General features: G+C 35.5%; 200 protein-coding genes, 2 tRNA genes and 3 rRNA genes (2 of these 205 cut by a window edge). 110 read left to right on the forward strand and 95 right to left on the reverse strand.

Translation table 11 applies throughout. From position 1 onward, the window contains the following. The 5 genes from TYM08_RS00675 to TYM08_RS00695 all read left to right on the forward strand — a co-directional run. A protein-coding gene (locus tag TYM08_RS00675) for a hypothetical protein (RefSeq protein WP_422381048.1) crosses the window boundary here: on the forward strand, nucleotides 1–257 show its 3' portion. 130 nt of this gene lie to the left of the window's left edge; the window shows 257 of its 387 coding nt (coding positions 131–387); the start codon falls outside the window, past its left edge; its stop codon occupies nucleotides 255–257. A 12-nt stretch (nucleotides 258–269) separates the two neighbouring features. After that, nucleotides 270–1,496 carry an FG-GAP-like repeat-containing protein gene (locus TYM08_RS00680; protein WP_422381049.1) on the forward strand — a complete coding sequence of 409 codons (1,227 nt, stop codon included), beginning with the start codon at nucleotides 270–272 and terminating at the stop codon, nucleotides 1,494–1,496. Nucleotides 1,497–1,844: 348 nt separating this feature from the next. Then, on the forward strand, nucleotides 1,845–2,963 hold the full coding sequence (locus TYM08_RS00685; RefSeq protein ID WP_422381050.1) for an SPFH domain-containing protein: 1,119 nt from the start codon (nucleotides 1,845–1,847) through the stop codon (nucleotides 2,961–2,963). 97 nt (nucleotides 2,964–3,060) lie between these two features. Then, nucleotides 3,061–4,224, forward strand: coding sequence for a hypothetical protein (locus TYM08_RS00690; protein WP_422381051.1), 1,164 nt, complete (start codon nucleotides 3,061–3,063; stop codon nucleotides 4,222–4,224). A gap of 555 nt (nucleotides 4,225–4,779) precedes the next feature. Beyond that, the gene (locus TYM08_RS00695) at nucleotides 4,780–7,452 is read left to right on the forward strand and encodes a PKD domain-containing protein (protein WP_422381052.1); all 2,673 of its coding nucleotides are present in this window, start codon (nucleotides 4,780–4,782) and stop codon (nucleotides 7,450–7,452) included. A gap of 430 nt (nucleotides 7,453–7,882) precedes the next feature. Here the strand turns inward: TYM08_RS00695 and TYM08_RS00700 are convergent, their stop codons facing one another. Then, the gene (locus TYM08_RS00700; RefSeq protein WP_422381053.1) at nucleotides 7,883–9,058 is read right to left on the reverse strand and encodes an alpha/beta hydrolase family esterase; all 1,176 of its coding nucleotides are present in this window, start codon (nucleotides 9,056–9,058) and stop codon (nucleotides 7,883–7,885) included. Between the two features lie 231 nt (nucleotides 9,059–9,289). On the opposite strand from TYM08_RS00700, the gene TYM08_RS00705 reads away from it, so the two are divergent. Together TYM08_RS00705 and TYM08_RS00710 are read left to right on the forward strand one after the other, a co-directional pair. After that, nucleotides 9,290–10,096: a hypothetical protein gene (locus TYM08_RS00705; protein WP_422381054.1), complete on the forward strand. Its 807-nt coding sequence runs from the start codon at nucleotides 9,290–9,292 to the stop codon at nucleotides 10,094–10,096. 61 nt (nucleotides 10,097–10,157) lie between these two features. Then, entirely contained in the window at nucleotides 10,158–11,276 is a 1,119-nt protein-coding gene (locus tag TYM08_RS00710; RefSeq protein WP_422381055.1) for an AraC family transcriptional regulator, read from the forward strand. 142 nt (nucleotides 11,277–11,418) lie between these two features. Here TYM08_RS00710 and TYM08_RS00715 read toward each other — a convergent pair whose 3' ends face one another. Both TYM08_RS00715 and TYM08_RS00720 read right to left on the reverse strand, forming a co-directional pair. Next, on the reverse strand, nucleotides 11,419–12,339 hold the full coding sequence (locus TYM08_RS00715; RefSeq protein WP_422381056.1) for a glutaminase: 921 nt from the start codon (nucleotides 12,337–12,339) through the stop codon (nucleotides 11,419–11,421). Between the two features lie 112 nt (nucleotides 12,340–12,451). Next, a complete protein-coding gene (locus TYM08_RS00720; protein WP_422381057.1) occupies nucleotides 12,452–13,102 on the reverse strand; it encodes a class I SAM-dependent methyltransferase in 651 nt (216 codons plus the stop codon). 193 nt (nucleotides 13,103–13,295) lie between these two features. Here TYM08_RS00720 and TYM08_RS00725 point away from each other — a divergent pair, with 193 nt between their 5' ends. Then, nucleotides 13,296–13,625, forward strand: coding sequence for a 50S ribosome-binding protein YggL (locus TYM08_RS00725; RefSeq protein ID WP_422381058.1), 330 nt, complete (start codon nucleotides 13,296–13,298; stop codon nucleotides 13,623–13,625). Between the two features lie 82 nt (nucleotides 13,626–13,707). On the opposite strand, the gene rlmF is transcribed toward TYM08_RS00725, so the two are convergent. The 6 genes from rlmF to TYM08_RS00755 all read right to left on the reverse strand — a co-directional run bounded on the left by rlmF (nucleotide 13,708) and on the right by TYM08_RS00755 (nucleotide 18,690). Continuing rightward, nucleotides 13,708–14,592: a 23S rRNA (adenine(1618)-N(6))-methyltransferase RlmF gene (gene rlmF / locus TYM08_RS00730; protein ID WP_422381059.1), complete on the reverse strand. Its 885-nt coding sequence runs from the start codon at nucleotides 14,590–14,592 to the stop codon at nucleotides 13,708–13,710. Between the two features lie 108 nt (nucleotides 14,593–14,700). Beyond that, a complete protein-coding gene (locus TYM08_RS00735) occupies nucleotides 14,701–15,291 on the reverse strand; it encodes a NapC/NirT family cytochrome c (RefSeq protein WP_422381060.1) in 591 nt (196 codons plus the stop codon). Further along, a complete protein-coding gene (locus TYM08_RS00740; protein WP_422381061.1) occupies nucleotides 15,291–15,764 on the reverse strand; it encodes a nitrate reductase cytochrome c-type subunit in 474 nt (157 codons plus the stop codon). Before TYM08_RS00740 ends, TYM08_RS00735 begins: the two co-directional genes overlap by 1 nt. A 10-nt stretch (nucleotides 15,765–15,774) precedes the next feature. After that, on the reverse strand, nucleotides 15,775–18,267 hold the full coding sequence (napA, locus tag TYM08_RS00745; protein ID WP_422381062.1) for a nitrate reductase catalytic subunit NapA: 2,493 nt from the start codon (nucleotides 18,265–18,267) through the stop codon (nucleotides 15,775–15,777). After that, nucleotides 18,258–18,533 (reverse strand): chaperone NapD, encoded by a 276-nt coding sequence (locus TYM08_RS00750; protein WP_422381063.1) that lies wholly within the window; start codon nucleotides 18,531–18,533, stop codon nucleotides 18,258–18,260. The genes napA and TYM08_RS00750 overlap by 10 nt, the downstream gene beginning before the upstream one ends. A gap of 13 nt (nucleotides 18,534–18,546) precedes the next feature. Then, nucleotides 18,547–18,690, reverse strand: a complete 144-nt coding sequence (locus TYM08_RS00755) for a periplasmic nitrate reductase, NapE protein (RefSeq protein WP_422381064.1) — start codon at nucleotides 18,688–18,690, stop codon at nucleotides 18,547–18,549. Between the two features lie 277 nt (nucleotides 18,691–18,967). Between TYM08_RS00755 and TYM08_RS00760 the strand changes: the two genes are divergently transcribed. Next, nucleotides 18,968–19,513, forward strand: coding sequence for a hypothetical protein (locus TYM08_RS00760; RefSeq protein ID WP_422381065.1), 546 nt, complete (start codon nucleotides 18,968–18,970; stop codon nucleotides 19,511–19,513). A gap of 55 nt (nucleotides 19,514–19,568) precedes the next feature. On the opposite strand, the gene TYM08_RS00765 is transcribed toward TYM08_RS00760, so the two are convergent. Beyond that, nucleotides 19,569–21,182 carry a methyl-accepting chemotaxis protein gene (locus tag TYM08_RS00765; protein WP_422381066.1) on the reverse strand — a complete coding sequence of 538 codons (1,614 nt, stop codon included), beginning with the start codon at nucleotides 21,180–21,182 and terminating at the stop codon, nucleotides 19,569–19,571. Between the two features lie 380 nt (nucleotides 21,183–21,562). Here TYM08_RS00765 and TYM08_RS00770 point away from each other — a divergent pair, with 380 nt between their 5' ends. Continuing rightward, nucleotides 21,563–22,549, forward strand: coding sequence for a transposase (locus TYM08_RS00770; RefSeq protein WP_422381067.1), 987 nt, complete (start codon nucleotides 21,563–21,565; stop codon nucleotides 22,547–22,549). A gap of 729 nt (nucleotides 22,550–23,278) precedes the next feature. Here the strand turns inward: TYM08_RS00770 and recQ are convergent. Next, nucleotides 23,279–25,102 carry a DNA helicase RecQ gene (gene recQ / locus TYM08_RS00775; protein ID WP_422381068.1) on the reverse strand — a complete coding sequence of 608 codons (1,824 nt, stop codon included), beginning with the start codon at nucleotides 25,100–25,102 and terminating at the stop codon, nucleotides 23,279–23,281. A 158-nt stretch (nucleotides 25,103–25,260) separates the two neighbouring features. On the opposite strand from recQ, the gene TYM08_RS00780 reads away from it, so the two are divergent. The 6 genes from TYM08_RS00780 (at nucleotide 25,261) to TYM08_RS00805 (ending at nucleotide 29,679) form a co-directional block, all read left to right on the forward strand. Then, nucleotides 25,261–25,638, forward strand: coding sequence for a hypothetical protein (locus tag TYM08_RS00780; protein ID WP_422381069.1), 378 nt, complete (start codon nucleotides 25,261–25,263; stop codon nucleotides 25,636–25,638). Between the two features lie 31 nt (nucleotides 25,639–25,669). Continuing rightward, entirely contained in the window at nucleotides 25,670–26,158 is a 489-nt protein-coding gene (locus TYM08_RS00785) for an HD domain-containing protein (RefSeq protein WP_422381070.1), read from the forward strand. Between the two features lie 243 nt (nucleotides 26,159–26,401). Further along, on the forward strand, nucleotides 26,402–26,860 hold the full coding sequence (locus TYM08_RS00790; protein WP_422381071.1) for a globin family protein: 459 nt from the start codon (nucleotides 26,402–26,404) through the stop codon (nucleotides 26,858–26,860). A gap of 287 nt (nucleotides 26,861–27,147) precedes the next feature. Next, on the forward strand, nucleotides 27,148–27,546 hold the full coding sequence (locus tag TYM08_RS00795; protein ID WP_422381072.1) for a GntR family transcriptional regulator: 399 nt from the start codon (nucleotides 27,148–27,150) through the stop codon (nucleotides 27,544–27,546). Between the two features lie 2 nt (nucleotides 27,547–27,548). Continuing rightward, nucleotides 27,549–28,421 (forward strand): ABC transporter ATP-binding protein, encoded by an 873-nt coding sequence (locus tag TYM08_RS00800; RefSeq protein WP_422381073.1) that lies wholly within the window; start codon nucleotides 27,549–27,551, stop codon nucleotides 28,419–28,421. Continuing rightward, nucleotides 28,414–29,679 (forward strand): hypothetical protein, encoded by a 1,266-nt coding sequence (locus TYM08_RS00805; RefSeq protein ID WP_422381074.1) that lies wholly within the window; start codon nucleotides 28,414–28,416, stop codon nucleotides 29,677–29,679. Before TYM08_RS00800 ends, TYM08_RS00805 begins: the two co-directional genes overlap by 8 nt. A 104-nt stretch (nucleotides 29,680–29,783) precedes the next feature. Here TYM08_RS00805 and TYM08_RS00810 read toward each other — a convergent pair whose 3' ends face one another. Together TYM08_RS00810 and TYM08_RS00815 are read right to left on the reverse strand one after the other, a co-directional pair. Beyond that, the gene (locus TYM08_RS00810; protein WP_422381075.1) at nucleotides 29,784–31,820 is read right to left on the reverse strand and encodes a PhoX family protein; all 2,037 of its coding nucleotides are present in this window, start codon (nucleotides 31,818–31,820) and stop codon (nucleotides 29,784–29,786) included. 244 nt (nucleotides 31,821–32,064) lie between these two features. Continuing rightward, complete coding sequence (locus TYM08_RS00815) at nucleotides 32,065–33,018, reverse strand: L-lactate dehydrogenase (RefSeq protein ID WP_422381076.1); 954 nt, start codon at nucleotides 33,016–33,018, stop codon at nucleotides 32,065–32,067. A 163-nt stretch (nucleotides 33,019–33,181) separates the two neighbouring features. Here TYM08_RS00815 and TYM08_RS00820 point away from each other — a divergent pair, with 163 nt between their 5' ends. Next, on the forward strand, nucleotides 33,182–33,721 hold the full coding sequence (locus TYM08_RS00820; RefSeq protein ID WP_422381077.1) for a manganese efflux pump MntP family protein: 540 nt from the start codon (nucleotides 33,182–33,184) through the stop codon (nucleotides 33,719–33,721). 49 nt (nucleotides 33,722–33,770) lie between these two features. On the opposite strand, the gene TYM08_RS00825 is transcribed toward TYM08_RS00820, so the two are convergent. Beyond that, nucleotides 33,771–34,712, reverse strand: coding sequence for an SRPBCC family protein (locus TYM08_RS00825; protein ID WP_422381078.1), 942 nt, complete (start codon nucleotides 34,710–34,712; stop codon nucleotides 33,771–33,773). Between the two features lie 246 nt (nucleotides 34,713–34,958). Between TYM08_RS00825 and TYM08_RS00830 the strand changes: the two genes are divergently transcribed. The 3 genes from TYM08_RS00830 (at nucleotide 34,959) to TYM08_RS00840 (ending at nucleotide 37,307) form a co-directional block, all read left to right on the forward strand. After that, nucleotides 34,959–35,312: a YkgJ family cysteine cluster protein gene (locus TYM08_RS00830; RefSeq protein ID WP_422381079.1), complete on the forward strand. Its 354-nt coding sequence runs from the start codon at nucleotides 34,959–34,961 to the stop codon at nucleotides 35,310–35,312. A 192-nt stretch (nucleotides 35,313–35,504) separates the two neighbouring features. Beyond that, complete coding sequence (locus tag TYM08_RS00835) at nucleotides 35,505–36,770, forward strand: extracellular solute-binding protein (protein ID WP_422381080.1); 1,266 nt, start codon at nucleotides 35,505–35,507, stop codon at nucleotides 36,768–36,770. 213 nt (nucleotides 36,771–36,983) lie between these two features. Beyond that, complete coding sequence (locus TYM08_RS00840; protein WP_422381081.1) at nucleotides 36,984–37,307, forward strand: hypothetical protein; 324 nt, start codon at nucleotides 36,984–36,986, stop codon at nucleotides 37,305–37,307. A gap of 373 nt (nucleotides 37,308–37,680) precedes the next feature. On the opposite strand, the gene TYM08_RS00845 is transcribed toward TYM08_RS00840, so the two are convergent. After that, a complete protein-coding gene (locus TYM08_RS00845; protein WP_422381082.1) occupies nucleotides 37,681–37,878 on the reverse strand; it encodes a hypothetical protein in 198 nt (65 codons plus the stop codon). Between the two features lie 635 nt (nucleotides 37,879–38,513). On the opposite strand from TYM08_RS00845, the gene TYM08_RS00850 reads away from it, so the two are divergent. From TYM08_RS00850 to TYM08_RS00870, 5 genes are read left to right on the forward strand one after another with little or no spacing between them, the layout of a single operon-like run. Next, nucleotides 38,514–39,572: a hypothetical protein gene (locus TYM08_RS00850; protein ID WP_422381083.1), complete on the forward strand. Its 1,059-nt coding sequence runs from the start codon at nucleotides 38,514–38,516 to the stop codon at nucleotides 39,570–39,572. Beyond that, nucleotides 39,569–40,381 carry a tetratricopeptide repeat protein gene (locus tag TYM08_RS00855; protein WP_422381084.1) on the forward strand — a complete coding sequence of 271 codons (813 nt, stop codon included), beginning with the start codon at nucleotides 39,569–39,571 and terminating at the stop codon, nucleotides 40,379–40,381. Before TYM08_RS00850 ends, TYM08_RS00855 begins: the two co-directional genes overlap by 4 nt. 1 nt (nucleotide 40,382) lies before the next feature. Continuing rightward, the gene (locus TYM08_RS00860) at nucleotides 40,383–42,314 is read left to right on the forward strand and encodes a FliG C-terminal domain-containing protein (protein ID WP_422381085.1); all 1,932 of its coding nucleotides are present in this window, start codon (nucleotides 40,383–40,385) and stop codon (nucleotides 42,312–42,314) included. A gap of 14 nt (nucleotides 42,315–42,328) precedes the next feature. Beyond that, the gene (locus TYM08_RS00865) at nucleotides 42,329–43,141 is read left to right on the forward strand and encodes a motility protein A (RefSeq protein WP_422381086.1); all 813 of its coding nucleotides are present in this window, start codon (nucleotides 42,329–42,331) and stop codon (nucleotides 43,139–43,141) included. Between the two features lie 16 nt (nucleotides 43,142–43,157). Next, complete coding sequence (locus TYM08_RS00870) at nucleotides 43,158–43,805, forward strand: OmpA/MotB family protein (RefSeq protein ID WP_422381087.1); 648 nt, start codon at nucleotides 43,158–43,160, stop codon at nucleotides 43,803–43,805. 3 nt (nucleotides 43,806–43,808) lie between these two features. Here the strand turns inward: TYM08_RS00870 and TYM08_RS00875 are convergent, their stop codons facing one another. Continuing rightward, on the reverse strand, nucleotides 43,809–46,676 hold the full coding sequence (locus tag TYM08_RS00875) for a PKD domain-containing protein (RefSeq protein ID WP_422381088.1): 2,868 nt from the start codon (nucleotides 46,674–46,676) through the stop codon (nucleotides 43,809–43,811). A gap of 218 nt (nucleotides 46,677–46,894) precedes the next feature. Here TYM08_RS00875 and TYM08_RS00880 point away from each other — a divergent pair, with 218 nt between their 5' ends. Together TYM08_RS00880 and TYM08_RS00885 are read left to right on the forward strand one after the other, a co-directional pair. Next, on the forward strand, nucleotides 46,895–47,305 hold the full coding sequence (locus tag TYM08_RS00880) for a VOC family protein (protein WP_422381089.1): 411 nt from the start codon (nucleotides 46,895–46,897) through the stop codon (nucleotides 47,303–47,305). A gap of 291 nt (nucleotides 47,306–47,596) precedes the next feature. Then, the gene (locus tag TYM08_RS00885) at nucleotides 47,597–48,604 is read left to right on the forward strand and encodes a transposase (protein WP_422381090.1); all 1,008 of its coding nucleotides are present in this window, start codon (nucleotides 47,597–47,599) and stop codon (nucleotides 48,602–48,604) included. Nucleotides 48,605–49,537: 933 nt separating this feature from the next. Here the strand turns inward: TYM08_RS00885 and TYM08_RS00890 are convergent. Next, entirely contained in the window at nucleotides 49,538–49,960 is a 423-nt protein-coding gene (locus TYM08_RS00890) for a hypothetical protein (protein ID WP_422381091.1), read from the reverse strand. A gap of 86 nt (nucleotides 49,961–50,046) precedes the next feature. Further along, nucleotides 50,047–51,132 carry an HD-GYP domain-containing protein gene (locus TYM08_RS00895; RefSeq protein ID WP_422381092.1) on the reverse strand — a complete coding sequence of 362 codons (1,086 nt, stop codon included), beginning with the start codon at nucleotides 51,130–51,132 and terminating at the stop codon, nucleotides 50,047–50,049. Nucleotides 51,133–51,459: 327 nt separating this feature from the next. Between TYM08_RS00895 and TYM08_RS00900 the strand changes: the two genes are divergently transcribed. The 4 genes from TYM08_RS00900 to TYM08_RS00915 all read left to right on the forward strand — a co-directional run bounded on the left by TYM08_RS00900 (nucleotide 51,460) and on the right by TYM08_RS00915 (nucleotide 55,702). Next, nucleotides 51,460–52,719: an ABC transporter substrate-binding protein gene (locus tag TYM08_RS00900; protein WP_422381093.1), complete on the forward strand. Its 1,260-nt coding sequence runs from the start codon at nucleotides 51,460–51,462 to the stop codon at nucleotides 52,717–52,719. A gap of 89 nt (nucleotides 52,720–52,808) precedes the next feature. Beyond that, on the forward strand, nucleotides 52,809–53,732 hold the full coding sequence (locus TYM08_RS00905; RefSeq protein WP_422381094.1) for a carbohydrate ABC transporter permease: 924 nt from the start codon (nucleotides 52,809–52,811) through the stop codon (nucleotides 53,730–53,732). Next, nucleotides 53,722–54,588: a carbohydrate ABC transporter permease gene (locus TYM08_RS00910; protein WP_422381095.1), complete on the forward strand. Its 867-nt coding sequence runs from the start codon at nucleotides 53,722–53,724 to the stop codon at nucleotides 54,586–54,588. Before TYM08_RS00905 ends, TYM08_RS00910 begins: the two co-directional genes overlap by 11 nt. Before the next feature lie 4 nt (nucleotides 54,589–54,592). Then, nucleotides 54,593–55,702: an ABC transporter ATP-binding protein gene (locus tag TYM08_RS00915; protein ID WP_422381096.1), complete on the forward strand. Its 1,110-nt coding sequence runs from the start codon at nucleotides 54,593–54,595 to the stop codon at nucleotides 55,700–55,702. Between the two features lie 64 nt (nucleotides 55,703–55,766). Here TYM08_RS00915 and TYM08_RS00920 read toward each other — a convergent pair whose 3' ends face one another. The 3 genes from TYM08_RS00920 to TYM08_RS00930 are packed head-to-tail and all read right to left on the reverse strand — an operon-like array spanning nucleotide 55,767 to nucleotide 57,739. Next, nucleotides 55,767–56,240: a hypothetical protein gene (locus TYM08_RS00920; RefSeq protein WP_422381097.1), complete on the reverse strand. Its 474-nt coding sequence runs from the start codon at nucleotides 56,238–56,240 to the stop codon at nucleotides 55,767–55,769. 20 nt (nucleotides 56,241–56,260) lie between these two features. After that, nucleotides 56,261–57,076: a hypothetical protein gene (locus tag TYM08_RS00925; RefSeq protein ID WP_422381098.1), complete on the reverse strand. Its 816-nt coding sequence runs from the start codon at nucleotides 57,074–57,076 to the stop codon at nucleotides 56,261–56,263. 9 nt (nucleotides 57,077–57,085) lie between these two features. Further along, on the reverse strand, nucleotides 57,086–57,739 hold the full coding sequence (locus tag TYM08_RS00930; protein WP_422381099.1) for a hypothetical protein: 654 nt from the start codon (nucleotides 57,737–57,739) through the stop codon (nucleotides 57,086–57,088). Nucleotides 57,740–58,092: 353 nt separating this feature from the next. Between TYM08_RS00930 and arfA the strand changes: the two genes are divergently transcribed. Continuing rightward, nucleotides 58,093–58,287: an alternative ribosome rescue factor ArfA gene (arfA, locus tag TYM08_RS00935; protein WP_422381100.1), complete on the forward strand. Its 195-nt coding sequence runs from the start codon at nucleotides 58,093–58,095 to the stop codon at nucleotides 58,285–58,287. Nucleotides 58,288–58,373: 86 nt separating this feature from the next. On the opposite strand, the gene TYM08_RS00940 is transcribed toward arfA, so the two are convergent. The 3 genes from TYM08_RS00940 to TYM08_RS00950 form a co-directional block, all read right to left on the reverse strand. Then, a complete protein-coding gene (locus TYM08_RS00940) occupies nucleotides 58,374–60,320 on the reverse strand; it encodes a DUF4344 domain-containing metallopeptidase (RefSeq protein ID WP_422381101.1) in 1,947 nt (648 codons plus the stop codon). 169 nt (nucleotides 60,321–60,489) lie between these two features. Beyond that, nucleotides 60,490–61,689 (reverse strand): M56 family metallopeptidase, encoded by a 1,200-nt coding sequence (locus TYM08_RS00945; protein ID WP_422381102.1) that lies wholly within the window; start codon nucleotides 61,687–61,689, stop codon nucleotides 60,490–60,492. Nucleotides 61,690–61,694: 5 nt separating this feature from the next. Continuing rightward, a complete protein-coding gene (locus TYM08_RS00950; RefSeq protein WP_422381103.1) occupies nucleotides 61,695–62,096 on the reverse strand; it encodes a BlaI/MecI/CopY family transcriptional regulator in 402 nt (133 codons plus the stop codon). A 496-nt stretch (nucleotides 62,097–62,592) separates the two neighbouring features. Between TYM08_RS00950 and TYM08_RS00955 the strand changes: the two genes are divergently transcribed. Together TYM08_RS00955 and TYM08_RS00960 are read left to right on the forward strand one after the other, a co-directional pair. Further along, nucleotides 62,593–62,727, forward strand: a complete 135-nt coding sequence (locus tag TYM08_RS00955; protein WP_422381104.1) for a hypothetical protein — start codon at nucleotides 62,593–62,595, stop codon at nucleotides 62,725–62,727. Between the two features lie 448 nt (nucleotides 62,728–63,175). Further along, nucleotides 63,176–64,600, forward strand: a complete 1,425-nt coding sequence (locus TYM08_RS00960; RefSeq protein ID WP_422381105.1) for a GGDEF domain-containing protein — start codon at nucleotides 63,176–63,178, stop codon at nucleotides 64,598–64,600. Between the two features lie 82 nt (nucleotides 64,601–64,682). Here TYM08_RS00960 and TYM08_RS00965 read toward each other — a convergent pair whose 3' ends face one another. After that, nucleotides 64,683–66,812, reverse strand: a complete 2,130-nt coding sequence (locus TYM08_RS00965; RefSeq protein WP_422381106.1) for a hypothetical protein — start codon at nucleotides 66,810–66,812, stop codon at nucleotides 64,683–64,685. Between the two features lie 281 nt (nucleotides 66,813–67,093). Between TYM08_RS00965 and TYM08_RS00970 the strand changes: the two genes are divergently transcribed. The 5 genes from TYM08_RS00970 to TYM08_RS00990 all read left to right on the forward strand — a co-directional run bounded on the left by TYM08_RS00970 (nucleotide 67,094) and on the right by TYM08_RS00990 (nucleotide 69,746). Next, the gene (locus TYM08_RS00970; RefSeq protein WP_422381107.1) at nucleotides 67,094–67,717 is read left to right on the forward strand and encodes a peroxiredoxin; all 624 of its coding nucleotides are present in this window, start codon (nucleotides 67,094–67,096) and stop codon (nucleotides 67,715–67,717) included. 141 nt (nucleotides 67,718–67,858) lie between these two features. After that, nucleotides 67,859–68,206, forward strand: a complete 348-nt coding sequence (locus tag TYM08_RS00975) for a TIGR01244 family sulfur transferase (protein WP_422381108.1) — start codon at nucleotides 67,859–67,861, stop codon at nucleotides 68,204–68,206. A gap of 25 nt (nucleotides 68,207–68,231) precedes the next feature. Then, nucleotides 68,232–69,194 (forward strand): DUF3549 family protein, encoded by a 963-nt coding sequence (locus tag TYM08_RS00980; RefSeq protein WP_422381109.1) that lies wholly within the window; start codon nucleotides 68,232–68,234, stop codon nucleotides 69,192–69,194. Nucleotides 69,195–69,327: 133 nt separating this feature from the next. Then, the gene (locus tag TYM08_RS00985) at nucleotides 69,328–69,537 is read left to right on the forward strand and encodes a DUF4177 domain-containing protein (protein ID WP_422381110.1); all 210 of its coding nucleotides are present in this window, start codon (nucleotides 69,328–69,330) and stop codon (nucleotides 69,535–69,537) included. Beyond that, nucleotides 69,534–69,746 (forward strand): hypothetical protein, encoded by a 213-nt coding sequence (locus TYM08_RS00990; protein ID WP_422381111.1) that lies wholly within the window; start codon nucleotides 69,534–69,536, stop codon nucleotides 69,744–69,746. The genes TYM08_RS00985 and TYM08_RS00990 overlap by 4 nt, the downstream gene beginning before the upstream one ends. Nucleotides 69,747–69,792: 46 nt before the next feature. On the opposite strand, the gene TYM08_RS00995 is transcribed toward TYM08_RS00990, so the two are convergent. The 3 genes from TYM08_RS00995 to TYM08_RS01005 form a co-directional block, all read right to left on the reverse strand. After that, entirely contained in the window at nucleotides 69,793–70,455 is a 663-nt protein-coding gene (locus TYM08_RS00995; protein WP_422381112.1) for a GDSL-type esterase/lipase family protein, read from the reverse strand. Between the two features lie 11 nt (nucleotides 70,456–70,466). After that, on the reverse strand, nucleotides 70,467–70,982 hold the full coding sequence (locus tag TYM08_RS01000) for a hypothetical protein (RefSeq protein WP_422381113.1): 516 nt from the start codon (nucleotides 70,980–70,982) through the stop codon (nucleotides 70,467–70,469). A gap of 115 nt (nucleotides 70,983–71,097) precedes the next feature. Beyond that, on the reverse strand, nucleotides 71,098–72,072 hold the full coding sequence (locus TYM08_RS01005; RefSeq protein ID WP_422381114.1) for a hypothetical protein: 975 nt from the start codon (nucleotides 72,070–72,072) through the stop codon (nucleotides 71,098–71,100). A gap of 185 nt (nucleotides 72,073–72,257) precedes the next feature. On the opposite strand from TYM08_RS01005, the gene TYM08_RS01010 reads away from it, so the two are divergent. The 3 genes from TYM08_RS01010 to TYM08_RS01020 all read left to right on the forward strand — a co-directional run bounded on the left by TYM08_RS01010 (nucleotide 72,258) and on the right by TYM08_RS01020 (nucleotide 76,381). Continuing rightward, nucleotides 72,258–72,836 (forward strand): superoxide dismutase, encoded by a 579-nt coding sequence (locus TYM08_RS01010; protein WP_422381115.1) that lies wholly within the window; start codon nucleotides 72,258–72,260, stop codon nucleotides 72,834–72,836. A 292-nt stretch (nucleotides 72,837–73,128) separates the two neighbouring features. Then, nucleotides 73,129–73,653, forward strand: coding sequence for a hypothetical protein (locus TYM08_RS01015; RefSeq protein WP_422381116.1), 525 nt, complete (start codon nucleotides 73,129–73,131; stop codon nucleotides 73,651–73,653). A 79-nt stretch (nucleotides 73,654–73,732) separates the two neighbouring features. Beyond that, a complete protein-coding gene (locus TYM08_RS01020) occupies nucleotides 73,733–76,381 on the forward strand; it encodes a DUF2339 domain-containing protein (RefSeq protein ID WP_422381117.1) in 2,649 nt (882 codons plus the stop codon). A 20-nt stretch (nucleotides 76,382–76,401) separates the two neighbouring features. On the opposite strand, the gene TYM08_RS01025 is transcribed toward TYM08_RS01020, so the two are convergent. Together TYM08_RS01025 and TYM08_RS01030 are read right to left on the reverse strand one after the other, a co-directional pair. Then, complete coding sequence (locus TYM08_RS01025; protein ID WP_422382800.1) at nucleotides 76,402–76,911, reverse strand: GNAT family N-acetyltransferase; 510 nt, start codon at nucleotides 76,909–76,911, stop codon at nucleotides 76,402–76,404. A 1-nt stretch (nucleotide 76,912) separates the two neighbouring features. Continuing rightward, nucleotides 76,913–77,206 carry a hypothetical protein gene (locus tag TYM08_RS01030; RefSeq protein WP_422381118.1) on the reverse strand — a complete coding sequence of 98 codons (294 nt, stop codon included), beginning with the start codon at nucleotides 77,204–77,206 and terminating at the stop codon, nucleotides 76,913–76,915. A gap of 336 nt (nucleotides 77,207–77,542) precedes the next feature. On the opposite strand from TYM08_RS01030, the gene TYM08_RS01035 reads away from it, so the two are divergent. Beyond that, entirely contained in the window at nucleotides 77,543–78,364 is an 822-nt protein-coding gene (locus TYM08_RS01035; RefSeq protein WP_422381119.1) for a DNA/RNA non-specific endonuclease, read from the forward strand. Between the two features lie 120 nt (nucleotides 78,365–78,484). After that, nucleotides 78,485–80,053: a PKD domain-containing protein gene (locus TYM08_RS01040; RefSeq protein ID WP_422381120.1), complete on the forward strand. Its 1,569-nt coding sequence runs from the start codon at nucleotides 78,485–78,487 to the stop codon at nucleotides 80,051–80,053. 272 nt (nucleotides 80,054–80,325) lie between these two features. Here TYM08_RS01040 and TYM08_RS01045 read toward each other — a convergent pair whose 3' ends face one another. Together TYM08_RS01045 and TYM08_RS01050 are read right to left on the reverse strand one after the other, a co-directional pair. Beyond that, nucleotides 80,326–81,357, reverse strand: a complete 1,032-nt coding sequence (locus TYM08_RS01045) for a Fic family protein (RefSeq protein WP_422381121.1) — start codon at nucleotides 81,355–81,357, stop codon at nucleotides 80,326–80,328. 436 nt (nucleotides 81,358–81,793) lie between these two features. Beyond that, nucleotides 81,794–85,057 carry an FG-GAP-like repeat-containing protein gene (locus tag TYM08_RS01050; RefSeq protein WP_422381122.1) on the reverse strand — a complete coding sequence of 1,088 codons (3,264 nt, stop codon included), beginning with the start codon at nucleotides 85,055–85,057 and terminating at the stop codon, nucleotides 81,794–81,796. Between the two features lie 639 nt (nucleotides 85,058–85,696). Between TYM08_RS01050 and TYM08_RS01055 the strand changes: the two genes are divergently transcribed. Then, nucleotides 85,697–86,494 (forward strand): hypothetical protein, encoded by a 798-nt coding sequence (locus TYM08_RS01055; RefSeq protein ID WP_422381123.1) that lies wholly within the window; start codon nucleotides 85,697–85,699, stop codon nucleotides 86,492–86,494. A gap of 794 nt (nucleotides 86,495–87,288) precedes the next feature. On the opposite strand, the gene fdxA is transcribed toward TYM08_RS01055, so the two are convergent. Next, nucleotides 87,289–87,612, reverse strand: coding sequence for a ferredoxin FdxA (fdxA, locus tag TYM08_RS01060; protein ID WP_422381124.1), 324 nt, complete (start codon nucleotides 87,610–87,612; stop codon nucleotides 87,289–87,291). 130 nt (nucleotides 87,613–87,742) lie between these two features. On the opposite strand from fdxA, the gene TYM08_RS01065 reads away from it, so the two are divergent. The 6 genes from TYM08_RS01065 to TYM08_RS01090 all read left to right on the forward strand — a co-directional run bounded on the left by TYM08_RS01065 (nucleotide 87,743) and on the right by TYM08_RS01090 (nucleotide 94,130). After that, nucleotides 87,743–88,228 carry a CinA family protein gene (locus tag TYM08_RS01065; protein WP_422381125.1) on the forward strand — a complete coding sequence of 162 codons (486 nt, stop codon included), beginning with the start codon at nucleotides 87,743–87,745 and terminating at the stop codon, nucleotides 88,226–88,228. Nucleotides 88,229–88,304: 76 nt separating this feature from the next. Beyond that, nucleotides 88,305–89,417, forward strand: a complete 1,113-nt coding sequence (gene recA / locus TYM08_RS01070; RefSeq protein WP_422381126.1) for a recombinase RecA — start codon at nucleotides 88,305–88,307, stop codon at nucleotides 89,415–89,417. Between the two features lie 146 nt (nucleotides 89,418–89,563). Then, nucleotides 89,564–90,001: a regulatory protein RecX gene (locus tag TYM08_RS01075; protein WP_422381127.1), complete on the forward strand. Its 438-nt coding sequence runs from the start codon at nucleotides 89,564–89,566 to the stop codon at nucleotides 89,999–90,001. Nucleotides 90,002–90,206: 205 nt separating this feature from the next. After that, nucleotides 90,207–91,349, forward strand: a complete 1,143-nt coding sequence (locus tag TYM08_RS01080) for a hypothetical protein (RefSeq protein ID WP_422381128.1) — start codon at nucleotides 90,207–90,209, stop codon at nucleotides 91,347–91,349. Nucleotides 91,350–91,746: 397 nt separating this feature from the next. Next, nucleotides 91,747–92,484 carry a flagellin gene (locus tag TYM08_RS01085; protein WP_422381129.1) on the forward strand — a complete coding sequence of 246 codons (738 nt, stop codon included), beginning with the start codon at nucleotides 91,747–91,749 and terminating at the stop codon, nucleotides 92,482–92,484. 140 nt (nucleotides 92,485–92,624) lie between these two features. Next, nucleotides 92,625–94,130, forward strand: a complete 1,506-nt coding sequence (locus tag TYM08_RS01090; protein ID WP_422381130.1) for a YifB family Mg chelatase-like AAA ATPase — start codon at nucleotides 92,625–92,627, stop codon at nucleotides 94,128–94,130. A 17-nt stretch (nucleotides 94,131–94,147) separates the two neighbouring features. Here TYM08_RS01090 and TYM08_RS01095 read toward each other — a convergent pair whose 3' ends face one another. The 8 genes from TYM08_RS01095 to TYM08_RS01130 form a co-directional block, all read right to left on the reverse strand. After that, on the reverse strand, nucleotides 94,148–95,122 hold the full coding sequence (locus tag TYM08_RS01095; protein WP_422381131.1) for a Tll0287-like domain-containing protein: 975 nt from the start codon (nucleotides 95,120–95,122) through the stop codon (nucleotides 94,148–94,150). A 10-nt stretch (nucleotides 95,123–95,132) separates the two neighbouring features. Beyond that, nucleotides 95,133–95,381, reverse strand: a complete 249-nt coding sequence (locus TYM08_RS01100; RefSeq protein ID WP_422381132.1) for a hypothetical protein — start codon at nucleotides 95,379–95,381, stop codon at nucleotides 95,133–95,135. 100 nt (nucleotides 95,382–95,481) lie between these two features. After that, on the reverse strand, nucleotides 95,482–96,477 hold the full coding sequence (locus tag TYM08_RS01105) for a hypothetical protein (RefSeq protein ID WP_422381133.1): 996 nt from the start codon (nucleotides 96,475–96,477) through the stop codon (nucleotides 95,482–95,484). Nucleotides 96,478–96,624: 147 nt separating this feature from the next. Beyond that, nucleotides 96,625–97,479: a hypothetical protein gene (locus tag TYM08_RS01110; protein ID WP_422381134.1), complete on the reverse strand. Its 855-nt coding sequence runs from the start codon at nucleotides 97,477–97,479 to the stop codon at nucleotides 96,625–96,627. Nucleotides 97,480–97,574: 95 nt separating this feature from the next. Next, nucleotides 97,575–98,096, reverse strand: coding sequence for a PspC domain-containing protein (locus tag TYM08_RS01115; protein WP_422381135.1), 522 nt, complete (start codon nucleotides 98,094–98,096; stop codon nucleotides 97,575–97,577). Next, nucleotides 98,086–98,340, reverse strand: coding sequence for an envelope stress response membrane protein PspB (gene pspB, locus TYM08_RS01120; protein WP_422381136.1), 255 nt, complete (start codon nucleotides 98,338–98,340; stop codon nucleotides 98,086–98,088). Before pspB ends, TYM08_RS01115 begins: the two co-directional genes overlap by 11 nt. A 9-nt stretch (nucleotides 98,341–98,349) precedes the next feature. Beyond that, the gene (gene pspA, locus TYM08_RS01125) at nucleotides 98,350–99,021 is read right to left on the reverse strand and encodes a phage shock protein PspA (RefSeq protein WP_422381137.1); all 672 of its coding nucleotides are present in this window, start codon (nucleotides 99,019–99,021) and stop codon (nucleotides 98,350–98,352) included. A gap of 12 nt (nucleotides 99,022–99,033) precedes the next feature. Continuing rightward, complete coding sequence (locus TYM08_RS01130; protein ID WP_422381138.1) at nucleotides 99,034–99,204, reverse strand: hypothetical protein; 171 nt, start codon at nucleotides 99,202–99,204, stop codon at nucleotides 99,034–99,036. 229 nt (nucleotides 99,205–99,433) lie between these two features. Between TYM08_RS01130 and TYM08_RS01135 the strand changes: the two genes are divergently transcribed. Further along, nucleotides 99,434–100,438 (forward strand): sigma 54-interacting transcriptional regulator, encoded by a 1,005-nt coding sequence (locus TYM08_RS01135; RefSeq protein WP_422381139.1) that lies wholly within the window; start codon nucleotides 99,434–99,436, stop codon nucleotides 100,436–100,438. A 5-nt stretch (nucleotides 100,439–100,443) separates the two neighbouring features. Here the strand turns inward: TYM08_RS01135 and TYM08_RS01140 are convergent, their stop codons facing one another. From TYM08_RS01140 to nrdR, 8 genes are all read right to left on the reverse strand, one after another. After that, complete coding sequence (locus TYM08_RS01140) at nucleotides 100,444–101,043, reverse strand: GNAT family N-acetyltransferase (RefSeq protein WP_422381140.1); 600 nt, start codon at nucleotides 101,041–101,043, stop codon at nucleotides 100,444–100,446. 22 nt (nucleotides 101,044–101,065) lie between these two features. Further along, nucleotides 101,066–101,593 (reverse strand): phosphatidylglycerophosphatase A family protein, encoded by a 528-nt coding sequence (locus TYM08_RS01145; protein WP_422381141.1) that lies wholly within the window; start codon nucleotides 101,591–101,593, stop codon nucleotides 101,066–101,068. 92 nt (nucleotides 101,594–101,685) lie between these two features. Further along, on the reverse strand, nucleotides 101,686–102,645 hold the full coding sequence (gene thiL, locus TYM08_RS01150; protein WP_422381142.1) for a thiamine-phosphate kinase: 960 nt from the start codon (nucleotides 102,643–102,645) through the stop codon (nucleotides 101,686–101,688). A 4-nt stretch (nucleotides 102,646–102,649) separates the two neighbouring features. After that, complete coding sequence (gene nusB, locus TYM08_RS01155; protein ID WP_422381143.1) at nucleotides 102,650–103,108, reverse strand: transcription antitermination factor NusB; 459 nt, start codon at nucleotides 103,106–103,108, stop codon at nucleotides 102,650–102,652. 87 nt (nucleotides 103,109–103,195) lie between these two features. Further along, nucleotides 103,196–103,666 carry a 6,7-dimethyl-8-ribityllumazine synthase gene (gene ribH / locus TYM08_RS01160; RefSeq protein WP_422381144.1) on the reverse strand — a complete coding sequence of 157 codons (471 nt, stop codon included), beginning with the start codon at nucleotides 103,664–103,666 and terminating at the stop codon, nucleotides 103,196–103,198. 105 nt (nucleotides 103,667–103,771) lie between these two features. Further along, a complete protein-coding gene (ribBA, locus tag TYM08_RS01165; protein WP_422381145.1) occupies nucleotides 103,772–104,893 on the reverse strand; it encodes a bifunctional 3,4-dihydroxy-2-butanone-4-phosphate synthase/GTP cyclohydrolase II in 1,122 nt (373 codons plus the stop codon). A 5-nt stretch (nucleotides 104,894–104,898) separates the two neighbouring features. Beyond that, nucleotides 104,899–106,065, reverse strand: coding sequence for a bifunctional diaminohydroxyphosphoribosylaminopyrimidine deaminase/5-amino-6-(5-phosphoribosylamino)uracil reductase RibD (gene ribD / locus TYM08_RS01170; protein WP_422381146.1), 1,167 nt, complete (start codon nucleotides 106,063–106,065; stop codon nucleotides 104,899–104,901). Next, nucleotides 106,058–106,513: a transcriptional regulator NrdR gene (gene nrdR, locus TYM08_RS01175; RefSeq protein WP_422381147.1), complete on the reverse strand. Its 456-nt coding sequence runs from the start codon at nucleotides 106,511–106,513 to the stop codon at nucleotides 106,058–106,060. Before nrdR ends, ribD begins: the two co-directional genes overlap by 8 nt. A gap of 1,025 nt (nucleotides 106,514–107,538) precedes the next feature. On the opposite strand from nrdR, the gene TYM08_RS01180 reads away from it, so the two are divergent. Next, nucleotides 107,539–109,290 carry a BspA family leucine-rich repeat surface protein gene (locus TYM08_RS01180; RefSeq protein WP_422381148.1) on the forward strand — a complete coding sequence of 584 codons (1,752 nt, stop codon included), beginning with the start codon at nucleotides 107,539–107,541 and terminating at the stop codon, nucleotides 109,288–109,290. Nucleotides 109,291–109,737: 447 nt separating this feature from the next. Here the strand turns inward: TYM08_RS01180 and TYM08_RS01185 are convergent, their stop codons facing one another. Further along, nucleotides 109,738–112,428, reverse strand: a complete 2,691-nt coding sequence (locus TYM08_RS01185; protein ID WP_422381149.1) for a response regulator — start codon at nucleotides 112,426–112,428, stop codon at nucleotides 109,738–109,740. Further along, complete coding sequence (locus TYM08_RS01190) at nucleotides 112,429–113,166, reverse strand: substrate-binding periplasmic protein (protein WP_422381150.1); 738 nt, start codon at nucleotides 113,164–113,166, stop codon at nucleotides 112,429–112,431. Nucleotides 113,167–113,498: 332 nt separating this feature from the next. Between TYM08_RS01190 and TYM08_RS01195 the strand changes: the two genes are divergently transcribed. The 8 genes from TYM08_RS01195 to TYM08_RS01230 all read left to right on the forward strand — a co-directional run bounded on the left by TYM08_RS01195 (nucleotide 113,499) and on the right by TYM08_RS01230 (nucleotide 123,583). Further along, a complete protein-coding gene (locus TYM08_RS01195; RefSeq protein WP_422381151.1) occupies nucleotides 113,499–113,711 on the forward strand; it encodes a hypothetical protein in 213 nt (70 codons plus the stop codon). A gap of 39 nt (nucleotides 113,712–113,750) precedes the next feature. Continuing rightward, nucleotides 113,751–114,116 (forward strand): hypothetical protein, encoded by a 366-nt coding sequence (locus tag TYM08_RS01200; protein ID WP_422381152.1) that lies wholly within the window; start codon nucleotides 113,751–113,753, stop codon nucleotides 114,114–114,116. 57 nt (nucleotides 114,117–114,173) lie between these two features. Next, nucleotides 114,174–115,310, forward strand: a complete 1,137-nt coding sequence (locus tag TYM08_RS01205) for a methyltransferase family protein (RefSeq protein WP_422381153.1) — start codon at nucleotides 114,174–114,176, stop codon at nucleotides 115,308–115,310. 553 nt (nucleotides 115,311–115,863) lie between these two features. After that, complete coding sequence (locus tag TYM08_RS01210) at nucleotides 115,864–119,787, forward strand: molybdopterin-dependent oxidoreductase (RefSeq protein WP_422381154.1); 3,924 nt, start codon at nucleotides 115,864–115,866, stop codon at nucleotides 119,785–119,787. Nucleotides 119,788–120,067: 280 nt separating this feature from the next. Beyond that, nucleotides 120,068–120,520, forward strand: a complete 453-nt coding sequence (locus tag TYM08_RS01215; protein ID WP_422381155.1) for a rhomboid family intramembrane serine protease — start codon at nucleotides 120,068–120,070, stop codon at nucleotides 120,518–120,520. A gap of 1 nt (nucleotide 120,521) precedes the next feature. After that, complete coding sequence (locus TYM08_RS01220; protein WP_422381156.1) at nucleotides 120,522–121,331, forward strand: GNAT family N-acetyltransferase; 810 nt, start codon at nucleotides 120,522–120,524, stop codon at nucleotides 121,329–121,331. 25 nt (nucleotides 121,332–121,356) lie between these two features. Next, nucleotides 121,357–121,944 carry a hypothetical protein gene (locus tag TYM08_RS01225; RefSeq protein WP_422381157.1) on the forward strand — a complete coding sequence of 196 codons (588 nt, stop codon included), beginning with the start codon at nucleotides 121,357–121,359 and terminating at the stop codon, nucleotides 121,942–121,944. Nucleotides 121,945–122,053: 109 nt separating this feature from the next. After that, a complete protein-coding gene (locus TYM08_RS01230; RefSeq protein ID WP_422381158.1) occupies nucleotides 122,054–123,583 on the forward strand; it encodes a polyamine aminopropyltransferase in 1,530 nt (509 codons plus the stop codon). Nucleotides 123,584–123,690: 107 nt separating this feature from the next. On the opposite strand, the gene TYM08_RS01235 is transcribed toward TYM08_RS01230, so the two are convergent. After that, on the reverse strand, nucleotides 123,691–126,414 hold the full coding sequence (locus TYM08_RS01235) for a hypothetical protein (protein ID WP_422381159.1): 2,724 nt from the start codon (nucleotides 126,412–126,414) through the stop codon (nucleotides 123,691–123,693). Next, entirely contained in the window at nucleotides 126,411–128,138 is a 1,728-nt protein-coding gene (locus TYM08_RS01240; protein WP_422381160.1) for an O-antigen ligase family protein, read from the reverse strand. Before TYM08_RS01240 ends, TYM08_RS01235 begins: the two co-directional genes overlap by 4 nt. A gap of 453 nt (nucleotides 128,139–128,591) precedes the next feature. Here TYM08_RS01240 and TYM08_RS01245 point away from each other — a divergent pair, with 453 nt between their 5' ends. Further along, nucleotides 128,592–129,068, forward strand: a complete 477-nt coding sequence (locus TYM08_RS01245) for a hypothetical protein (protein WP_422381161.1) — start codon at nucleotides 128,592–128,594, stop codon at nucleotides 129,066–129,068. A gap of 81 nt (nucleotides 129,069–129,149) precedes the next feature. Beyond that, a complete protein-coding gene (locus TYM08_RS01250) occupies nucleotides 129,150–129,584 on the forward strand; it encodes a phosphate-starvation-inducible PsiE family protein (protein WP_422381162.1) in 435 nt (144 codons plus the stop codon). A 66-nt stretch (nucleotides 129,585–129,650) separates the two neighbouring features. On the opposite strand, the gene TYM08_RS01255 is transcribed toward TYM08_RS01250, so the two are convergent. Continuing rightward, nucleotides 129,651–130,331, reverse strand: a complete 681-nt coding sequence (locus tag TYM08_RS01255) for a hypothetical protein (RefSeq protein ID WP_422381163.1) — start codon at nucleotides 130,329–130,331, stop codon at nucleotides 129,651–129,653. A gap of 623 nt (nucleotides 130,332–130,954) precedes the next feature. Between TYM08_RS01255 and minC the strand changes: the two genes are divergently transcribed. The 4 genes from minC (at nucleotide 130,955) to TYM08_RS01275 (ending at nucleotide 135,608) form a co-directional block, all read left to right on the forward strand. Then, nucleotides 130,955–131,686, forward strand: coding sequence for a septum site-determining protein MinC (gene minC / locus TYM08_RS01260; RefSeq protein WP_422381164.1), 732 nt, complete (start codon nucleotides 130,955–130,957; stop codon nucleotides 131,684–131,686). A gap of 87 nt (nucleotides 131,687–131,773) precedes the next feature. After that, nucleotides 131,774–132,577 carry a septum site-determining protein MinD gene (gene minD / locus TYM08_RS01265; RefSeq protein ID WP_422381165.1) on the forward strand — a complete coding sequence of 268 codons (804 nt, stop codon included), beginning with the start codon at nucleotides 131,774–131,776 and terminating at the stop codon, nucleotides 132,575–132,577. A 14-nt stretch (nucleotides 132,578–132,591) separates the two neighbouring features. Then, nucleotides 132,592–132,840, forward strand: a complete 249-nt coding sequence (minE, locus tag TYM08_RS01270) for a cell division topological specificity factor MinE (protein WP_422381166.1) — start codon at nucleotides 132,592–132,594, stop codon at nucleotides 132,838–132,840. 479 nt (nucleotides 132,841–133,319) lie between these two features. Continuing rightward, nucleotides 133,320–135,608, forward strand: coding sequence for an integrin alpha (locus TYM08_RS01275; RefSeq protein WP_422381167.1), 2,289 nt, complete (start codon nucleotides 133,320–133,322; stop codon nucleotides 135,606–135,608). 1,018 nt (nucleotides 135,609–136,626) lie between these two features. Here TYM08_RS01275 and TYM08_RS01280 read toward each other — a convergent pair. The 4 genes from TYM08_RS01280 to prs all read right to left on the reverse strand — a co-directional run bounded on the left by TYM08_RS01280 (nucleotide 136,627) and on the right by prs (nucleotide 141,220). Next, nucleotides 136,627–136,998 carry a VOC family protein gene (locus TYM08_RS01280; RefSeq protein ID WP_422381168.1) on the reverse strand — a complete coding sequence of 124 codons (372 nt, stop codon included), beginning with the start codon at nucleotides 136,996–136,998 and terminating at the stop codon, nucleotides 136,627–136,629. A 531-nt stretch (nucleotides 136,999–137,529) separates the two neighbouring features. After that, entirely contained in the window at nucleotides 137,530–138,588 is a 1,059-nt protein-coding gene (locus TYM08_RS01285; RefSeq protein ID WP_422381169.1) for a hypothetical protein, read from the reverse strand. 183 nt (nucleotides 138,589–138,771) lie between these two features. After that, on the reverse strand, nucleotides 138,772–140,355 hold the full coding sequence (locus tag TYM08_RS01290; RefSeq protein WP_422381170.1) for a nicotinate phosphoribosyltransferase: 1,584 nt from the start codon (nucleotides 140,353–140,355) through the stop codon (nucleotides 138,772–138,774). Nucleotides 140,356–140,365: 10 nt separating this feature from the next. After that, nucleotides 140,366–141,220 carry a ribose-phosphate diphosphokinase gene (gene prs, locus TYM08_RS01295; RefSeq protein ID WP_422381171.1) on the reverse strand — a complete coding sequence of 285 codons (855 nt, stop codon included), beginning with the start codon at nucleotides 141,218–141,220 and terminating at the stop codon, nucleotides 140,366–140,368. 277 nt (nucleotides 141,221–141,497) lie between these two features. On the opposite strand from prs, the gene TYM08_RS01300 reads away from it, so the two are divergent. Genes TYM08_RS01300 through TYM08_RS01310 form a run of 3 tightly spaced genes read left to right on the forward strand, consistent with a single transcriptional unit; the run spans nucleotide 141,498 to nucleotide 143,793 of the window. Then, on the forward strand, nucleotides 141,498–142,196 hold the full coding sequence (locus TYM08_RS01300) for an NrtR DNA-binding winged helix domain-containing protein (protein ID WP_422381172.1): 699 nt from the start codon (nucleotides 141,498–141,500) through the stop codon (nucleotides 142,194–142,196). Between the two features lie 7 nt (nucleotides 142,197–142,203). After that, a complete protein-coding gene (gene pnuC / locus TYM08_RS01305) occupies nucleotides 142,204–142,800 on the forward strand; it encodes a nicotinamide riboside transporter PnuC (protein WP_422381173.1) in 597 nt (198 codons plus the stop codon). Then, entirely contained in the window at nucleotides 142,801–143,793 is a 993-nt protein-coding gene (locus TYM08_RS01310; RefSeq protein WP_422381174.1) for an AAA family ATPase, read from the forward strand. It abuts the gene before it with no gap. Nucleotides 143,794–143,817: 24 nt separating this feature from the next. Here the strand turns inward: TYM08_RS01310 and TYM08_RS01315 are convergent, their stop codons facing one another. The 5 genes from TYM08_RS01315 to cysK all read right to left on the reverse strand — a co-directional run bounded on the left by TYM08_RS01315 (nucleotide 143,818) and on the right by cysK (nucleotide 148,230). Continuing rightward, complete coding sequence (locus TYM08_RS01315) at nucleotides 143,818–144,912, reverse strand: mechanosensitive ion channel family protein (RefSeq protein ID WP_422381175.1); 1,095 nt, start codon at nucleotides 144,910–144,912, stop codon at nucleotides 143,818–143,820. 160 nt (nucleotides 144,913–145,072) lie between these two features. After that, nucleotides 145,073–145,210, reverse strand: a complete 138-nt coding sequence (locus tag TYM08_RS01320; protein ID WP_422381176.1) for a hypothetical protein — start codon at nucleotides 145,208–145,210, stop codon at nucleotides 145,073–145,075. 628 nt (nucleotides 145,211–145,838) lie between these two features. Further along, a complete protein-coding gene (locus TYM08_RS01325; RefSeq protein WP_422381177.1) occupies nucleotides 145,839–146,186 on the reverse strand; it encodes a hypothetical protein in 348 nt (115 codons plus the stop codon). Between the two features lie 210 nt (nucleotides 146,187–146,396). Continuing rightward, entirely contained in the window at nucleotides 146,397–146,984 is a 588-nt protein-coding gene (gene cobO / locus TYM08_RS01330; RefSeq protein ID WP_422381178.1) for a cob(I)yrinic acid a,c-diamide adenosyltransferase, read from the reverse strand. A 277-nt stretch (nucleotides 146,985–147,261) separates the two neighbouring features. Next, a complete protein-coding gene (cysK, locus tag TYM08_RS01335; RefSeq protein WP_422381179.1) occupies nucleotides 147,262–148,230 on the reverse strand; it encodes a cysteine synthase A in 969 nt (322 codons plus the stop codon). A gap of 190 nt (nucleotides 148,231–148,420) precedes the next feature. Between cysK and TYM08_RS01340 the strand changes: the two genes are divergently transcribed. Further along, nucleotides 148,421–149,239 carry a hypothetical protein gene (locus TYM08_RS01340; RefSeq protein ID WP_422381180.1) on the forward strand — a complete coding sequence of 273 codons (819 nt, stop codon included), beginning with the start codon at nucleotides 148,421–148,423 and terminating at the stop codon, nucleotides 149,237–149,239. A gap of 193 nt (nucleotides 149,240–149,432) precedes the next feature. Continuing rightward, a complete protein-coding gene (pfkA, locus tag TYM08_RS01345) occupies nucleotides 149,433–150,395 on the forward strand; it encodes a 6-phosphofructokinase (RefSeq protein WP_422381181.1) in 963 nt (320 codons plus the stop codon). A 193-nt stretch (nucleotides 150,396–150,588) separates the two neighbouring features. Here the strand turns inward: pfkA and TYM08_RS01350 are convergent, their stop codons facing one another. The 3 genes from TYM08_RS01350 to TYM08_RS01360 all read right to left on the reverse strand — a co-directional run bounded on the left by TYM08_RS01350 (nucleotide 150,589) and on the right by TYM08_RS01360 (nucleotide 153,713). Further along, nucleotides 150,589–151,251, reverse strand: a complete 663-nt coding sequence (locus TYM08_RS01350) for a hypothetical protein (RefSeq protein ID WP_422381182.1) — start codon at nucleotides 151,249–151,251, stop codon at nucleotides 150,589–150,591. Nucleotides 151,252–151,691: 440 nt separating this feature from the next. Continuing rightward, the gene (locus TYM08_RS01355; protein WP_422381183.1) at nucleotides 151,692–152,270 is read right to left on the reverse strand and encodes a hypothetical protein; all 579 of its coding nucleotides are present in this window, start codon (nucleotides 152,268–152,270) and stop codon (nucleotides 151,692–151,694) included. Between the two features lie 108 nt (nucleotides 152,271–152,378). After that, entirely contained in the window at nucleotides 152,379–153,713 is a 1,335-nt protein-coding gene (locus TYM08_RS01360) for a DEAD/DEAH box helicase (protein WP_422381184.1), read from the reverse strand. Between the two features lie 245 nt (nucleotides 153,714–153,958). Between TYM08_RS01360 and TYM08_RS01365 the strand changes: the two genes are divergently transcribed. Then, on the forward strand, nucleotides 153,959–154,549 hold the full coding sequence (locus TYM08_RS01365; RefSeq protein WP_422381185.1) for a hypothetical protein: 591 nt from the start codon (nucleotides 153,959–153,961) through the stop codon (nucleotides 154,547–154,549). A gap of 277 nt (nucleotides 154,550–154,826) precedes the next feature. Continuing rightward, nucleotides 154,827–155,477, forward strand: a complete 651-nt coding sequence (locus TYM08_RS01370; RefSeq protein WP_422381186.1) for a hypothetical protein — start codon at nucleotides 154,827–154,829, stop codon at nucleotides 155,475–155,477. A 103-nt stretch (nucleotides 155,478–155,580) separates the two neighbouring features. Here the strand turns inward: TYM08_RS01370 and TYM08_RS01375 are convergent, their stop codons facing one another. From TYM08_RS01375 to TYM08_RS01385, 3 genes are read right to left on the reverse strand one after another with little or no spacing between them, the layout of a single operon-like run. Beyond that, nucleotides 155,581–157,101 carry a hypothetical protein gene (locus tag TYM08_RS01375; protein WP_422381187.1) on the reverse strand — a complete coding sequence of 507 codons (1,521 nt, stop codon included), beginning with the start codon at nucleotides 157,099–157,101 and terminating at the stop codon, nucleotides 155,581–155,583. A gap of 13 nt (nucleotides 157,102–157,114) precedes the next feature. After that, nucleotides 157,115–158,842, reverse strand: a complete 1,728-nt coding sequence (locus TYM08_RS01380) for a hypothetical protein (protein ID WP_422381188.1) — start codon at nucleotides 158,840–158,842, stop codon at nucleotides 157,115–157,117. Between the two features lie 24 nt (nucleotides 158,843–158,866). Next, entirely contained in the window at nucleotides 158,867–160,612 is a 1,746-nt protein-coding gene (locus TYM08_RS01385) for a tyrosinase family protein (protein WP_422381189.1), read from the reverse strand. A 213-nt stretch (nucleotides 160,613–160,825) separates the two neighbouring features. Here TYM08_RS01385 and TYM08_RS01390 point away from each other — a divergent pair, with 213 nt between their 5' ends. From TYM08_RS01390 to TYM08_RS01410, 5 genes are all read left to right on the forward strand, one after another. Beyond that, nucleotides 160,826–162,082: a D-amino acid dehydrogenase gene (locus tag TYM08_RS01390; RefSeq protein WP_422381190.1), complete on the forward strand. Its 1,257-nt coding sequence runs from the start codon at nucleotides 160,826–160,828 to the stop codon at nucleotides 162,080–162,082. Nucleotides 162,083–162,165: 83 nt separating this feature from the next. Continuing rightward, on the forward strand, nucleotides 162,166–163,251 hold the full coding sequence (locus TYM08_RS01395; RefSeq protein ID WP_422381191.1) for a nuclease-related domain-containing protein: 1,086 nt from the start codon (nucleotides 162,166–162,168) through the stop codon (nucleotides 163,249–163,251). 223 nt (nucleotides 163,252–163,474) lie between these two features. Further along, nucleotides 163,475–164,665 carry a phosphoglycerate kinase gene (locus TYM08_RS01400; RefSeq protein ID WP_422381192.1) on the forward strand — a complete coding sequence of 397 codons (1,191 nt, stop codon included), beginning with the start codon at nucleotides 163,475–163,477 and terminating at the stop codon, nucleotides 164,663–164,665. Nucleotides 164,666–165,527: 862 nt separating this feature from the next. Continuing rightward, nucleotides 165,528–166,688 (forward strand): ABC transporter substrate-binding protein, encoded by a 1,161-nt coding sequence (locus TYM08_RS01405; RefSeq protein WP_422381193.1) that lies wholly within the window; start codon nucleotides 165,528–165,530, stop codon nucleotides 166,686–166,688. Beyond that, nucleotides 166,685–169,840, forward strand: a complete 3,156-nt coding sequence (locus TYM08_RS01410; protein WP_422381194.1) for an ATP-binding protein — start codon at nucleotides 166,685–166,687, stop codon at nucleotides 169,838–169,840. Before TYM08_RS01405 ends, TYM08_RS01410 begins: the two co-directional genes overlap by 4 nt. 49 nt (nucleotides 169,841–169,889) lie before the next feature. On the opposite strand, the gene TYM08_RS01415 is transcribed toward TYM08_RS01410, so the two are convergent. Then, nucleotides 169,890–170,165 (reverse strand): YebG family protein, encoded by a 276-nt coding sequence (locus TYM08_RS01415; protein ID WP_422381195.1) that lies wholly within the window; start codon nucleotides 170,163–170,165, stop codon nucleotides 169,890–169,892. A 226-nt stretch (nucleotides 170,166–170,391) separates the two neighbouring features. Here TYM08_RS01415 and TYM08_RS01420 point away from each other — a divergent pair, with 226 nt between their 5' ends. Beyond that, entirely contained in the window at nucleotides 170,392–171,903 is a 1,512-nt protein-coding gene (locus TYM08_RS01420) for a hypothetical protein (protein WP_422381196.1), read from the forward strand. A gap of 141 nt (nucleotides 171,904–172,044) precedes the next feature. Here the strand turns inward: TYM08_RS01420 and TYM08_RS01425 are convergent, their stop codons facing one another. From TYM08_RS01425 to TYM08_RS01470, 10 genes are all read right to left on the reverse strand, one after another. Next, nucleotides 172,045–172,518, reverse strand: a complete 474-nt coding sequence (locus TYM08_RS01425; RefSeq protein WP_422381197.1) for a hypothetical protein — start codon at nucleotides 172,516–172,518, stop codon at nucleotides 172,045–172,047. Beyond that, the gene (locus TYM08_RS01430) at nucleotides 172,496–173,800 is read right to left on the reverse strand and encodes a DUF58 domain-containing protein (RefSeq protein WP_422381198.1); all 1,305 of its coding nucleotides are present in this window, start codon (nucleotides 173,798–173,800) and stop codon (nucleotides 172,496–172,498) included. The genes TYM08_RS01425 and TYM08_RS01430 overlap by 23 nt, the downstream gene beginning before the upstream one ends. A 1-nt stretch (nucleotide 173,801) precedes the next feature. Further along, entirely contained in the window at nucleotides 173,802–174,758 is a 957-nt protein-coding gene (locus tag TYM08_RS01435) for an AAA family ATPase (RefSeq protein ID WP_422381199.1), read from the reverse strand. Next, nucleotides 174,751–175,206, reverse strand: coding sequence for a hypothetical protein (locus TYM08_RS01440; protein WP_422381200.1), 456 nt, complete (start codon nucleotides 175,204–175,206; stop codon nucleotides 174,751–174,753). The genes TYM08_RS01435 and TYM08_RS01440 overlap by 8 nt, the downstream gene beginning before the upstream one ends. Further along, nucleotides 175,199–176,071: a DUF4129 domain-containing protein gene (locus tag TYM08_RS01445; protein ID WP_422381201.1), complete on the reverse strand. Its 873-nt coding sequence runs from the start codon at nucleotides 176,069–176,071 to the stop codon at nucleotides 175,199–175,201. Before TYM08_RS01445 ends, TYM08_RS01440 begins: the two co-directional genes overlap by 8 nt. 178 nt (nucleotides 176,072–176,249) lie before the next feature. Next, entirely contained in the window at nucleotides 176,250–176,780 is a 531-nt protein-coding gene (locus tag TYM08_RS01450) for a DUF3299 domain-containing protein (protein WP_422381202.1), read from the reverse strand. Nucleotides 176,781–176,804: 24 nt separating this feature from the next. Continuing rightward, nucleotides 176,805–178,061, reverse strand: a complete 1,257-nt coding sequence (locus TYM08_RS01455) for an ABC transporter permease (RefSeq protein WP_422381203.1) — start codon at nucleotides 178,059–178,061, stop codon at nucleotides 176,805–176,807. Then, nucleotides 178,039–178,758, reverse strand: a complete 720-nt coding sequence (locus TYM08_RS01460) for an ABC transporter ATP-binding protein (RefSeq protein WP_422381204.1) — start codon at nucleotides 178,756–178,758, stop codon at nucleotides 178,039–178,041. The genes TYM08_RS01455 and TYM08_RS01460 overlap by 23 nt, the downstream gene beginning before the upstream one ends. Nucleotides 178,759–178,864: 106 nt before the next feature. Next, entirely contained in the window at nucleotides 178,865–179,461 is a 597-nt protein-coding gene (locus tag TYM08_RS01465; RefSeq protein WP_422381205.1) for a DUF2796 domain-containing protein, read from the reverse strand. Between the two features lie 108 nt (nucleotides 179,462–179,569). Then, nucleotides 179,570–179,917 carry a hypothetical protein gene (locus TYM08_RS01470; RefSeq protein ID WP_422381206.1) on the reverse strand — a complete coding sequence of 116 codons (348 nt, stop codon included), beginning with the start codon at nucleotides 179,915–179,917 and terminating at the stop codon, nucleotides 179,570–179,572. Between the two features lie 1,107 nt (nucleotides 179,918–181,024). Between TYM08_RS01470 and TYM08_RS01475 the strand changes: the two genes are divergently transcribed. From TYM08_RS01475 to TYM08_RS01510, 8 genes are all read left to right on the forward strand, one after another. Beyond that, nucleotides 181,025–182,179: a D-alanyl-D-alanine carboxypeptidase family protein gene (locus TYM08_RS01475; protein ID WP_422381207.1), complete on the forward strand. Its 1,155-nt coding sequence runs from the start codon at nucleotides 181,025–181,027 to the stop codon at nucleotides 182,177–182,179. A gap of 11 nt (nucleotides 182,180–182,190) precedes the next feature. Further along, entirely contained in the window at nucleotides 182,191–182,481 is a 291-nt protein-coding gene (locus tag TYM08_RS01480) for an HP0495 family protein (protein ID WP_422381208.1), read from the forward strand. A gap of 85 nt (nucleotides 182,482–182,566) precedes the next feature. After that, nucleotides 182,567–183,181: a lipoyl(octanoyl) transferase LipB gene (gene lipB / locus TYM08_RS01485; protein WP_422382801.1), complete on the forward strand. Its 615-nt coding sequence runs from the start codon at nucleotides 182,567–182,569 to the stop codon at nucleotides 183,179–183,181. Beyond that, nucleotides 183,178–184,206, forward strand: a complete 1,029-nt coding sequence (lipA, locus tag TYM08_RS01490; RefSeq protein ID WP_422381209.1) for a lipoyl synthase — start codon at nucleotides 183,178–183,180, stop codon at nucleotides 184,204–184,206. The genes lipB and lipA overlap by 4 nt, the downstream gene beginning before the upstream one ends. A gap of 173 nt (nucleotides 184,207–184,379) precedes the next feature. Next, nucleotides 184,380–184,601 carry a hypothetical protein gene (locus TYM08_RS01495; protein ID WP_422381210.1) on the forward strand — a complete coding sequence of 74 codons (222 nt, stop codon included), beginning with the start codon at nucleotides 184,380–184,382 and terminating at the stop codon, nucleotides 184,599–184,601. Continuing rightward, the gene (gene yaaA, locus TYM08_RS01500; protein WP_422381211.1) at nucleotides 184,601–185,383 is read left to right on the forward strand and encodes a peroxide stress protein YaaA; all 783 of its coding nucleotides are present in this window, start codon (nucleotides 184,601–184,603) and stop codon (nucleotides 185,381–185,383) included. Before TYM08_RS01495 ends, yaaA begins: the two co-directional genes overlap by 1 nt. Further along, nucleotides 185,376–186,026, forward strand: coding sequence for a pyridoxamine 5'-phosphate oxidase (gene pdxH / locus TYM08_RS01505; protein ID WP_422381212.1), 651 nt, complete (start codon nucleotides 185,376–185,378; stop codon nucleotides 186,024–186,026). Before yaaA ends, pdxH begins: the two co-directional genes overlap by 8 nt. Nucleotides 186,027–186,160: 134 nt before the next feature. Then, nucleotides 186,161–188,857, forward strand: coding sequence for a hypothetical protein (locus TYM08_RS01510; protein ID WP_422381213.1), 2,697 nt, complete (start codon nucleotides 186,161–186,163; stop codon nucleotides 188,855–188,857). A gap of 386 nt (nucleotides 188,858–189,243) precedes the next feature. Here the strand turns inward: TYM08_RS01510 and TYM08_RS01515 are convergent, their stop codons facing one another. The 3 genes from TYM08_RS01515 to TYM08_RS01525 form a co-directional block, all read right to left on the reverse strand. After that, the gene (locus tag TYM08_RS01515; protein WP_422381214.1) at nucleotides 189,244–190,230 is read right to left on the reverse strand and encodes a transposase; all 987 of its coding nucleotides are present in this window, start codon (nucleotides 190,228–190,230) and stop codon (nucleotides 189,244–189,246) included. A gap of 505 nt (nucleotides 190,231–190,735) precedes the next feature. Continuing rightward, a complete protein-coding gene (locus TYM08_RS01520) occupies nucleotides 190,736–190,918 on the reverse strand; it encodes a hypothetical protein (RefSeq protein WP_422381215.1) in 183 nt (60 codons plus the stop codon). Nucleotides 190,919–191,057: 139 nt separating this feature from the next. After that, nucleotides 191,058–191,237 carry a hypothetical protein gene (locus TYM08_RS01525; protein WP_422381216.1) on the reverse strand — a complete coding sequence of 60 codons (180 nt, stop codon included), beginning with the start codon at nucleotides 191,235–191,237 and terminating at the stop codon, nucleotides 191,058–191,060. A gap of 436 nt (nucleotides 191,238–191,673) precedes the next feature. Between TYM08_RS01525 and TYM08_RS01530 the strand changes: the two genes are divergently transcribed. From TYM08_RS01530 to TYM08_RS01540, 3 genes are read left to right on the forward strand one after another with little or no spacing between them, the layout of a single operon-like run. Beyond that, complete coding sequence (locus TYM08_RS01530; protein ID WP_422381217.1) at nucleotides 191,674–192,675, forward strand: NAD-dependent epimerase/dehydratase family protein; 1,002 nt, start codon at nucleotides 191,674–191,676, stop codon at nucleotides 192,673–192,675. After that, complete coding sequence (locus TYM08_RS01535; protein WP_422381218.1) at nucleotides 192,656–193,330, forward strand: TetR family transcriptional regulator; 675 nt, start codon at nucleotides 192,656–192,658, stop codon at nucleotides 193,328–193,330. The genes TYM08_RS01530 and TYM08_RS01535 overlap by 20 nt, the downstream gene beginning before the upstream one ends. Nucleotides 193,331–193,384: 54 nt before the next feature. Then, the gene (locus TYM08_RS01540; RefSeq protein WP_422381219.1) at nucleotides 193,385–193,819 is read left to right on the forward strand and encodes a tetratricopeptide repeat protein; all 435 of its coding nucleotides are present in this window, start codon (nucleotides 193,385–193,387) and stop codon (nucleotides 193,817–193,819) included. A gap of 49 nt (nucleotides 193,820–193,868) precedes the next feature. Here TYM08_RS01540 and TYM08_RS01545 read toward each other — a convergent pair whose 3' ends face one another. Next, nucleotides 193,869–194,444, reverse strand: coding sequence for a YoaK family protein (locus tag TYM08_RS01545; RefSeq protein WP_422381220.1), 576 nt, complete (start codon nucleotides 194,442–194,444; stop codon nucleotides 193,869–193,871). Nucleotides 194,445–194,600: 156 nt separating this feature from the next. Here TYM08_RS01545 and TYM08_RS01550 point away from each other — a divergent pair, with 156 nt between their 5' ends. From TYM08_RS01550 to TYM08_RS01585, 8 genes are all read left to right on the forward strand, one after another. Next, complete coding sequence (locus tag TYM08_RS01550; RefSeq protein ID WP_422381221.1) at nucleotides 194,601–194,954, forward strand: YciI family protein; 354 nt, start codon at nucleotides 194,601–194,603, stop codon at nucleotides 194,952–194,954. 355 nt (nucleotides 194,955–195,309) lie between these two features. Next, nucleotides 195,310–196,128, forward strand: a complete 819-nt coding sequence (locus TYM08_RS01555) for a hypothetical protein (RefSeq protein WP_422381222.1) — start codon at nucleotides 195,310–195,312, stop codon at nucleotides 196,126–196,128. 679 nt (nucleotides 196,129–196,807) lie between these two features. Continuing rightward, the gene (locus TYM08_RS01560) at nucleotides 196,808–201,583 is read left to right on the forward strand and encodes a PKD domain-containing protein (RefSeq protein WP_422381223.1); all 4,776 of its coding nucleotides are present in this window, start codon (nucleotides 196,808–196,810) and stop codon (nucleotides 201,581–201,583) included. A 24-nt stretch (nucleotides 201,584–201,607) separates the two neighbouring features. Further along, nucleotides 201,608–202,867, forward strand: a complete 1,260-nt coding sequence (locus TYM08_RS01565) for a DUF1552 domain-containing protein (protein ID WP_422381224.1) — start codon at nucleotides 201,608–201,610, stop codon at nucleotides 202,865–202,867. Nucleotides 202,868–203,808: 941 nt separating this feature from the next. Further along, nucleotides 203,809–204,837, forward strand: coding sequence for a hypothetical protein (locus TYM08_RS01570; protein ID WP_422381225.1), 1,029 nt, complete (start codon nucleotides 203,809–203,811; stop codon nucleotides 204,835–204,837). Nucleotides 204,838–204,948: 111 nt separating this feature from the next. Continuing rightward, nucleotides 204,949–205,626, forward strand: coding sequence for a hypothetical protein (locus TYM08_RS01575; protein ID WP_422381226.1), 678 nt, complete (start codon nucleotides 204,949–204,951; stop codon nucleotides 205,624–205,626). A 387-nt stretch (nucleotides 205,627–206,013) separates the two neighbouring features. Then, nucleotides 206,014–206,442 (forward strand): SRPBCC family protein, encoded by a 429-nt coding sequence (locus tag TYM08_RS01580; protein ID WP_422381227.1) that lies wholly within the window; start codon nucleotides 206,014–206,016, stop codon nucleotides 206,440–206,442. 453 nt (nucleotides 206,443–206,895) lie between these two features. Further along, nucleotides 206,896–207,429: a hypothetical protein gene (locus TYM08_RS01585; RefSeq protein ID WP_422381228.1), complete on the forward strand. Its 534-nt coding sequence runs from the start codon at nucleotides 206,896–206,898 to the stop codon at nucleotides 207,427–207,429. Between the two features lie 254 nt (nucleotides 207,430–207,683). Here the strand turns inward: TYM08_RS01585 and TYM08_RS01590 are convergent, their stop codons facing one another. Next, nucleotides 207,684–208,334 (reverse strand): DUF2306 domain-containing protein, encoded by a 651-nt coding sequence (locus tag TYM08_RS01590; RefSeq protein WP_422381229.1) that lies wholly within the window; start codon nucleotides 208,332–208,334, stop codon nucleotides 207,684–207,686. An 81-nt stretch (nucleotides 208,335–208,415) separates the two neighbouring features. Then, nucleotides 208,416–209,564, reverse strand: coding sequence for an AraC family transcriptional regulator (locus TYM08_RS01595; RefSeq protein ID WP_422381230.1), 1,149 nt, complete (start codon nucleotides 209,562–209,564; stop codon nucleotides 208,416–208,418). A 163-nt stretch (nucleotides 209,565–209,727) separates the two neighbouring features. Here TYM08_RS01595 and TYM08_RS01600 point away from each other — a divergent pair, with 163 nt between their 5' ends. Beyond that, nucleotides 209,728–209,877 carry a hypothetical protein gene (locus TYM08_RS01600; RefSeq protein WP_422381231.1) on the forward strand — a complete coding sequence of 50 codons (150 nt, stop codon included), beginning with the start codon at nucleotides 209,728–209,730 and terminating at the stop codon, nucleotides 209,875–209,877. A 3-nt stretch (nucleotides 209,878–209,880) separates the two neighbouring features. Here TYM08_RS01600 and TYM08_RS01605 read toward each other — a convergent pair whose 3' ends face one another. From TYM08_RS01605 to TYM08_RS01615, 3 genes are all read right to left on the reverse strand, one after another. Continuing rightward, on the reverse strand, nucleotides 209,881–210,072 hold the full coding sequence (locus TYM08_RS01605) for a DUF2986 domain-containing protein (protein ID WP_422381232.1): 192 nt from the start codon (nucleotides 210,070–210,072) through the stop codon (nucleotides 209,881–209,883). Nucleotides 210,073–210,074: 2 nt separating this feature from the next. Then, nucleotides 210,075–211,481 carry a sigma-54-dependent transcriptional regulator gene (locus TYM08_RS01610; protein ID WP_422381233.1) on the reverse strand — a complete coding sequence of 469 codons (1,407 nt, stop codon included), beginning with the start codon at nucleotides 211,479–211,481 and terminating at the stop codon, nucleotides 210,075–210,077. 272 nt (nucleotides 211,482–211,753) lie between these two features. After that, a complete protein-coding gene (locus tag TYM08_RS01615; protein WP_422381234.1) occupies nucleotides 211,754–213,340 on the reverse strand; it encodes a sensor histidine kinase in 1,587 nt (528 codons plus the stop codon). 77 nt (nucleotides 213,341–213,417) lie between these two features. On the opposite strand from TYM08_RS01615, the gene TYM08_RS01620 reads away from it, so the two are divergent. The 8 genes from TYM08_RS01620 to TYM08_RS01655 all read left to right on the forward strand — a co-directional run bounded on the left by TYM08_RS01620 (nucleotide 213,418) and on the right by TYM08_RS01655 (nucleotide 224,467). Continuing rightward, nucleotides 213,418–215,046, forward strand: a complete 1,629-nt coding sequence (locus TYM08_RS01620) for an NAD+ synthase (protein WP_422381235.1) — start codon at nucleotides 213,418–213,420, stop codon at nucleotides 215,044–215,046. 6 nt (nucleotides 215,047–215,052) lie between these two features. After that, nucleotides 215,053–216,873 carry an ExeM/NucH family extracellular endonuclease gene (locus TYM08_RS01625; RefSeq protein ID WP_422381236.1) on the forward strand — a complete coding sequence of 607 codons (1,821 nt, stop codon included), beginning with the start codon at nucleotides 215,053–215,055 and terminating at the stop codon, nucleotides 216,871–216,873. A gap of 443 nt (nucleotides 216,874–217,316) precedes the next feature. Beyond that, nucleotides 217,317–218,856 (forward strand): 16S ribosomal RNA (locus tag TYM08_RS01630). A 96-nt stretch (nucleotides 218,857–218,952) separates the two neighbouring features. Then, nucleotides 218,953–219,029 (forward strand) — tRNA-Ile (locus TYM08_RS01635). A gap of 129 nt (nucleotides 219,030–219,158) precedes the next feature. Next, nucleotides 219,159–219,234: transfer RNA gene (locus TYM08_RS01640), tRNA-Ala, on the forward strand. 426 nt (nucleotides 219,235–219,660) lie between these two features. Beyond that, a 23S ribosomal RNA gene (locus tag TYM08_RS01645) occupies nucleotides 219,661–222,562 on the forward strand. A 310-nt stretch (nucleotides 222,563–222,872) separates the two neighbouring features. Next, nucleotides 222,873–222,987 (forward strand): 5S ribosomal RNA (gene rrf / locus TYM08_RS01650). Together the 16S, 23S and 5S rRNA genes with 2 tRNA genes alongside form the textbook arrangement of a ribosomal RNA operon. Nucleotides 222,988–223,219: 232 nt before the next feature. Continuing rightward, a complete protein-coding gene (locus TYM08_RS01655) occupies nucleotides 223,220–224,467 on the forward strand; it encodes a 3-deoxy-D-manno-octulosonic acid transferase (RefSeq protein WP_422381237.1) in 1,248 nt (415 codons plus the stop codon). Here the strand turns inward: TYM08_RS01655 and TYM08_RS01660 are convergent. From TYM08_RS01660 to TYM08_RS01670, 3 genes are all read right to left on the reverse strand, one after another. Further along, on the reverse strand, nucleotides 224,450–225,334 hold the full coding sequence (locus TYM08_RS01660; RefSeq protein ID WP_422381238.1) for a hypothetical protein: 885 nt from the start codon (nucleotides 225,332–225,334) through the stop codon (nucleotides 224,450–224,452). The genes TYM08_RS01655 and TYM08_RS01660 overlap by 18 nt on opposite strands. Nucleotides 225,335–225,509: 175 nt before the next feature. Further along, entirely contained in the window at nucleotides 225,510–226,088 is a 579-nt protein-coding gene (locus tag TYM08_RS01665) for a class I SAM-dependent methyltransferase (protein WP_422381239.1), read from the reverse strand. A 137-nt stretch (nucleotides 226,089–226,225) separates the two neighbouring features. Beyond that, the gene (locus TYM08_RS01670; protein ID WP_422381240.1) at nucleotides 226,226–226,351 is read right to left on the reverse strand and encodes a hypothetical protein; all 126 of its coding nucleotides are present in this window, start codon (nucleotides 226,349–226,351) and stop codon (nucleotides 226,226–226,228) included. A 256-nt stretch (nucleotides 226,352–226,607) separates the two neighbouring features. Between TYM08_RS01670 and TYM08_RS01675 the strand changes: the two genes are divergently transcribed. After that, nucleotides 226,608–227,534 (forward strand): hypothetical protein, encoded by a 927-nt coding sequence (locus tag TYM08_RS01675; protein WP_422381241.1) that lies wholly within the window; start codon nucleotides 226,608–226,610, stop codon nucleotides 227,532–227,534. A 32-nt stretch (nucleotides 227,535–227,566) separates the two neighbouring features. Further along, nucleotides 227,567–228,103, forward strand: a complete 537-nt coding sequence (locus tag TYM08_RS01680; protein ID WP_422381242.1) for a DUF2058 domain-containing protein — start codon at nucleotides 227,567–227,569, stop codon at nucleotides 228,101–228,103. Between the two features lie 35 nt (nucleotides 228,104–228,138). On the opposite strand, the gene TYM08_RS01685 is transcribed toward TYM08_RS01680, so the two are convergent. The 3 genes in view from TYM08_RS01685 to traF are tightly spaced (at most 51 nt apart) and all read right to left on the reverse strand, a layout consistent with a single transcriptional unit that may run on beyond the window. Further along, the gene (locus tag TYM08_RS01685; RefSeq protein WP_422381243.1) at nucleotides 228,139–228,675 is read right to left on the reverse strand and encodes a hypothetical protein; all 537 of its coding nucleotides are present in this window, start codon (nucleotides 228,673–228,675) and stop codon (nucleotides 228,139–228,141) included. Nucleotides 228,676–228,698: 23 nt separating this feature from the next. After that, a complete protein-coding gene (locus TYM08_RS01690) occupies nucleotides 228,699–229,931 on the reverse strand; it encodes a multifunctional CCA addition/repair protein (RefSeq protein ID WP_422381244.1) in 1,233 nt (410 codons plus the stop codon). 51 nt (nucleotides 229,932–229,982) lie between these two features. Beyond that, nucleotides 229,983–230,686, reverse strand: partial view of a conjugal transfer protein TraF gene (gene traF, locus TYM08_RS01695; RefSeq protein ID WP_422381245.1) — the final stretch only. Its footprint extends 1,057 nt past the window's final position; the window shows 704 of its 1,761 coding nt (coding positions 1,058–1,761); its start codon lies beyond the right edge, outside the window; its stop codon occupies nucleotides 229,983–229,985.

Consider the following 230,686-nt stretch of genomic DNA (forward strand, 5'->3'; position numbering starts at 1 on the left):
AAAATACATCCCACTCAAGCGCACTTCAGCGTTCTTGGATTACCACGGCAATTCAAAACACGTGGGAAAAAGAATCTGATGTGAATTTTATAGGATGGGGACAGTGTAATGCGTCTTCAGATGGAATAAGAATCCAAGTAAATGATTCTGGACCTCATACTAAAGGTCTAGGTAACCAATTAGATGGAACAATTAATGGCATGGTTTTAAATTTTACTTATGCTAATTGGAGTCCGTCTTGTCAAAGTAATATTTAATATTGCTCCGAAGTGATTGCAGTTCATGAATTTGGACATGCATTGGGTTTTGCCCATGAGCAAAATAGAAATGACACACCATCATCATGTATTGAGCCTCAACAAGAGACAAACGGAGACACTTTGATAGGTAGTTGGGATTTAAAGTCTGTTATGAATTATTGTAACCCAGACTGGAATGGCGATGGAGAATTAAGTTCAACAGATATTACAATGGTTCAGCAATTTTATGGATCACCTTATTATGATGTTACTTTGGGTGTCGCAAGTTTTGGCTATAACGCAGGTGGTTGGAGAGTTGAAAATCACCCGCGTATGATGGCAGATGTAAATGGCGATGGTAAAGCGGATGTGGTTGGATTTGCCAACGCTGGTGTGTATGTGTCTTTATCAAACGGCAATGGAACATTTCAAAACCCACAATTGGGTGTCGCAAGTTTTGGCTATAACGCAGGTGGTTGGAGAACTCAGAATCACCCACGTATGATGGCTGATGTAAATGGCGATGGTAAAGCAGATGTGGTTGGATTTGCTAACGCAGGTGTGTATGTGTCTTTATCAAATGGCAATGGGACTTTTCAAAATCCACAATTGGGTGTCGCAAGTTTTGGTTATAACGCAGGTGGTTGGAGAACTCAGAATCATCCACGCATGATGGCTGATGTTAATGGCGATGGTAAAGATGATGTAGTCGGATTTGCCAACGCTGGTGTGTATGTTTCTTTATCCAACGGCAATGGAACTTTTCAACACCCACAATTGGGTGTCGCAAGTTTTGGCTATAATGCAGGTGGCTGGAGAGTTGAAAATCACCCACGCATGATGGCTGATGTAAATGGCGATGGTAAAGCGGATGTGGTTGGATTCGCGAATGCAGGTGTTAATGTGTCTCTATCCAACGGCAATGGAACTTTTCAAAATCCACAATTGGGTGTCGCAAGTTTTGGCTATAACGCAGGTGGTTGGAGAGTTGAAAATCACCCACGCATGATGGCTGATGTAAATGGCGATGGTAACTTGGATGTGGTTGGATTTGCGAATGCAGGTGTTTATGTATCTTTATCAAATGGTAATGGTACATTTGATTCGGCCAAACAAATATCAAATACATTTGGTAATACTGCAGGTGGGTGGAGTGCTCAAAAACATCCTAGGTTTATGGCAGATATCACTGGGGATGGAAAAAGCGAAATTATAGGTTTTGGTAATTCCGGAGTTCACACTGGTATAGATCAATAATAGACATTAAAAAGCACCGAGTTATCGGTGCTTTTTAAAATGGTTATAAATTTAATAATTCAAGAATCCATCATTTTAAATCGAAACAAAACGTACAATTTCTTAAATGGAATTACTTGAGAATCTATTTTTTGAAGTAAAATAAACCATCTACATTAAATATACGATTGCTATATCTACAATTAACATAATGTATTTTATTTGTGTCAAATTTTGCAAGTTAAGCAAATGCATATTGATTTCTATAATAATTCCGTTTTAATATTTACATTTTAGATAAATGGATTTTTATAGGAAATCCCCCTTTATTTATTCAATTAATATTAAATCTACAATAGGAATGAAATTATGGGATTTTTTGACAAGATACGCGGTGAACTGATTGATATTGTACAGTGGACTGATGACAGCCGCGATACAATGGTTTATCGATTTGAACGTTATGAAAACGAAATTAAAATGGGGGCTCAGTTAGTTGTTAGAGAATCTCAAGTTGCTGTTTTCATCAACCAAGGCCAACTGGCCGACGTTTTCCAACCTGGCCATTACACACTTGAAACCCAAAACATGCCAATTTTATCCACCCTAAAAGGTTGGAAGCATGGGTTCCATAGTCCGTTTAAAGCCGAAGTGTATTTCATTAACACACGCACATTTAACAACTTAAAATGGGGGACGAAAAACCCTATTACATTACGTGACCCTGAATTTGGTCCAATTCGAATTCGAGCATTTGGTAGTTATGCAATTAAGGTCACTCACGCAGAACGTTTTATTAAAGAGATTGTGGGCACCGATGGGCATTTCACAACCGATGAAATTACCGATCAATTACGTAATTTAATTATCTCTCGATTCTCAGATATTGTTGGTGAAGCAAAAATTCCAGTGCTAGACATGGCGTCTAACTACGATGAGTTTGGTGACTTTGTAAGAGGCAAGCTGTTTGAAGACTTCAAACATTATGGGATTGATATTCAAAGTATGTTGGTTGAAAACATCTCATTACCTGAAGCGGTTGAACAAGCATTAGATAAACGCACGAGTATGGGAGTGTTAGGTAATCTTAATAATTACACGCAATTTCAAACAGCAAATGCAATTGAAGCTGCGGCCAATAACCCATCAGGTATGGCTTCTGGCGGTATGGAAATGGGAATGGGCTTTGCCATGGCAAACCAAATGGGTCAATCATTAGGCCAGCAACATAACCAGCAAACTCAACAACCTGCTCGCCCACCGACACCACCACCGCTACCGACTCAAACTATGTACCATGTAGCAAGCAACGGTCAGACTTTAGGCCCAATGCCAGTATCAGACATTAAAAATATGGTTTCTCAAGGCACATTTAATCCAGACACTCTAGTTTGGTGTGAGGGTATGGCTAATTGGACTAAAGCTGGCGAAATAACTGAGATTAAATCTCTGTTTGCTGCCGTTCCACCGCCATTACCACCACAATAATTTTTTTAACCACATTAAATAGATAAAACTTAATTGCACTTTAATATCCATTATTAAAGTGTCCTTTTTTAAATGACTTATTATATGGGATGACAATATGTCTTTAGCTCCTTCATTAGAAACACAAAATCAATCTGCAACAGCCGATGATTCTCAAAACGCTCCAATAAATAGCACATTCAAATGTAAACAATGTGCAGCTTCATTATCTTACCGTGCTGGAACTGAAAGTTTGCAATGCCAATATTGCCAATTTGAAAATGCCATCCCTAAAGGCGAAGCAGATATTCAAGAATTTGATTTCCATGAGTTTTTACAAAACAACCAAGAAGAACAAATCCAAGAAGAGCGTTTGGTCATCAAGTGTGATTGTTGTGGTGCTCAATCTACTTCAGAACCTAATGTCACTTCGCAAAATTGTCCGTTTTGCGATACTGAAATTATCTCCAGTGCCAGTTCAGTTAAATTATTAAAACCAGAGTCATTACTTCCATTTAAAGTGGATAAAAATACTGCAATGGAAAATTATAAATCTTGGGTAAGCGGCCTATGGTTTGCACCAAATAAATTAAAACGATCTGCCGCTTTATCAGAAAAACTAAGTGGCATGTATTTACCTCATTGGACCTATGACTGCGACACTTTGAGCTACTTCAGTGCTGAGCGCGGGGATCATTATACTGAAACGGTTCAAAAAACACGTAAAAACGAAGAAGGCGAAACTGAAACATACAACGAAGAAGTTAAAAAAACTCGCTGGAGAACGGTGTACGGTACTAGTTTTGATGAATTTGATGATGTCATGGTTGTCGCTAGTGATTCATTACCAAAACAATACTGTGAAGAACTTGAACCATGGGATTTAGAAAATTTAGTACCTTATCAAGATGATTATTTAAGTGGATATAAAGCAGAAAGCTATAAAGTTAATTTAGAAGATGGTTTTGAACAAGCTAAAAAAATCATGGACAAAAAAATTAACGCAGCAATTAAAAAACAAGTAGGTGGAGACGAACAAAAAATTACCTCAGTTAAAACCCAACACGATAACATCAAATTCAAACATATTTTATTGCCAGTTTGGATGAGTGCTTATCGTTATCAAGATACAGTATATCGCTTTATGATTAATGCTCGAACTGGCGAAGTGCAAGGTGAGCGTCCAACCAGCTGGGTAAAAGTTGGATTTGCAATTGCAACAACTATTGCGGTAATTGCAGGGGCTGCGTTCTTATTCTTGGGTCAAAATGGTGCTGTTTAGACTTTTGGGTCTTTGTTCAAGAAATCGATTATTTTAATGTTGTTTAAATAAAAAATCGAATCGCATAATTATTTAAAAATAAATCCGATGCTCGTTATGACATCGGATTTTTTTATAAAATAATAAAAATACTATCCCCTTATTTTTATATTAAAGCTACGTAATAAATGATCATTTTGGTACTAATAATCAGTGTCGATGATCGTTAATTTAAAACGTATTTAGATATAAAAATAAAGTGTATATTTTCTCTACAACAAAATTAGAATACCTAAAAATGCCAATCTTTATTTATCCTTTTGTATTTGTTATTTTATAAAAAAATTCATGATCAGCTCTGTTTTTATAACATGCTACTTACTTTATCTGTCTTTGAATTCCCTTTGATTGATGTGTCCTTTTTGTTTTCTCAATGTAGTATTTTGTAAAAATACTCATTTTAAACAATACTGAGTTAACATTACTACATTTAAATAAAATATTCAGAATGTAAACTGTTGTTAGTGCTAATTATGCGTCGTAGACTCCGCTCACTTTTAATTTGTGGAGTTGACTATGATCCGTCCGATACTTACCAGTGGTTTGCTTTTAGGGCTAATTGCCTGTGCCGAACCTCAAGAAGTTATTAATACAGCACCTACTGCCAATCCTTATCAAACAAACAATATGGTTTTATCCTTAGCGGTTGATGCTCAAACCTCTAGTGAAAACCTGTCTTATTCCTGGGTTTTGCTTAATGACGGCACTTTATTAGGTGACTCGCAAAATTTGGATATCACATCATTTGTGGATCAGTACGAAGGCGAGCAAATTGTTTTGTTAAGCGTATCTGATGGAGTGAATGTTTATTCTCAAAACTTTACTGTGGATTTTGGAGTCACTTCTGATGTCGACAATCCGCCTACTGCAAAATTTAATAGCTCCGTTTTATCGGGGGTTGTACCGCTAAATGTTACATTTGATGCAAGTGGTTCAAGTGATGACAAGCTAATTTCAGAATATAGCTGGTCCATTAATAATGAAGACATACCAGGTAAAAAAATAGATTATCAATTTGACGTGGCTAATAATTATGTAGTCATTTTAACTGTAATGGATTCATCTGGGCAGACTCATAGCGCCGAGCAAATCATATCGGCGACCCAGGTTGGTGTCGATAATTTCCCCGTTGCGCGATACATCGTAAATAATGACAGCCCTACAATTGTAGATGGTCAACCCGTAACTGTTATATTTGATGCAAGCACGTCTTCTGATGATGGAACGATTGCAAGTTACAGTTGGCAAGTTAATAATCAAACCAGCTCTGATTCGAAACCTAGCTTTAACTTTACTGAGCCAGGCACTTTTAATGTCAGTCTAACGGTCACGGATAACATAGGCCAAACCCATAGCGTAAATGACACAATTGTAGTGGGTGAATTAACTAATGTGCCAGAATCCATAAGCATACAGGCCAGTACAACCAGCGCTATTGCGCCAGCAAGTATTACGTTTAGCACGAACGGCTCGTTAATATCTGAGCCAAATCCCGTGTATGTTTGGCGCATCAATAACAATACATTAAACGAGCAATCAAATAGTTTGACTCATGAGTTTACGCAAGCAGGTAACTTTGAGGTTATTGTCTCAACCACTAATCAAAAAAATGAAATCATTAGCAATCAAATCAGTGTGAGTATTACACCGGCCGTTGTTGTGAATATTAAACCAACGGCAGATATTGATGCCGATACCACAAGCGGTGTGGCGCCATTAGCGGTTAATTTTAATGCAAATAACGCAACCGATTCAGACGGCAGCGTTGCTGGTTACAAATGGATAGTAAACGGGGTCACTCAAGGCACCAATAACAGCTTTACCCAAATGTATAACACGCCAGGTACGTACACGGTTAGCTTGGTTGTAACGGATAATGAAGGCTTAGATTCAGATCAAGTCAGCCAAAGCATCACCGTCACGCAAGGCAATAACGCTTTGCCAATTTGCGACATGGCCGACGACACTAATCCCTATTGTAAGGCTGATTTTTCAACGGATGACAATGACGACGGTTGGGGTTGGGAAAACGAAGCGAGTTGTATTTTTGTAGACGGCCCTGCTGATCCAAACCCAGGCAGTTGTGAATTAGAAGTCATTACACCAGGCGCTGGTAACTCATCTAACAGAATCACTTATATGGGACAACCGTTGTATTTGTCTGGTTTTAACATTGCGTGGTTTGGATTTGCAGGTGACGTAGGTAACGGCGTTGACACCAACCAATTGCGCCAAGCCATTGCTGATTTAAAACAAGCAGGCGGCAATACATTACGCTGGTGGATTCATACCGACGGCTCGTTAACGCCAGCTTGGAACAACGGCTTAATATCAGGACCAGGAAATAACTTTATTACTGATATGACAACAGCTTTAGATATTGCTTTAGAAGAAGGCGTGTATATCGTGCCGTCGTTATGGTCATTTGACATGTTAAACGGTAACGCATTTAGAAATCCACCGGTTGATGACAACTACAACTTACTCACTCAAAACAACGTATTGCAATCTTATTTAGATAACGCGTTAGTACCGATGGTGACTCAGTTAAATGATCATCCGGCATTAGTGGCATGGGAGTTATTTAACGAGCCAGAAAACATGACAGAAAGCTGGTTTGCCGATCGAGACACCGTAAATACAAACCAAGCCAATGCGTTAACGCTTGAGCATATTCAAGTTGCCACGGCAAAAATGGCAGCCACCATTCATCAAACTGCAATCGATAACGGCCAAGTTGCCCTTGTGACCACGGGTTCAAAATCCATGGGTAAATACAACTCAGACGTAGCAGGGGGCACAAACCTATATAGCGACGCGGCATTAATGGCGTTAAACAACAACGACCCATTATCGGTGCTTGATTTTTATCAGCCGCATTATTACAACAACGAAGGTAAACAAGGAGACTGGTCGCCGTTTCATCATGACGCGTCTTACTGGAATGTAGATAAACCCATTGTGGTCGGTGAGTTTTATGTGAATGACGGGCTAAAAAATAACAACAGTCAGCCACTAAAAGCACAATACGAAGATTTAAACACTGAAGATATGTGTCTTAAATTAGTAGAAGGCGGATACGCAGGTGGCTGGGCGTGGCAGTGGAATGAATACGCAGCAGAAATTAAATCCTGTTTAAATCCTATTAATATCGATTTAGGGCCTGGCAGTGATGAAATTATGCAATAATTTGGCGCATTCTGATCTGGATAATCTGCCAGCATTCATAATGTTAACCACTTTATAGATTTCTGTTTTGTCCAGTTAATGAATTAAGGTCAGTACTTTGGTGCTGACCTTTTTTTTGACTTTAAATATTTTATCCAATACTCAGATTTGTTTGATAGTAAGACTAAGTGAACTTGACTTTTTATTGCTGTCCTTTTATTACTTCCTTTTTACTACCGTCTACTTATTGTTACCAATGAGAGTAAAGATAGTCAGTTTTAATCCACTTTCTTCAATGTTAAAAATTTAAATTGGTTAGTTGGGCAGTTGGTTAATTAGATAGTTGGTTGGTTCTGTATAAAGTATTTCTAAACTAGGCATTTTTAAAAAAGGCCAGCACCTAAGTGTTGGCCTTACAAGAATCAATATCGATTCTAGTTTTACATGATCGTCATTTTATTTTTCGCTTACTTTTTAAAAATTCCCAAATCACTTCTTCTGCTACGAAATCTTGATTATGAAAACCAAACTGTCCTGAACTTTCAGCCGCTTCAAACGTTGCTCCTTTTATTTCAGGCCAGCCATGTCCTGCACCTATTAATTGAATCTCAGCAAAATCCGCTCCGTTATTTGCCGCCTCATAATCTGTACGAATTGCGTAACTGTTCATGGTATTAAGCGCCCAAGGAATGCTGCCTGTGTATCCATCACCCTCTGAAACTGAATTTTCTAAATAGGTAACATTGGCTGTTGTTGGATTTAAACCCAAAGCATGCACCCATGCTGCTGAAGTTTGTTGTATTAATTCTTTATAATTTAAACCAATGGAATTAAAAATGGGCGCAAGCACAGGGTCTTGAGGTGAATAAATTCTAATCAATGACGTCGCAGCTTGTTCACTTGCTGCACAAGGACCCGATGGAATATTTTTTGGCGCACCATATACCGGTACAACCGATCCCGCTCCTGCAATTAAATCACCACTTTGACTGGCAATATGCTCGGCTAATTCACCACCATTTGATAAACCGATAATATAAATTCGATCCATATCAATTGGTAATGCTTCGCTTTGCATTTGAGAAATAACACGTTTGATGTAATCCACATCATCCACGTTATAAAAATCAGGTCCTGCTCCAGGGTCGCCCACACAACTACGCCAATATCCACCATTTGCCCAATAAGGCGCGTCGCTTTCTAATGGAGCCGGATCATTATTAATGTTGTAAGCATTGCCATAAGCGAGCATAAATTGTTCTTTATCAGCTAAGCGTTCCCAGCGATCTTGCATGCTGAACTCTTTAACTAATTCAGGTGAACTGTTTCCACCATGTAATACAATAACTAACGGGTATTGCGATTGGCGCTCATAAATTTTTTGAGGAATGTATTGTAAAAAGCGACGTAAAATTACTTCGCTTGGATTGTTGACTAAAGGTTGTGCAAAAGTACGTACTTGAACATTTTGTTCATATAATCCGTCCCAAGTCGCATAGGGGGAGCCTTGATAATTACCTACCATTTCAGGACTAGAGAATGCTTGTAAAGCACTTAGGCTTAATCCAATGAAAAGCGAGCTACCTATTACGGTTTTAGATAACCTTTGTTTTATTTGAAATGTCATATTAATACCTTTTTGTAATGAACGCCAAATTGCGTGTTTACAAGGTAATCAATTAAAAAAGTGGATTGTGTATCTCGATTGAAAAAGACATTTTAAATTATTCAATTATTTATATTTTTCAAAAATATGCCTTTAAATCTGTCATTTTCGTTAGAAATAAACAGATTACATACGTTTTACTATAAAATTTATCAATAAATAGTATGTATTCAAATAAAAAGGTATTTAGAAATGAGAGTAACCCACTCAATTAAAAGTGTAATTTTCTTAGTTTTTCTATGTGTGTCACTTAATAATCAAGCTGTGCAAAATAGTTATGCTAGCGAAGTATTGGGCAAAACATTGATTTTTCAAATTGAATCCGTAAAAGGTGCAAACAAAAAAAAGCTTCCATCTAAGGGGGTATATATACAAACCTATGACTCTAATGTTACTTATCAGTTTAAAACCCTTGGTGCAAATATAAATGAATCAGGCATTAATCAATATAAATATGAGATACAAAGCCCAATCATTGCTATTGAAACAACCTTTGATCAAGATTCAAAAGCATTATTTAAAACCAGTTTAAAATTTGATTCAGCAACCAGTGGTAAGTGGGAGCGTGTATATGGCGATTATCAAACAATTATTAGAGGACACTTTGTTGTTGAATCTAAAAACATACTGGCACCAAAATCACAAATTAATCGAACCAATGCATTAACTATTTTAAAGACATTCAGTAATACTTTGCCTCGATCTAATTATCCAGATAAAGGCTCTATTTTTTTACAGATGTACCAGTCAGATGGCACATTTAATGGTACTGCGTTTGGGCCAAGAGCTTTTCAACCAGAGGGAAGTTACTCTGCCACACGCGTTTCAAACAATACTGTCATAGAGCATGCGGTATCGAATATTAAAGAAATTAATTATTCAGCACCCTACACGATGGTTTATTTCTATGACACTGACTATTCCGGAACATGGTATCAAAACTTCAATAATGGACTTATCACATTGTCTGGCACCTTTACTACTTTTGAAAGTAAGTAAGCACTAATTAATTGTGTGGCTAGCTGTTGAATTACGGGATTAATTGAAAGGTAATATTTACATGTCAGAAACAATGAGTGAAATTTTTAAAGCGTGTTTTATTTTTAGTTTTAGTATTGGGTTGTGGACATGTATTAATATTGTTCTACACGCTAAACCCTTAAATGCCATCCATAAAATACTGTTAGTGTATTTGGGAATTTTATTATTCCCACCTTTAAATGCATATGCACAAATACTTAATAAAGAACCCATCGGTTGGCTTACAGCTATTGCATATAATTTAACCTGGTTTTATGGCCCTATTTTATACCTATTGATTTTGTCGGTTTTATTAAAACCTATTCATTATAAAATAGTGATATTTAATTTCTTGCTGCCTTTACTTGTGGTAATAGACAGACAAACAGGCTGGCACATTACAAGTAACTTAGCATTTTTTGTCTACTTACTGATTACACAAACCGCTTTATATTGTGCCTATTGTTTATATTTATTAGTGACAAATAAAAAGTATATTTTTTCAATTATTCAAGGCCACAAAAATTCAACGTATTATTGGTTAATATACCTGTGCTTTGGTTTACTTACTTTAGATATTCTTGATTTTGCAATCATTCATTTATTTTTTAGTGGTCATGTACCTAATATGATCGTTATGGCGGTGTTGGCTAGTTTTATTTCTGTGTATGTGAGTGCAGTTTCATTGCTGTCTTTTTATCAACCGTCTTTTTTACAAAAAAATGAGCTGGAAATAAATAACCAAGATCAGGCTAAAACTGAATTAGATATGTCAGAGCAGGTCACTTTAAGAAATATAGAGCTGTCTTGTGAGGCTGTAACTGAAATTAAACATAAATTAGATAATTTAATAACAGAGCATCAGCCGCATTTAGATCAAGATATCTCGCTTGAAAAACTTGCTGCGTTATTAGGTATAAGCCGCACTCAGATGTCAGAATATTTTAACGTACATCAAGAAACGACATTTTATCAATTTTTAAATGAACTTCGATTTCAAGAATCTTTAAAATTATTAACAAAAGATTTTAAAGCAAACAGCATAGCTGATATTGCGTATCAAGCTGGATTTAATAACAGAAATACGTTTTATAAAGTGTTCAAAACCAACTTAGGAATGACACCAAGTGAATATCGTAAACGGAAATTTAATAAGTAACTTAATCATAATTTTGGGCTGATCCTGAGTAAAACAGTGACTCAGCCGAATGCTGATATACTTATCTCGCTTGGAGTAACTGTTTAAAATCCTATTTAGACAATGCGTTAGTGAACACTTTGATTAGAAAAATTTCAAAGTGTTAATGTCCAAAAATACTCCAGCCTGTTTGCTGCACTAACTTTTCTAAAGCTTGAGTGCCCAGTTTGCTATTTCCAACTTCGTCTAATCCTGGGGACCAAACTGCTATGGATGCTTTGCCTGGAGCTATGGCTAAAATGCCTCCACCGACACCACTTTTTCCTGGGAGGCCCACACGAAATGCAAACTCACCCGAACCGTCATAATGACCGCACATTAACATTAATGAATTGATTCGTCGTGCTCGTTGAGAAGAAACGACACGTTTTTTACTCACTGGATCCATGCCGTCGGCTACTAAAAATAAACCCGCTTTGGCTAGTTGCTGGCAATTCATCGCAATTGAACAATGGTGGAAATAAGTGCCTAATACATGATCAACAGGGTGATTAATATGACCAAATGAAGCCATAAAGTGAGCAAGCGATGCGTTACGATCGCCAGTTTTTAATTCTGACTGCGCGACGGTTTCATCGATACTAATGCTGTCATCTTCGGCCAAAAAACGCACAAAGTTTAAAATTTCAGCAAGGGTTTCTTTTGGTTGATGCCCCATCATTATTGCATCAGCTATGGCAATGGCGCCTGCATTAATAAATGGGTTTCTTGGTTTTCCATTTTCATGCTCAAGCTGAACAATGGAATTAAATGGATCGCCAGAAGGCTCGCGCCCGACTTTATTCCAAACCGCATCGCCTAATTTTCCAAGGGCAATGGTTAAGGTAAACATTTTTGAAATACTTTGAATGGAAAATAACGTGTCACTTAAACCTGCATGAAACACTCGCCCATCAGCCATAGCGACACTAATAGCAAATTGATTAGGATCAATACATGCTAATTGGGGAATATAATTTGCTACTTGTCCACGATCGTCACTTTGGCCAATTGTGGCTACAATTTCATCTAAAATTTCTTGCATATACATTCAAATTTATAAAGTAAAAATAAATAAAGTTAACAGTATGCTTATGGGATGTCACTGAAAAGTAATATTAATTTTATTTTAATTAGTCGGTCTAAGAAAAAATAAATTATCGTTTGAACGTAAGTATATGTCCTTTGAATTTATCTTTTAAATAATCTGTATGTTCAGGCTTTGCATGATTTGAGCTAAATCCAAATTTTATCATTTGTGTGCTGAGTTTACTTTTTCGTCCACGACCAGGATCAACGATGATTACTTCGCAAGTAGGCATTGCGTGTCTTACAATAAATTCAGATAACAAGTTAATGTGTTCGTCTTCATACAACAAATCGCTGCCTATAATTAAATCAAACTTACCCAATGTATCTGTTTGATTTATCCAATCAGTTCGCTCAAAGCAGATGTCATTATCTTCATTTAATGTCGTATTTCTTTGTAAAAATTTCTGAACTTCTGGATGGTAGTCGGTTGCCGTGATGTCTGCGTGTTGATTGTTTAATAGTAAACTAGATAGTGCCATTCCACAGCCCACTTCTAAGATGCGTTTGGAGTTTGTATCATAATCACAAATATAATGGGCAAGTACTAGGCTTGATGGCCATACCACTCCAAACAACGGCCAGGTTGCTGATGAAATACCTAATCGCTGTGCAATGCCTGTGGGGTCTTGAAATTCTTGTTTGTCTCGTAACGTGCAAATATGGATGTCTGTTTTACCAAATTCGATAGTTTGGTAACTGAGTCTTAAATCTGTCATATAGCTGCCTTAAAATGAGGCGCTCGGTCACGTAGGTGCGAAAATGACAAAACGAAGAATTGATAGAGTACAGAACTTCAATATGAAAGCAATGATTTTAATTTATCAATCAATTCTTGGAGTTCTAAAATTATAAATACATTCCATATTACTTTAACGTATAATGAATTTTTAAACGAAGTAGGGTCTAATTATGTCAATTAGAAGTAGAAGATTAAGAAAAAAATTATTTTTAGATGAGTTTGCAGTATTTGGATTTGAATTCTCTTGTGCGCTTTCGTTAGAGGATGAAAATATATTTGACGCAACCATCGATGAATTTTTAGATTTTTTAGATGACAGCGATTTAGAAATGGGTGGCAGTGCAAACCAGGAATCATTTGACGGATTTGTATTTGCTAAAGGTCGTTATGTATCGGTAACCGATAAAGACCTTCAGGCTGTTAAATCGTGGTTTAATTCTCGTAAAATTTTTACAAAGATTGAAATTAGTGAGTTGGTTGATGCTCATGAAGTGTTATAGTTTTTTATAAAAGATAAACCTTAAGATCCCACTCTTGAGGTTTTACTGTGATGAACAGTTACAATAAAATCAATATTTAAATCTAAACAAAAGTCCAAGCCAATATCCTGGTTTTTTTATTTCCCTGAATCATTTCAATTTCTTTCACTTGTTTAGCCCCTAGTTTATTAATCAATTTTATTGTTGGTTTTAGGTTTTCCTTTTTGGATACTAAACTTGTAAACCATTTTATTTGTGTTGAAAACTCTGCGCTTTCTTTAATCATTTTTTTAAGAAATAATTTCTCGCCACCGTTACACCATAATTCGTTTGCTTGACCACCAAAGTTTAATGACTCAATTTCTATATTTAGATTTTTATTCTTTTGTGTACTGGATTTAATTGCGTCTTGTTCTGATTCATGAAAAGGCGGGTTGCAGACACTCACATCAAACTTCTCATCTTGTTTTATGATACCTGCAAAAATTTTGTGTTTATCTGATTGAATACGACATTCAACTTTATTTTTCAAATTTGGATTGTGCCCAATGATGCGTTCAACATTATCTATTGATGGTTGACTGATGTCTGAACCTGTGCACCGCCAATTGTATATTTGGCTGGCAAGTAATGGATAAATGCCATTTGCTCCTGTGCCAATATCTAATAATTTAATATTATCGTTGGGTTGTTTTTCGTTTAATAAGTCAGCGACATAATGAATGTAATCGGCTCTGCCAGGAATAGGCGGGCATAAAGCGCCTTGAGGAATGTCCCAGTTTTTAATTTGATAATAATGATTTAATAGTGCTGCGTTTAATACTTTAACGGCATTAGAATCTGCAAAGTTTATGGACTCATTTTGATATTGGTTGATACTTATAAATTTTGATAAGTCAGGATATGTTGAAATCAAACGTTTAAAATCGTATGGGTCATTATGCAAATTACGAGGGTGAAATTGTTTTGTGGATTTTGACTGACTCATAATAAGCAATTTAATTAATGTGATTGCTCATTATACTTTTAATTTACGTCTATGTATAAAAAAGGGCCGATCTCTTTCGAGTCGACCCTTATTAAGTGTGAATACTTTCTAGTGAAAGCCTTCTACACCTGACATATCAGGTAGTTGATGAGCAATACCTTTATGACAGTCAATGCATGTTTTTTCGCCAGAGGCCAAAGTCGTGCTGTGTTGTTTAGCAGCACGCGCGCTTTGTCTGGTGAAATCCATGGACTCAAATTGATGACAATTACGACATTCTAGAGAGTCATTTTCTTTAAAACGTTTCCATTCATGCTCGGCTAACTCTAGGCGTTTTGCTTCGAATTTTTCACGAGTGTTGATGGTGCCAAACAACTTACCCCAAACTTCTTTAGATGCTTGCATTTTACGCGCAATCTTTTTAGTCCAGTTATGAGGTACGTGACAGTCACTACAAATCGCTCTAACACCTGAGCGATTGTTGTAGTGAATCGTTGTTTGTAATTCGGCATATACGTTGTTGCGCATTTCGTGACACCCAGTACAAAACTCTTCGGTATTGGTTAATTCCATTGCAGTGTTAAAGCCACCCCAAAAAATAATACCTGCAAGAAACCCACCTAATAAAATGCCGCCAAACGATAAATGCACAGGTGGCTTTTTAAAAATGTTCCAGTAACGAATTAAAAAATTCTTCATTAATGGCCACCTTTACTGTCTTTATGTTTATACAAAAGTTGATCCATTGGAATGAAATTACTTTCAACAATTACGTCTGCATCGGTTTGTGGTACATGGCATTGTGTACAAAAATAACGAGCAGGTGAAATATCTGCTAGATATTCGCCATCACGATTTTGATAATGAGACACGCCAGGCATTGGCGCACCCGTTTCACTTGTACGTTGGCGTGCATGACAGCTTAAACATTTGTTTGCACGTAAATCGATTTGGTAGTTTTCGATTTTATGAGCAACTAATGGTGGTAATTGTGGATAAGCGCGAGTTTGACGCTCGTCATCATTTACCGTATTTGCTAATCTTGGCGGCTCGCCATTTTCAGCTAATGGTGTGTCTCCACGTAAACTTGCGATTTCAATGTCTGATGCAATCAACCAGCTTGAAAACAAAAAAACGGCCGATAGCAATATTGCCTTTTTTATATTAATCATTTTTTATTCCTCAAACTTTTACAATTTTAATTGCACACTTTTTATAATCAGTCTGCTTCGACAAAGGGTCGGTTGCATCTAATGTGCATTTGTTAATCAATTGCGATGCATCAAACCAAGGTACAAACACTAAACCTACTGGTGGTTTATTACGGCCACGAGTTTCAACGCGTGTTTTGATTTTACCACGACGACTGATCACTTCGATTTCATCACCACGACGTAAACCACGGCTTTGCGCATCTTGTGGATGCATGAAACAGACTGCGTTTGGAACGGCTTTATGTAACTCAGGTACTCTGCGTGTCATTGAACCTGAATGCCAATGCTCTAGTACTCGACCAGTTGATAACCATAAGTCGAACTCTTCATCTGGTGATTCAGCTGGCGGCTCGTACGGCAATGCAAAAATAACCGCTTTGTTATCTGGCTTACCATAGAACTGGAAGTCTGCGCCTTTTTTAACATAAGGATCGCTTCCTTCTTTGAATCTCCAACGTGTCTCTTTACCATCAACAACAGGCCATCTTAAACCGCGCTCTAAATGGTATTGTTCAAAGAATGCTAAATCGTGACCGTGTCCACGGCCAAATTCTGCGTACTCTTCAAATAACCCTTTTTGAATGTAGTTACCAAATGCTTTTGCTTCAAAGTTTTCGTATTTAGGATTGATTTGCTCTAATGGATATTTATCTACTTTGCCGTTTGCGTACAAAATATCGTAAACGGTTTTGTCTTTTAGCTCTGGGTTAGCGGCTAAGAACTCACTGTCCCAAACATCTTTTAATGCAAGGCGTTTAGAGAATTCAACAATTTGCCATAAATCACTTTTTGCATTGCCCGGCGCATTCACTAACTGATACCAAAATTGTGTGCGACGTTCTGCGTTACCAAATGCGCCTTCTTTTTCTACCCACATCGCTGCTGGTAAAACCAAATCTGCCGCTTCACAAGTAACCGTTGGGTAAGCATCACTTACTACAATAAAATTATCAGGATTACGGTAACCCGGTAAACCTTCTTCCATTAAGTTAGGCGCTGCTTGTAAGTTGTTGTTGACCATTGACCAATAGAAATTGATGTCGCCATCTTTTAACATACGGTTATGCTGAACAGCATGTGCGCCATTTTTTGCAGGAATAGTGCCTTCTGGAAGCTTCCAGATTTTTTCTGCAATTTTACGATGCTCAGGATTTGCCACGACTAAATCAGCAGGTAAGCGATGTGAGAATGTGCCTACTTCACGAGCCGTACCACATGCTGATGGCTGTCCAGTTAATGAGAATGGGCTGTTGCCAGGCTCAGAAATTTTACCCGTCAATAAATGTAAGTTATAAAGTAAGTTGTTCATCCACACACCACGAGTATGTTGGTTGACACCCATTGTCCATAACGACATGACTTTTATTTTTGGATCCGCGTAGATTTTAGCTAATGATAATAAACGAGATTCACTTACACCGGATTCTTTAGCTGCATATTCTAAGTTGTAAGGTTTTACGAATTCTTTGAAGCGTTCAAATTCGATTGCAAAACTTTTACCCGAGTTAGGGTTTTTGGCTGCTTTTTGTAATGGGTGCGTGTCACGTAACCCATACCCAATATCGGTTTCGCCTTCACGGAAGTTGACGTGTTTGTTAACAAAATCCCAGTTGATTGCGTCGTTTTCGATGATGTAGTTAGCAATGTAGTTAGCAATAATTAAATCGGTTTGCGGTTTAAATATTAATGTACTGTCTGCTAAATCTGTTGAGCGATGCTCGTAGGTTGATAACACAGACACGTTAACATGTGGGTGGCTTAAACGTCTGTCAGTTATGCGTGTCCATAAAATAGGGTGCATTTCTGCCATGTTTGAGCCCCATAATACAAACGCATCGGCCGCTTCAAAATCATCATAACAACCCATAGGCTCATCAATACCAAACGTACGCATAAAACCACCAACAGCAGATGCCATGCAGTGTCTTGCATTTGGATCGATGTTGTTTGTACGAAGACCGGCTTTCATAAATTTACTGGCCGCGTAACCTTCCCACACTGTCCACTGACCTGAACCAAACATACCAACGGCCTCAGGGCCTTTTTCTTTGATTGTTTTTTTCAGTTTTGACGCCATAGTGTCAAACGCTTCGTCCCACGATACTTCTGTGAACTCGCCGTTTTTATCGTAAACGCCATTTGTTTTTCTTAACAATGGTTGTGTTAGACGATCTTTTCCGTACATGATTTTTGCAAGGTAGTAACCTTTAATACAGCTTAATCCACGGTTTACTTCACCTTTAGGATCACCATGAGTCGCAACTACCTGTCCATCTTTTGTAGCCACTTGGATCGCACAACCCGTACCACAAAAACGACAAGGTGCTTTAGACCAAGTTAATTTATTGTCACTGCTGGTTGCAATGATGTTAGACGCTTGAACAGGAACCGCTAAACCTGCGGCAACTGTTGTAGTGGCAGCAGCTTGTGCCTTAATAAAATCTCGACGAGTTAATGACATGGAGTATTCTCTAATGGTGAGTTTAATTCAGATTCTTCTTCAAAATGGTGATAGATCGGAGTGCAATCTAATACTTCGCTTTTTTGCTGGATGCTCTCTAGGGTGTTCACGATATCGTTTGCGTGTGAGCCTTCTAAGATAACAATTAATTGATAGTCATCTTCTTGTACGATCTCGGTATTGTCGTGTGCATTTACTGCTATTTTTACTTCGTTTAATTTCGAAGGGTGCGCTTTTAAAATCACACCGGATATATGATGAATCATATTGCGTCCCTTATTATTGCGACAACCAAACGATGAAACCGTAGCTTGCAATAAAACCAACAGATGCAGCTGGTAAAACTACGAACGAAATTAATGCAAATAATCCCAATTCTTGTCTTAATGTTTGTGTGTTCTGTTGATCTGAATCGTCTTTCATTTACCTGCCTTTTAATTTGTATTTGATTTAAAAATTTGAAAAGAATAAGGTGAGTTTTTTCTCAAAATTATGATGTAATCCTAGTTTATAAACACAAGTGATGTATTGCTAAAAGGGGTTACTTATTGATATATAAGAGGTAGTAAAAAGGCGGGTTTGTTTATTCATAAAGTATTAAGTTATGGCAATATTTAATATCTCTTAATGAGTAGATATGTAATTAAAAAAATTAACCCTATGGTATGATTCAAAAATATTTATTTACGAGATGATCAAAATGAAATTAATTAATAAAAATGTAGCATTGCTTAGCTTAGGTTTGATGTGTTTTTCAGCTCAAGCGGTTGAAATTAACTTTAACCCGTTAAGTATTTTAAGTGGCGCAACGACAGTTGATGCGTTATTTGAAGTGGACGATAAAATTAAAATAGGCCCGACAGCAGGATTGATGAATTTAAATATCAATACCGTTAATGTGTCGGCTTTTGATTTGGGTGTCCGAGGGGAGTATGCATTTAATGGGTTTAAAACTCAGGGTGTATATATCGCTACTAAATTATTTTATTCAAATGTGAATGTGTCTGTCCAAGATGAGATTCTTGTGTGTCAATCAAATAGTTCGACAGGCACATTATTAGGTGGACACGTTTGGCGTTGGTCAAATGGTTTTAGTGCAAAAATGGCTGGCGGTTTTAAGCAGACATTGATTTTAGGTGATGGCGTCTCCTGTGAGACTAATGGAACCATTGTCACTACGGATTCAGAGCAAAAAACAAGTGAATTTAAATTAGCTTATGAGGCTGGCATTAGTTGGAGTTTTTAGTTTTTCAGTCACTCGATGAAAAGCCCCTCGATGAACGTCGAGGGTTTTACTAAATTTAAAAAACTTTAAGTTTCACTGCAATAGAACTGAAGTCACGTGCGTTAATTGTTAGCTGTTCGCTAAAGCGCTGAAATTGCTTCGAACTTTCTGAGTATTGATCTGTTATGGATTTGGATCGTATGACATTTTCACTGACTTCGTCGGCTTTTATTTTTTGCGAGATAGCAGCGTCACTAATATTTGCATTTAATTCATTAAGATTATCAATCGCATCAAATATTTTGGATAACGTTTTAATAACTTGTTCGTTAGATTGAGCATTTTGCATCGCTTGTTCTTGGTTGGCAGTAATTAACGCCACCGTTTCTTCCGCTCTTGATTGTAATTTTATAACCATTTCATTAATTTGTTGTGCAGATTCTTTCGTGCGTGATGCAAGGTTTCTTACTTCATCGGCCACAACAGCAAAACCACGACCTTGTTCCCCAGCTCGAGCCGCTTCAATGGCTGCATTTAATGCTAATAAATTAGTTTGTTCCGCAACCCCTTGAATTACAGACATGACTTCGGTGATGTCATTACTGCTTTGGGCTAAGTCATTCACTGTGTCTTTAGCTTTTTTCATGCGCTGTGCAAGCTCAGTGGTTGAGCTTGCTGAGTTTTCTATTAACTCTCGGCTATTTTGAGTCTGCATTTTGACATTTTCTGAAACTTGGGAAGCTTCCATTGATTTATTTTCAACGGTGTTACCAAGTAACGCAAGTTGATCAATAGAAGTAATGACGTTTTGCGTTTCGACTGATTGGTTTTTTAAATGCTCTTGGGAGTCTATGATGGCATAAGTTAATGCGTGCGCGTACGCACTGACTTGCATACCAGATGCTGTGATTGTGCGTAAATTATCACCCAAATGGTCGACTATTCTATTGGTTGCTTTGGCTATATCACCAAATTCATTATTTTTATTGAAATCAATTTTGACTGAAAAATCGCCATCTGCAATTTTATTCAACTGAGTGCTTATAAAACTTGCGGGGTTCACAATTAAATATTTAGCTCCAATTATAAAAAGCATTAACGTAATTGCAATGATGCTAGCAAAAACATAAATAAGAATTTGCGTGCGTGCATTAATATCTTTTTGAACTAATATTTTTTGATCAACCGAGGAGGATATAAAAGTAATGGCATTATCAACCACTTGGGTCAATTCTTCAGCGGTTAAATCGAATTTCCCCATTATTTTATTTCCAGAATTTGGACCATCGTCAATGTATGCCTGAGCCATTTGTTTACCGCTGTTATAATAAGGTGTAAATAAATTTGATATTTTTTGATATTGCACTGTGTTATCAGGATCTAATTTTATAATGGATTTAATATGGGCATAAAATGATTGAGCGGCCACTTCAGCTTCAATGAACCCATCATCTAATCCGTCTTGCGCTCTTGTGGCACTGATATCAGTAAGCCATTGCTGAACTTGAATAATTGAAATTTGAATATTTTTTAAGGTTAAAAGTATTGGAATCTGAACTTGTTGCGTATCCACTAAATTCTTTTCGCTACTTATAGACTGACGTTCAAGAATGAGGGTTTGTAATCCAATAATGACAGCTAACAGCAATGATGCTGTCATAATGATATGTGTTAAACGTAAAGATTTCATTGAACGACCAATTAAGTACATGCTTTTTAAGGTTAGTCCAATAGAGTAAAGTTACCAATTAATAATTGATTAAGTGAATTATGAAAGAAGCCGATGTTCATGAGTATTTAATGAATCAAAAAGCAGTGTAATTATGCTTTTCCTTTTATAGAGCGGGCATTTGTATTTAAAGTGATGAACAAGATGTTTGTGCAGTGAATCACGCACCTACAGATTGAACTAAGAACTAAAAAGCGAACTAAAAAGCGAACTAAAAAGGACAGGCTAATCAAAATAATTTGACAACCCTCACAATCGACCTATCATTTTATAAATATAAAGACAACATAATTCAAATGGATTGAATTTGTTGTCATTTGATTAATCAATTAGGAATCAACATGACAAAAGCGAGAAAACGCCTAGTAAATTATACTGCTACTACAAAATACTTAATTACCTGCCGTTGCGTGCGTCGCGCATTTCTGTGCGGTAAAGATGAGTATACCAACCAATATTTTGAGCATCGCCGTGCATGGGTTGAAGATATTTTATTAAAACTGCCCAGCATATTTGCAATTGATATCGCCTCATATGCAATCATGAATAACCATTATCATTTGGTGATTAGCGTGAACGTTAAACAGGCTGAGTCTTGGTCTGCTGCCGAGGTAATCAAGCGCTGGCATCAATTGTATACGGGTACGATGATCTCTAGAGCGTTTTTAGATGGCTCTAAACTCAACCCACAAGAACGTATTTTGCTAGCCGAAACCGTTGAAATTTGGCGTAATCGATTGATTAATATTGGTTGGTTTATGAAAAATATTAATGAGCCGATTTCTAGACTCTCAAATATTGAAGATAACTGCACAGGCAAATTTTGGGAGGGTCGATATAAATCAAAAGCGATTTTAGACGATGAAGGATTATTAGCCGCCATGGTTTATGTAGATTTAAACCCTGTGCGCGCTCAAATGACTAAAACACCTGAAGAATCTGAATATACATCAATCAAAAAAAGAAGTGAGTGCTTTAAAAAATCAAACCATTCTAATCTAGTAAAAGATCAACCGAATGATTTATTACCTCTTTCAAAACACTGTAAAACCCACATTCAAATTTCAACTAAGGCGTATTTAGAATTAGTAGACTGGACAGGAAAACAATGTGCAGAAAGTAAAAAAGGAAAAATCGATAGTGAATTACCCGACATATTAACTCGACTCGATTTGTCCGAAACGTTGTTTTTAAATGCGTCACTGAATATCAACAATAGCTTTGCTAACTTAATTGGCAAAGCATCCAGTATCGATCAGCATTTTTCTAAATTTGGACTCAAGCGAGCTTGTGGCTGGGTGAAATCATTAAGTGTTCTTGGGCTTTAGCTTCCTTTTTTATTATTCATACATATTTTATTAGCTTTTATTCGAATCAATAAACTTTGATTGAATTCCCTGCGCCTTCGATTTGAGCAATGCTCGATAATTGTAGCAATTCCCTCTGTGTGATCTCTTTTTTAACAAATTAATTTGTTAAGGCATCATATTTTCTAAATTAAGTGCCTTATTTATTTTTAGATGTCATTGGTTTTTATTTAGTTGCCTGTCCTTGTTGTTCTTGTTGTTCGTTTAGTTGCCTGTCCATGTTGTTCCTTCCTTATTTATTTTTAGATGTCATTGATTTTTATTTAGTTGCCTGTCCTTGTTGTTCCTTGTTGTTCCTTGTTGCTCCTTGTTGTTCCACTTGTTGTTCCTAAAAAAAGGTGTGAAAGAAAAGAACCTACCACGATGGTTCACAATAAAATTATGCCAAGATGTTTGTGGTTTGACCCTTAATGAATTGGCTGGCATTTTTAATGTTAATAGTTATTCAACAATATCTAAAACCGTGAGTCGTTTAAATAAGTTAATGCAAGAAAATAAAGAAATACAAACGAAATATATAAAATTATTAGAAAAGGTGAAGGATGAAGTCAAGATTTGACCTCAAGTCTTTCCAAGTCTGTTTTGACCCCAAGTCTTTTTTCGATTATTTGTTCCAGACATAACTCTATCACCTAAGTCTATTTAGGTGCACACAATTCTAATTAGTCTTTTTCAAAATGAATCCCGGGCCTACAATTCCCCGTCTAAATCTTGTTTAAACACATTTATAAATGCATCTCCAAAACGCTCTAATTTGTTTTGCCCTACACCAGAGACTGTTAACATTTCAGCTCTTGTTGTCGGGTACACATCCAACATGTTTTGCAAACTCGCATCGGAAAATACAACAAACGCAGGTACATCGAATTCGTCGGCCAAATCTTTGCGTGTCTTCTTTAATCTTGCCCATAATTTTAAATCAGCAGGGTCAATATTTTTTGTTTGCGCTGCGCGTTTTGCGCTAACGGATTTTTTAATTTTTTCGATGCTGTCTTGGCGAAGCATAATGGTTTGCTCACCTTTTAAAATCGGGCGACAACTTTCGCTTAATTTTAAAGCACCATATTGTTCGTAATCGACACTTAAAAATCCTTTAATCACTAATTGTCTAAACACACTCTTCCATGCATTATTATCTAGGTCGGCACCAATGCCGTATGTGGACAATTGATCGTGATTAAATTGTTTAACTTTTTGATTGTTAGAACCCATCAATACATCAATTAAATGACTCGCACCAAAACGTTGTTCGGTTCGATACACAGTGGATAACGCTTTTTGTGCCGCAATGCTGGCATCCCATGTTTTAACAGGCGTGATGCAGTTGTCGCAATTTTTACAATTGGTCTCAAGGCGCGCTTCATTAAAATAATTTAATAAATTAATGCGTCGGCAATCCACCGATTCACATAACGCTAACATCGCGTTTAATTTATTTTGCTCTGCGCGTTTAAAATTTTCTTGGCCTTGAGATTGTGCCAACATCTGTTGTAAAAATACAACGTCTTGCAACCCATAAATTAACCAAGCCTCTGAGGGTAATCCGTCACGTCCTGCGCGTCCTGTTTCTTGATAATACGATTCAATGGATTTGGGTAAATCAATATGTGCCACAAAACGCACATCAGGTTTGTCAATGCCCATACCAAACGCAATGGTTGCTACCATAATAATCCCTTCTTCTCGCAAAAATCTTGCTTGATGGGTTTGGCGTAATGGTGCAGGTAAACCTGCGTGATAAGGCAACGCATTTAAGCCTTGCTGATTTAAATATTCCGCAAAGTCTTCAACGCGTTTGCGCGACAAACAATACACAATGCCACTGTTATTTAAATGCTTGCTTTGAATAAAATTTAATAATTGTTTTTTAGCATTGGTTTTTTGGGTGATCGTATATTTAATATTCGGTCGATCAAAACTCGACACAAACTGCTGTGCATCATGTAACTGCAAGCGATCAATAATTTCTTGTTTGGTGCGCGCATCCGCCGTTGCCGTTAATGCAATGCGTGGTACGTTGGGAAAGTTTTCATGTAATAACGTGACACTTAAATAGTCTTTACGAAAGTCATGACCCCATTGCGACACACAATGCGCTTCATCAATGGCAAAAATAGAAATTTGCACCTGTTGTAATAAATCAAACGTACGTTGCTGCGTTAAACGCTCTGGTGCAATATACAAAAAATCCACAATACCTTGGCGGAGCTCTTGTTCAATTTCATAAACTTGTTGTGCACTTAATGTTGAGTTTAAAAAACGAGCGTTTAAACCCAACTGCGCCAACGCATCGACCTGATCTTGCATCAGTGCAATCAAAGGCGAAATCACCACACCCACACCAGGCCTTGCTAACGCAGGAATCTGATAACACAACGACTTGCCGCCGCCAGTAGGCATTAAGACCAATACATCTTCACCTGCAATGGCGTGTTCAATAATGGCTTTTTGCTGATTACGAAATTCAGGATAACCGAAAGTGTTGTTGAGAATGTCTAGGGCTGTTTGATTCATTGTGTTTAAAAAATATTCAATAGCAAAATAGATAGGTAGTTTAAACCAAAATGGATTGGTTCGCTTTGATTGTTTTATGGGTAGGGGGCATTATGGATAGATAGACCTATTTGGAATTGGAATGTATAGTTGTTGCTTTAATTTATAAAATACTAGATATGAAAATTAAATGTTGTGGAAAAATACTAATTCCTAAAATAAACATTAAGGCAAGTGTGCTGGATTTTATAGGGCTTAGTTTCTTTCTTTCATTCTTTTTGTCGATACTGTGGTTTGTATTGTATCTAGCTACCTTATCTTTTCTCGAAGAATTATCTAACGGTACTTTATTTGAGCCAATAGAAGCATTTGGTTTTGAGCTTAGAAATACTCCATTTATATTTTTTGCTTTATTCGTTACTTATAAGTTATTGCCAAAATTTTTACATGCTTGTAGTTTTTTTATTAATTACCGAATTAAGATTTTTAACAAATGTCGAGTGTGCCAAGTTAAGAGCATCATACTTGATCTACCAACCGATAAAGAACCATTTTAGTTAATTTTTTATTAAAAAAGGTGAAGTAAAAATGGGAAATAAAGCTAGAGAATTTGCATTAAAGGCCCATGGAGATCAAAAATATGGAACGTTTCCCTATTCAGTACATTTAGACGAAGTTGCCAGTATTGCAAAATCCTATGGTAAAACCGCTGAGGCCGTCGCTTTTTTACATGATGTCATTGAAGATACTGATATTACTGCTAAAGAAATTGAACAGGAATTTGGTTGTTTTATTTCTAGGTGCGTTCAAATATTAAGTGATGAGCCCGGCGATACACGAACAATAAGAAAAGCCGCTACTTATAAAAAGATGGGAAATGTTAAAGGCGATGAGTCACTGGCATTACTGGTTAAAGCGGCAGATCGGTTAGCTAATATGAGAGCTTGTATTAGAGAGGGTAATGAAAAATATCTCACTATTTATAAATCGGAATATGATGTATTTAGAAAGTCTGCATATCGCTTCGATCTTTGTGAAGAAATATGGGCTGAGTTAGAATCAATTCAACATGCTTAATTACTGATAGATAATTAGTTTAAACGTAGGTATGCCTTTGCTTACAGGGATGTAGGTATGTCGAATTTGACCGGATCAAAATTCGTAAGGCTGTCAGTCTAACTTATGTCGATAGTCTGGCTGATTTTTATTCATTAAAAATTGGATTTTATGTTTCTGACTAATATTTTATTCAATATATAAAACACAAGCTAAACTGAATCATGATGTGTAAAAAAACTATTTTTGATGAGGGAATGATAGATGAGATTATCCGAACGCCAAGTCGGTATGATTCAAGACAGTTTTAAAAAAGTATTGCCAATTTCTGATGCGGCGGCTCAAATATTTTACGATAAGTTGTTTGAGTATGATGCTGATTTACAAAGACTGTTTAAGCAAAATATGGGAGACCAGGGTAAGAAGTTGATGCAAACACTGGCCGTGGCAATTGGTGCATTAAAGGATTTAGACAAGCTTGTACCCGTATTACAAAATCTTGCTGTAAAGCATTTGGATTATGGTGTGAAAGTGGAAGATTATACACCTGTGGGAAATGCTTTACTTTTCACTTTAGAAAAAGGTCTTGGAAATAGTTTTACTCAAGAGTTGAAACAGGCTTGGATTGTTTTGCTAAAAGTGGTGTTTAATGTCATGCGGCAGGCTGCTTATCCCGATTTTGATCCAATCACTTATAAAAATATAAAGCGTTATAATATTTAATATCACTGATCGTTAACCATCTTGGATTAAAAATATCCACTAGAAAATAAGAATATTTGTAGGAAAGAAATTAATCCCGATGACATCAGTGTTAGAAAGAATGTTAGAAACAGTTAGTTTTATTTAGGCCAAAGAAGCGAAAAACCAACCGTTAGCTGTTTTTGGGCTTTGTATTTTAAATCGAAATGTTAATAAAAATTATCCCACTTACCAAAAGAATCAATTAAAAACTTGCGCATTCACTTTTGGTGTATCATTATATTAATACACCAATATAGCTGATGCTTATGACCCAACGAAATTTTATCCACTTGCTTTGTATTAACACAAGTACTGGCATACCTATTTATCGTCAATTAATCGATCAAATAAAACAAGCCATTGCCATGCAGTTAATTGCTGAAGGGCAAACGTTACCTTCAGTTAGAAATATTGCAACAAGTTTACAAATTAATCCTATGACAATTTCTAAAGCATACAGTCAGCTTGAATTGGAAGGCATACTTATTCGTAAGCCAGGCATTGGGATGATTATCGCTAAACCTCAAGCAACCACGGCTATTCCAGTTGATATTAAAAAGTGTATTACTAAATTAGTAAAGCTATGTGATACGCACAGGCTCGATCCTGAAGTAGTACAAAGTTTAATTCAGCAGTCATTTTCAATTTACAATAAGGAAAAATAAATATGACATCTATTGTTGAAATTCATAATTTAAGCAAAACCTATGATGGCAATTTAATATTAGATAATTTAAATCTCACAATCGAACAAGGGCAAATAATTGGTTTACTTGGTCGTAATGGCGCTGGTAAAACCACGTTAATAGAATCAATCATGGGGTTAAAGGATTTAAAAAAAAATTGCATTCATATATGGCAGCAACCCATAAACGAGTTAAAAAAATCCCAGCTTCAATCCATTGCATTTGTTCCGCAAAATCAAGAATTATTTGAATGGATGAAAGTAAACGAATATTTTGATTATTTTTCAGTATTTTTTGAAAAGTGGGACAACCTTTATGCGCAGCAATTATTAAATCGTTGGAATCTCAATTCTACGAAAAAAATATCAGAATTGTCTGGTGGGCAAAAACAAATACTTCAAATTGTTCAAGCATTATCGGTTAAACCTAAGCTTTTAATATTGGATGAGCCTGTCGTAAATTTAGACCCCAATATGCGACGAGAATTTCTTAAGGAAATTGTTGATTTGTCCTGTGAGAGCAACATTACAGTATTATTTTCAACTCATATTATTTCGGATGTTGAACGCATTGCAAGCCATATTGCTTTATTAAATAATGGTAAAATAGAAATATTTGACGCAGTAGAAACTATTCAAACTCATGCCGCTTCAGTGGTTATACAAGGTACAATCACCAATAAAGAACAATATAACCATCTCACGCAGTGGGAGGATTTTGACCAAGGCCATAAAGCCGTAATGACCCAAAAAGGCAATCATTCAATCAGTCAAATTGAATGTGAAAATAATGTCACGATTCAATCTATACCTATGTCATTAGAAGATTGGTATTTGGAGGTTACACGTGCATAAATTTTTAAATATATTAATAGCGAATATAAAGCTTTCAAAAAATTTATTAATTATTTGGATTTTAAGCATCGTTATTATCAACGGATTGTTGTTTGTTATTAATGCGTTTGTGTCATCTGATTTAGATTTAAATGTATACGCTATATATTTTGTAACCACTATTGTCATTGCTGTCGGATTTTTTTTGAATTTTTCTATTTTGAAAAATAATCATTTTTATTCTGTTTTTTTTGAATATCGTTTATATCTGATATTAACTAGTCTTGCGATATTAACTTTTATTAGTTTTGTATCGGTAATAGGTATGGCGTTACTTGGTTATAGGGTTTGGTTGCATTTTCTCACACTTTTTATCGTTCTTAATAGCTTGATGCTATATTGTGCTATATTAAAAAAATTCACTATTGTGAGTAGTTTGGTAGCACTTTTTCCGGTGCTTGTTTTTTTTGATGATGTGTTTGATTTAAATAAAATTATTTTATTAACTTTTCTTGGGTTATTTCAAATAATATTTGCATTTTTGTTAAACTATATCGAATCTAAGTATTCATTGAATGTATTTAAAGTCATTACCACATACATAAAATTAAATGTTGAATCCTTAATGTTTTTAATTGGAAGAAATATTAGATTGACCACATTTTTTAATAAATTAGATTTATATTTACATGTGTTTGTTTATTTGTTTTTTCTATTATTTTTGTTTCTAATATTTTCTAAAAGTGAAAATGATATCACTTACGAATTAATTGTATTGAGTTTTTTTGTCTTATTCATTCTAAGCTTAATTTCAATTCATCAAAAAACACTTATGTTTATTAAATATTTAAAACCTGTGTACCACCTTTATCCTAATAGTAGCTTAAGTCATTCTATTATTAAGTATTTAAAAGTTAATATTATGGTGAACATTCTAATTATTATTACTTTAGTGATGATTTTTGTCATTAGTTTTGATTTAGTTATCGATTATGAATTTTATTTTTCTGTGATGATTTTTAATCTAACCTTCTTCGTTGGGCTGCTTCCTCTTTTGTTATTTCATAATCACACTAATAGCAGTATCTTATCATTTATATTTGTTATGTTTATTTTTTCGCTGATAGTTTCCATTAATGTTGGGTTTTATTATTTTGAATTTTCTGCTGTTTTGTATCTATTGCTAATTGCTTGTATCGTATCTTTTTTTGTGACTTACAATGTTGGGCTGAAATGGTATTTATCTGTTAGCAAAGAAAGGATGTTAAAAAATTCATAATAAATGGAAAACTAAATGGATTTAAAAACTTATTGTCAATAATAATGGTTGTATAAAAATAAAAAACGCGCAATTAAGCGCGTTTTAATTATAAGAATAAAACCTTATTCTCCAATTTTTCCGCCATCATCTTTACGGATCACAACGGTGGATGATCTTGCCAAAACAGTATTTCCAGGCGCACTTGTGGCATCTGTATTTTCTGGATTTGGCCAGTTACCTGGGTGCTGAATATTCACAAACATCGTTGTGTTATCTGGTGACATTGCAATACCTGTTACCTCACAACCATTAGGCCCTACAAAAAAACGTTTTAAATTTGTTTGATTGTCAGCATTTATGTTTTGCATTTTTCCATCTTCATCTACTAAGGCAGATGGAATGACTGCTAACATTTGGTCATTGGTATAACTGGTTACTTCGCCTGCACTGTTATCGGTTTGCACCCATAAAATTCCACGAGCATCAAATGCCAAACCATCTGGGCTTGCAAATTGATTCAGTGCTGACAAATCAGAAATATTGTAATCACTTGTTTCAGGGCTGCCGAATACAAAAATATCCCATGAAAAATCAACTTGGTTTTCACTTTCGTCCCAACGAATAATATGGCCAAATTTATTATCTAAACGCGGGTTTGCGTAGTTAGTTCCAACATCTAATGTGCGTCTTGTGTTATTTGTCATTGTCATATAAACAGTACCTGTTACTGGATCAACTGCGCCCCACTCTGGACGATCCATTGGAGTAGCACCTAATAAATCTGCTGCGCCTGCTGTGTTTAAAATGATTTTTGCCAAACTTGCAAATGAATCTGATAATAGATTGCCGTTTTTATCGATGCTGGCTAATTCAAGTGCCAGCCATTTTGCATGTCCATTAATATTAAATTGAGCAACATACAGCGTCCCTTCGTCCATATATGATGCACCAGTAGCTAAACGGTCTGTTGGGTCGGCATCTGCGGCACTCCAGTTTTTTGCTGAAACAAATTTATAGACATATTCAAAACGAGAGTCGTGTCCAGAATAAAATACAACCGGTTTGCCTTCTGTTAATTTTCCAAAGGTGCAACCTTCATGTCTAAAACGACCAAGGGCGGTTCTTTTTTGTCCACGAGAATTTGGATTATACGGATCAATTTCTACAATATATCCGTGTCCATTTACTTCATTACGGTAGTCATCATTTGCAGTTGCGCCAATTGTTGATCCATCAAAACGGGTGAATTCATCTTGTAATTCACCTGCTAACCCTGCTGCAAATTCCCAGCCGTAACGTGTTTCATCATTAGCTATTCCTATACGATCATCTGCTGTATTTCGGCCGCTTGTTTTAACAAAATAACCGGGCCAGTTTTCTTCACAAGTTAAATACGTGCCCCAAGGTGTCGTGCCGTTACCGCAGTTATTAAATGTGCCGCGAGCAATAGCTTGCCCTTGTGAAAATTTTGTTCTTAATAATTCTGCAGTAACAGGACCCGTTACATCAAATTCAGTTAAACCTGTAAAGCGACGATTGTGCTCATCATTTTTTACAACATTCCATTTTCCGTCCATTAACTTCACACGAACAACCGATACGCCATGCGCGTTTATTTCTAAGCGAGTTGCATCAACATACTCTGCAATTTCTGTTACTAATGGTTTTTCGCCAGTGGTTTGGTTTGCATATAATGCGTCGACATTTAAATATTCATGATTGATGCATAAAATGCCATCGGTTGATGAATCATTTAAAGGAAAAAAATGCATGCCGTCGTGGTTTTGACCCATTGCATTTTCTTGATCAAGTGCGCTCATTTGATTGTTAGCATCAAACACTGAAGCATTATCATTTAATGCTTCTCCCCAAGGGGCTAATACTTGCGCGCTGTATCCTTGTGGAACCACAACGGCATCTGTTTTTGAGCCAGCAATGGATTCAAATCCTAATTTTAATGATGCGTTTTCTTCTGGTGTTTGTTCGTCATCGTCTTTACTTGCGCAAGAAGCCAGTCCTAATCCTAGTGCTGACATGCCACCCATAGCGGCGCCACCTTTTAAAACTTTACGGCGATTCACATGGGTTTCTAAAACTTTTGCAAATTCTGTATTACCGCTTTTATTATAAATTGTAGGGTCAAATGTTTCTTTACTCATGTTGTCACTCCGAATTTTGATTAAGATATTGGGCGAATAATTATCGTGGGACAAACTAAATTTTTAGTATGACAAACATGTGACACTAATATGTGATTTATATGAATATTTGTATTCAGAATTATTAGACATTAAATATAAAATGAAGGTATCCATTTTTAGTGCTACAAAATTTTATCACACTGTGTTTTACATCCATAAAAAAAGGGAGCAATGCTCCCTAAAGATAGTTCTAAGTTTTATATCATTCAACTTGTAAAGTGGCGTATTGCTCTTTTAAAATATTTGCACTTTCCACAAGTTGTTGTTGTTCTTCAGTTGACAAATGAATATTAGGCATCAACTGCGCACCATCTTTTGACACTATACAGGGTAATGAAATACACACATCGTCTATTCCATGTTGTCCTGTAATTAATCGCGAAACAGTAAGTAGTGATTTTTTGTCTTTGATTATAGCGCTCACAATTTTTACTAGGGCCATACCAATTGCAAAATAGGTAGAGCCTTTAGCTTCGATAATTTTATAAGCAGAGCGTTGTACGTTTTCGGTGATGCTTGCTTTTTCGGCTTGTGTTAAAGGCTCGGTTAATGAATATTGATCAATATCAATACAGCCAATACTTGCAATGGACCAGGCTGTAAATTCTGAATCACCGTGCTCACCAAGTACATAAGCATGAACGTTATGAATGTCTACTTTCATGCGATCTGCTAAGTAATAACGTAATCGTGCTGAGTCTAAAACAGTACCTGACCCAAATACTCGGTTAGCAGGTAGGCCGGTTCGCTCTAATACCACTTTGGTTAAAATATCCACAGGATTTGAGACAACCAAAATAACGCCTTTTGGATCTTGGCTTTTTATGTCATCTGCAATGCTGCACATAATTTTTTGATTACGTTTTAATAAGTTTAAACGGCTTTCGTCTGGGCGTTGTTTTGAGCCTGCGGTAATGACAATGACATCGGCATCGGCATAATCCTCAATGCCACCTGCACGCATTTTTGTGGTTGGCATAAAACAAAAGCCTTGAGCTAAATCTAATACCTGTCCTTCACTTAATGCTTGATTGCTGTCGACGATTACAATTTCTTCAAAATCGCCAGTTTGAGCTAATGCAAAAGCGAAGGTTGCGCCAACACTGCCTGCGCCGACGATGACGATTTTACGTTGTTGCCATGGATTGTGTGGCATGGTTTTGTCCTCATAAATTAGTAATGTTGATTATTTTAGGCTTGTATTTTGGTTTGCACTATACCAACAAGTGATAGGTTTTCATTGATTAATGTAGAGGTAATCAATGTAGGTTGTTGGTATGATTTACGCGCAAAATTTAGTGATAATTAAGGTAGACAAAATGTTTGAGATTTTAATATTGGCATTAGCGTTAAGCATGGATGCGTTTGCAGTTTCCATTGGATTAGGCTCTAAGCAGCATAAACCTCTAAAGGTTATGGCATTAATGGCCGCCACGTATTTTGGTATATTTCAAGGTGTTATGCCATTACTTGGTTATTTAGGTGGTCGTGGTGTGTTTGGTTGGATCGAATCTTTTGCACCTTGGGTGGCTTGGTTTTTATTGATGTTAATTGGCGCAAAAATGATTTATGAATCGTTTGCAGAAGGCATTGAAGAAGATTTATCTAATATTACCCACAAAGTGATGCTCACTTTAGCCATAGCAACAAGCATCGATGCCATGGCCGCTGGGTTCTCGCTGACATTAATGGCCATCAATCCGTTTTTGGCTTGTTTGATTATAGGTGTCATTACTTTTTTATTTAGTGCGCTAGGTGTGATTGTGGGTAAGGTAAGTGGTACTTGGCTTGAAAGTAAAGCGGAATTATTAGGTGGCGTGGTATTGATTTTAATTGGGTTTAAAATTTTATTATTTTAGCTGTTTAGATTATTCAATTTTAAGAATAACCTAAACAGTCTGAAGTAATTTATTTGATAGGGAAACAAATATTAGTCATTAAATCTTTCGCTTCGGTATCTTTTGGGCTATTAACATAAACTTCATAAGGGTGTATTTTTTTAAATTGTTTAATTTTTTTATAGCGTAACATTCCCATTGCTGTGGCCCATGCATTACCAACAAATTTGTAATCCCCAGTGTGTTTAATAGCAAATGCTTGATGAGTAGCAATGGTGCCTTGCGTAAATTTTGGGTCACTAAATGCTATATATTCGTCAAAAGCTAAAGCACTTATAAAATGACAACGCCCTTTGGCTAAGTCGAATTTTTTATAAATAGCAATGACTTTGGAAGGCTGGGGAATGGATTTAGACTCGATCATTCCGTGCAATGTATCAAAATCTTCTGACATCACTTGGCCGATATCTTTCACATCACATTGTTTTTCAATACCAATATAATACATAGCGGGTACTTTGATATTTTCTTGTATCTCAATAGATGAATGCACTGTTTTGTTTTCAGCTAATTCTTTAAGCATAGTCAACCCACGAATATAATCGTTGCCGATCAGTGCGATCATCATGTTTTTCATCCAAAACATAAAAAATGGTAATGAGCTGTCCATTGCCCAAGTAATATGACACTGACCTTCTATTTGTTTGAAATCAAAGCTTGTTTTACTGCTGCTTTTCCAGGGTTTTAAGAATTCCAAATCATAATCTATGCGTTTATTTTCAACAATATTGGTGATGTGCATATTGCCAGATCCTATATGTGTGCCGGTCCAATGTTGAGCGTGCCCTACTTCATACGGAGGCAATTGCACAACAACAGGACAGGTAGGTTCTTGGCACAACCAAGGAGACCAAGTGCGCCAAGTATTAAAGTCGGACACAATTTTAAACACTTCGCTTACGGGTGCATCAATGACCATGGTGCGTTCTAGGGTTAACTTTACGTCAAACATATTGGTTCCTGTCGTTTAATTATTGATCAAATTGAACTTGATTGTAGGAGAGTTCACCTAAAAATCCAATGGTTATTTTAAAAAAATAATCATAGAAAATAATAAAAATAAACCCAGTAAATCCTTATAAATTGACATTAACAAAACATCAATATTTTTAAGAGTTAAAATTAAGGTAAAATACTTGTCGATAAATCAAAATTATTCTTCCAAGGCTAAACCCAAGGCTAAACCCAAGGCTAAACAATGAGAGACAATTCACAAATTATTGCACGATTACGAGAACGCATCCCTAAATTTGAATGCGTTAAAGGGTGTCATGATTGTTGTGGTCCTGTTACTACGTCCTCTGAAGAAATGGCACGTTTGCCAGTAAAAACTGAGGCAGAGCACACAGCCGCTCTTAATGAATATAACTGCGTACATCTTGGGCCAAATGGCTGCACAGTTTATGGTGAGCGTCCTTTAATTTGTCGATTGTTTGGAACCACAGAAAAAATGCCCTGCCCAAATGATCGTCGCCCAGAGGAAATGATTGATGAACAAACCGAAAAACAAATTCATCATTATATTGCAACTACACGACAGGTATTGGTTTGAGGTATTGGTTTGAGGTCTTGGTTTTAGATTTTGGTTTGAAATCAATTTAACACCCAATTAAGCATACAAATAATTACTTAATGTTTTATGATGATTCGCGATAACATACTAACTGTTTCTGATACTAATTGTTTCTGATAATAATTGTTCAGGAAATAATTGTTCAACCTACTTTAATTATTAAGGAATTGCATGAAATCAATGTACTTTACTTTATTTACTATTATTAACCTGTTTGCATCAAGCTGTTCTGATGATGCTAAGCATTCTCCCCCTGCAACCCCCACTACTACGTTAAGTGTCGGGGGGTTCAATAACGCTCCAAATTATATAATGGACAACCAAGCGCGTATTGAAAATAGGCTCAACCTCAAACTAAATATTACTGATAATAATTGGAGTGTTCATCACACTGCGTTAAGTGCTAATTTATACGAGTCGCCTCAATTTCTGAATGACATTGAATTTATAGACGCAGGCATGCTGGCAGGCTATTTACATAATGAAAACTTAATGGATTTAACCGATAAATTTGAGCCAATAAAAAATAACTTCCCGGATTTTTCTGTCGCTCATGGAATAAATGATGAATCAAAACAAATCGCTGTTCCATTTGAATTAGGCCCTGGTGTTGCAATATATCGAAGAGCGTATATGGAAGACATCAATCAAAATTTAGCCGATGTCATGGCCACTTGGGAAAGTTGGTTAGAATACGGAAGAATGTTAAAACAAGATCATAATGTCTATTTAATTGCAAATTCTGCTGGAGTTGCTCGTGCAATTATTTATTCAGATATCAAAGAAAATACAGGTGTATATTTTGGTGAGAATAATGAAATTTTAGTTGAAACCGATCGATTTAAAACGGCATTTCAAATTGCCAAAATCTTAACTGAAGAAGAGCTAGCAGAAAATTTAGGTATGTGGAATTCAAATTGGTATGAAGGGTTTAATAATGCAAGCTTCGCAATGGAGTTTCAAGGAGCATGGTTGTTGCAAAGCTTGGCAGATTGGATTGCCGAAGACACTGCTGGACAATGGGGTGTGAGTCATTTACCCAATGGAATTCATATGGCATGGGGCGGTACCTATTTAGCAATTTCAAATAACAGTAAAGAAAAAGACGCCGCATGGGAATTAGTGAACTACTTAATTGAATCTCAAAATCAACTGGATATTTATCAACAAATATTTACTTTTCCAGCAAACTTGCTTACTTATAGTGATGCGTATTTTGATCAAAGCAATCCATTTTTAAATCATCAAAAAGACAGAAAAATTTATGCTGAAGTAGCATTGAATATTAAACCTGCAAAATATCATAGATTAAATAATGTAGCCGAGACACAGGTAATGAATTATGCGCTCACTTCAGTATTAAATGGTAGCGCGACCATTGATGAAGCACTTGCTACTGCTGCAAAAAATATTCAACTGAGACTTGATGAAAAGTAAAAAAAGATTGAGATGCTAATTTACTTAGCATCTCAATCTTTTCTATATTCTAAATCTATTTAGTCAATATCATATCAAATCCTCTCAAATTGTAATCAAAAGCGATAAGCAACAACTTTTATTATTTCTAATCTGAGTTTAATTCAATGAATCACTTCGCCTAATTCAGCAAATCGGTTAAAATCTTAAAATTATTCAATAGAGAAGTAGATTATGGGTTTTATTAAATTTTTCATCATTCTGTTATTTATCGCATTTGGGATTGGCGTACTGTCTAAACCTGATGAGCAATCTTTAAAAGATATGTATTATCAGAAAATCTTAAATGACGTGCAGCAAATTAACGAAGACGATAACCTGTTAAGTGGCGCATTAAAAGTTGCTTGTATTTTAACCAAAGATGATTGTGCACAAAGTATTGTGGATAATTTAAACATTCAAAGTACCGATTATTTCGCAATGAAACTTGCTAAAGTTCAGATTCAAAGTAATGAAAATATTTGTTTAGGTGTGTTTAATACTTGGAAATGTTTTTAAGTAATTAATATCATTGAGGCAGGCTCAATTTATAAAAATCTAAAATGTATATTTTAAAATCAGATTGAAAATTGTATGCTAAGTTTTTAGAATGCTTAGGGTTTTGACTTTGATACTTAATTTTTTATTTGCTTTATTTAAAATATTATATCTGTAACTGTAAAAAATCCTCGATTTTGGTCGAGGACTTTTTTAGTTTTTTGAATTGGGTTGGTTTAAATTGTTGACAGCCATAAATAATATAGGCTTTACCTGCTTAAAATTTATCATTAGTGTCATGTTTGTAAGTATCGGTTATAAAGTCAGGAATCCCATCATCTTTGATGCCATTCAAGCCAGAAATACTTTTCGAGAATTGGTCATTTTTTAATTTTCAATTAATGATAACGTTTTGCTCTGCAGTCATATCAAATATATCTAACGAGCTATACCAACCGCTGGCTGAGCCAAAAGTAAAAAATACACGGCAAGCATTCTCAACTTTATCTATTTCAGATTCAGTTAAATCATCAATGCCATCCTCGTTAAACTCTTTAATTGCACTTAACTCAAAAACAGTGACATCTAACATTGTTTCACCGTTTAATATAAGTCCATTACTGCCTTCTAATAATTCGACATCAATTTTTTCTAAATCTTCTAGTCCAAATACAATATAAGCAGTACATGAGGTTAAATGACTTTCATTACCAAAACTGCATCATCTATTTCATTTACCCAGCCAGTATTCTTCCCATAAAAAATATCATTTAAAGAGCTACTTCGAAATGCAAAACCCTCATTTTCATCATGATGTCTTAACCTCTGCAAAGTAAGCAATTAATAAACCCATTAATGTGCTAACCAGCGACTTTTCAATCAAAGGTGGGAAGTTTTGACTTAAATGTTACGCCAGTAGGCGAAAACACATAAGGTGCCATTTAAGAATTAAATTCCGAATTTTTACCAAATGGTTGGTTTGTTACTAGGGCATTTGAACGTTGTATAACCTTAAAATCAGAAGGGTTTGAAGGCATTGGAATGCCGAGGGATATTTATAGTGAAAATTTTAGCAAAGAGCAATCTTTTGAAATATTACCCAACGCAATGAATTTCGCAATTGAAAACATCAATAAAAAATAGTTTATGGTTGAAATTTCATGCAATTTTACTTCTTTGTTCTATTCTGTAATTAACTGAAATTTTTATTAGTACTTTGGAAAAACTATGTTGCAAGTTGTAAAGCAATTATCAAATTGGATTGGCGTAGCGCTTATAATGAGTGTTTGCTTACAAATTCATGCTCAAACGCCACCTGCGCCAGTGAACATGGTGATCCATTCAGGTTTTGTGAATCTGATGAGTGATCCAAAAGCGCTTGTATTTACTGATCTATATGAGGTGCCACCTAGTATCAAGCGTGTGGCTTTATATAACAGCAACGATAAACTATCTAAGGAGATCAGTAAGCAGACTCGAACCATGATCGAAGGACAAATTTTATCAGAATTGTTAAATACAAAACGATTTGAAATTACAGCCTGTGTTGAATGCGATCAAATTAATGTCATATTAAATGAAGAGCAAGTCAAAATTGAAAAAGCCATTGAGAGCAATCAACAATTAAGGAAACTTGCAAAAATCATTGCCGTAGATGCATTTTTTGTATGGAGTGCTCAAGTGGTAAACCAGCAATATCGAATCGATATGCGGTTGATTCGCGCCACAGACAATCAAGTATTATGGACGCACCAGTATGCAAAAAAAACCACAGAAGAAGACGTGATAAAAGATTTTAAATCCACTCAATGGGAAATGTATTTAAGTAGCATTGGTTTTAAAATGGAACGCACCTCCAGTACATTAAGTACTTTAAAATCTGGGCAGATTTCTGTGTTTGGGTTGCGTCGTCGTGAAGCGTCTACTTTTTATCCACATTTAAATTATGGGTTAGGTATTGAGGTGTTTGGCAACATTACCAAGCGCGAATCCATGCCATTTTTTGGTGGGTCCATTAATGGCCGACTTAGTTTAGATTTTCCCGCATTACAAAAGTATATTCCTACCAGTACTTATATTGAAGTAGGGCAGAGTATATACAATCAAAGCCAAGCTTTAATTTTTAAATACGGACTTGAATTTCCGTTTGCTAAAAATGGAATCATTAATTTAGGTGTCTTATATTCTCCTGAAAATACAATCATTTGGGATGCGTTTGAAGACTATTCAACTGAAACCGTATTTGGTGGAGCAACTTATGAAATTATGCTGGGGTATCGACTTTGAATATTCAATATAAAATTTTATCGTGCATTATTTTTCTATTATTTTCATTAACCGGCTGTACATCGATTAAGCAAAAAAAAGACATGAATGCACAATTAAATGATTTGCCGCAAAGCAGCGCATTACCTGCATTTGATATGCCTGCACCAGTTAAAAAAACAAAAGATGATTTTGGTGTGCTGGCCATTAAACAAGATGGTCCAGGTTATGAAATTAATTTAGCTCTAGATACAGGTGATGAAAATGTTAGTTTTCAAATGGATTTACCGGAGCAATCCTCTGCAAGCAAAAAACTTGCGCAACAGGATAATTCACAGTTACCTAAAACCGCAATAACAAAAATAAAAAATGACGAACTTGATGGTTTTATCGATCCGATGACTTCAACTGATTCTGTTGAAAAAACAAAAGTGATGCCTAACAATATTACCTCAACACAGCAAGCAAAAATAGACAGTGCTTTTACTGGAAACACACCTGAAAACAATGTCAGTAATCCAAACAACAGTAACCTAAACAACAGTAGCCAAAACAATAGTAACCCAAAAAACAATGGGCCAAGTGCCAATGATTATTTAGTGTCTGCACAAACGCAATTTTATGAAGACAATTATATGGGCGCGTTAACGGATATTGAACAGGCTATTTTACAAGACGATACTCAAGCATTGTCCTATGCAATTAAGGGTTCTATTTTATACAAGCTTGGCAACAAAAACGCAGCAAAAATCGCATGGCAAAAAGCGTTAAAGTTGAATCCAAAATTATCATCAGTTGAATTAAGTCTGCAATATTTAGTAGGGCAATAAGATGAAACGGATACCGTTATTAGTAATTGGCGCACTGGGTTTATTTTGTGTAAACCTCAAAGCAAATGAAATACAGCAATTAGATATTGTTGATCAACTTGAGCACCGTGTTGCAAGAGATGTGGCTGCCTATTTAGGGCACAATCGTTTTATCGTAAATATTGATGTCGCATTGTCAGCGATTACCTTGCAAAACAATCAAGTAAATTCTTCTCAAAATAATCAAGCAGAAATGGATGCCTATGAAAACTTCAGTGAAACCATTTCATCACTTGAAGAAGTTATTCGTGTTTTGGAAAGTCAACAGCCTAAAATCAGTGAAATATCATTACCGGGATTACCCTTTGCTGCCCCAGAAAAAATTGACATTCCGGAATCGGAAGCACTGACCCTTTTAAATAAAACTATAACGGATTATCAAAACAAAAAACCCATAGCAACCTCAACACCCAATAATGTTGCACCCACACTTACAGTATCAGAACAAACAAAAATTGATAATATTTTAGTAACCCTAGTAATTGATGAAACCATCGATGCAGAGCAATTAAATTTTGTTAAATTTTTGATTGAAGACAAGTTAAATATCAATCCATTTCGTGGTGATAAAATCAGTGTCTTTCCAACTAAATTTAATTTAGAAACTTTTGAGCCAACGTTAAATTTAGATGAGCCCCTTGATTTAGACTCACCGATTAATTCTCAATTGAACGAAGATAAAAATACAGCAATGGAGCAGCCAGCATTATTTGCATGGAATCAACCATTAACTTGGATATTGCTTGTACTTGTGGTTATGTTTTTAATGATGTTACTACTTTTAATTAGACGCAACCAAGGTGCTACTAATTTGCAGTCAAATGCTCAGGCAGACACTGGATCAGTGACAGCATATAGCGACACCCATAAAAAACCTGACAATGTTTATGCTTATTCAGAAAAAATTAAAAACCTGAAGCAAGATATTATTAGCTCGGGATTGAGTCATCCTGAGCGTACAAGTTTAAGAGTGGATGAATTATTGTTTGAGCCTAATAATCAAGCCATGCTTGCCTGTGCGTATTTTGTGTTAGGTGGATCATTATTCAGAGGGTTATTTCCAAGCGTATCTCAAGCACAGCTTGTGACAATTTCACAATATCTAGACGAACAACAATTAGAGGATGAATCCATCGTACAAGAATTAAGTGCGCTGCATTTAATTTTATCTAAGCACAATGACACTAAAAGCACGACTACCACATTAGCGCCATTTCAATTTTTAAAACGCCTAAATAACAATCAAATTATTTATTTATTGCAAGAAGAAGAGCCAAGAATTAAAGCATTAGTACTTAGTCAGTTACCCGCGAATCGCGCCGCTGACATCATTCATAAACTCACCCCAGACCAGCAGGGGCAAGTTGCCTTTGAAATAGGTCAGTTTAGTGAATTTCCTATTTCTACCTTTAAAGATATTGCCCAACGTTTAGCCAAAAAATCATTAAATGTCCCAAGTTTTGAAAATCTCAATACCGATGGAACAAGTTTGATGATTGATTTATTAGACAACATGAAAAATGAAAATGAACATCAATTTTTACAACAACTTAAAAATCAATCGCCTGAAATGTATTATCGTATTCGACAAATTTATTTTACTTTTGAAGACATTAAACGCACGCCTACTACTACATTAAAAGATGCTTTTGTAGATTTAGATCGCAAACAATTAGCGTTTGCATTAATGGGTGTGGATGAAACGTTACTGCAACATTGTTTAGATTCCATGCCAAACAAATTAAAACAAGCCGTTAAAGATGAAATTGAATTCAGTGATGTAAAACCAAGTACCGATATGATTGAATCTGCTCGCAAACATATTGTTAAACATATTCGTGCATTAATTGAACTTGGTAAAATCAATATGCAAGACTTAGCCACGCTAGAATAATAAAGAGAAAAAACATGCCTTTTATAAGTACAGTTATTGGATTTGTTGGTGCTTCGTTATTATTTATATTTGCTATTACATCAAGTACCGATTCCTACTCAATGTTCTTAAGTCCATCCAGTTTTTTATTAGTACTTGGGGGGACATTGGCAGCAAGTATTATTTCATTTAATTTATTTGATGTATTAAAAGCATTAGGGGCAATATTTAAAACACTTTCAAATGACAAGGACACCAATCAAGTATTAAATAAAGATGTTAAAAAAATAATTGATTGGAGCAAAGTGTATCGAAAAAAAGGGTTGGGTAGTTGGATTGACTCATTATCAAGCAAAGATCAAAAAGATAAATTTTTAAATTATTGTTTTGAAATGGTGCAAACTGGATATGAGCAAGAGGAATTACGTTATTTAATTTCAGCAAGAATAGAGGCTGATTTTACGCGCAAAGCCCAGCCTGCAAAAATATTACAAACCATGGCAAGTTACGCTCCAGGCTTTGGTATGGTTGGCACTATTATCGGCTTAATTATTATGCTTGATACGATGGGTGGCGATATTTCTGCATTAGGTAAAGGCTTGGCCTTAGCGTTAATTACCACGCTATATGGTGTACTTTTAGGACAGCTAGTATTTAAACCCTGTGCTACCCATTTATTTAATAAAGTAGAAGGAGAATATTTTAGGCATCAAATTATTTTGGAAGGTATTATTTGTATTTTACAAAAACGCGATTCTATTGCGATTCAAGATCATATTAACGCTCTGTTGCGCCCTAAAGCCTATTATCAATTAAGCAATGAAAAAGAAGGAAAGTCCGATAAATAAATCAAAACCAACAGCAATGCGCAGACGACCTCGCGCAGCAGACAATGGCGATGATTGGTTATTAACTTATGCCGATGTGATTACACTGCTGCTTGCTTTTTTTGTAATGTTGTTAACCATCACCGATGTAAACGAAGGAAAAATGGAAGCGTTAAAAGAAGCGCTCTCTGAAAATATTACCAAGGGAGAAGTCAATACACCGTTAAAAGATATTGAAACCATGGTAGAAAATGCATTTGCTCTTAAAGGTGCGTCTGAATTTACAGAAGTAGAAATCAATCAGGATGGAATCAGCATAGAGTTAAATAATGTTTTAATGTATCCATCTGGTCAAGCGACTTTATCGGGTAATGCTTTAGATATTATTGAATCTTTAGGTCGTTCAATACAGCCTTATATAAAAGATCATTATGAAATTTGGATTGAAGGACACACAGATGATATCCCTATTCATACTGAAAAGTTTGATTCAAACTGGGAATTAAGCTCAATAAGAGCGATTAATATTGTGCAAGCATTATTAGCCCAAGGTATTGATGCGAATCAATTAGTTGCGGTAGGGTTTGCAGATTCGCGACCTAAGAAAACGGACTTGGTTTTAACGCAGCAGGAACAACGTAATATGAATCGCCGAGTGGTGATTCATATTAAGCGGGTTTATTAATATTTATTGAGTGATTTTATTTAATTCAATGACACCTGCATTAAGTTTTAATTGATATTGCACTGAAATATTATTTTCATCACTTGAAACGCTTACAGTATATTCACCATCTTGTTTGAACTGATGCATCATAGTTAAAGTTGCGTCTGTATGATATCCATCACCAAAATCCCAATGTAAGGTTTTCACTTGCGAACTTGTGCACTGCTGATTTGAAATAATGTTTGCCATTGCTGAAAACTGAATTGTATTTGGATTTAATTCATCGTAAGAACTTTGTAATGAAATCGAATTAAATTGTGCATTGCAATTTTGGGTTAGTTGTTCGTCAGAAATGACTATGCTGGTTAAATTTTCCCAATCACCATACTGAGAATAAGTAATGTTATACGTACCCGGTTGGCTGTAGATATGTGTAAGTGAGCCAGTATTATAATATTGGTCAATACTTTCATCACCAAATGAAATCGTCAAATTGTCCGTTTGACTTGAGCATATTGATTCTCTTACAAATACATTTAAATTCACTTGATTATTAATTTGTGAAATGAATTCTGCTTCAACTGGATTTATTGCCTGGCAATTAGAGACTGTAAATAATTCAGGCAATATCGAAACAACAAATTCATCATTTAATTTGATGTCATAGTATTTTGAAGCATTGGCAAATTGATGAGTTAAATAATCTGTATTAAATTCGAATGCAGCACTGCCATTATCTAAATCCAAAATTGGTCGAGTGCTGTATGCATAATTACAAATTTCAGAATTTTTAGCAGTTAAATCAAAAATAAATGTGTTATATGTATTTGTATCCACCCTATAATTTAATTCCCAGTCACATTGTACAAAATCATCTGATAATGGTTCATTTAATTCAAAATTAGTTTGTCTAATTAATTCTAATGTAGATTCATTATCACTAATGATAATTTTATATTTTGATTCTAAATCCCCTGTTGCTGTATTTGCAGTAACAATATAATTGCCATTACGCAAATAGGTATGTGAAATACTTCCACCAGTTTTTGCTAGATATCCATCACCCATGTCCCAATATACTGTGTTTAGCGAACTCAAGGTGCAGCCATCTTCATTTAACTTCATTATTTCAGCATTTAAATTAACGCTGTTGTTACCTTTTATAGATTGCATTAATGTGACGTTAATGAATTCAGAAAAATCCGCACATGAAAATTCAAGATCACTTTGATCAATCGTCACGGTATAAATATCATCTGAATTACTGTTATCGCCAGTTGAATTGTAATTATTTAATGACTGTCCATCAAATTTAATTTGATAAACGCCAGCTTCTGAAAATACATGTTCGATTAATCCTTGTGAATAATAAGAAGGTGCACCATCTCCAAAATCTATTTCAACTAGACTACCATTATTGCTTTTACAGCCAATGTAGATGTCATCGTTATAATTTAGTGTTAATTTATTTTTATTTAATGAAATCACTTCAATTAAACTAGAAGTATATAGGCATCCAGTATCTGTCGATATGGATGTATTTCCTAGAGTTGTATACACAATTTCATTATTCAATTTTATGTCGTAATTTAAATCTGGATTTTCATAGATATATTTGACGTAATCCGTTTCTACAGAAAAAGGTTCACTTGAATCACCCATGTCAATGATAGGGCGAATAATATTTTGCATATCACAAGTGTCTGGATTTGTAACATCAACTGCTAAAATCATAATATTATAGGAGTCATTTGCTAAAGAAACATCAAAATGACATGCATCAAAATTACCTGAATCAATTTGATGTTGCCCAATTAGTTTTGATTTAAATTCATCCTGTTCAAAAGTAATTTCATATATTTTCTCGATATTATTTTCGGGGGTTCTAAGCGTAACAATATACGTTTTATTTTGTTTAAATTCATGAATGATCGAACCATCAAAATTTGAATCTACATATGTTTTAGTGTTTCTTCCATCTCCAAAATTCCATTCAAAATATTTTACATCTGATTGTGTGCATTTGTCTGCTGAAAGCATTGTTCCTTTTGGAATAAAATTAATTTGTTTATTATTATTTTCATCAACTACAAATGTCAATTGAGTAATTGGTATTTCCCCATCACACTGATTAATTAAATCGTCTGCAGAAATATTAACTAACAACTCTTCATTATCTTGATATTGCTCGTATCCAGGTGGAACGAAATTATTAAAATTAGCCAACGATAAGCTATTAAATGTAATGTCGTTATATTCGCCGATATCGGAAAAAATATGTTTTATTTTTCCTTGGTTGTAAACTTCGGGCTGGCTACCATCATTAAAATCGATTAAGACTTGGGCTGAATTATGCTCGCAACTATAATATCCTTCATAGCCATAATTTAAAATTAATACATTATCTATAATAGACTCAATGCTGATTTTCTCTGGAGAACTAATTGAGCAAGAAGTAATTGAACCTGCATCTCCATATATAGTCAGCGCTAATTCGTTATTTAATTTAATGTCGTATTCCATAAAGGATTTTTCATATTCATAAGTAACATAATCGCCTTCCACAACAAATGGGGCGCTTCCATCGCCCATGTCTATAGTTGGTTTTTGCAGATTAGTTTGATCGCATGTAGCTTCATTTAATAATGACACTGACAAAATAACAGAATTGTAATCGTAAATTTTCTTTACGGTCCAAATGCACTGATCTGGATCTATCACGACTAATTCAGTTTCGATGGAATCACTTGATTCAGTTTCTGTATTTGTTTCAATACCAGATTCCGTATTAGTATCCAATTCTGAGTCGGTGGAATTATTCGCTTCAACCAAGTTATCTAAACAAGACGAAAGTAATAGCGTAACAAAAAATAGGTTTAAAGTTTTCATGTATCCCTCTTAAATAATTTTATATCACCCTATAATACTCTATTTTGGATTTCATCCTAAAGCATTGTTTTAATTTTGTAGATGCATTGTTCACAAAATATTGATTATTATCCTCAATAGCCGCGATTCTAAGAAATTTACCTATTTTTAAATCTAAGTTATAGTGTTGCTAACTTATTAATCAATCAACCAATTTAATTGTTAAAAGGTAATCACTTATGCCAAAAATGATATTTATAAATTTACCAGTCGTTAATTTAGAGGTCTCAATTGCGTTTTATGAATCCATTGGGTTTACAAATAATAAAAATTTCACCGATGACACCGCAGCATGTATGGTTTGGAGTGAATCCATAAATGTAATGTTATTAACCCATGAAAAATGGAAGACATTTACAGCGCGTCCAATCCCCCCAACGACCTCAAGCGAAGTACTACTTGCATTGTCGTTTGAGAGTCGTGACGACGTTGATCGTATTAATGAAATTGCAGCACAAAATGGAGGTGTTGCGGATATTAATCCTGTTCAGGATTTGGGATTTATGTATAACCGAAATATTACAGATTTAGACGGGCATGTTTGGGAAATCATGTGGATGGATCCTGCTGCTTTTCCTGCAGAAAGTTAATGCTACCTCTTTGTTATGAAGATTATTGAAAATCCAAAAGTATTGTCAAGACACACTGATTAGCTAATCCCAAAAGAAGTATTGTCAAGACACACTGATTAGCTAATCCCAAAAAGTATTGTCAAGAAGTATTGTCAAGACACACTGATTAGCTAATCCCAAAAAGTACTAGCAAGACACACTAAATAAGCAACAAAACGACACAAAACAAAAAAAGCAATTCAATCATCTTAATCTATTCTTTAAATATGATTAAAGAAATCGATAAATGAATCTTTAAGAGGATGAATAATGCCAATAGCCAGAAGTAAACTCGTATCTGTAGAGGCGACGCCATTTTACCATTTGATAAGCCGTTGCTGTAGGCAGTGCTACATTTTGGGTAAGGATGCAGTGACTAAAAAGGATTATTCACACAGACAAGAATGGATTGAAAATCGATTAGAAGAATTGCCCTCGATATTTAATATAAAAGTAGCATCCTATGCGATCATGTCAAATCATTTTCACCTAGTGGTGTTTGTAGATAAAGACGAGTCGAGTAAATTATCGGATTTACAAGTCATTGAGCGCTGGCATAAAATTTATAATGGCACAGTATTAACTCAAAAATATGCCAAAGGTGAGCTTTTATCAGAAATTGAGATGGATTTGGTAAAAGAGCGAGCGGATGAGTTTCGCAGTCGACTAATGGACTTAGGTTGGTTCATGAAATGCATTAATGAGCCATTAGCACGAAGCGCCAATCGAGAAGATAATTGCACAGGAAAATTCTGGGAAGGTCGTTTCAAGTCTCAAGCATTGCTTGATGAAAAAGCATTATTAGCCTGTATGGCATATGTGGATCTCAATCCAGTGCGCGCAAAAATGGCAAAAACACCAGAAAAATCAGCACATACCAGCATCAAAAAACGCATCGAACAATCATTAAAAACAAATAAGCCAAATAATCAAACAGAGCAAGTCAAAGGTCTTTTAAACTTTGTAAGTCAATCAAGGCAAGATATGCCTAAAGGGATTCCATGCAAACTGACAAGCTATATTGAATTAGTAGAATGGACAGGAAGGCAGTCCAGAAAAGGAAAAGCAGGTAAAATTGATTCAGATATACCAGAACTTATGCAGCGACTCAATATAGATCCAGTTAAGTGGGCACATATTACCTCAAATTTCGAATCAAGTTTTAAAGGCATTGTGGGTGAATCGTTATCCATAATAGAAACAGTCAAAAACTTTGGGCGAGAGCGTGCATTAAACGTATCAAACTGCTTGTATTATTTTGGAAAACAAAAAAAATAGAAAAAACATATCGAGCTTCAATCACAAATACTAGTTTTTCGGAATTAGAAAATCCATATGTCTGAGAATTGACAAATCTGAATGTATTTTAAAATTTCATGTTCGTTATTGGTAAAAATTTAGAATGTATAAATAATGCTAGAATTGTAGGGATATAGTGATTTATTAATTGCTTTGATTCTTAAGTCAGTATGTCTTTGCAAGTTCTCTTTGATTCTTAATTCAGTCTGTCTTAGCAAGTTCTTATAATAGAAACAGTCAAAAACTTTGGGCGAGAGCGTGCATTAAACGTATCAAACTGCTTGTATTATTTTGGAAAACAAAAAAATTAGAAAAAACATATCGAGCTTCAATCACAAATACTAGTTTTTCGGAATTAGAAAATCCGTATGTCTGAAAATTGACAAATCTGAATGTATTTTAAAATTTCATGTTCGTTATTGGTAAAAATTTAGAATTTATAAATAATGCTAGAATTGTAGGGATATAGTGTTTATTAATTGTTTTGATTCTTAATTCAGTCTGTCTTTGCAAGTTCTCTAGAATTGTAGGGATATAGTGTTTATTAATTGTTTTGATTCTTAATTCAGTCTGTCTTTGCAAGTTCTTTTTAAAATTTCATGTCCGTTATTGGTAAAAATTTAGAATTTATAAATAATGCTAGAATTGTAGGGATATAGTGATTTATTAATTGCTTTGATTCTTAATTCAGTCTGTCTTTGCAAGTTCTTGTTAATTCAGTATGTCTTAGCAAGTTCTTAGTGATTTATTAATTGCTTTGATTCTTAATTCAGTCTGTCTTTGCAAGTTCTTGTTAATTCAGTATGTCTTAGCAAGTTCCTTAGCAAGTTCTTTAGCAAGTTCTTGTCTTTTTATAACGATAACAGGTAAAAAATATTTATTGATATCTACATTTTATTGTTTGTCAGTTAATTAAACGGATATCAGTTTTTGAGATTTATGATTGTGTTTAACATTTGTGTGTCTAATAAATGTATTTGCATTAAAGCCTGTATCACTGGTGAATTCAAAATCACCATTTATATTAAATTCAATATTAAAAAATAAAATCTGGCTAAATGCCGTGCAACGTAACGTGAAATTGATGTAGTCATCACCAAATGAATTGACTTTGTGTAGTCGTAAAGGCAACGCGAGATTAAATTTCACTTTTAACCAGTTAATCAGTTTAAAGGTAGCTCGATTGATTAGGCTTTGTTGAGCTTCGCAATACAGTGCTATCATTGATTGGTGAGGCAAAGCCAATTCAATTGAATTCAATATATTTAAAGTATCAAGTTCTTCGGAAATATTTATGAGTGGGCTGTTATTATTTGAATAAATGATGATATTCACTATGCATTGAAAGTAAATGTATCTCTATTGTAATAAAATGCGCATAGTATGTAAATATTTTATATTTTTTATATGGGTGTCGTAAATTAATGTATGTATAACGATGTGATCAAGCGTTCAACCCAAAATGCACTAAATTGCTGATTTGATAGTTTACTGAGTTCAACCAATGCACGTTTTACAGGTCTCTGATAATCGGACTTATAATAATGTCCATGTGTAATCGCTTCATAAGCATGAATAATAGACAGACACATAGCGCCAGGGTGAATATCGTTTTCAGTCAGACCTTTAGGGTAACCTAGACCGTTGACCCATTCGTGATGCTCATGCAAAATTCTTGAGGCTTGCTGCCAATGCTCGCTTTGGGATAATAAAAAACTACAGGCATAAACATGTGCTTTGATTTGTTTTTTTTCATTTTGGGTCATGGGCTGTTCGCGAGATAGCAATTTGATAGGCAAAAACGACATCGCAATATCATGTGTATAAATAGCCGCTGCTATTTGTTCAAAATCAAAATCGTATTGGCTGCCGTCTAGCATTCTATGCGCAAGATTGAGTAATCGATTGGTTCGTCCTTTCCATTGAGGCATTCTATTTTCGACGCTAGGAATTAAATTGGCAAAATAAGTTAAATCAGGATATTGCTCAGGAAACTGATTGTGAAGCATCGATTCTTCTATTTCTATTAATGAAGGTTGGTTGTGATTCAACAGAGCAAGGGCTTTGAGAATTTGTAACTCAGGGTCGCTATGGGTTGATATTTTATTGATTTGTATTCCAACATCTTCATAAAGTTTTGCGTCATAAAACACAGTCTCCGACTCAAGTGAGTCATTTAAAAATGTTTTAACATGATCAAGTAATAATAACGAAAGATCGCCAATTTTAGGATTAAATTCAAGCTCACCTTGTCGAACCAAACTTAAAACGTCTTCTAATTCTTGTAATACAGGAATTAACGGCGGTAATTGTGCAATACTTAAATTGCCTTTAACTGTGTGGATATTTCTAAATAGTGCGCTGAGCTTTTCAGTCTCTTTAGGTTGATGCTCCAATTCAATAATTAAATTTTCAGCATCTGCTAAATTTTCATGAAATTCTTCATGCAGGTTTTGCAGTAACTCTTGATTTAACTGTTCAGTTCTAAATTCTAACATTGTATGCATTCCACCACCGAGTCAACTTTAGTGTAGTTGTAACCCATTGCTTGGTCGTAAATTTTTGTAAAATATCAAGTTGTTAAAAAGTTATGTTTTCATGCCATGAATTGAGAAATTCGATTTGGCCTTAGATGAATTTTAAATAATTTGAACTTAGTATGATTTTTGACATATTTATATATATTTTACGTTTATTTTTTGACGAAATTCATTTAGTTGTCTACTTTTTATTATGATTAAACATCACTTATTTTCAAAAATAGGATCAGCGCATCCATCACTCTGTGGCATTTAAATCATTGTATTTACGCAAATTTTTTTATAGGGATCAAAATGAATTTTAAAAACACACTCTTAAGTATTTCCGTTTTAGCCGCCTCGACAATGAGTGCAAATATAGCCAATGCAGCCGAAGTTGAAGTATTGCATTGGTGGACATCAGGTGGGGAGGCTAAGTCTATCTCGGTATTAAAAGATATGGTGCAGGTCGAAGGCCATGTTTGGAAAGATTTTGCAGTAGCAGGGGGCGGGGGAGAAAATGCAAAAACTGTTTTACGCTCACGTGTGGTGTCTGGTAATCCACCTACGTCTGCGCAAATAAAAGGTCTAGAAATTCAAGAGTGGGGCGAGCTTGGATTTTTAGCGGATTTATCTTCTGTTGCTAAAGCAAATAAATGGGATGCAATTTTACCGTCTGTGGTATCAGATGTTATGAAGTACGAGGGTAAGTACGTTGCAGCCCCCGTTAATGTGCATCGTGTCAATTGGATGTGGGCAAATCCTGAAGTCTTTAAAAAAGCAGGCGTAGAAATTCCAACCACTCTACCAGAGCTATGGATGGCCGCTGATAAGATTAAAGCAGCAGGGTTTACCGCCATTGCGCATGGTGGCCAACCATGGCAAGACTTAACCACATTTGAGTCAATTGTATTGGCAGTTGGCGGCGCTGAATTTTTTGATCAAGCATTTGTTAAACATGATCCAAAAGCATTATCTAGTGCAACTATGGTCAAAGCGTTTGATGAGTTTAGAAAGGTGAATCAATATTTGGATAATGGGTTTTCAGGTCGTGATTGGAACGTTGCAACGTCGATGGTCATTAAAGGTGAAGCAGCCATGCAATTTATGGGTGACTGGGCAAAAGGGGAATTTACCGCGGCAGGAAAAATGCCTGGTAAAGATTATGAGTGTCTAGCTTTTCCTGGAACAGAAGGCGAATTCACCTTTAATATCGATTCATTAGCCATGTTTAAGCAGAAAGACTCGAAAAAAGAAGCGGCACAAAATGTAATGGCGCAGCTTGTATTATCAGAGAAATTCCAAGATGTGTTTAATATGAACAAAGGCTCTATTCCTGCAAGAACCGATCAAGACATGTCAGGATTTGATAGTTGTGCTAAAGCATCAATGAATACATTTAAACAAACAGCCTCAATGAAAAAAGGTTTGGTGCCTTCTATGGCGCACGGCATGTCGACCACTGCGGCGATTCAAGGGGCAATCTCTGATGTTGTTACTGAATTTTTTAATAGCGATATGAGCTCCAAAGAAGCCGTTGAAAAATTAGCACGATCAGTGAAAGCTGAAATGTAAAAAAATAATTAATGAAAAAGGCCAGTTAATCTGGCCTTTTATTTGTCCGTATATTTTTTTAACGGTAGTCGATAAAAAATGGAATCAATATGACTTCAAATCAAAGTGTCCGCATTCCCAAAAAAAGACGTGGCTTGGGCGATGTTTTAGAAACATGGTTACCGAAAATAGTCATGTCACCGTCGCTAGTCTTAACTGTAGTTTTTATTTATGGTTTTATTATTTGGACGTCGGTTTTATCTTTTACAAAATCAAGAATGTTACCTCAATATGAGTTTGTTGGTTTTGATCAATATGTAAAATTATTTCAAAATGATCGCTGGATGGATGCCTTACAAAATTTGGCAGTATTTGGCATATTATTTATTGCAATTTGTTTAGTTTTAGGATTGTTTCTTGCAATTCTATTGGATCAAAAAATCCGTGGTGAAGGGTTTATTCGAACAATTTATTTATACCCAATGGCGTTATCTTTTATTGTGACAGGCACTGTATGGAAATGGATACTAAATCCTTCTGTTGGGCTTGAGAATTTCTTTCAATCGATAGGATTTGAAAATTTTGAATTTGATTGGTTAGTTAATCCTGATAAAGCCATTTACACTGTTGTGATTGCAGGAGTGTGGCAGTCATCAGGTTTTGTGATGGCATTATTTTTAGCTGGGCTTCGAAGTGTAGATGAATCCATTATTAAAGCCGCTCAAATAGATGGCGCAAGTTTAAGCACTATTTATATCCGTATTATTATTCCTTCGTTGGGTCCTGTGTTTTTCTCTGCTGTGATTATGCTTGCGCATATTGCAATTAAATCCTTTGATTTAGTTATGGCATTGACTGGAGGAGGGCCTGGAAATTCAACAGATGTTCCTGCTATTTTTATGTATCAATTTTCTTTTACTCGTTCGCGTATTGGAATGGGAGCGGCCAGTGCTGTTGTAATGTTAATGGGTATTATCAGTATTTTAGTCCCATTTTTATATTCTCAATTAAGGAGTAAAAAAGATGAATACTAAATATAAAAAAATCACAAAACGATCATTACTGTATGCATTAATTATTGTAATAGCCGCTTATTATTTATTGCCATTGATCTTAATGGTGGTGACATCATTTCGATCGATGGAAGAAATAAGAATAGGACAGTTAATTCAATGGCCGAAATCGTTTAATTTTGATGCGTGGTCTCAAGCGTGGAATGAAGCGCAAATTGGAGCAAGAGAAGACAAAGGGCTAAAACCATATTTTATTAACTCACTTTTAATTGTGATTCCAGCGGTGGTGATCACAACCGTACTTGGTGCAATTAACGGATATGTATTAAGTTTTTGGAAATTTAAAGGCAGTGAAATAGTGTTTGCTTTGATTTTATTTGGTTGTTTTATTCCCTTCCAAGCTATTTTATTACCTATGTCTCAATCGTTAGGTCGCATGGGAATTTCAGGATCCATCTATGGTTTGATTTTTGTGCATGTCATTTATGGACTGCCGTTTACAACATTATTTTTTAGAAATTATTATATTTCAATTCCTGTTGAATTAATCAAGGCAGCAAAATTAGATGGAGCAGGGTTTTTAAGGATTTTCTTTAGAATTATTTTTCCATTAAGTACGCCAATCATTGTGGTCAGTGTGATTTGGCAATTTACCCAAATCTGGAATGATTTCTTATTTGGCGTTACTTTTAGTGATCCAGATTCTCAACCTGTAACTGTCGGTTTAAATAATCTAGTAAACAGTTCAACAGGTGAAAAACGTTACAATGTAGATATGGCAGGTGCCATTATTGCTGCATTGCCTACCATCATTGTTTATGTGCTTGCAGGTAAATATTTTGTACGCGGTTTAAGTGCCGGTTCAGTAAAGGGATAAAAAAATGGCTTCATTAACAATTAAAAATGTGACAAAAACCTACAGTGCTAACCCAATTTTAAAAGGCATTGATTTAGAAATTAATGACAGTGAATTTATTATTTTAGTCGGGCCATCTGGTTGTGGAAAATCAACATTATTAAATAGTATTGCAGGGTTAGAAGATATTACATCAGGTGAAATATTAATTGATGATGAATTAATGAATGAAGTCGCGCCTAAAGATCGTGATATAGCAATGGTATTTCAAAGTTATGCGTTATACCCAACTATGAGTGTGCGTAAAAATATTGCATTTGGCTTGGAGATTCGTAAATTCACAAAACAGCAAATCAAACAAGAAGTAGAACGCGTTGCGGATTTATTACAAATTACCAATTTATTAGATCGAAAACCGGCTCAGTTATCAGGTGGTCAACGTCAGCGAGTTGCAATGGGTCGTGCATTAGCGCGAAAACCTAAAATCTATTTATTTGATGAACCCCTTTCAAATTTGGATGCGAAACTTCGAGTTGAAATGCGTTCTGAAATTAAAAAATTACATCAAAGATTAAAGACAACCATTGTGTATGTCACGCACGATCAAATCGAAGCAATGACTTTGGCGGATAAAATTGCCATCATGAACGAAGGTCAAGTTCAGCAATACGCAACCCCTCAAGAAGTTTATGATAACCCTGTGAATATGTTTGTAGCAGGATTTATGGGATCAGTGTCTATGAATTTTATTACCTGTAAAATCATTGATCATTCAGGTGAGTTATTTGCATTGTGGGAGGTGAATAATAAAAAATACGAAATTAATATTCCTTCAGAAAATGACAACTTAAAAAAATACATAGACTCTGAAGTGATTGTTGGATTAAGAGCAGAGCAAATTACTCAGGTGATTCCTCATCAAATTGACGAAAAATTTTGTACTGAATTTAGTGCGATTGTGGATGTGGTGGAACCTACAGGGGCGGACACATTAATTACATTACAAATTAATAACCAAGATGTAAATTGTCGCGTGCATCCTGAGGCGAGTCGGCCAGTAGGGGAAGTAATTAAATTAATGGTGAATACACAAAAAGTTGTATTTTTTGATGTGAAAACTGAATATAGAATTTAAAAATTGTGTTGGATTCATAAATATGAATCCAACTTTTTGTTTTATAAATAATTGAGTTAAAAAATTAAAGCGCTAATAAATCAGTTTCAAAGGTTAAACTAAAATCTTGTGGATTATAAGAATAAATTGAAAGTAGTTCGTCGCCAGTAATAATGTAATGATGATCTAACTCAACGATGTCGTTACATTTAACCGTTTCATATTCATTCATTTCTATTGGATATACCGGATCCGAAATGGAAAATATTTTTAGTGAATCTCTATCACAAATTAATATAGCACTTCCATCATTTGAAAAACTTAACCCCTTCGGACCATCCATTTGAATTGAGCCAACATATTGTGGTAATTTTATTTGGCTTATGTCAATGATTTGTAATTCATTTGAGCCAATAAAACAACCTACAGCAGATGAACGTAAAGTTACATATGCGTATCCGTTTTTAGCAATAACAGGATCGCAAGATCGTTGATGGCTTAAAATTAATTGCTCACCATTATCGGGTTTTCCATTTTCTTTAATTTTAAAAATATGCATGCCATTTTGAGCCGTCTTATTTATAACTCAGTGTCTAATAAGTCTTTTTCTAATTTTAATGAGTTTGTTTGAGAATCAAAAGTATAAATTTCTAAAAGGTCAGTACCCGTTGCGATGTAATGATCACCAAATTGTAATATGTCATCACATTGAACCGATAAATATTCTCTTATGTATTCAGGCTCAATCGGATTAATAAGTGAAAATACTTTTAATGAATATTTATCACATATTAATAAAGCGTTACCGTCTTGTGAAAAACTCAAACCTTTAGGGCCATCCATTGGAATAATTTTTTCTCGAGAGGGAAGTTCAATTTGACTAATATCTAATACTTGTAATTCGTTTGACCCTTGTGAACAACCATTTGATGATCCTCTTAACGTGACATAAGCGTATCCGTTTTGAGCAATCACTGGATCACAAGATCTTGCGTGAGTTAATACTAATTGATCGCCATGATTCGGTGTTCCATCTGAATTAATTTTATAAATATGCATGCCATTTATAGCACCTAATAATAAAACGGTTTCTTCATCAACGGTATTTTTATTCATTGCATAAGGAAAAATAGTTTCTAATTCATCAGACACATCAAGTGTATTTATCAATTTAGGACCTTCAATATCATCTGCGATATTAAACGTTTTTAGTTGATTGTTTTCAACCACATAAAGAAAATCACCAACAATCGTAAATCGTGTTGTTGATCCACCTTTTCCGGTTTGACTTTCTTGTCCGGAACCAGCGCCGTCTTGTGAACCTTCTGTTTGTGATTGATCAGCATTACAAGAAAACAAGAAGATACATAAAGCTAATATAATATAATTTTTCATAATTATTCCTTAAAATAAAATAGTATCTACTGAATCGGTTTCTTTATAGCCAATTATTATGCCGTTGGTTACATTCATATCACTTTCATAAAAATAAGTATTAACGGGTAATAATCGGTTTGCCTCAAACATATCGTATTCAAACACATCTTTTAATCTTGTCGGCGCTTTATTGAAATCTAGTAAATCAACTTTTACTAAATCCATAAAGCTATTCGCAAATAAAACATCATTACGAATGGATAAATTAGTCACGCCTGGAATACTTAAATATCCAATTTGTGTCGTTTGTTTATAGTTTAATTCCCAAATACCGATGCCATTTAACTCGTCAACGGTAAATAAATGATTTGAATAACCATAAAGCTTGCCTGCTTTTTCAATTTGTTTCGGTGTGGTCATATCAACCCCCACCACATCACGTAAAACAGTAAGATTTAAATACACAGGTTCAACACAGGTGTAATCATCTATGTAATCGTATGGGAGAGTATCAAATTCTTTTTCGTATTGATCATCAAAGCAATAAGTATATTCGTCAATGCTACTAAACTGTGGTTCATACGGTGTTGCTTCATATGGTTCATATGAATATATACAAGAGACAAGTACGGGAGTGGTGAATATGCCGGTTATTAGCATCCTTAGGTTGGTTAGCTTCATATTGATATCCTCATCGTAAGCTATGGAATTTGTTGGTGCGAATTAAATCGAAATGAAAGGTAAATAGCAAATTTAATGTCTGAAAAACAGACGCAGTTAGTTTCTTGAAATATTCAATGGAACTTAATTCACATTTTATAAACAAGTGCATTGAAGCTAAGAATTGCGAAATTAAGCCAGATGAGGTGGTTTATGTTCGATTTAAGTCCAAAATAATCGTGCTCACTGATTGTTATGGAAAAGTGGAGTTAGTCAGGTCGTAAAGTAAATCATCATTGAGCGTACTTTTTCTACATTAAATAGTATAATAAATAGGCATTGTGTAATGCATCAATCAATATAATGAGAAACATATGAGCAAGAAACGTAATAAAATCCATGAACATGAATCCGATTTAGGTAGAGGTAAAATCAAGCATAACTTTTTAGCGGCACTAGTCACCTCTAAGTTATATAAAATGCAGGTCGTGAAAGCTAAAAAAGGCAAAGGTGCGTATCAGCGCAAAGCTAAAAAAATAGGACGAGAGTCTTATTTAATATTGGTTTGATTCTCAGACACTATTAAATAATGCTTTTATAAAATACAAAGGCCACGATCTCGTGGCCTTTTTTATTACAAGTACAAATTGATCTATTAATAATTAAAACCAAGTTGATTACCTTGACGATTAAATCTAGCAATATATTGATCATGGAGCGTAACTGTGCGTGTAGATCGACTCCAACCAGCGCTACCTTCGCCACCTGCAAAGTGTAAAGTGACTGTTTGTGGCCAATCAAAAGATTGGTAAATAGTATAGAATAATTGTTCTAAGTGGCTTGTTTGTAATGTTTTAGAAAACAATGAATATTTAGAAATAACATTTACTTTGTTTTCTTGATTATTTTTAGTTGCCCAAAGAGGCTCTAAAATTCTCGCCCATGAACTATGCACTTCACTGCCATAATCCGTTGCTTTATTTATGTTTGATTGACTCATATCAACTAAAGGCGCTAAGGAGGCGTATTTGTGTTGATCAAAGGCGATAGCAAGGGCCGTAATTTGATAAGCGCGTCGTGCATCTGAATTATGTTCCCCTTTTACTGTCCAGTTCTCTCTTGGCTTTTCTTGAGCTTCAATCATCAGAGATTGTATACGCGCTTTTAAAACGGACAACGCTTCATCTGGAAGTTGAGTCACTAAATAATGCGTAGCAAACGCATCGGCTAATGTTTCTTCGTTACCTAAAGTGGGTAAGCCAAATTCACGAAGCAGTGCGTGTCCTAATTCATGCAGAACCACGTGAGTGACAACGTGTTGAGAAAATTCAGACATCTGTGAATCACCCAATGCGGAGTTTGAATTATTCCAACAGTTTATATATTTGTATGAATTAATCATTTCAAATAAGGTTTGTTTGTCAATATCAAACTCTATTGCTGCAGATGAGGCAAGCTCGTAACCTGTTTTGAATGTTTCATTTTTATAAGCGGCCTCTAAATAAGTGCGTACGTTCTTTTCATTTACGCCAAGTCCACGAGTTAATGCGTTGGATACAATGTCTGACATTTTACCTGTTTTGGTAAGATCGACTTCACATGATTTTGTGTTTTTAACCTTCGCTGTGTTTACGGAATTTTTTGAAGCAGAAGGGCAATTTGTGTATTTGTATTTTTCTATTTGTTCAAAAAGCAATCCTTCCTCAACATTGAATTCATTAGCCGCAGCAATGGCAAGTTCAGTACCTGTTTGGTATGTGCCTTGTTCATAAGCATTATCTAAAAATTTACGAACTTTACTTTCTTCTTTATCTAAACCGCGCATTAAAGCATTGGATACGATGTCGGACATTTTGCCAGGGTTATTTAAATTGATTTTGCAAGTAGGTGATTCGTTGTGATGGGATTTGTAAATATCTGAAGTAGGACAATTTATGTATTTATATTTTTCAATTGTCTCAAAAAATAAATTTCCGTCGATATCAAATTCTTTAGCCGCTGCAAGGGCTAATTCATTACCTGTTTTAAATAATGAGTCAACTCGTGCTTTATTTAAAAAATCACGAACGTTAGTTGAGTCTTTTTCTAATCCCAAAGTTAATGCATTTGAAACAATATCAGACATTTGTCCTGTACTATTTAAGTTGGGATTACATGATGAGTTATGCTCTAAATTGTTTTCTGGGATGTTGTCACTTTCTGAATGGTTATTTGAAGTATTCTCGTTATGATAATGTTTGTAAATATCCGATGTTTTACAGTTTATGAATTTAAATTTTTCAACCGTCTCAAAAAGCAGGCCTTCATCAATATTAAATTCTTTTGCAGCGGCTTCGACAAGCTCATTGCCTGTTGTATATAAATTTTCAGAACGTGCATTATTTAAAAACTCATGAACTTTAGTTGAGTCTTTTTCTAAGCCCAAAGTTAATGCGTTGGATAATTTATCTGATACTTGATTGGGAATATTAAAGTCAGGGTTACAAACTAAGTTGTTCTCTGAGTTATCTGCGATCAAGTAAGTAGACGTTGTGATGAATGCTATTACTATCAAGCAGCTAACTGAAATCCAGCGTGGTAATGTGCTTTCTAAATATTTCATAAACTTTAAACCTTTAATTTGTGTATTGGCTAATTGGTTTGGTTCTTTCTATGGATTCAATCACTGATCAGATGTTTGAATCTTTAAACTAATTTATTAGTTGATTATAGGTGTCGTTGGTTTTCTGTCAACTAATAATTTAGTTTTAAAGGAGTTGAGTTGAAATTTTTTAGATGTCTTGATTCATCAAATTTATGAAATCATTAATGACTTCCATATCTTTTTTAATATTTTCATCGTTAATGATGTCATCAATACTTTGTACAATTACATTGTCATTAAGTGCGTTATTGGCAAATACGCAGGTAGATATCAATAATATGAAACAGCTTATAGTAGATAAAAATAAATTCTTATTGTGACTGTCGTTATTTTCTCTTACCACTTCATTGATCCGACTTTTAAAAAATCCTTTTCTGCTCAGCAGGTTCATAAAACCCCCTTGTTGCTTATCAATTAAAAATAACTTTACACTATCTACAAGCATGGTTGCGTAGTCTATTTCTATTGAACTTTCTATATTTTGTTGGTTATTTGTTTTGTTGATTGCTTTAATCGCTCGCTGGTCGCAGGCAATTTCACGAACGTGCTTCAATTGATTATTCATCACATAAAACAACGGACTGAACCAAATAACACAATCAATTAAGCGGATAACAAAGCTGGTTAACTGATCGTTTCTTTTTAGGTGGGCTTGTTCATGGGCAATGATAAATTCTTGGTTTTTTTGCGATAATTTTTTGAAACTAATCGGTAATAGTATTTTGCAGTTTATTAAACCCACTAATGATGGTACATAGACATCGCCTGAGTAGTATATGTTGTCACGAATTTTTTCAGTGGCTTTTAATTTTATTTGATATTCAACTACACACAGACTTATTAAACAGATCAGTTTTAATAGGCTAACCATAATTAATAGGCTGATAATAAAAGGCATAATGAGTAGAGTGAAATTGGTTAGATTAACAAGCCAGTTAGGATTTATATTTTGACTGTTGTTTAAATAAGGGTCATTAAGAATAAGTTGAATGGGGTTGTTAAAGTAGCTTGTTGAATTGACATCGATACTGGTTTTTAAATTGTCATCAGGGGATAAATCTGACATGACTGTTAGGGTGGGGGTTGTTGAATTAGGGGTTGTTGAATTAGGGATTGTTGAATTATGAATATTGTCGAGATTATTATTTAAAATAATTAAAAATGCAGGCGCAACCATTAAAGCTAAAATAGAGCTTAGCCAAACCCAAGAGCGTATTTCAGCATTTACCGTTAACCACTTAAATGCCAAAACTAACAACCCGACTAATAACCCGCTAATAATTAAGTGTTGCCAAATAGTGTTGAAAACAAGCGTTTCAATATTCATAGTAATTACTTGGCATCTTTCTTTTTATTTTTTAATTCTTTTTTAATGTCTTCTAAATCATCAAAATTAATTTCGTTTTCATTTAATAAATGTTGTGCTAACGATTTTGATGATCCACCAAAGAACTGTTGCAACATGGATTTTAAAACTGTTTTTCGTGCATCATCTTTGCTGACAACGGCTGAATAAATAAAAGCGCGACCTTGTTTCTCAGCGATTGCGTATTCTTTTTGCGCAAGAATCTTACACATAGTTTGAATGGTGGTGTAAGCGTGTTGATCAGAATCGTCTCGCTCTTCGTTTAATCTTTCATGTATCGCTTTTGTTGATAATGCACCGTGTTCCCAAAGCACATCCATAATCATGCGTTCACTGGGTGTTAAAAAATCTGATTTTGTTCTTGCCATGTGAAGTCTTAAATTTGAATGTTTTGTTGAGTATAGCGATAGTATTTTTATAATCAACTAATTTTTTAGTTTTACTTTTTATTTTAGTGGGTCTATTTTAATATTTTCCTAACGATGAGGTTAATGCTCGGTTTAAAAATGAACATCAAAAATAAATAGTGATGATCAGTTGATTATTATAGCTTACCAAAATGGAGTGATAAAAAATATTGAATCACATGAATCAAATAAAATAATGAATATGAATCAACGAATGATTTAAGCGGCGAGTGTTCGGATATTTAAAAGTGTAAAAATTTAGTTGTACAAGAAATGAAGTCGAAATTTGGATTAGTTTATTTTATGTACTCACCAATGAATAATAGGAATAAAGCGGGAATATTTGAAACCTGACAAAAGAAAGTGATTTTTAAAGTTGGCGAGTCTAGGAATCGTGATGTATATGCTATAAAACCAAAGATTATAGAGGTGCAAAGGTTATAGAGGTGAAAAGTTTATGAAGCAACTTGAGTTGCACAATAATATTCAACTGTTATTTGATGAATATCTAGTTTTCTTCGATGATGAAATTACCATTAAATTTGAATCGTCTAATAAAATGGAGAATACGATTTTATATTACAACTTATAATTTTTTATTATATTTAGATAAATTTATCTCGTTGAAATTAGATTCACAATAATTAAATAAACTTCCCTATTTAAGTGCAAATATAAGGCTTAATTTCTTAAACATTCTAAATATCGATTTTGTTACCCATGATTTTCAGTTTGTTGATAGCAGACTTAATCCGCTTCGGTGTTCAACATTTAATGGATTAAAATCTGAATCCATTAATATCATGTGTAACTGATAATGCGAATCATTTTATTTAACCCGATCCGAATCGCTAATATTTTTTTGAATGACATAAACTATAAATTTGCACTTAAATTGATTGGATTGAAAAATAGCATTTTGCTTATTGATCCTTAAATATTATTTGATACTTTTTTACCTTAATTGTTCACTTTATGCTCTAATACGTATCTGTTTTTTTGTTATAAATTTAGAGCTTAGACGTCAATTGAGATTGAATATGTTTGTATCCAATAAAAACTCATCTTCACATCAGCTAGTTTTTGTGTATGCGCAAATTCTGGTGTTAAGTGTGATGTGTTTTTTGCTGTTATTAAGTCATGGGAAGATGCCAGAGAAAGTGGACGTGTTGTTTCCTAATGGTGTGGAAGATATTTGGTTGTTTTCTGATGGTGATGTAGATGTAGATGTAGATGGTGATGTAAAAGGTGATGTAAAAGGTGATGTAAAAGGTGATGTAAAAGGTGATGTAAAAGGTGATGTAAAAGGTGATGTAAGTGTTGGTGGTAGTCACGCTTGGTGGATAGATCGCTCTGAACATTCCTTTAAATGTCATGTGACGCATTCTATTGCGTGGCCTTATTGTGGTATTGAGATTCAGCTCACTCCCGATTATCAAGGACTTGATTTATCTGACTATAAATTATTTAAAGTGTATGTTGATTACGATGGGCCATCCACTCAAATCGGAATCACTTTGCGAACTTTAGAACCCACTTCTTTTATAGAAAATAATTTAGACAGCCTTAAAAGTTCGGTCGTTCCTATCGGCACATTCGAATTGGAAGGTCCAGATACCCCAATTTTGATTGAACCTAAAGAGTGGCAGGTTTTACATTGGTGGCTAGATCGTTACAATATTTCTCGTGAAAATCGATATACAAATTTTTCTAATGTTGTGCTGATAGGATTAAATTTATCGGAAAATCCTAAAGACGGTGAGCATAAAATGCAGTTGAAAAAAATTGAAATGATCAAAAATACTATCCCTGAAAAAACGTGGTTTATGTTTGTAATCAGCCTTTGGCTGGTTTTGATATTTATTCTTGTATCTTGGCATTTAATAAGGGTGTTAAAGCAATCAAAATTGCATTCCAAAAAAGCGGAGGCGCTTTCTATTTATGCTGGTGAGCTGGCTCAAATTTCAAAATTACATAAAGAAGAGTCAATGCGTGATGAATTAACCGGGCTTAATAATCGAAAAGGCATGGCTGAATATTTAAAACAAATCCTTAATAATAATGAATCGATTGATTTGTCTTTAATTTTGTTTGATTTGGATTTTTTCAAAAAAATAAACGACACTTATGGGCATGATGTGGGTGATCAAGTATTAATAAATGTATCTTTGATTGTTAAAAACTCGATACGTAAAAGTGATTGTTTTTGCCGGTGGGGTGGTGAAGAATTTTCCATTTTATGCCCATCTATGCCTTTAGAAAAAACACGTGAATTTGCTAATCATTTATGTGATTTGATTTCGGCACTTGATATTAAAACCTCATCAGGCAATATCAATGTGAGCGCTAGTTTTGGTGTGAGTAGTGGTTTAGTGAATAAGATTAATTTGTTAGATGAATTGTTCGAGCAAGCGGATACTGCTTTGTATACAGCGAAAGACAATGGGCGTAATCGGGTTGAGTAATTGTATTTTTAGGTTGTTTGGTTTTTGATGATTGGGACCTAAACGTACACATTAATGAATAATGTGCACGTTGAGCGTTATTTTAATCACAGCCTGTTTCTTCGCTCAGGGTTTCTTTGAATGATACGCCATTTAAAATGTAGTCTTCAGTTGTAATGTTATGGCACTGTTCATTTGAAATTGTATGACTATGATTGTTGCTAGTCAATAAACTTGATCCATTACTTCCGAAATAATTGATACCATCGCTACCATTGTCGCGAACGAAGAAATTTCCTAATTTTTCTGACTCTATAAACATTTCCTCACCATAAATATCTAAAGAGACGATCGATACTTTTAAGTGGTTTCCATCCGATTGAGTGTAATTATAGTGCTCACTATACCTGCCATCTTTATATGTTCTAGAAATATAAATAGGGGAGTTATTAATACCGCAGGTTTCACTGGTGGCCAGAAAGTCAGTATTAGAATTACTGTGATCGGTTTGAGAGTGAGTGATAATTAATTCTCCGCCATTATCACAACTATTAGTAATAATTCGATCATTATTATCATTGGTGGTTTCATTTATAAAAGTGTATTCGTAATCGTATATTAAAAAATATAACTTATTATTTAATGCTGTGAAAAAATCAGCAATTTCAGAATAATTGGATTCATTAATTTCTAACGTGTAGTTGTCTGTATTTATTTCTGGTCCAATAAGGGTTCCGTTAGGGTTATCCATTTCAACAATGTTAGGTCGTAATTCAGACTTAATCAGTTGGGTGTCTGAGTCAGTATACGATTGTAAAGTTAAACTAAATGGTAAGTTTATCCCTGTATTTTCAGTCATGACTGTAATGTAATAAGTACCAGGATTTAAGTCTCTATAAAATTGAAAATAATAGTCAGATGGAAGAAGGTGGGGTGTGGCGAGTTTATAACCTTTATCATCAGTGAAATAAAAGTATCGATTCGTGTCAGCAGAAAAAGATAAATAGTATTTGTCCGATTTGGTTACCGTAAATCGATAGGTCGGATGATTGACGGATGTTAAATCGTGCCCTGTTGAATCAATCCATTGATCGTTTATTACAGAAAGTGTATGCATTGTTTTTTCTTCAACAAAACGGATGTTGCTTTCGGGAGCTTGAATTTGAATGTATACATCCGGAATAGTATTTTTAACGTGTGCGTGTCGGACATGTAAATAATAGATTCCAGTATCTAAAATTTTGGTGCTCGGATAATAAGTGCCATTATAAAATCCTCCATAAAACCCATTAAAGAAAAACGCCTCATCTTGATCCTTAAGTAATTTTGCTTCAACATTGGTAGCGATATCTTGTGCGACAATGGATATTTCAATTGGCGTTTGGTCTCTTGTTATTTCAATTTTATACACTAATGTATTTTTATCGGACTGCCATGTGTTGGTGTCTTCAAAATTAAATTCAGTAAGGCAGTAATTGACTCTTTCGATATTACTATTATCTTTTTCAATGCCATTAACCCGTGTTTTGTGATTTATGAAAGTACTGCATTGATCGTCGTGTAATTGAAGTTTACTTCCAATAAATTCGATTTGTGTATTGTTCGAGCCATAAAAAATATCAGTGCTAAAGTCTTCATTAGTTCGATCGTAACGGATAAAAAAATTGCCTATTTTATCGGTTTCAAAAAACATTTCTTGAATGCCTAATTCATTTGAAGCGATTTCATAAGAATAATCAAAACCATCATTTGCTTTTATTTCGTAAGTGGCTAAGTGCTCGGTAGGTGAATTGCTTACATTAAGTGTAATGAGCCCTAAATCAATTTCACAATCTTTTGTATTCGCTTTAAAAAAAGATGTGGTTGAATAATTCGAGTAAGTTGTATAGGTAAATACTTCATCGTTCAGGCACTGGTAAGTCTCTGTAGACGTTTCAAACTCACCTTCGTGGCCGTGTATGGTATTTAAGTGATTGTCTCGAATGGCAGTGGGGGGAAGACTTCTATCTAAATACCAGCCAGAAAGTGCATACACTTCTTCATAATTTTCGTCGGTAATCTCAACGGTGTAATCCTTTTGACTAACGGGTGTTTTAAGTATTGTACTGGAAGTTGCACTGTCTTCTATGTGTCCAACCTTATCTTCTGCTTGGTTTTCAGTTGTCTTTTCGTTTTCAAAACACGACTGGAAGGTAGCGAGTATTAAAATGGATATGAGTATTGGCTTTAACAAAGTGAACTTCCCTAGGTGTGTGATCAAATAAGCGGCAGTATAGCATTGCATGGTTTTAATCAAAATATGAGCTGAGGCTGATTTGTAATTATTCAGTAGTTTTGAGGTGCTAGCCAGTATGGGTTCTAATTCGATCAATAATCATCCTAATGTTTAAAAATCCCAACTTTTAAAAATTAGACCTTGAGAATTATTAAAATACCACTATATTGGTAACCGATTTTTCTATGTGTCAAACATCCTCGTTTTGACGCACATTTCCCTTAATTTAGGAGTTCATTATGAGCATTTTAGTTGGTAAAAAAGCACCAGATTTTACATGTCCTGCAGCATTAGGTAACGGCGAATTAGTAGGAGATTTTAACCTTGCTTCTACTATTAAAGGTAAATACGCAATCGTATTTTTCTACCCTTTAGATTTCACTTTTGTATGTCCTTCAGAGCTTATTGCTATGGACGTTCGTATGGAAGAATTCAAGAAATTGGGCGTTGAAGTGATCGGTGTTTCTATCGATTCTCATTTCACTCACAATGCTTGGAAAAACACACCAATCAATGAAGGCGGCATCGGTCCAGTTAAGTACACACTTGCTGCTGATTTAGATCACACAATCGCTCAAAACTACGGCATCTTAACAGGTGATGACGAGTCTGGTTACCCAGCGGGTACTGCAATGCGCGCATCTTTTGTTATCGACCAAGACGGTATCGTGCGTTCACAGGTTGTAAACGACGAGCCAATCGGCCGTAACATGGATGAGTTAATCCGTATCGTTGAAGGCTACCAGTTCTTCAAAGAAAACGGTCAAGTTTGCCCAGCAGGTTGGAACAAAGGTAAAGCGGCTATGACTCCTGGTGTTGAAGGCGTTGCAGCTTACTTAAAAGATCACGCAGGCGATTTATAATATAAATCGTTAGAAAAGGTAGCTGAGTTCAAATAATAATCAAAACAGACCAGCAGCCTAAGCCCGAGCCATTTAATTGGCTCGGGCTTTTTTTTATCTGCGTGATATAATTGCGCCAATTTTTTATACGAGATTTTTGTTATGAATTTAACTTATATTGCTGATCACTACGCAGTCAGCCCTCAAATCCTTCCTTCTGATATAACTGAGCTTAAAGACTCTGATTTTGTTGCGGTTGTGTGTAATCGCCCTGATGGGGAAGATGAAGGTCAACCTACGGCAAAGCAAATTGAAGATGAGGCGGCTAAAGCGGGCTTGGCGTTTATTCATTTGCCGATGACTGGTCCTATGATGACACACGAGCAATTAGATGAGCTTGAAGGGTTTTTAGAAAAAAACCAAGGCAAGGTGTTTTCATATTGTCGCAGCGGTAATCGCTCAAGTATTATGTATCAGGCGTTACAACAAAAAATCGCATCGCAGCAATAACAAACTAAAAGGTCGGGCAGTCAAAATGGATAATATCACCACGTTTTCTCAATTATACCAAATGGCACAAACGCATATTGAGGTGTTTGATTTAGGTCGTCAATTTCAGCATTTGGATGCTGATGATTTCTATAAAATCGAAACCGGTGAGATTGCTTATCCGTTCCCTTATAAAGACAGTGCGCATATTGCGATTTTAACCTGGCAGCCACAATATCCAGAAAAACACAGTATTTGGTTATTTAAATGGGGGCTAGATGAGCGTAATGTTGTGAATATTGCTGAACAACAAAGTTGTTTAGAGCGTGTTGTAACATCATTGATGACAAAAGATGATGAAGAGCGTCGACGTTTATTACAAGATCATCCGTTTCATTTTAAACCTAATGAAATCATGCAGGCGTGTTTTCATGCTAAAGCTTCAATGATTTTAGGACAGTCAGTTTCTAAGTATTACGAGGCAACCTCCAAATATTTTTTAACGGATCAAAATGAAAATTGGCAAACCATTGGTGTCCAAGGGGTGGGTGAATTAGTTTGGCGTTTAACCGATGCCGATAAAAAAATCGTTGTGAGTAAATTTAATCAATATGCGAAACCTGCGCAGTTATGTTTTCTTGCGTGTCTAGAACATGTAAATGATGATCCTCAGTTTTCAAAGCAATTAATTAACGTAGTTGAATTGGATGAATTTGAATTATTCAGTCATGTGATTCGTGCAGTGAGTAAAACGGCGAATAATAACAAAGTAAAACAATGGATTCATGATTTGGTTAATACCCATCAAGATTTACATTTAGAGTGTTTGCTTGCAATAGCCACCCGAGCTTATCTTGGGCTGGATGATGATATTGTGATGATCAATTTATTCCATAAATTAGCTCAAAACTCAAATATTGACACAATTGATATTATTGCCAAAGATCTAGCTAGAATAGAAAAACTACGCGCTTTGGTGGTAAGAGCGCTACGTGTACCAATGCAATGATTTTAGCTGTAAATATTGGTTTACTTCATGTAAAATTTGTTCTCAGTCAAATATTTAAATGACTGAAATATTTTGAGAGGGTGTGAAAACATGGATTCCTCAAATTTTAATATTGAATTTCTAAGGTGATAACATGGAATATAAAGTCGTTATTTATCAAGAGGGAATGCTCGGTTCGCTGATTTTAGGTGCAGCTAAAGTTAATCCAATAAAATTTTCTGAATTTTTGAATCTTAATGCTGCTCAAGGCTGGCGAGTTCAAACAATGGAAAAAGACATCAGACGAATGCTGTTGTTTTGGAAGCGAGAAGCGTATGTAGTGGTTATGGGGCGTGAACAATGAAAATAGGTTCTATCATTTGTTTGGCATTATTTGTAATAGCGGTATTAATTGCGTTGGTTCAAGTTTGGTTTCAACCGATGGATGTAGCTGTCTTTATACGTGTCATGATCAGTTTTGTTGCGTTATTTTTAATTACTATTGCCATTGTATTAGTGAGGCGCGAGTATTTAGAAGACGATCAATTAAAAAAAGACCACTATATTGGTTGAGTATTTACTATTGTAATGGCCCTGTTTTTACAGGGCTTTTTTTTGCTTATTGTTTAATGTATTTGAGTAAATTATTGCACCACAGTTGATAACCTTTTTGCGTTAAATGTAAATAATCTTCCATAATTTCTGATTCTATTTCTTGTTTATTATTTAAAAATATATCAAAAAATTCAAGATAGGTGATCCGTGAATTTTCATTTACGGATTGTTTGAGTTGTTGGTTTGCTTCAATAATCTGTTGGCGTTTTTGTGAATGTGGTGAAGCATCGGCCGGAAAAATATTGTGTAAAAATATATGACAATCATTAAAGTTGTTTAAGATGTACTCAACTACAATATTGATGCCATTGGCAGTTTGCAAGGCATTATGATTAGCGTGACCTAAATTATTCGTGCCAATTAAAAGCACAAAAAATTTTGGTGTTAAGGCTAAAATTTCTGGCTGCTGCAGTCGCCATAATAAATTTTGTGTTTGGTCGCCGCCAATACCAAGGTTCAAGCTTTTTAGAGGCGCGAAGTGTGTTTGCCAAATGGATTCAGGCCACGCTTGTGTAATGGAGTCACCTGCAAATATATAATTTATATCTGCCTGATTTTTGGCCGTTTGAAGTTGTTGATTGTTCAGATTGTGCCAAGTTTGAATGCTCATCCAATCGTATTCCACGGTTCTTGGTGCTGGCACTTGGATATTAAATGGTTCAGTCATATGTTTAATATTTAGTTATTTCCAGAGGGTTGATACAGTCTTTTTCCTTCCACTAATGCTTTAATGGCGAGCTCTTCATCTAACGGTGCGTTGACCATACATTTTGAAACTTCTTCTATTTCGTCTGCTCGTCTAAATGCGTGATTGTTAATCATACAAGCGCCGTATGCTCCCATAAATTGTCCTCGTGTGACTTTGTCATAAACGGTTGGGACTTTATAGTTTGCATCGGACAGGCATGAAAAAACCCATTGTTTGGTTTCGATTTCACACATTTCTTTGGATACATCAAAACATACTTGGTAAGCAGGTTGAGCGCATAGCATTTTTTCGCCTTCGCGTTGTATCATTAAATGCAATTGAGAAAAACCAGAATGATGCAATAATGATTCAAAACTGTTGGCAGCAGGAGCGGGGTCATAAACTGGATTAAATGGTTTGGATTGTGTGTCTTTGTTTTCTTGTACTTGGCAAGATATCGCAGCAAACAGAAAAACACTAAAAAGGGATAATTTGAGAATATTCATATTTAACTAATAACCAATAATAAGGATGGTAAATACAAGAACTTAAATGTAATAAACAAAAAAGCAGTCATTAATTATGACCGCTTTATCATGGTTTGGTTAGTATGACATGATTTTATGGGGTTTGTTTCAAATTCCCTAAATCTTGTTGCATGCGCATTCGATGATCATCAATTACATCAATGGCCAATTCAATATTAGTGATGCGCTCAGCAATTAATTCAACAGCTGATTTGATAACAGCTTGCTCATTTGCAAGGGCAGTTTGAGAGGATAACAATTGATTTTGGGCGTTTATGATTTTACCTTGTGTGTTTTCAATTGCTGATGTATCGCTGGGTTTGATGGCGCCAATTGCGGCTTCAAGTTCATCAATGATCGATACTTTTTCACTTAATACATCAATTTGTCCTAACTTTTTAGACAGTGTATTTAATGATTGAATTTGTTTATCGATATTTGTGATTTTAGCTTCTGTGTCATCCGCTTGTTTTTTTGCTTGGTTTGCCAGCCAATTGATGCTGCTGTCTTTTTGAGTTAATGCGGCATCATTATCGGTTAAGGTTTTAATTTGCGCATTCATTTTATTTAATGACGATTTTAACGATTCTACAGAGCTGTCAATGCTTTCGGTTTTGGTTTTATTTTGTTGCGAACTTTCCCATAAACGGCGAATTTCAGTTTTGGTTAAATTCACTGTTGTGCTGGCGACATTTTCAGTCTGTTCTAATAATGTGTCTGAAGCACGTAATTGTGTTTCTAATTCTTGAATACGCAAGTTGATCGCCTGATTGGTTTCACTTAAATTCGTGACCAATAAATTCTGTTGATAATAGGCGTAACCGGCTCCACCACAAGCTCCTAATAAAAGCACAAAAGTCAGTTTACTTAGCATGCCTGAGCCAGATTTAACCGATTGTGGCGGTTGAGCCCGACGATCTTTTTGCCGGCGTTCGCCCGTTGGCGGCGGCGTCGGATTTTTGTATGTTTTGCGGCGCTCTTTTTCCATGCGACGCTCTTGCATTTTTCTAGCAGGGTCATCGCGCTCTGCAGTAATGCGATTAATTGTTGGGTCTAATTGATCGTTCATACTAATACCTTATGTAAAAACAGCTTTGAATTATAATTTTATTGGCCAAATACGCAAATGAAGCTTGAAATTTTGCGAGTTATACCTATAAATAGGGCTGATTATAAGAACTCCAGCACATTCGATGCAAATTGATTGTGTAAAGTGAATAATTCTCTCAAACCCTCAATACAGGAATCGACCCAATGTCATTTGAATTACCAGCATTGCCATATGCGATTGACGCATTAGAGCCACATATCTCAAAAGAAACTTTAGAATTTCACCACGGTAAACACCACAACACATACGTTGTAAAACTTAACGGTTTGTTACCAGGTTCTGAATTTGAAGGTAAGTCTCTAGAAGACATCATCAAAACTGCTTCAGGCCCAGTATTCAATAACGCAGCGCAAATCTGGAACCACACGTTCTACTGGAACTGTTTAAGCCCTAACGGCGGCGGCGCTCCAACAGGTGCAATTGCAGACGCAATCAATGCAAAATGGGGTTCTTTTGAAGAATTCAAAGCAGCATTAAACGACAAAGCAGTTAACAACTTCGGTTCTAGCTGGACTTGGTTAGTTAAAAACGCAGATGGTTCATTAGAAATCGTAAATACTTCTAATGCTGGCTGCCCATTAACTGAAGGTCAAACTTCAATTTTGACTGTTGATTTATGGGAGCACGCGTACTACATCGATTACCGTAACGTACGTCCTGATTATTTAGCAGGATTCTGGAACTTGGTTAACTGGGAATTTGCTAACGCAAACTTCGCATAATCTACGTTTTAGTTCGTTAAAAACCCCAACTTTGCTTGCTTTAGAGTAATGTTAATTTGGGGTTTTTTTATGAATTGCTCAAATAAGAAACGATTTTGATACTGCAAATTTGTGCGTTAAGTAATCAATTGTTTTTTGTTTAAAAATTCTCTTGTGTTTTACGAGTTTCCATTTTAAATTTGCCTAAAACCTTCCTCAATAAATCAATTTTGAGGGTATCTTTACCGAAGTGAGTACTTCGGATTTTTATTTGTTGCATGACATTTTACAAGTGTTGTTACAGGTGAGATTTATGAAAAATTCCAATTATCAGATTGTACAATTTACCTATCAAAAAGATGACGTTAATTACGTGTTCATTGAAAGTTTTCAGCTTATCAATGATAAGCCATTAGATCTTGATGATTTAATGACTAAGCTTGAAATTAGAGCGAAAAACTCAGAAGAAAAACCAGCAATTGAATCGGTTTTGGAGCAACATGATGCCGATGAAGTGGGTTATGAAACGTTGGCGTTGTTAAGCGATATTGGATTTGAGCAAGCTATCTCTGAAAAACATCAATTTATCAGTGCGATTAATTTAAAACAAAATAAACTGCTAAATACAGTAACCTCATCAGTTGAAGATAAGGAATTACTAGCTAAGCATTACACCCGTGAAATTGTTGCTTATTTTAAAGCCCATCATGATGAATACCCTTCATTAACGGTTAAAGCGATGTCAAAATTACGTGATATTGCCGTTCGTTTTATGCTTAACGGATACGATATTGAAAAAGCGTTAGATGAAGCGTATGACGCGGTGATGGACAGCTAATCAGCCGTCCCTTGTATTTAGTATTAATTAAAGTTACTTTGCACTTATCACTTTATTAATTATTACTAAGTACTCAATTATGTTAAGTCTGCTTTCTTTTATCGCTATTTTTATTGCTCTGGCCATTTTGTTGGTTGGATCAATTTTAGGAGGTGTCTCGTTTTTTGTATCACTGAAAAGTCGAAAAACGATCGTACAGTTAAAAAAGGAAGTAGACACATTAAGCAAAGAAAACCAATCTCTAATTGCCGTAGTTAATGGTGAGCAAGAAAGGATTACGGATAATCCATTAATTGATGATTTAGCCCAAACCCCTATTTTAGAACTGCCCAGTTCAGTGAAATCCACACCGAGAATCGCTTTAATTTTAGAAACCTGGATGATTTGGTTTGGTGTGCTTAGCATTACTTTAGCCGGTGGATTTTTAGTGCGTTATTCCGTAGAAGCAGGTGTGTTAACCCGAGATCTCGGTATTGTTTGTGCATTTTTGATGGGTGGTGTATTTCACTTAATTGCGGAAGTTTTAAGAAGAAATAGCCGAGGAAAGTACCAAGCGGTTTCGGCGCTTGCGTTAAGTGGTAGTATTTTGATTTATTTTGCATTGTTATCGACACTGCATTTATATACCCAATCTCAACAAGATCCGTTATTTATTATTCTATTTAGCACAATGGCTGTCGTCAGTTTATTTACCATGTATATGTCTCATTGGCACGGTACGTTGTTAGCGTTTATGGGAATTGCTGGATCATTTTTGGTGCCTGCAATTGTTGGAGGTAATTCAAAAGATTTAACGTTGATCTTGATATATTGTTTAGCGGTATCAAGTTGCGCATTAGTGTTAATGCGACAGATGTTTAAGCCATGGATATGGTGGATCACATTGATTGGTGCATTAATGTGGTGGGGCATTTCAATGCTTATGAAAACTTCAGATTACATATGGCATAGCAGTTATTTAACGATAGTAGCGTATTTATTTTTAAGTGTGCGCAGTAAAAATTATCTATTGATTAAAAGTTGGTCAGTATTTGTAGAAGAAAATCATCATTTAAGTTTTTGGCAAAAATTATTTCATCGTAGCCCAATGCAAGGCTCGCTCATTGGCAGTATGGTATTAATTAGTATTGCACAGGTGATCTCGTTTAATTATCACCCTATGTGGGAATATGCGGTATTAAATTGGATGCCGTTTATTATGTTGATGTTTTGGGTGGCGCGTTTTAATACTTCACTTCGAATGTTACCTTGGTTTGTGTTAATTAGTTTTCTAGTCGCGATATTTTTTATGCAAACCGATTCGCATAATTTGGCACAGCAAATATTAAATATGCCATCGATGCAGTTAGAATATATTGGACAATTTGTATGTTTGCTTGCTGTCTTATTCTTTTGTTTTTCAATTTATAATTATTCATTAGTCTGTAAAGATGAAAATCGACAACGATTGGGCGAGCAAGGATTGATTATATCATTAGCATTAATGGCGCCTGTGCTGTGTTTGGCAATTGGATATTTAAAATTTTCAGTGATACATGGCAGTTATTATTGGTCGTTAACTTCATTTTCATTGGGATTAATTTATGCCATTTGTGCGTTGTGGCAATTATCGAAAAAAAGCGAATCCATTGCGACAGTGTGGTTAGTAATAGCTGCGCATTGTGCATTTAGTTTAGCTGCGGTAATTGCCTTTAAACAGGCGTCATTAACCATGGCATTGGCCATGCAAATTATTGTGTTAGTGATGTTAAATCGATGGCGCAAACTTGAATACATTCCAATCTTTATCAAAATTTTATTAGCCATCGTCATCAGTCGTTTAACATTCAGTCCTTGGATATTCTCATATGGTACTGACACCCATTGGTCGTTATGGACCTATGGGGGATGTTTTTTAATGATTATTTGGGCAAGTATCATTAGTCACGACTATACACTTAAGCGTTGGTTAGAAGTCAGTGCAATACATGTATTTGTGTTATTTATTAATATTGAAATTCGCTATTGGATTTATCCACCAGGGCAAATATTTGATTTGCAATATGGCTTTATTGAAGCGGCAATGAATACCAATTTATTTGCTGCTCTGGGTTTGATGTATCGATCAAGGTTACCTTTTGCACGTCAGCTGTATCATATTTATAAAACAATCTCTGTGGTATTAATGAGTATTGCTTTAGTTAATTTTGCTTTTGTGGTGTCGTTATTAAATCCATTGTTGGTTGAAGATGGTATTGGAAAATTTCCTATTCTAAATTGGTTGTTAATGGGCTTTGGCTTGCCAATATTTTTGTTTTGGCTGGCGGGTAAATACATTCATGTCATTCCAAAAGTGGTGATTTATTTTGCAACGTCTGTGAGTGTATTTGTATTAATTAATTTACAAATACGACATATTTGGCACAAACAACTTAATTTATATGATCCATTATTGTTTGGAGAAATTTATACTTATTCAACCGTTTGGATGTTATTTGCATTAAGTATTTTTATAGTGGGGGTGATCCGAAATATTGAAAAAATATACACAACAGGAATGACGTTAATTGCCGTTGTGATGTTGAAAATATTTCTAATGGATATGGCAGACTTAACTGGACTTTGGCGAATCGTTTCGTTTATGGGGCTGGGAATCAGTTTGTTATCTATGGCGTATTTACATCAATGGATCAAAAACAAAAACGAAAAAATATTGGAAGAACAGGGTGAGATTTTAATAAAAGTTTGAATGAAATTGAGCGGTAATTTTTACTGCTCGAATGAAATATCATTTAATAAAAGTTGCCAGTGTCCCACATCAATCCATCGATCAAACTTACGACCCACCTGTTGAAAGTGGGTCACTTTTTTAAATCCAAAAGATTCTTGTAATTTAACGCTCGCCTCATTCGGTAGAGCAATTCCCGCCACAACTGTATGAAAACCAGAGGTTTTTAATAAAGGCAGTAGTGCTTTGTATAATGCAGATCCGTAGCCATAACCTGATTGATCTTTGTCTAAATACACAGTGATTTCACAGGTCTGTTTATAAGCAGAGCGAGGCTGCCATTTAGCGGCGTAGGCATAACCCGCAACTTCACCTAACTCGTTTTCTAATACTAACCACGGATGGGTTTTTGTGTATGTCTTAATTCTATCTTCCATTATCTTGTGATCCACCCACTCTTCTTCAAACGTAATCACTGTGTTTTTGATGTAGTGGTTGTAGATGTCACTTATCGCAGTTGCGTCATCAGGTTTGCACGGGCGAATGTTTATTTTAGTTTTCGTTTAAGTAGTTGATGCTTATTAATAAATCCATTAATTCGCTATCTATTTGAGGGGATAGTTTGCTTTCTATTTCAATTAAATGATCAAATTTACCTAACTGTTCGTTATTTGTATTTTCATCGCATTTTTGGCGAAGATGCGCGATTTCTGAGCACGTTTGAAAATAGCTGGTAATTTTTGAGGCCAATTTTTTTGGGAGGAATACTTTAGCATTTCGAGATTGATAATAGAATTTTGAAACTTCGTTGCTTTCAGCGTATTCTCCTTTCATTGTCATATGCATTTTTAATTCGAAAAATGCATCGTAAATATCTTTTCTATGTATCGATAGTGAAATTTCATTAGATCTTCAAGTTTCTAGCCAAGAGAATCTTGCAAAAGAAACTGAAATTATGGCTATTACTAATGCCAAAATAGAAATGATTTCGGGTATTCCAAGGGTTAATTCGCAAGTATTCATAATTCTATTGCCTAGTAAGTTATTCTATTATTGGAAAGAGAAAAGTATATTTATGATGATAGTTTTATTAAAACTATACCGAGCCATATTCAATCAGTCCATTCTAACTTCTTGTAAAACTGTCCTACAATCAATATAACTATCAAAAAAACAAAATAAATGAATAAACGCATTATCATATATTTCTCATTAATCATCAGTAGCTGCAACGACTACCAAGCAGACTCAGATCATATCCCACAAAGGACTAACCCGATTCAAAGCGATTTTAATCCCGTTACCCTTGACGAATTTGGTGTGCCCGCACAAAATACCGATCAACTCTTAGAATATTCAAGTTTTAATATTGGTTATGAATATCACAGTAAACAAGCCGCGTGGGTGGGGTATGCGTTACAACCTGAAATGGTGCGAGTGGTAAATGTGCGGGAAGACAGTTTTAAAGAAGAGTTATTAATCCCCCAAGAATATCGCGCAACGCTTGCTGATTACAGTAATTCTGGTTTCCAACGTGGACATTTAGCCCCTAATGCGACGTTGGACCATACCGATTTTTCTATGTCTGAAACCTTTTACCTTTCAAATATTTCTCCACAAAAAATGGATTTTAATCAATTTGGCTGGCGGGATTTAGAAACCTATGTGCGAAATTGTGTGGATAACTATCAAGATGGACAGCGTGTATTTGTGTTTACAGGGCCTTATTTTGAAGGCTCGCTGGACAGTATTGGCGGTTCTAACCTTCCAGTGCCAACAGGGTTTTATAAAGTGATCTATGAATTTAATGATTTAAACGCCAGCGCCCTTGGGTTTATTGCGCCTCATGATGATTTTGATTTTTCAAAAGCTCAACAATATTTGCGCTCGGTTGATTTTATAGAGGTGCTTACTGGATTAGATTTTGGTGTGAATATTCCTGAGGATCTTGAAAATCAATTAGAGTCTAAAGTGAGTCCGGTATGTGAATTGCCTTCAGATTAAAGGATTTGCAAGTTTGGTTTTGGAATGCCCACTATTTAAGCCTTCAGCTATTAAGTTACTCCTGCTGGGTATTTTCAGTATAATAAGCAGATTACAAACATAATTATTAGAGATGACGCCATGGATAAAAAGTTACTCATTAGCGCTTTGATAGGCTTAGGTTTAATGTCTTGTCAGGAATTGACAAGTTTAGAAGCCGATTCTTCTTCTCAATTTGACGAGTCAAATAAGGCGATACTTGAACAGACCCAGACCCAAATAGATAATCAGGTGAACACTCAGACTGATGTTGCTGCTGAAGTAACGGTAGGGGATTTGGTTTCAACACAAGATAATACTGATTCAAATACTGATTCAAACACCGAAACTCAATTGACTGTTGATCAAGAGTCCAGCGAAACAGAGCCTGTTTTCACCGAACAAGATATTCCTGAATTTAGTAATTCGATTGTACAAAATAATTCGCCACAGGGCGGATTGAATTTTTATGGAGATTTAGGCATAGGAGTTGGACTCACTCTTTTTCAAATTCCCAATAAGTCCGAAATCGATTTAATGAATCGTGCGACATCATCAAATCAAAAGCTTGTCATTTCTAGAGAAGGCGTATCACAAGATTTATTAAATGCCTTTCCAGAATTAGAAAATGAGACCTTTGAAGTGACTTGGACATACAATGACGAAGTTATTTCTACAGACTGGTCGGTTACTAAGCCTGCTCCATCAGATAGTTGCCAAAGAAATATTGAAGTGCAATTTAAAATTACCGATCAATTTGGCAACACCGCTGAAGACACATTTACCTTCAAGCCTGAGCATAATAAAATTTTTGAATTAGACGCCAGTCTTTCAACGTATTACATGAATGTGAAATCGTTAATTAATTTAGATGCAAGTGAGCATGAAAATTATCAGTTTTTATGGAATACAGGTGACGGTCACAGTTACGAAACATTGAATTTTATTCACACTTATGAAAACAAAGGTGATTACACCTTAACGTTATCGGCAACCAATATAGTGACAAACGAATTAATCAATTATGAATTTGAATTAAATTTTGATGTGTTATTTAGAATCGACATTGATTTAAACTATCAAAGTGCAGAACAATTAGTCACGTTTGAACTGCCAGTTAATTATATTGTGGATGATCAATTACAATATGTCAGATCTCCAAGCGTTATTTATCCAGATTCTGAAATTGACTCACCTATTAATATTATTGGTTTGATTAATTTGGATTTAGATTATGTACCTATTTCATACGATCGAAATATTCCTCCATATATCTTTAATTGCTCTACTGAGTCTGGATTAAATTTTTATGGGGGTACGCAGATAAGTGGTGATATTGTAATCGATTTATCTCAAGGGACTTCAATAGCAGTAGTGGACGAAGTTGAGCTATCTAATGATTTTAATCTGAATAATGATATTGATTATGGACCTTTGCCTGACATACCAGCACACATTGAATTGGATATTGTTAACGAAAATCCAAACTACGCTTTTGACATAACATTCGACCCTGGAAACGGCGATGAGGTGTTATCCTTTGGTTTAAATGATTTACGATTTGATTACCCGTATTCTGAACCTGGTCGTTATTTTGTAAAAATTAACCTCAAAGATAATCGATCATTACATGAAGCGGTGATCGAACAAGTGATTGTAGTGTCGCCATAAAGTTTAATGTAATAATAAAAAAAGCCCGTTACGATTTAGATCATAACGGGCTTTTTTATTGATCAATTTATTAAAACTATTTTTTAGCAGCCTTTAGAATTAGACGTTTCGCTATTTTTCAAAATAGGGCACTTCAATTATGGAAGCTTTGCTGCGACAAACTATTCAGCTTATAAGTGTTCAGGTCGTGCGGTCTGAAGTCAAGATTTGATCCTGTTCATCTAGCCAATAGCCGGTTTTAAATTTGACGTCGAAGTAATGTCAGGGTGATTTTATGTTGCTAGTCGATATTTTTGTTTTGGGCTGGTCGGGCTATTTGGGTTTTGCATTTCTACTAATTTAGCTTCCAAGGCGGGTTTTAGATAATTTTTTCTAAAAGTCGGTTTATGGCTTAGTCCAAGATTTTTAATCAGCTGATCAGCGGATACCCACTGATTAGTCATCGAATTAATAAGCTTTTTTACTTGGTCGCTTACTTGGTCGCTTACTTGGTCGGTGGGAGCAACCTCCAATATGGTTTGTAAAATCACAGTTAGCATAAATTCAATAAAAGGCGCGCTATCAGTACCTTGAGTGCTAAGGTTTATGGCCTGATAATAATCAGCTTGGCGTTCATGGATCATGCTTTCTACTGGTAGTTGAGCAAAAATAGGGTTCCATTTATTTAATATCAATGTTTGCCATAAACGACCCATTCGCCCATTGCCATCAGCGAAAGGATGAATAAACTCCGTCGATTTCTGGCATCCCTGCCAACTCGACATACCATTCGTCCTGAATATAAACTCATAATGAAATACACAACTAGTAATCAAAGGATGATGATCTGTAGACTCAATCCAGTGAAACAATTCAGACATTAACTGATTAACACGACCAGCAGGTGGCGCCATATGTACTATGGTTTTGCCATTCATCACTCCAACATTACCGCTACGATACAACCCTGCGTCATCAATTAGCCCAGACATTAAGATCTGATGAGCTTTTAAAAAATCGTCATTGGATGAAGGTGCCCAAGTTTCAAATGCCTCATACGCTTTAATAGCATTACGCGCCTCTTGCACATCTTTAGGCGGGGCTATGACGCGTTTACCGTCTAAAATCGCAGTAATCTGTTCTTCGCTTAAAGTGTTGCCTTCAATGGCAAGCGAGCCTTGAATCGTACGGATTCGATTTATGCGTCTTAACTTCAGATTTTTTTCTTCATCAATCACAGACAATCGACCAATGTGTTCGCTGATATTAGCGATCAGGTCAATGATTTTGCTGGTAATGGAAAATGGTGGCTGATAATGACTCATGGAAAAACATTCAAATGTTAATAGAAAATGTATTGTAAATGATTGGGTAGATTAGGGGTAGGCTGAGGAAGAATGTAGGAGTGACAATTGATATTGTGTGATTGGATTGTGCTTATTCTTATTGTGTGTCAAAGGAGTCAGTGAGGTGTGGAGTCTAGATTTGATCCGAATGGTTTACCTAGAAATCTTTTATGTAGGTCGTTTGCTTGCTACGACAAAACTAATCAGGTTTTTTGGGTGTCTATGTCAAACTAAAGGCCTGACCCCAAGATTTGTGTTAAGGCCTGACCCCAAGATTTGTGTTTAAGGCCTGACCCCAAGATTTGTTTATTTTTCATGTCAAATGTAAGGGGCGACCCTGACAGTTCTGCAAAAAAAGGCCGATTTTTTTAAATCAGCCCTTTAAAATCCACATTTTATTTTAATGTTTTCTTTGTTATAAAGATTCCAGAACGTCAACACTCACTCTTCGAGTGATGGATGAATACCCATCACTAACAGAAATCGTGAAAATATAATTATTGTCTTCATTAAGGTCTTCTGGGTTTGAATATGAAGGTGCCGATTTAAAAGATAATTCACCAGTCTCTGAATTGATATTAATCAATTCATGGTCTGATCCGCCCACCATATTATACGTCAAAGTATTACCATCTTCGTCTATTGCTTGCTCGACTCCAATATGAATTTCACTTTCTGTAATTTGATATTTTGATTGAATTAAGTCATGACTTAATATTGTTCGTTCTTCAGCAAGTGTTGTAAAAATATTAGTTTCACCATTAGCTTGATATGGTAAAGCCCAATACTCATAATCTTCTCCGTAATATAACCAATACTCTCTAATTGAATTTGTTGAATCAAATACGTGATTAAAATACATTTTTTTATAATGATTTAAATTTTCTCCCCAACCTTCAAAATAAAATCTATCAAAATCTAGATCTCCGTCAATATCCACATCATTTATCTCATATCCATTATCTTCTCCAAACGATAAGTTTGTTTGTGAAAAAGCAAAAGGTTTCCCCCCTTTATTGATTATCGAAAGATTTACATTACCATTATGTTTTAATTTAATATCTAATTGTCCATCATTATTGATATCTTCTGTTATAATTTTATGCACTCTTGAAAAATCACTTATAAATGATATTCCATGCCTTATGTATTCACCAGACTCAACGTTTTCAAACCAATGTATTACACCAGTTCTAGTTCGATCTCGTTTTTCTTCATTATATGAAGCTGTTATTACATCTTGATCCCCATCACCATCTAAATCACCAACACCTAGCGTTCGAACAAAAGGAATAGAAGAGTTAATTACTGTTTTTTCAAAATTTTGATTTCCCATATTTGACAATAAAATTAATTCATCTTGAGAGTATGAAGCGGTTAAAATATCAATATCTTCATCATTATCAAAGTCAACAGAAATAACGGTTAATGGATCTTTTATACCCTCTAAAACTATATTTTTTGAAAAATTATTATTACCAATATTTTCATACCAAAATATTGAATTATGCTGTGGGGAAACTGACAATACATCTAAATCACCGTCTTTATCTAAATCAATAATATCAATCGATAGAACAATTCCTATTTCACTGTCGATAACATTTTCTTCAAAAAATTTATTATCGATATTCTCATATAATGTAATAGAATTATTTAAAAAAGATAATGAATTATCAACTATGTCAACTCTATAAGCGGATATTGCAACTATATCTTCGTCGCCATCAAAATCAAAATCCAACACTTCAAATTTAATTACTTCACCAGTTTCTTCGGCTACTACTAAAGGGATATTTTCAATGGATTCATTTATCCATTTAGGCACTTGGTTGGAATCACTATCATATGGAGCATTATCATTGTAGTTATTAACTCCATCATTATCTAAATCATCTTCTGATCTATCGCCTATTCCATTATTATTCCCATCATACTTATACGATGCATTATTTGGGAATGCATCAATTAAATCGATAACACCGTCATTATCATCATCTTCATCATTTGGTATCACAATAATAAGAAGGCGAACTTTTGTTAATATAAATCCATCATCAACTAACACTGTAATGAAATATTTATTAATTTCATTTTCGTAATATTCAACACTTTCTTTAAATTCTATACTTCCTGTAAGAGTATCAATTTTAAATAAATCAGAATGCATTCCTTTTTGAACTTGGTAATTCAATATGTTTTCATCTGAAGCACCTTCAAAGGGTAATTTTGTTTCACCTTCAAAAATATAATTTTTTCTGTCGTAATAATTTAAATTTTTAAATCCTATTGAGCCAGATAAGAAACGCACATAACCATCCGGATCATTGCCGAAATATGTATAATTTGTACCTTCCAAACATATCGTACATACAGAACGGGTGTATATTTCCTCTCCTAAGTTTTCTAGAAAATAACTATTTAGCATAATATCCTTATCGTTATCACCATCTATATCAACTACTTCTAATAAATATTTTTCCACAATATTTATTTCTGCAAGTAATAATTTATTATTAAACTGTAATTTATCTATATTTTCCATCCAACTTATTTTTGGAAACCGTGATGCTGCATTATTTGAAATAAATACAATATCCAGATCATCATCATTATCTAGATCTGATAATCGAACCTCCAAAATAGTAGTATCATTTTCTAATTTTTTTTCTTTAAACTCTCCATTACCAATGTTTTCAAATATATAAATGAAATTTCCATATTCTTGAATGTAAATTAAATCTTCATCATTATCTTGATCGATATCTTTAAAAAATATCGACGCAATTGAATTACTATCTAAAATCACTTTTCGTTCATAATTTTTTTCACCTTTATTTTCAAAAAGTACTACTTCTGAATTGATATTTGAAACTGATACAACATCATTATCACCATCGCTATCAATATCTATAATTTCTATTTCAAAAACGTCAATCTCCATATCACTCAATATATGTTTTGAAAATTTTTCATTACCTATATTTTCATACCAATAAACTGAATTTTCTTTTGATAAAGCCGAAACAACATCTAAATCTCCATCGTTATCCAAGTCAGCTATATCAATATCTCTAACGTCATACGCTCTTTGATCAATTATATTAAATTGATATTCTTCATTTCCATCATTTGAATACCAAGCAATTGTATGATCATCTTTTGAAGCAACAAGTATGTCTTTATCATTATCTTGATCAATATCCAAAATATTCCTATAGATAATATTATCAGCTGTATTCGATATTTTTTTAAAATCATATTCACTTCTATCATATCTGCTTATTGAATTATTCCATTCAATATAATTTATTGTAGGCCTACTATTAATGTAGTTTTCAATTACATTTGTTTTAAATTCCCCATAATCTTTATCTACATTGAATTTTGTAACTGTCTCACCTTCTAATTGTGAAATTTGTCTTAATTGCAAAATATCATCATTATCAATTAAGCCTTTATTAGAGGTAAACTCAGACCCATTAATACTATACTCGCCATTTTCAATTTCTATTTCAGAGTCATCAGAAATATTAAATACTTTAACTTCATCTGAATAGACATAAGCATTCGGGATTACATCATTGATTGATGCAAATTTAAACAATAATGGTTCGCCCGCACAATTTGATAAAAATATGAAAGCTATACAAATATAACTTAATTTTAAAATTTTCATTTACCTTTACTCTCCAAGAAACTTACATATTATTTTTTTGAACTCAGCATTGATGTCACTTGCTTTCAAATATATTCATAACCTGATATATCTTAATTTTTCTTCTAGATAGGTTAATTCAAAATCCAATGGTCAAGTCTAACATCTTGGCTATATAACCACAAAAACAAGAACCAACAGCCAATCAACCAATAGAATGTTAAGGGGGGGAAGTCGCTTGCTTCACAATACTTCTCGAATCAAAAGGAAACATTCATCGACCACAGCATAGGACCTATCAAAGGACCTATCAAGACACATATCAAAGGACCTATCAAGACACACACAAAGGACCTATCAAGACACACACTGTAAATACAAAACTACACAAATAAAAAATGGCAATTTAACCGCTTTGACCTAATCTCAAAATATAGAAATGATCAAAGTGAGTTAAATATGCCAATAGCTAGAAAGAGTTTAGTATCACTAGAAGCGACGCCTTATTATCACATAGTAAGCCGATGCTGTAGGCGTTGTTTCATCTTAGGGAAAGATGCGATTACAAAAAAGGATTATTCACACAGGCAAGAATGGATTGAAAATCGACTACAAGAACTGCCAAAGATCTTTAATATAAAGATAGCGTCTTATGCCCTTATGTCAAATCATTTTCATTTGGTTGTGTTCATAGACCAAGAAGAATCAAAACAGCTGACGGATCTTGAAATTGCTCATCGCTGGCATCAACTCTACAAAGGCACGATGCTCACACAAAAATTTGCCAATGGCGAAAATCTTTCAAAAGTCGAATTAGATGCCGTAACCATAAAAATTAATGAATGGCGCGAACGCTTGTTGGACTTAGGTTGGTTTGTCAAAAACATCAACGAACCCCTTGCAAGAATGGCGAATGCTGAAGATAAATGTACGGGGAAATTTTGGGAAGGCCGTTTTAAATCACAGGCATTATTAGATGAAAAAGCGCTATTGGCTTGTATGGCCTACGTGGATTTAAATCCGATTCGTGCGAAAATGGCCGAGATACCTGAAAAATCAAATCACACCAGTATTAAAAAACGAGCAGAAAAAGCAAAACAATCAAAAGTCCCCAATAGATTGGACCAGCAAGAAAATTCACTTTTAAATTTTGCAGGAAAACCCAGAGAAAATATGCCAAAAGGCATTCCATTTACGTTAACCAATTATTTGGAATTAGTGGATTGGACAGGAAGGCAAGTTAGAAAAAACAAACGCGGAAACATTGATCAAGCATTACCAAATATTTTGCAGAGACTGAATATTGAACAAGATCAATGGTTGTACATTACTCAAAATTTCGAATCCAGTTTTAAAGGAATAGTCGGCACGACCATGAGCCTTGTATCAAAAATGAAAGACTTTAAGCGAACACGGACATTAGGATATTCGAATAGCTTGTTTTATTTTGGTAAATAAATATATTCTATAAGCTTTATTGTGTGAACGAACATGCGATATCAATAGTGATAGGCACTCACTCGATTTAAAAATCGCCTTTTTCTAGTTATTCTAATTATTACCTTGGTGTTCTAGGGTAAAATCCATGAATTTGAAAAAATATTATATTGATATGCAGTTTTAAGTTTTTACTTGGTTAGAATTTGATTATCTTGTATGTCTAAGTTGTGTATGACACACAGCATAGCCACGCCGCTGGATCTCCAACGGTAAAGCTGTTGAAGATGACGGGAATCGAATATCACAGCAATGATTAATTGGACACGCACAAAATTATTAATATTATCCAAACGAAGTTAGTTGGCGCGTCAAGGCATGACCTACACTTATAAGCACCAAGCACCAAGCACCAAGCACCAAGCACCAAGCACCAAGCACCAAGCACCAAACTTAATTCATACACCAATCCAAAATAGCTTAATTTACTTAAACGATTTACGACACGATCGCCACTGGTGCGACTTTGGAGTGTTTATCAGTCTGCATTGGTTTTGAATGATTTGATTCTTCGGTGATGGCGTGGTCGAGGCTATTGATCTGTTTTGGAATGACGGCTTAAGTGGGGAGCTCATTAAGCACTTAGTGCAGTGTTTCTCTCGTTGGTATTTTACTGTTGATGTGCTGCATTTGCTCAAAGAGAGACGCTTTAAAGTGTGGTTTTGCTTTAGTGTCGTTTCATTGAGCTTAAACAGCAGGCAATAAAAAACCCAAGTTAACTTACGTTAATTTGGGTTTTTTATTATATAAAGAAATTACTTCTCTAAATGTTCAATCTTGTTCTCAACACCATCCCAGTCAGCCGCATCTGGTAACGGATCTTTTTGCTCAGTGATGTTTGGCCATACTTCGGCTAATTCTGCGTTTAATTCAACAAATATTTGCTGATCTTCGCTTAACTCGTCTTCTGACAAAATTGCGCCCGCTGGACACTCTGGTTCACAAAGTGCGCAATCGATACATTCGTCTGGGTGAATAACCAAAAAATTTGGTCCTTCGTAAAAGCAATCAACAGGACATACTTCAACGCAGTCAGTGTACTTACATTTGATGCAATTATCTAAAACTACAAAGGCCATGTGGCAATTCCTCAATGTTACATTATAAAAAAGGGGGTATTTTATTGACCTTAAGCCCGAGTCTCAAGTAGAACTGATAGAATAAATGGTTATTTATCCATGCAATTTGTAAAAAAAGTGAGAAAATCCTATGAAAGCCACTGTTTATGCACTTGTTGATGAGCTCCATCAAATTTGTGAATTGAAAAATATTACTATAAGTACGGCAGAATCTTGTACTGGTGGACTGGTTTCGAGCAATATTACTGAAAAAAGTGGCGTGTCGAGTTGGTTTTTAGGTGGCGTTGTCAGTTATGCAAATCAGTGTAAACAAAATATATTAAAGGTCAGCGCTGAGAATTTAGACACATTTGGCGCAGTAAGTGAGCCAGTGGCATTGCAAATGGCACAAGGAGCGAATAGGGTAACGGGTTCAGATTTTAGTGTGGCTTTAACAGGCATTGCTGGACCAGAAGGCGGCAGTATTGATAAACCCGTTGGCACCGTTTGGATTGCATGGGCGAAACATAATCAAGCAAAAGCAGAGTGTTTTTTGTTTGAAGGTGATCGCAATGCCGTTCGAGAGCAAGCAGTAATGCAGGCTCTTAAAGGATTGATAAAAATAATTAAAAAATAACTTGCAACCTGAACAATCACACACAATAATACTGATTATACATACAGTAAATTAATTATTTAAACAGGACTAAACTATGGACGCGAATCGCGATAAGGCATTAGCTGCCGCACTTTCTCAAATTGAACGCCAATTCGGTAAAGGCTCAGTGATGCGCCTAGGTGACGAAGATCGCGCTCCTATTCCAGCAATTTCAACAGGTTCGTTAGGATTAGACATTGCATTAGGCATAGGTGGCTTACCTAAAGGGCGTATCGTTGAAATTTATGGCCCTGAATCTTCAGGTAAAACCACATTAACATTGCAAGTCATTGCAGAATGCCAAAAAGCAGGCGGCACCTGTGCCTTCGTTGATGCGGAGCATGCATTAGATCCGTCGTATGCTGAAAAATTAGGCGTTAACGTTTCAGATCTTTTAATTTCACAGCCAGACACTGGTGAGCAAGCATTAGAGATTGCAGACATGTTAGTACGTTCAAACGCGGTCGATGTTTTGATTATTGACTCGGTTGCCGCGTTAACACCTAAAGCTGAAATTGAAGGCGATATGGGCGATCATCACGTTGGTTTGCAAGCGCGTTTAATGTCTCAAGCATTACGTAAAATGACAGGTAACGTGAAAAGCTCTAACTGTTTAGTGATTTTCATTAACCAAATCCGTATGAAAATTGGTGTAATGTTCGGCAGCCCAGAAACAACTTCAGGCGGCAATGCCTTAAAATTCTACGCATCGGTACGTTTAGATATTCGTCGTACTGGCCAAATCAAAAATGGTGACGAAGTAGTGGGTAACGAAACCCGAGTGAAGGTAGTGAAAAACAAAGTATCTCCTCCATTTAAACAAGCAGAATTCCAAATTATTTATGGTGAAGGTATTTACCATATGGGAGAGGTAATTGATTTAGGTGTGAAACTTGAGTTGATCGATAAAGCTGGCGCATGGTACAGCTACAAAGGTGACAAGATCGGTCAAGGTAAAGCAAACGCTGCGAAATACATTGAAGACCGTCCTGAAATGGCTAAAGAGATCGAAGATCAAATTCGAGCTCATTACATGCCAAGCAAAGAAGTCTTGGAAGCGGCAAAAGTGGCAGAAGAAGCAGACAAAGCAGCAAGAATCGAAGCGGCGGCAACGCCTAAAGACTCCAAACCTGCTAAACCTGCTAAAAAAAGCACGCCTGCTGAATAATTTAAAGTCCGCAAACAATTAACCGCTTAGCCTTCTCATGCTAAGTGGTTTGTAAATACTTAATTAAAAGGCGTCTCTTAACAAATTAGAGAAACCTAACCCTTTACGAGCTGCCAGTCTTGCTGGCATGGCAGTTCTTTTTACTTATGGCAAAACTCTCCCCTTACAATTATTGCTTATACTTATTGGGCAACCGTGAACACTCAGTTCATCAAATTCGTCAAAAGTTAATAGCGCGTGAAGTCGACGACGCTGAAATTTTAAGATGCATCGAAAAACTCCAGACACACAAATTACAAAGCGATGAACGCTTTTGCGAATCCATGATTCGATACCACAGTAACCAGTTAAAAGGCGAGCAGTGGATCAAACATTCCCTAAAACAAGCAGGCGTGAGTGGCGATCAAATTGAAAATGCATTTTATGAATCTGAAGTAAATTGGTTCAATGTGCTGGAAGCATTAATCAATAAAAAATACGGCGAAACGCCGGCCGTTGATTTTAAAGACATGCAAAAAAGGAAAAGATATTTGGTAGGGAAGGGATTTGGTTATGGGCTGATTGATGAGGTTTTGGGTAGGTAAATGTTAGATAAAACGCCTTCCAATAATAATCAATAATACAAGCCAAATTAGTGATCTTATCTTTGTTTACAGCCTTAAATCATCAAAGTGATAATCGCTACAAGCTCTTGTAAATATTTGTAATGTAAATCGATCACTCAATTCAAATCATTAAAGTAAAATAAGTAACAGCCGATATGGATGATATATATAGTGGCTATAAAATATGAATATCAACACCAGTATGAGTTATGAGTCAACTCAGCTTAATAATAAAAAGATACCCCCGGATATTAACGCGTTTGATGGCAGTGTGTTTGAAGATATTGATAAGCTGACGTCTACAAAAGAAGGTGTTAGTTCAAATATATCTTCAAAAGCACAGTTTCTTTTTAACCTTCAATCACATGCGCATACCTTAAATTCAAGTGAGCGTGAAAATTTTGCAAATGCAATGGAGGATGTAGGTAGTGAGTTGTTCGAAAGGGACTTTATTGATGTTATAAGAACGCCCAGTGCTAGCTCGCAATTGAATTTAAGTGGTTTAGCAGTATCAATTGAAGCTCAAAAAGGGATTGATTTTGGAATCGTCGAAAATGATGAAAAAGTAGAAGTGCTAATGACTGGCAAAATTACACCCTATCATCAATCTGCAAAGAGCGCGGGTTATGATATTCCGTTAAGAGGCAATTTAATCGACGATCTTGAACAATTATCCACACAAACAGAATCTGAATTATCTAAACAAGACAGTCTTACTTTAAAAGTTGCATTTGAAGGTGCGATTTCAGGGGCAACCAATCAACAAGCCGATTGGTATAGTATTTTAGATACACATCATAAATTTGAAAAAGCGAGTATGGCGATTGATGGTTTAGAAATTAGTGAAGAGCTTGGGACGAAATACACATCGTTATTGGCTGAAATAAAATCCGCAACCTACGCCATATCTCAGCAAAGAATTGATGAAAGTGAGCAGAATTTATTGACTGGTGTGCAATTTAAAGAAGAGGGGAAAGAAGGAATTGAAATGATGAAACAAGGGATTGAATTATCAAAACAATATGGTGAATATTTATCTAAAAATGGAGGACTTCTCGAAGGTTCTGAACATAAATATAAAAGCTTATTGCGCGAGTCTTCATTTATTGAATCCCCCTCATCCGATATGTTAACGGGAACAATGGACTGGCTAAAAGAAGATGATCAAATATTCCAAGAAGTTAGTATCGATCAAGGTTGGACTAAAAATACAAATAAAATAATAAATAACGAAGCCCGTAATTTTAATTATGAACAATCAACTATTGCGTCAAATCAATTCATTAATGCGATTAACTCTTATATTCAAGTATCAAAAGAGGTTTGATCAAGCCTATAAGTTTTATCACTGTCTTTTATATTTATTGTTAACAAAAAAACACGGCATGTTAATTTTGGGTGTTTGCTTGTGATATTGGTTGTCTGTTTATTGTAATAAGCGCATCATTTTATTATCAAACACTAAGCTAATTTCGATTCTCATTTTTTTAATCAACAAAGCTGTTTGAATTACAATTTTTTACAAAAAAATAATCCTTCTTTTTACGCACTTATAAAGCAAGTGACTGTCATAAAACAGACACACCAATAGCGAGTTTAATTGAATCGGACTTATTAAAAAAAGTACTATTTATGGATTTAAAATTTGTAAAGAAATGTTTCAAAACCAGCAAGCCAAAAAAACTCGTCTACACTTAATTTAAACACCAATTCAGATTAAATTTATGAGCTTAGCCTTACACTCAAATGTGATTATGAACCAATCACAGATCAACCCACTGCAGCCGATACGTGCTATCAGCTCGGGTGATCGTGTGACTGGCAATCCCGAAAAAGCAGCTCAAATCGGTGTGACGACTTCGTTATCTACTCAGGCAAGTGCATTATCGCAAAAGGCTGAAAACGCTGGTAACTCAGTTTCTATGTTGCAAGTTCAAAGTGGTGGATTGAGTCAAATTCAAGAGCAAATGCAACAATTTCGAGAGCTGACTGTGCAGTCAGGAAATGGCGCATTAAATGAAAAAGATCAAGAAGCGTTAGGTGCGCAAAAACAAGCTGTGTTAGAAACCATTAACCAAATCAAAGAAAGTACACAATTTAATGGAAAGTCGTTATTAAAAGATGGTTTTAATATAGATAAAAACTCATTTGAAGGGGTGGGTGCTTCAACGGGTTCATTAAATGTAAATAGCACTTTAGAAGAAATTGACGAAAGTATGCAGGGTATTTCTGAATTACAAAGCCAAAGTGGTGCGGTCAGTAACGGATTACAGTCACAGATTAATCAATTTTCAGACAGTGCTATCTCTCATCAATCAAGCGTGTCCAGAATCAAAGATGCCGACATAGCACAAGAAGTGTCGGCGCTTAGTCAAAGTAATCTTAAAGAAGATATTGGCATTGCCATTCAATCAATCAAAATGAACCAAAATACTGCATTAAACCTATTAATGCCTCGCTAAATCTCTGCTCAGCTTTACTCATATCATTATATTCATAACGGGTAACTCAGTATTAAAATCAGTAAATTAAACATCCTATTTGAATTCTACTTAAAAGCCGTCTATTTTTAACTCTTAATTAATGCTTAAGGAAATAAGGCATGTCACTTAGTGTTGTGCATTCGCGTGCAAAAGTTGGGGTACAGGCGCCTATAGTTACCGTTGAGGTGCATCTATCTAATGGATTGCCATCAATGAGTATTGTTGGATTACCAGAGGCAGCGGTTAAAGAAAGTAAAGACCGAGTGCGAAGTGCGATTATGAATTCACATTTCGAATTTCCAGATGGAAGAATTACAGTGAATTTGGCCCCTGCAGATTTACCAAAAGAAGGGGGGCGCTTTGATTTGGCCATAGCAATCGGAATTTTGGCAGCAAGTGAGCAGATTCCAAAAGACGCTTTGAATGAATATGAATTTTTAGGTGAACTTGCTTTAACTGGTGATATTCGTTGCATTTTAGGTGGGCTAACCGCATCCATCGCCAGTCAAAAAGATAATCGCCAACTGATTTTACCAGTAGAAAACGCCCAAGAAGCAAGCTTACCCAAACAAGCAACAGTATACGCAGCAAAAAGTTTATTAGCAGTCTGTGCACACTTAACTGGACATACAAAATTAGATCAATATCAGCACGACTACTCAAAAGATCCTATTTCAAAATCATTATGCCTAAGCGATGTGAAAGGGCAATTCGGAGCAAAGCGCGCTTTAGAAGTAGCAGCGGCGGGAGCGCATAATCTTCTGTATTTTGGTCCGCCAGGTACAGGTAAAACATTATTATCAAATCGCTTAGCATCTATTTTGCCGCCACCTACAGAGGAGGAGGCCTTAGAGATTGCTGCTATTCAATCTATTGTGGGCTTGCCATTGAATTGGCAATCGAGGCCGTTTAGGGCGCCGCACCATACCTCATCTGCTGTGGCGCTAGTGGGAGGCGGTTCTTATCCAAAACCTGGCGAGATCACCCTAGCCCATAATGGGGTGTTGTTTTTAGATGAATTACCTGAATTCAGTCGCCAAGTCCTTGATGTATTAAGGGAGCCCTTAGAGTCGGGTTCGGTTTTAATTTCAAGAGCGGCTAAACAAATGGTGTTCCCGGCTCAGTTTCAATTAATCGCGGCGATGAATCCAACGCCAGGCGGTTATGGTGCAAGTGACTCAAGAACAAAACGATATCACCCAGATCAAATCAAACGGTATTTAGCCAAGTTATCAGGGCCTTTTTTAGACCGAATTGATATGCACGTAGAAGTACCTGCGTTACCAAATGAGATCCTAAGCTCAAGCGAGATAAGTGAAAGCAGTGCAGACGTGATGTTACGCACACAACAAGCAAGGCAGAGGCAGTATCAAAGACAGCAAAAATCGAACGCTAAATTATCAAACAAAGAGATAGAGAAATTTTGTATATTAGAGGCAGATCAAAAGCTGTTAATGAGTCAGGCTATGAAGCAAATGAAATTATCAGCACGTTCGTACCATCGAATATTAAAGGTGGCTAGAACAGTAGCGGATATGAAGGAGTTAGAGAAAATTGATAGCGCTTGCTTAAGCGAAGCGCTGGGGTATCGCCAGCTAGAACAATTGCTGGCGAATATTAGTTAATTGTGACTATTTAAGTGCTATTTGTTTTCTTTGTTCTTGCGCTCTTGTTTTCTAAGTTTGGCTTTGTCAAAAATAGTTTTTAAATTTGAATATTTATCCGCCGTGTATTCATAGCTATTTTTTAAGCGAGATAATGCAATGGTTAATTTGTAAACTTCGTTTTTAGAATCGTCATTCATGTGATTAGAGTTTAATTCAGAAGGCTGCCCTTTTGAAACGGCATCAGCCACTTTAGCAAGGCTATTAATTGGTTTTAAAATCAGCATCCAAACAAACCAAAGCACCAAGCAAAAAGATAAAACAACAAGTGATATTTCAAAAATTGAGTCACGTAAAACACTCACCAAGCGTGTTGAAAATGATTCAGTTTGAAGCTCAACACTGATTACGCCTGCCAAATCCCCTGTTTGAAAGCCAAACCCGTCATGTCGATTTGGAAAGTTAATAACAGATGCTGGAGCGTCTTCAGGCCGGCCATGGCAGCGAATGCAGCCTGCTTTGTGATAAACAGGTTTGGCATAACGGTATTTACCATTAACCATTTTAAAATATTCTGGCTCAGAATCTGCATTTTGTGAAGAAATTGAAATTATGGCCTCAGACTCGAATGAATCTGGCTTGTTTTTAGGGTTCATGTAGTTTTCAGATGTCATTCTGAAGGTTGCAGGAGAATTAGATTGAGCAATTTGCTCGGAATATTCACGAGTAGCAAGAGCCGGATTCTTAGAATACATTTCCACAGGTTCTTGTGTAGTTGCATCTAATAGGCTGCGATGACCTAAATATGATCGATCATTGGTTACCCATACACCACCATTAGAGTTTACCCAAGCGCTAAATGACTCAACATTATTAACAACAATACGGGCTTGAGTACGTAACTCTTCTTCATATACATCTTTAAATATTGAAAAATATGCAAATCCATTTAAAAGAAGCATAATTAAAAGTACGAAAATAAAGCGAATTCGAAAGGAAATATTATTTAGCATTATAGGGTCCCTAGCTAAATTTCAAAATTGCATTCACATCATTATTGAATGCTTTGATTTGAGATTTATTTGTGAGTTGAGATGACAGCATTGTTGAATAGGAGAACAAGCTTGAAGGGCGTATTTTACCACGAGTTGTGAGTAGTTCCCATTGTTCGGCGCAGATTTGCTCGCCAGCAGGTCCCATATAATTGATAAATGAGGTATCAATTTTTTGTTTCAATTGTTTAACAATCGGTAAAATTTGCTGTGGCGCCATATAAAAACCAAAAAATAAGGAAAAACTAAAACTGGATTGTACCAGTTTTGTTCATACTGCCAAAATTAAATGGGAAATTACTTGAGTTAATAAGCAATATCTATCTAAATTCATCCATTGCGTTAGGGAAATTGTACCAAAATACGCTTCCGTGATTGAGTATAGATGAAAATATTGAGCATCGAAATGGTTCGTCTTCAATAATGCAGGTCGAATTCTCAATTTTAAGGTTAGATAAACTCACGCTTGCTTCAGGGTAAGGTTTTAACGCTTGCGATTCGAAGTATTCAATATCATCAAAAAACCCAATCGATGTTTCTTGGGCATGACAGGTCCTGCAGGCTGAACCGCCACTTGTTAATCGAATGTGATCATATGGGGTTCCATAATTTATTTCTTGAGTTACTGGGAATAAAATTTCTGCCTTAATTGATCGTGTGTCAGATGTTAACAAACTTAGTTCAAGTGGATGCTGCTCATCTTCCACAGCCAAAGCTGGGTCCCTATCTTGGTCTGGAACCGCAGAAAGTAATAATTGAGTATTATAAATATTGATAAATATTCTAGGGCTACGCGCCCCTATTGCAGGTTGAGCACTTATTCCGTTTCTGGTGGCGTTTATTTTTAAAGGTCTAGTAAGGGATTCTAAAAAGCAGGCAAGTGTTACTGGTTTAGGCATGGCATTTATCCAATCGACCGTACTTTCAATATCGGTTAACAGTAAGCCTTCTGGTGCTGAACATGGATTTTTTTGGGAGGAGAAGTAAACATATTTATCTTCCCAGTTTAAAATGCCATCATTATCGATATCTTCGTCTGAATTATCACCAATCAAATCGCCATCAAAATCCGACCATTCGGTGTCATCTAATGCAAACGCATCTTCTTCATCAATTACACCATCATTATCGTCGTCTGCGTCAGCATTATTGCCGATACCATCCAAGTCTGTATCAAGCCATTCATCTGAGTTATTAGGAAACGCATCAGCACTATCCAGATATCCATCTTTGTCAGAATCATTTAAGTCATCGACAATTTCAAGACAGCTTGGAAGTGTAAAAGTAAAAATAATACAAAATAATAATATACGCATATTGATCGACCGGTGACCGTTGGAAGTTGTTTGTGATCAAATTATACAAGATTGAGATTTTAAAAAGGTTAAATTGAGTTACTCATGGATGGGTAGAAACGCCAAGTTTTGTTTGAAAAAGAGAACTACTTGGCTTTTTTTTATTTATTACTGATCTTCCAGAATTGAGTCGACTTCATCGTAGCCGAAGTGTTTTCTTCCTATTTTAATATAGCTTGGTCGTTGATTCTGCTTGATAAAATTTAGCATGACGTCTTTATTTTCAGGAAATGTTTTAGAAAAATCACCAAGTCTATTTAGCATTGCAGCCTTAATTGTTTTATTAAATTTCTTGTCCAAATTAGTGATTAACCATTGGTTATGAATCAATGTTTCTTTTAATCGGCGAATAGCTTCTGCTCTATCACTTGTATTCATATCAAGCCAGTCAGTCTTCTCTTTATCAGTTGATATTGAAGTCGATAAATCTTTACTGGTATGGATGTCTTTGAGTAGATTTAATTTAAATGTATTAAATCTTTTGGATGTTTGATCGTTTTCTCCTAATCCATTTCTCTCTCTTATGTCTATTATTTCCAAGACACCTTGCTCGGTAATTAATTTATTATTAATAGCAATTATTAACACTCTAGTAGTAAGTGAAAATATTTGTTCAGTTCGTTGGTTTATTGTTTTTATATTCTCATTTAATGGAATGATTTTGAATGATTCAAAAAGTCTGGCGAACAAAATTTCTAGTTGTTGTTTGGTATAGTTTTTATGATATGCATTAATGCTACTTATGTAGTGTGCGAAATATCTAATGTCATTGAAATGATCCTCAAAATTAGAGCTGTTTTCTAGGAATGTTTTAGCTAGGTTTGGATCGTTATAGGACGGTAGAACTACAAAGTCAAGGCCTAACATGGCTGGTTTATCTAAGAATGGGTTTTCGTAATTTGGTTCTTGGGCATATAAGTTTGTAAATATAAGAAGTGAAAAGATGAAAAATGAAAGTTTCATTGTTAGTCCTCAAAGTTGAGGTTGAAAGTTTATATTGTTTTTTGTTAAGTAAAAAGAAAACCCTGTGTTTTTGTATAAATAACAGGGTTTTATAATTATTTTTCTAAATTAGAAAATTCTTGCTCCATCTTAAATTTATTAGACGTCACATATCGCTCCATTTCTTCGATGCGGCGTTTGGCTTTTTTAATTCTAAGTCGAGTGCGATCAATTCTTACTTTTGAACTTTCTTTTTTACTGAATACGGTTTTAGGTCGATAATCTCGAATGCTTTCATCATATTCAACTTTAACGTCATAAGGTGTGTCGTCTTCTTGTGGCCTTGGTGAAATAAGCATACAGGCTAAAATGTAACCACAAACTGCTGGGAAAAAACCAGTAAAAAATAAAGCGATAACAAATAAAACACGCATGACACTATGATCAATACCGAAATGATCGCCTATGCCTGAACAGACCCCAGCGATAATTTTATTCTTTTTGTTCCGGTATAAATTGATGCCATATCCACTCATAGAATTTTTTTTGTGCTGAGAATATTCTCGTTTGATGTCATTGGCATTCTTAAAATTATTGCATTTATTCTCATGATGAGTGCGTTTATGTCTATGATGCATCAGAGTCTCCTCGGTGTTCTTTTTGTGCTCTCCAATTTTTATGAGAGTCATCTAAAATACTTTCGAGCGTTTCTATTCTATCTAATAAATCATCGACTGATTCCAGCACTTCATCCATACGTAAACGATCATCTTCATCAATGCCAGATATCAATTTATTTTTATGGGTGTAATAGGTGCCAAGAATTGTTGGAACCACGACAACCATAAAAATGATTGCTAATACAAATATTTGCCAGCTCATAGGATAACCTTATTTTTCTTTTTCAGATTGTAACTGTTGCTTTAATGCTTCCAGTTCACTGTTTATTTTTTCATCTTTTTCAAGATCTTCAAATTGTGAAGACAAATCAGAGTCACTGTTGATGTCATAAGATTCTAGCTCACCTTCAAGTTGGTCAATGCGACGCTCAAAACGATCCAGTTTATCAAATGCATTATTTACAGCATTTTTATGTGATTGTCGTTTTACTTTAACACGATTTTCCACTGTTTTATGGCGCATTTGAAGTGTTTTTTGTTTGGCTCTTGCGTCATTGATTTTTAATTGAAGCTGATCAATTTCATCAGTTAAATGCGCTAAGTGCTCATCTAAATTGTCAAAGTCTGCTTGACTGATAGCAACCTCATCAAGCAAAGCTTGTTTTTCAGCTAACGCGCCACGGGCTAAATCTTCACGATTTTTGCTAATTGCTAATTTTGCTTTTTCGCCCCATTGCGCCGCTTCATCTTGTAGGCGAATTAAGCGACGCGATGCTGTTTTTTTATCAGCAATCACTTTAGCTGATGATGATCTGACTTCAATTAATGTTTCTTCCATTTCTTGAATGATCAAGCGAATCATCTTTTTTGGATCTTCTGCCTTATCAAGTAAAGCGGTTAGATTGGAATTTACAATGTCTGTTAAGCGAGAAAAAATACCCATATTCTAATACTCCTATCGAGCGACGTTAAAAAATTTATGTAATGCCTGTTTAACCATGACAATAACGAAAACGAATCCAGCAATCGTGCCGATCATCGCAATAAGGCCAAATGCCCATAAAGCAATCACTACACCCACAATGGTGAACATGATGCTTGTGAAAAGGTTGGGTTTGTTATCCATGACGAACTCTCTTAGTTAATAAATTATATTTTCTATATAGCGAATGCTGTGCCAACTTTGTAAGTTATTGAATTATAAGGTTTTTATTGTGTTTATGGTGGTTTATTGATAAATAATATTGGTTAAATATACTTAATAGGTTAAATTAACTGGTGATAAATGCTTATTTAATATGCCAAAAGTCACACTTTGTTCAATCTTTAATCATTAAAAAAACGCTGAGGCCAACATGCAAAACACCAACATTATTACTCAGTCAAACACCATGAGTGACTGCTTAGAGCACGTTTCTAAAGCGGCTAAATTGAATCGACCGATGCTGGTTTGTGGTGAGCGCGGAAGCGGCAAAGAAATGATCGCCGCGCGCTTGCATTATTTGTCTTCTCGTTGGGAGCAGCCATACATTAAAGTAAACTGCGCAGCATTAACCGAAACCTTATTGGAATCTGAATTATTTGGCCATGAAGCTGGAGCATTTACCGGTGCATCCAAAGTTCATAAAGGTAAGTTTGAACGAGCAGATGGCGGAACATTATTTTTAGATGAAGTCGGCACCATGAGTGGTGCGTTACAAGAAAAATTATTGCGTGTCATCGAGTACGGGGAATTCGAACGAGTAGGCAGTCAAACGTTGCGTCAATTAGATGTAAGAGTGATAGGGGCAACTCATGAAGACTTGCCAAAAATGGTCGATGAAGGTCATTTTCGAGCAGATCTTTTAGATCGTTTAGCATTTGATGTCATCAACGTGCCGCCCCTTCGTGAGCGCGACCAAGATGTTGAATTATTAGCGGAACACTTTGCGCAAAAAATGGCGCTAGAATTAGAGTGGCCATATTTTCCAGGTTTTAGTAAAAAATGCATGACACAATTAAATCAAGAAAAATGGCCGGGTAATATTAGACAATTAAAAAATACAATTGAGCGCAGTATGTATTTATGGATGGATGAAGACGAAGTGGCATCAGGTGAATTAAAACAAATTTCATCGTTGATTTTAGATCCATTTGCAAAAGATCATCTTGATGTTTTAGATTTGAAAAATGAAAAAAAATCGAAAAAAATTATGCCGTTTTCAATGAAAGTAAAAATGGAAGAACAAGAAAAAAATTATCTAAAACAAGCATTAATTCAAAGCGATTTTAAACAAGTCAAAGCCGCGGAATTTTTGCAAATTACCTATCATCAAATAAGAGCATTGATCCGTAAATACCCAGAGGTTCTAAATAAATAAAAATATTAGTTGGAAGGTAAAGCTCGGTTGTTGAGTTTAAAATTCAAATTTTGTTTAACCCCCGCCCATTCATTGCTGATAATGCTAAAAATAACGGAGTCACGAATACGGCCATTTGGCATGATGCGATCATTCCTTAAAATACCTTCTTGTTTAGCGCCTAATCGCAAAATAGCATTTCGTGAAGTGGTGTTCATATAATCTGTTAAAAACTCCATACGAATTAATTGCATGGTTTCAAACCCATGAGTCAACATCAATAATTTAGCTTCAGTATTAATCGCCGATTTTTGAAAAGACTTAGCAATAAACGTAAAACCTATTTCACATTTTTTGTGGGCAGGTTGATATTGCATAAAACGTGTTGAGCCGATTACCTTGCCACTTTTAATATCAATGGTTGCAAAAGTCAGTCCAAAATCATTTTCAAATTGATCAATCGCTATTTGAATAAACGCATCCACATTGTCAGGGTGGGGCACTAATGTGAAGAATAATTCATTCAAATCCCCATCTTTAATCGCATCACAAATACCCTGTTTGTGCTCAAAACTTAATGGCTCAAGTCGAACGTGCTGTCCTTGTAATGTGGTGCGATTAAACATGGTGCGTTCCTAATATGGATATCTAGTTTAGTAATGGTGTTAAAATAATGATAGAAACATGAGTAAAAGTAAGTGCAAAAAAACCAGCTAAAACATCATCAATCATAATGCCAAACCCGCCGTGAACTTTTTGATCTAACCATTTAATCGGCCAAGGTTTTAAAATATCAAAAAATCTAAAAAAAACAAAACCAAGAAACGTATACAGGGCATATTGAGCAACACTAAAAGTGGTGGTATCAGCTAAATAAATAAGAGGCGCCATCGTGATCCAAAAACCCACAAACTCATCCCAAACAATTCCGCCGTGATCATGCACGCCCATGTCTTTACTGGCACGATCGCAGAAATAGACACCCACTATAAAACTTAACGTCACAATGGCAATAAAGGCATACAAATGCAAAAAGCTTAATGCTATAAAAAAGGGAATAGCCGCCAACGTCCCAAACGTACCCGGTGCTTTTTTAGCCGCACCACTGCCTAGACCGAATGCTAAAAAATGCACCCAATGGTTTTTCCAATTACGATGTGGATTTTCTGCGATCATGAGTTTGCCTTGATAGATAAAATAGTGGGGGGAGTATATAGAATTGCGTTTTGCATTCCAATTAATGGAAATGAATTTGATATGAGCAATGATTAAAAATGCTGATACCCAAGCTTAGAAAACTGCGCAGTAATCGACTCACTCTTTGTATCCACAATATCAACCAAACCCGTTTGCATATTACCAATCACAGTAATGTGATTGTCTTCAATCCACTGTTGGTGTTTAGCATCAATGGTAAAACACACTTGATAATCATCGCCGCCCGTTAAAGCAAATTTTTGTGCTTGTTTGTGGTCGTGCTCATTTTTGATTGCAGAACTTAAAGGTAAATGATCAACCTCTAAACACGCTTGTAATTGACTGTGACGACACAAATGCAATAAATCTTGTAACAGTCCGTCTGAGATATCAATGGCGCTGGTGGCTTTGTTTGCAAGCTCGGGTAATAAATGCGCCGGTGGTTTTGGGTAGTAAAAACTGTTTAATAACGCGTGTTGGTCTTCGTTTAATTCTGTTTGTTCTAATAACTCTACAGCCGCACCTGCGTTTCCAATGTTGCCTGTTACGCAAATTAAGTCGCCTGCTTTTGCGCCTTTGCGTTGTATAGGTGTCTCGCATTCGCCGTGTACTTGTATGGTGATGACACTGGCGTTTTTTAATTTTGTTTTTGTTGTATCGCCACCTAACAAGTCAATTTTAAAATCTTGAGCTGCTTGTTTTAAACCTTGGCTGAATTGTTCTAACCACACTTCGTCTTTGCAAAAGGTAATGGCCAATGTGAAAAAAATCGGTTTGGCCCCCATTGCAATTAAGTCACTGACTGAGCTTGCAAGCGCGCGATAGCCTACGCCATGAGCGGGGCTGCTTGATAAGAAGTGGACATTTTCAACTAGGGTGTCTACAGAGATCGCAATGGGTGACTCGCTTTTAAATACAAGACAGTCATCACCGTTGGGGATTTGGATGCTGGTGTTGCTTGTATGAAAGCTTGGCCAGTTTTGAAAATAACGGGCGATTAATTCAAACTCGCCCGAGGTTGTACTTGTCATATTTTTATTTGCCACGGATTTCAACAGAGCGTAAACGCTGTGCTAATTTGTCTAAAATTCCGTTGATGTATTTGAAACCATCGGTTGCGCCAAACGCTTTTGCTAGTTCAACGTTTTCGTTGATCACAACTTTGTATGGTACGTCTGGGCGGTGCATTAATTCAAATGTACCTTGGCGTAAAATGGATAATTCAATCGGTGTTAAATCATCTAAGTTACGATCTAATAATTTTTCGAATGCAACATCTAATTCAGCACCGTTGTTTGCAATCGAGCGGAACATTTGTGTGAAGTATTCGTTATCGATTTTGCCCATGTCTTGGTCAACGGCAAATTCTGCTTCTACATCGGTACTGCTTGCGCCAGTAAAGGCCATTTTGTATAACGCTTGTACACACATTTGACGTGCGCGTTTACGTTGATTAATGCTTGGCTTTTTTGGTGCTTTTTCTTGATCTGTCATTTTCATTCTCGTGTGTTTTGTTTAGATGTAGGATTGATATTTTTGCCAATTTTTTTCGACATAAATGTCGAACCTACGAATTATTTTTTAACCAATTTCGGCTAAAAGGTTTACCATTTCTAAAGCAGTAATTGCGGCTTCTTCGCCTTTGTTACCTGCTTTACATCCTGCACGTTCAATCGCTTGTTCGATGCTATCAACCGTTAATACACCAAAGGTGACAGGAATATCCAGTTCTAGATTCAAGCTTGCAATGCCATTAGTGCATGCGCCTGAAACGTATTCAAAATGTGGGGTACCGCCACGAATCACCGCGCCTAGCGTGATGATTGCATCAGGCTTTTGTGCTTTGGCGACTTTTTTAACAACAAGCGGAATCTCAAACGCACCCGGCGCACGGATGATCGTGATTTGATCTTCTTTGATGCCATGGCGTTTTAAACAATCTAACGCGCCTTCTAATAAATCTTCAACAATAAATGAATTCCAACGACCGACAACAATGGCGAATTTTTTATCGTTAGCAACTAAGTTGCCTTCTATTGTTTTTATGTTCATTTTTTATTCTCTTTTAATTTTTAGTCTCTTCAAAAAATTAAACTTAAAGAGTCATGATGTTTGTAGGTCGACATTTATGTCGTCTGTTTTTATCTTTTCAAAAAATTAAATTTCAGGAGTAAACGGAATATACTCAACCACTTCCAAACCAAATCCACCAATACCACCAAACTTCATTGGGCTACTTAATAAACGCATTTTACCCACATTTAAATGTCTTAAAATTTGCGAGCCTGTACCAATGGTTTTGTAAGTCCCGGATTTATCCAGTTGTGGATTACGCTTGCTCGGGCTGCGATTTAATAAAAAATCGACTTCACGTTGCACGTCACTGCCGTCGTTTGTGTTTAATAATACCACGACTCCGCACCCGTCTTCTGAAACTTTACGTAACGAATGCCCAAGTGACCAACCGGGTTTGTCGTTGTTTTTCACACCAATTAAGTCACGTAGCGTTTGTGCTACATGCACTCTTACCAAACAAGGCTCGTCAGTTTTGATCTCGCCTTTGCTAAGTGCGATGTGTGTGCCGCCTTCAATGGAGTCTTCAAACACGGTTAATGTGAAATCGCCGTAGCGTGTTTCAACGGTTTGTGTCTCAACAGGTAGTGTGGTTTGTTCGTGCATGATGCGATATTGAATTAAGTCCGCAATCGTGCCGATTTTTAAATCGTGTTCTTTAGCAAATACTTCTAAATCAGGTCGGCGTGACATAGTGCCGTCTTCGTTCATGATTTCAACAATGGCCGCCGCTGGCGCTAAACCTGCTAAACGTGCTAAATCACAACCCGCTTCGGTATGACCGGCTCTACTTAATACGCCACCAGGCTGCGCTCGAAGTGGAAATATATGACCAGGTTGTACGATGTCGTCTTTTTCAGAATTTGGATCCACCGCTACTTGAATCGTGCGCGCACGATCTGCAGCCGAAATACCCGTTGTTACGCCTTCAGCCGCTTCAATAGATACAGTGAAAGGTGTTGAATATTTTGCATTGTTTGAGGCCACCATTGACGGTAACCCTAAAAAGTCACATCGCTCGCCGCTTAAAGTCAGGCAAATTAATCCGCGTGCTTTAGAGGCCATAAAGTTGATGATTTCAGGTGTGACTTTTTGTGCGCTTACGATTAAATCGCCTTCGTTTTCGCGATCTTCATCGTCCATCAAAATGACCATTTTGCCTTGGCGAATGTCTTCGATGATTTCTTCAATTGAATTTAATTGCATATCACTCACTTAGTGCTCACATTAGTATTTTGAATAAAACGAAACGTCATTTTGACATCAGCACCAATTTGGCGAATGTCGCTACGTTGTAATTTAATCGCTTGTGGCATGTGATCAATAATAAATCCCATGCTATTAATGCTGTTAGCGCCTAACAAAATAGGCGCTTGATACATAATAAAAGTATCCACAAGTTGATTTTGAATTAAATGACCTGCAAGCGTCGCGCCGCATTCCACCCAAACGTCGTTTATTTCTCGTTTACCTAGCTCTATCAAAATCGATTCAATATCTAGTTGATCATTTTTAATAGGGGTTTCAATTAACTCAATACCTTGATCTAAAAACGCTTGTTTGCGCTGATCGGTGGTTTTATTTGAGTTGAAAAATACAAGCGTGTTTGATGTGTCGTTTTGATAAATCGTAGAGGTAGGCGAGGTTTTTAAGCTGGCATCTAATACGGCTTTTAAAGGTTGCAGTGCAAAGTCGGCCTCTAATGGCCACTCGTCTGCTCGAACATTCATAGAAGGATTATCGGCAATCACCGTTTGGCTTGTGGTTAAAATACAGCCACTTAATGCACGATGTACCTGCACGTCTCGTCTGCTGTCGCTACTTGTTATCCACTTAGACTCGCCGTTTTTTAAAGCGATGTTGCCATCTAATGAGCAAGCCAGTTTTAAAGTAACCCATGGTTTGTGAGTTTGCATACGACTGAAAAACCCAGCCAATTGCTGTGTCACTTCACCTGCCATTAAGCCCCAAGTCACTTCAATGCCAGCGTCTTGTAAAATAGACACGCCTTTACCAGCCACCTGCGGATTAGAATCCAAACACGCAATCACAACTTTGCTCACGCCCGCTTTTACTAATGCATTGGCACAAGGCCCCGTTCTGCCAGTATGCGCACAGGGCTCTAACGTGACATAACAAGTGGTGCCAGTTGCTTCAAAATTGATTTGCTCTAATGCGTTAATTTCAGCATGGGCGTGGCCGGGAGTTTGAGTACAACCTTTTGCAAGCAACTGATTGTCTTTCACAATCACACAACCCACATTAGGATTGGGCTTGGCCCAAAAACGTGCAAGGTTTGCTTGCTGGATCGCAAGAGCCATCCACTTATAATCGTCTTTGCTAAACGAAGGGGCAGAATTAAATGGAAGGTTACTCATGATTGTTGAGCTTTTTGATTTCAGCGGTGAATTGATCCACATCTTCAAAGCGGCGATAAACCGAAGCAAAGCGCACAAACGCCACTTGGTCTAATTTTTTAAGCTCACTCATGACATGTTCGCCCACTATTAAAGCAGGTAATTCACGCTCGCCGGTAGCGCGCAGTTTTGCCATTATTCGAACGATCGACGCTTCGACTTCATCAACACTCACCGGACGGCGCTCTAGTGCACGCATCATTCCGTTACGAAGTTTGTCTTCGTTAAAAGGCTCGCGCGCCCCGTTTTGTTTGATCAGTTTAGGCAGTACCAGCTCGGCACTTTCAAAGGTAGTAAAACGCTCAAGGCATTCAATACACTCACGACGACGACGGATTTGCTCACCGGCTGCCACAAGACGTGAATCGATTACTTTAGTATCTTTTGCCGAACAGAACGGACAGAGCATACTTCACCTTAAAGAACGTTTTTAAAAAAGCGCGATTTTACGCGATTTTACCGCAGATATTAAGTTATTTTTGCGTTGTTTTAGGATTGTTGGGGTAAGTGGAGGGGGGAGGTTGAGGTTTGAACGGTACCTTTTGAATTTTAGTCGATATGTCGTCATCATTAAATAATGAGCGATTAGCCTCTATTGTTGCGCTTGCACGCTGAAGAAATTAAATTTATCCTAAATTTAATAATTATTTGAAATGTTAAAGTGGAGGTAATGAGGCAGTTTATTTGTGAGGCATGTAAAAGTGAAAGTGGTCTAAATAGACCTGAAGATTTTTATCGTCCGTTTTGTTCTTTCACTCTATATTTCTATTTTTGATCATCACAATACAATCAGATTTAGCATATAAAGTAATTGCTACAGCTTTAGTATTTATCGTAGCTTGTTTTGTATTGATTTCTAAATTAGGTTGCGTGATTTATACCAATTTGGAAGATAAGCGATCCACTAAAATTATGCATTCTATTTTTGGTTGGGTGAAAGGTTTAGTATTTACATTGATGAATTATATTTTGTTTGTGTAGTATCGGGATTTATCGTCACATGGATGTGATTTATTAGAATTGTGCGCACCTAAATGGATTTAGGTAGTAGAATTATGTCTGGAACAAATAATCGAGGATGCCAAAGCCGAAGAGCACGCAATTGTACCGAGAAAATCTAGTTCGGATTTTTTTTAAACCAATTTTAGATTTTTTCGAAAATGAATCCCGAACCTACACTCAAAACATCACTCCCCCAACAACTCAAACACAATCTCACGCATCCAGCGATTAGGGGTGTTATAACTCGTTGTGTAGCTGTTTATTTGTTCTAAAGGAATAAATAAAAAAGGTAACACGAGTTTCTGACTTTTTTAATTGCGATTATGTCAAATGTATTTACCTTAAACAAAATAAATAAAACTTATATAGTTTGCATCCATTTTCAATATTCAAACGTTTCTATTATTAACTACATAAAAATAGAGAATTTTAATGAACACAACATGGAATAAAATATGGATCTTAACTTGTGCAACACTAATGATTGCACTTCAAAGTTGTTATGCTGGGTTTGAGGATTTAAGTAATGAAACTAGCCCTGATAAAACGACCACCAGTAATATACAAGACACTCAAGGCCCAGAAATAAAATTAGTAGATGCAGATGTGATCGATATTTATCACAATTCTACCTATAGTGAATTAGGTGCGACTGTGACTGATAATATTGATCATGATTTAGATGTATTAATCACAGGCACAGTGGATACCGAAGTGGCGGGAGAATATTTCATAACGTATCAAGCAACGGATCTTGCCGGTAATCAATCAACTAAAATCCGTCAAATCAATGTTATAGAAGTGCCTTTTATTTTTACTATTTCAAAATATAATCCTTCGGATGAACTGACATTGGTGCTGAATGCTAGTGATGGTGTTTATAATTACAACGTTAACTGGACAGACAATGTAACTGATAAAGGGTTAACCGGTGGCGTGAATCACACATATGATTTTGGTGGCCCTTATCAAGTTTCAATCAGTGGTGTGTTTCCAAGTTTACAAATTTATTGCTCACTTTATTGTGAGATTACAGTTGAGCAATGGGGCAGTAATAATTGGCAGTCTTTGTATCAATTCCTCACTTATTTTCGAATTGTAAATATTAATGCGACAGATTCTCCAAATTTAAAAGACATTCAAAGTTTAGAACGTATGTTTGTCGGCAACGATAATGTGAATGGAAATTTAAATAACTGGGATACATCTAATATAAAGAATATAGATTCCATGTTGCTTTATTCTAAAAATGTTAACTTAAAAATTGATCAATGGGATGTATCAAATGTTGAAACAATGCAGGTTGCGTTTTCAGGAATTGAATCTCATACCTTAGATTTAAGTAAATGGAATGTGTCCAATTTAAAATACCTCGATGATACATTTTCTCAATCAACTGCATGTGATACTGACTTAAGCCGTTGGGATGTATCACAAGTAAAATCGGTCAAATTTTTATTTGCTAATTGCACGGGGTTAATTTCCGATGTGACTGGCTGGAATGTAAGCTCTTTTGAAAATTTAAATTTTGTTTTTGGTGGCGCGAGTTTATTCAATCAAGATCTTAGCCTTTGGGATGTATCAAATATCACTTCAATGGGATATTTATTTACTGAAGCCATTAATTTTAATCAAAACATTAATAATTGGGATGTATCAAATGTAAATAATATGCAAGGTGTTTTTAAAAAAGCTCAAAAGTTTAATCAAACGCTAAGCAGGTGGGGTGTTTCAAACGTCACCAATATGGATAGAATGTTTGAAAAAGCAATGAGCTTTAATCAACCCCTTGATAATTGGAATGTGTCGAATGTAAATACGATGATATCGATGTTTGCAGAGGCTACAAACTTTAATCAAAATTTATCTACATGGAATGTTTCAAATGTTGAAAATATGGCATTAATGTTTGCAAATGCAACAAGCTTTGATCAAGATTTATCTGCGTGGAATATTTCAAATGTTTGGGATATGGAACATATGTTTGATCGAGTTACGTTATCTACTGAACATTATGACGCGCTTTTAATTTCGTGGAGCGCACAAGATGTTCAAACTCATGTCCGTTTTAGTGGTGGCAATAGCCAATACACACCTAACTCTGCTGCTAGTGCTGCACGAGATGTTTTAATTTCCGTTTATAAATGGAGGATAACTGATGGTGGGCCTGTGTTAGTACAATAACTTTTAACAGAACCTAGCATGACACCCATTTTTAAAATTGTATTTCACTCTTGAGATGAAAGATCTGTCAAAAGACTCGACATGACACCCACTTTTAAAATTGGAGATCACACTCAATTTGATAAAATATATTAATTAATTTTGGTGAATTTTAGGAATGTACAAAAGAGGGGGACAATTTTTGACTTCAATTTTTGACTAAGGTAAGTGAGTAGGTTCTATGATGAATCATAATATTGTAGGCTCGGGATTCGTTGTGAGAGAATCATGGTTTGGTTTTTCGGAACGATAGCATGCTCTTCGGCTTTGGCATCCTCGGCAATATGCTCCTGCATTACTCTACCATTTACTCCCTGTAAAAGTGCGTCGCTCTACCACCTAAGTCCATTTATGTTCTCAAAATGGGGAGGCTGGACAGAGCTTAATGCAATGAGTGGGTGTATAAAGCTATATCAACCACTTATTTACTTTACTTAGTAATTCCTCTTCATTAATGGGTTTGCTTATGTAGTCATCCATACCCACGCCAATGCATTTTTCTCGATCACCTTTCATAGCGTTTGCTGTCATTGCTATGATTGGAAGTGTTCGGTTGTTTGGGGTTAATTCTGTATTTGCCTGTCCTTTTCGTATCGCAATTGTGGTTTCGTAACCATCCATTTCAGGCATTAAACAATCCATAAAAATAAGTTTGTATCCAGTGCGTTTTTTTTGATTTTTTAAAAGCGCTAACGCTTCGATGCCATTATTTGCGATTTCAACTGTCAGGTTAAACGATTCAAGTAATGCTATGGCGATTTCTTGATTTACCCAATTGTCTTCAACTAATAAAACTTTATTGATTGTTCGTTTATTTGTAATTTCGAGCTGTGAGTGCTCAATTGATGATTTGTTATTTTCATGAATATTGATTTTTTTTGATTCTTGAATGTCGTGATGGTGTGTTGGTGTTTCTTCAAGACTCATTAATAATTCTTCAAAAATAATGGGTTTGCCAATTTCTGCATGGATTCCCATTTTTTTATAATCGGTGGAGTTAGACAGTTGATATATTTTTGAAAGTAATACGATTTTTAAATTGGGTAAATTTCGAATAATATTTTTGGAAATCTCTTCAGTTTGATTGCCCGTAGTGGATGTATCCATTATTAAAAAGTCAGGAGTGAGCTCAGTTATTTTTTCGATGCTATGTTCGTTGTATTCTATACATTCAGGTCGAATACTGATCTTTGATAGCAATCTTGATAAAATAAATTCTCCTAATTTATTATTTTCAATGATTACTATTTTTATATTTTTAAATTTATTATTCGGCCTTGGTAAGGCTTGTTGTATTTGTGATTGATTTTCAGGTATGCCTAATTTAATAGTAAAGGTGAATTCACTGCCTAAATTGGGTTCGCTATTCACGTTGACGTCACCTCCCATTAGATTACATAACTGTTTTACTATGGATAGGCCAAGCCCTGTTCCTCCAAATTTTCTGGTTGTGGAGGAGTCCACTTGAGAAAACGATTCAAATAACGTTTCTTTTTTATGTTTTTCAATGCCTATACCGCTATCTTTAATCGTGCATGAAAAAATCAAAGATTGATTCTCAATCAAATAAGGATTAATACTAATTAATATATCGCCAGTTTGAGTAAACTTAGTTGCATTATTAATTAGATTTGTCAGAATTTGTCTTATTCTTCCAGGATCTCCAAGTACGATGGCTATATCAAAATTTGTACTATCAAGCCAAACATCCAATCCTTTTTCTTGTGCATGAATCGCCATAGTTTGTGCTAGTTCGCCTGTCATTTTTAGAATATCAAATTCAACGTTTTCAATTTCTAGTTTACCAGCTTCAATTTTTGAAAAATCTAAAATATCATTTATGATCACTAATAAAGATTCTGCGCTGGTTTGTGCAATGCTGTTGTAATGAATTTGTTGCGAATTTAACTCGGTTTTAGCAAGTAAATCTAACATGCCAATCACCCCGTTCATAGGGGTGCGAATTTCATGGCTCATGCTTGCTAAAAATTCAGATTTTAATTTAGTGGTTTCTTGTTCTTTTTCTAATGCAACTTCAAGGTCGTGATATAAAATATGTTGTTCTGTAACATCTTGAATAAATAGAATGAAAGCCTGATCGTGTGCTTGTTTTATTTTAGAAATGGATATTGCTATATAAAGTAAATTCCCATTTTTACTTAAATCAATTTCAAAGTTTAAATTGTTTTTTTGTTTAATAGGATTTTTAATAAAATTGGATATACGCTCATCGTTAATTATTTTTTGAATGTCTGAATTTATAGCCGATTTCAAATCTTTTTTAAATAATGTACTGACCGCTAAATTGGCAGATTGGACAACTCCATGACTATCAATTAACAATAATGCATTTTTTGTATTGTTAAAAATAGCTTCTATATTGTCACTTTTAATATGTAATTCATTGAGCATTTTTACAACGTAATCATTAAGTTGATTAAAATAATTGGATAATTCATTTAGTTCATATATATAGTGAGCGGGTAGTTTTTTTGAAAGTACGTCATTATTTGTGACGATGCCTTTTAAACCATTCACTGTTTTTTGTATGGGTTTGATCACTAATTGATAAAGTAATAGTGAAATTGAAATAAATAATACAATATCGATTAATATAAATTGAAAAATTTGAATATTAAATGCTTCACGTTTCTTTCTTTCAAGAATGCTATGGTCAACTACTAAATATAGGTTGCCCACCTTTTCTGAAATATCTCTATTACTAAAGGTAAGTTCAACAGGGGCTGTTGCATTATCTTTTAATAAGAATTGTTGTGCATTTAAGTTTAACTCATTCAGTCTTTGTGTATTTGCAACTTGGTATTCAGTTTTTCCTTCATATTCAATGAAAATACCTAGTAATAAATTGTTTTTAATTTCAATATTCAAATTTTCTAATATTGCTTCGGAATTATAATTCCATAATAAAAGAGGAAGTGTTGAAGATAAACGATTTTGTATATTTAATATTTTATCTTTTGTTTGTTCATTTATTTCTTTGTTATATCGCTCGTAATTTATAAAAATAAATAAAAGTAAAATACTGCTTTGTATTAGCAGTACAAAAAACGTTATTAAAGCAAGTAAACGAACTTTCATCTATTCGCCAAAGTTATTTAAAATTTTTGATAAGTCCCCGGATTCTTTTAATTTTAAAAGCCCTGAATTAAATATGGAAATGATAGTTTTACATTGTGGGTTAGTGTTTGAGCAAGTGATATGTAATGGGGTTTCATCTAATGCGTTATTGGTGATACTTAGTTGATTTTCAAGATCCTTAGGGACATTAGCTTTGTAAGTGTATTCATCTTCGATGGTAAAATCGATACGATGTGAAGCCACTTTTTTAAGATTAGAAATTAGAGAGTCTGCAACGAAAAAAATAGCTTTCGAATGATCTAATATTTTACCATCGTATGCATATTCACGGATAACACCAATCATTTTGTTGTTTAAGTCCTCGCTTGAGTGATACTCAAATGGATCCTGTTTGCTTTTTATAAATATCAAACGGTTGTATAGATATGGGTCGCTGTAGCTCATAACTTTTAATCGTTCTTCTTTTAACCATACAGCAGGCAGGATATCGACCTTGGCTTTATCTAAATCTTCCAATGCCCTAGCCCAGGGTAGGTATTTAATAGAAATACTGTGCCCTTGGCGAGTGAATATCTCATTGATTAAAGCAATAGAAACGCCTTCATTCGCCTTGTTATTGTCTATATAAGGTGCCCATTGATAGCTGGCAACAGTAAAATTTTGTGCATAAGTTACGCTGCAAAAATTGACAAGAATAATAGGTAGAATGAATTTTAAATTAAATATAGTTTGATTCATTTCAAATTCCACGGTTACAAAGGTTAAGAGTTGTTTTAAAAATCTAAGGTTTGGCTTAGTTATTTATGGATTCCTTAAGTGTAGAAGAGGTTGGCTAGAATTCATTTTTTAATTAATCGTTACATTTTTTGGCCATGTATAAGTTTTGGGGGGGAATTGATAAAAATGGGGAACACTACCTTGTTTAAAAGTTATTAAAAATTCATACTAAGCACTTTCATTTATAAGCTAGGTCACTCTCAAGTGTGTATTTTTATTAACTCTGTTATAAAGTATTAGGAATTACTAAAATGGATTGCTTTTCACATTTTTTCCAATCATTGATTAAACGAATGTTTCAAATTGTTGTATTAATTTCATTACTTGTAATTATTCTTACTCCTTTTAATCAAATTGGCCAACCCTTTCAAAACGTGACAAAAACTGGATTTGAGTATGGCTATCAATATGTCACTTTTGATGGTTCATCTTTAAATTCAGCAAATATAGGCGATAGGTTAAATTTTTATCGCTTCAATCCAGAATGGTATCAGCCTATCGGTTAGGTTCAAGTAATACAAAAAAATCACAATAATTATAAAGCAATGGTAATAGATAGCTCATTTGTATTTCCTTCTGGAGTACAAGGGAATGTGATTGGTTATAGTAATAAAAAGGTGGAAGTGAATATTGGCTCAAGTGAAGGGTTAATATTAGGACAAACATTAATTCTCTTTTATGGTCAAAATCGAGTTGGAGAAAGCAAAGTAATCGAAGTAGGAGAAACTTCATCAATCGCTAGTATTACTTATTTAAGTGAAAAATTTTCCCCAAATCAAATATTAAAATTTCAATCAAGTATTTATATCGTGCCCAATGCCGTGTATTTACCAACAAATACATTTATACGATATTTTCAATGGTCAATTTTAATGTTGGTTGTAGGTTTGTGGTTATGCACTTTTTTTTGATTTGGTAAAAATATTTGGCCAACTATCGCTAAAAATATTCAAAGAATGACGAAAGTTGTGTTTCAGAATTCGGCTCGGTTTTGGTTGATACTCATTGGTTTACCAATTACTTACGTATTAGGTGCGTTACTATGGTATTTGATCACGCATTTATATTGGGTTATTTCAATTCATTTCTTTCATATTAGTGTAAAGCATTATCCTGATGTAGGTATTTGGCCCACCCGAATACTAATGGCAGGATTGTATTATTTTCTTTTATTTAAAAATATAAACCCATTAATTTATGTGTATCGTTCTTTTGATTATAAACCACAGGCTTTCTTTGGAGTTTCGAAGGGGTTACGCCCATATTTAATTTGGGCATTGCACTTAATTGTATTTTGGGCATTTGCATACACGCTGGGTACAGTTATTACAATTAATTTGCGAAGTATAGTCAATATAGGGTGGGGAAATTTTATTGAAAAAAGTGCGGTTATTACGCCATGGTTATTTGGCTGGTTAGACGATTTAGTACCTTCTATTTCACATGAAAAATTTTTTTGGGATCATATTTTTGAAATTTTAGTTCATATTATTAATGAGCCGATGAATTCATTAAACTCTCAATCGATGTTTTATATGATGCGTTTGGTCTTATGGTCGATAACAATTACATTATGTTTAAGTTTTTATTGTTATAGTGTATTTAGTATTCTATGGAGTCGAAAATTCATTCGGAATATCGATTTTACTTTGGCAGGTTGGGTGACCACAGGTATATGCTACAGCCCATTATTAGCTGGAGTACTCTATCAAATTACACCTAATGTAAATGGTGTAATACCAAATTTTGATGTGGATGCATGGAAATGGATGACACTGATTTGTGAATTATTATTAAATTTATTGTATACATTAACTGTTTTTAATATGGGTAAAAAATTTGGAGTACTTGTTGATAAAGGAGTAATAAAAACAGGGTTTTATGCAGTAATTAGACACCCAAGTTATTTGTTAGAAGTAATGATGTTTATCATGATTTCTATAGTTGCATTGTCAGGTATTTTGCAATGGATGGCGATCCTTGCACTAATTATTAAATATTGGTTTAGAGCAGAGCGGGAAGATCAATTTATGAGTGGCTCTAATCCTGAATATTTAGTTTATAAAAAACAAGTGCCTTTTAAATTTATCCCAGGTGTATATTAAAATATTAAACAATGTTTATTTAAATCAGTGCTGAATGTTTATTAGATACTAGTGAATTACAAGTTGGCGATTGAAAATTTACCTTATTCATTCGCACTGAAATTGGAACGCACCCTTGTTTTCATCTGATTGAGTATGAGAGATTCCTTAAGTTTTTCTAATATCATAATCGGGAACATTACTGAGTATTTTATTATTTTTGTATTTATTATCAGGCATAAAATAAAAATCATTAAACAGTTCGACAGATTGAATAGGTGATCAAAGCTACAGCCATTTTTTTGTTTGATCATGTGATCCTTAATTTAAATTGCAGGCGTTAAATATTGCAAATACAGTTTTTAGTTTTAGTTCCATGGTTAACATTAGTTTGATCTTAGCTGTCGATTTTTCATAAATAAATTGAAATTAATGCGAATGTTAGTAATTATCATTTGCAGAAATAATCTATTAAAAAAGGGTTTTTTTATCTAAAAATCAGAAATATCCTACAGTATTAACTTAAAAATCTTTTATTATGGGTTTTTTCTTAATGTTAATTTTAGGGACAGTTATGAGTAACAATTTAACCAAGTATTCATTAGAGTATTATTTAAACGATCACTTAGTAAAAAACACGATACAAGGATTTACCAGTGTTGCTGATTTTATTAATCAATACCATCAATCCAAGACTATGCAGCAAGACACGCATTATCAGCGTTTGCATCAAGCAATTACAACGCGCTCTTCAGTGTGCAGCTTTTGTGGTGTAGGTTGCTCATTTACCGTTGCTAAAACCCATAAACAACAAGAAAGGCTGATTGCCACAAGTGACTTAGGTTTGTGTGTTAAAGGACAGTCATCATTATTAACTGGTGGATTTAAACAGCGTCAACAACGTTTGGCTCATAAACAGATTGAAGATGATCGAATAACCTCACCAATGATTCGAGGACACAATGGAAAACTAAAAGCGGTTAGTTGGGATGAAGCTTTAGATCGTGCTGCTTGGTTGTTTTTACATGTGCGTGAATGGGTCGGTCCTGAGGCGGTTGCAATTTACGGCAACGGTCAAAAAACCATTGAAGCAATATGGATGGCTAGTTTATATAAATTGGTTTTTAATATTCCAACGATGGGTGCAAACAGTGAACATTGTTTAGCAAGTGCAGGCGCTGCACATACGATGAATTTTGGTAACGAAGCGGCTTTTACTCAAAAACAATTTGCTGAACTTGAGAAAAGTGATGTGATTATTTTACATGGCACCAACGCTAAAATTACTTTCCCGCAAGCATTTGAAAAAATAAAACGAAATACGAATGCTATTAAATATGTGATTGATCCTGTTAAAAGTGATAGTGCGGTTGATATATGTTTGGAGCCAAAAGGGGAGCATATTCAGTTTGAGCAAGGTGCGGATATTTTATTTAACTTGGCGGTGTGTCGTATTATTTTAGAAAATAATTGGCAGGATCAAACGTATATTGATCAGCATATTGACTCAGTAAGTTTTGCTGAATTTAAATCTCGTATTATGCAAGACGATTGTCAATTAGATAATGTCGCTAAAAACATCTGTCTAGAAAATCAAACCCCGCAACAAATCAAACAAACCATCTTAGAATATGCACAAACCATCGCAAAACCCAATTCAGAAGGTTATCGTAAAAAAATAGCCATTGTTTCTAGTATGGGCATTAATCAGAGTACTGGGTCTTATGGATTTTCAACTAATTTAAATATTTTATTGTTAACGGGAAATGTTGGTAGAGAAGGTGCTGGATCTGTGCGAATTGCAGGGCAGTCCAATGCGCCAAGTGAATTAATGCTAGGATTTAATTCAAAAAAATTAGTCTTTAACTTAAATCCATTAAACGATGAGCATCGACAAAAATTAGCCGATGAATTAAATATTCCATTAGAGAATATTCCCAACCGATTAGGTACTGCTGTTAATCAAATGGCTAATGATGATTTGTTATATTGCTTTATTTTTATTGGTACACAATTTACTAAAAATATGCCAAGACTCGGACATTGGCTGCGCAGATTAGGTCGAAGCTTTAATATTGTGATTGATTGTTTTATGGCGCAAGGCGTTGAAGAATATGCCGATGTGGTTTTTCCATCATTAACTTATAGCGAGCGCACAGGAACGATTCAACGTGGCGATCGTACTTTGCAATTACAACAAAATTTAACCCAAGCACCAGAAAATGCGTGGCACGATGAACAAATTTTGGCAAGGCTTGCATTAAAAATCGCTCAGCGTTTACAAAACGAAGACACAGCTAAATTAAATAAATTAGATGCAAAAATTGTCCATGACACCTTTGCAAAATACTTAGATCAAAATGGTAATGTGATGCCTGATAAAGTATTTGATCAAGTAGTAAAAACGTCCAAAAATTTGGAGGTTTATAATCAATTAGTAGATGAGAAAGGTTGCGATATCAGTCATCAATCTATGATTCATGCAGCAGGTCACGGAGTACAGTGGCAAGGAAATAGTCGATACCAACAAAAAATTGAACAATCATCATCGCAAAAAACTAACCCAATTTTTCCAAGTTTAATGCTTGAGCAAAAAGGCTTGGCAAAAGTAGTGACGCCACCTGAGCATTTAATTAAAAACTTAATTGTAAAACAAGATGATCGATTAAGAAGTTTGATTACAGGGCGAGGTCGTCCAGGATTAAACTTAAAACATTATATTGCGCGGTATAATTCAGGCGTAAAAACTTTACCTATTACAGGTAAAGATGACGATCAGTATTGGTTAGAAATTTCACCAAGTTACGCAACAAAAATGCATATTGTGCAAGGCCAATTGATTCGAATTTGTTCTCAACATGGATTTGTTTTTTGTCATGCATCTATTAATGAATTAATTGAAGATCAATTTCCATTTTTAGATTTTGTGCCAGGTGAAATAAATCGATTAACCAGTTATATGGAGGCCGATGCTAATACGAATCAAAGTTTTATTAAGCGCACCCCAATTCGTATCACAGCAGCTACACAAGCAGAAAGCAAAATTTGGCAAGGTGCAGATGTTGAGGTATTTAGTCAAAGTTGTGCAAGATTGTTTGCACACATACAACAGAAATACCCAACTTTTGCATTATTAAAATTATTTTTGCGCACACCCGATAATCATGATGATTGGTTGAGCTGGTCGCAACTGCAATTACCTAAAACAGAACAAGACATGCAAATTGCTGAAGCTGTAGCGGTGATTGCAGGATTTGTCCAGCAGTTTATGAATAATCAAGATTATAAAAAACAAGCAGCCAAAATGTTGCATCAATTAACGTTTGAACAACAACATCATTTTTACAGTATTTTAATGCCGATTTTACGCAAGCTTGATTACAGTAATGCCTTGTTGCCTTTATTGTCAGAAACCGTAGGCGATATGATTATGCTTGATCAAAAAGGTGACAAGCATATTAAAACATTATTTGAAGCTCATAATAGTGCCGTTTTAGAATTGAAAGAAGAAGTGGTAGGGGTTCAGTTATACGTTGCTATTAAGCGTGCATGCGATCAATTGTTTGGGAAAAATAATCCTGTGCCAATGGATGATATTTCAATTGTAAGTGGTATTGCTATTCCTTGTGCTGGTGACGTGCCTGCTTATTTAATGGGTGTCTCGCCTGCTGATTTACATTTGGGAAGGTTAATACATTGTCGCGCCATTGGTGGTAATAGCATTATGGTGATTAACACTAAAACCAATCAATCATGCAAAGTCGATGTGCATACGGGAATTTTGCCAAACGATAAAGAATTAAATCGATTGCGTGGACAGGTCATTGCAAAAAAACAAGCGGCAACAGATGTGGAGCATCGTCACTTTTTTGATGTATTAGAAGAATTGATTTTAGAATATGTATATAAAGGGGATGAAAATTTTTCTGTATATGAAGCCCAAGTTTTCCCATGGCAAGAATTTAAAGAAAAATTATCTTTTGCTCCTGCTAATAAAAAAGCATTTCGCGAGCATTTGATCAAATCTCAAGTTGGGTTGGAATTAACCAACGCATTAGTGTCATTAAATATTTTAGATGAAGCACGCGATCAAAAAGTAATCAACGTTTTGCATCAACAGGCACAATCACCAGATTTGCTGTTGGAAATACCAAGTGAGTTGTTAGGCCACAGTATTGAAGTGATCACCGAAGATACCAGTTTAAGTGCTGAACAAAAAATTATTAAAGTAATTGATAAATTTATTGGTCCCGTGCTTGAAAATGACGGAGGTAAAATAGACTATCTTGGGTTTGATGCAGTAGAAGGTGAAGTGTCCGTTCGATTTATAGGAAGCTGTGCAAATTGTCCTTGCTCAATGTTGTCATTAGAAACCATTGTGAAACCTCCTTTGTTAAAAATAGAAGGCGTGAAATCAATTGTACACAGAGGAAAGTTGCGCAATAACGAAATTGAGAAAATTGAAGAACAGCGAATTGATTTTGTGAATGTAGGGTAATCAATTGCTGTATTAAACGGCTCATCTCGCCTGGAGTACATGCAGGCGAGGTATTTAACATGCGACTATTGTGTTGTGTTTATTGTGTTGTGTTGTGTTTATTGTGTTGTGTTAATATTTGCGTTTCGTGCTTCCTCTAGAATTTAACATGTCATTAAATATCCACTCACTTTTTAAGAATATCCAATTGTTCCCCGTTATCTGGGGTTTCATATTCATTAACATTCTATTATTGATCACTCTTGAGTTGACTAGCATTCAAAGTATGCATGTTTTTTTTATGCCTGCTAATAAAGGTGAGCTGATTTCTAAATTTTGGACAGTCATTACCCCGTCGTTTATCCACTACACACTTTTGCATTTAATGACTAATTTGTATTTATTCTGGTTGCTAGGTGCACAGCTTGAAAAACATTCAAAAATGCAGTTTATTGCATTTGTAATGGCGACGGCTGTAATAAGTAATTGTGTACAATGGATTGTGGTTGGGCCAAATTTTGGCGGAATGTCTGGTGTTGTTTATGCTCTGCTTGGTTTTATTTGGATCACACAATATTTTAAGTCTAGTTATTATATCGACAACAGTATTGCCATGGTTTTGCTTGTTTTGATTCCAATAGGGTTTACAGGTTGGATTGGTAAGTTGGCAAATTATGCGCATGTTTCTGGTTTAATATCAGGTATAATAATTGGATTATTTTCATTATTCATTAATCAATTAAAGAAACCTTAAAATGTATCAATTCCGCACAATGAACATGAGTGACTTACCACAGGTTGTTAAATTTATTACCGACTTTGACGAAGATGATGGTAAGGAGGCTGAAGAAGACTTTCACGAAAGCGGGTTTGATAATCAATACGTCATTGAAGTGGATGAAAAGGTTGTAGGTGTCTCTGGTTTTAGATTGATTCCTGCTGCCGATAATGCAGCGTGGTTGTCTTGGACTTATGTGGATTGTGATTATCGGCGTCAAGGGCTTGGAAAAAAAATGCTACAAGACTTAATATTAGTCATGCGCGAAATGAATGTGCGAAAAGTCTTTGTTAAAGTGTCCGATTATTGTGATCCTGAAGATGGTGCAATTTATGAATCAGCAGAATATTTATATAAATCCGTTGGATTCAAATTAGAAGTAAAAAATGTTGATTTTTATGATGTAAATGAAAGCCAGTTTATTCTTGGGTTGAGTTTGATTGAAGACGATAATGAAGAGGTGGAAATTACAGAAGAAAAACCCGCCATTCATTTTATAAGTGTGATCGAAATAGCTGAAACTGAAGGATCGTATACTTTTGAATGGGATGTAAAAAAGAAGACACTCTTTGGAAAAGGAAATTTTACAGTGTTAGATTTGCAGGTTGGATTTGAAAACGTGCTTAATCGAGGTGGTCGAAAAGTTTTTTTGACTTTTCCTTCTAATTTACCTTTAATACATCCCCCATTAAAAGGGGCAGGATTTAAATACGTAGGACAGCTACAGGATTACTACGAAAAAGGCATTCACGAATATCATTTCGTTTATGATCTGCCTCAAACATAAATAATTTAACACTAAAGGAAACACCATGAACCCTCTTATTAAATACGGCGCAATTGCAGCAGTGATTGGCGGTATTGTAATATTTAACGGCGAATCAGATGGCTATAGCGATCAAGAAATTGATTTAAATGCGGTTTTAGATGTGACTGTTGATACAATTTATTCTTATCAAGACCAAATTGAAGCAAGTGGAACCCAAGAAGAATCTGACGCGCTTTTAGGTTTTTCGTCTGAATTGCAAACGAATTATAATTCAAAAGTACCAGCAATTTTTGAAGGCAATATTGGAGTTGAAATGAGAACCGACGCATCGTTTCTTGCATTTGATGATAAAGATAGTAATGGCGAACTTAGTGAAGGTGAGGACGCATTATTCTTAATTGAAATTGATGGCGAAAACAGTCGAGTGATTGCTTCAAGTCGAAGTGGTGCCGTAAATGATCATCACTTTAGTGGAACAGGGTTATTGGCAGGATTTTTATTAGGTAGTATTTTAAATCGTCAAAGCAAATTTGGTAATCCAGCAGGTGTTGCTAATAAGCAAAAAATTACATCTTCACAAGCAAATGCAAAAGCGCGTGCAGGATCGGGTAGTCATTCTAAAGGTAAATAAAACGTAACGACTTATCTGATGAATCAAGCATAAGTCGTTAACTGTATTTGCATCTCTCTCTGCGCTTTTCTGTGCAGAGTTCTTTTTACATATCATCGCAGTGAATCTCATGACAACTGAACAACACACTCTTACGAGTAAACAAATTAGTGTTTTACTTGTTTCTATTTTAATTGTCGCTTTATGCGGCATAGTTTATGAATTAATTATTGGTACAGTTTCTAGTTATTTATTAGGCAACAGCGTTTATCAATTTTCATTAACCATTGGTTTTTTTATGTTTGCTATGGGCTTAGGCTCATTAGCTTCAAAATATTTTGATGATAATTTTGTACGTAATTTTATTATTGTTGAAATTTTAATTGCACTAATTGGTGGCGTTTGTAGTTTATTATTATTTATGACCTTTCCATTTGCTAGAGTGCTTTATGAAACCGTTATGTATGGCTTGATATTGTCCATTGGGGCATTGGTAGGAATGGAGATACCTATTTTAACTGCACTATTATCACAGCGTGCAAAAATTAAAGATTCCATCGCTAATGTGATGTCCCTCGATTATATTGGTGCTTTAATAGGTTCGGTTTCGTTTCCATTGATATTGCTACCCACCTTGGGTTTGGTGCAATCCTCCTTTGCCATCGGTTTAATAAATATCTTTATTGCAATTATTAATGTGGTTGTATTTAGACATTATTTGAAACAGTTTAAGCTTTTATTGATATCTTGTTTTTTAATTTTAGCAGCTTTGATGTTATTTGTATTATATGGCGGTTACATAACACGATACGCAGAAAAACATTTATACTTTGATCAAGTGGTGTATTCAGAGCAAACTAAATATCAAAAATTAGTAGTTACAAGATCTGTGACAACCAGAGAGCAACGATTGTACATTGATGGTAATATTCAATTTTCATCAAGAGATGAATTTCGTTACCATGAATTTTTAGTACATCCTGTTTTATCTATTGACGGTTCTCGTGAAAACGTTTTAATTTTAGGAGGTGGTGACGGTTTAGCCGCAAGAGAAGTTTTAAAATACGATGATGTTAAACTGATTCATTTAGTTGATATTGATGCAGAAATGATCAGAATTTCAAGTGAGCTTCCTGTGTTAAACCGTCTCAATCAAAAAAGTTTACACTCAGGTCGTTTAACATCTTATAGTCAAGATGCATTTACATTTATAAACCAGCCAGGGATATTATATGACCGCGTGATCATTGATATGCCTGACCCGCATAATGAAGCTTTAAATAAACTTTACTCAAAAGAATTTTATACCATGATCAAACGCCGAATGACACCAGAGGGAATTTTAGTTAGTCAAAGCTCTTCGCCATTTTTTACGCGTAACGTGTATTGGAGTATTGAAAAAACATTGGATTATGTTTTCGAAAATACAATGAGCTATCACACGTCTTTGCCATCATTTGGAATATGGGGGTTTAATATGGCAAGGCAGTCAGAGATTCCAAAAGAATTTACAATTGATGTACCTACAAGATCAATTACTGGGGAAAGTATGATTGGTGCGCAAATATTTACTAAGGATTTAGCAAAATTAGATGCACCGGTGAATTCTTTGATGGAGCCTAAGCTTTATCATTTATATGTTGAAGATTTGAAATATTAAAGGAAAGTTTTAGAGGGTGAAATGTTAGTAAAAGGAATTAAACAACCAATTTCTAATGAAACTGGTTGTTTATATTTAAAGTGAATTCTTAAAAATATCGCATTAAATTATACTTTTTTTCTTCTAATCATAAGTACTAATAACAACGATGAAATTATATAAGGCAATGGAATAGACCCTAATAATGTTTTTTCTTTATCGTTAGCTGGTGAATTGTTTTCGGGGTTGTGATTGATCTCAGACTCAATAGTGGTACTGGTTTGTGTATTTGAATCAGTTGTCGTCAATGTTTCAGATTTGGTATTAGTTGCAGTCTGAGTTCCAGAATTTATATCAGTATCAATCATTATATCTGTTTGGGTTGTTGTCAGAGAATTCGTTCCTGTTTCTGTTTCTGTTTCTGTTTCTGTTTCTGTTTCTGTTCCTGTTTCTGTTTCTGTTTCTGTTGAAGGATCAATGTTAATTATAGTGACTTCAATGGTTTCGCCTGTACTTAATGCTATTGTGATTATTTCATTTTGTTCTGATTCAAAATCAAAATGAGCAGTCAGTCTGATTTTTTTCGATAATTCATTTCTAGCAAAAATATAAATATTACTATCTACAGAATAATCACTACTAGTGATTGTATTTCCTTTAGTGATGTTAATTGGCAATATCTCAGAATTGGTTGCATCCGATCTATTAAGAATGATGTCTACGCTTTCTCCTTCTGTTACTTTAATTTGAGTATTTTGGAAATAATAAATATTATTTGCAGAACATGAAGTGAAATCATTTTCAATTGTCGCACCATTTGCAATGGAAATATTGAACTCAGGAAGTACTGAGTTTGCAAAAACAGCAGAGTAGCTAGAAAGTTCTAATTGATAAAAACCTTCACTTAAAATGATTGAAAAACTATTTCCATCTAATGAGTACGCTGGTTGCTCACTGAGAATTTCAAATTTATGATTGTCTTTTATTTTTGATAAAACTAAGTCAAGTTCAAAGTTATTAGCGCTAGCTTTAAAAAATATTTCTTGTTCTTGATCAACATAAAATGAAAATTGTTTCGCATAGAAATACTTTGTGTTGTCTTGGTTTGAGTTGCTGTAAGGGTCAACATAAATATACTGTCTGTTTTTAAATTCAGATTCACACATTGTATTGAATGAAGTAGTTAAAGTTGAGTTTAAAGGTAGCGTATAGTGGCATACGTTTGCTTCAGAAGTTTTACTGAAATTAACACTAAATGAATCTATTTGCTCAGGGTAGAAAGTGGTGGCTTCAATTAAATAATCGCCAGCAGTAATACAATGTTGTAATGATTTGGTTCTGCTTGTGTTTGAGTAATAATCTTTGTTTTCTTGCACACTTGAGTGAATGACAATATTTTTATCGGCATTTATGTTTCTGCTTAAATATAAACTTGCCGAGTCTGATGAATTTGTTTGATTGATATTAATTGAGGTCGGTTGATCTACTGAAAAGCTAAAACGTTTTGCATAGTAATCACCTGTTTGTGCGCCGTAAGGGTCTTGGTTGTCGCCTTCTCTAAACATAGAGTAACAGCGCTCGTTTAAAAGATCGCTTGTTTGATAGTTTAATTCAAATTCATTTTCACAACTTACGCCTTCAGCTTTATTTACTTGAAATGCAAAATTCCCAATGGCAAGTTGGTTTTGTTTAGTGATTTCAACTGTATAATCACCCGCTGTTAAAAATTTGGTGAAATTAGTAGAGATGCGGCTAAAGATGCTGTGTGATCCATTGCTTGCAATAGTTTGATAAAAATTATCATCTTGGTAAACGGATAATACTATTTTATTTGAATTGGCATTGGGTATAGAAAATGTTAAATCACTATCTTCAGTAAGTGTGAAGTCGTAATAAGCTGCACGTTCAGGATTGATTCCCGAGTAAGGATCGTTCATACCACTATTCCAACTTTGAATAGCGCAATTTTGATTAAACGTTGAGGTGATTGGTGTATTAAATACTAAATCAGTTGAACAAGCTGAGTCAGAGGTGACATCAGAAATTAATACTGAAAATGTACCAGGATCGTATTGGTTGATTGTCGTGACTTCTAATGTATAAGTGCCTGCGGATAATGATTTTGCAAATTCATTTAGGCTGGTGCTTGATAAAGCGGAGGCAAATTCATCGTCGCCATCTAATAAATAAGTATAAACATCTACTTCACTTGTGATTTCAAAATTTAAATCTTTGTTTTCATTGATAGTAAAAGTAAAAAATTTGGCTTTGTTAGTATCATAATGAGACGGCGAATAAGGGTCGGAATAGTTTCGATTGCTTGAATCGCAATTAATATTCCAGCCATCTTGAATTAATTGATCCAGTTCAATGGGTTTAACGCAGGTATCATCATTTAAATCATTTAATTGTATTGAAAATATAAATGAACGAATATCTTGATTGATTAATTCTAAAGTATAAATTCCAGCGTTTAAGTGAGTGATATCATAATTACCACGATCAATTAAATTGATGCGATCGCCAGAAAAACCATTTCCTTCATTTAAATAATAGCGAGTGTTGTAACCAGATAATTCAAATTTAATGTCAGCATCTCTATCCATTTCGATTGAATAATATTTCGCATTTAAAGGGGAAGGGTTGTATGGGTCACTGTAATTATTATAATTAATAGACTCGCATGAAGCGGTGAATTGACTATTAATATTACTAATTGGATTGCTGTCACTTAGAAAAATTTCAGTTTCACAGCTGTCTAAAATTTCAGGAATATTGGCTGCAAAAACAGAGCCTGACACAGCACTGGTTATGCTAAAAAGTGAATATTTGACAAATTGATTAAATTTCATTGTTGTTCCTTTGAACTTTCGTTAATAACTTTACTATTAATTTGTAATTTTAACCTGTTAGCGGTTTGATAACTAGGGTAAAAATGTAATAGATGATCGATGGTTTGCGTTGCGAGGCGGTATTCTTTAAGTTGGTAGTGGCGTTCGGCTTTTATTTGTAAGCCTGAAATATGATAAGGGTAGCTTTTTAAAAATTGATCAATATAAAAAAGTGACTGTGTCGTATCTCGATTTGCACCAATTTCGTAAAAAGAGAGATTGTAAAGGGTGCGAGAATGATAAGGATTAATAAGGATGGCTTGTTTCATTTTTTCGTAGTTGTCTTGTTTATAGCCAGTAAAACTTAAGTAACTGGCGTACATTAATGCTATAAAAATAAATGGCGTGATTAAATATAATCCTTTAACGCTTTTAGGAATATTAATTGTTGTGATGCTTAATTGAATTATAGGGTAATCGATTCGTATGATTATTAATCCAATTAAAAAGCATGAAAAGAATAAGCTAACAGGGGTAATTAAAACAGCACTTAACATAGAATGAAATAGCGTCGCCCCTAGAGCAACAAATAACCATTTGTCTATGAAACAACCCTTTAGTGCGTTAATAAATGCAGTTATAAGTAGATACAGTAAAATCAAGACAAAAACACTGCCAAATAGTAATCCTAATTCACTGTAAATTTTTAAAACTAAATTATGTGGCGTGGTTAATATTTGATTTTCATTTATATAAGGTGAAGAAAATTCTGTACCGGGTTTTCCGTATTTAGGGTGGTTAAATTCAAAATTATTAATGCCAACGCCCATTGGATTATCTAATGTCATTTCCCAGGTATTTTTATAGAGTTGAATTCGTTTGTCACTAGCTGCTGCTAAATTTGTTGAAAGTGCAAGAAACTTACCTTCTAATCGACCACTTTGTAATGCGTCTGACAGTTTGTACGTCACCATGCCAGTTAAAAGTAAGGATGTGATCGTAATATATAAAAAAGCTCGCTTTTTATTTTTTCGAAATACCATAAAAAAAACAATGATCTCAAAAATGGTTAAGCCAATAATAGTGCCACGTGTCGCTGCTTCCATTAATATGCTGACAATAGCAATGGTAGTTATAATTACCGTGATTAATAAAAAAGTATTTTTACGTTGAAACTGTTTAATTGAATTTAATATTAAAGCAGGAATCCATACATTAAAAACAGCACCTGCGTTATTCATAAAACCTATAGGAGAATAATTTCCCACATTATAATTGGTGTGACCAAGCACATAGCGTTCGAAATAAAATAGTATTGAAAATGCAAGAGCTGATAAAAAACAAGTATTCAAGAAAATAGTTTGTAATTTGTCTTTGTCAAAGTGATTAATTAAAAAGTAGATGAATAATACAGCGTTGATAAATCGTAACGACAATTCAATTGCAGCCGTTTTATTTGCAGCCCAAATGATACTGGCCAACATATAATAAATGAATAATAAAACCACGACGCCAAAGTATGAAAAAATGATGGTTTGTTTGTTTTTAAAAAAATAAATAATACAAAAGCTAGTAACAAGATCAAAAATTAGCCACTTAGGTGTGTCGTAGCTGTAATAAAATACATTTAAATGAATACAAGAAATCAAAATTCCCGCACATAAAAATAAAATATTTAAATAATTGTGATGTGTAAAAAATACCTTAATCCAATGATAATTTTTAAGTGTAAATATAATAGACATAGTTAAAGTACATAAAATCCATAAAGTCCCTATTGTACTAGCCTTTATTTCATAGACAATGATTAATATCAAAATCTGTTTTTTGATTATATGGTAATTTATTGGGCTGTTAGTTTTGTTATGGGTAAAATCTAAAACAATGTCGAGTTATAATTGGACGTGGTTAAGCGTTGTATGACAGCAGTGCAACCCACATTTTCAGTGGGTTTAATGAGTTAATGATAAACCTTAAACCTTAAACCTTAAACCCTCAAAGCCATTATAAAGGCGCCTGTGCTTTTGTTTATTTTTAATACAGTTCGCCGTGTTTCTAGAATGAACATATCCCCTTTAACTGGAAGCGTTATCACTTGAATGATTGATTGATGCTGTGGCTGTGACGGCCATTTCTTGGTTGCGTTTTACTACTTTGTCAATTTTTGATGTTGAGTTGCGGTTTCTATGGAGGCTTGTATGGATACCTCTTCGGTTTGTTTAGCTTTTAATACTGTGGCTGTAATGTTGGTGGTAAATTTCAGCACTTTATATAATTTACTTAATAGATCAAAAATTGGGTTGCAACTGACCTCAAGCCAAATTTCAGATCCATCTTTTGTTATTCTTAAAAACTGGTCTTTTGCCGCTCTTCCATTGCTGAGTGTTTGGTGTGCTCATTGCAAAAGATACTATGATTCCTGTCTTGTATTTGTCACTAAATCGGTGAATGCTCTTGTGAGCATTAACTGTCTAGAAAAAAAACAAGACAACGATGATGCACGAATAAAATGGTTGAGCATAACACCAGTAGGGCTTGATAAGCTCAATGAAGCAAGGCAGTTAACAGGTCCATTTATGTTTGGCGCATTTGGAGTGATCGATCCAAATCAAATCGAATCCTTTTGTGAGAATTTAAAAAAAATGAAGCAGTATTTAGATGAGCAAAGGGTGTGATGTTTATCGAAACATAACTTAGATGCCATGTATTTTTTGTGACATGCTAGAATCCAACAACATTATTAAAAGGCAGTAAACATGAGCTTAAAAGAAAAAGTCAAAAATATATTCGACTCAGTAATAGACGTGGTTTTTTCAATTATTTTGGTTGTTATTATTATAAGCATTGCTTTAGGTACGTTTCAGCTATTTTTTTCAGTTTGGGATTTGATCAAACTTGAAGGCATCACGGGTCACTACATAGATATTATTACCGACGTGTTAACTCTTTATATTTTAATAGAATTATCCCGATCGTTAATTGAATATTTTAGTTCTCACAAACTTAGACTGACATTTATTGTCGATGCGGCAATCGTTTTTGTAATTCGTGAAATTCTAATCATATTGTTTAAGCATAAAATGGAGCCTGGAATGTTGTATGAATTTTCAGCACTATTATTTGTTTTAGGTATGATTCGAATCGGATCAATACTTGTGCATCAATATGAGAAAAAGATGGAGTCGCATTAATTATGTGAGTTTTGCTAGCTCAATAACACATTGAGTTAGCTTTTTAAATCCAATTGAAAATTACGGTTAAACACTTTTTTTGTTCAAATATTCAATGGCTTTTTTAACGCCTAATTCTGGGCTCGCCAATACACAAATATCACTGTCTTTAAACCTTAATGCTGCATCCGCCATCGACGCTTGAGCTAATACTACACAATCAAATCCATCTTTTTCATTTTGAATAAATTCAAATATTCTATTTAAATACTCTTTTTTATCACCTGCTAAAAAATATTCCCATGTATCGGGTATCTGTTTTAGCGTGATTTTTGGCTGTGTATTCGCACTTGTTAGTGATTCGTTCAATAATGCTTGGGTGGGTTGTAACGTACTTTCAACTGCCGCTACTACCAAAATATTATTAAACGTTTGTACAGATAAATCCGCCATGGCGCGATCAATACGCATAGAAATACACGAACCAGTTTGTTTGGTTAACTCTGCAATACCACCAATGGTTGAGCAGGTACAAACCACAACCTGCGCACCTGTATTAGCCGCTAATTGCATGGTGCGGTTAACGTCATTTTTTAATTTTTCAGTAAGGCCGTGTTCAATTGCCTCTTTTAATAAATTGGGCTGAACGTCATGGCGCACAGAAATAGTGTGATTTAACGATTCAACTAAAGATTGAAAAGTAGAAATGTGTACCTCGGCAGTATGTAAAAAGGCTATGTCGTGTCTAGTCATGTCGTGTTTTGGCATAATTTTTTGATAACGCTCATTTAAAAATTTTGAACGTTATTCCTTGGTTGATACTAAATAAATATTGGAAACAAGATTCTATTTTTGTTGTGTCCACTTTATGGCTTCATCAATCGATGTTTGATAGAGGCTTAATGCTTTTATAGGGTCTTGGGAGTATTGTCAAAATAATACAGGGTGAACATAAAATTGGTGGTGGGTTTGTCATGGTGGGTAGTTTGTTACGCACGATACACAAATTCTTTTGTTCTTCTAGAGGTTGCCTCATCATAAAAAGTACAGCGCTCAGTATACGGTTCGTCAGTGTAATGTAATTGCATTATTTACCCAAGAGCGATAAATAAATACACTTGTCGTATCAATGTAAGCGGATTTGGGCTCAACAGATTTACATGTTTTATGTCCATTCATCACTTCACAATTCGAAGATTGGTTGGCAACGTTGGTTCCTTGTTATCCTTAGGGGCATATTTGAGGGAGAAGTTTAAAAGACTCAAGAATCAAAAGAAATCATTTATTGCTCTGAACTGTCTAGCTTTTGGTTAATGTTGCCTCCTAAAAACCAAAAATATCCCATTAATAGAGACTTGAAACATTATTTTAAAAAATCTAGAAACCAATCATTGAATCAGCGCCATAAGCTATATACAGTAGAGCAATCTTATATTTTTAGACCCTTACTATTTATGAATCAAGCCTTTAACTTAAAATCATCGATGCAGCCTATTTATCTTTTTGAAATCAAAAGCTTGTCGATACGGGATATTTCCGAACAAATTGAATTCTTAAATGAGAAAACCCCTAATTTATTAGCCAACGCACCGGTTATGTTAGATTTGAATCGAGTAGAAAATACCCTGCAAAAACAAACTCTAATGGAAGTGATCGATTATCTAAAGCAACAAAATATTAATCCTATCGGTGCTCAGTGCACAGATTCAAATATTAAAAAAATCATCGTTGAATTAGGCTTAAACCACTCTAAAGTCGAAAAAAAGAAAAAAATTGATTATCAAGATTCTGACATAGGCACTAAAGTCATTACCCAGCAAGTGCGTTCAGGTCAACAAATATACGCCCCTAACGAGAATTTGATTATTTTAAATAACGTCAGCGCAGGCGCAGAAGTCATTGCAGACGGCTCGATCACCATCTTTGGTGCACTAAGAGGTCGGGCGGTTGCAGGTGCTAAAGGGCGAGAAAACACACAAATAATTTGTCAAAATCAATATGCCGAATTGATATCTATTCAAGGGCAATATATGGTGGACGAACAACTTCCACAATCGGGCAAAGCCTGTCGGTTTTATATCAAGGAAGAACGTTTAGAGATTGATGAATTAAACGCGATTTAAACAATATGAAAAACCATAATCGTTGGCTTTTTTAAATTAAGAAAACAAGAATTTTTTATTAATTAACAACATACATAGGAGATTTTCATGGCGAAAATCATCGTAGTGACATCAGGTAAAGGCGGCGTAGGTAAAACAACCAGTAGCGCTGCAATCAGCATGGGGCTTGCACTAAGTGGCAAAAAAACAGTGGTCATCGATTTTGACATTGGTTTGCGTAACTTAGATTTAATCATGGATTGTGAGCGCCGAGTGGTATTTGACTTTGTAAACGTCATCCAAGGTGACGCGACTTTAAATCAAGCATTGATCAAAGATAAGCGTTGCGAACAACTTTACATATTACCCGCATCCCAAACTCGAGATAAAGACGCATTGACTAAAGAAGGCGTTGAAAAAATCTTAAACGAGCTTAGTAAAACCTTTGATTATATTATTTGTGACAGCCCAGCAGGCATAGAGCATGGCGCGCAAATGGCATTATACTTTGCCGACGAAGCGATTGTTGTCACCAACCCAGAAGTCAGCTCAGTACGCGACAGCGATCGAATTTTAGGTATTTTACAATCTAAAAGTCGTCATGCCGAAAACGGCTCTCGAGTAAAAGAGCATCTATTAATTACCCGTTACGATTCTGCCCGAGTAGAAAAGGGCGAAATGTTATCCGTAGAAGACATTGTGGATATCTTAGCGGTGCCTTTAGTTGGGGTGATTCCAGAATCTCCATCAGTATTAACCGCATCCAACCAAGGCACACCAGTGATCATGGATACAAAATCCAATGCTGGACAAGCCTATGCCGATGCCATCAGACGCTTTGAAGGCGAGAATATAGAATTCCGTTTTGTAAAAGCCCCGAAAAAAGGCATCTTAAGCCGCGTATTTGGATAAGGAGTAAATAAAAAATGAGCATATTTGACCGTTTTCGAGTAAAAGAAAATACGTCTGCAAACATTGCAAAAGAGCGACTGCAAATTGTCGTAGCACACCAACGCAACAAAGATAAGCAACCTAGTTACTTACCGCAGTTGCAACGAGAAATACTAGACGTCATCAAAAAATACGTAGACGTAGACATGGATGATGTTGTTGTAGACATCAGCCAAGAAGACCTAACCAGTATTTTAGAAGTGAATGTGACGTTACCGTCGTAGTTTTTAGAATAAAAATAAAAATAAAAAAACCAAGATATACCCCGTGTGTCTTGGTTTTTTTTTCTGATCCTGTAAGTTCGGGATTTATTCCGAAAAAAACATCAACCTGTAGGTTCCGGATTCATTCGGAAACAAGATATACCCCGTGTGTCTTGGTTTTTTTTCTGATCCTGTAAGTTCGGGATTTATTCCGAAAAAAAACATCAACCTGTAGGTTCCGGATTCATTCGGAAAAAAACTAACCCAATCATTCAAAAAACCAAATTAGTAAAAACCCTCACAATGAATCCCGAGCCTACAGTGCTGTAAATAATCTTTTATGTAGGTTCCGGATTCATTCGGAAAAAACTAACCCAATGATCACATCCAATAAAAAAACAAACTGAAATCTCTATCGCTTTTTGTTATTGTCTGCCTCTATTAACACCAAACAAACCTATTAAAAAACAAACTAAACCGCTCCATCAAAGGAATCCAACATGTCATTGATTTTACCATCAACTCACAAGCCTTCATTCAAACAACGATTCAAAACCACCAGCCTGATGGCGGCGATTATTGTGGTGGGTACGTTTTCATCCTGTGGTACGGATTCCGCTGACAAAGACGATGACAATGACGGAATCATCAATTCCCAAGATGCGTTTCCAAAAGACAAGCTTGAATGGCTTGATACTGACAACGATGGCACAGGCGATAATGCCGATTTAGACGACGATGGCGATGGAATTTCCGATTTAATCGAAATCGAATTAGAGTTTGATCCGCTAGATTCAACCAGCACTCCCCTTGATACCGATGCCGATGGTATTCCTGATGTGCAAGATTTAGATAAAGATGGCGATGGTATTTCAGATAGCATCGAAACCGATTTGGGTTTTGATCCGCTAGATGCAACCGATGTACCTGCCGATGAAGACGGCGACGGCTATCCAGATTCAATGGATTTGTTTTTAGGTGATGCAAGCGAATGGTTCGATAACGACCTAGATGGGATAGGCGATAATGCCGATTTAGACGACGATAACGACCGTTACACCGATGCCGATGAAATCGATAACGGCACCGACCCGTTTGATGGCTTAAGTAAGCCAACTGATAATGATCAAGATTACGTTTCGGATTTAAATGACACTGATGATGATAATGATGGTGTGTTGGATGGGGATGATGCGTTTGCGTTTTTAGTGGGTGAATGGCTTGATTCTGATTTAGATGGAGTGGGTGATAATTCCGATCATTACCCTACAGATGCAGATTGTTGGAGTGACAGTGATGGTGATGATGCCGACAGCGATTCAATGGATGGCTGTGATCAAGTTGAACTGGGTATTAATCAAATTAGTGCCTCTCAATTACAAGGGCATAATGGTTTTGTTGTTGAGGGAGAAGGGGATATTTCTGTATTAGGTCAATTCCTAACAGGACTTGGCGATATTAATAAGGATGGGTTTGATGATTATATGTTTTCAGCAGCAGGACATGCAGAAGATGGAGATATATTTAAAGGATTAAATTATGTTTTTTTTGGTTCTCCAACAAAAAATAAAGCTAATTTAAACTTCTCAATAGATGATGAGTTAGATGGAGTTAATGGATTTGAGATTAGGGGTTTAAATGCAGGTGATAGACTAGGGGTTAATGTTTCAGAGTTAAATGATATAAACGACGATGGAATAGATGACTTTTTGATTTCTGATTATTCAGGAAATATTTATGTGATTTTTGGTCATCAAGGTAATTGGGATGCGAGTTTTGATTTGAGTACTGTTAATGGAGAGAAGGGTTTTCAAATAAAAGGGATAGCTGAAGAAATAGATCAATATACAGCAAATTTAGGAGATATTAATGGTGACGGTATCGATGATTTTGGGTACTCCGTAGACTTTACAACTTACCTTTTCTTTGGTCGAGATGAAGAATGGCCTGATATTATAGACTTAGCAGATACTGTTGCTGTAAGTAATTATGCACAAATAATAGATGGGGTATTTTTATATGAGTTGAGCAGTGCAGGTGATTTAAATGGTGATGAGCTTAATGATGTAATATTTTCAACAAGAGCCTCTGAGGATAGTAAAGGTAAAGTTTTTGTGTTATTTGGTAAAGATAATTTAAAAGAAAGTGTTGTCGATTTGACTCAGTTAAATGGAGTAAACGGTTTTTCTTTTATTGGTGAACTTGCATTCGATTTGTTAGGTAATGGTTTATCTAATAGTGATATAAATAATGATGGTTTGAGCGATTTACTAATAGGTTACGGCGGAGAAAATTCAGAGAGAATTGGTCGTGCATATATCATATTTGGAAAAACTGCCTCATGGGATGCCACTCTAGATCTTTCAAGCTTAGATGGAACTAACGGATTGGTTTTACTTGGGCAAAGCGCTGGGGATTATTTTGGTCGAGATGTCACAGGGCTGGGGGATTTTAATGGCGATGGTATTGATGATGTATTAATTGGTGCACAGCAAAGCTCTGTAGATTCAATAGATTTAGTAGGCCGTGCGTACGTATTGTATGGTAAAGAACAAGTTTGGCCTGCAAGTATGAATCTTTTCGAAATGACTGCTGAAGAAGGTTTGATTATAAATGGTGAAGAAGAAAATGATCATTTTGGACAAAACGTAGATTATGTAGGGGATGTAAATGGTGATGGCATCAATGATCTAATTACTGGTACTAACTGGCCAGATCCAAATGGGTTTAGTCGAGCAGGTAAAGCGTATTTGATTTATGGGTTTCAGCAATTCAAACCAGCAGAATAAATTTAATGAAATATAAGATCCTCGAGTCATGCTCGAGGACGAAGGTAGAAAAAATCGCAAATGTTTAAAGGGATGTTCCCTGCGATTAATATGCAAAGCCGCAACAAATTAATTTAATTTTTCAATGGTAAAACGACACGCACTTTTGCTTTTGTAGGTTTCGGATTCATTCGAAAAAACTATCCTGATCATTTAAAAAAAAATTGTAAAAACCCTCGGAATGAATCCCGAGCCTACAGTGTAGCGAACAACAAGGACATGCAACTAAATAAAAATCAATGACATCTAAAAATAAATAAGGCACATATTTTAGAAAATATGATGCCTTAACAAATTAATTTGTTAAAAAAGAGATCATACAGAGGGAATTGCTACAATTATCGAGCATTGCTCAAATCGAAGACGCAGGGAATTCAATCAGACTCAAAACAGACTCAAAACAGACACCCACTATTGCTTATTCTCACAATAAACCCGACCTGTAGGTTCCGGATTCATTCGGAAAAAAACTAACCCAATCATTTAAAAAACCAATTTTTTAAAATCCTCACAATGAATCCCGAGCCTACAATGTTGAAAATAATCTTTTCTGTAAGTTCCGGATTCATTCGGAAAAAAACTAACCCAATCATTTAAAAAACCAAATTTGTTGAAACCCTCGGAATGAATCCCGAGCCTACAGTGTTGAAAATATTCTTTTCTGTAGGTTCCGGATTCATTCGGAAAAAAACTAACTCAATCATTTAAAAAACCAAATTTGTTGAAACCCTCACAATGAATCCCGAGCCTACAGTGTAGAAAATAATCTTTTCTGAGACCAATGGCTCAGAGTAAATTGGTTAATAATTTTATTTTTTGTGAGTGTGTTAAAAAAAGAAATTAGTGTGTCGCAGCAATCGACCTACTTTGAATGTGATAGTGGTTTAGTGGAGGTGTTTCTGTAGGCAGCCATCACCCGCAATGATTTGTTAAATGTGAATCACAAGCTTTGCAGCAACAAAACTAACCAATAGTTAAATCAAACATGCTGATCAATCAAAATTGCATTACCATCGGGATCTTGAATTGAAAAATGCGAGGGCCCACTTTCACCAGTAATGGCTTTTTGTAAAATATTAACCCCCTGCGCTTCAAACATTTTTAAAAGTTCTCTAACATCAGTAAAGGATTCTAGTGTTTGACGATTTTGATCCCAGCCGGGATTGAATGTCATGATATTCCCTTCAAACATACCCTGAAACAAACCAATTTTATGCGAGCCATTTTTAAGTATTAACCAATTTTGAGATTGATCACCACCTACAATTTCAAAGCCCATTTTTTGATAAAACAGTTTTGACACTTCAATGTCATTGACGGCTAAGCTGATTGAAAATGCACCTAACTCCATTTTACACCCCATAATTTTAATTCAATATTGATGCTAAAAAGTACTCTATTGAAATGGTAAGGTCAATTAAATATCCAGTATCATAAAAACAATGGCGCTGTCCATAAAAGCGACAGGCATATTTGCATTTAAATTCACAATGCTAAAAGGTGCTAACACCAACGCCACAGAAGACAATAACACACCGCCACGGCTGAAATTAATGTCGTAATTTAATTAGGATCCGATCTCTACATCTGTCATAGTTTGTTCCACTTTTGTATAAATTAGGTGTCGAAAATCACATTAAATGCCATGTGATTTAAAAAAACTTCAATTATATTTGAACCAGTAGCCCTTTCAGTGTTTTGCTTGTACTTACTCAGAACTAATTTCAAATTAAGCTTCTAAACTAGAGGAACATTTATTGAGGAAAAAAATATGAAGTCTTTTATAAGTCAAATATATATCAGTGTTTTATTTATTCTAATGATGTTGATGGTGTGTAAGTTGTTGTGGCTTTAGGTTGTGAAACTAATTAAAAAAGTTGATTTAATCTATTATCAATAAATTATTTTTCAGTGTTAAATTAAGATTGTTAGAATCAACAACCGCTTTCCAATTTCGATAAGGATGCGGTGGTTCATAACAAAATGTATGCTGATTATATTGTCCGATCACACCGGTTAATTGATACATAGAATCCGTTGATGCAGCTTTTACTCCATCATCTGTTTGCCTTGAACCAATATAAAAATCATTACCAGGCCACGAAACATGGTCCCATGCAACTAAGCTATATAAATCACATTTCGAAAATTCGCCTGATGTATCTTCATAATCCGAAGGTAAACACAATTGTGTTTTCTCTTGATTGCCTTGTAATAAAGGTCTAACTAAATATGAAATATGCTCAATTTTAAATCTTTCATTTTCACATTCACTAAAGGGATCAAAATAAACAGCTTGTATATTAGGTAAATTCATTACATATTTTTTCAAAATATTATGAAGCGTGTCTTTTAACATTTCACCCAGAATACCCTGAAACTTACCTGCAAATTGGCCGCAACCTAAACCTGGAATCGTGATCAATGCTTTTCTATTTTTATTAGATGCCAATTGGTTGATGTATATTAAAATCGGCAATAAACGCCGTTCATATAATTGATAAAAAGATTCATCGTTTATATGATCTATTACTACTATTTCTTTATAATCCGCAGGAATTTGATCATTATCATTTCGCAATAACGTACCTGATATATACAAAAGAGTCGCATCAAATTCAGAGCTGTGATTTTTTGGATGAATATGTTCGCCATTATTAAAAACAGTAACAGGCACAGAAATACAAACATCACCTAAAATTGATAATTCAGAATGATTCCAATCAGAACCATTCCCATAAATTTCTGACTCTGCATATATCTGGGTTTTTTTAGTTTGTATTATTTTTTCTAACAACACATTAACGGATATATCATTAATATTAGAATTGCCTATTTTTTCTTTTAATAAATCGCCTGGTTCAATATTTTTATCACACAACTCATTTTTATAGTTTTGTACTTTTATTAAAACTTCGTTTCCTATTATTATTTTATACATGAAATTCCCTTATAAATTTTCTGTTTAAGAAAAAGTAAATCATCTTTTTATTTAAAATTAATTTTTCTAAAATGGGTTGAGAAATTGCAATCGATATTTTGTTGTTATTGGTATGTTTGCTGACAAAACCAAAGAAAAAATATGTAAATTGCAATTTCTTTTAACATTTAGTTATCTACCTGTTTAAATTTGCTCATCAATCACTGCACGAATCTCTCTTAAAGACGTTTCTTTTATCAATTTTCCGTCTTCAAAAACCACTTCTAATAACCCTTCTTTTTCTTGAGCTTCACTTACATCATCAATCAACACTAACTCACCATCGATGCGATCAACTTTTAACAATCCCTTTGCAGATTTTTTCTTGGTGTCTGTTTTTGGATCTTTAAAAATTGCTAAACGCTCACCATTTTTAACGACACTGGTTGCTTTAACAGCTGAACCATGAGTGTCACGAGTCACGTACTGGTAGCTGTAAGAACCAATTCCTAACACCACTTTTGACGCGAAACCTTTGTCCATCAAACGTTGTAAAATTTGTCGTTGACGAGGTAAGGTGATGGCATCGCCATAAATTGCACCGATGTGATCATCTAATAATTTGAAACCTTTTTCAGTTTGTGTACCGCCAAAAATATCCCACAAACATTCGATCAAACCTTTCACTTCACAATGCATTAATTCTGAACCATCTTTGGTGGAGTAATATTTACCTTCAAATTGGTACGCTTCAAAACGTTTGGCAATGGCTGCATTTTTTGCTTGTTCTTGAGTGGTCACGTTTTCTGAATTTTCATCGAATGTATAACCCGTTAAAATTAAAACAGGATCACCAGAGTCAGGTCGAATGACCAAAGTGCCATCACGATTCATGATGTCAGTTTTTAATTCAGGTAAATACTGTGTCACTAATGTCCAAAAATCCCAAGTATCTGAAACAACACTCAAAATACCTTTAGGTGATTGCTCTTTCATCAAGTATTTAAAGAATTCTATTTCACCTTCCATAATCCAAGAACAAGTCACCGAGTGTTCGGTTGCATCTACTGAGCAGCCTACTAATTCTTCATCAACATTTGCGTTGTAGTATTCTTCTGCAAATAAAACAGCAGGAATTGTATCGGTGCCCACTAAGCCAGAAGCTAAGTGTCCAAAACCACTTAATGCAGCTGCATGTTTACCAAACATGCCACGAAAGCTAAAATCATGACCTTGGAACGGCACAAAATCCATTGGCATGCCTGTTTTTTTTGCAAATTCTTTGAACACTTTTAAATAAGCAACTGAGGTAGTAGCGCTGGTTTGTATTGGCCAGTTTTCACAGCTTAATACTGTTTCGATCATATTGGTTAACCACTGAAATCCTGCTTTGGTATTTACAATGGTGATCGGTGGTACTAAGTACGGAACCATGCTGCCTTCAGGTAATGCTTTTATTCGTAATGGTAGATATCCCAAGTCATGCAACTCTTCTAAATAACTGACATTTACTTGGTAACCTAACATTGCACTTAAAATTCTTTTATGGTTTGCAACGGCTTTGGATTTTTCTAATTTAAAAAACTCATCCCACTCTTGCATCAAATAACTTTTTATAAAATATTGTAATCCAACAAAAACGACTTTATCGTTGTTTTCTACGTTACTTAATTTACCCGAACGTGAAGTGAAATTTGCATATACTTCTGTTACATCTGGGTGATACGCTCTAGCGTGAAATTCTTTGTAAACGTCTTTTTGCATACTTGCTGCATTATTAATTTTCATAATTTATCTCCTACATTTCTATAATATTTAATTTGATTTTACTTTCTTTTATAAATTCATTTTTAGGACGCATTGAATCAGTTGTGTATATTTCATCAATCAATCCATCAAATACATCCAACCCTTTTGAAAAAATACCATGGGTTACAAATAATGTTATTTTGTTTGCGCCTTGTTCTTTTAAAACTTTGGCTAATTCAATAAACGTTCTGCCTCCATCACAAATGTCGTCAGAAATTAATATATCTTTTCCCGTTACATCATCTGAAATTTCAGTTTTAATAATTTTGCCTGTCTTTAAATCTCTTTTTTTCTGAGCTTGAATGACTTCAGGTATATTGGAAAAGGCCTCTGATATTTTTTCAGTTTTTTTGGCCGCACCAGCATCTGGTGCAACCAAGGTTAATTTTCCATTTTTTAATAATTCGCATAATTGTTTACAGGTTTTTAATAAATCAATTTGCGCAATGTTTTTAACATTATTAATTAACGCGCCAGTCACATCGCTATGTGCATCCCATATTGTTACTCGATCAAAATCTAAACGGTTTATAATGTCGGCCATTACCGATACTGCTAATGCCTCGCCTTCTACACAGACTCTATCTTGGCGTGCATAAGGAAAATAAGGACACACTAATTCAATTGAAATACACGCCCCAAACATTCTTTTTAGTGCATCTGTTGCCATCATTAAGCGTATTATATTTGCAGAGCTTACTAGACGCTCATAAATTTTAACTTTAACTACATCATTCAATTCACAAGGCTCGAACCGTACGTGCTCTTCCCCACCTGAAAAAGTGAAGCTGTCTGCATTAAGTGCTTTGGATACACCTTGTTTATTAATTACTTGTACTTGCATAGGGTTTATCACCTTCTTTTTAAAATATGTCTTAAAGACACTATATATACTAGCAAAGTCTTCATGATTTGCAATAACTTTGTGTCAAAAAGACACTAAATAATTTTATGGAATAACTAAAATTAATAAAAATTACTTTAAATTCAATAACTTATAATTATTTAAGTTGTTTCAAAAATCGGAAGCAATCGTTTAAATATCTAATTAATTGCAAATTCAGCTTGTAATTCTCGCTTACTTAAATAAGATGTCATAAAGACACTTAATAGGACAATTTATGTCACAACCATACGACATTAACGCTTTCGACAATCCATTATTTACCGTGGACAATGTATTATTCACAATTAAAGAAAAACGTCTAATGATATTAATGGTGAAGCGAGCAAATGATCCTTATAAGGGCAGATGGGGATTGCCAGGTGGATTTGTTGACACTCAATTAGATGACAGCATTGAGATGACCGCCCTTAGAAAGTTAAAAGAAAAAACCAATATCTCTGTGCCATATTTAGAACAATTAGAAGTATTTAGCGGATTGAATCGTGACCCTAGAGGGTTCAGTGTCACAGCTGTATTTTATGCGCTCACATCACATCAATCCGTGTCCTCTTATTTAGAAACAATAGCTGATGTGCAATGGATTGATATTCAAGAATTGAATAGTTTACCAGTTGCTTTTGATCATAAGTTAATAATCAAAACAGCAAGGGATCGTTTAGAGCAAAAAGCATTATATTCAATGGTGCCTGTTTATTGTCTACCTGAGCTATTTACAATCGGTCAGTTAAAATCTGTGATCGAAATAATTATTGGAAAAACGATTCAGCGTAAAAGTTTAATCAGACGGATAGAAGCTTCAAATATGTTTGAAACCATTGATCAAAAAATAAAATCCGGTGGGCGATTAGCTCAAGTTTATCAATTAAAAGAAAATGTAGAAATTGCTCATTTTGAGCGAAACTTCAGCAATTGAGGAAAAAATGATCAACTTTATAATGCAAATGATTGGAAACACGCCCATTGAAATAATTGCAGTAATTTGTGGATTTATTAATGTATTGCTCATTATTAAGCGTTCAATATGGAATTATCCATTTGGTTTAGTAATGGTGCTTTTATATTGTAAAATATTTTATGATTATCAGCTGTATAGTGACTCTGTTTTGCAGATCTTCTTTTTTGTGATGCAAATTTATGGTTTATATAATTGGCGTCAATCAAATAAATACGCAGGCGAAATTGTTGTTGAAAAATTAAATCATCGTTTAATTTCAATTTACGCAATGTGTACTGTTGTGGGTTGGTTAATATGGAGTTTAATGTTAGACGCTTACACTGAAGCATCTTACGTGTACTGGGATGCAGCAATAGCGGCCTTAAGTGTGACTGCACAAATATTATTAGCAAAACGATTTATAGAAAATTGGTATTTATGGATTACTGTAGATGTGTTGGCAATTGCATTATTTGCGATTAAAGGTTTGTATCCTACTTCAGCTTTGTATTTTGTATTTTTGATTATGGCAAGTATAGGATTTTTTACATGGAGAAAAAAATTATTAATGGAATCAAAATAAATGCAATCTAAAATTGGATTCGTGCTTGGGAAATTTATGCCTTGCCATAACGGGCATAAATTTTTATTTGATACAGCAAGTAATCTTGTAGATAAATTGTATATATTAGTTTGCACAAGAGATTGTGAAGAAATAAATGGATTATTAAGGGCTAGCTGGGTGAGACAATTGGCACCTAAAAATTCTGTTGTTATCCATATGCATAAAGATATACCTCAGGAGCCAAAAGACGATTCTGATTTTTGGAATATTTGGAAACAAGAAATTAATACTCGCATTTTTGAAAATATAACTGATGTATTTGGCAGTGAGAAATACGTCATTAAATTAGCCGCAATATTAAATGCTGAACCCTGTATTATAGATATTGATCGTAACCATATTGATATCAGCGCAACACAAATAAGAAATAATTCTAAGCACTATTGGGATTATATTCCCAAACCGGTTAAGTCTTATTATCAAAAAAGAGTATGTATTGTTGGTCCTCAAAGTACAGGAAAAACCACACTTACGCATTATTTGGCAAATACTCAAAATTTAAGTTTTGTTAATGAATATGGAAGAGATTATGATTTTCTCTATAAAAAAGGAATTGACTGGAATGAAAATGATTTTGTTAAGATTGCAAAATGCCATCTAGCCATTCAAAAAGAAGTCAGTTTATGTGGTAGTCATATTATTATTGAAGATACGGATATTATTCAAACGATTGTGTGGGCTCAATTTTTATTGGGTTTTGTTCCTATAGAATTAATTAGCATTTTTAAAAGCATCAACAAAGCCGATCAATACTTGTTGCTCACACCAGAAACAAAGTGGATAAACGATGGTACAAGGTATAAAGAAACTGAACAACAAAGGCAGAAATTTTATAATGAATTACAATATATTTTAGAATTCTTTGATTTAAAATATACAGTAGTGGACTCTAATGATTATAGTCAACGACATTCAAAAGCAGTGTCAGTTTTAGATCAATTTTTAAAATAAAATTCAATATAAATAATTTAGAAATTAGTTACTTTTTGCCACCTCATCCCGCGCAGATTCTTGAGTGGTATTAATAGCACGAATAGGATAGGGAATCACAATACCTTCTTGTGCGTAGCGTTTGTGTAATTCTTTTATAAACGCCGATTTTAAAAAGAAACGATTAAAATATTCTTTGGCCCGCAACATCACCGTAAAATTAATGCTTGAACTATCAAAAGTGTGAAATAAAATAAAGGTGTTGTATTCGTCTACGCCGTATTCGTGGCTGATTAAAATGGATCTTGCTACTTCTAATGTGACTTGTTCTACGTGATCTAAATCGCTGTCGTAATGCACGCCTACTTCAACGGGCACTGATAATTCTTTTTCGGGATAAAAATAATTGATTATTTTTGCATTACATAAATTACTGTTAGGGATAATCACGGTATTGTTGGGAAGCATTTGAATCCATGTTGAGCGCCAACCAATTTTTTTGACAAAACCTTGTTCACCAGAATCAAGTTCAATATAGTCATCAACACGAATGGGTTTATCAATCACTAACTGTACACCTGAAAAAAAGTTTTCTAAAGTGGGTTGTAAGGCTAATGCCACTGCAAGGGATGTAATACCAAGGGAGGCAATAATTGGCGTGACAGAAATTCCTAAAGTGCCTAGTAAAACTAATAAACCCAAACTTAAAATAATTGTGCGAGTGACACCTTTAACAATGGTTTCGCTGCTGCGTAACGTTTCAGATTTTTTTGCATAGCTGCTAACTAAACCCGTTAAAAAACCATTAATAAATACAACGATGCAAATAACAATTAACGACAATATTGCAATGTCGATAAATTGATTGAGCTGAATATAGTCGTATTCAAAGTGAATCAATAAATGTTTAAGGATTATAAACTCGACACTTAGAATTAAAATATAAGTAGGACGGTTCAATGAGTTGACTAATAATGTATCTAATTCAAAACGACTGCGAATAATCGCCGAACTAATACGCCCTAAAATAATGCGTTTGATTAAATACATGATTAAAAATGCAGCAGACATGGTTGCTGCAATAATCAACAAAGGGGCAAATGGTAAGGATAAATAGGCTTCAAACTGTTTGGAAGACATATAAACACTCGCTTGCAGTAATTCTAAACAATGGTTTGTTTAACTCAATAGTAAATAGGTTTGCAAGGTTTGAACCATAATCATTTTGTTTATCTTTTATAATGTCTTTTAGAAAACTATTTATAATCAGCATTTATTAATGCCTAAACGTTTTATTGATTTACAACAAGACACCTATTAAATAATGTAATAACTTCAGCGATATTGCAGTTGGGTGTTCATCATTATATTTCGATTGAATTGGATGTGAATAAATAGGCAATTTCAAAGATCCGATCATTTCTGGGTGAGCACTCATTAGTCCGCTTTATTGAAAGATGATTGTGTAGGATTAAAAACGATAGTTTGTGTTGAAAATAAAAAATAAGTATTGAGAAGTATTGAGAAGTATTGAGAGGTATTTAGGGAGGTATTGAGAGGCGTTAGCAAATTTGCAGTAAAGAATTAACGGCAGAAAAGCACTGCATGTTTTTCAAAATCATTGGTAAGTCGTGGCCATTCATTAGAAGTTAGATATGGGTTTTAGGGGAATAAATGTCGTTCTAGAAATGAAATTTGGCTGAGAATATAGCTGTCGTTTGGCTATTAGTATTGAGCACATTTAAGCAATAAACTAAGTCAAGGCGTGGAATAAAAAGAAAAATATTTAGCGTTGGGTTAATTGACGAGTATTTAAATGAGTTATTAAATCTTGTTTTAAAGACAATCATGTTTCATGGATTTTCTCTGGGCTATGAGTTGAGTCATTTATTGAATATTGTGTTTGGAATGTCGCAAAAAGTGATCAGTAATGACACGAATCATTTAGTGAAAACACTCGTTGATGCGCCGTTTCAAAAGTACGCTTGGACAAAATAATATTCGTTATTCGCTTTTTTTGATCACAGTGTTTTAATCGTAACCTGTGATCATTTTTTGTGAAATGGTTATGAATTTAACTCAGTAATATGCCATAGTTCACCTGCAGGGCCCCACAGATAAATTACCTTTCCCCAGTGCTCTTGTTTAATGGGTTCAAACTTAAATGTGATGTCTTTGATTTGTTGAATAGTATTTAAGGCAGCTTGAATGTCTTTTACGATTAACTGCATCATTAAATTTTGAGCAAATTCTTGATTGAAATGGTTTTGCAGAAAAAACGTGACCCCACCATTTACAAAAATCGCCAACTCATCATTTACTTCTGTTTTGTTAAATCCTAATGCTTCATAAAACCGACTCGACTCTTGAAAGTTTAGGCTGGGTATAAATAATCTTAAATCTTCAGCTTGCATGTGGCGCCTCTTTGTAAAATAACGGTCGTTTTAAGTGTGTTGTTTATAGTTTGTTGTTTTAGCCTGGGGTCGGATCCATTTTTTCTAAAAGCCTTTGATTAATATGGATTGTTGAAAAAATGGATCTGACCCTCGGCTATTTTGCGATAGGTTTTGGTTGGGTGTTTAAAAAATGGATCTGACCCTCGGCTAATTTTTTATTCTATTTTATTAATAATCCAGTCCGACTTGGGCTTTTACTCCGTTATCAAAGGCGTGTTTGATGCTTTTGATTTCGCTTACTGTGTCTGCAAGTTCTATTAACGCTTCGTTTGCGCCACGCCCTGTTATGACGATGTGTTGATTTTCTGGGCGGTTTTTTATGGCTTGGTAGGCTTCGTTATGATCGATGTAATCAAAGTTGAGCATGTAGGTTAACTCGTCTAATACCACCATATCTACGTTTGAATTTTGTAGGTTTTTAAGTGCAAATTGCCATACTTTTTGACAGGCTTGTTTGTCGGTTTCTTTGTTTTGTGTGTCCCATGTGAAGCCGGTTGCCATAACTGAAAACTCAACGCCCGCTGCTTCTAGTAAGTCTCTTTCGCCGCAAGCCCATGTGCCTTTAATGAACTGGCATACTTTTACGTTTAGTCCGTGACCGGTTGCTCTTGCTGCTGTGCCAAATGCTGAGGTTGATTTGCCTTTTCCGTCGCCCGTTATTAACACAACCAAGCCTTTTTCGATATTGGCTTTTTCAATGCGTTTGTCGATGGCTTGTTTGATGTTTTGCATTTTTTGTTGGTAGGTTTTTGCCATGTTGATCTCGAAAGTTGGTATAAGTGGGAAAGTAGGAGTAAAGCGCTATGTTTTACATTTGTGTTGCTATAACCGTAACTGTTTGATTTTAAATGGTTTTTAACAATAGCAAATCTTACTCGAATATTGCATGTATTGTACTATTTATCATGGCTTTGCGGGGTTTGTAAAAAATGTGTTGAATGCTGCAACAACAATTTAAAACATAGCCAATTTTTTATATTGCCAATAAAAACGCCCATCAGATGACGGGCGTGTGGTCTTGCTTTATATGGGGTTATTGAGCCATTTCTAATTCAGTAAACATACCATCAAACAAGATTGTGGATAAGTAACGCTCACCGCTGTCTGGCAAGATCACTACAATTACTTTGTCTTTGTTAGCAGGATCATTTGCTACTTTAATAGCCGCTGCAACGGCTGCACCTGACGAAATACCCGCCAAAATACCTTCTTTTTCCATTAATGCACGTGCAGTCGCAATGGCTTCGTCGTTGTCGATGCCCATTGTTAGATCAACTACTGACAAATCTAAGTTTTCAGGAATGAAGTTAGCGCCAATACCTTGAATCTTATGAGGTGCAGGTGTGATCGCCTCTCCGTTCATTGCTTGTTGAATAATTGCAGAATCTTTTGGCTCAACCGCAATCGCTTGGATGTTTTTGCCTTGAGTGTGTTTGATATAACGACTGACACCAGAGATTGTGCCGCCTGTGCCCACACCAGCTATAAAGATATCCACTTTACCGTCTGTGTCGTTCCAAATTTCTGGACCTGTGGTTTGTTCGTGAATGGCTGGGTTGGCTGGGTTTGAAAACTGCTGCAACAATACAAAGCTGTCATCGGCATCGGCAATTTCTTGTGCTTTGTCTAATGCGCCTTTCATGCCTTTTGCTGGCTCAGTAAGCACTAACTTAGCACCTAATGCTTTTAGAATTTTACGACGTTCTAATGACATTGAAGCAGGCATTGTTAAGGTTAATGGATAACCTTTAGCAGCAGCAACAAATGCTAATGCAATGCCTGTGTTACCTGATGTTGGTTCTACTAATTGTTTGCCTTTAGTTAAAATTCCATCTTTTTCAGCTTGTAAAATCATGTTAGCGCCAATTCGACATTTCACCGAGTTTGCAGGGTTGCGAGATTCGATTTTTAATAAAATCGTGCTCCCAGCAGGTGCCAGTTTATTTAATTTAACTAACGGTGTATTACCTGTGCTCAAGCTGTTGTCTTCGAAGTAATTCATAATATTCCTATTGGGTTGTGAGATTGCTGTAGTCTATCACGAGTAACTATTTGTGAAGCAAGTGTAATGTTGAGAATTATTTTGTAACGAACATCGCGATCTAACATGAAACTGGTTTAATTTTGACACTATTGTGCGTAATATTTGTCATGTTATAAATGTTCCATAATCGGTTTTAATAGGTGATCATATGTTGATGCGTTATTTAGTCCTTTGTTTAAGCGCGCTGTTTTTTGTGAGCTGTCAGTTGCATGTTGCTGTAAAAGGCTTGCAAGAAGAATTAGTATTAATTGAAAACGAAACAGGCGAAAAACTTGTTTTGACTGACAATGAGTTGGTTTCTTTTGATCACGATTTTAGTGCATTTAGTGCATATAATGTGAGCATATTTAAAGAGTCTGGGCAAAAGTGCCATGTAGTTTATAAATCTGGTAGATTCAGTACACCCTATACAGAATTAGAAGTAAACTGTCAGCCGATTGTTAGCGCGGAGTCATGTAATGATGAAGGCCCGCGAGTTTGTGTTCGAATTGAAAACGACATTACTTGCGAAGGGTGTTTACCACAGATTTATAAAACCTATCCAAACTTGTGTCAGGCGAACACCTCAGGATTAAATCCTATTTTTATTGGACTAGAAGAATGTCCGTTGCTTGACGACAGTGTCGAATCTTCTAACGACGCACCCGCTGTTTTTATAGATACTGCAGTAGTGAAAGATCAGAAAATCACTGTCAACTCTGCCACATTTAGTGAAGATATCGTAACAATTGAAATTGAACACAATGGCGCATGTGGGTCAGATGATTATATTTTAGAGATTAATAAATTCGAATTAAATGACACATCATTAGATTGGGCGCTGCAATATTCGCGTAATCATTGCGCTACATTAGAAACCAAAGCTATTTCATTTGATTTAAAACCAATAAGAGATTGGTACTTTCAAGTTAATGGGTTACAAACAGGCTCTATCGATTTGCCTGGAATCGGCACTTATCGCTTTTAAATAAAAGAATAATTTTCACCGTTTACAATAAAAAGTCAATTCAGAAATGAAATTGGCTTTTTTTTTAAACACTCCATTTTCAGAGAAGTTGACACATACAAATGTTATTTAAAAAATAACTATTTAAGAACATTGATTTTTAGTCATTAAATGGATATTTTGCAGTCAGTTTTTTACATTTTCAGGAATTAACATGATTAAAAAAATAGGTGTGTTAACCAGCGGAGGAGATGCACCTGGTATGAATGCAGCCATACGTGCAGTAGTGCTTATGGCATTAAACAAAGGGTTAGAAGTGTGTGGCATACAAGATGGGTATTTAGGATTGCATCAAAATCGCATAATAGCCCTGCACAAAGAGGATGTGTCTGACATAATAAATCGAGGTGGAACATTTTTAGGAACCGCGCGCTTTCCAGATTTCAAACAAGAATCAGTTCGCCATGTCGCTATTGATAATTTAAAGACACACAAAATAGATGCATTGGTCGTTATTGGTGGTGATGGAACGTACATGGGAGCAAAAGCTCTGACACAAATGGGGGTTGCCTGTGTTGGTTTGCCAGGCACTATAGATAATGATATAGCAGGAACTGATTATACCCTTGGTTTTCATACCGCAATTAATACAGTATTAGATGCCATGGATCGATTACGTGATACCTGCTCATCCCATCATCGAATTTCCATTGTTGAAATTATGGGGCGTTATTGCGGAGACCTTACCATTCAATCTTCAATTGCAGGTGGGGCGCAATTTACAATCGTACCTGAAAAAACATTTAATGAAGAAGAGTTATTGAATGCGATTCAGTTAAATTCAGCCAATAAAAGAAATCATGGCATCATTGCCATTACTGAAAACATAACAGATGTAAAAGCCTTAGCAAAACGAATTGAATTAAAGACAGGTGTAGAAACACGAGCAACGATTTTAGGACACATACAACGTGGTGGTTCACCCTGTGCATTCGACAGAATTTTAGCAAGCAAAATGGGGGCGTTTGCCGTTGAGATTTTAATTGATGGAGCCGGTGGGCGTTGTGTGGGAATTCAGTCTAATCAATTGGTTCATCATGATATTATAGATGCAATTGAAAACATGACACAGAAGTTTGATGAAAATGTATTTAATTTAACTAAAACGCTAGTTTAGACTATCGCTAGTGTTGTCCGCTAAGGTAGGTCGCTAAGGTAGGTCGCTAAGGTAGGTCACTAAGGTAGGTCACTAAGGTAGGTCGCTAAGGTAGGTCACTAAGGTAGAAAGTCAGCATTTCAAAATTAGTTAATCAGGTTTAAAAAGACGCAACATCGTATCCAACTTTGGTGCGTCTTCATCAAATAAAAAATTAATAATATTGAGTAATAAATTCCAGTTCTAAAGCAGAACCTTGCTTGCTCACTACTCTATATAAATGATAACTAGTCACATTTCTATATTTAATCCAATAGGAAATCTCCAGCATATCTCCTTTTAAATTCCACTGCCCATCACTAAAATAATGCGCGTCATTTGATGCAAGTACTTTGAATTCAGCTGTGCCGTTTGCGTATAATTTAAATGCTTCTCTATATCTTGCAGGTTGAAGCGAGTGAGAAAGTGGAACGTATAAACCTGCTTCACTCACTTCACCCCAAAGATCTTTTTGCCATTCACCAATTAAATGCTGTTCATCTAAATCCCAAAATTCGCAAGCAAATCTAATTTCCCAATCCAAGCATTGTGTATTGGGTGTCCAAGAATTAATACAAGCCAGTCCATAGTTTGGTGACATTATTAATGGTTTTAACAATATGTCAGAACTGGTTTTACTTTCCACTTCTCTTGCTTGAATATCAATCGGGTTGCTACAGCCTATAGCGCTTTGTGAAAAATATTGTTTAAGCTCGTAATCTCCATTTCCTGATTGGTTGTCACGGTCTAGCCAATCGCTCCATATAACTGCTGATAATGCATTAAGTGAAAAACCTACCAAAAAAATTGATATTAGTGGTTTAATAAAAAGTTTCATCTTTGAATCCTCATAGAAAAGTAATTGCCGCCAAATTTGACGGTGCCAGCATGGTAGCAATTGGAAATCAAATTAACAGTGTTAGAATTCTCATTTTATAGTTGGTTTATGAATATTGGAGAAAATAAATGAATGATTGTGTATAGATAAATGTGGTTAATTTTTATAACTTTAAAATCTATAAAAAATACTTTCTTTACAACGTAATGTTTATATCAGTGGTGTAAATAAATATTGAGATGTTTATGTATTTCATTGTGCTCTTCATTATTAAAATTTGAATCGACTCAGTACAATCTGTAGCTGTTTAGGTTTCGATCGGCAATATGTTCTTGCAATGCACGATATAAGCTATTTATGTAGCGATAAAATTTGAGTATGTGCTAAACAGTATCTGCTAAACAGTTGTGCTAAACAGTTGTGCTAAACAGTGGCACAAATTAAAGTATAAATACGAAGCCAACTGTTGTGGCCATATCAAAAATTGAGTCCGTATCTAGATTGATGTATTGCTGAAGATAAATACCCCACTGAGCATCTGGTCCAGCAATTTTGGGTGTTAAATACACGACACTAGGGCTTAAGGTAAGTCCAAGTTTGTCTTGTTCATAATACTCAGGTTCACAGTCGACACAATTTGTTGCACTTTTGCTTAACGATGTTGTAGATTTTATTAAATCAAGATTGAAAGTGATTTTTTGGTTAATTGAGTATGTGCCCCCAAGTGAAAGCCCTAAAAGAGTATGCGAGTAAGAGTGTGTAGGTGTAGGCGTTTGTTCTATATTTTCTGAAGCCATACCTCCTGCTAAAATGTTTAATCCCACTCTAAAATAATTAATTTTCAAAAATGCTTTTAGATCTAGTGCAAATGCAGTGCTAGTATATTCATTTTCATTAGCGTGGCCTTTATCTAATAGGGAGGCGCCTGCACCGACATTAAAAATGATATTAGATGGGTCATTGGCTTGAGCAAAGTTTGATGAGATAAGTAGTAAAATAAGTGATGTTAAGATTTTCATTTGAATTCCTATGTTTGTATAAGTTATTGATTAATAAAATTTAATACCAGTTGGTATGTTTGTAAAATATGAGCGTCCATGCTCAAAGGTAAAGTTATTCAGGGCTACTCAAGAATCTGAGCGTGCACCCCAAACATCTGAATTAATTTGTGTGTCATTACTTTCTTTTTTAGACTGTTTCTTTCTGTCCCTGTTTGTAGCTTTAGTATCATTTGATGCTTGGGAGATTAACACATTTATTAATGCTTCATCAATCTCAAATCCTTCAACTTGTTCACGCTCTAATCGGAATTTATTTTTCTTTTCGATGATTCTAAAGTGATGATAATCTTCATGATCAATTAATGAAATAGCCAAACCTACTTCGCCTGCGCGACCACTTCGACCAATGCGGTGCATATAATCTAAAGGACTTCTTGGTAAATCAAAGTTAATGACAACAGGTAACTTTTCAATATCTAAACCACGGGCGGCAATGTCTGTTGCAATTAATACTTGAATGTCGCCATTTTTAAATCCTTGTAATAATTGTGTTCGCGCGCCTTGTGTTTTGTCGCCATGAAATACCTGTGAGGTAATACCGCGTTTTGCAAGTTTATCAGCCAAATGATTACAGCCATGTTTTGCGTTTACAAAAATTAATGCCTGTCTAAAATTATGTTGTTTAATTAAGTGCGCCAAAACTGTGGTTTTTTCACCTTGATTCACTGTAAACACGCGTTGTACTAATGTGCTGGCATCTTTGTCTTGTAATTGAATTTCTACAGGATTAATCAATAAAGATTGAGTCAGGGTTTGTACTTTTTCAGGAAACGTCGCTGAAAATAATAACGTTTGTTTTTGTTTAGGCAATAAGGCAAGTAACGCATTTAACTCGTCTGTAAAACCAAGGCTTAACATTCTGTCGGCTTCATCTAATACTAATGTTTGCACATGATCTAATTTAATTGCGTTACTTGAAATTAAATCTAACAATCGACCAGGAGTGGCCACTAAAATATCGCAACCTCCACGCAAAGTTAGCATTTGTTTATTAACCGATACACCACCAAATACCGCGTTGGTTTTAATCTGACCATTAAAATGTGCCGCATAAGATTGAATATTGTTTGCCACCTGAGTAGCCAATTCACGCGTGGGTACCAAAATTAACGCCGCTGCAAAATTGCCTTTTTCATGCAAACCAGATGCAGACTGTTTGCTAAGTGCTTGCAATATAGGCAAAGCAAAAGCGGCGGTTTTACCCGAGCCAGTATTTGCACCAGCAATTAAATCCTTTCCTGCCAAAATACATGGAATCACCTGAGCTTGAATGGGGGTAGCAGTGTTGTATTCCAATTCATTTAAGCGTGCTAAAAGAGGGGCGATAAGACCCAGGTCGGTAAAGTTGGTTGGAATATTTGATGGATTTGATGGATTTGATGGAGTAGTAGGCGACGTCATTAAATTTAAAGCTCAAAAAGGTAATTGCTGGATATTTTAACTGATTTGTTAGTGGGTTTGTTGAATTAAATTTACGCATTCTATTTAAGGACTGTCTAAGTGAAAAATTACTTTCTATCTAGTAAAAAAATTCATTTAAACGCAAGAACACTATTCGGGTATTGAAAGCATGGAGATATCATCAAAAATCACTATAATAGCCGATGTTTTTAACATTAAATATCAATACAACACTGGGAATTAAAATGAAAAAATTATTATTAATAGCAAGTTTGAGTGCAATCAGCACGTTATCTGTGGCAGATAACATTGGCGAAAATTATGAGAAAGGCGGTTTTATTTTAGATGGATACGGATATTTATCTAGTAATGAAGATTATAAATCGTCAAGCTTTTATGGATCTACTTCTTTTTTAGTAGCCGATGGACTTTCTTTTGGGGTGAATTTAGGTAAATACAAATATTCATCAAAATTAAGTGATTATTATTCAGGGGACGTTACCATTGGAACGTCTATTCAATATGCTTTTGGTTATGATGCAGCGGCGGATACGGGATTGGTTTATTCGTTAGGCACTTCAGTTTCATATCAAATGAATAGTAATGATACTGATACTGCGAATCCTGAAATGCTTGGCGGCCCTTTTTTTAGAGTTGACTATTTTCTAGCACCAAGAATCAGCTTTTATTCTCGAGTTAATCGTTTTACGTCAATAAGTCTTGATCCAAATATTGTTGAATTTGAAGATGCTATTTATTATATCGACAGCATTTCATTCGGTATTAGTTATAGCTTTGCCAATAAAGATATTACTTGGAATAATGTAACTAAATAAATATCAAAATCAAAAACCAAGTAAGGATGCTTGGTTTTTTATTCACTTCTAATATTTTATTAAAACTGACAAATGAGTATTCTGAATCTATTTACTTTTAATATTTTGATTCATGATTTGTATGTCAAATGTATAATTTAAAATAATTTAGACAGTAAGCTGACAATACTCACCAGTTTCAACAATACACATTAAATTATACGTACTAATGTATTTTTCAAAATTGATTTTGAGCGTGTTTGTCTGTATAACGTGTTTTTTAAAATAGGAATGACCGATGAAAAAAATTATAACTGTATCCATAATGTGTTTACTTGCCACTGCGTGTTCGACTTCAAGCACTAAATCGACTTCTGTAAAATCTGCTACTACGACTTCATCGACACCCTCATCGACAAGTTCAGTCTCAGACGAAACAAGAGAAAAACGAATCGCGGTATTTGATTGTTTTATGCAATGGGATTATATGCTGTACGGATATGCATTAAAAAAAGAAGGGTTTTCTCAATCGGATACTGAACAATATTTCATCAATGAAATAGAAAAAAATTCTGAATCGAATGTCGCCAGCCCGCTTAGTGATTCTATTAGAAAAGGTGTTAAATATATTTTTAAAAATGGTGATGAAGAACAAGCTATTTATGCCATTACTGAATCCATTCGATCTGGTTTTAATAGTTGTTTAGTGACAAATAAAATTGAAAAAAATAGAGATATACAATTAGCACTTGATATAGCTGAAAATGTCACAATTGTAACTATTGCTAAAAATAAAGGCCTTAGTCAGTCCGACATGATTAATATATTAGGTGAAAACAATGTGTTTGTTTCATCAGGAATGATTGAAAAAATTTATAAGGAAGATGATTTTAATGCAGGTACTTTTCGCTTAGGAATATGGAGGAGTACAATTTCTAAGGTGAAATAATTGCTTTTTAAAAACGATAACTTGAATTTTATATAAATTAAAAGGCTAATTCACAATGTGAGTTAGCCTTTTTTTATTTAATTAATGTTTTTTTAATTAATGTTTATTTATGAGGCGATTTTTGAGCGCCACCAAATATAAAACTATAATCCGTTGCATAGTTTTTGTTAGCCCCTGCTTCTTTCGAAATGGATGCATTTTTATGGCATGACAAACAGCTGAATCCTTGAGCGTAGGATTCTAACATTGTGTTAGCAACCGGAGTGCTTGTTAAAGATGGCGTTTCACCACTTGTGGACAATGGTGTAACTGGGGGATTACCTTCAGGTTTGTTATCATTGACTGCCGCTGATGACCACAGCACATTCACTAACACGTAATTTTTAAATACTGAATCAGGATTCGCTTGTGAAATTAATTGATGAACGGAATCATTAATTGAAGCAACGTGATTGTCGTTTGTATTAATTATAGGAAAATCTCTACTAACTCGAATTGGATACGCTGGACAATTTGGTGTGCCATCTAAATAATACGCGGGTGATACATTCGTATCACATGAAGTTTTAGTTACCAATTGGTCATTAACTTTTTTTGCAGCACAGCCTGAAGGAATGCTAGTTTCTGCGCAGGTATTATTATAGAAAGTAAAATCTCCATCAACGGTTCCATCTTGTTTTATTTCTTGAGTGTCTGGCACATTATCAATATGTTCAAAAGTAGACCAAACCCATTGTGGCTGTGATGCTGTTTTATGAATAATGTGTAATCCAACTAGTGCCATTAAATTTTGTGTGCAGTCATTGGTTTTGTCATCATAAATATACGCTTGAGTCAGTTTGTATTTTAACCATTTTGGGTTTTGTGGATCACTAACTTGTAGCCAAGCAGCCTTTAGTTCTAAGCCGCCTTGAACGGTCGTTGCCCCATCATCATATCCTTGAGGTAATACGATATTTTTATTTAGTTCTAAATGAATTTTTTGTTGATTTAAATCATATAATTTGTTTTTAGTAATATAATTATAAGAGTCTTCACCCATTAAAACTTCGTAATAAACAACATTACCATTTTTGTCGGCTAACCAGTTTGGATTTTGACTAGGAAATGCTTGAGCAGTATCGGCATCTAAATTGAAATCGCCATTTGTTCGGCTCGACGACATATAACGAATATTTTTTTCAGTAGCTTGTGACGCACATGCATTTTGAGAAATAGATGGCGTACCCCAAGGTTCTGGCGGTTGTGCATTTTTGCGCATGACATCTTTAAAATTTGCGTACGTTTCCCAAACCACATTTTGTGTGATTCCCGTTTTACCAAAGTCTTTAGCAGTAATGTTATTATTTGGTTGTCCTGGTTTTTTAGGATCCACCTCCCAATTTAACCCAATAAATGTTTGCCAGGCAAAACAGTTTAATCCATCTTGAGATGTGATGGCAGTATCACCAGGGGTATTACTTGAAATGCTTGGGACATTTAAACAATCAAATGTAACGGCTGATGATTCGATAGTTTTAGGGCTTGAATCGCTCATTATTTGAGTAGTTTGTTTTTCTTTTTTATTGCATGCACTTAAAAAAATTATGCAAAAAATAATGGTATATAACTTTTTATTATTCATAGTCTTTGCCTTATTAAATTATGTTTAAAATGCCAGGTAATGCAATGGGAGTAGCACAATTTGGATTTTGAATTGTGACACCTTTTAATCCTTTAGTTGCATTAGAGGACACGCTGATATTTAAAATATAGTTATAAAGTGAGTCGCTTGAACTGCTCGAACCTGCAGGCACGCCCGAGGCTGTTGTAATGTCTGTCACCTTAATTGAAATATTATTATCAACAGTGCCATCCTCATTACAAAAACATATGATGGCATCTTTAAAATTATCATTATTATAATTAACTTGTAATGCCATATCTTGTAATTGAGTTCCCGCTTTTATAGGTGTTGGTAATTGTACAAAAGGTGGGTATGGATTGATGTCCAACATTGCTAACATCACTTCATTTGACATAAACATTATGCCCTGTCCGTTCATGTCTGAGGTTTTATCTGCAACAGGTGGTAACGGTGTTTGTTTGGTTGCATCAGCAGGGGCTTTTAATCCTGTACCAGCTAGACACACATGAAACGTTTCAGCAATTTGTCCTGCAAATAATATAGGCTCAGGTTTTTGTGAAGAACCAGCAACGGTATTGCCAATTAAAATATCACTGACTGTATAACCAAGATGTTCGGGTACTTCAAATCGTGCGTGTAAAATTTGATCGTACTTTGCACCATTTTCACCTGCGCGTGTTCCCCTTATTACGTTATAAAAAGTTGATGGATCAGTGCCATCGGGCGTTTTATAACTGCTAAAATCAGGGGCTTGAATATATAACCCAAGCGGGTTAGTTAATGTGATCATGACACCTAAATTTTTAACTAACTGATTGGCTTGTAAACCAATATGTGGATCACTATTTCGATAGGCTCGACCGTAAGCGCCTTTGCAAACCATCGTTTGCATATTGTAATCAACAGGGCTGATATCTCTTAAAATGGTGGCCTGGGCGGCAAGCATAATTTCAGCACCAATTGTATTGGGTGGGCTAGTTAAATGCACCGCACCACCTTGCAATGGAGTTGCAATGGTTCCGCAATTCCATTTATTTAATGGGTTGTACGCTTCTCTTCCTGTGACTTGATCAATAACAAATCCTGAGCCATCTTTTTTAGGTAAATATAAATCTTCAATTTTAATATTTGGACTGACTAATTGATGATAAAGCTCCAATACTTTTTCTGGACTGACGTTCCATAATGTGTACCAATATTCAGGATTTTCACAAGTAAAGTCAATGCGAGTAATTTGGCCTTTTTCATTTCGAGTGACTGCCCATTCGCAGTATTCATCAAGCCATCCTCTTGGTCCATTTGGGTCGTACGCTTTCCACTCATTAATGGGTTGAGTCCAATCTAAACTTGGGCAGCGTTGTGCTGGAATAATGTAAGGCAAGCCAGTTTCAAATTGTTGAGATTTTGGCAAATTACCATAATCGCCAATTGCAAAAACTTGCATATTATCTAATTTATATGGGCTTTTTTCGTCTGAAGATAAATATATTTTTAATCGGTTTGGAAATGCTGTCCAAAAAATAGGTTCAACCGCAACGGTTTCTAATTCTTGAACAGTAGGGTCAATATACCATGAACATGGTGCTTGATTGTCCACTGTCCATGGGTTGCTAACTACGGCAGCTTTTGTGTAACCAGTTAATGCGATATTCCAGTTTTGTTCCAGTAATGCTTGCTCTTGAGAGCCTGGTGCAAAATCCGAAATCATTGAAGGAGTGCTAAATTTAAATGTTGTCATTATGATCTCTGCTTTTATTGTTTATTATTTGCAATGATTACAACCATCACTTGGCTTTTCTTCTTTCTTTTTTTCAGGTCCTTTTGTCCAAACTGAAAATGCATTAAATCCAGGTAGTGTTTCATACTCAGATTTAGGCACAATATTGTGTTTACTGTCGCTCACTAATAAAGAGACACTGACAGAATTAGGTGCTGTTAATTTGCCATAAAAAGCGTTGTAACTTGCATCTAAAATTCGAGTCACACCATGTTTGATGCAGCGATTTTTATCATCTTCGATGCCCATGCCAATTCTGCTGAGCCTGCCAACATAATGAATGGCGTTTTCGTTATGTTTATCTTCTGGGGTGGGATTTTCCAAATTAATAAATGCGTCGATAAAATAAGTGTCGTGGGTGCATCGAATGCCATCAAAAATAATATATAAATAATCTTCCCAAGGTTCGTAATCTGTGCCTTTTGAATCTGGAAATTTAGGTGGCTCAAAATCATAACCTAAAGATCGGCTGTCTTTTGCCATGTCACCAATAGTTGTATAAACAAATAAACGATCATCATCAAAACGAACAGATTTTGCATCGCTTCCTATAAAAGGACGGATTGGAAACGTTGCGGTATATTGTGCTTGTGGATTTTGACGTAACCAAACTTCATATATTCGATCGATATTTGAATGTAATGACCAAAAAATTGGGTCATACGCAGTGTAAGTATTATCCGCCATATCAAATCCGATCCAGCCATGAAAGTTGTCATGAGGCTGTTCGTAACGACCATCAAAATCACATTTGTGTGGATAATCACTATCAGGTGGAGGTGGCTCGAACGAAGGGATATTTGCCCAAGGATAACCAGGAGATCCTTGAGGTGTACTGAACACATCCCACTGCAGTGCTTGGCTGACTTGCTGTTGGAATTTACCTAATAAGTTGAGTTTTGCCTGTCTTTCTTTTTGTGAATCTTTGCCTTTTGTATATAAGATAGGATCACGCTGAACATAACGGCATTGCCCATCAGGTAACGTCACATCATTTATACAGGCTTTGCTTTTGGCATTTCGAGCAATTGCATATCGCAGAGGATTAGGGCGAATTTCTTTAGTGATTGGGTGCTCATAAGTTTCATCAATAAACGCCTGTGGCAGTCCAGCTTCTGGATCGCCATCTTTAGTTGCATTTGGTGACATCCAATTCCAATAGGGAACAGCCATCCCAATTTTTTCTTCAAAATACATCATGTAAGCGCGATGCCACAGTAAAAATGCTTCTTGATAATGTAAGCACCAATTTGTATGGATGTCTGCCATTTTTTGCCAAAGAGAATTCTCAATATCTAGGCTGGTTGCATCATAATCCTCAATTGCAGCACGGTATTGGTTTAATTCTTCGCTGCTCATAAATGCAATATTTTTGCGAATTCTTAAATTAACTGAAGGGTTTTGAGGTGAATCAATGATGTGTAAGTTTAAAATCGGATCTTGATCTGTTTGTCTGCTGCCTTGATTGACCCAGGTTCTAAATAACTCTAATGCGTCATCTGGCCAATATTGGGATGGGTCGTCAGTTAAGGGCATACTTTTCGAGCGTAGATGATTGTAAATAGTGACCTGCCATTGTTTGACACTTTCATAATCTGTTAAATCAATGAAATAACCAGACATACAGCCCTGCCATTGCTGAGCAACTTCGGATGGGTCTTTAACCCAGTAGGGTTTGGTAAATAAAATCAGGATTGAATCGTTCCAAGTGGGGTTTAATGTGTCTGTCATAAAAATATCTTCCAATGATGACTGAAGTTAATATGTGAATTTTTTCTCGAACGCTGTTAGTTTATAGCATTTATTTCATTGAGAGTGAAATGGATTCTTAGCATAATTAATTGTTAAAAAATCTCTTGATATACGCATATAAAAATAAAAAATATTGGCGAAAATTCAAAATAGGGATCATGCTATAGGGGTCGCGTTGATTAGGTGTCATGCATGAAAATTGTTGTGTTAGGTGCAGGTGTTATTGGAGTCACAACCGCTTGGTATTTAGCAAAAAGTGGTCATGAGGTTACCGTTGTTGATCGAAGACCTGATGTGGCTATGGAAACCAGCTTTGCTAATGCTGGACAAATTTCACCAGGATATAGTGCGCCTTGGGCAGCTCCTGGCATTCCTTTAAAAGCAATGAAGTGGTTAACTCAAGATTTAGCGCCCTTTAAACTCAGTTATAAAGATCTAGATATGCATTCACTTATCTGGATGATGAAAATGCTAGCAAATTGTAATAAGCATGATTACTACATTAATAAATCCCGCATGATGCGTGTCGCTCAATATTCTTTACAGTGTTTTCAATCGATACGAAATGAATTGAATATTGAATATGACCAACGAATGCTTGGCACATTGCAGGTGTTTCGTACTCAAAAACAAATAGATGCATCTAAAAAAGATATTGCAGTCTTACAAGAAAGTCATGTTGAGCATCAAGTATTAAGTGCGCAAGAATGTTTGCAGTTTGAGCCAGCATTAAAAGAAAATATCCATAAAATTGTGGGAGGCTTAAGGTTACCTAATGACGAAATAGGTAATTGCCAAAAGTTTACAACCCAACTTGCTGAGCATTGCAAAAAATTGGGTGTCATATTTTTAATGGACACCAATATAATAAGTCTAAATAAAAATAGTAATGTAATTCAAAGTGTTATAACCGATAAGGGTGAGATATTAGCTGACAGTTTTGTATTGGCGCTTGGTAGTTATTCAACGCATTTATTGCGTGGTATTGATATTAAAATTCCGGTTTATCCTATAAAAGGCTATTCATTGAGTATGCCTATTTTAAATGAAAATTACGCGCCAATGTCCACGGTCATGGATGAAACCTATAAAGTGGCGATGACTCGCTTAGGCAATACTATTCGAGTAGGCGGCATGGCAGAGATTGCTTCTTATAATTTACAAATACCACCAGCGCGTAAAAAAAATATATCTCATTCGATTTTAGATTTATTTCCAAAAGCAGGGGATTATTCAAAAGCAGAATTTTGGACAGGCTTGCGTCCAATGACACCCGATGGCACTCCGATTTTGGGTAAAACTGAAATTGAAAATTTATATTTAAATACAGGGCATGGCACATTAGGTTGGACTATGTCATTAGGCTGTGCAAAATATGTGTCTGATATGATCAATAATCATCCACTGGAAATCGATGACGAAGGTTTGTCGATCAATCGCTATCAATAGCATTTTAAGTTTTTAATTGAATCCATTTGTTTTGTTCATTTATACTGAGCTTATATTTTGATTGTTACTCGTTAAGGTTTCCAATGATTTGCAAAGATAAAGATCCAATTGATGCTCAATCTGCCAGAATCAAAGCAGGCATTGCACATGAACAATCGGTTGCGTTTTATTTGCGCAGAGAGTTTAAAAATCAATCGGATATTTTAGTGTTTAATGATCTGACATTATCTTTTGATGATGAAAAATGTCAGATTGATCATTTAATTGTGTATCGATATGGGTTTATTTTAATTGAATCAAAAAGCATCACTGGAGATGTGCGTGTAAATGAATTAGGCGAATGGAGCAGAAGTTTTAATCGTCAATTTTCTGGAATGGCATCACCAATTAAACAAGTTGAATTACAACAGAAATTATTAAAAGAGTTATTGGCCGCTAATGCATCCAGTATTTTAGGGCGGCTCATTTTTAATAAATTTCAAATGGGATTTGGCGGGCGATGCTGGGACCAGCTTTGCGCAATCTCCTCTAATGCAATTATTAATAGAGATCAAGCAAGCGAATCAGTTAAGAATAAAATGGTGAAAGCCGAATTTATTGTTGATCGATGCAAAGAAATCATGAAATTACCCACAAGTATTTTGGATTCCGCGTCCAAATTTTTAGATTCGCGACCAGGGTTTAAAGCCGCTGAAATTGAAAATATTCGAAAGTTTTTATTAGAAGCTGATAAAAGCTGTCGCAGTAAAAATAAAAACCAGAAAAGTAAAAATAAAGGGAATAAAAAAGTTGAAATAAAAGAAGAACAGCCATTAATTGAGGTCGCTAAAGAAAAAATAAGCACACCTATAATAACTAAACCCAGAATAACTAAACCAAGAATAACCACACCAAGAATAACCACACCAAGTATAGACGATGTTGAAAAATCAGTGCATTTAATTCAGTGCAAAAAATGCAATGAAGCGCAATATTTAACAGGCAAGTGGGGTAAATACGGATATTATGTATTTTGCTCAAAATGCGAGTGTAATACCTCAATGAAAATTAACTGCCCACTTTGTGAATCCAAAAATGTAAAAAACCGCAAAGAAAAATCAAACTATTATGTAGTGTGTTTAGAGTGTGAAAAAGAAAATTTGGTTTTTGAAGAACAAATAAAAGCTTGAATCTAATCAATCTTAGTATTCAATCTCCAATTAAAAAAATTGTACAATTTATAATCTAAAGCTCTATTGAATCAACCTGTATTGTGGTTATCCTTAAGGAGAAAAGCACTACATTAGTGCGCTTAAGCCTAGTAATCACGGCTCATCTGGAAATAATCAGGCTTCACATTGAGTTTTAGAATAGATGTTGTAAACTGTCTCTTTTTTTCTAGAACCCAATAATATGAAAACATTACAATCTTTTAATTTTGCAGGTAAAAAAGCCATCGTACGTGTTGATTTTAACGTGCCATTGGATAAAGAATTCAACATTACTGACTTCACGCGTATTAATGCGGTTGTGCCAACTATTAAGAAAATCTTAGCTGATGGCGGATCTGTTGTATTAATGTCTCACTTAGGTCGTCCAGATGACGGACCTGAAGAGAAATCATCTTTAAAGCACATTGTTGCTGCTGTTTCTGAAAAGATTGGTACTGACGTTCAATTCGCTGATGATTGCATTGGCGCTCAAGCAAAAGAAAAAACAGCTGCATTACAAGCTGGACAGGTACTTTTACTTGAAAACCTACGTTTCTACAAAGAAGAGACTAAAGGCGATGTAGATTTTGCTAAAAAATTAGCTGACTTAGGCGCTGACGTTTATGTAAATGACGCATTTGGTACCGCTCACCGTGCACACGCTTCAACTTCAATCATTGCTCAGTTCTTCACTGATAAAGTATGTGGTTTAGTAATGGAAGCTGAATTAGTAAATGCTGATAAAGTATTAAAATCTGCTGACAAGCCGTTCACTTCAATTATGGGTGGCGCGAAAGTTTCTGATAAATTATTAATTATCGAAAAATTATTAGACGTTGCAGACAACATCATCATTGGTGGTGGTATGTCTTACACATTCGCAAAAGCAGCCGGCGGTAACATCGGTGATTCTTTATGTGAAAACGACAAATTAGAATACGTTTTAGAATTACAAGAAAAAGCAAAAGCAAAAGGCGTTAACTTAATTTTCCCAATTGATAACGTAGTAGCCGATGATTTCTCAAACGACGCAAACACTCAAGTGGTATTACGTGGTTGTATTCCAGATGGTTGGGAAGGTTTAGATATCGGTCCACAAACTCGTGAATTGTTCTCTAAAGTAATCAGCGAATCTAAAACAGTTTTATGGAACGGTCCAATGGGCGTTTCTGAAATTCCAGCATTTGCACACGGTACAGTAGCCGTAGCAACCGCAGTTAAAGACGCAACCGTAGCGGGTTCTTTCTCTTTAATTGGTGGTGGCGATTCTGCTGCAGCAATTAACAACCTAGGTTTTGGTGATGACGTTTCTTATGTTTCAACAGGCGGCGGCGCGTTGTTAGAATATATGGAAGGGAAGGTATTACCAGGCGTAGCAGCACTAGAAGACTAATCAGACCGATTTAAACCTGCACATTACGTCGTTAAAAAAATAGTCACTTATAAAACATAAGCTCCTATTTTTTTGCCTCGTACTGCACTGGTTTAAATCAATCCGAAGCTTGGTGTATTACTTCGTTAAAAAATAATCACATACTCCTGTATGCTCTTATTTTTTGCCTCGTACTACACAAGTTTTCCCGCGATTAATCAACCTGCACATTACGTCGTTAAAAAAATAGTCACTTATAAAACATAAGCTCCTATTTTTTTGCCTCGTACTGCACAGGTTTAAATCAATCTGAAGCTTGGTGTATTGCGTCGATAAAAATGACACCCTAAAGGGATGACCTATAGGTTTTTGTTTTTTGTTTCGTACTGCACAGGTTTAAATTAATCTGAAGCTTGTTGTTTATTGGTGGCAAGTAATTAGTGATATTAAATGGTCTAGTTTTTAAACTAGGCCATTTTTTTTGGTTAAAAAAATAATAGAAAGTAATGAATATGAAGGGATTTACAAAATTAATATCATTAGATTCAATATATTAACGATGAAAAAAATGATCAATTCATTATTAATGCGTTAAATTCTGTTTTTTTCATGGATGAAATTGAATTGTTAAACGACGATGTATTTACAAAACAGGTAAAACACTGGTTTAATTTTGCTGCTCAATAGAAACTCTGTAATAGAAGCTCTGCAATAGAGTTAAACATGGCTGATCAGTCCTTTTTATCAGATGTATACACTTAAAATCAGCCCGATAATTAATTAAAAATTCCCCGTTTAAGCCCAAAATTCTCTTCTATACTCAGTTAAGAATGTATCTTAAATTGAGGTTGTTATGTATTTGTCAGTTAGATCACGATTCAATATGGTTCTAATATATATTATTAGTATTGTTTCACCTTTAGCATTTAGTGATGCATTAATTATTGGTTTAGACGCCGATATGAGTGCGGTTGCAAAGCTTGGTGGTCAGGCAATTGAGCGTGGTGCTTTGTTAGCTATAGATGAAATTAATGCAAATGGAGGTGTATTAGGGAAACAGCTCAAACTGGTTGTAAAAGACCATAGAGGAAACCCTGCTCGTGGCGTTGATAATATTTTAGATTTTGCCAAAATTCCCAATTTGGTAGGTATATTAGGAGGTGTGCACACTCCGGTTGTATTAAGTGAGCTCAAAGCAATTCATGACAATAAAATAGTATTTATCAGTGCTTGGGCTGCAGGCACCTCAATTATTGATAATGGGTATGATCCTAATTTTGTATTTAGGGTGTCGGTGCGTGACGAGCATGCAGGATTAGTTTTAATACAGCACGCCCAAAAAAAAGGCGCTAATAAAATTGCTCTGCTTTTGGAGCGAACGGGTTGGGGGCGTTCAAATGAAGTATCAATAAAAAATGCAGCACAAAAGTTTGGCATTCAAATAAGTGATATCCAGTGGTTTAATTGGCAAGAAAACAGTATGCAAGATCAAATTTTACATATAAAAAACTCAGGTGCGCAGGCAATTATATTAGTAGCAAATGCACCTGAAGGCGCTGTAATAGTTAATGATTTAATTAAGTTAAATATGCAAGATACAACTCCCATTATTTCACATTGGGGATTAGCCAGTGGTAGCTTTGTAGATGCAGCTGGATTAGATGCAATTAATCAAATTGATTTAACTGTATTACAAACATTCTCTTTTTTAGAAAAAAATAACGAGCTGCTTCAGAGCGTATTTTTAGCCTATCAAAAAGCGTATGAACCTGATATTGCCAAAATAGATATTCCTGCACAGGTTGGGGTTGCGCAAGGATATGATGCCGTCCAGCTATTAGCACAAGCAATAAACCAAGCAGGCACGACCAATAGCATTGAAATAAAAAAAGCGCTGGAAAGTGGATTGCACTATTCAGGGCTAATCAAACAATATGCCCCAGCCTTTAGCGAATCAACACATGAAGCGCTTGAATTACCTGACTACTTACTGTCCCAGTTTAATCAAAATGGACGATTAGTCCCAATTGAAAATATACAATGAAATATCCAAGATTAAGTAAATTAATTTGGCTTAAAACTCTGCCCTGGCTTGTAATTGGGTTGGTGTTAATTATGGGAATACAATTATATTTAGCCAGTTTTGTTGTGAAACAACGCATGAATGAACAGCATCAAAATTATAGTGATTTGATCATCAACGATATTGAAAACTTCATTGAAAACGCGATTGAGCAAACCGAATCCCTTGCTAAAAATGCATTTATTGTTAATGGATTAATTGACGATAAAACTAAAAAAGATTATATCCCTATTTTTTTTGGTTCACTCAATTTTTCAGTTTATGGTAAAACCTATATTGGGTTGGCCGATTATAAAGGAAGAATCATTCATGCAAATAATAACGAAGAAATTTCAAAAACTATTAATAATTATATCTGGAAAGATGAAGTACTAAATAAGGGGAATAGTTTTGTTAAATTTGATACAAAAGGTGTATTTATAGCGACGCCTGTTGTTTACTTTGAAGCAACAGAAGGGGCTGTTATTAGTTTTTACCCAATAGAGATATTGGAAGCTTATGTTAATGCACATGAAAATAATATATGGGCAATTTATGATAAAAATAATATAGAAATTATCCATTCAGATAATCACATCGAAGGATCAATAAGTTATTATGAAAAGAATATAATATATGAAATGGTGTTTAGAAGTTATAATGAAGAATCTAGTTCGTTTAAACAATTAAAAATTGTTTGGATATTTGTTTTATTTACAATATTTTCAGTATTTTTTTTCACTTCTATTGTTTTATATTTCTCCACAAAAATGTCGTCTAAATTTTTTATAAATTTACTATCTAAATTAGAAGGGCCAAAAAATAGTGGAATGATTGGTGGAGAAGAGTCCTATGAATTTAATGAAATATCGAAAAAATTCAATCAATTGATGAGTGATCTTAATAAATCTTACATTTCAAATAATAAAATAATTTCAATTTTAAATTCAATGGAAGATGTGATATTTGTTATGGATTTTACATTTAATTTGCAAATGAATAATGAAATGTTTAACACATTTAAACAGAATTGCGGTATGCAAAATAATAAAGAATTATTAAATAGTTCTGAACTATTTTATGATAAAAAAACGAACTCAAAAGATATTTGTCATTATATTAATCGAGATTTTGAAGAGACCATCATGCGATGGTCAAAGCAGTATTTAATTGATGAAAATGAAAGGCAAGTTGGTTACGTATTTATTGGTACTGATATTACAAAAGAATTCTTAGATGAACAAAAAATTAGAGTGATTAATCAAGCAATCAGTGAATTACCTAATGGCTTGATCATGACAAATAACTTGGAAGATGGAAATCCAATCATTTATGCGAATCAATCATTTTACGATATAACGGGATACAGTGAGCATGAAGTAATAGGCAGTAGTTGTAATATACTACAAGGTGAAGATACAGATAAAAAGCAAATAAATAAGATAAGAGATTCAATAAAATTAGAAAAAAGTTATTCTGGAATAATAAAGAATTATAAAAAAAATGGTGATGAGTTTTGGAATGAGTTAAAGATATGTCCAGTAAAAAATGCTGATGACGATGTGACACATTTTGTAGGTATACAAGTTGATGCAACAGCTCGAATTAGGCAAGAAGAACAATTGGTTAATGCTAAAAAAAATGCCGAAGCATCAGCGCAATTGAAATCTGAATTTTTAGCCAATATGAGTCATGAAATTAGAACACCTATGAATGGGATAATTGGGACGCTAAATATACTTAAAAAACAAAAATTAAATGAAAATCAAAATAAATTCGCTAAAATGGCTCAGTCTTCAGCACTTTCATTATTAGGGATTATTAATGATATTTTAGATTTCTCAAAAATTGAGGCGGGTAAATTAGAAATTGAAAATATAGAAATATCCTTGTATCAGACAATCGTAGATAGTATGCAAACATTTATTTTAAAATCAGAAGAGGCGGGTATTAATTTAAGTTTAAATATTGATATGGCTGTATGTAACGTTATCATGTCAGATCCAACGAGAATACGTCAGATAATTACGAACTTACTATCGAATGCAATTAAATTTACAAATAATAATGGTTCCAATATTAAGAATGTTTCAGTAAATGTATCTGCTAAAAAATCTAAGAAAGGACAACTAATAAAAGTGGAAGTATGTGATACTGGTATTGGTATTCCTAAAAATAAAATCGATTCCTTATTTGATAAATTTACTCAAGTGGACGCATCTACAACAAGAAATTACGGTGGAACAGGATTGGGTTTATCAATAGTACATCAACTTTCAAATTTAATGGGTGGGGATATTGTTGTAGAAAGTGAAGTAGGAAAAGGAAGTAAATTTATTTTTTCATTGGATGCTAGAATAAAGTGTGAATCTGTTTCGTGGTTAAATAAGTGCGATAAACGATATACTGAAACTTGCCTAATCGCATTAGCGCTCACAGGTGATATTAAGCATACAGTTGTTGCATATTTAAATGCTCTAGGAATTATATTTAAAGATTATGTACCAAGTGAAGTTGCCCAGAATTTTGAATATATTATTACTGATACCATATTTGAAAATACAATTAGTAATGATGCACACCATATATTAAAAATTTGTAATAATGATGATTATATTTCTACCGTTCAAGAAATAAGTTTGGTTAAAATTCCGATTATATTTAGTATTTTAGATTTAATAAAATTGCTTAAGTTTGATGATGGAATCATTGAAATTAAAGATAATACAGAATTTAAAATCCCATTACTGGATAAGCGTATTTTATTAGTGGAGGATAATGGAGTAAATCAAATTGTCGCTCAAACAATATTAGAAGAATTTGGCTGTATTGTGACTATTCAATCAGATGGACAGCAAGCTGTAGATTTATTAAATAGCCATCAAACTATTGAATTCGATTTAATATTGATGGACTGCCAAATGCCTGTATTAGATGGTTATCAAGCTACGGAAAAAATTAGAAAAGAAAGTTTGCTAAGTGGATATCAAAAAATGATTATCGTTGCAATGACAGCAAATGTGATGAAAGGCGATAAAGAGAAATGTTTAAAGTCAGGCATGGATGATTATATTGCTAAGCCTATTGATGAAAATGAATTATTGTTAATTTTACAAAAATGGCTTGATAAATAAAAAACGACAAATGATTTTGTCGTTTTAAAAGTGCGTAAATATTAAAGTATTATTTAGCTTTAGAAATAGGTACTACTTTCTCATCAAGTTCTTCAAGTAGTGTTTCTGGTTTACCTTTACAAGCTTTTGCTAAATTTTCGCGATGTTTAGCTAATAAAATACCAATATCCTCACCCATTTGCTCGGTAATACCTTCGATATTTCGCTCTAATAAAATAGTAATATTGGCAGCAAGCTCCAACATTTTATCATGTTCTTCTGCTTCTTTTTTATCTGCAAACATACTACCATCCCGATCACATTTCCAAACTGCGATTACAGCCATTTCAATTCTCCACTTTATACTGGTTGAATGTACAGTATTTTAAAATTAGGAATCTGTCAATGGTTAATTCCAATATTGAAAGTGTTGAATGTCAATTATGTGGAGGGTTTCCGAATATTTGTATTGTGACTTTGTATTATGTATAAAATTGCAATGCATAGGTTTGTTGCCTATTTTTAATAGATTCTCGATTTTCTTTTAATTTTTTTGATGACTGGTCAATATTATGAATAATTCTTTTAGATTGTTAAGTGTAGCGTTTTTGTTTTTATCAAGTTGCCAGGTTACGGTAGGAGGCGATGATACCGATTCAATCACTGACACATCCACCGAGACAGCCATTAATAATGATGTGGAAGTGAACCCTGCAAATAGCACAATTTTGGCTAATCCAGTGACCAATGCAAGTTATTCATTAGAAATCACCGAGCAAAATTATCAATATTTGTATTCTGAATATGACATTATGTTTAGTGATAAATATGTAATTTACACTGACATTATTTCTGATGGTCCTGATTTTGAAACTACCGATGTTGTGAATGGAGTCGAAATTGTGACGCAGACTTATAACTGTTCAGCTTCAGGCAGTTTACATATCACAACTGAATATGATGATGTAAATGGATCAAATATTTCAATATCAGAACAAATCCATACAGATCAATGTGAATATTACGATGATAATATTGCTAGGAGTTTTGATTACGAATCCCAAAGTATTAATGGCATCATTTCTGAAAATTTTAACTATGAAAATAGCAATGATGAATTTGTGATAGTTGATTCAGCTTATTCAGCACAAGGCGAGCAATCGATTTTGGAAGTTTTTGTCAATCATGAATCCTATGGCCGATTTTTTATACGAGCAATCAATGAATTTAAAATTGATGAAACCATTAGTATTTATGGCGATGATTTTTCAAGTGTTGCATTATTAAATAAAACGATACAAAAAGATTCACTTGAGCCGTGCTATTATCGGAATATTGAACATTATTCGTTTGATGAAAATCCATCGATTGAAGTTCAGGCAGACTTAGTGGATTTATGTGTGTCTAATTTTGATAAGTCATTGGATTTTAATTATCAGCAAACTCAAGATTTTGATTATGATCTTTCTGTTATTTCTTATACGTTAACAATTGTATCTGATAATACGCCTGTTAGATCTGTATTTACTCTTGAAAATGATGAAGATTTACTTGAGCTTACTGTGGTACATAATGATGAAGTAATTTTTTATGATGTTGCAAATATAATTGAAAGCCCATTTAATGTGTTAGATAGCGGTAATTATCATTTTTATTTTAGAAATATAAACGTGACAGGACAGGCCAGTACATTATTTTATCAACTTAAAACTGAGCAAAGTTTCTTTGATTATTATGCACAAAACTCTAATGATGGGCCAAGTTTTGAATCAGAACATACCGCTGTTTGGCTTGATGATAGTGGTGAAGAAAAAGATGCGCCAGGGAATATTCGTAAACCAATTATAGTAAATACTTCTGCTACTTATTTTTTTAGAATGACAACAGAAAATGAAATATTTGTATATTTAAGTGATGCCGACGAACAAGTCATGATAGATAATTATGATGTATTTAGAGTTAACGATACTCAATATTATTTATCAATTGATTTAGAGCCTGGTACTTATTATTTGGATATAGGCGCAACTGATGCAACCAATGATAGTAGAATTATAATTGAGATCGATAAATATATTAATTAACATATTTATAAATTTTTAAAATTAAAAAACCGCATGGATGCGGTTTTTTGGTATAAGGTGAAATAAAAATATTGGTATTTTAATCTAAACGGAAACCTATAATATCAATTCAATTTTTAATGATCTTAAAACTCTGAATAACTAATATTTATCTTGGTTGTTCAGAGTGTCCTTAAATAGAGTGCGAATGAATAATATATAAAACAATGCGCAGGCTACGATTGCTCCTAATATCGACATGATGATATCAAACTTAAAATGAAGTGTAGAATTTAAGAACGCAAGTAATATTATAAAAACTGCTTGTATAATTAATAAAACAAATATTCGCTTAACAATAAAATCCACAGGGTGGTTTTGATAAGTCGTATTAAATTGTTGATTGAAATAATAAATAATATTTGAAACTGCAATTAATACCAGTGCCAATATTTCGGATTCAGGTAAAAGTATTAAGCATTGGATGCAACTTAATGCCCATAAACGGTTGTGGTTTTTCGAATAAGCTAAATTAAATAGAATCAGTACAAAAGATAAAATATACCCCAGTGTGTTATTTAGCGTCATGAAAATTAATACAGTAAGAAATACGTTAAAGGCTATATTTAGTTTCATTTATAAGTCTTCCAAATAAATTAATTTGATGTATGCAATGGCTAAAGGGTTGACTGATGTCCCAATTAATAACAATGATGCCTTTTTGTAATAGCCCGCTTGTTAATAAACTTTGTTTTAATTGTAAATGGTTCGAATTTAATTGACATATATCGTTATGGTTGTCTTTTAATGCACGACTATAATCCAATGATATACAAATTACATTAAATCCTCTGCGTCTTAAATTTAATAAGTATTTTGTATCATTGGTTTCTAAGGGGCTAATAATAATTAATGTTGAATAATTTTTTAAAAACATATTCGGCATATTTACCAGTGCTTTAGGGCCTATCCCTTGATGTTCACTTATATTGGATAATAGTTTATTAATTTTCAGTTTTTGTTGATTTGAACATTGAGCCGGCAGTATTATATTTTGAACTTTTTGTTCTGCGGTTATACCAACTTTGTGGCCGTCATTAATTAATACTTCACTTATAAGTCGAGCCGCTTTTAAACTGTATTCTAATAATCTAATAGAATCGTCTTTTGGTAACAATTTACTTCGTGTATCAATGTCTATCATGGCTGTAGAGTTTTTAGTAATTAAATTCTGTTTAACTAAAAAACCATCTTGTAATTTAGCGGATGCACGCCAATGAATGTGTTTTAAGCTGTCTTGATTGTTGTATTCGCGTAATCCAAAAAAATCAACGCCTACACCCGCGCGTTTGGAATTAATTAATCCTGAAAATCCGTGTAATAATTTTGATTTAATATTGATTCTGTCTTGAATATCTAAACGAGGATTTACCTGAATACTTGATGTTAAGTTAATGAATTTTTTGTGTTTATTAATACCTAGCCAATCGCAAGTGGTGATATTCACACCTTTAAATTCATGAATACCTCTTGATACTTTAATTTCGTAATTCAGTGTCTTTTTTTCGTTTTCTTCAAATGAATACAGCCATTTGTTAGATGAATTATTTCCATCCAAATTTTTATACAACAATGATTCATCCATTAAATCTTCTATTTCTACCCAAGCTAATTTTGATCCGTTATTGGTTATGTTCAATGTGACAGTTACGATACTGTCTACATCGGTCACGTTAATTATGTCTCTGCTTACTTTAAAGTTTGATTCTTTTAATGTGAAAAATTTAAATACATTTACAATAAATGGAATGCACAAAAATAAAATCGCACAAGCAAGAAACCATTTATTAAGTGTGATCAGGAATAATAAAAAACTAATGACAGCAAAATACTGCAATTTAGGCTGCATCGATTGCATTTTAAATACCTTCCAAAACAGGAAGGTTGATGCTCTCTATTACATGGGTGATTTGTTTTATGTCTTCATCTTTTGATAAATACAGTTCTGGTTTTAATACAATTCTGTGTAATAACACTTTATAAATAAAATGTTTGATGTCATCAGGTTTAACAAATGACCGACCTTGAATAGCAGCACGAGCTCTTGCAAGTGCTAATAATGCTAACCCTGCTCTTGGGCTGGCACCTAATGCAATTTCACTTGAATTTCTTGTTTTTTGAATAAGTTGAATAATATAAGTCACTAAAGATTCATTAACCTCAACATGTTCAATTTGTTGTTTAATTTGTTGAACGGTTTGTGTATTTAAAATTTGAGTTAGCGATACTTCATCTTGCTTGCGTTGAAGTCGATTCATTAATAATTGAATTTCTAACGCTTCAGTAGGATAACCAATTGAGAGTTTTAACGCGAAGCGATCAAGTTGAGCCTCAGGTAAATTAAATGTGGATTCATGTTCTAATGGATTTTGTGTGGCAATTACCCAAAATGGATCGGGTAGTTTTTGACAAACACCTTCTAATGTTACTTGTTTTTCTGCCATGGCTTCGAGTAAGGCTGATTGTGTTTTTGGGGACGCACGATTAATTTCGTCAGCTAGTAAAATATTTGAAAACACAGGGCCTTTATTTAATTCAAATTCATTGGTTTTACGATTATATATGTGTCCACCTGTAATATCATTTGGCAGCAAATCAGGTGTAAATTGAACGCGTGAAAATTCTAACCCTAATACAGTCGATAAACTTTTAGCTAATAAGGTTTTCGCCACACCAGGATTGTCTTCTAATAAAACGTGGCCACTTGCATAAAATGAAGCTAAGACATCTTCTATAACTTCATTTTTACCAATTACAGCTTTCGAAACTTCATTGATGATCTCGTTGCTTATTTTTTGAATGTTAATTTCAGTCATGATTTACGCCCTGTTTTATGTCTTGTTTAATAGCCGATTGTAAACTGGAGTATTGTTGAAGGGTGATATTTTTTTCAAGTTCGTTTTTTTCTTCAAATGTTAAATTATCATCAAGTAGTTGCGTTACCCAATGACTATCGACAGGATTAATTTGATTAAGAATATATTGATTGATTTGTGCGTAACCAAAGGATTGAAATGAAATGTTTAACTTCATTTTAATTTGCCATTGCCAAGATTGAACGAGTTCTAAACAAAGTGAATAGTAATCATTGTTCGTGAACTTATTTAAAGAATCGCTGCCAAGTTGTTTATCACTTTTTAAAATTGTGATTGATGAGCTATTAAATTCAAGATGCTTAAAAAAAGGCAATAAATAATACAATACTAAAAAGATGATAATTATCCACCAACTAAGTGGGGTCATTGATGCTAAAAATTCAATCATGTTGTTTAATCGCTTGATTAATGTTTTTTAATGCACAATTAAGTGTATGAATATGATCATCGGATATTTGAATATCGCCATAACGTAACGCTTCAAAAGCTTCGATAATATTGAGTATGTCAATTTTTGGAAAGTCTAGTTTAATCAATAGTTCACCATACTCAGTGGGCGTCATTGATTTTTTACGTGTGATACCATTTCTATTTTTTGCAATTTCACATAATTGACGATAAATATGATATACACCCTGTTCATATGTTTTTGCAGTGATTTCTTCTATTTTAATTTCTTGAATGTCGCTTGGCTCTTCAGTGGCTGTTTCAATTATGATGAACGATTTATTTTTTGATCTGGCATAATAAAATAATCCATAACTTATTATTGCTAATACAATAAAATTTAAAATCCAGCTGTATTTTAATATGATGCTAATAGAATTGTTGGTAGGGCCATCATTGGGTTGTTCCTTTATTTTCTTCTTAACATTTTGTTCTTGTACAATTTCTTCAACTGTTATTTCAGTTTGGGTTTCTGTGAATGTTAATGTCTCGTTTTCTTTGCGTTCACGGAGTTCTTTTTTTGGAATAAAATTAATTGCTGCTACGAAAATATTGATTGCAAGTATTGTGCTTATAATGATAATTATTGTGGATTTTAAGCCCTTAATTGCAATCATTTTTTTAATTACTAAAAATGCAACAATGACAATAACAGCTTGAATTGCGCCGCTATCAAATGAAATAATTGAATTGAATTTAATATGTCGTACAGAGGTGTCTAAAAATAGAATGATTAATATAATAAATAGGCTGACATGAACTGCCTTAATGAAACTATTGCTAGTAAAATCCTTACTTTTTAACATTTCATATCTCATTATTATTTTAATGACCAAAGAAAATAACTTAAAAAATAATGAAATGCAAAAAAAGTAAGGAAATTAAAATTGTTGACAAATAGAAAATGAATACAAAACTATTATCTCATTCCAAATCAGTCCATTCCAAATCAGTCCATTCCAAATTAGCCCATTCCAAATTGAGTTAATAGAGGTAAATGTTATCCGCTTTTATGGAATACCCAGAAGTGCCCATTGAGTTTGAATGTGTTTCTTCCACGTTAATTTTTCCTTCTACCCAGACAGGTGCGTCCATATCCTCTAAAACAAATGGCTGAGTGGTTATATATAACATTTGATTTTTAGGCGGTGGAGGTGTGTGTATACATGCGCCATAATAAGGCACTAAAAAAAATTGAGTGACCGCATCATCTTTCATCTCTAATGGAACAATAAAACCAGGAATTTTTATATACTGATTATTTAACTCATCAACCATTTTTGCTTCAATGATATCAAATCCAAAGCTTTGCATAATGGATGCTTCAATAGCTGATTCAGTATTTTCTTGAATTTGTTTTTCTTCTTCTGGCAATAAGTCGTCCCAACTTATTTCTTTGTAGGTAAGCTCTATTTGTTCGACATTATTTATGTTTGCTTTTTGACAGGCTGATAAGGCAAGAATACCTGCAAAAAATAAAATAAAAATTGATAAAGAATACTTGTTTGAGTTCATGCTGTTGACCTTATGTCGTTGATCTTATATTTTTGGATTTAAACCATCAGATAATGTATTAAAGTATGCTTTTAAACCTGGTATAAAACCAAGTAAGACACTCATCAACAAAAATCCAGTTAAGGTAATTAACATAAAATTGGACGGCATCATCCAATGTAATTGAATGCCGTAATGGGTTTGTAACCAGTTTTGAGTTAATAAAATACTGAAAACGTGAATCACGTATCCAATGCCAATACTTATTACGCCATAAAAAGTTGACTCGCATATCAATAGAGTCAGTATTTTTTTTGCAGGCAGACCAATGGCTCTTAGTACGGCAATCTCGCGTTTTCTTTCGTTAAGGCCTGATAGAATGACAGTGGTCATTGCTATTAAGCTTGTAATTAAAACCATAATAGAAACGGCAAATAATGCAGATTCGCCTGCTTTAATCAGTTGCCATAATTTAGCCAAAGCGGTGGCTGGAATAATTGCGGATAATGGCTCTTTTGGATATTCGTTAATGTCACGTTGAAACGAAAAAATCGCCATTTTTGAATTTAAGCCAATTAATGCAGAGGTAATGCTGTTGGGGGTTAAATCCATTTCTAATGCTTGTTGTGCTGAAATTGAGAGTCCTGATTTTTTTGAACCATTTGACCAGTCAATATGAATTGCACTAATGCCTTCAAGTGGTACGTGTAATGATTGATCTACCGGTGTGCCAGTGGGTTTCAAAATGCCTGTGACAGTAAACGGTTTATCATCATGATTTGTAAAAGAAGTGGTGCCTGCGCCATGTGCGATAGAGATTAAATCGCCCAATTGGTAGCCTAGTTTTTGTGCGACTTCGCTACCTAGTACCACTGAAAAAACATGTTTAAATTGCTCGCCTTCTAAAAATTCAAGATTGTTTTTTTGAGCGTATTGAAAATGTTTAAAATAATTATTATCCGTTCCAATTACTTTATATCCTTGATGGGAATCACCTAATGAAATAGGAATGCTCCATTTTATTTGGGGCTGTTTGATGATTTCTTGATAACTGTCCCAGCCAATATTATTTGTGGCATTGCCCATTCTAAATACAGAATACAGCAGTAAATTAATATCACTTGTGCGGGCGCCAATAATTAAATCGGTTCCAGATATGGTATTTGCAAAACTGTTGCGTGTGTCGATTCGAATTCGGTCCACACTTAATAAAAGTACTACGCTGCTGATTAACATAAAAAGGGTTAAGCAAACGGTGAGTTTACGATTTTTTAAACTTTTAATCGTTAGCATGAACAGCATGGTCTTGCTCCTTTAGATTATTCGCATTCAGGATGTAATGGGAATTAAAATGTGGTTTAAGCGTTAAGTCATGGCTGACAAAAATCAACGTGGCCTGAATTTTTTTACATTGACTGATTAATACTTCAATAAAAGTTGAGACGTTTTGTTGATCTAATGAAGAGGTGGGCTCATCTGCAATTATAATTTCTGGTTGGCCAATTAACGCACGAGCGGCTGCGACTCGTTGTTGTTGGCCCACACTTAATCGCATCGCTTGTTTGTGCAAAAGTGATTCATCAATATTTAATTGAGATAAATAAAAATGAGCGGCAGATTGTATTGATCCATGCTTTTTAATGGCGCGTGCTGCGCGAATGTTAGATGCTTGGCATGCAAGCATCACATTTTCTAAAACAGTTAAGTAATTGATTAAGTTAAACTGCTGAAAAATATAACCAATGTGATTGGCTCTAAACTGATCGCGTTGTTTATTGCTTAATTGACTGATGTTGCTATTTAATAATTGCACTTCACTTGTTTGGTTAGAAATAATGCCCGCCAAAATATTGAGAAATGTACTTTTGCCGCTGCCACTTGCACCTTGAATAAAAAACGTATCGCCTTTTTGTATTTCAAGTTGATTGATATTAATAACTGGTTGAGTTTGATTTGGCCAGATATGACACAAATTTTTGATTTTAATAACCGGTTGCATTTAAGTCTCCTAAAAGATCACCTAGTCAGTTAATATCGATTTTTGAGTTAATGTCGATATTTTAAGTGGCTAGGTGATCTTTTTAGTTGTTATGAACGTTTAAAATTTAAAATTTAATGACGTTGTCTTTTGCAGAAAGCTCAATCACACCTTGTGATTGTTGCAAAATATATTGAGCATCAATATCAATAAACGAAGGGAAGAATTGAGCAAGATTAACTGTCAACTCAGTCAGTTTTTTGGGCTTTTTACACTGAAAAGACCATATGACGTCGATATCATTATGAGACTCGTGTTCATCTTCGTGTTCATCTTCGTGTTCATCTTCGTGTTCATCTTCGTGTTGATCTTCGTGTTCATCTTCATGATGCGCTTCGTTGTCAAATAACTCAGACTCAATGTTTGCTTCGACAAATTGACAGTTTGCTTTTTTATTAAATTCAAATAGTGCGTTTGCATTAAGTAACTGAGTTTTAGCATTGTGTATCGTTGTAACATGTTCTTCGGTTGAAGGTGCGTGTTCAAAACCAAGAATATTCATAGCCGGAGTTTCAAGTGAAATCATGATCTGATCATTCTCTTGTACAATATTCAAATTAGCCGCACCGTGTTCGTGAGCGCCATGTTGGGTGTGCATATCCTGTGAAAATCCATTTGAAGAAAATGCGGCTGTTAATATTGAGGTTGCTAGTAATTTTTTCATATTTTTAATCTGCTTTTTAATTAATAATTTTCTGATAAAAAGGCGTAGAAAATCCCGCGAATGCTCGCATCAAATTTTTATCAAAATTAAGGTTTAAATTTTAAAGTGTTAAGAGATTAAAAAAGCAGGAGGGGCTCTAGGTTGTAATGCAGACCAGTTTTTACTGTGAGTTAAAACGCAATGGTTTAAGAAATTATTTACGCTAAAATGTGAGTGATTAGATAAATCAAAAGATTGTGTGAGCGCAATAAAAAGCGAGATGTGTGCGCATTGATGACAGGTGTTACATTGATCAATGGCAGCATCGAGGGGGATTTTTTCTTGAGCGATCTGTGATGAAATTGATCCATTATTCACATTGTCAACAATATGTTCAATATGATGCAGTTGCACAAACGTCGCGCTAAACAATACGCTAAAGGCTAACCAGCATAATAAAATATTATTAGACTTCACAGATGAAAACTCGAAAAAAAACCGATGATACACTGCCAATATGAACAGTCAAGGTAAGGATATTTATAATTGATTTAATTCGATCTTATTTCATTTTTTATATTAGAAAATAGACAGAAAACATTAATTTTGGAGATGTCTCTATTTTGGGTCGGATCCATTTTTAATTGACTCATATATTATCTGCTTCGCAAAAAACGGATCTGATCCCGGGTTTTTTATTAATGACAAAAAATGAGTCAATCGATCTTGGGAATGATTATAGGTTTTAAATACAAAATGAAAGCAGTGATTGTAATTAAAAAAAGATGGATGCAAAAACTATACATAGTGTTAGAAAAGCTATGTAAAAAGATGCTGAGCTGCAAGTAGTGTTACATAAAAAACTGGGTGCAAAACATATACTGAGTAACCCGTAAACAGCGCTTAGACCGATAAACAGCTTTTTGTTGAACCACGGGGTTTTCATCAACATAGCGCTTAAAATTAGCGCTAATACAATGGGTGTAAACAACCAAATTAAAAGTTCATATATTGTCATGGGTTATGCCTGTTGAGATTTGATCACTGTGCATATAAGTTTGAATTAAAAGGTGGTGAAGTGTGGTTAAAGACTTTGCTGTTGTAAGTTGGTTCGGTTGGTTTTTAAATCTTGTTCGAGGTTAGTTTTAGAGGTTTATTTTTACTACAACAAGAAAGGTGAGCTCGAAATTTGAATCAGTATAAGCGTCAAGCAGCGGCGACGAATTTGAACTACTAGGGAGTTGAATCCATGGGGTGGAATCCAAGGGTCGGATCCATTTTTTCTTAGAGGCGAAATAGTTTGCTTTTTAAAAAGTGGATCTGACCCCAGGCTTGATCTTTCAACTTTAAAACAACAAGAGCAATCCTTCGTCATCCATTAAAATTACACTCATCCCAACGCGCAATAAAGCTTTCTAAGCTTGGCTGCCTTAAACTTCACACATTTTATTAACGTTTTTTAACTGATATTAAATAAGAGAATCCCAAATCATACTATCTATATAGATAATTAGACTTAAAGAGCGAACCAATTCTTGCTATCATTTGTCTTCTTTTTTCATTCAATCAACTTTGGGTAGGATTATGTCCTTTTTATTGTCTCGTTTTGCAGTTTTGTGTTTGGTGGTTTTCTCTGGTTTTGTGTCGGCTCAAGTGCCTCTATTGCCCGCTCCACCTCAGTTGGCTGCAAGTTCGTATGTGTTAATGGATGCTAATACGGGTGAGATTCTAGTTCAAAACAATCCAGACGAACGTTTGCCTCCTGCATCATTAACTAAAATGATGACCGCTTATATTGCAGAAGTGCAGTTAAAGTCGGGTAATCTATCCATGAGCGATGAAGTTTTAATCAGCGAAAAGGCGTGGCGCAAACAAGGCTCTAAAATGTGGGTCGAAGTTGGTACCAATGTTTTAGTTGAAGACTTAATGCGAGGCATAATTATCCAATCAGGTAACGACGCCTCTATTGCTATGGCAGAACATATCGCTGGTGACGAAGATGTGTTTGCTCAGTTAATGAATCAATACGCATCAAAATTAGGTATGAATAACACGCAATTTAAAAACTCAACAGGCTGGCCGGCAGAAGGTCATTACTCAACCGCAATGGATTTAGCGTTGTTAGCGCGAGCGATTATTTATCATGACCCTGCACTTTATAAAATTTACTCAGAAGAGTCGTTTGAATACGGAGGCATTAAGCAGCCGAACCGTAATTCGTTATTACGAGACGATCCATCAGTGGACGGTTTAAAAACAGGTCATACCGAAGAAGCTGGTTACTGCTTAGTGTCTTCAGCTATTAAAGAAGACACACGTTTTATTGCGGTTGTGATGGGCACTAAAAGTACTGCCGCTCGTGCAAGCGAATCTAAAAAATTATTAAATTACGGATTCAGCTTTTTTGAAAGCGCCACCTTGGTTTCTGCCAATGAGTCCTTACATACTGCCCGTGTTTGGAAAGGGTTGGCTTCAAGCATCGATATTGGTTTGTTAGAGCCAATTAATAAAACCATCCAAAAAAATACCCGAGATTTACACGATATTCAAATTGAAATTGATCCAACGTTGGAAGCGCCGATCGCTAAAGGTGATGTTCTAGGTAAGTTAGTGATTACTTTAGAAGGCGAAATTGTTCATGAACAAGTGGTCGTGGCGTTAAATGACGTTGAGCAAGCAGGCTTTTTTGCCCGTTTGTGGGATGCGATCAGTTTGTTCTTTTTTAACTTATTTAATTGATTTGAGACCCTATGAAAGTTATTGATTCAAAAGATCATGAAGATGCACCAAAAATCGAGTTTCCCTGTGAAAACTATGTGATCAAAACCATGGGTGAGAACACACCTGAGTTTTTTGAGTTTGTTGTTAGCACCTTTAAAGGGTTTGATGCGCAGTTAGACGAAAAAAAAATCAAAGAAAACAAAAGCAAAAAAGGCACGTTCACTTCGGTGTCGGTGTCTATCACCGCTCAAAGTGAGCAGCAGCTTAAAGATTTACACCAAGCGTTGATTAAAGACAAACGCGTGAAGATGGTACTTTAAATTGAGCAACCCAATTGAAGGCGTAAACGAGTCTGTATTAGTCAAAAATCTTGGCTTAGTTTCGTATGTGCCCACTTTTGAGGCGATGCAACAATTCACCATTAATCGCGACGAAACCAGTCAAGATCAAATCTGGTTGTTAGAGCACCACCCTGTTTTTACTCAAGGCCAAGCGGGAAAACCTGAACACATGTTAGCGCCAGGTGACATACCTGTAGTGCAAGCCGATCGTGGCGGGCAAGTGACATATCATGGCCCCGGTCAATTTGTGGCGTATGTCATGATCGATATCAAACGTCGTAAAATAGGTGTACGCGAATTAGTCACCGCCCTTGAAGAATCGTTAGTGCAAGTATTGGCGCGTTATGACATTCAAGCCTACCCAAAACCCGATGCACCGGGTGTGTATGTCAATGAAGACAAAATCGCTTCATTAGGTTTAAGAATCAAAAAAGGTCGCTCGTATCACGGGTTGGCCTTAAATGTAGACATGGACTTGTCGCCGTTTAATCGAATTAACCCTTGCGGATATCAAGGGTTAAACATGACTCAAATGGCCGATTTGTGCGAACAAGTTGAGCTTTCAAATATACAATTGCAATGGCTTGAGCAGTTTGGTCGACTGCTGGCATTACCCATGCAAATTGTAGACATTGTAGAATCTAAAAAATCTGTGTCCCACAGTGGAATTCAATCATGAGTGATACCAAACCTTCTGCCCAGTCCTTTGATCCTAAGGCTGATGTGATAGCCTCTGATAAAAAACCGGCTAAAAGAGTGAAAGTTGAAGTAGGCGTAAAATTACGTGGCGAAGACAAAACCGCGCGTATTCCTGTAAAAATCATCCCAACAGAAGAGCGCCTAAGAAAGCCCGATTGGATTCGAGTCAAAATCCCTGCGATGAGCAATAAGGTTAAAGAATTAAAAGAAAAATTGCGCTCGCACAAATTGCATTCCGTTTGTGAAGAAGCTGCCTGTCCAAACCTTGGGGAGTGTTTCTCACACGGTACGGCCTCGTTTATTGTGATGGGTGATATCTGTACAAGACGTTGCCCGTTTTGCGATGTGGCACATGGCAGACCAAAACCGCTTGATGAAAACGAACCGTTTGAATTAGGCAAAGCCATTGGCGACATGACACTTAAACATGTTGTGATCACATCCGTTGACCGTGACGACTTACGCGACGGTGGTGCACAGCACATTAATAACTGTGTTGAACAAACCCGTAAATACAGCCCACACATCAAAGTAGAAACATTGGTTCCTGACTTTAGAGGTCGTATGGACGTGGCATTAGACATCATGGAAAAAATGCCGCCAGATGTGTTAAATCACAACCTAGAAACCATTCCACGTTTATACCGTGCCGTAAGACCTGGCGCCGATTACCAATGGTCGTTAGATTTATTACAAAAATTCAAACAACGTTGTCCTGACGTGATCACCAAGTCTGGCTTAATGTTAGGCATTGGCGAAACACTAGACGAAGTAAAAGAAGTGATGCGCGATTTACGAGCACACGATGTCGACATGGTGACATTAGGTCAATACCTACAGCCAAGTAAACATCACTTAAAAGTAGAGCGTTATGTGACGCCTGACGAATTCAAAATGCTAGAAGAATACGGCAATGAATTAGGTTTTGTGAACACAGCAAGTGGTCCAATGGTTCGTTCAAGCTATCACGCAGATCGTCAAGCTGCCGGAGAAAAGGTCGGATAACGACACATCTCACCCTAAATTTCACCCAGCTCTTCGTTGAGAAATGATCATTTACAGTAGTAAACTCACATTTCTCGCCTCGATCTGAATGAAATTTAGGGCAATCTGAGTCGTTATCTAAGACTGCCCATTTATTACGACACCCTCAAAACTCATTTAAAGAAGCCTTCCTCATGAAAGAAAAATTACCTCAGCTATTAACCGTATTAGGTTTATTAATGTACCCAATTGCCCGCGCAATTGTTTCTAAAATGGACGCCACCACTTCTGATTCAACGTGGATTTTATACACAGGTATTGCGTTAACGGGTGTCTTTATTTTAGGTGCGTTTTCATTACAGTTTAAAAAAATGTTAGCCAAGCGAAGCGAAGAACAAAACAAAGGTAAATTGTAATGCTTGTCGTTGTCTCGCCTGCAAAAAGTTTAGATTACGAAACCCCGTTAACAACTGAGCTATACAGCGAGCCTCAGTTTTTAAAACAAACTTATCAGTTAGCTAAACAAGCCAAAAAATTATCCCCTGCGAATATTGCAAGCATGATGAAATTGTCAGACAACTTGGCCATGCTAAATTACGAACGCTTTCAACATTTTGAAAAAGACTTCACCAAAGAAAATTCAAGACAGGCAGCGTTTGCATTTAATGGTGACGTGTACACCGGTTTAGATTTTTACACATTAGATCAAGACAAAATAAACTACGCACAACGTCACCTAAGAATGTTGTCGGGTTTATACGGCGTATTACGTCCGTTAGATTTAATGCAACCGTACCGTTTAGAAATGGGTACAAAGTTTGAAATTGGCAAAGCCCCCAACCTATATAAATTTTGGGGTAATACTTTAGCTAACTATTTAAATGACGAAATTAAATCACAAGAAAATGACACACAATATTTAATTAATCTAGCGTCAACGGAATATTTTAAATCCGTGCCTAAAAAAGAAATGCAATTTCCAATCATTGAACCTGTGTTTAAAGATTTTAAAAACGGCGATTATAAAATCATCAGTTTTTTTGCCAAAAAAGCACGAGGCTTAATGGCGCGATACATCATTGATAATGAAATAAAAAACCCAACTCAATTACAAAAATTTAATGTGGACGGATACGAATATCATCCAGAATTAAGCAAACAAAATGCCCCTGTTTTTTTACGGAAGTTAAATGACTGATCTAACACACATCGATGATATTCGTCGCGAATATTTAAAAGGCGGATTAAACGAGCAAGACCTTGCTGAGAATCCAATTGAACAATTCAACAAGTGGTTAGAGCAAGCCATCAACGCAAACATGACTGCCGATCCAACAGCAATGAATATTGCAACGGTCGATGAATTCAATCGACCGAGTCAGCGCACGGTACTTTTAAAACAAGTAAAAGACGAAGGCTTTGTATTTTTCACAAACCTAAGTAGTCACAAAGCAAAAGACATTGAGCAAAACCCCAATGTAAATTTACACTTTGCATGGTTACCGTTAGAGCGCCAAATCAGTATTCAAGGTGTCGCGCATAAATTGTCATTAACCGAAAACGCTAAATACTTTTTATCAAGACCAAGAGACAGCCAATTAGCGGCATTGACAAGCAAACAATCAAAAAGTATTTCATCGCGTAAAATGTTAGATATGGCATTTGAGCAGATTAAAAATAAATTTAAAAATAACGAAATTCCTGTTCCTGATTTTTGGGGTGGGTATTTGGTGGTGCCTGAGAGAATTGAATTTTGGCAAGGCGGCGCGAAGCGATTGCATGATCGGTTTGAGTATCGATTGGTGGATGGGGTTTGGGAGTTACATAGGTTACAGCCTTAACTGTCGAAGAATATAGGCTAGCCGTTCCACAGCTAACTACTTCAAAAACATAACAACTATTAATAAGGTATTATTCAATTATTAGCCCATGAGATAAATACAGTTTTTACTACTTAATTAGGAAATTCAATAAAATGCGCACATTATTTGCCTTAACATTATTATTCGTCATTTCAGGTTGCTCTATTTTCGATAAATCACCAACTTCAGACGATTTTAAAATTACAGGACCAGACCAATTAAAAGAGTATGAATATGGTTATTTTAAGTTGGAAATTAAAGACCCTATAAATTCTACTATTTCAAAAATTGATTGGGTGGTGCCAGAATCAGACAATCATTACTCATCTTATTTGGATATTGAAACAAATAATGTTTCTTTTGATCGTTATGATATTACAGACCTTAATACAGCTCAATTACGATTTTCATTTAATATAAAAGATGGTGAATCACAAACAATTCAGTTTATTGCAATTGTAACTTTAACCAGTGGTGAAATCGTAAATGTATCAAGAGATATATTAATTGTAGCCCGTGAAGCTTTCCCTGAAATTACCGGTGTAAATATCCCTGAAGAAATCACAGAAAATACAATTATTACACTGCGCGCTACCATAAGGGATTCGGATAATGATTCATATGGTCTAACTGGAAATTGGTTCGTAGCTACACAAGGGGTTGACTATAAAATCGAAATTCTTAGGAGCTATGACAATTACGAAGCAACATTAGAAGTTTCAAGAATTACATCCGATAAAGAAATTGAAATAGCATTTATAGCAAGAGATGACGACTCACATGAAGTAATTAAATACTTTAAAATAAAAGTTAAAGCCACTAATTATTTAGAAGAAAACTTGGACTTTACATCATTTAGTTATGGGCCCTTTAAATATTGTAAAATAAACGATTCATCTGAAAAGGGTTATGATGCAATAGATGAATTAGAAAAGTTAGGTGACAAAGTTAATATCAATGACGTCACTAAATTAGATTGTGATTGTAAAGATAATTACAATACTTCATTTGAATCACTTTCGACTCTAACTGAACTAAAAGAAATTAAAGTGAAAAACTGTGACTTTTCAGGAGGGGAAATACAATCCGCTCTTAAGCAAAAAATAGAGAAAATAGAAATTCATTCACCTATGTATTCTCATTTTACAAATTTTGTAGCACCTGAGAACACTGTAATAAAACATATTGAAATAATAGGTGACTCTGGAGTGGTTTCACCCCGTAAACTACCAGATCTAACAAATGCACATAATTTATTATCATTAAAAATTGATTTCACCAAATCACTAGAAACATTCAATCCTAACTCCCTGATTTTAAACAACAGCATTCAGTCTCTTTACCTTTACGGTACAGATCCATTTATTTATGATTTCACCGAACACCCTAAATTATCAGACATCACTATAGACAACGCACAAGCTGTTATATTTTCCGAAGACCATAATATACAAAAATTAAATATTAGAGGCGCTGATAATCAATCAGGTATTTACAGTAATGTTTCACTTAAAAATATTTCAAATAATTCATTAGAAAAACTAATACTATTTGATGTGAATTTATACGATTTCAATACTAATAATCAACCTAATATTGAATATATAGCCTTATTGGACTCAAATATAATCAGTGATGATGAAGTCAACATCGGCAACCTTAATAAACTTGAAACTCTTTACATAGATTGTGTAGCAACAAATATTCAATCACTATTAATGGTTGAACTGGATTATATCAATCTGAAAAAATGCCCAGGTAAGCCTTTGGACTTCAATATTTCAGGATCAAATAAATTAACTTACTTGAATCTTGAAGGTAACTTTTCAACTTCAAATTTATCAATCACTAGTAGTACATCTTTAGAAGAAGTATCTATAGAAAACGGTGATATTTTAGGTTTAGAGCTCAATGATTTATCAAATTTAAAAACGTTAAACTTAACTGGTAATTTTGGTCATTTAGAATTTTCGGAATTAAACTCTCCTAATATTGAGGTACTTTCCATATCCAACCAAAATTCAATTACCATTAATGGTGAAAATTTAATTAATTTGACAGATATTTCAGTTAAAAATAGTGAAATATTATCTTTTAACCCACCTAAAAGTTTAAAGTCAATAAATTTAGAAAACAACACAACAACAATCAATAGCATTAAATTTGAGGGAAACATTAGGAATGTCATTTTAGCTAATAACAATATTTCTGAAATAATTTTCCATCCTGAAGCTAATTTATATGAAGTGGATATTGAAGAACCTATTTCCAATTTAAATATATCAACAACTAGTGACTTAACAATAAAAAGTGATTACCTTAAAACTCTTTCAATTCATGCAAGTACAGAGGAAAACACGGGGAATACAATCGATTTAACTGATGTAGATATTGAAATACTAAAGATACATGGTTTTTTCTATACTATTAAATTGGGAGGGAAATACAATTTCGAAGTTCAAAAAGACGATTCCACAATCATATATAATATCTCTTATGAGGATTTTCAATTAACAACTTTGCCAGAATTTCATAGCGCTAAGTATTTAAACTTAACTAACAACAATATAACGGACATCAACAATATATTAGGTAACTTAAATTATATTCCAGAAATAATATTCTTATCAGGTAACGCAATTACCAACATTATTGATATTACCAATTATTCTGAGGACACTTTACCGTCTACCTTGGATTTTGGTACTACTCAAATATCATGTAATGACTATTCAGCATTGAATACTTTTTATTCAAATTTATCATCTGATAAAGAAATAAAATTTACAGGTACTTGCTCAATAAATTAATATGCAATTATATATTATTAAATAACTCGATCCAAAAAAGAAAATCTAAACATTTCGCAGGATCTCATCCAGTCCACGCTATCAAGGCGTTAGGGTGGATTAAACGTCAAACTGAGAGAAACCGAGGATTGACTAAAATAAGCGAAAAATATAAAGAAAATATGGACTGGAAACTGAACACTAGAAAGTGATATTCAGAAACTAATAATCACTTTTAATTGGATTAAATCAAAAATAAAAAAGAAAATTCAGTGAAAGTACATGATGTGATTGAATTTTTACAATAAATCATGAACAGTTATTAAATCTGAGGCAGGAAGAATTAAGCCAATTCGAAAGAGATTGGTTTAATCCTTTGTAATTAAACTAGCGAACGGTGAGTAAAGCTAAAATCCTAAAACACTTAACGATTTCACCCAGCCACAAGTTCGTTTGAGTCCAAATTTAGAAAAATGCTGATCGAGGCTCGACGCTTTTCCAATTAAATTTGCAAAACTGTGGTTAATATTTTTCGAAGCATTTAAAAATAACGATTCAGATAAATCAAGCCGAATTAAAATATCTGGTATTTCAGAACTGATTTTTCCTTTTTTACCTTCCGCCATTTGCTTCCCTGTCCAGTCTACTAATTCTAAATACGCCATGGTTGAAATGGGTATATGGGTTTTACAATGCTTTGAAAGGGGCAGTAAATCACTGGGTTGGTCTTGAACTAACTCGGATTGATTGGATTTTTTATAACTCTTACTTCGTTTTTTGATCGATGTATATTCAGATTCTTCAGGTGTGTTTGCCATTTGTGCGCGAACCGGATTCAGGTCAACATAAACCATTGCTGCTAATAATCCTTCATTGTCTAAAATTGCTTTTGATTTGTATCGACCCTCCCAAAATTTGCCTGTGCAGTCGTCTTCGATATTCGAAAGCCTTGAAATCGGCTCGTTAATATTTTTCATAAACCAACCAATATTGATCAAACGCTCCCTCCAAACTTCAACGTTTTGATCTAATAAAAGTGTTTCTTGAGGGCTAAGGTTTGCCCCATTTAGAAATGCTTGGGATATCATGTTTCCTTTGTATAACTGATGCCAGCGCTTGATTACATCGGTCTTAGACCATGCCTCAGCCTTATCGACGTTCACGCTGATTACCAAATGGTAATGGTTATTCATGATCGCATATGAAGCGATATCAATGGCGAATATGGTTGGCAGTTTGAGTAAAATATCCTCAACCCATTCGCGTCGATGTTCAAAATCTTGATTAGTGTATTCATCTTTACCACATAAAAAAGCGCGTCGGACGCAGCGGCAGGTTATCAAATATTTGGTGGTGGCTGCATAATTTACAAGGCGCTGTCTGGCTTTAGTCATAGTGATTTCTACTTAAATATTAATGCATGGACAACATATTCAATCCATTTGAAATATGTTGTGGTTAATTAAATGGTAGATTGTGTTTGGGTGTTGTCAAATTAATTTAAGCTGCCTGTCCCATTTAAAACCTGATTTAAGCTGCCTGTCCCATTTAAAACCTGATTTAAGCTGCCTGTCCCATTTAAAACCTGATTTAAGCTGCCTGTCCCATTTAAAAATGCTTGATTATGTGAATTAGGGAGTTAAGTATTTTTATTGTCGCTGTTAATAAGGGGTTACACTTCAATGTCATTGCGATTTTTCCAGCCGTTATTTTGGCAAAATTGTTTTGCTATTTCATTATCGCTTAGAATGTGAATGTGTGATTTGGTAATGCCTTCATTATTAATGCATCCAAACACAATGTGATTAATGTGTTTTCTATGCCTAAATTTTTTGGATAGGTGCGACTGCTAAATGTGCATCGTTTACCATCGTGGCTTGAAATGATGGTACCGACTATTTAATTTTGAGAGTTGTTAGTGCGTTTATTATTGGAATGAATGTCAACTTTTGTGGCGACAAAACTTAAATTTTGATTTTTTAGTAAGTTTTTTATTCCTTCAATTGAATCTGCATCTCGCAGTTTTACGCCTTGTGATGTTTGCCAAAGTGAAATCACTTGTTGGTAGTCGGTTAATTCCATTAACCTATATTTCGCGTTACTTACCAAATATCTAAATCATCAATTATTGCTAACTTGACTAAAAATAAATAGTTATTTGAAAATATAGTTATTTTTAATCATTGTTTGCAATAGGTTAAACTAGCCATGCAGCGTTATTTTAATCTGCTTTTTTGGGTTGAACTGGTTTAACTGGTTTGATTAAATTGACTTGTCCGCTAGTGCCTTTGCTAATTTGCTGGATACTGCCACCAGAATTTAGAAAGGCAGCGGTTTGCTCTTCTATTGACATGCGAATGTTGGCATTGCTTACTGAGTTCTTTGCTGGTTTCTTGCTCATAATATCCTCCCAGATAAAATTGTTCCTAATATAGTGTGGGGCAACTATTTAGAATAGGTGTGGTTTGTATTTACAAAACGTGGATTACGCGATAACGATCACCGTCAAATATGATGATCAGTAGCCTCAGTGTACGCGAGAATGAGTATGAAGTAACGGGATGATTTTTGAGGTTAAAATTTTTGTATGATTAAATAAATTACAGTTGCACCTAAATAAGGGGTTCTGCATTAATAAAATGAGAACGAAGGGGAGCAAATAAAATTATTGCCTTTTTTTTAAATTTGAAATTATCTTTAAAATTAAAGGGTTAGGATACTAAACTCATGACGATCGGCAATAACAAATAAAAAACCAACGGCCTATTATTAAATGACTGGTGGTTTTTAATTTAAATCATCTTGATTCTAATTTAATTCAACAAGTTGAGGTAATAATGAAAAATGTCATAGTCACCGGAGCAAATGGTCATATTGGGTATCAGCTGTGTCGGCAGTTAGTTGATAGGGGTTATAAGGTGCGTGCGATGGTGCGCGATGTGGCAACTCGCGATTATTCCTTGTTAAAAAAACTGGATGTTGAGTTGGTTGAAGGAGATTGTTTAAAGCCAGAATCGTTGGTTGCAGTGATGCACGATATGGATGGATTGTTTCATTTAGCGGCGATTTTTGATAATTCAATTGATGAAATAGATGCCATTGTGAAGCCTAATATTGAAATCAGCGAAAACGTATTACGCGCAGCCAAACATGCTGGCATTTCGCGCATTATTTATACTTCATCCATTGCGGCAATTGGCACGGCTAAACGTGGCTCGGCCCCATTGGGGATTGATGTGTATAACGATCAAAGCACGCAATTATATGCAAGATCAAAAGCGTTAAGTGAACAACATGCTTGGGCGTTAGCAACAGAATTGAATTTAAATATGGCCACGGTTTTACCTGCCTCTGTGATTGGGCCTAGTCATCATGAACCTACCGATTCAATTGAAATGATTGATCAAATTATGAAAGGAAAAGTGCCGTTTGCTGTACCAGTGCATTTTGGCTTTGTGGATGTGCGTGATGTGGCCATGGCGCATATCTTAGTATTTGAAAGCGCACTTAATTCACGCAATGTGGCAATGGCGTTTGATGGAGATTCAAAATTTATTATTCAACAATTGAAAAAAATCAGAAAAGTAAATGCCAGTGAATTTGTGTTGCCTTTATGGTTTTGCAAAATATTACCGTTATTTGATTGGGTGACACATAAACTCACAGGGTCCAAAAGATTGATTACCACAAGTACAGTAGAAGAATATTTTGGTAAACAACAAAAGTATTCGGATCGAGTATTAATAGATCAGCTAGGCTGGCAAACCTTTAGTGCAGAAGATACTATAAAAGCCACTGTTGAATCTTTGGAAAATAATCGTGAGCACCGATCGGTCTAATATGTCTGCTAAAAACAAACCAAAACTTCGTGCTCGCACCGATGATGAAAAAGCACAGCGTAAACAATCTATTGTCGATGCGTTGGCTTTTTTATTAAATGATTCAGAGCAAGTGCCTTCGGCTATGGATATTGCAAAACAAGCCAATGTCAGTAAAGGGGTGATTTATCAGTACTTTTCCAGTCGCGAAGAAATATTTTTAACACTGTTAATGCAATTGTCGGAACCTATAGAATTACTGTCCAAAAATCCTATTGAAAAAATAGAAGACATTCAAAAAGTAATTATTGATTATTTTTGTGAAAATCCATTATTTATGCGTTTAAGTATTATGGCGCCAATTGTATTAGAGGAAAATATTAATGAAAATTTTATCCGTCAGTTCAAAATTGCTGCAGGAGAAATAATCGATGAATTGGCCAAATTAATTATGCCAATTTGTAAACAAGACATACTGCATTGTCGAAATTTTATTAATAGTTTTTATCAACTATCTTTGATGAAGTGGCAATATTGTCATCCTCCACAATCCGTTAAAAATGCATTTAAAGATCATGATTTTTGGCTGACTCGTTTTGATTTAGAAACGGAATTAAATCTGGCGTTTGATTGGTTGTATAAAGGGATGATCAGCTCGCTCAAATCAACAGAGTAAACGTACCTTAATACAACCAATTAATATTTTAATTTCTCCCAAACGGCTTGTCCGTTGGAAGGAATTGGTGGCGAGGTGGATGAAATTGAAGGTGTTCAATACATTCAACAAAGTGCAGAAGACGGCTATCCGCCTGCGCAATCTTTTTATGCTGAAATGTATTTAAATGGACTAGGTGTAAAAAAGAACGACAAAACAGGAGTGAAATGGATGACGAATGCTGCTGAAAATTGTAACGGGTTTTCTCAAAACGCACTGGCAAATTTTTATTTTAACGAAAACTATGTAAAAAAAGATATTAAGCAAGCCTATTATTGGATAAAACTTGCAGCGTATTATGGATTTGAAAATTTCGATATTGGATTAGAGGTAGTTTCTCAAGAAATTAATAAAAAAGATAAAAAGAAAATAGATAAAGCAGTTGAAAAATTTAAGAAAAAAAGCGGGTGTGGGGATCAAGATAAACCTGTTTATGTAGGCGTAGGTTAATTGATTAATCTGCATCTCAATGGTGCAGATTATGCCATGAGTTTAAATTTTAGTTTAAAGCTCTTAAATAAAGAAGGTAAATTAACGCAAGTATGATACATAGAATTGCAGGTACGCTTAAAGCATAGAATTGAAAATTATAAAATAGATAGGCTCCTGCAATTCCACCTAAGATAAATCCAAAAATTATTAATAAAAATAAACTCACTTTACGCTTGTCAAAAGCTTCGCCTTTTAAAAATCGACCAAACATTATCCCTAGATCTGTGAAAATACCTGTGACGTGTGTGGTTCGAATAATTGCGTTGGTGTAGGTGGTAGCCAATGCATTTTGTAAGCCACACGCAGCTGACGCAAGAAAGTGCCCATAGAAATTTTGGGAAGATAGCAACAGTGTAGCGCCAAATAACAATGCGGATTCTAAACATAACATCATGCTATAACGTCGATCTAGTTTTAATCCACTGTCTCGTATAAAAAATCCAGAAATTGCAGAGCCAATTAAAAAGCTCAACAAAATAGCAGTTAAGTGTAAGGAGTCTGCAATATTTAAAGTAAATATATTTGTTCCTAATAACGTCGCTGTGCCAGATAAATGAGAAATTGCTTGATGTTGAAAACCCAAGCCCTACTGCATTGATCATTCCAGCTATTAATGCCAGAGAAAATGACCCATATTCAATCCAGCGAGGTAATTTAGAAACCATGTTACCCTTAGTATTTTTATTTATTTAGTTTTGAACTAAAATGATTGAGTCTTTTCACACAACAAGCGAGAAAAATGATGCAATACTTATGTCTAATTTATGAAGCCGAGTCACTTTATGAAAAAATGGATGAATCACAAATGGGGGAGTTAATGGCCCAGTACGATGAATTCACACAAGATATTCAAACTAGTGGGCAATTAGTGGCTGGCGATGCATTGATGCCTTCAAATACGGCTACCTGTGTTCAGATAATAGACGGAAAAGTTTCTACTAAATCGGGTCCATTTGAACAAACTCACGAGCAACTTGGGGGCTATTATTTAGTGGAAGCGAAATCAGAAGAAGAGGCGGTATTAATAGCGAGTAAAATACCAGCGGCTAAAACAGGCACAATTGAAATAAGGCCTGTGATGACATTTAATTAAATGATGCATTTTACAATAACGGAATACGCGATATTTAATACGCACTTTTTATTCCGTTTTTTGAGCGTTTAAAATTATTTATTTTTGATATTTATATTGGATGATTCTAACCAATATTTAAAACAACTAGCCAAAACTCTACTCGATCAACCGAGCCAATTCCAAATCAGCCAATCATCAAAAACAACATAACTCGCAAACAATTCTATATAAAATTGTCCAATTTAAAACGGATGTGTTGAAATGTTTTTGTACTTTTATTTTAATAAAGTTGAAGTCTGGTCTTAAAATATAATCGCTGTATTAGACTTTAAATTACGTGGTAGTATAGCCAAAATTTTGAGAAATAATACACATGTTAAACTGGAATAAACTCGCGTCAAGAAGTGAAAATAATTTGATTAAACAAGAAATAAAAAACGATCAATCTATTGCGCAACGCAGTTGGTTGAAATATCAATTTAATCATTGTGAAGGAAATTATGCGTTAAGTGAGACTGAGCACTTTATGCTTTTAAGTGGGGAGTCTGAGAAATACATTAATGTGTTTAAGCAGTTTTTAGAATCCGCTTTAACTCGCATTTTAAAAAGTTTAAATGGCCTTGCCGTTGTGCCAGAAGAATCTAAATTTTTAATTATTATTTTAAAAGATATAGATGATTATTACGATTATGTTTCTCAGTTTTATCCTGAAGATGGTGAATTTGGCTTAAGCTCGGGCGTGTTTATTAATGATGAGCAGCCGCATTTGGTTTTTTACAGTCAAGAGTTAGACTTTGCAGAACCCATTGCCATGCACGAACTGGCTCATGCCTGCTTATCGCATTTGGATATTCCAGTTTGGTTAAACGAAGGGTTGGCAGTTTTAATGGAGCAGGTCCATTGTAATATTCCGTTTATGTTAGACGAGCAAGTCATGTTTCGACATAAGCAATATTGGACCGCTGATAAATTGGATGCGTTTTTTAGTGGTGACAGTTTTTTGTTTGCAGATGAGGGGCAAGAGTTGAGTTATCATTTGGCTTGTTTAATTGTTCGAAACATTTCCAGTGATTTAAGTACTTTTGTAAGTTTTGCAAATCATGCGCATTTTAAGGATTCAGGTGAATCGGCATCAAAGCAGTATTTGGGGTTTTCTGTGATGCAGTATGTATACTCGATTGTGAATAAGTAGATTTTTAATTGACCCAAATCAAGAGCTAAGCCCCGTTAAACTTTAAATTTACTGAATGATCAACATAATCTTTTTAATTCAAGCCCATGTTTGTGGGCTAATTCATGAGCTTGATATCCACTTTCTCATACGCTCTTAAAACTTTTATTTTCAAATACTTTATATCTGTCTTGTTTGAGTCTTATCAACATTTTATAAAATTAAATTGTTTGTGTGCGTTCTAAAATGTCGTATTTAAAATGTTGTATTTTTTAAATTAATTATATATTAGGTAATAATTGTTATAAAAATATTTAAAATAATATGAAAGGGTTATTATTTTTTAAGCGATTTTTTTTCACTGTTAGAGTTAAAAGTCATTTGTTTTTCTTATATCTTTTTATTAAATAAAATTTCGATTAAGCCCAGTAAATACGAGGGTTTTAGGGTGTTTTAAATGTATTGTATTTGTAGTAATGTAAACGTTCTCACAATATAACATTTCTCTTAATCACTTTATTGATTTGGTTATTTATCTAACACTCTGTACCACCTATAATGTTTCTAAATATTTCAATACTGTTTGCATCTTGTAATGTTTGTTTCTTTCATTGTAAAGAAGTAAGCGTGGTATATGGTTTTTTTGACTAAGTATTGTGATAAAAAATTTTATTTTATGAATATTTCAAGTGAGAAACCTATGAAAATCAAAAGCCTAATTATTTGCTTCTGTACAATAATAGCGCTAGCTAGCTGTGATCCGGCTCAGCCGCTGGAGTCTAGTTCAGTTATTACGGTTCAATCTCAATCCAATGCATCGATCAAAACTAATGATGGAAATGTGGATTTAGATTTTTCTTTGTCGTTTACAGCAACGGATGATGTCAAGCCTGTGTATACCTGGAATCTTGGCGAAGAGTCTGGTTTGGTGACAACAGATACTCCAACATTAACGCATCAATTTAAAACCGCTGGTTCGTATAAAGTGACACTGATCATCAGCGATCAAAATTCAAAGGCACCGGCTAAAACAATTACAGTTATGGTCATTTATGAATTAGAAGACCAACCCCTATCTGCCGATATTGCCTACAGCAGTAATTTGTTAAACGTGAATTTTTCAGCCGATGTAACAGGTGGTAAAGCACCATATAGCTACGCTTGGAATTTTGGTGATTCTCAAACTTCAACAATTGCAAATCCTACTCATACATTTGCCTCTCCAAATACTTATGATGTGACGCTAACGGTTAGTGATAGCGACGGTGCGCAAAAAGTGACCACTCGTAGAGTGGCGGTGTCATCTACGCAAAATAAAGCGCCAATTGCAGTGATTTCAGGTGTAAATCAAAATTATTTAACTGTGAATGTCAGTGCAATGGACTCAACGGACCCTGAAGGTGCTTCGTTAACTTACACATGGGATTTTGGTGATAATACTATTTTAGAAAATGATGAAGCATTGCAAATTCATAAATATGGGTTTGCTGGATCTTACACGGTAGTGTTAACGGTTTCTGATGGTGAGTTCGAATCTAAAACAAGTCAAACGGTTATGGTGACTGATAACCCAAGTGTAAAGCAGGAATATTACACATTATTTGAAAAAGCGTTTTATGATTTCTTGTCAGTTGACTGTGCGGTGTGTCATTACAATAATGGCATGAGTCGTTTTTCTATGGGCGAAACTCAAGCTGATATTTCACTCATTTCTGCTGAAGCTGGATTAATTACTTTATTAGGGCAACCAGACGGTTTTGATAAAGTATTTGCCAACCCAGTTGAAGGTCAAAATAATCATTTATTGACCATCGATGGAGATGAAGAGGTCACTTGGCGTGCACTGATGGCACAGATGCGAACTTATATTGCGCTTGCAAATAATTCGAATCCAGAAGCTGTATTTGCATCTCCAGTAGTCAGTGGCTTAACGGTTTTTGTTGATGCATCAGGTTCATCAGATGCTGACGGCGATACATTAAAGTATGTTTGGGATTTTGAAGGAATAGCCTTAGAGGGCAAAGAAGCCAATTTCTCGTTTGCCACTGCTGGCGAAAAAGTTGTGACTCTAACGGTTTCAGACGGAAAAGGCGGATTGGCAGTTGTGTCTAAAACCATAACGTTAGTTAAACCTAATACAGCGCCTAAGCCATTGTTTACATTCTCAACTGATAAGTTAAATGCAACTTTTGATGCTTCGACCTCAATGGATGAAGATGACGACAGCTTTACTTATGCTTGGGACTTTGGCGATGGCAACACAAAGGTTGCTAGTAACGATGCTCATGCCACCCACACTTACTTAACTGAAGACAGTTTTAACGTGACTTTAACAGTGGCCGATGCTTATGGCGAAGCGACGTTAACTCAAACAATTGAGGCTTCAAACTCAGCCAATATAGCGCCGGTTGCGGATTTTGAGTTTACAGTGAAAGATTTAAATGTGACGTTAATTTCAACGTCAACAGATGCAGAGGACCAAGCGCTTACTTATGAGTGGGTAATTGATGATGAAATAGTATCAACACTGTCTTTAGCCTCACATAGTTTTGCGTCATCTGGGGAAAAATCCATTACATTAAATGTAAGAGATCCTCGTGGTGCAATCGGTACCCAGACTAAAACGGTTGTGATCCAAAACCAAACACCGATCCCTAGCTTTTTCTTCACACAAAGTGCGACGACATTAGTTGCGTTTGATGCAAGCGGTACAAAAGATCTTGAAGGCGATGCTTTAACCTATGAGTGGGACTTTGGCGATACTCAAATGGGGTCAAGTAAAACGGTTGACCATACTTACGCATCTGCAGGTACTTATTCAGTTACGTTGACAGTCAGTGATAGCAATAATCAAGACTCAATTACTCGTGTTGTAGTAGTGGAGGCGCCTGCTAATTCTGCCCCTAGAGCTTTGTTTACTTATTCACAAACCGGTAACAGCTTTACATTTGATGCATCAAGTTCCACTGATTTAGATATGGATGGATTAACTTATAATTGGAGTTTTGGTGATGGCGGCTTCGATGATGGTGTGATTGCGGTCCATGATTATACAGGTGAGCAAGAATTTAGCGTCACTTTGACAGTGTCTGATGGCGTATTAAGCGGTGTCAAAACCATTAAAGTGTCTACCATTCCAAAATTAATTGGTGATCCTGTCACTGGCGAAGAATTATACAATGCGCAGTGTTTTGAATGTCATAAAGAGTACGGTATTGGTATTCAAAGTATGTACGAGCCTATTGCCATTAACCGTTATTTAGATGGACTTGATAATTTGTACCACAAAATCAACACCACTATGCCACCGAATCAATCTGAAACTTGCGAAGGGCAATGTACTGCAGATATCGAAGCGTTTATGATGACTTGGGAGCGAGTAGTGACGTCCTACAGCTGTCCAGCTGAAAAACAAGACGCCGTTAAATACGGCCCACGTCAAATGCGTTTATTAACCGTTGAAGAATATGCAAATACAGTTAAAGACTTAATTGGCTATGAAGTAGATCGCTCTAAATTAATTGCTAACTCTAAAATTCATGAATTCAGTAACCATACTAAAACCGAAATCGATTTTAACCGCTTTAAAGCGTTTGAATCATTGGCTAGCGTGATTGCAGATGATGCTAAGTTAACTGATTTTGTGAATGTAAAAGGTGCAGGTAACTGTATTGCTGGAGGAGATTGCTCTGGTGCCTTTACAGGTGAAGTATTGCCACGCGCGTTTCGTCGTCCAATTACTGCCGCTGAAGAGAATGCATATTTATTAGCGTTTAATAATCGCGATGCAGGCACAGAAGGTGAGCCAGCAGACAGTATGCATTTAGCGCTTCGTACCATGTTGATGTCGCCTTATTTCTTATATCGATCTGAAGTAGGGATGAATAAAGCTGAATATGAGGCTTATATAGCCAATGCGCCAACTATGTATAAATCCACATCAACCCCCGTATCTAGACCAATGACAGACTTTGGTGCGTATCATCCAGGTGGTACTAAAGCCACAACTCAGTTGGAACACAATGTAGATTGGCAGATTATTCAAAACTTTGAAGAAGGCACCTTGGTGAATATTCGCTTTAAAGGCAATACATCCAATGTTGAAATTAAAGTCGGTACACAAGTGCTTTACAGTGGCCCATCCCCAGAAAACTACAAAACAATGAAGTTCTTAGTTAATGGTTTAACGGGTGATCAAACATTTTCTATCAAAGCGCCATATCAAGATGGTAAAGCAAACTATTTAGATAAGTTAGAATTTTCATTAGGTGAAGAGGTTGAGTTTGTTGTGCCAGATATGGACGACGATGCCTATGCATTAACCCCTTATGAAATGGCAACATTTTTAGCGTATACCTACACAGGCTCAACCCCAGATGATGAGTTGCTAGGTGCAGCAAATGAAGGTCTGTTTACTGATGAAGAAGTACAGGCTCAAATAGAGCGTTTACTGGCAACCGATGCATCCAAATCGCATTTTGGTCAGTTTGCAGCACAATGGCTAACTTCAGATGCGGTGTTAAATGCAGAAAAAGATGAAACATTGTTCCCAACTTATACTGATGCAGTTCGTAAAGCGATGGCGCAAGAAGTCCGAGAAATCGTTAAAGATGTGATCTTTGATGATTCGGTGCCGTTTTCAAATTTATACGATTCTAGCTACACCTTTGTAAATAGCACATTGGCAGATTTTTATGGCATTGGCGGTGTAACGGGCGATGACTTTGTAAAAATGAATGCCCCCGGTCGCGGTGGTATTACCACAACAGGCGCGTTTTTAAGTGCTTGGGCATCTCCTACGGAATCTAAACTAATTATTCGTGGTGTGCGTTTGCGTGAACGTTTCTTATGTCAACATTTACCGCCTTTTCCTTCAAACATTGACTTAGGTGTCATTCGTGAAGAGCAAGCAGCCGAAGTAGAACGTGTTAGCGCCCTTAATAATGGCAATATTCGTCAATCTCATTTGGATTACATCAACACCGATGTGGAAGAATGTAAATCTTGTCACGAATACATCATTAATCCATTAGGTGTCGGCCTAGAAGATTTTGATGCAGCCGGCTTACCAAGAACCCATTATGCAAACGGATTAACCGTTGACTTTGAAGGTTTTGAGCCAGAAAAAGCGACCCATCAATCTGTGTTATATGGCATTGATAATATTTTTGATTACTCACAATCTAGATCTTTCCAAGGGGCAGAAAACCTAGGCGAAGTATTAGCCAGTGAAGATGTTACTCGTGCGTGTATGGTTGAAATGAGTTTCAGATACATGATGGGCACCGGTCCTGATGAATTTGATCATGACAATCCAAGTGCCATCGTCATGACCGATTCAGAGCGTGAAGATTATGCGTGTACCACTGATGCCATGATGGATCAAATGAACACAAATAATGACAATCCAAAAGCGGCGCTTATAGAATTTGGTATTTCAGACATCGTGCGTTTTAGAAAAATCAGAAATCGTTAATACGGCAAATTAAGGTAAATAGAAATGAAAAAATTAAAAACCCCACAAGATGTACAGCGCCGTAATTTTCTAAAAACGGTGGCAAGTTCAGGTATATCAACCGCTGCATTAAAAGGCAGTGCGTTAGGATTAAGTTTAATGGCAAGTCGAGCAGGCCAAGCTGAAGGCGGCGTAAATGGCATCAAGCGCGTTGTATTTTTCTACATTCCAGACGGTGCGCCTCCTGGCACATACACATGGAACAACGGCAGCTTAGGCACAACGTCCAAAGGGCTTGAGCCTGTAAAAGACAGCGTGATTGTATTTGATGGCTGTACAACAGGTGGTAACGGCCATGGTGACGGCGGCATTGGTATTTTAGGTGGAGAATACAGCGCAACGGGCAGTGATACCTATGATATTAAATTAGAAAAACTACTGGGTGCAACTACACCTTTTCCCTCATTACAAATTGGTGTAGAAACCGGTGGTGGCAGCGCAATTACATGGCGTAATTACAATCACATTGTGGCCAACGACAACCCGGTTACTGTGTTTGAATCCTTATTTGCCAGTGGCGTAGAAACCGGAGGACCCGCTGAAAAAAGATTCAAATTTGCATTAGATCATAACAAAGCCGAATTGGCTGAAATCAAAAGCAAACTAGGCGCGTTTGAATTACAAAAACTAGAACAACACCAGGCCCAAATAGAAAAAGTCATCAGCAACTTTGAAAATGCACAGGTGCCATTACCTGGTTGCGATAATCGTACTCAAGAATTATATAATTGGAATGGCGAAGAAATTGGGCACTTTACAAAAGTAAACAACATGCAATGTGAAAACGCAGTGGCCGCATTAAAATGCGGATTAACCAACGTAATCTCAATTCAATTAAGCACAAATGGCGCAGGGTTTACCGCAGATGACGACGTGTTATCAACTTATGGCGATTACCATGGCGCGATACACTCCGGTCAGCCAGCAAGATACGCAGCCTATCGAGCTTTTCTTACGGATCGTTTTGCGTACTTAATTAAATTACTACGAGACACAGAAGATGAAAATGGCGACAGCTTATTAGATACCACCATCGTCTTACAAGTAAGTTGCATGGGTAACGGTGATGCACACGATTCCGTAAACGCACCATTTACAATGGCAGGCGGCAAACACATGAACGTAGGTCGCGGCATGACCGTCGCGCATAATTATGATTTGCTGGATACCATATCAGTTGCACTGGGGGTGGAAGGTCAAGTTCCCCAATATGGAACAGGTGAAGTGGCGAGTATTTTGAAATAAAAGATAGACAGCTATTTTGTAATGAATAAAGACTAAGGTGAAAGCCTTGGTCTTTTTTTTGTTTTAAATTTTGCGATACATTATTGTGAAAAGGTAGGAAGTTTTTACACATGGGTGTGTACAAGGGACGTGAACAGGACATGGAAGTTTTGCTTGGACAAACTAAAATAAATAATTGATCGTGCCTGTCATCCTTAACAGTTTTGTCGTTGGGGATCTGAGTCTTTTTTGAAGCTAAACATGAGTGTCTAAATAATTTCTATACATGAGTGTCTAAATAATTTCTGTAAATGTAATGGAGTGGTTACCAGTTTAAAAATAATAAAAATTAATATCACCTGTAGGTACCGGATTCATCGGGATGCCAAAGCCGAAGAGCATGCAATCGTTCGGAAAAAACTATCCAAATCAATACAAAAAACATCACCCAACGGCTTCAATCAACAAAACAATCATTCAATCTCAGCACAAATTTCTAAAAATGCCTGTCTAGTTTTTCATACCTGTAGGTTCGTGATTCATTACGAAAAAACTAACATCATTTTTACGTCGTCCTCGATATAGAAATTAACCTCACCTGTAGGTTCCGGATTCATTCGGAAAAAACAATCCAAATCATGAAAAAATAAGGCATTGCATATTGTTACCTACAATCAGTGCTGACTGGATATCCAGATTTAGCCAAAAAAATAGTAAATCCAGAAAAAACACAATACCTTGAAAAATGAAATAGGCCGACAGAAATAGTAGGCAGTTTCTGTACGTCCTCAACTCACTGCATCCCTGCATGTCAAATTTTCTGTATTTGTCTTAAAAAAATAGTTGTTTTAGTAATTTTAATTATGCTTGAGCTCATGTATATTGTGACTTTCAAACAAATCGACGGTAACTATTGAAAATGCGAAATGTAGAAAAAATCCGTCTAATAACATGTTAGGAATATGGAGTTTAATTTGCACATTGATGGAGTATTAAAGATTAGCTTCATGCCTCGTGACTATAGTGGTGATGAGACTAATATACGTAATTTAGATATTGAAGCCATTAAACAACTTGCACAATTGTATTCATCAAACAATATTATTTGGGATGAGGTTGAATATAAGTCAACAATAGACTGGAATAAATTAATTGATGTTATTGAAGAGAGTTATGATGAAAATGGGCGGTTTTATACTGAGATCGACGGAAATATCTACAAAGCCATAGCAATAATTAAAACAGATGAAGATAGTAGTGAGCTTGCTCCGTTAGAGTTGCCTGTTAAGGTTACTATCACTAATAATGAAAATCCCAATAAAGATATTCTTGCATTTAAGAAACTACTAATGGATATTTTCCTAATAGCAAATTTGAGTGTTCCTGGTATTTTGGATCTATTTAATGCGCGATTGGAGCTAAATGAAGAAGAGTATAAATTACAACTTTCCAATTTTTATTTTCAACACTCGCTCAATGCAGAGTTCGAAAAGACTATTGCATTCCCAACTATAATTCAGGTTCCGCAGGTAAAAGCTTGGTTTGATAATTTAAATATTGGCTTGCAGATGAAATCGGAACACTCAATTGAACGATCCCTGTTCTCTTTGTTACATATATGCAGAATGGATGCAGGTATCAGTATGGTTTCATGGATTTTCCATGCATTAGAAGCTATTTATGGAACCAAAGCTGGCAGAGGCTTTAATGACATTAAAGAAAAAGCAGTATTTTTATTAACTGTTCCAGTAAATAAACAAAAAGCGTTAAGTAAAAAGCTACGTGAGCTTAATGACTTAAGAAGTTCATTTATTCATGGGGGCTATAAGGTCGCGCATCCACTAGATTTTGAGACAGAAGATAGAATTTTTGATTTAACGAATTTTGGAGTTGCATTAATTATTTGTAGTATTCAACAGTTGATATCCAAAAATTGGATAGAGTTAACTGTTACAGAAGTCTACGGTGGTATAACGCAAGAATATTCCTAACAAGGGTTTTCAAGTCGGACAAATTACAGTTGGCTTTTTGTTCGTGCCTCACTTATTTTAGCCAACAGCAATTTGCCGCTTAAAACGGCGTTAGGCACCCCAAGGGAAAATATGAAATATCTTTTAGCGATTCTCGGAATACTAGTCGCACTAATTGGATCATCGATTTCTTACTGCCTTTTGATAGCTGGTAAATTATCTGGTGGTGAATTTGTTGCGTTTACCCTTGGGCTTATTGTTGTCGGCATAGCAATTGGCTTGATGTCAGAAATATCGGAACTGTCTATAGCGGGAAATGTAATCAAACTTCGTCAAGTAAAAGCAGAGGCTGAGCAATCAATTGAGGTTTTAAAAGAGTCTCAAAAGTCCACATTTAAATTTCAGTTGGCGTTATCCAAGAGGCTGCCTGGTGGGTTTAGTGAAAGCGGTGTTTCAAAGGACGCAAGGATAGATGATTTTTGGTTTGTGTATTCCGCCATCTCTGATGCAGGACTAGATGTTGAGCTTGCGAACGAAATCTACGAAGCTTCAGACTTTATTGCTCGTGGTCAAGTTTTTACTATTCAAGATCTAAGTGATGATGTGAGCACTCATATTAGGTCTGCCTACGAAGCTGGTGTCGAATTGCCAAGCAAAAGCCAAATTGCTATTTGGGCGATGGACGAAAATTCGGTTAATAAATCAGCAAAACGCCACCGAAAAGAAGTGAGTCAAATGCAATTGCTTATTTTTGAATCACTTGAGGAATACGGAAAGCTACTAGAAATAAGGGGCAAGTACTATGCCTAATAAATAAGAATAGATTGCGCGTAGCCGCAACTACTTTGATTTAAATTAACCAATTGTTGGGTATTCCAGCATCCTGCTGTCATGCCATTAGTGCATCCATGCGCGTCTACCCCGGTCTTCATTTATAGTGTTTTTCTTTTCTGTGACTTTTTTCTGGGTTTTGGCTTCCTTCAATTTTTTTCATGTTTAAAATTTGAGAAGCATCCTTACTGTCATACTACTGTTTCTTTTTTTGGGTAATACTCAATTAAATCAGTGTGATATAATAATTTTTTTGAAATTAACGTTTCAAATATTTTGTGAGAATGAATATACTGTTTGAAATTAATTAAATTAAAAATGAGCGTTGAAGAAAGTTAATTTTTCTACAGCCTCGTTATGTGTATTATGATTAAACACTCCTTAGAAATTGGTGCAAGCAAAGAAAAATTATTCAAATTAACTCAAGATTATTCTATACGCTTAGATTGGGATCCATTTCCAGAATCATATAAATTCATTAATGGAAGCAAAATTAAAACTGGATTACAGATTGAGGTTTGTGATAAGTCAGGTAGATCAATGATAGTTGAATATGTTTCTTATAAAACACCTGAAACAGCTTCAATAAAAATGATAGAAGGCCCATGGTATATAAAGAAATTTGCAGGTTCTTGGACTTTCAAAGAAAAAGGTAATAATACGGTTGTAACATTTAAATATAATATTTTGTGTCACCCCAAAATTTTAACTTTTTTTGTTAATTATTTCTTTCTTCAGCATGCTAAGAAAAGGCTGGCCAGTTTAAAGAAATATGCAGAAATTAGCATAAACTAATAAATTTCTATTAAAATACAAAACAAATTAAAACCGACGCAAAACACTCCGCCTTCTTTGTGTTTCGCTTCGCGAAGTGTTAAATCAGTCTGTCTTGGTAGTCCTTCGATACGAAAATAAGATTAATCGATCATTCCTATTCAGATAATTTGAAGTTTTTAATTGATTCTGAATTATCTGTCATTACTTTTCCAGATCATATTGTGTATCCGAAATACAAAGTTCTCGGCTCAATTGTTAACACAAATAATAATATTCAGTTGTCAGCTGGTATTGCCAATGGGGAACTACTTAACAATTTTAACTTTATTGCGACAATTAAATATATTTATTAGTGTCGTGTTATATCTCAAATAGATTTTGTTAAGTTTTAAGAATTTTTATGAGGTATAATTTTTATATCAGAATTTAATTCATCGTAAATCAATAGTTATTTTTTAAATTGGAGTTTTTATGAGGCCTAGAACGGTTTTCTTGATTGTTTTATTTGTATTTTCGGGTATTTTATCCTGTAGCTGTCCCGGCCCTTATACGTTTAAGATTGATGGAGTCAGTATCAGAACAGAACAAATTTCTACGCAGCAATCTTATCTGTCTGGTAGTACTATTAATTTCAGTGATTTGAGTCTAACTATTTATATACATCATACTCCAGAGCCATTAGCTTCTACATCATTTATAAATTGGTCGGAATTTTCATTTATTCAGCCTGTTTTGGCAACTTCACAATGTTATACTTATTACGATACAGAGCCTTCCGAATCAATTACTAAAATTGAAATTTATTCCAATAGTGATTTTGATGATGAAACACCTCAAGGCACCAACTTAATTGATCGTTTTAACTTGTTTTATAATTCAGATCAAATTGCAATATCATTGCTGGGTCCCCCTGAAACAAATAGCACTCATGTTTTTAACTTTAAAGTGTATTTTCAAGATGGGACTTTTTATGAATTATTTACGGATTCGATTAGTTTTAGTTAATGGTTAGGTTGTTTTTGGAGTCTAGTGTTAATTTTTTGAAGTGATATCTGCGAGCCTTAAATTTCAAATGTAATATCACGAGTGATCTATAAATTCCTCAATGACTAACTGGGGGATTTTACTTATTCCAATTAACTAATTTGAAGCACAGACTGAATTTAAAATTCTAAGCTGATAAATTGAAAAGTAGGGCATTACTCGAAGCCATCGTATTAGCTGGTTCCTTAATGCTCAGAATTAAGCCCCTCTCATATTTAGCTTTTCTTAAGTCTCATCCAAAGCTCAACCACTAACAAATTAATTGACCAACACGACCAATATACAATTTGTGAAACGGTAACCTGTTCGAAAAAAATACCAAGCAATGGCATCTCTAATCGTAATGTCACCGCAGCAAAGGTTAGAGCGAAACTGCGTGTCATCCATTTTTTATGGGCAATGACATTGGCGTTTAATATATGCCAGACAGCAATCAATGTTGAACTTATCCACAATGCATTCAGGGTTAATAATCCTATCGTGCTGATTAATCCGCCCTGTGCATAAAACGATAAATAGGTGCCGCCAATGGTGCCAATGATCACGGCCATTAAATATATTCGGCCCAGGTTACTGTGCCATGTTTTTAAACTTGGGTGGCGCGGAAAATGTCGCGCTAGGATGAATTGTATGGGGCCGATGATTAGCGCAATGCCTGCGGCTATTACGTGAAATAAGAATAATGTAAATGAGCGTTCTAAAAATCCGCTATGAATTGGCGTGGGTAAAAATTCAAGCATCCAGGGTAGGGTGAATGCATAGATGGCCACTAATACTGATAAACATAACATGCCCCATAACCAATAATTGGTTTTGAGAGTCGCTGTTTTTTTTGATGGGTTTGGATTGTTTGTGAATGTTGTCATGTGCTTTTCCTAGTGAATTCGATTTCACTAGAGTAAATGGATTTTATTCTGTCAGCGTCCACATTGGCCGAATTGCACGTCTTATTCGCTCGAAGCCCCCTTGTTTATTGATCTAAATTGGCTTGGTGTGAGTTGGGTGTATTTTTTGAATACGGAGTTAAACGTACTCTTTGATGAGAAACCCGCTTCAAAACATAAGTCGATGACTTTTAAATCGTGATTGTTTTTGAGTTGTTCGCACACAAAATCGACTCGATGTTGGTTGATGAGTTGGTAAAAGTTGCAGCCTGCATTTTGGTTGATGCTTTCGGATAGATGATGTTGGCTCACACCCACAAGTTGCGCAAGGGTTTGTAGGTTTAGGTCTTTATCTTTAAATCGTTGTTCGTTAATGAGTATGTTTTTGGCTGCACTTAAAATGGAGGCGCGAGTGTCGTGGTCGAGCTGAAAGTTGCTCTCTTGTGTTTTATTTGATTCAGTCTTTTGCTTTGGTGGATGCTCAGGTTCATCAATTTCAAGTTTGACTTGAAAGATGCCTGGGTTTTTCCATTGTGCTAAACCGATGACGTAAATCAACATGACGATTAAGGTGTCTGCAATAAATGACACGCTCATCCAATAATCATTAAAGTAGGCAATCAGCTTTAAGCTCCAAATAATGACATTAAACAATAGTAGCGTTTTGATCCAGCTGAAGGTTTTTGGGTGAAAGTTGGCGAGTTCAGCTTGGGCGCGTTTTTGGTTTTTTAGGGTCAATCGTGTCGCTAACATCATGTAAATATAGGCTTGGGCGTATAATAAATATTGTGATAAAGGATGAATAATGGATTGAGTTTGATGGTTGGTGATGTATGCCATGCGTGTGTCGTAACTGGCAAATAATATTTCGTAATTAAGCGCTAGCATCAGAATAAATGCGCTGGCATGTAGAATATCTAATTTTTTAAAACGTTGTTTGCTGAAGGATTGGCGGCAATATAAATATAAAATAGCGCCATAAATAGCCGGGAAAAAGTCTAACCAACCAAAGATGTATACAAGTGGTGTGTTTAATCCATGGGTGTAAATCATAGGGGAGGTAAAACTAAGGGCAAACAATAAACACCAAACCCCAAGAATTCGGCTGGCGATACTGGTGTGTGGATGCGCAATTAAAAGGTAGCTAATTAAGAGACCTTGAAAAATGCCAATGGCTAATATGTATTGAATAAGGATTGGGATATCAGGCATAGGGCAGGGTCTTTAGAGGGTTATTTGGGTAAATATTACAGAATGTTGTCTTTTGTGAGTTTTTTTCACGGATTTTTCACCGCTGGATTGTTTAATGGTTACATCACTTAGGGGCAAACACATAAAGCCTCTAACTAACTAAACAAAACAGCGAGATATCCACATGACTACACAAAAATTAAACCACAAAAACATCGTATTACCACAATTACCTGATCACAGCGAAAGCCGTAAATTCCAAAATATTGCGATGTCTGCATGTTTAGGCCTAGCATTATTAACGTCACTAAGCCTGATTGTGGTTATGCTTTAATGTTTATTTTGACTCGTTGTCTGAGTCAATTTGCGTTGAGTCATTGTTTTCATTTGCTTGTGACTGTTCGGCTATTTCTAAAGCAGCTCGATCTGCTTTAGATACGTAGCCGTTTTTCTTTTTGGTGCTGACTTTTTCATTGGCTTGTTTTTTTCGTTTTTTTAAAATGTCATTAATTTTTTTACGACGGTTCATGCTTATTCCATCTCCAACTTCTTTAATCGGTAGCGTAATGCTCTAAATGTAATGCCTAATCGTTTTGCAGCGGCGGTTTTGTTCCAGCGTTCTTTTTCCAAAGCGATGGCTAAAGCACGTCTTTCGATGCTTTCTAAAAAGGGCTCTAATTGAATATCATCAGGAATCGGAAATTCGTTATTTGATGCTTCTGGTTGTACATTAATGATCGGTTCGATTGGTTTAACAACGGCGGTGGGTTTCGCTGCAATCACGTTATCTTCAAGATTTAAATCTTCTAATTCAATAATATCGTCTTCGCATAATGTGTATGCCCGCTCCAAAATATTCTCCAATTGGCGCACATTACCTGGGAATGAGTATTGATCTAATGCGAGTTTAGCCTCTGCTGATAAACTGACCTTTGGAAGTTGATAGTTTTCACTTAATTTTTCTAAAAAATAATCCGTTAATAAAGCAATATCACAGCCTCTTTCATGTAATGGTGGCACGTTGATATCAATTACGTTAATTCGGTAATATAAATCTTGGCGAAAATCGCCTTGCTCTATTAGCTCTAATAGATTTTTATGAGTGGCACTTAATATACGTACATCCACAGGTACTTCGTTGTTTTCACCAACAGGACGAACAGCTTTTTCTTGAATGACACGCAATAATTTAACTTGCATGGCAAGAGGAAGATCTGCCACTTCATCTAAAAATAATGTTCCGCCGTGAGCAGCCTGAAAGAAACCTTGTTTGGCCTCATTAGCACCTGTAAACGCGCCTTTTTTGTGACCAAAAAATTCAGACTCCATTAATTCTGAAGGAATCGCGCCACAGTTGACAGGAATAAACGGCTGGTCGGCACGAGAACCTAATGTATGAATTAATGAAGCGACTAATTCTTTACCAGAACCAGATGGGCCGTTAATAAAAACAGGCGCTTGGCTGCGCGAAAGTTTTTTGATTTTTTGTTTTAAAGCAAGCATCACTTCGGATTGACCTAAAAGGCCGTCGTAATCTGAGCTGTCTTTTTCTATGTCTTTAATCGGGGTTTGGTTTAATTTTAAAGCGTTTTGTACAATTTCACGTAAACGCTGAAGATCCACAGGTTTGGAGATAAAATCAAACGCACCTAATTTTAATGATTCGATTGCGGTTTCCATGCTGCCAAATGCAGTGATAACGGCCACCGGTAAATTAGGAATATTAGCCTGTATATGTCCTAAAATTTCCAACCCCGTACCATCGGGTAAATGCATATCAGTTAAACATAAATCAAACTCTCTGCTATTAAGCAGTTTCATTGCACTGGCCACATCTTTTGCTGTGTGGGTAATGAGGTTCATTCTGCCTAGGGTGATTTCTAGGAGTTCACGAATATCGGGTTCATCATCAATAATTAATACTTGCTGTTTACTCATCATAAGTTTCCTAGGCGCATGGGATGTGAAAAGGTGATTCTAAAGCATCCAACTTTGCATCGTTGAGGTAATAGTTTTTAACATTGGTCATTATAAATTACCTAACCGCATGGGGTGTGAAAAGGTGATTCTAAAGCATCCAACTTTGCATCGTTAAGGTAATAGTTTTTAACATTGGTCATTATAAATTACCTAACCGCATGGGGTGTGAAAAGGTGATTCTAAAGCATCCAACTTTGCATCGTTAAGGTAATAGTTTTTAACATTGGTCATTATAAATTACCTAACCGCATGGGATGTGAAAAGGTGATTCTAAAGCATCCACCAACATGTGGGGTAATAATTTCCAAATTAGCTTGGTTTGATTCACATAATTCTTTTGATATGTATAAACCTAAACCGGTGCCACTGTTGTCGGTTGTATAAAAAGGCTCAAACAAACGATGGGCATCTTCTGAGCTGATGCCGACACCAAAATCAATGACATCTAAATAAGGTTGCTGATCGTTTATTAGTCCTGCATTTATGATTAGCTTTGCCTGTCCTGTTTTTTCTTGGCTATAACGCAGGCCATTTTGCATTAAGTTATGTAATACCTGTTTCATCTGGCTTTGGTCGACGCGTACGGTTAAGTCGGTTGTGCAATGTATATTGACGTTTATTTCATTTAAATGTTTATGATTGAATTGCTTGAATTCTTCGGTTATCTCATTTAACCATTCACATAAATTCAATACATAAGGTTGAGATTGGCTGCGCCTTGAAAGCTGTAAAATATTTTCAATGATTTCATTCATACGTAAACAATGGGTTTGGGATATTTGCAATAAACGCGCATCTGGTCCTGAGATTTGTTCTGACTCAGCTAATAATTGCGTGGCATGACTGATTGCGCCAAGTGGATTACGAATTTCATGGGCAATGGCGGCTGTAAATTGGCCAAGGGATGCCAGTTTTAGTTGTTGAGCCTGTTGTTGAATTTGAGCTAAATCTTCGATAAATACTAAAATGTCGTTGGCTTGATTGTCTTTTAATAGCGTAAAGTTTATTTGTAAGTCTGATGATTGAGGTTTGGGTTTAAATACTTCAGTGTGTGAGCTTGTGTGTTCTAGCCATTGGTTTAACAAATCTTGCAATGCTTGGGGGAGTACACTGATTTGTTCGTTTTTCTTTAAACCCAGCAAAGTGCGTGCTGATTCATTGGATGTTCGGATTTCACCTTTTTTACTGCAAACAATAATACCTGTTCGAATGCGTTCAACGATACTGGAATTGATTTGAGTTAAATCACTTACCAAGTTTTGGTGTTCGTCAGCTATTTTTTGTGATTTTTTAGCGCGACTGACAATGTACTGCATCATTAATGCGGTCGCAAAACAGCTTAAACCAATGAATGCAGCGCGAACGTATTGTTCGGTTTGTGTGTTTTTGAAGCTATTAAAAATTTCCCAATACACAATAATGGAGCAGGCAAGGGCAGCTAACAAAATTGAGCTTCTGCGAGATAGTAAAATAGAACAGGCAGCGATATCGACCACAACTAAAGTACCAAAGCCAGATTGTACGCCACCTGTTGCAATCATAATTGCCATCAATAACACGATGTCGATAAAAAACATGTTAAATAGTGCCATTGGACTTAACCAAGATTTATATTGCAGCCAAATAGCAAGGCCAATCGATGTGGTATATAAAAACAGTGACCACTTAAGTAAGCCGGGCTGTTTGATGCCGTCTAATGGCGAGTTTAAATCCACAAATAAAATCAGTATAAATATACTCGCAAGGACGATGCGGTATACGTTAAATAGAATAATAGGAATGCGTTGTTCTTCTAGCTTTATGTTTGAAAGATTCATAATCAGTATGCAATAAGACTTGTATTGGCCAGTATAAATTGCACAATACCCTTTTTTAAAGTGTTTAGAGTAGTTTTATGAAAAATTTGCGCATTGTAATGGCTCAACAAGGATTTGAAATTGGTGATATTTTTGGAAATGTCCAAAAAATCATTCAATTAGCCAAGCAAGCTTTTGACGAGCAACAGGCCGAAATGGTCGTATTCAGTGAGTTGTGTTTAATTGGTTACCCGCCTGAAGATTTATTGTTGCGTCCAAGTTTAAAAAATCGTGTTGATCAAGCCATTGAACAATTATTGAAAGCAGATTTACCCTGCGCGATTGTAATTGGTTTGCCTCTGTTTAAAGAAGGGCAATTATTTAATGGTGCGATGTGCATAAACGATCAAAAAATCGTGCATCAGTATCACAAGCAATGTTTACCTAATTACCAAGTGTTTGATGAAAAACGTTATTTTGAACATGGCGAACAATCCAGTGTGTTTGATTTCAACGGCGTGTCTTTTTCAATATTGATTTGCGAAGACATTTGGTTTGATCAGCCCATTGCTCAGGCTAAAGAATTAGGTGCGCAATGTATCTTAGCTTTAAATGCTAGTCCGTTTCATTTGGGGCGAGCGGCTCAGCGTGTTGAGCAAGTTCAAAACATAGCCAAACAAAATGCGATTCCTGTTTTATATGTGAATGGTCATTACGCACAGGACGAATTGGTTTTTGATGGCGCGTCGTTTGTGGTGAATCAACAAGGTGAGTGCGTTCAAACCTGTGTTGAATTTGAAGATGTTATGTCGGCGGTGGATTTAGCGGTTGAAGGTAATAATCTTTCGATCGGTGAAACAAATCAAACTTCTTGGTTGCCTGTTATGGAGTCATTACATCAAGCATTGGTGTTGGGCTTGAAATCCTACGTGAATAAAAACGGCTTTCCAGGCATTGTCTTGGGTTTGTCTGGCGGAATCGATAGCGGATTAAGTTTGGCAATTGCAGTTGATGCATTAGGTGCTGATCGAGTACATGCTGTCATGATGCCTTTTGCGTACACGTCTGAAATGAGCATTGCCGATGCTAAAGAGCAGGCAGACTTATTGGGTGTGAAGTTTGATATTGTGCCAATTGTGGATGTATTTGAAGCGTCGTTCAAAACATTGCAACCTGTTTTGAATTTAGATGAGCCGGGGGTGACGGAACAAAATTTACAAGCGCGTATTCGTGGCCTAATGTTAATGGCAATCTCAAACAAAACCGGTTCAATGGTATTAACCACAGGTAATAAAAGCGAAATGGCCGTTGGGTACGCTACGCTATATGGTGATATGTGTGGTGGTTACAACGCATTAAAAGATGTGCCTAAAACCTTAGTGTTTGAATTGTCGCGTTTTCTCAATACGATTAAACCTATGATTCCATCACGTGTGATTGAGCGTCCACCATCCGCAGAATTAGCGCCTGATCAAAAAGACGAAGACTCATTACCGCCTTACGACATTTTAGATGCGATTATTGAACATTATGTTGAGCATGATTTATCTGCCGATGCGATTTGTGCAAAAGGGTTTGATAAAGAAACCGTATATTGGGTCTGTAAGCAAATTGACAGAAACGAATACAAGCGACGCCAAGCGGCAGAAGGTGTGCGAATCACACCAAGAGGATTTGGTCGAGATCGACGTTATCCAATTACACATAAATGGTTACCAGGTGATTAGTCTTCTATGAAACAAACCTTATATTTAATGATTCTATTGTTGTGTATGTTCCATGCAAAGGCGCAGCAAGTTAAATGTAAGGCTCCCAATGGTGAAAAGATCACGCCCATTTCTCAAATTCAATCTGATATCACCTCTTTAAAAAATGACGCTAGCCCATTAATAGGTCAATGGGTTTGGGTTGAAGCCGTTGTGACTGTTTCAAAACAAGGTGGAGTATTACCAAATGGTCAATATGACACGCAATATAAAGGCTATTGGCTTCAAGAGCAGATTGATGATTATGACCAATCTGCACAAACCTCAGAAGGTCTGTTTGTTTACGATAAACAATTTAAAGTAAACGCAGGCGATCAAATCATTATTAAAGCCAAGGTCGGCGAATACAATCAAGTCACTCAATTACAGTCCGTTAAAAAAATCATTCGATGCGCATCTAATCAAATCATCAAACCTATAAAAATATCCTTACCTGTTAAAGACTTGTTAATTATGGAGTCTATAGAAGGGATGCTGGTGTCGTTTGACTCTCTTATGGTCAGTGATTTTTATGGGGCAGGGTTTGGTTTGCAAAATTACGGGCAAATTGTGCTGTCTTCAAAATTGCATTTTGTTCCTACCGAACATAAGCAGTTAAGTTTAAGAGAGTATGAAACAGCCATTGAGGATATGAAAAAAGATCGGTTATTTTTAAATGACGGTTCTTATGAGCTAAAACCTAGCTTTCTGCCTTATCCAAATTCAAAAGGATTGAGTTTAGATAACCCTATAAATATTGGATCAACCATTCAATACTTAACGGGGGTGAAACATGGTTATAAACAAAACCATTTATTAATCCCTAACGATGATGTTCAGTTTGATGTAAAACCCCTGCCAAATATTAAAAAGATAACTGAAAACGCAAAGCATAAAATAGCGCTGTTAAATGCGAAAAATTACTTTAATGGTGAGGGTGCTAATAAAACCTTTCCTACTAAGCGGGGTGCAAAAACAAAGCAGGCGTTTTTGATTCAGCAATCTAAATTGGTCAGTGCGTTAACTCAGGTTGATGCAGATATATTGGCGTTGATTGAAATTGAGAATGATGGGTTTGACGCATTCAGTGCAGTTGTTGAATTAACTCAAGCGCTCAATAAGTATCAAAGTGAAGATAATCAATACACATATTTAAGATCGTTATCAAGTAAAGCAAACTCTGATGCTATTACTCAGGTGTTCCTATATCGACCAAATACAGTCTCATTGAAAGGAGAACCAACTTGGATTGATTTGAATGATGCCAAAAATGGAATAAGTGTTCGCCCTGCATTAATGCAAGTGTTTGAAATTGAGGGTGAGTCACTAAGGTTAGTGTTGAATCATTTCAAATCACGCAGAGGTAGCTGTAAAGGTGATTCAGCTTTGGCTAAAGTAGAAGGAGGTTGTGAATCAGTGCGAATGCGTTCAGCTCAAAAAATAACTGATGCACTAAAGTCGAACGCAAATGAAGCGATTATCTTATTAGGAGACTTAAATGCCTATTCTAATGAGTCTCCTGTTTTGTGGTTTTTAAACAACGATTTCATTAATTCAAAACGATTATTATTATATTTGAACGAACAATCCTACACTTATGGCTTTAATGGGATGCTCGGAACACTAGATCATGTGCTTGTAAATGATCAGGCCAAACAAAAGATCAAGTTTGTCTTTGATTGGCGTATCAATAGTGATTACCCATCAATGCTTGCAAAAATGACAGATGAAAATCCGACAATGTCAGAGTTTGCAGGGGCTGTAGCGAATAGTGATCACGACTTGGTACTAATAGGTCTGAATGATTAATAAGCAAAGTTAACATTGATTGCTAAGTCATTGAAAATAAAGGGAATTAAATTACAAAAATGATTGACTCATTCTAAAATAAGCGTACTATTCGCCTCCCTGTTAACGCAGGTGGATCAAAGCGAAGCACTTAGTGCTCTAAGCCATTGATTCGGTTGATAATTTTTTAAATCTAATTTGAAATTAAATTTAAAAAACATATTGACAAAGGTTCGCAACTCTTTATAATGCGCGCCTCGCTTAACGGCTCCAAGTGAATAGTTAAGCAAACGTTCTTTAATAATTAAACCAAACAATTTGTGTGGGCACTGGTTGAAGTCGAATAGCCGGTCCATGATTTACCTCGGTAGATCGTGAGATCGGCACAAAAAATTTGACTCAATTAGAGCTTACATAGTGAATTTTATTTACAGTAGTTTTAATAATAATGAGTATCTAGATATAAACTGAAGAGTTTGATCATGGCTCAGATTGAACGCTGGCGGCAGGCTTAACACATGCAAGTCGAGCGGAAACGATTCTAGCTTGCTAGAAGGCGTCGAGCGGCGGACGGGTGAGTAACGCGTAGGAACCTACCTAATAGAGGGGGATAGCCCAGAGAAATTTGGATTAATACCGCATAATGTCTACGGACCAAAGTATGGGACCTTCGGGCCATACACTATTAGATGGGTCTGCGTCGGATTAGCTAGTTGGTAGGGTAATGGCCTACCAAGGCGACGATCCGTAGCTGGTTTGAGAGGATGATCAGCCACACTGGAACTGAGACACGGTCCAGACTCCTACGGGAGGCAGCAGTGGGGAATATTGCACAATGGGCGCAAGCCTGATGCAGCCATGCCGCGTGTGTGAAGAAGGCCTTAGGGTTGTAAAGCACTTTCATTGGTGAGGAAAAGTTGATGGTTAATAGCCATTAGCCGTGACGTTAACCAAAGAAGAAGGACCGGCTAACTCCGTGCCAGCAGCCGCGGTAATACGGAGGGTCCGAGCGTTAATCGGAATTACTGGGCGTAAAGCGCGCGTAGGCGGTATGTTAAGTTGGATGTGAAAGCCCAGGGCTCAACCTTGGAACTGCATCCAAAACTGGCATACTAGAGTATTGTAGAGGGGTGTGGAATTTCAGGTGTAGCGGTGAAATGCGTAGAGATCTGAAGGAACATCAGTGGCGAAGGCGACACCCTGGACAAATACTGACGCTGAGGTGCGAAAGCGTGGGGAGCAAACGGGATTAGATACCCCGGTAGTCCACGCCGTAAACGATGTCTACTAGCCGTTGGGAAGCTTGTCTTCTTAGTGGCGCAGCTAACGCAATAAGTAGACCGCCTGGGGAGTACGGTCGCAAGATTAAAACTCAAATGAATTGACGGGGGCCCGCACAAGCGGTGGAGCATGTGGTTTAATTCGACGCAACGCGAAGAACCTTACCTACTCTTGACATCCAGAGAATTTAGCAGAGATGCTTTAGTGCCTTCGGGAACTCTGAGACAGGTGCTGCATGGCTGTCGTCAGCTCGTGTTGTGAAATGTTGGGTTAAGTCCCGTAACGAGCGCAACCCTTATCCTTATTTGCCAGCGAGTCATGTCGGGGACTATAAGGAGACTGCCGGTGACAAACCGGAGGAAGGCGGGGACGACGTCAAGTCATCATGGCCCTTACGAGTAGGGCTACACACGTGCTACAATGGAGCATACAGAAGGTTGCTAACCCGCGAGGGGGCGCCAATCCTCAAAGTGTTTCGTAGTCCGGATCGCAGTCTGCAACTCGACTGCGTGAAGTCGGAATCGCTAGTAATCGTGGATCAGAATGCCACGGTGAATACGTTCCCGGGCCTTGTACACACCGCCCGTCACACCATGGGAGTGGGTTGCAAAAGAAGTGGCTAGTCTAACCTTCGGGGGGACGGTCACCACTTTGTGATTCATGACTGGGGTGAAGTCGTAACAAGGTAGCCCTAGGGGAACCTGGGGCTGGATCACCTCCTTAAACGATAAGACTTTGATCAGTGTTCACACAAATTGTTTGGTTTGACGATATAGAGAAATGGTTTTCTAGACCAGAAAGTTCGGTCTAAGAATATCTAGGCCTGTAGCTCAGCTGGTTAGAGCGCACCCCTGATAAGGGTGAGGTCGGTGGTTCAAGTCCACTCAGGCCTACCAATTTTTTCGAATTACTTCGTTAGTCAGCTCGTTGCATAGTAAGCTATGCTTCCTCGCTAACTGCCTCGTACTTCAAAAAATAACCAGATGTTTTAGTTGTGTAATTATTGCAAAATTAAAAGCCATCATGGGGCTATAGCTCAGCTGGGAGAGCGCCTGCTTTGCACGCAGGAGGTCTGCGGTTCGATCCCGCATAGCTCCACCATTATCTATATCATTATTGATTTGAGATATCAGTTTTAACTGGATACGAAGTCGCTTAATTTCATTTAAGCAGTGTCTATTTAAAACTGATTTTTTATCAGTATCGTTCTTTAAAAATCCGGAAAATGAAAATAAGTTTTATGTATTGAAAGACTGTAAGCGTCATTTATGACACTTGCATGAAACAATTATTTAAAAACTGAGTTTATATACAAGCGTTGTGCGAAAAAATATCGTTATAAAATGTAATAAATGAAAAAGAGAGATTGAGCGAGAGCTCAAAACCTTGAGTATCACCAAGAACATTATTGGCTTTGTATCTATAACCTAAGTTATGCAATTTAATCGAAAGATTGAGTCGCAGGATTTTTTGTGAAGTACGCAACAAAGTAATTCGCAAAAAAGACAAGACTGTTTAGGGTTATATGGTCAAGTGAATAAGCGTACACGGTGGATGCCTAGGCAATTAGAGGCGATGAAAGGCGTGGAAATCTGCGAAAAGCTCGGGGGAGGCGATAATATCCTATAATCCCGAGATTCCTGAATGGGGAAACCCAACCGTCATAAGGCGGTTATCTTTACCTGAATACATAGGGTAATGAAGCTAACCCGGAGAACTGAAACATCTAAGTACCCGGAGGAAAAGAAATCAACCGAGATTCCCTAAGTAGCGGCGAGCGAAAGGGGACTAGCCCAAAAGTATATATAGTTTTAGTAGAAGGCTCTGGAAAGTGCCGCCATAGTGGGTGATAGCCCCGTATACGAAAGAACTATATAGATGATACACGAGTAGGTCGGGGCACGAGAAACCTTGACTGAATATGGGGGGACCATCCTCCAAGGCTAAATACTCCTAATTGACCGATAGTGAACCAGTACCGTGAGGGAAAGGCGAAAAGAACCCCTGTGAGGGGAGTGAAATAGATCCTGAAACCGTGTACGTACAAGCAGTGGGAGCCTACTTGTTAGGTGACTGCGTACCTTTTGTATAATGGGTCAGCGACTTACATTCAGTAGCAAGGTTAACCGAATAGGGGAGCCGAAGAGAAATCGAGTCTTAATAGGGCGTTGAGTTGCTGGGTGTAGACCCGAAACCGAGTGATCTATCCATGTGCAGGTTGAAGGTTGAGTAACATCAACTGGAGGACCGAACCCACTACCGTTGAAAAGTTAGGGGATGACGTGTGGATAGGAGTGAAAGGCTAATCAAACTCGGAGATAGCTGGTTCTCCTCGAAAGCTATTTAGGTAGCGCCTCGGACTTATACCACAGGGGGTAGAGCACTGTTTGGGCTAGGGGGTCATCCCGACTTACCAACCCCATGCAAACTCCGAATACCTGTGAGTACTATCCGGGAGACACACGGCGGGTGCTAACGTCCGTCGTGGAAAGGGAAACAACCCAGACCGTCAGCTAAGGTCCCAAAATCTATGTTAAGTGGGAAACGATGTGGGAAGGCTTAGACAGCTAGGAGGTTGGCTTAGAAGCAGCCACCCTTTAAAGAAAGCGTAATAGCTCACTAGTCGAGTCGGCCTGCGCGGAAGATATAACGGGGCTCAAACATAGTACCGAAGCTACGGATTCTTATTTATAAGAATGGTAGAGGAGCGTTCTGTAAGCTGTTGAAGGTGAATCGAGAGGTTTGCTGGAGGTATCAGAAGTGCGAATGCTGACATGAGTAACGATAAAGGGAGTGAAAAACTCCCTCGCCGGAAGACCAAGGTTTCCTGTCCCATGTTAATCAGGGCAGGGTGAGTCGACCCCTAAGGTGAGGCTGAGAAGCGTAATCGATGGGAAACGGGTTAATATTCCCGTACTTGTTATAGCTGCGATGGAGAGACGGAGAAGGTTAAGTGATCCAGGCGATGGTTGTCCTGGTTTAAGGTAGTAGGTAAGGGGATTAGGCAAATCCGGTCCCCTCTCTTTAGTGAGAATACTGAGAGCCGAATACGGTGAGTCTACGGACTCCGAAGTCACTGATACCATGCTTCCAGGAAAATCTTCTAAGCTTCAGGCTATAACGAATCGTACCCCAAACCGACACAGGTGGTCAGGTAGAGAATACTAAGGCGCTTGAGAGAACTCGGGTGAAGGAACTAGGCAAAATGGTACCGTAACTTCGGGAGAAGGTACGCTGTTGCCGGTGATGGGACTTGCTCCCTAAGCTAGCGACAGTCGAAGATACCAGTTGGCTGCGACTGTTTATTAAAAACACAGCACTGTGCAAACACGAAAGTGGACGTATACGGTGTGACGCCTGCCCGGTGCCGGAAGGTTAATTGATGGGGTTAGTCTTCGGACGAAGCTCTTGATCGAAGCCCCGGTAAACGGCGGCCGTAACTATAACGGTCCTAAGGTAGCGAAATTCCTTGTCGGGTAAGTTCCGACCTGCACGAATGGCGTAACGATGGCCAAACTGTCTCCACCCGAGACTCAGTGAAATTGAAATCGCTGTTAAGATGCAGTGTATCCGCGGCTAGACGGAAAGACCCCGTGAACCTTTACTATAGCTTCGCAGTGGACTTTGAATGTATTTGTGTAGGATAGGTGGGAGGCTTTGAAGCAGCGACGCTAGTTGTTGTGGAGCCAACCTTGAAATACCACCCTGATACATTTGAGGTTCTAACTCAGGTCCCTAATCGGGATCGAGGACATTGTGTGGTGGGTAGTTTGACTGGGGCGGTCTCCTCCCAAAGAGTAACGGAGGAGCACGAAGGTTGGCTAATCCTGGTCGGAAATCAGGAGGTTAGTGCAATGGCATAAGCCAGCTTAACTGCGAGACAGACAAGTCGAGCAGATACGAAAGTAGGTCATAGTGATCCGGTGGTTCTGAATGGAAGGGCCATCGCTCAACGGATAAAAGGTACTCCGGGGATAACAGGCTGATACCGCCCAAGAGTTCACATCGACGGCGGTGTTTGGCACCTCGATGTCGGCTCATCACATCCTGGGGCTGAAGCCGGTCCCAAGGGTATGGCTGTTCGCCATTTAAAGTGGTACGCGAGCTGGGTTTAGAACGTCGTGAGACAGTTCGGTCCCTATCTGCCGTGGACGTTTGAGATTTGAGAAGAGTTGCTCCTAGTACGAGAGGACCGGAGTGAACGAACCTCTGGTGTTCCGGTTGTCACGCCAGTGGCATTGCCGGGTAGCTAAGTTCGGACGGGATAACCGCTGAAAGCATCTAAGCGGGAAGCCTCCTTCAAGATGAGATCTCACTGGAATTTAATTCCCTAAAGGGCCCTGGAAGACTACCAGGTTGATAGGCAAGGTGTGTAAGTGCTGTGAGGCATTGAGCTAACTTGTACTAATTGCCCGTGAGGCTTGACCATATAACGCCTAAGCTGTTTTAGGATAAGAAGTGAAGACTGACTATTTGAAACACTTAGCGTTATATGAGCTGAATTGTAGAGATATGATGAAGTGAATGAAGCTAAGAAAGATATTTTAAGCACGAAGTTTGTGTATAAACAAAAGATAAATACTGTATAATGAGCGACGTAAGTTACTTGAAGTACAGACATAGAACTTAAACTTATTTTCCGAATTTGGATGAAGGTTGCATATTGAGATGACGATTGAATACAAAAGTGTTTAATTAGAATCAAAATAACTAAGACAACTGAAAACCATAAAGAATTGTTTGACGACCATAGAGCATTGGTACCACCTGACCCCATCCCGAACTCAGAAGTGAAACGATGCATCGCCGATGGTAGTGTGGGGGTTCCCATGTGAGAGTAGGTCATTGTCAAACGCCAATTAAGTCTAATTTATTCATCCGTGAATAAATTAGAAGCTTGGTAAACAAGACAGCGGAAGGAAACCTTCCTAGCTTGTTTAGTCGCAAGACAGGCTCCAAGCCCGAACATGAAGAGCCCCGTCAGGTTATCCTGGTGGGGTTTTTTATTGCCTTGCGTTTTAAAATTCTATCACGCAATATCTGTACTTGTCCTTTTACTATAATAAATATTTAAAAGAAATTACTAATGAGAATAATATATTCAATTTTAGTGTATCTATTGCTGACACTATTACCATTTAAGCTATTGTTTAGAAGTATCAAAGAGCCAACATATAGGCAAAATATTAAGCAGAGATATGGATTTGTTCCTCGTTGTAATAAAGGCAGAATATGGATTCATTGTATTTCAGTAGGAGAATCAATAGCGGCAAAACCATTAATTTTGCAGCTAGTAAAAAATCAAAAGTTAATCATTACATGTACAACTGCTTCGGGACGGAAACAATTAGAAAATATGTTCCCAGATGAAATTTTTAACAATAAAATAATTATTTCTTACATACCAATAGATTATCCATTAATTATCAAATATGTTTTAAAGCAGTGGCAACCCTCCCATGTGATTTTTGTCGAAACTGATATTTGGCCAAATATTTGTAAAATATGTCATTCTCAAAAAATAAGACTTTCAATAATTAATGCGCGCATGTCAGATAAATCTTTTTTGGGCTATTCTAAATTGGGGACTTTTTTTGCCAATACATTGAAGTGTTTTAATTTGATTGCTGTGCAATATGAAAAAGATGCACATTATTTTTTAAAATTAGGCGCAAAAACTGAATGCATAAAAGTAACAGGTTCAATAAAAGCCGATTTAAATTTCGATAAAACACTTCGAGATAAATATGAAGGTGAAAAAAGGAAAATAAATCGTCCAGTTTGGATATCAGCCAGCACTCATTCACCCGAAGAAAAAATTTCGTTAGACTGCCATAAAGAAATTTTAAAACTTTACCCAAATGCATTATTAATACTTGTTCCGCGTCACCCTAATCGATTTGTCGAAGTTGAAAATTTGATTAGAAAGTCTGAGTTTGTATTTTCAAAAAGAACGGACAATCAATCGATTAAAAAAGAAGATCAAGTTTTTCTAGCGGATTCCATAGGCGAATTAATGAATTGGCTAATATTAAGTGATGTTGTATTTATGGGTAAAAGTATGGGGTGTAATGGCGGGCATAATCCTTTAGAGGCTGCATATTTAGCTAAGCCTATCGTGACTGGAAAAGGTACTGAGAATTTCCAAGATATATATAACGTGCTTAAAATAAATAACGGTGCTTTAATCATAAATTCACCTGAAGAATTATTTAAATCTATATCAAATTTCTTTAATGATCCACATTTGGCTTCTACTATAGGTGTAAATGCACGAGAAACATATGATGAGTTTTCAGGAGCTTTAAACAAAACATTAACTCTCATTGATTAAATAGGTTTTCCACGCAGAAATTGTTTGAGCTCGTTCCGTATCTGTTGCTCCATTATATATATACCCATAGTGTTTGCCCGTGATCGTATTTAATACAATTGCCAAGGCATCGACGACTAAGTCAGGGTGGTAAGTTTTGACATAACCACTTGAAGTAGGTAATTTAAATTGTGAATTTGAAAGTTGAGAATAGTTATCCATAGCAAATATTATCGAAGGAACTGCGGATTTATCTAACTTTAAAAGTTCATCAAAAGCTCTATCCTGAGTGTCTTCTCTTTGAAGATTGTTTATTAAACTTAATACAACTTGATGTGTAGTTTCATCTTTAATTTTAAAATTCGAATCGAAATTTTGTAAAAAATTATATTGTTTATTTATTACTTTTTTAAGATTGGTTGCTTTTTGATTTGAACTTTCTGATATGGCAAATGTAGATGCTACAAAAAAATACTCTTTTTTGTTATTAATAATGACTTCTTTTAAAAATACAATTACCTGGTTCAAATCTAACTGTAAGATTGATTCAGCGCAGGGTCTCAATTGGACAGGTCTTGTTGAATAATTAATTTCTATAATATCACCAGAATTAATATCGCCTTTCAATATTGATGTTGTAGCAAGATTTAATTTAAAATTTCTATAATCGTGAAGATCGATGCTTTTTTTAATGCCTGTCGCATCTGTTATTAATGTGCCTTGGGCGATGACATAGGATTGTGACGTTAATGTTTCATCAATATTGTTAGAATAATCTAAGTTACAGTGTAAAGAAGAGCTAAAGGCGAATGAGTTTAAACAAAAAAATAATACAGTCAAAATGAAGGTATTTGATTTTGATTGTGTCCAAGAATAATGAGTAGTCATGATATTTATATATTCTTAAAATTGATTTAAAACAATAAATATCATGATGTAGGTTGATTGAAAAATTCTTTAAAAAAAATTTTGTTGAATTGTGAACTTGTACGAAAAACATTCAAAATAGAATGTTTTTAAAGTTCAATTAATGACTGATTTCGAAATTAAGTGACAATAATTGTCATGCATAAATTATTTCTGGAGTATTATGAAGTGCTATTGTATGTACGCTTGCAGGAGGCAGGTTTCTAAATTCTAATTGTTTGCAGGTTCTGTATGGAAATAATGAATTTTGTTTAAACTGAATATATTCTATCTTTGCTTTGATTAAAGACATGTATGTATATTCAAAAAAGGTGATTTTCCCATCAGGTTTTAAAAGTGATTTAAAGTGAGAAAATATTTTTTTAATTAAATTGATAGGGAACTGGTTAAAAGGAAGGCTACATACAATAAAATCAAATTTATTATCATCATTATAATTAAGGATATCGCCCTGAATTAACTCAATTTGAGTCGAGAATCGTTCATTTAATATATTGCAAAAATATGGATTGAGTTCAGAGACGACAATTTGAGAGTCTTGATGACAATAAGATAGTAGTTTTTGAGTAAATACCCCGTTTCCCGCGCCAACTTCTAAAACCCGAATTGGAGAATTAGGAATTTGAGAAATCATTTTATCTGCTAAAAAACGACTGCTAGGGAAGATTGACCCTACTGTTTCTTGGTGTCTTATGAATTGTTGAAAAAAACTCATAATCTTTCCTAGAAATATAAAAAATCAAAATAGCGGTTTATTTATGAGAAATCAACTAAATATAGTTTTGAAATTGTTAGAGGCAGAAATAGAAAAAGGAGCAGAGCTCCTAATTTTTGAATCCTTTTCCTTGATGTTTATTGTGTTGCAACGGCTACTTTGTTGCTAAACATCATTGTTGACTCACCTGAGTCAGTATTTGCTGAAACAGCAAGTAGTGATATTGCAGTAAATGCACTTATACGTAGGAACCAAGAGTTCAAATTTAACGCTCCAATAAAAAAGGTAGAAACAATTAAAGGATCAGCATTGTATTGAAAAACACCTAAAAATGCAACCTTTGTCACAATTTCAGTGAGAACTGGTCGTGTGTTGATAAGGCGTTTATAAAAGATAACGAAACCAAATTATATTACGAGTACTGTTTAACAATTAATTTCAAAGGAGTGTTCGTCTACGTTTAAAAAAAAATATAAGCTGTTATAGTGTCGTGAATTTAAATTAAATCAAGGTATTAAGATGTTTCTAGCTAAACGAGCCGTGCTATTTTTTTGCTTACTTGGAATGATTGCCCCAATAAGCTTCTCGCAAACCTTTAAGGTCGCTGTTTCTGCTGAAAAAAGAGATGCTTATTTGGAATTCAGAAGAAACAACGGTAATGACGGAGTTAAATTACTTACCAATTATAATGATCCAGCTTTAAAAGATAGAGAATTATTGGACATATTGATTATCGAGCAAGCATTTTTCAGAGCGGGTGTTGAAGATGCAAAATTAGAGTTAGTACCATACGATGCAATTGAATTTACATTGTCTGATTTGCGTGAAGCTGATTCGGAATCTGATATTGTAGCGACATCTTTTAGTTATGAAAGAAAAAAGCTCAACAAAATTAAAGAAGAGGTATACATAACTACGGCTGTAATTGAATCAAAAGATACGCATTATGGCTTTTTTGTGGACAAACAAAACAGTGATATTTTAGAGGTAAGCTCACAAGAAGATCTTCAAGATTACACGACTATGAGCAGTTCTTTATGGAGTGCTGATTGGGAAGCAGTAACTGGTATTGGGCTTGGGCGTGTATTGGACGGAAGTTGGGGTGAGCAGCAAGATGCATTAATAGACGGTGATACCGACTTTATTATTCGTCCGTTTTCTAGAATGAGTTTAACTATTACGCATTCAGATGGCACTCAAATGGATCTAATACCCATTCCAAATTTAAAAATGGCACTTCCAAGTACTCGCCATTATCCTATAGCAAAAAGGCATCCTCAAGGGCGATTTTTTAATGCAGCTTTAAATTTAGGTTTAATAAAAATGAAAAAAGACGGAACCATCCTTAGGGCGTTAAAGCAAACCAATTATATTAATGATGACGTTAAAGACTGGACAACTATTGAGCCAGTAACTCAGTCAGTTTTAGGAATCATGTCGTTTTAAACATTTATTAAAAAGTAGTAGAGAACATAATTATGGGTAAATCCTTACAAGAGCAATTCTTAGGCCTAGGTGTTGCAAACAAAAAGCAAGTTAATGCTGCAAAAAAAGAGCAAAGGCAGGTTCAAAAGAAAAAACAAAAGCATGGTATTGACGAAACACTTGCTTATAAAGAAGAACTTGAGAAACAGAGACTTGCAAAGATTGAGCAAGATCGCTTGTTAAATCAAAAGAAACACGAGCAGGCACAGAAAAAAGCCATTCTTGCTCAAATACATCAATTAATCGAAATGAATCAAGTAACAATAGCCGGTGAACTGCCTTACCAATTTGCAAATAATGGTAAAATTCAAAAGTTATATGTAAGTGAAGCCGCGCAAACTCAGCTGGCAAATGGTCAATTAGTATTGGTTTCGTTTCATGATGATGTAAAAGCTGTAGGCTCTGGTGTAGCAGATAAGATTAAACAGAGGGACGAAAGTAAAATATTGCTTAATAATAGAGTTGAAGGTTTAGAAGTAGTAGATGACCCCTATGCGGACTTTGAAATTCCTGATGATTTAATGTGGTAAAAAAAAGCAGTCCTAGGACTGCTTTTTTATGTGGATTACTTAATAATTTTTGCATCAATTAAAAATAATAAATCCGCTTGAATTTCGGTATCATCATCAGGGAATCCTCCACTTACTTCAGAGCGTATTTTAATATTCTTGCTTTTGATGTAAGGAGTTAAATCAATCGTTTTATCCACATCAAGACTCACAGAAGTGCTGTCCAAAGCGAAGTTGTCTGACCAGGCTAATAACACTTCTGAATCGCCATCAATTGAAATGTAAAATTGAACACTATTAATAAAGTCTAAACTTTGTGTTTCATCAGTAACAGAAAGTACAAATGTTTCCAAATTTGCTCTTTCTACCCTTGAAACATCACCGATATCATCTTTAAATTTTTGAGAAGTACTTAAATCAAATTGGTTAAATTGTGAAAAACCAAAAGTATCTAATATCGTTAAAAATCCTCCGCCACCTTCAATGGTTGTTTTGGTTGAAACATTAATTTTTATATCTTTAATCACATTAAATTTACTGCAACTAGCAATCATAAAAATCAATAATAAACATGTCGTAATTCGAAGAAACATAACATTTACCTATTTGTGAGTATTTATACAGTGTAAAGAGATTTTCTTTTTGTATCAATCATATGGATCTGCGCTTTGTTCATTGCTTCACCAATTTGAGGGCCTTGTAAGCCAAGTTCTACATATTTAGTTGATGTAACGGTTTTAGCTTGGGCTAATAATTCACGTAAATATTGTGAATTTGGGTATTCACTGTTTAAAAAACCAGAGCGACCTTTAGCATCGGCTTCGCAACATAATAAGAATTGTTCAAAAAGTGTGTCATTTTTTAATGCCCCAAATGCTTGGAAGACTTTTAAAATGGTTTTGCTTTTAAGTTCATGGGCTCTATGAGTGTGTGTATGGTATTTTGCTACTAGCTGACAAAGTTGAGCTGTTTTATTGGGTAATTTTAAACGTTTGCTCAATTTTCTTATGACAAATTCACCTGTTTGTTCATGGCCATAATGATGAGGAAGATTATCTTGTGGGCTTTTGCCTTTTCCTAAATCATGTAAAAGAGATGCGAATCTTACATTGGTGTTTTTTGAAAGCGAGCAGGCGACTTGTAATACTTGTAAACTATGAATCGCGCAATCTACTTCTGGGTGATATAGCATGGGCTGAGGGACTCCATACAAAGCATCTAACTCGGGTAAAATTACATTTAAAGCACCAATTTGACGTAATAAAATGAAAAACATTTCAGGGTTTTTTTCACTTAATGCTTTTTGCATTTCTGCCCAAACACGTTCGGGTACTAATTCATTTAATTCACCTGAATCTACCATTTGCTTCATTAGATTAATTGTTTCAGGTGCAACTTCAAATCCTAAATGCGCAAAACGTGCATAAAAACGGGCAAGCCTTAACACTCGTAGTGGATCTTCTATAAATGCTTCGGATACATGGCGTAAAGTTTTGTTCTCAATGTCGTTTCGTCCACCATAAGGATCTATTAATTCACCTGCTTCACTTTGAGCAATTGCATTTATAGTTAAGTCTCGTCTAACAAGATCATCTTCAAGTGTCACAGAAGGGTCACTGAAACATTCGAATCCTTTATAACCTTTTGCTGTTTTTCGCTCAGTACGGGCTAAGGCAAATTCGTCTTTGGTTTTTGGGTGTAAAAATACAGGAAAGTCCGCTCCAACTTGCTGATATCCATCATTAATCATTTGTTCAACGGTTGAACCAACTACTACCCAGTCTTTGTCTTTTATAGGTAAGCCAAGTAATTGATCACGAACTGCGCCGCCAACTAAAAAAATTTGCATGAAAGCTCCAAATATAAAAATGGCAACGAAGTCGCTGCCATACTCATCATATTAGAATTGGGATGAAAGTTGAACCGATAAACCAACATCCTGTACAGCTTCAAACACATCATCCGTTGGTTTGATCCAGGCCGCAATATCAGCTCCTACACCAAAAGGCGTGAAAGCGGCGCCCATAGAGAACGTTGCACCATTTTTAACGGCTATGTTATTTCTGTATCCTGCTCGTAACTTGGCGTGACCAAATAAACTAAATTCTGCTCCAAGAGCGAGATATTGACTCGGCTCACCAAAACTTAAAGGCGAGTTTTCGGTAATATCAAGGTCAAAAGCAAAAGTGGTAAATTTTGCAGTATGCGCTGCACCCACTCGAATTTGAGTAGGAATGGTTATTGTATTGCCACCTTTTGATTTAAATGACTGTGGAATCAAGTTTTTGATCACTAATCCCACACGGATATTCCCTTTATAGGTGAAGTCTTTACTTGCTCCAAGGTCAATATTCATAGTGTTTTTGGTGGTGTAATGATTTTCAATATACCCAACCAAATCTTGCTCGATTTCTTCAATTTCAGAACCGTCAATTAATGCCTCTACAATATAAGTATGGTCAAATAAATCGACACGTTGAAATTTAGGGGTAATACCAATATTGACATCTTCTCCATTTATTTTAAATCGACGTGCTAATGAAAAACCAATTTCTGCAATATTAGCGCCTACTATGCTAATTGAAGATGCCAGTTCAGGTCTGT

Source organism: Marinicellulosiphila megalodicopiae (genome assembly GCF_045862395.1).
GTDB classification, from domain to species: domain Bacteria; phylum Pseudomonadota; class Gammaproteobacteria; order Pseudomonadales; family Natronospirillaceae; genus Marinicellulosiphila; species Marinicellulosiphila megalodicopiae.

What these genes read in the sequence shown, in the direction of transcription:
- TYM08_RS00715 (WP_422381056.1), bottom strand. Translation starts at nt 12,339, where the DNA reads ATGCAAGAAATTTTAGATGAAATTGTAGCCACAATTGGCCAAAGTGAC.
- TYM08_RS01680 (WP_422381242.1), top strand. Translation starts at nt 227,567, where the DNA reads ATGGGTAAATCCTTACAAGAGCAATTCTTAGGCCTAGGTGTTGCAAAC.
- TYM08_RS01220 (WP_422381156.1), top strand. Translation starts at nt 120,522, where the DNA reads ATGTATCAATTCCGCACAATGAACATGAGTGACTTACCACAGGTTGTT.
- TYM08_RS00840 (WP_422381081.1), top strand. Translation starts at nt 36,984, where the DNA reads ATGGGTTTTATTAAATTTTTCATCATTCTGTTATTTATCGCATTTGGG.
- TYM08_RS01355 (WP_422381183.1), bottom strand. Translation starts at nt 152,270, where the DNA reads ATGAAAATCTTAACATCACTTATTTTACTACTTATCTCATCAAACTTT.
- TYM08_RS01415 (WP_422381195.1), bottom strand. Translation starts at nt 170,165, where the DNA reads ATGGCTGTAATCGCAGTTTGGAAATGTGATCGGGATGGTAGTATGTTT.
- lipB (WP_422382801.1), top strand. Translation starts at nt 182,567, where the DNA reads ATGCAACAATTCACCATTAATCGCGACGAAACCAGTCAAGATCAAATC.
- TYM08_RS00755 (WP_422381064.1), bottom strand. Translation starts at nt 18,690, where the DNA reads ATGAAAGACGATTCAGATCAACAGAACACACAAACATTAAGACAAGAA.
- TYM08_RS00885 (WP_422381090.1), top strand. Translation starts at nt 47,597, where the DNA reads ATGCCAATAGCCAGAAGTAAACTCGTATCTGTAGAGGCGACGCCATTT.
- TYM08_RS01110 (WP_422381134.1), bottom strand. Translation starts at nt 97,479, where the DNA reads ATGAAACTTTCATTTTTCATCTTTTCACTTCTTATATTTACAAACTTA.
- TYM08_RS00735 (WP_422381060.1), bottom strand. Translation starts at nt 15,291, where the DNA reads ATGAAGAATTTTTTAATTCGTTACTGGAACATTTTTAAAAAGCCACCT.
- ribBA (WP_422381145.1), bottom strand. Translation starts at nt 104,893, where the DNA reads ATGCAATTAAATTCAATTGAAGAAATCATCGAAGACATTCGCCAAGGC.
- TYM08_RS01510 (WP_422381213.1), top strand. Translation starts at nt 186,161, where the DNA reads ATGCGCACATTATTTGCCTTAACATTATTATTCGTCATTTCAGGTTGC.
- TYM08_RS01235 (WP_422381159.1), bottom strand. Translation starts at nt 126,414, where the DNA reads ATGAAATTTAATCAATTTGTCAAATATTCACTTTTTAGCATAACCAGT.
- TYM08_RS01130 (WP_422381138.1), bottom strand. Translation starts at nt 99,204, where the DNA reads ATGGATAACAAACCCAACCTTTTCACAAGCATCATGTTCACCATTGTG.
- TYM08_RS01050 (WP_422381122.1), bottom strand. Translation starts at nt 85,057, where the DNA reads ATGAAAATTTTAAAATTAAGTTATATTTGTATAGCTTTCATATTTTTA.
- TYM08_RS01560 (WP_422381223.1), top strand. Translation starts at nt 196,808, where the DNA reads ATGAAAATCAAAAGCCTAATTATTTGCTTCTGTACAATAATAGCGCTA.
- TYM08_RS00875 (WP_422381088.1), bottom strand. Translation starts at nt 46,676, where the DNA reads ATGAAAACTTTAAACCTATTTTTTGTTACGCTATTACTTTCGTCTTGT.
- TYM08_RS01135 (WP_422381139.1), top strand. Translation starts at nt 99,434, where the DNA reads ATGCAAAACACCAACATTATTACTCAGTCAAACACCATGAGTGACTGC.
- TYM08_RS01385 (WP_422381189.1), bottom strand. Translation starts at nt 160,612, where the DNA reads ATGACAGACACATTAAACCCCACTTGGAACGATTCAATCCTGATTTTA.
- TYM08_RS01475 (WP_422381207.1), top strand. Translation starts at nt 181,025, where the DNA reads ATGTCCTTTTTATTGTCTCGTTTTGCAGTTTTGTGTTTGGTGGTTTTC.
- cysK (WP_422381179.1), bottom strand. Translation starts at nt 148,230, where the DNA reads ATGAATTACTTCGAAGACAACAGCTTGAGCACAGGTAATACACCGTTA.
- TYM08_RS00770 (WP_422381067.1), top strand. Translation starts at nt 21,563, where the DNA reads ATGACAAAAGCGAGAAAACGCCTAGTAAATTATACTGCTACTACAAAA.
- TYM08_RS01055 (WP_422381123.1), top strand. Translation starts at nt 85,697, where the DNA reads ATGTCAAATCATTTTCATTTGGTTGTGTTCATAGACCAAGAAGAATCA.
- TYM08_RS01015 (WP_422381116.1), top strand. Translation starts at nt 73,129, where the DNA reads ATGAAAAATTCCAATTATCAGATTGTACAATTTACCTATCAAAAAGAT.
- TYM08_RS00695 (WP_422381052.1), top strand. Translation starts at nt 4,780, where the DNA reads ATGATCCGTCCGATACTTACCAGTGGTTTGCTTTTAGGGCTAATTGCC.
- TYM08_RS01195 (WP_422381151.1), top strand. Translation starts at nt 113,499, where the DNA reads ATGTTTCAAATTGTTGTATTAATTTCATTACTTGTAATTATTCTTACT.
- TYM08_RS01620 (WP_422381235.1), top strand. Translation starts at nt 213,418, where the DNA reads ATGAAAAATTTGCGCATTGTAATGGCTCAACAAGGATTTGAAATTGGT.
- TYM08_RS01285 (WP_422381169.1), bottom strand. Translation starts at nt 138,588, where the DNA reads ATGTATAAAATAATAATAGGAAACGAAGTTTTAATAAAAGTACAAAAC.
- TYM08_RS01230 (WP_422381158.1), top strand. Translation starts at nt 122,054, where the DNA reads ATGACAACTGAACAACACACTCTTACGAGTAAACAAATTAGTGTTTTA.
- napA (WP_422381062.1), bottom strand. Translation starts at nt 18,267, where the DNA reads ATGTCATTAACTCGTCGAGATTTTATTAAGGCACAAGCTGCTGCCACT.
- ribH (WP_422381144.1), bottom strand. Translation starts at nt 103,666, where the DNA reads ATGAACATAAAAACAATAGAAGGCAACTTAGTTGCTAACGATAAAAAA.
- TYM08_RS01390 (WP_422381190.1), top strand. Translation starts at nt 160,826, where the DNA reads ATGAAAATTGTTGTGTTAGGTGCAGGTGTTATTGGAGTCACAACCGCT.
- TYM08_RS01555 (WP_422381222.1), top strand. Translation starts at nt 195,310, where the DNA reads ATGTTAAACTGGAATAAACTCGCGTCAAGAAGTGAAAATAATTTGATT.
- TYM08_RS01225 (WP_422381157.1), top strand. Translation starts at nt 121,357, where the DNA reads ATGAACCCTCTTATTAAATACGGCGCAATTGCAGCAGTGATTGGCGGT.
- TYM08_RS00870 (WP_422381087.1), top strand. Translation starts at nt 43,158, where the DNA reads ATGCGCAGACGACCTCGCGCAGCAGACAATGGCGATGATTGGTTATTA.
- TYM08_RS00690 (WP_422381051.1), top strand. Translation starts at nt 3,061, where the DNA reads ATGTCTTTAGCTCCTTCATTAGAAACACAAAATCAATCTGCAACAGCC.
- TYM08_RS01310 (WP_422381174.1), top strand. Translation starts at nt 142,801, where the DNA reads ATGCAATCTAAAATTGGATTCGTGCTTGGGAAATTTATGCCTTGCCAT.
- TYM08_RS01005 (WP_422381114.1), bottom strand. Translation starts at nt 72,072, where the DNA reads ATGAACGATCAATTAGACCCAACAATTAATCGCATTACTGCAGAGCGC.
- pspB (WP_422381136.1), bottom strand. Translation starts at nt 98,340, where the DNA reads ATGAGCTGGCAAATATTTGTATTAGCAATCATTTTTATGGTTGTCGTG.
- TYM08_RS01665 (WP_422381239.1), bottom strand. Translation starts at nt 226,088, where the DNA reads ATGAGTTTTTTTCAACAATTCATAAGACACCAAGAAACAGTAGGGTCA.
- TYM08_RS00910 (WP_422381095.1), top strand. Translation starts at nt 53,722, where the DNA reads ATGAATACTAAATATAAAAAAATCACAAAACGATCATTACTGTATGCA.
- TYM08_RS01360 (WP_422381184.1), bottom strand. Translation starts at nt 153,713, where the DNA reads ATGACGTCGCCTACTACTCCATCAAATCCATCAAATCCATCAAATATT.
- TYM08_RS00710 (WP_422381055.1), top strand. Translation starts at nt 10,158, where the DNA reads ATGTCAGAAACAATGAGTGAAATTTTTAAAGCGTGTTTTATTTTTAGT.
- TYM08_RS00705 (WP_422381054.1), top strand. Translation starts at nt 9,290, where the DNA reads ATGAGAGTAACCCACTCAATTAAAAGTGTAATTTTCTTAGTTTTTCTA.
- minD (WP_422381165.1), top strand. Translation starts at nt 131,774, where the DNA reads ATGGCGAAAATCATCGTAGTGACATCAGGTAAAGGCGGCGTAGGTAAA.
- TYM08_RS01200 (WP_422381152.1), top strand. Translation starts at nt 113,751, where the DNA reads ATGGTAATAGATAGCTCATTTGTATTTCCTTCTGGAGTACAAGGGAAT.
- TYM08_RS01420 (WP_422381196.1), top strand. Translation starts at nt 170,392, where the DNA reads ATGAATAATTCTTTTAGATTGTTAAGTGTAGCGTTTTTGTTTTTATCA.
- TYM08_RS00850 (WP_422381083.1), top strand. Translation starts at nt 38,514, where the DNA reads ATGTTGCAAGTTGTAAAGCAATTATCAAATTGGATTGGCGTAGCGCTT.
- TYM08_RS00945 (WP_422381102.1), bottom strand. Translation starts at nt 61,689, where the DNA reads ATGAATATTGAAACGCTTGTTTTCAACACTATTTGGCAACACTTAATT.
- TYM08_RS01370 (WP_422381186.1), top strand. Translation starts at nt 154,827, where the DNA reads ATGAAAAAAATTATAACTGTATCCATAATGTGTTTACTTGCCACTGCG.
- TYM08_RS01300 (WP_422381172.1), top strand. Translation starts at nt 141,498, where the DNA reads ATGTCACAACCATACGACATTAACGCTTTCGACAATCCATTATTTACC.
- TYM08_RS01435 (WP_422381199.1), bottom strand. Translation starts at nt 174,758, where the DNA reads ATGACTGAAATTAACATTCAAAAAATAAGCAACGAGATCATCAATGAA.
- TYM08_RS01380 (WP_422381188.1), bottom strand. Translation starts at nt 158,842, where the DNA reads ATGACAACATTTAAATTTAGCACTCCTTCAATGATTTCGGATTTTGCA.
- thiL (WP_422381142.1), bottom strand. Translation starts at nt 102,645, where the DNA reads ATGACAAGTACAACCTCGGGCGAGTTTGAATTAATCGCCCGTTATTTT.
- TYM08_RS01570 (WP_422381225.1), top strand. Translation starts at nt 203,809, where the DNA reads ATGGAGTTTAATTTGCACATTGATGGAGTATTAAAGATTAGCTTCATG.
- TYM08_RS01480 (WP_422381208.1), top strand. Translation starts at nt 182,191, where the DNA reads ATGAAAGTTATTGATTCAAAAGATCATGAAGATGCACCAAAAATCGAG.
- nusB (WP_422381143.1), bottom strand. Translation starts at nt 103,108, where the DNA reads ATGACAGATCAAGAAAAAGCACCAAAAAAGCCAAGCATTAATCAACGT.
- TYM08_RS00990 (WP_422381111.1), top strand. Translation starts at nt 69,534, where the DNA reads ATGAAAATAGGTTCTATCATTTGTTTGGCATTATTTGTAATAGCGGTA.
- TYM08_RS01605 (WP_422381232.1), bottom strand. Translation starts at nt 210,072, where the DNA reads ATGAACCGTCGTAAAAAAATTAATGACATTTTAAAAAAACGAAAAAAA.
- TYM08_RS01515 (WP_422381214.1), bottom strand. Translation starts at nt 190,230, where the DNA reads ATGACTAAAGCCAGACAGCGCCTTGTAAATTATGCAGCCACCACCAAA.
- TYM08_RS00960 (WP_422381105.1), top strand. Translation starts at nt 63,176, where the DNA reads ATGTTTGTATCCAATAAAAACTCATCTTCACATCAGCTAGTTTTTGTG.
- TYM08_RS01525 (WP_422381216.1), bottom strand. Translation starts at nt 191,237, where the DNA reads ATGAGCAAGAAACCAGCAAAGAACTCAGTAAGCAATGCCAACATTCGC.
- TYM08_RS01065 (WP_422381125.1), top strand. Translation starts at nt 87,743, where the DNA reads ATGAAAGCCACTGTTTATGCACTTGTTGATGAGCTCCATCAAATTTGT.
- TYM08_RS00825 (WP_422381078.1), bottom strand. Translation starts at nt 34,712, where the DNA reads ATGTTTGACGTAAAGTTAACCCTAGAACGCACCATGGTCATTGATGCA.
- TYM08_RS00980 (WP_422381109.1), top strand. Translation starts at nt 68,232, where the DNA reads ATGGATAATATCACCACGTTTTCTCAATTATACCAAATGGCACAAACG.
- TYM08_RS01445 (WP_422381201.1), bottom strand. Translation starts at nt 176,071, where the DNA reads ATGTTAAAAAGTAAGGATTTTACTAGCAATAGTTTCATTAAGGCAGTT.
- TYM08_RS00835 (WP_422381080.1), top strand. Translation starts at nt 35,505, where the DNA reads ATGAAATCAATGTACTTTACTTTATTTACTATTATTAACCTGTTTGCA.
- TYM08_RS00930 (WP_422381099.1), bottom strand. Translation starts at nt 57,739, where the DNA reads ATGAAGCTAACCAACCTAAGGATGCTAATAACCGGCATATTCACCACT.
- TYM08_RS01615 (WP_422381234.1), bottom strand. Translation starts at nt 213,340, where the DNA reads ATGAATCTTTCAAACATAAAGCTAGAAGAACAACGCATTCCTATTATT.
- TYM08_RS01410 (WP_422381194.1), top strand. Translation starts at nt 166,685, where the DNA reads ATGAAATATCCAAGATTAAGTAAATTAATTTGGCTTAAAACTCTGCCC.
- TYM08_RS01655 (WP_422381237.1), top strand. Translation starts at nt 223,220, where the DNA reads ATGAGAATAATATATTCAATTTTAGTGTATCTATTGCTGACACTATTA.
- TYM08_RS01240 (WP_422381160.1), bottom strand. Translation starts at nt 128,138, where the DNA reads ATGTCTATTATATTTACACTTAAAAATTATCATTGGATTAAGGTATTT.
- fdxA (WP_422381124.1), bottom strand. Translation starts at nt 87,612, where the DNA reads ATGGCCTTTGTAGTTTTAGATAATTGCATCAAATGTAAGTACACTGAC.
- TYM08_RS01105 (WP_422381133.1), bottom strand. Translation starts at nt 96,477, where the DNA reads ATGCGTATATTATTATTTTGTATTATTTTTACTTTTACACTTCCAAGC.
- TYM08_RS00940 (WP_422381101.1), bottom strand. Translation starts at nt 60,320, where the DNA reads ATGAAATATTTAGAAAGCACATTACCACGCTGGATTTCAGTTAGCTGC.
- TYM08_RS00815 (WP_422381076.1), bottom strand. Translation starts at nt 33,018, where the DNA reads ATGCCACACAATCCATGGCAACAACGTAAAATCGTCATCGTCGGCGCA.
- TYM08_RS01365 (WP_422381185.1), top strand. Translation starts at nt 153,959, where the DNA reads ATGAAAAAATTATTATTAATAGCAAGTTTGAGTGCAATCAGCACGTTA.
- rlmF (WP_422381059.1), bottom strand. Translation starts at nt 14,592, where the DNA reads ATGAGTCAGTCAAAATCCACAAAACAATTTCACCCTCGTAATTTGCAT.
- TYM08_RS01040 (WP_422381120.1), top strand. Translation starts at nt 78,485, where the DNA reads ATGGATAAAAAGTTACTCATTAGCGCTTTGATAGGCTTAGGTTTAATG.
- TYM08_RS00760 (WP_422381065.1), top strand. Translation starts at nt 18,968, where the DNA reads ATGAAATTAATTAATAAAAATGTAGCATTGCTTAGCTTAGGTTTGATG.
- TYM08_RS01035 (WP_422381119.1), top strand. Translation starts at nt 77,543, where the DNA reads ATGAATAAACGCATTATCATATATTTCTCATTAATCATCAGTAGCTGC.
- TYM08_RS01440 (WP_422381200.1), bottom strand. Translation starts at nt 175,206, where the DNA reads ATGATTGAATTTTTAGCATCAATGACCCCACTTAGTTGGTGGATAATT.
- TYM08_RS01565 (WP_422381224.1), top strand. Translation starts at nt 201,608, where the DNA reads ATGAAAAAATTAAAAACCCCACAAGATGTACAGCGCCGTAATTTTCTA.
- TYM08_RS01100 (WP_422381132.1), bottom strand. Translation starts at nt 95,381, where the DNA reads ATGGCGCCACAGCAAATTTTACCGATTGTTAAACAATTGAAACAAAAA.
- TYM08_RS01140 (WP_422381140.1), bottom strand. Translation starts at nt 101,043, where the DNA reads ATGTTTAATCGCACCACATTACAAGGACAGCACGTTCGACTTGAGCCA.
- TYM08_RS01210 (WP_422381154.1), top strand. Translation starts at nt 115,864, where the DNA reads ATGAGTAACAATTTAACCAAGTATTCATTAGAGTATTATTTAAACGAT.
- TYM08_RS01250 (WP_422381162.1), top strand. Translation starts at nt 129,150, where the DNA reads ATGAGCTTAAAAGAAAAAGTCAAAAATATATTCGACTCAGTAATAGAC.
- TYM08_RS00950 (WP_422381103.1), bottom strand. Translation starts at nt 62,096, where the DNA reads ATGGCAAGAACAAAATCAGATTTTTTAACACCCAGTGAACGCATGATT.
- TYM08_RS01375 (WP_422381187.1), bottom strand. Translation starts at nt 157,101, where the DNA reads ATGAATAATAAAAAGTTATATACCATTATTTTTTGCATAATTTTTTTA.
- TYM08_RS01580 (WP_422381227.1), top strand. Translation starts at nt 206,014, where the DNA reads ATGATTAAACACTCCTTAGAAATTGGTGCAAGCAAAGAAAAATTATTC.
- TYM08_RS01325 (WP_422381177.1), bottom strand. Translation starts at nt 146,186, where the DNA reads ATGCAAGCTGAAGATTTAAGATTATTTATACCCAGCCTAAACTTTCAA.
- TYM08_RS01530 (WP_422381217.1), top strand. Translation starts at nt 191,674, where the DNA reads ATGAAAAATGTCATAGTCACCGGAGCAAATGGTCATATTGGGTATCAG.
- TYM08_RS00830 (WP_422381079.1), top strand. Translation starts at nt 34,959, where the DNA reads ATGAGAGACAATTCACAAATTATTGCACGATTACGAGAACGCATCCCT.
- TYM08_RS00995 (WP_422381112.1), bottom strand. Translation starts at nt 70,455, where the DNA reads ATGACTGAACCATTTAATATCCAAGTGCCAGCACCAAGAACCGTGGAA.
- TYM08_RS00925 (WP_422381098.1), bottom strand. Translation starts at nt 57,076, where the DNA reads ATGAAAAATTATATTATATTAGCTTTATGTATCTTCTTGTTTTCTTGT.
- TYM08_RS00970 (WP_422381107.1), top strand. Translation starts at nt 67,094, where the DNA reads ATGAGCATTTTAGTTGGTAAAAAAGCACCAGATTTTACATGTCCTGCA.
- TYM08_RS01075 (WP_422381127.1), top strand. Translation starts at nt 89,564, where the DNA reads ATGGCAAAACTCTCCCCTTACAATTATTGCTTATACTTATTGGGCAAC.
- TYM08_RS01450 (WP_422381202.1), bottom strand. Translation starts at nt 176,780, where the DNA reads ATGAACTCAAACAAGTATTCTTTATCAATTTTTATTTTATTTTTTGCA.
- TYM08_RS00810 (WP_422381075.1), bottom strand. Translation starts at nt 31,820, where the DNA reads ATGAGTAAAGAAACATTTGACCCTACAATTTATAATAAAAGCGGTAAT.
- TYM08_RS00790 (WP_422381071.1), top strand. Translation starts at nt 26,402, where the DNA reads ATGAGATTATCCGAACGCCAAGTCGGTATGATTCAAGACAGTTTTAAA.
- recQ (WP_422381068.1), bottom strand. Translation starts at nt 25,102, where the DNA reads ATGAATCAAACAGCCCTAGACATTCTCAACAACACTTTCGGTTATCCT.
- TYM08_RS01455 (WP_422381203.1), bottom strand. Translation starts at nt 178,061, where the DNA reads ATGCTGTTCATGCTAACGATTAAAAGTTTAAAAAATCGTAAACTCACC.
- TYM08_RS01425 (WP_422381197.1), bottom strand. Translation starts at nt 172,518, where the DNA reads ATGAAACTAAATATAGCCTTTAACGTATTTCTTACTGTATTAATTTTC.
- TYM08_RS01400 (WP_422381192.1), top strand. Translation starts at nt 163,475, where the DNA reads ATGAAAACATTACAATCTTTTAATTTTGCAGGTAAAAAAGCCATCGTA.
- TYM08_RS01020 (WP_422381117.1), top strand. Translation starts at nt 73,733, where the DNA reads ATGTTAAGTCTGCTTTCTTTTATCGCTATTTTTATTGCTCTGGCCATT.
- TYM08_RS00915 (WP_422381096.1), top strand. Translation starts at nt 54,593, where the DNA reads ATGGCTTCATTAACAATTAAAAATGTGACAAAAACCTACAGTGCTAAC.
- minE (WP_422381166.1), top strand. Translation starts at nt 132,592, where the DNA reads ATGAGCATATTTGACCGTTTTCGAGTAAAAGAAAATACGTCTGCAAAC.
- TYM08_RS01585 (WP_422381228.1), top strand. Translation starts at nt 206,896, where the DNA reads ATGAGGCCTAGAACGGTTTTCTTGATTGTTTTATTTGTATTTTCGGGT.
- TYM08_RS01090 (WP_422381130.1), top strand. Translation starts at nt 92,625, where the DNA reads ATGTCACTTAGTGTTGTGCATTCGCGTGCAAAAGTTGGGGTACAGGCG.
- TYM08_RS01010 (WP_422381115.1), top strand. Translation starts at nt 72,258, where the DNA reads ATGTCATTTGAATTACCAGCATTGCCATATGCGATTGACGCATTAGAG.
- pfkA (WP_422381181.1), top strand. Translation starts at nt 149,433, where the DNA reads ATGATTAAAAAAATAGGTGTGTTAACCAGCGGAGGAGATGCACCTGGT.
- lipA (WP_422381209.1), top strand. Translation starts at nt 183,178, where the DNA reads ATGAGTGATACCAAACCTTCTGCCCAGTCCTTTGATCCTAAGGCTGAT.
- yaaA (WP_422381211.1), top strand. Translation starts at nt 184,601, where the DNA reads ATGCTTGTCGTTGTCTCGCCTGCAAAAAGTTTAGATTACGAAACCCCG.
- TYM08_RS00895 (WP_422381092.1), bottom strand. Translation starts at nt 51,132, where the DNA reads ATGCATACAATGTTAGAATTTAGAACTGAACAGTTAAATCAAGAGTTA.
- cobO (WP_422381178.1), bottom strand. Translation starts at nt 146,984, where the DNA reads ATGGCAAAAACCTACCAACAAAAAATGCAAAACATCAAACAAGCCATC.
- TYM08_RS00975 (WP_422381108.1), top strand. Translation starts at nt 67,859, where the DNA reads ATGAATTTAACTTATATTGCTGATCACTACGCAGTCAGCCCTCAAATC.
- TYM08_RS01275 (WP_422381167.1), top strand. Translation starts at nt 133,320, where the DNA reads ATGTCATTGATTTTACCATCAACTCACAAGCCTTCATTCAAACAACGA.
- TYM08_RS00905 (WP_422381094.1), top strand. Translation starts at nt 52,809, where the DNA reads ATGACTTCAAATCAAAGTGTCCGCATTCCCAAAAAAAGACGTGGCTTG.
- TYM08_RS00700 (WP_422381053.1), bottom strand. Translation starts at nt 9,058, where the DNA reads ATGACATTTCAAATAAAACAAAGGTTATCTAAAACCGTAATAGGTAGC.
- TYM08_RS01405 (WP_422381193.1), top strand. Translation starts at nt 165,528, where the DNA reads ATGGTTCTAATATATATTATTAGTATTGTTTCACCTTTAGCATTTAGT.
- TYM08_RS01030 (WP_422381118.1), bottom strand. Translation starts at nt 77,206, where the DNA reads ATGCATATGACAATGAAAGGAGAATACGCTGAAAGCAACGAAGTTTCA.
- pdxH (WP_422381212.1), top strand. Translation starts at nt 185,376, where the DNA reads ATGACTGATCTAACACACATCGATGATATTCGTCGCGAATATTTAAAA.
- TYM08_RS01395 (WP_422381191.1), top strand. Translation starts at nt 162,166, where the DNA reads ATGATTTGCAAAGATAAAGATCCAATTGATGCTCAATCTGCCAGAATC.
- TYM08_RS01085 (WP_422381129.1), top strand. Translation starts at nt 91,747, where the DNA reads ATGAGCTTAGCCTTACACTCAAATGTGATTATGAACCAATCACAGATC.
- TYM08_RS00865 (WP_422381086.1), top strand. Translation starts at nt 42,329, where the DNA reads ATGCCTTTTATAAGTACAGTTATTGGATTTGTTGGTGCTTCGTTATTA.
- TYM08_RS00725 (WP_422381058.1), top strand. Translation starts at nt 13,296, where the DNA reads ATGTCAATTAGAAGTAGAAGATTAAGAAAAAAATTATTTTTAGATGAG.
- TYM08_RS01685 (WP_422381243.1), bottom strand. Translation starts at nt 228,675, where the DNA reads ATGTTTCTTCGAATTACGACATGTTTATTATTGATTTTTATGATTGCT.
- TYM08_RS00795 (WP_422381072.1), top strand. Translation starts at nt 27,148, where the DNA reads ATGACCCAACGAAATTTTATCCACTTGCTTTGTATTAACACAAGTACT.
- TYM08_RS01575 (WP_422381226.1), top strand. Translation starts at nt 204,949, where the DNA reads ATGAAATATCTTTTAGCGATTCTCGGAATACTAGTCGCACTAATTGGA.
- TYM08_RS01690 (WP_422381244.1), bottom strand. Translation starts at nt 229,931, where the DNA reads ATGCAAATTTTTTTAGTTGGCGGCGCAGTTCGTGATCAATTACTTGGC.
- TYM08_RS01350 (WP_422381182.1), bottom strand. Translation starts at nt 151,251, where the DNA reads ATGAAACTTTTTATTAAACCACTAATATCAATTTTTTTGGTAGGTTTT.
- TYM08_RS01590 (WP_422381229.1), bottom strand. Translation starts at nt 208,334, where the DNA reads ATGACAACATTCACAAACAATCCAAACCCATCAAAAAAAACAGCGACT.
- TYM08_RS00820 (WP_422381077.1), top strand. Translation starts at nt 33,182, where the DNA reads ATGTTTGAGATTTTAATATTGGCATTAGCGTTAAGCATGGATGCGTTT.
- TYM08_RS01465 (WP_422381205.1), bottom strand. Translation starts at nt 179,461, where the DNA reads ATGAAAAAATTACTAGCAACCTCAATATTAACAGCCGCATTTTCTTCA.
- TYM08_RS01550 (WP_422381221.1), top strand. Translation starts at nt 194,601, where the DNA reads ATGATGCAATACTTATGTCTAATTTATGAAGCCGAGTCACTTTATGAA.
- TYM08_RS01495 (WP_422381210.1), top strand. Translation starts at nt 184,380, where the DNA reads ATGAAAGAAAAATTACCTCAGCTATTAACCGTATTAGGTTTATTAATG.
- pnuC (WP_422381173.1), top strand. Translation starts at nt 142,204, where the DNA reads ATGATCAACTTTATAATGCAAATGATTGGAAACACGCCCATTGAAATA.
- TYM08_RS01430 (WP_422381198.1), bottom strand. Translation starts at nt 173,800, where the DNA reads ATGCAATCGATGCAGCCTAAATTGCAGTATTTTGCTGTCATTAGTTTT.
- TYM08_RS01610 (WP_422381233.1), bottom strand. Translation starts at nt 211,481, where the DNA reads ATGAGTAAACAGCAAGTATTAATTATTGATGATGAACCCGATATTCGT.
- TYM08_RS00845 (WP_422381082.1), bottom strand. Translation starts at nt 37,878, where the DNA reads ATGTTAGATGTCACTGTTTTTGAGTTAAGTGCAATTAAAGAGTTTAAC.
- recA (WP_422381126.1), top strand. Translation starts at nt 88,305, where the DNA reads ATGGACGCGAATCGCGATAAGGCATTAGCTGCCGCACTTTCTCAAATT.
- TYM08_RS00720 (WP_422381057.1), bottom strand. Translation starts at nt 13,102, where the DNA reads ATGACAGATTTAAGACTCAGTTACCAAACTATCGAATTTGGTAAAACA.
- TYM08_RS01675 (WP_422381241.1), top strand. Translation starts at nt 226,608, where the DNA reads ATGTTTCTAGCTAAACGAGCCGTGCTATTTTTTTGCTTACTTGGAATG.
- TYM08_RS00750 (WP_422381063.1), bottom strand. Translation starts at nt 18,533, where the DNA reads ATGATTCATCATATATCCGGTGTGATTTTAAAAGCGCACCCTTCGAAA.
- TYM08_RS01595 (WP_422381230.1), bottom strand. Translation starts at nt 209,564, where the DNA reads ATGCCTGATATCCCAATCCTTATTCAATACATATTAGCCATTGGCATT.
- TYM08_RS01145 (WP_422381141.1), bottom strand. Translation starts at nt 101,593, where the DNA reads ATGATCGCAGAAAATCCACATCGTAATTGGAAAAACCATTGGGTGCAT.
- TYM08_RS01600 (WP_422381231.1), top strand. Translation starts at nt 209,728, where the DNA reads ATGACTACACAAAAATTAAACCACAAAAACATCGTATTACCACAATTA.
- TYM08_RS01290 (WP_422381170.1), bottom strand. Translation starts at nt 140,355, where the DNA reads ATGAAAATTAATAATGCAGCAAGTATGCAAAAAGACGTTTACAAAGAA.
- TYM08_RS01255 (WP_422381163.1), bottom strand. Translation starts at nt 130,331, where the DNA reads ATGCCAAAACACGACATGACTAGACACGACATAGCCTTTTTACATACT.
- TYM08_RS00765 (WP_422381066.1), bottom strand. Translation starts at nt 21,182, where the DNA reads ATGAAATCTTTACGTTTAACACATATCATTATGACAGCATCATTGCTG.
- TYM08_RS01185 (WP_422381149.1), bottom strand. Translation starts at nt 112,428, where the DNA reads ATGAAAGTTCGTTTACTTGCTTTAATAACGTTTTTTGTACTGCTAATA.
- TYM08_RS00785 (WP_422381070.1), top strand. Translation starts at nt 25,670, where the DNA reads ATGGGAAATAAAGCTAGAGAATTTGCATTAAAGGCCCATGGAGATCAA.
- TYM08_RS01095 (WP_422381131.1), bottom strand. Translation starts at nt 95,122, where the DNA reads ATGCTAAATAATATTTCCTTTCGAATTCGCTTTATTTTCGTACTTTTA.
- TYM08_RS01000 (WP_422381113.1), bottom strand. Translation starts at nt 70,982, where the DNA reads ATGAATATTCTCAAATTATCCCTTTTTAGTGTTTTTCTGTTTGCTGCG.
- TYM08_RS01045 (WP_422381121.1), bottom strand. Translation starts at nt 81,357, where the DNA reads ATGAGTCATTATCAGCCACCATTTTCCATTACCAGCAAAATCATTGAC.
- pspA (WP_422381137.1), bottom strand. Translation starts at nt 99,021, where the DNA reads ATGGGTATTTTTTCTCGCTTAACAGACATTGTAAATTCCAATCTAACC.
- TYM08_RS01520 (WP_422381215.1), bottom strand. Translation starts at nt 190,918, where the DNA reads ATGGAATTAACCGACTACCAACAAGTGATTTCACTTTGGCAAACATCA.
- TYM08_RS00780 (WP_422381069.1), top strand. Translation starts at nt 25,261, where the DNA reads ATGAAAATTAAATGTTGTGGAAAAATACTAATTCCTAAAATAAACATT.
- prs (WP_422381171.1), bottom strand. Translation starts at nt 141,220, where the DNA reads ATGCAAGTACAAGTAATTAATAAACAAGGTGTATCCAAAGCACTTAAT.
- TYM08_RS00880 (WP_422381089.1), top strand. Translation starts at nt 46,895, where the DNA reads ATGCCAAAAATGATATTTATAAATTTACCAGTCGTTAATTTAGAGGTC.
- TYM08_RS00860 (WP_422381085.1), top strand. Translation starts at nt 40,383, where the DNA reads ATGAAACGGATACCGTTATTAGTAATTGGCGCACTGGGTTTATTTTGT.
- TYM08_RS01080 (WP_422381128.1), top strand. Translation starts at nt 90,207, where the DNA reads ATGAATATCAACACCAGTATGAGTTATGAGTCAACTCAGCTTAATAAT.
- TYM08_RS01245 (WP_422381161.1), top strand. Translation starts at nt 128,592, where the DNA reads ATGGATACCTCTTCGGTTTGTTTAGCTTTTAATACTGTGGCTGTAATG.
- ribD (WP_422381146.1), bottom strand. Translation starts at nt 106,065, where the DNA reads ATGAGTAACCTTCCATTTAATTCTGCCCCTTCGTTTAGCAAAGACGAT.
- TYM08_RS01315 (WP_422381175.1), bottom strand. Translation starts at nt 144,912, where the DNA reads ATGTCTTCCAAACAGTTTGAAGCCTATTTATCCTTACCATTTGCCCCT.
- TYM08_RS01460 (WP_422381204.1), bottom strand. Translation starts at nt 178,758, where the DNA reads ATGCAACCGGTTATTAAAATCAAAAATTTGTGTCATATCTGGCCAAAT.
- TYM08_RS01190 (WP_422381150.1), bottom strand. Translation starts at nt 113,166, where the DNA reads ATGAATCAAACTATATTTAATTTAAAATTCATTCTACCTATTATTCTT.
- TYM08_RS01115 (WP_422381135.1), bottom strand. Translation starts at nt 98,096, where the DNA reads ATGCATCATAGACATAAACGCACTCATCATGAGAATAAATGCAATAAT.
- TYM08_RS01625 (WP_422381236.1), top strand. Translation starts at nt 215,053, where the DNA reads ATGAAACAAACCTTATATTTAATGATTCTATTGTTGTGTATGTTCCAT.
- TYM08_RS01215 (WP_422381155.1), top strand. Translation starts at nt 120,068, where the DNA reads ATGCCTGCTAATAAAGGTGAGCTGATTTCTAAATTTTGGACAGTCATT.
- TYM08_RS01660 (WP_422381238.1), bottom strand. Translation starts at nt 225,334, where the DNA reads ATGACTACTCATTATTCTTGGACACAATCAAAATCAAATACCTTCATT.
- TYM08_RS00985 (WP_422381110.1), top strand. Translation starts at nt 69,328, where the DNA reads ATGGAATATAAAGTCGTTATTTATCAAGAGGGAATGCTCGGTTCGCTG.
- TYM08_RS00900 (WP_422381093.1), top strand. Translation starts at nt 51,460, where the DNA reads ATGAATTTTAAAAACACACTCTTAAGTATTTCCGTTTTAGCCGCCTCG.
- TYM08_RS00685 (WP_422381050.1), top strand. Translation starts at nt 1,845, where the DNA reads ATGGGATTTTTTGACAAGATACGCGGTGAACTGATTGATATTGTACAG.
- TYM08_RS00740 (WP_422381061.1), bottom strand. Translation starts at nt 15,764, where the DNA reads ATGATTAATATAAAAAAGGCAATATTGCTATCGGCCGTTTTTTTGTTT.
- arfA (WP_422381100.1), top strand. Translation starts at nt 58,093, where the DNA reads ATGAGCAAGAAACGTAATAAAATCCATGAACATGAATCCGATTTAGGT.
- TYM08_RS00920 (WP_422381097.1), bottom strand. Translation starts at nt 56,240, where the DNA reads ATGCATATTTTTAAAATTAAAGAAAATGGAAAACCCGATAATGGTGAG.
- TYM08_RS00800 (WP_422381073.1), top strand. Translation starts at nt 27,549, where the DNA reads ATGACATCTATTGTTGAAATTCATAATTTAAGCAAAACCTATGATGGC.
- TYM08_RS01320 (WP_422381176.1), bottom strand. Translation starts at nt 145,210, where the DNA reads ATGAGTGCTCACCCAGAAATGATCGGATCTTTGAAATTGCCTATTTAT.
- TYM08_RS01340 (WP_422381180.1), top strand. Translation starts at nt 148,421, where the DNA reads ATGTTGATGCGTTATTTAGTCCTTTGTTTAAGCGCGCTGTTTTTTGTG.
- TYM08_RS00955 (WP_422381104.1), top strand. Translation starts at nt 62,593, where the DNA reads ATGAAGCAACTTGAGTTGCACAATAATATTCAACTGTTATTTGATGAA.
- TYM08_RS01180 (WP_422381148.1), top strand. Translation starts at nt 107,539, where the DNA reads ATGAACACAACATGGAATAAAATATGGATCTTAACTTGTGCAACACTA.
- TYM08_RS01280 (WP_422381168.1), bottom strand. Translation starts at nt 136,998, where the DNA reads ATGGAGTTAGGTGCATTTTCAATCAGCTTAGCCGTCAATGACATTGAA.
- nrdR (WP_422381147.1), bottom strand. Translation starts at nt 106,513, where the DNA reads ATGCTCTGTCCGTTCTGTTCGGCAAAAGATACTAAAGTAATCGATTCA.